This window comes from Pseudonocardia phyllosphaerae (assembly GCF_046546475.1).
In the GTDB taxonomy this organism is placed as follows: Bacteria; Actinomycetota; Actinomycetes; order Mycobacteriales; family Pseudonocardiaceae; genus Pseudonocardia; species Pseudonocardia phyllosphaerae.
On sequence record NZ_JBKGXS010000009.1, the window covers coordinates 1 to 206050 of the forward strand.

184 protein-coding genes, 7 tRNA genes and 1 pseudogene are annotated in these 206050 nt (G+C 73.8%); 84 read left to right on the forward strand and 108 right to left on the reverse strand.

What is annotated here, in order from left to right:
• A pseudogene (locus tag ACLE50_RS17970) lies at window positions 1-249 on the forward strand (hypothetical protein); the annotation flags it as partial.
• A 47-nt stretch (window positions 250-296) separates the two neighbouring features.
• Here ACLE50_RS17970 and ACLE50_RS17975 read toward each other — a convergent pair.
• From ACLE50_RS17975 to ACLE50_RS17985, 3 genes are all read right to left on the reverse strand, one after another.
• Window positions 297-1445 carry an aromatic ring-hydroxylating oxygenase subunit alpha gene (locus ACLE50_RS17975; protein ID WP_410944736.1) on the reverse strand — a complete coding sequence of 383 codons (1149 nt, stop codon included), beginning with the start codon at window positions 1443-1445 and terminating at the stop codon, window positions 297-299.
• Between the two features lie 326 nt (window positions 1446-1771).
• Window positions 1772-2335, reverse strand: a complete 564-nt coding sequence (locus ACLE50_RS17980; protein ID WP_410944737.1) for an isochorismatase family protein — start codon at window positions 2333-2335, stop codon at window positions 1772-1774.
• Window position 2336: 1 nt separating this feature from the next.
• Entirely contained in the window at window positions 2337-3647 is a 1311-nt protein-coding gene (locus ACLE50_RS17985) for a nicotinate phosphoribosyltransferase (protein WP_410944738.1), read from the reverse strand.
• Window positions 3648-3724: 77 nt separating this feature from the next.
• On the opposite strand from ACLE50_RS17985, the gene clpS reads away from it, so the two are divergent.
• The 10 genes from clpS to ACLE50_RS18035 all read left to right on the forward strand — a co-directional run bounded on the left by clpS (window position 3725) and on the right by ACLE50_RS18035 (window position 9592).
• On the forward strand, window positions 3725-4021 hold the full coding sequence (gene clpS / locus ACLE50_RS17990) for an ATP-dependent Clp protease adapter ClpS (protein ID WP_410944739.1): 297 nt from the start codon (window positions 3725-3727) through the stop codon (window positions 4019-4021).
• A gap of 22 nt (window positions 4022-4043) precedes the next feature.
• Window positions 4044-4595, forward strand: coding sequence for a DUF2017 domain-containing protein (locus tag ACLE50_RS17995; RefSeq protein ID WP_410944740.1), 552 nt, complete (start codon window positions 4044-4046; stop codon window positions 4593-4595).
• A 53-nt stretch (window positions 4596-4648) separates the two neighbouring features.
• Window positions 4649-5143, forward strand: a complete 495-nt coding sequence (locus tag ACLE50_RS18000) for a M67 family metallopeptidase (RefSeq protein WP_410944741.1) — start codon at window positions 4649-4651, stop codon at window positions 5141-5143.
• A gap of 124 nt (window positions 5144-5267) precedes the next feature.
• The gene (locus ACLE50_RS18005) at window positions 5268-5543 is read left to right on the forward strand and encodes a MoaD/ThiS family protein (RefSeq protein WP_410944742.1); all 276 of its coding nucleotides are present in this window, start codon (window positions 5268-5270) and stop codon (window positions 5541-5543) included.
• 59 nt (window positions 5544-5602) lie between these two features.
• On the forward strand, window positions 5603-6550 hold the full coding sequence (locus ACLE50_RS18010; RefSeq protein ID WP_410944743.1) for a PLP-dependent cysteine synthase family protein: 948 nt from the start codon (window positions 5603-5605) through the stop codon (window positions 6548-6550).
• A gap of 20 nt (window positions 6551-6570) precedes the next feature.
• Complete coding sequence (locus ACLE50_RS18015; protein WP_410944744.1) at window positions 6571-7188, forward strand: rhomboid family intramembrane serine protease; 618 nt, start codon at window positions 6571-6573, stop codon at window positions 7186-7188.
• Window positions 7185-8033 (forward strand): glutamate racemase, encoded by an 849-nt coding sequence (murI, locus tag ACLE50_RS18020; RefSeq protein ID WP_410944745.1) that lies wholly within the window; start codon window positions 7185-7187, stop codon window positions 8031-8033. The genes ACLE50_RS18015 and murI overlap by 4 nt, the downstream gene beginning before the upstream one ends.
• Window positions 8030-8398, forward strand: coding sequence for a hypothetical protein (locus ACLE50_RS18025; protein ID WP_410944746.1), 369 nt, complete (start codon window positions 8030-8032; stop codon window positions 8396-8398). Before murI ends, ACLE50_RS18025 begins: the two co-directional genes overlap by 4 nt.
• Window positions 8391-8798, forward strand: coding sequence for a hypothetical protein (locus ACLE50_RS18030; RefSeq protein WP_410944747.1), 408 nt, complete (start codon window positions 8391-8393; stop codon window positions 8796-8798). Before ACLE50_RS18025 ends, ACLE50_RS18030 begins: the two co-directional genes overlap by 8 nt.
• An 8-nt stretch (window positions 8799-8806) precedes the next feature.
• A complete protein-coding gene (locus tag ACLE50_RS18035; protein ID WP_410944748.1) occupies window positions 8807-9592 on the forward strand; it encodes an MBL fold metallo-hydrolase in 786 nt (261 codons plus the stop codon).
• Between the two features lie 10 nt (window positions 9593-9602).
• Here ACLE50_RS18035 and ACLE50_RS18040 read toward each other — a convergent pair whose 3' ends face one another.
• The gene (locus ACLE50_RS18040) at window positions 9603-10397 is read right to left on the reverse strand and encodes a class I SAM-dependent methyltransferase (RefSeq protein ID WP_410944749.1); all 795 of its coding nucleotides are present in this window, start codon (window positions 10395-10397) and stop codon (window positions 9603-9605) included.
• Between the two features lie 85 nt (window positions 10398-10482).
• Between ACLE50_RS18040 and ACLE50_RS18045 the strand changes: the two genes are divergently transcribed.
• The 4 genes from ACLE50_RS18045 (at window position 10483) to ACLE50_RS18060 (ending at window position 13778) form a co-directional block, all read left to right on the forward strand.
• Window positions 10483-11457, forward strand: a complete 975-nt coding sequence (locus tag ACLE50_RS18045; RefSeq protein ID WP_410944750.1) for an Lrp/AsnC family transcriptional regulator — start codon at window positions 10483-10485, stop codon at window positions 11455-11457.
• Between the two features lie 22 nt (window positions 11458-11479).
• Window positions 11480-12295, forward strand: a complete 816-nt coding sequence (gene rph / locus ACLE50_RS18050) for a ribonuclease PH (RefSeq protein WP_410944751.1) — start codon at window positions 11480-11482, stop codon at window positions 12293-12295.
• Window positions 12292-12945, forward strand: coding sequence for a non-canonical purine NTP pyrophosphatase (locus ACLE50_RS18055; RefSeq protein ID WP_410944752.1), 654 nt, complete (start codon window positions 12292-12294; stop codon window positions 12943-12945). The genes rph and ACLE50_RS18055 overlap by 4 nt, the downstream gene beginning before the upstream one ends.
• A 146-nt stretch (window positions 12946-13091) precedes the next feature.
• Window positions 13092-13778, forward strand: coding sequence for a TVP38/TMEM64 family protein (locus ACLE50_RS18060; protein WP_410944753.1), 687 nt, complete (start codon window positions 13092-13094; stop codon window positions 13776-13778).
• Between the two features lie 20 nt (window positions 13779-13798).
• Here the strand turns inward: ACLE50_RS18060 and ACLE50_RS18065 are convergent.
• From ACLE50_RS18065 to bcp, 3 genes are all read right to left on the reverse strand, one after another.
• Window positions 13799-13871: transfer RNA gene (locus ACLE50_RS18065), tRNA-Leu, on the reverse strand.
• On the reverse strand, window positions 13862-14509 hold the full coding sequence (locus ACLE50_RS18070) for a hypothetical protein (RefSeq protein ID WP_410944754.1): 648 nt from the start codon (window positions 14507-14509) through the stop codon (window positions 13862-13864). The genes ACLE50_RS18065 and ACLE50_RS18070 overlap by 10 nt, the downstream gene beginning before the upstream one ends.
• A 28-nt stretch (window positions 14510-14537) precedes the next feature.
• Window positions 14538-15005 (reverse strand): thioredoxin-dependent thiol peroxidase, encoded by a 468-nt coding sequence (gene bcp / locus ACLE50_RS18075; RefSeq protein ID WP_410944755.1) that lies wholly within the window; start codon window positions 15003-15005, stop codon window positions 14538-14540.
• Between the two features lie 214 nt (window positions 15006-15219).
• Here bcp and ACLE50_RS18080 point away from each other — a divergent pair, with 214 nt between their 5' ends.
• A complete protein-coding gene (locus ACLE50_RS18080) occupies window positions 15220-15441 on the forward strand; it encodes a DUF3618 domain-containing protein (protein ID WP_410944756.1) in 222 nt (73 codons plus the stop codon).
• 111 nt (window positions 15442-15552) lie between these two features.
• On the opposite strand, the gene ACLE50_RS18085 is transcribed toward ACLE50_RS18080, so the two are convergent.
• The 4 genes from ACLE50_RS18085 to ACLE50_RS18100 form a co-directional block, all read right to left on the reverse strand.
• The gene (locus ACLE50_RS18085) at window positions 15553-16785 is read right to left on the reverse strand and encodes an NAD(P)/FAD-dependent oxidoreductase (protein ID WP_410944757.1); all 1233 of its coding nucleotides are present in this window, start codon (window positions 16783-16785) and stop codon (window positions 15553-15555) included.
• A gap of 17 nt (window positions 16786-16802) precedes the next feature.
• Window positions 16803-17579: an RNA polymerase sigma factor SigF gene (locus ACLE50_RS18090; RefSeq protein WP_410944758.1), complete on the reverse strand. Its 777-nt coding sequence runs from the start codon at window positions 17577-17579 to the stop codon at window positions 16803-16805.
• Window positions 17576-18013, reverse strand: coding sequence for an ATP-binding protein (locus ACLE50_RS18095; protein WP_410944759.1), 438 nt, complete (start codon window positions 18011-18013; stop codon window positions 17576-17578). Before ACLE50_RS18095 ends, ACLE50_RS18090 begins: the two co-directional genes overlap by 4 nt.
• Window positions 18014-18116: 103 nt before the next feature.
• Entirely contained in the window at window positions 18117-18527 is a 411-nt protein-coding gene (locus tag ACLE50_RS18100; RefSeq protein ID WP_410944760.1) for an STAS domain-containing protein, read from the reverse strand.
• Between the two features lie 164 nt (window positions 18528-18691).
• On the opposite strand from ACLE50_RS18100, the gene ACLE50_RS18105 reads away from it, so the two are divergent.
• Both ACLE50_RS18105 and ACLE50_RS18110 read left to right on the forward strand, forming a co-directional pair.
• A complete protein-coding gene (locus ACLE50_RS18105; protein WP_410944761.1) occupies window positions 18692-21019 on the forward strand; it encodes a SpoIIE family protein phosphatase in 2328 nt (775 codons plus the stop codon).
• A 240-nt stretch (window positions 21020-21259) separates the two neighbouring features.
• On the forward strand, window positions 21260-21943 hold the full coding sequence (locus ACLE50_RS18110; protein ID WP_410944762.1) for a hypothetical protein: 684 nt from the start codon (window positions 21260-21262) through the stop codon (window positions 21941-21943).
• Between the two features lie 80 nt (window positions 21944-22023).
• On the opposite strand, the gene ACLE50_RS18115 is transcribed toward ACLE50_RS18110, so the two are convergent.
• From ACLE50_RS18115 to ACLE50_RS18135, 5 genes are all read right to left on the reverse strand, one after another.
• Window positions 22024-22332 carry a WhiB family transcriptional regulator gene (locus ACLE50_RS18115; RefSeq protein ID WP_410944763.1) on the reverse strand — a complete coding sequence of 103 codons (309 nt, stop codon included), beginning with the start codon at window positions 22330-22332 and terminating at the stop codon, window positions 22024-22026.
• A 243-nt stretch (window positions 22333-22575) separates the two neighbouring features.
• Window positions 22576-23040, reverse strand: a complete 465-nt coding sequence (locus ACLE50_RS18120) for an STAS domain-containing protein (RefSeq protein ID WP_410944764.1) — start codon at window positions 23038-23040, stop codon at window positions 22576-22578.
• A 59-nt stretch (window positions 23041-23099) separates the two neighbouring features.
• Complete coding sequence (gene selB, locus ACLE50_RS18125) at window positions 23100-24908, reverse strand: selenocysteine-specific translation elongation factor (protein ID WP_410944765.1); 1809 nt, start codon at window positions 24906-24908, stop codon at window positions 23100-23102.
• A 3-nt stretch (window positions 24909-24911) separates the two neighbouring features.
• Window positions 24912-26237, reverse strand: coding sequence for an L-seryl-tRNA(Sec) selenium transferase (gene selA / locus ACLE50_RS18130; protein WP_410944766.1), 1326 nt, complete (start codon window positions 26235-26237; stop codon window positions 24912-24914).
• A gap of 9 nt (window positions 26238-26246) precedes the next feature.
• Window positions 26247-26567, reverse strand: coding sequence for a hypothetical protein (locus ACLE50_RS18135; protein WP_410944767.1), 321 nt, complete (start codon window positions 26565-26567; stop codon window positions 26247-26249).
• Window positions 26568-26915: 348 nt separating this feature from the next.
• Here ACLE50_RS18135 and selD point away from each other — a divergent pair, with 348 nt between their 5' ends.
• Together selD and cds1 are read left to right on the forward strand one after the other, a co-directional pair.
• A complete protein-coding gene (gene selD, locus ACLE50_RS18140; protein ID WP_410944768.1) occupies window positions 26916-27953 on the forward strand; it encodes a selenide, water dikinase SelD in 1038 nt (345 codons plus the stop codon).
• A gap of 10 nt (window positions 27954-27963) precedes the next feature.
• Window positions 27964-29055, forward strand: a complete 1092-nt coding sequence (gene cds1 / locus ACLE50_RS18145; protein WP_458788561.1) for an L-cysteine desulfhydrase Cds1 — start codon at window positions 27964-27966, stop codon at window positions 29053-29055.
• A 1-nt stretch (window position 29056) separates the two neighbouring features.
• On the opposite strand, the gene ACLE50_RS18150 is transcribed toward cds1, so the two are convergent.
• The 4 genes from ACLE50_RS18150 to ACLE50_RS18165 all read right to left on the reverse strand — a co-directional run bounded on the left by ACLE50_RS18150 (window position 29057) and on the right by ACLE50_RS18165 (window position 32367).
• Window positions 29057-30253, reverse strand: a complete 1197-nt coding sequence (locus tag ACLE50_RS18150; RefSeq protein WP_410944769.1) for an amidase family protein — start codon at window positions 30251-30253, stop codon at window positions 29057-29059.
• 10 nt (window positions 30254-30263) lie between these two features.
• A tRNA-Sec gene (locus tag ACLE50_RS18155) sits at window positions 30264-30359 on the reverse strand.
• A 7-nt stretch (window positions 30360-30366) separates the two neighbouring features.
• Window positions 30367-30756, reverse strand: coding sequence for an STAS domain-containing protein (locus ACLE50_RS18160; RefSeq protein WP_410944770.1), 390 nt, complete (start codon window positions 30754-30756; stop codon window positions 30367-30369).
• Between the two features lie 216 nt (window positions 30757-30972).
• Entirely contained in the window at window positions 30973-32367 is a 1395-nt protein-coding gene (locus ACLE50_RS18165; RefSeq protein WP_410944771.1) for a glycosyltransferase family 2 protein, read from the reverse strand.
• Window positions 32368-32542: 175 nt separating this feature from the next.
• On the opposite strand from ACLE50_RS18165, the gene ACLE50_RS18170 reads away from it, so the two are divergent.
• Entirely contained in the window at window positions 32543-33847 is a 1305-nt protein-coding gene (locus ACLE50_RS18170) for a competence/damage-inducible protein A (protein WP_410944772.1), read from the forward strand.
• 22 nt (window positions 33848-33869) lie between these two features.
• Here ACLE50_RS18170 and ACLE50_RS18175 read toward each other — a convergent pair whose 3' ends face one another.
• From ACLE50_RS18175 to ACLE50_RS18185, 3 genes are all read right to left on the reverse strand, one after another.
• Window positions 33870-34469 carry a superoxide dismutase gene (locus ACLE50_RS18175; protein ID WP_410944773.1) on the reverse strand — a complete coding sequence of 200 codons (600 nt, stop codon included), beginning with the start codon at window positions 34467-34469 and terminating at the stop codon, window positions 33870-33872.
• 258 nt (window positions 34470-34727) lie between these two features.
• Window positions 34728-35285, reverse strand: a complete 558-nt coding sequence (locus ACLE50_RS18180) for a DUF1697 domain-containing protein (protein WP_410944774.1) — start codon at window positions 35283-35285, stop codon at window positions 34728-34730.
• A gap of 16 nt (window positions 35286-35301) precedes the next feature.
• Entirely contained in the window at window positions 35302-35664 is a 363-nt protein-coding gene (locus ACLE50_RS18185; RefSeq protein WP_410944775.1) for a VOC family protein, read from the reverse strand.
• Between the two features lie 200 nt (window positions 35665-35864).
• Here ACLE50_RS18185 and ACLE50_RS18190 point away from each other — a divergent pair, with 200 nt between their 5' ends.
• Window positions 35865-37133: an HNH endonuclease gene (locus ACLE50_RS18190; RefSeq protein ID WP_410944776.1), complete on the forward strand. Its 1269-nt coding sequence runs from the start codon at window positions 35865-35867 to the stop codon at window positions 37131-37133.
• On the opposite strand, the gene ACLE50_RS18195 is transcribed toward ACLE50_RS18190, so the two are convergent.
• On the reverse strand, window positions 37100-38332 hold the full coding sequence (locus ACLE50_RS18195) for an MFS transporter (RefSeq protein ID WP_410944777.1): 1233 nt from the start codon (window positions 38330-38332) through the stop codon (window positions 37100-37102). The genes ACLE50_RS18190 and ACLE50_RS18195 overlap by 34 nt on opposite strands.
• Window positions 38333-38421: 89 nt before the next feature.
• On the opposite strand from ACLE50_RS18195, the gene ACLE50_RS18200 reads away from it, so the two are divergent.
• On the forward strand, window positions 38422-39183 hold the full coding sequence (locus tag ACLE50_RS18200) for a DeoR/GlpR family DNA-binding transcription regulator (RefSeq protein ID WP_410944778.1): 762 nt from the start codon (window positions 38422-38424) through the stop codon (window positions 39181-39183).
• A gap of 147 nt (window positions 39184-39330) precedes the next feature.
• On the opposite strand, the gene sodN is transcribed toward ACLE50_RS18200, so the two are convergent.
• On the reverse strand, window positions 39331-39738 hold the full coding sequence (gene sodN, locus ACLE50_RS18205; protein WP_410944779.1) for a superoxide dismutase, Ni: 408 nt from the start codon (window positions 39736-39738) through the stop codon (window positions 39331-39333).
• 126 nt (window positions 39739-39864) lie between these two features.
• Between sodN and ACLE50_RS18210 the strand changes: the two genes are divergently transcribed.
• Window positions 39865-40206 carry a S24/S26 family peptidase gene (locus ACLE50_RS18210; protein ID WP_410944916.1) on the forward strand — a complete coding sequence of 114 codons (342 nt, stop codon included), beginning with the start codon at window positions 39865-39867 and terminating at the stop codon, window positions 40204-40206.
• On the opposite strand, the gene ACLE50_RS18215 is transcribed toward ACLE50_RS18210, so the two are convergent.
• Complete coding sequence (locus ACLE50_RS18215) at window positions 40164-41294, reverse strand: epoxide hydrolase family protein (protein ID WP_410944780.1); 1131 nt, start codon at window positions 41292-41294, stop codon at window positions 40164-40166. The two genes, ACLE50_RS18210 and ACLE50_RS18215, sit on opposite strands and share 43 nt — an antisense overlap.
• Before the next feature lie 91 nt (window positions 41295-41385).
• Here ACLE50_RS18215 and ACLE50_RS18220 point away from each other — a divergent pair, with 91 nt between their 5' ends.
• Window positions 41386-42294 (forward strand): alpha/beta fold hydrolase, encoded by a 909-nt coding sequence (locus ACLE50_RS18220; protein WP_410944781.1) that lies wholly within the window; start codon window positions 41386-41388, stop codon window positions 42292-42294.
• Between the two features lie 59 nt (window positions 42295-42353).
• Here the strand turns inward: ACLE50_RS18220 and ACLE50_RS18225 are convergent, their stop codons facing one another.
• The 3 genes from ACLE50_RS18225 to ACLE50_RS18235 form a co-directional block, all read right to left on the reverse strand.
• Window positions 42354-43181, reverse strand: coding sequence for a methyltransferase domain-containing protein (locus tag ACLE50_RS18225; RefSeq protein ID WP_410944782.1), 828 nt, complete (start codon window positions 43179-43181; stop codon window positions 42354-42356).
• The gene (locus tag ACLE50_RS18230) at window positions 43178-44041 is read right to left on the reverse strand and encodes a glycine/sarcosine N-methyltransferase (RefSeq protein ID WP_410944783.1); all 864 of its coding nucleotides are present in this window, start codon (window positions 44039-44041) and stop codon (window positions 43178-43180) included. Before ACLE50_RS18230 ends, ACLE50_RS18225 begins: the two co-directional genes overlap by 4 nt.
• A 357-nt stretch (window positions 44042-44398) precedes the next feature.
• The gene (locus ACLE50_RS18235) at window positions 44399-45619 is read right to left on the reverse strand and encodes an acetyl-CoA hydrolase/transferase C-terminal domain-containing protein (protein WP_410944784.1); all 1221 of its coding nucleotides are present in this window, start codon (window positions 45617-45619) and stop codon (window positions 44399-44401) included.
• A gap of 61 nt (window positions 45620-45680) precedes the next feature.
• On the opposite strand from ACLE50_RS18235, the gene ACLE50_RS18240 reads away from it, so the two are divergent.
• Entirely contained in the window at window positions 45681-46673 is a 993-nt protein-coding gene (locus tag ACLE50_RS18240; RefSeq protein WP_410944785.1) for a glutathione S-transferase family protein, read from the forward strand.
• Between the two features lie 98 nt (window positions 46674-46771).
• A complete protein-coding gene (locus tag ACLE50_RS18245) occupies window positions 46772-47995 on the forward strand; it encodes a glycoside hydrolase family 3 N-terminal domain-containing protein (protein WP_410944786.1) in 1224 nt (407 codons plus the stop codon).
• A 92-nt stretch (window positions 47996-48087) separates the two neighbouring features.
• On the opposite strand, the gene ACLE50_RS18250 is transcribed toward ACLE50_RS18245, so the two are convergent.
• The 3 genes from ACLE50_RS18250 to ACLE50_RS18260 all read right to left on the reverse strand — a co-directional run bounded on the left by ACLE50_RS18250 (window position 48088) and on the right by ACLE50_RS18260 (window position 56530).
• The gene (locus tag ACLE50_RS18250) at window positions 48088-48855 is read right to left on the reverse strand and encodes a 3-oxoacyl-ACP reductase family protein (RefSeq protein ID WP_410944787.1); all 768 of its coding nucleotides are present in this window, start codon (window positions 48853-48855) and stop codon (window positions 48088-48090) included.
• A 23-nt stretch (window positions 48856-48878) separates the two neighbouring features.
• Window positions 48879-54500: an ATP-binding protein gene (locus ACLE50_RS18255; RefSeq protein ID WP_410944917.1), complete on the reverse strand. Its 5622-nt coding sequence runs from the start codon at window positions 54498-54500 to the stop codon at window positions 48879-48881.
• Between the two features lie 71 nt (window positions 54501-54571).
• Window positions 54572-56530, reverse strand: a complete 1959-nt coding sequence (locus tag ACLE50_RS18260) for a 3-oxoacyl-ACP synthase III family protein (protein WP_410944788.1) — start codon at window positions 56528-56530, stop codon at window positions 54572-54574.
• Window positions 56531-56959: 429 nt separating this feature from the next.
• Here ACLE50_RS18260 and ACLE50_RS18265 point away from each other — a divergent pair, with 429 nt between their 5' ends.
• Entirely contained in the window at window positions 56960-57385 is a 426-nt protein-coding gene (locus ACLE50_RS18265; protein ID WP_410944789.1) for a VOC family protein, read from the forward strand.
• Here ACLE50_RS18265 and ACLE50_RS18270 read toward each other — a convergent pair.
• Together ACLE50_RS18270 and ACLE50_RS18275 are read right to left on the reverse strand one after the other, a co-directional pair.
• Window positions 57361-57960, reverse strand: coding sequence for a class F sortase (locus ACLE50_RS18270; RefSeq protein ID WP_410944790.1), 600 nt, complete (start codon window positions 57958-57960; stop codon window positions 57361-57363). The genes ACLE50_RS18265 and ACLE50_RS18270 overlap by 25 nt on opposite strands.
• A 3-nt stretch (window positions 57961-57963) precedes the next feature.
• Entirely contained in the window at window positions 57964-58527 is a 564-nt protein-coding gene (locus ACLE50_RS18275) for a calcium-binding protein (RefSeq protein WP_410944791.1), read from the reverse strand.
• A gap of 218 nt (window positions 58528-58745) precedes the next feature.
• Here ACLE50_RS18275 and ACLE50_RS18280 point away from each other — a divergent pair, with 218 nt between their 5' ends.
• Window positions 58746-59180: a PPOX class F420-dependent oxidoreductase gene (locus ACLE50_RS18280; protein WP_410944792.1), complete on the forward strand. Its 435-nt coding sequence runs from the start codon at window positions 58746-58748 to the stop codon at window positions 59178-59180.
• A gap of 58 nt (window positions 59181-59238) precedes the next feature.
• Here ACLE50_RS18280 and ACLE50_RS18285 read toward each other — a convergent pair whose 3' ends face one another.
• Together ACLE50_RS18285 and ACLE50_RS18290 are read right to left on the reverse strand one after the other, a co-directional pair.
• Window positions 59239-60612, reverse strand: a complete 1374-nt coding sequence (locus ACLE50_RS18285; RefSeq protein WP_410944793.1) for a sugar porter family MFS transporter — start codon at window positions 60610-60612, stop codon at window positions 59239-59241.
• Between the two features lie 195 nt (window positions 60613-60807).
• Window positions 60808-62289 (reverse strand): S1C family serine protease, encoded by a 1482-nt coding sequence (locus ACLE50_RS18290; protein ID WP_410944794.1) that lies wholly within the window; start codon window positions 62287-62289, stop codon window positions 60808-60810.
• A gap of 341 nt (window positions 62290-62630) precedes the next feature.
• On the opposite strand from ACLE50_RS18290, the gene ACLE50_RS18295 reads away from it, so the two are divergent.
• Entirely contained in the window at window positions 62631-64034 is a 1404-nt protein-coding gene (locus tag ACLE50_RS18295) for a TMEM165/GDT1 family protein (RefSeq protein WP_410944795.1), read from the forward strand.
• Between the two features lie 125 nt (window positions 64035-64159).
• Here ACLE50_RS18295 and ACLE50_RS18300 read toward each other — a convergent pair whose 3' ends face one another.
• The 6 genes from ACLE50_RS18300 to ACLE50_RS18325 form a co-directional block, all read right to left on the reverse strand.
• On the reverse strand, window positions 64160-65416 hold the full coding sequence (locus ACLE50_RS18300; RefSeq protein WP_410944796.1) for an acyl-CoA dehydrogenase family protein: 1257 nt from the start codon (window positions 65414-65416) through the stop codon (window positions 64160-64162).
• 527 nt (window positions 65417-65943) lie between these two features.
• On the reverse strand, window positions 65944-67065 hold the full coding sequence (gene sfnG / locus ACLE50_RS18305) for a dimethylsulfone monooxygenase SfnG (protein WP_410944918.1): 1122 nt from the start codon (window positions 67063-67065) through the stop codon (window positions 65944-65946).
• Window positions 67066-67347: 282 nt separating this feature from the next.
• Window positions 67348-69315 (reverse strand): APC family permease, encoded by a 1968-nt coding sequence (locus tag ACLE50_RS18310; protein WP_410944797.1) that lies wholly within the window; start codon window positions 69313-69315, stop codon window positions 67348-67350.
• A 121-nt stretch (window positions 69316-69436) separates the two neighbouring features.
• Window positions 69437-70939 carry a tripartite tricarboxylate transporter permease gene (locus tag ACLE50_RS18315; RefSeq protein ID WP_410944798.1) on the reverse strand — a complete coding sequence of 501 codons (1503 nt, stop codon included), beginning with the start codon at window positions 70937-70939 and terminating at the stop codon, window positions 69437-69439.
• Window positions 70939-71445 (reverse strand): tripartite tricarboxylate transporter TctB family protein, encoded by a 507-nt coding sequence (locus tag ACLE50_RS18320; RefSeq protein ID WP_410944799.1) that lies wholly within the window; start codon window positions 71443-71445, stop codon window positions 70939-70941. The genes ACLE50_RS18315 and ACLE50_RS18320 overlap by 1 nt, the downstream gene beginning before the upstream one ends.
• Window positions 71442-72455, reverse strand: a complete 1014-nt coding sequence (locus ACLE50_RS18325) for a Bug family tripartite tricarboxylate transporter substrate binding protein (protein WP_410944800.1) — start codon at window positions 72453-72455, stop codon at window positions 71442-71444. The genes ACLE50_RS18320 and ACLE50_RS18325 overlap by 4 nt, the downstream gene beginning before the upstream one ends.
• A gap of 146 nt (window positions 72456-72601) precedes the next feature.
• Between ACLE50_RS18325 and ACLE50_RS18330 the strand changes: the two genes are divergently transcribed.
• Together ACLE50_RS18330 and ACLE50_RS18335 are read left to right on the forward strand one after the other, a co-directional pair.
• Window positions 72602-74239, forward strand: a complete 1638-nt coding sequence (locus ACLE50_RS18330; protein WP_410944801.1) for a sensor histidine kinase — start codon at window positions 72602-72604, stop codon at window positions 74237-74239.
• On the forward strand, window positions 74236-74931 hold the full coding sequence (locus tag ACLE50_RS18335) for a response regulator (protein ID WP_410944802.1): 696 nt from the start codon (window positions 74236-74238) through the stop codon (window positions 74929-74931). Before ACLE50_RS18330 ends, ACLE50_RS18335 begins: the two co-directional genes overlap by 4 nt.
• Before the next feature lie 14 nt (window positions 74932-74945).
• Here the strand turns inward: ACLE50_RS18335 and ACLE50_RS18340 are convergent, their stop codons facing one another.
• From ACLE50_RS18340 to ACLE50_RS18350, 3 genes are all read right to left on the reverse strand, one after another.
• Window positions 74946-75830, reverse strand: a complete 885-nt coding sequence (locus ACLE50_RS18340; protein WP_410944803.1) for an alpha/beta fold hydrolase — start codon at window positions 75828-75830, stop codon at window positions 74946-74948.
• Window positions 75831-75994: 164 nt separating this feature from the next.
• Window positions 75995-76306: an integration host factor, actinobacterial type gene (gene mihF / locus ACLE50_RS18345; RefSeq protein ID WP_410944804.1), complete on the reverse strand. Its 312-nt coding sequence runs from the start codon at window positions 76304-76306 to the stop codon at window positions 75995-75997.
• A 331-nt stretch (window positions 76307-76637) separates the two neighbouring features.
• The gene (locus ACLE50_RS18350; protein ID WP_410944805.1) at window positions 76638-78104 is read right to left on the reverse strand and encodes an NAD(P)/FAD-dependent oxidoreductase; all 1467 of its coding nucleotides are present in this window, start codon (window positions 78102-78104) and stop codon (window positions 76638-76640) included.
• Window positions 78105-78372: 268 nt separating this feature from the next.
• Here ACLE50_RS18350 and ACLE50_RS18355 point away from each other — a divergent pair, with 268 nt between their 5' ends.
• Window positions 78373-79992 carry an asparagine synthase-related protein gene (locus ACLE50_RS18355; RefSeq protein ID WP_410944806.1) on the forward strand — a complete coding sequence of 540 codons (1620 nt, stop codon included), beginning with the start codon at window positions 78373-78375 and terminating at the stop codon, window positions 79990-79992.
• Between the two features lie 10 nt (window positions 79993-80002).
• Here the strand turns inward: ACLE50_RS18355 and ACLE50_RS18360 are convergent, their stop codons facing one another.
• The 3 genes from ACLE50_RS18360 to ACLE50_RS18370 form a co-directional block, all read right to left on the reverse strand.
• Window positions 80003-83278 (reverse strand): LCP family protein, encoded by a 3276-nt coding sequence (locus ACLE50_RS18360; RefSeq protein ID WP_410944807.1) that lies wholly within the window; start codon window positions 83276-83278, stop codon window positions 80003-80005.
• 334 nt (window positions 83279-83612) lie between these two features.
• Entirely contained in the window at window positions 83613-84416 is an 804-nt protein-coding gene (locus ACLE50_RS18365) for a hypothetical protein (RefSeq protein ID WP_410944808.1), read from the reverse strand.
• A 286-nt stretch (window positions 84417-84702) separates the two neighbouring features.
• A complete protein-coding gene (locus ACLE50_RS18370; protein ID WP_410944919.1) occupies window positions 84703-85587 on the reverse strand; it encodes a LytR/AlgR family response regulator transcription factor in 885 nt (294 codons plus the stop codon).
• A 592-nt stretch (window positions 85588-86179) separates the two neighbouring features.
• On the opposite strand from ACLE50_RS18370, the gene mftD reads away from it, so the two are divergent.
• The gene (gene mftD, locus ACLE50_RS18375; protein WP_410944809.1) at window positions 86180-87397 is read left to right on the forward strand and encodes a pre-mycofactocin synthase MftD; all 1218 of its coding nucleotides are present in this window, start codon (window positions 86180-86182) and stop codon (window positions 87395-87397) included.
• An 18-nt stretch (window positions 87398-87415) separates the two neighbouring features.
• Here mftD and ACLE50_RS18380 read toward each other — a convergent pair whose 3' ends face one another.
• From ACLE50_RS18380 to ACLE50_RS18395, 4 genes are all read right to left on the reverse strand, one after another.
• The gene (locus tag ACLE50_RS18380) at window positions 87416-88309 is read right to left on the reverse strand and encodes an oxidoreductase (protein ID WP_410944810.1); all 894 of its coding nucleotides are present in this window, start codon (window positions 88307-88309) and stop codon (window positions 87416-87418) included.
• Between the two features lie 199 nt (window positions 88310-88508).
• Complete coding sequence (locus ACLE50_RS18385) at window positions 88509-89846, reverse strand: PepSY-associated TM helix domain-containing protein (RefSeq protein WP_410944811.1); 1338 nt, start codon at window positions 89844-89846, stop codon at window positions 88509-88511.
• A complete protein-coding gene (locus tag ACLE50_RS18390) occupies window positions 89843-90613 on the reverse strand; it encodes a DUF5134 domain-containing protein (protein WP_410944812.1) in 771 nt (256 codons plus the stop codon). Before ACLE50_RS18390 ends, ACLE50_RS18385 begins: the two co-directional genes overlap by 4 nt.
• 106 nt (window positions 90614-90719) lie before the next feature.
• Entirely contained in the window at window positions 90720-91322 is a 603-nt protein-coding gene (locus tag ACLE50_RS18395) for a sigma-70 family RNA polymerase sigma factor (protein ID WP_410944813.1), read from the reverse strand.
• Between the two features lie 264 nt (window positions 91323-91586).
• On the opposite strand from ACLE50_RS18395, the gene ACLE50_RS18400 reads away from it, so the two are divergent.
• Window positions 91587-93236 (forward strand): FAD-dependent oxidoreductase, encoded by a 1650-nt coding sequence (locus ACLE50_RS18400; protein WP_410944814.1) that lies wholly within the window; start codon window positions 91587-91589, stop codon window positions 93234-93236.
• Between the two features lie 81 nt (window positions 93237-93317).
• On the opposite strand, the gene cydB is transcribed toward ACLE50_RS18400, so the two are convergent.
• From cydB to ACLE50_RS18425, 5 genes are all read right to left on the reverse strand, one after another.
• The gene (gene cydB, locus ACLE50_RS18405) at window positions 93318-94355 is read right to left on the reverse strand and encodes a cytochrome d ubiquinol oxidase subunit II (protein WP_410944815.1); all 1038 of its coding nucleotides are present in this window, start codon (window positions 94353-94355) and stop codon (window positions 93318-93320) included.
• A 19-nt stretch (window positions 94356-94374) separates the two neighbouring features.
• Complete coding sequence (locus tag ACLE50_RS18410) at window positions 94375-95913, reverse strand: cytochrome ubiquinol oxidase subunit I (RefSeq protein ID WP_410944816.1); 1539 nt, start codon at window positions 95911-95913, stop codon at window positions 94375-94377.
• A 493-nt stretch (window positions 95914-96406) separates the two neighbouring features.
• On the reverse strand, window positions 96407-97498 hold the full coding sequence (locus tag ACLE50_RS18415) for a hypothetical protein (RefSeq protein ID WP_410944817.1): 1092 nt from the start codon (window positions 97496-97498) through the stop codon (window positions 96407-96409).
• Between the two features lie 139 nt (window positions 97499-97637).
• Window positions 97638-98219, reverse strand: coding sequence for a hypothetical protein (locus tag ACLE50_RS18420; protein ID WP_410944818.1), 582 nt, complete (start codon window positions 98217-98219; stop codon window positions 97638-97640).
• 133 nt (window positions 98220-98352) lie between these two features.
• Window positions 98353-98437, reverse strand: a tRNA-Leu gene (locus tag ACLE50_RS18425).
• Between the two features lie 99 nt (window positions 98438-98536).
• Between ACLE50_RS18425 and ACLE50_RS18430 the strand changes: the two genes are divergently transcribed.
• Window positions 98537-99880 carry a M20/M25/M40 family metallo-hydrolase gene (locus tag ACLE50_RS18430; protein ID WP_410944819.1) on the forward strand — a complete coding sequence of 448 codons (1344 nt, stop codon included), beginning with the start codon at window positions 98537-98539 and terminating at the stop codon, window positions 99878-99880.
• On the forward strand, window positions 99880-100647 hold the full coding sequence (locus ACLE50_RS18435; RefSeq protein WP_410944820.1) for an SDR family NAD(P)-dependent oxidoreductase: 768 nt from the start codon (window positions 99880-99882) through the stop codon (window positions 100645-100647). The genes ACLE50_RS18430 and ACLE50_RS18435 overlap by 1 nt, the downstream gene beginning before the upstream one ends.
• Window positions 100648-100688: 41 nt before the next feature.
• Here ACLE50_RS18435 and ACLE50_RS18440 read toward each other — a convergent pair whose 3' ends face one another.
• Window positions 100689-100931, reverse strand: coding sequence for a DUF5703 family protein (locus ACLE50_RS18440; protein ID WP_410944821.1), 243 nt, complete (start codon window positions 100929-100931; stop codon window positions 100689-100691).
• Between the two features lie 287 nt (window positions 100932-101218).
• Between ACLE50_RS18440 and ACLE50_RS18445 the strand changes: the two genes are divergently transcribed.
• The 6 genes from ACLE50_RS18445 to gndA all read left to right on the forward strand — a co-directional run bounded on the left by ACLE50_RS18445 (window position 101219) and on the right by gndA (window position 106862).
• Window positions 101219-102040, forward strand: a complete 822-nt coding sequence (locus ACLE50_RS18445) for an undecaprenyl-diphosphate phosphatase (protein WP_410944822.1) — start codon at window positions 101219-101221, stop codon at window positions 102038-102040.
• A gap of 19 nt (window positions 102041-102059) precedes the next feature.
• Window positions 102060-102809 (forward strand): histidine phosphatase family protein, encoded by a 750-nt coding sequence (locus ACLE50_RS18450; RefSeq protein ID WP_410944823.1) that lies wholly within the window; start codon window positions 102060-102062, stop codon window positions 102807-102809.
• 108 nt (window positions 102810-102917) lie between these two features.
• A complete protein-coding gene (locus ACLE50_RS18455; protein ID WP_410944824.1) occupies window positions 102918-103502 on the forward strand; it encodes a DUF3090 domain-containing protein in 585 nt (194 codons plus the stop codon).
• The gene (locus tag ACLE50_RS18460) at window positions 103499-104410 is read left to right on the forward strand and encodes an SCO1664 family protein (RefSeq protein ID WP_410944825.1); all 912 of its coding nucleotides are present in this window, start codon (window positions 103499-103501) and stop codon (window positions 104408-104410) included. The genes ACLE50_RS18455 and ACLE50_RS18460 overlap by 4 nt, the downstream gene beginning before the upstream one ends.
• A gap of 38 nt (window positions 104411-104448) precedes the next feature.
• Window positions 104449-105327, forward strand: coding sequence for an alpha/beta fold hydrolase (locus ACLE50_RS18465; RefSeq protein WP_410944826.1), 879 nt, complete (start codon window positions 104449-104451; stop codon window positions 105325-105327).
• Between the two features lie 98 nt (window positions 105328-105425).
• On the forward strand, window positions 105426-106862 hold the full coding sequence (gene gndA / locus ACLE50_RS18470) for an NADP-dependent phosphogluconate dehydrogenase (RefSeq protein WP_410944827.1): 1437 nt from the start codon (window positions 105426-105428) through the stop codon (window positions 106860-106862).
• A gap of 58 nt (window positions 106863-106920) precedes the next feature.
• Here gndA and ACLE50_RS18475 read toward each other — a convergent pair whose 3' ends face one another.
• The gene (locus ACLE50_RS18475; protein ID WP_410944828.1) at window positions 106921-108636 is read right to left on the reverse strand and encodes an MFS transporter; all 1716 of its coding nucleotides are present in this window, start codon (window positions 108634-108636) and stop codon (window positions 106921-106923) included.
• Between the two features lie 67 nt (window positions 108637-108703).
• Here ACLE50_RS18475 and ACLE50_RS18480 point away from each other — a divergent pair, with 67 nt between their 5' ends.
• Complete coding sequence (locus tag ACLE50_RS18480; RefSeq protein ID WP_410944829.1) at window positions 108704-109219, forward strand: DUF2127 domain-containing protein; 516 nt, start codon at window positions 108704-108706, stop codon at window positions 109217-109219.
• Here ACLE50_RS18480 and ACLE50_RS18485 read toward each other — a convergent pair.
• From ACLE50_RS18485 to ACLE50_RS18505, 5 genes are all read right to left on the reverse strand, one after another.
• On the reverse strand, window positions 109207-110178 hold the full coding sequence (locus ACLE50_RS18485) for a threonine/serine dehydratase (protein WP_410944830.1): 972 nt from the start codon (window positions 110176-110178) through the stop codon (window positions 109207-109209). The genes ACLE50_RS18480 and ACLE50_RS18485 overlap by 13 nt on opposite strands.
• Window positions 110179-110201: 23 nt before the next feature.
• Entirely contained in the window at window positions 110202-110786 is a 585-nt protein-coding gene (locus tag ACLE50_RS18490; RefSeq protein ID WP_410944831.1) for a DinB family protein, read from the reverse strand.
• Between the two features lie 185 nt (window positions 110787-110971).
• Window positions 110972-112684: a glycerol-3-phosphate dehydrogenase/oxidase gene (locus tag ACLE50_RS18495; RefSeq protein ID WP_410944832.1), complete on the reverse strand. Its 1713-nt coding sequence runs from the start codon at window positions 112682-112684 to the stop codon at window positions 110972-110974.
• A 40-nt stretch (window positions 112685-112724) separates the two neighbouring features.
• The gene (glpK, locus tag ACLE50_RS18500; protein ID WP_410944833.1) at window positions 112725-114242 is read right to left on the reverse strand and encodes a glycerol kinase GlpK; all 1518 of its coding nucleotides are present in this window, start codon (window positions 114240-114242) and stop codon (window positions 112725-112727) included.
• 49 nt (window positions 114243-114291) lie between these two features.
• Window positions 114292-115134 (reverse strand): MIP/aquaporin family protein, encoded by an 843-nt coding sequence (locus ACLE50_RS18505; RefSeq protein WP_410944834.1) that lies wholly within the window; start codon window positions 115132-115134, stop codon window positions 114292-114294.
• Between the two features lie 162 nt (window positions 115135-115296).
• Here ACLE50_RS18505 and ACLE50_RS18510 point away from each other — a divergent pair, with 162 nt between their 5' ends.
• Complete coding sequence (locus ACLE50_RS18510; protein WP_410944835.1) at window positions 115297-116058, forward strand: IclR family transcriptional regulator; 762 nt, start codon at window positions 115297-115299, stop codon at window positions 116056-116058.
• A complete protein-coding gene (glpK, locus tag ACLE50_RS18515) occupies window positions 116055-117566 on the forward strand; it encodes a glycerol kinase GlpK (protein WP_410944836.1) in 1512 nt (503 codons plus the stop codon). The genes ACLE50_RS18510 and glpK (ACLE50_RS18515) overlap by 4 nt, the downstream gene beginning before the upstream one ends.
• A gap of 66 nt (window positions 117567-117632) precedes the next feature.
• Here the strand turns inward: glpK (ACLE50_RS18515) and ACLE50_RS18520 are convergent, their stop codons facing one another.
• The 5 genes from ACLE50_RS18520 to ACLE50_RS18540 form a co-directional block, all read right to left on the reverse strand.
• Complete coding sequence (locus ACLE50_RS18520; protein ID WP_410944837.1) at window positions 117633-118160, reverse strand: MarR family winged helix-turn-helix transcriptional regulator; 528 nt, start codon at window positions 118158-118160, stop codon at window positions 117633-117635.
• 358 nt (window positions 118161-118518) lie between these two features.
• The gene (locus tag ACLE50_RS18525) at window positions 118519-121149 is read right to left on the reverse strand and encodes a glycoside hydrolase family 2 TIM barrel-domain containing protein (protein WP_410944838.1); all 2631 of its coding nucleotides are present in this window, start codon (window positions 121147-121149) and stop codon (window positions 118519-118521) included.
• Window positions 121146-122390 carry an acyltransferase family protein gene (locus ACLE50_RS18530; RefSeq protein ID WP_410944839.1) on the reverse strand — a complete coding sequence of 415 codons (1245 nt, stop codon included), beginning with the start codon at window positions 122388-122390 and terminating at the stop codon, window positions 121146-121148. Before ACLE50_RS18530 ends, ACLE50_RS18525 begins: the two co-directional genes overlap by 4 nt.
• Window positions 122387-124699, reverse strand: a complete 2313-nt coding sequence (locus ACLE50_RS18535) for a glycosyltransferase (RefSeq protein WP_410944840.1) — start codon at window positions 124697-124699, stop codon at window positions 122387-122389. Before ACLE50_RS18535 ends, ACLE50_RS18530 begins: the two co-directional genes overlap by 4 nt.
• A 425-nt stretch (window positions 124700-125124) precedes the next feature.
• A complete protein-coding gene (locus ACLE50_RS18540) occupies window positions 125125-126408 on the reverse strand; it encodes an MFS transporter (protein WP_410944841.1) in 1284 nt (427 codons plus the stop codon).
• Between the two features lie 248 nt (window positions 126409-126656).
• Here ACLE50_RS18540 and ACLE50_RS18545 point away from each other — a divergent pair, with 248 nt between their 5' ends.
• On the forward strand, window positions 126657-127664 hold the full coding sequence (locus ACLE50_RS18545) for a TerC family protein (RefSeq protein WP_410944842.1): 1008 nt from the start codon (window positions 126657-126659) through the stop codon (window positions 127662-127664).
• Window positions 127665-127723: 59 nt separating this feature from the next.
• Here the strand turns inward: ACLE50_RS18545 and ACLE50_RS18550 are convergent, their stop codons facing one another.
• A complete protein-coding gene (locus ACLE50_RS18550; RefSeq protein WP_410944843.1) occupies window positions 127724-128041 on the reverse strand; it encodes a putative quinol monooxygenase in 318 nt (105 codons plus the stop codon).
• A gap of 80 nt (window positions 128042-128121) precedes the next feature.
• Here ACLE50_RS18550 and ACLE50_RS18555 point away from each other — a divergent pair, with 80 nt between their 5' ends.
• Window positions 128122-129099, forward strand: coding sequence for a helix-turn-helix transcriptional regulator (locus tag ACLE50_RS18555; RefSeq protein WP_410944844.1), 978 nt, complete (start codon window positions 128122-128124; stop codon window positions 129097-129099).
• Here the strand turns inward: ACLE50_RS18555 and ACLE50_RS18560 are convergent.
• The 7 genes from ACLE50_RS18560 to orn form a co-directional block, all read right to left on the reverse strand.
• Window positions 129089-130090 (reverse strand): asparaginase, encoded by a 1002-nt coding sequence (locus tag ACLE50_RS18560; RefSeq protein ID WP_410944845.1) that lies wholly within the window; start codon window positions 130088-130090, stop codon window positions 129089-129091. The genes ACLE50_RS18555 and ACLE50_RS18560 overlap by 11 nt on opposite strands.
• A gap of 81 nt (window positions 130091-130171) precedes the next feature.
• Window positions 130172-130804 (reverse strand): class I SAM-dependent methyltransferase, encoded by a 633-nt coding sequence (locus tag ACLE50_RS18565; RefSeq protein ID WP_410944846.1) that lies wholly within the window; start codon window positions 130802-130804, stop codon window positions 130172-130174.
• Between the two features lie 52 nt (window positions 130805-130856).
• Window positions 130857-132317: a DHA2 family efflux MFS transporter permease subunit gene (locus ACLE50_RS18570; RefSeq protein WP_410944847.1), complete on the reverse strand. Its 1461-nt coding sequence runs from the start codon at window positions 132315-132317 to the stop codon at window positions 130857-130859.
• A 159-nt stretch (window positions 132318-132476) separates the two neighbouring features.
• Window positions 132477-132548, reverse strand: a tRNA-Lys gene (locus ACLE50_RS18575).
• Window positions 132549-132573: 25 nt separating this feature from the next.
• A tRNA-Lys gene (locus ACLE50_RS18580) sits at window positions 132574-132646 on the reverse strand.
• A 79-nt stretch (window positions 132647-132725) separates the two neighbouring features.
• Window positions 132726-132798 (reverse strand) — tRNA-His (locus tag ACLE50_RS18585).
• 65 nt (window positions 132799-132863) lie between these two features.
• Window positions 132864-133511, reverse strand: coding sequence for an oligoribonuclease (gene orn / locus ACLE50_RS18590; protein WP_410944848.1), 648 nt, complete (start codon window positions 133509-133511; stop codon window positions 132864-132866).
• Between the two features lie 80 nt (window positions 133512-133591).
• Between orn and ACLE50_RS18595 the strand changes: the two genes are divergently transcribed.
• Complete coding sequence (locus ACLE50_RS18595; protein ID WP_410944849.1) at window positions 133592-135139, forward strand: helicase HerA-like domain-containing protein; 1548 nt, start codon at window positions 133592-133594, stop codon at window positions 135137-135139.
• On the opposite strand, the gene ACLE50_RS18600 is transcribed toward ACLE50_RS18595, so the two are convergent.
• Window positions 135059-136867 (reverse strand): PH domain-containing protein, encoded by a 1809-nt coding sequence (locus ACLE50_RS18600; protein ID WP_410944850.1) that lies wholly within the window; start codon window positions 136865-136867, stop codon window positions 135059-135061. The genes ACLE50_RS18595 and ACLE50_RS18600 overlap by 81 nt on opposite strands.
• On the reverse strand, window positions 136864-137412 hold the full coding sequence (locus ACLE50_RS18605) for a PH domain-containing protein (RefSeq protein WP_410944851.1): 549 nt from the start codon (window positions 137410-137412) through the stop codon (window positions 136864-136866). Before ACLE50_RS18605 ends, ACLE50_RS18600 begins: the two co-directional genes overlap by 4 nt.
• Before the next feature lie 141 nt (window positions 137413-137553).
• On the opposite strand from ACLE50_RS18605, the gene ACLE50_RS18610 reads away from it, so the two are divergent.
• A complete protein-coding gene (locus ACLE50_RS18610; protein WP_410944852.1) occupies window positions 137554-137766 on the forward strand; it encodes a hypothetical protein in 213 nt (70 codons plus the stop codon).
• A gap of 78 nt (window positions 137767-137844) precedes the next feature.
• On the opposite strand, the gene ACLE50_RS18615 is transcribed toward ACLE50_RS18610, so the two are convergent.
• The 3 genes from ACLE50_RS18615 to ACLE50_RS18625 all read right to left on the reverse strand — a co-directional run bounded on the left by ACLE50_RS18615 (window position 137845) and on the right by ACLE50_RS18625 (window position 142544).
• Complete coding sequence (locus tag ACLE50_RS18615; RefSeq protein WP_410944853.1) at window positions 137845-139851, reverse strand: ArnT family glycosyltransferase; 2007 nt, start codon at window positions 139849-139851, stop codon at window positions 137845-137847.
• A gap of 83 nt (window positions 139852-139934) precedes the next feature.
• Entirely contained in the window at window positions 139935-141245 is a 1311-nt protein-coding gene (locus ACLE50_RS18620; protein ID WP_410944854.1) for a glycosyltransferase, read from the reverse strand.
• A gap of 159 nt (window positions 141246-141404) precedes the next feature.
• On the reverse strand, window positions 141405-142544 hold the full coding sequence (locus ACLE50_RS18625; protein ID WP_410944855.1) for an acyl-CoA dehydrogenase family protein: 1140 nt from the start codon (window positions 142542-142544) through the stop codon (window positions 141405-141407).
• A gap of 116 nt (window positions 142545-142660) precedes the next feature.
• Between ACLE50_RS18625 and ACLE50_RS18630 the strand changes: the two genes are divergently transcribed.
• Entirely contained in the window at window positions 142661-143443 is a 783-nt protein-coding gene (locus ACLE50_RS18630; RefSeq protein WP_410944856.1) for an HAD hydrolase family protein, read from the forward strand.
• Here the strand turns inward: ACLE50_RS18630 and ACLE50_RS18635 are convergent.
• A complete protein-coding gene (locus tag ACLE50_RS18635) occupies window positions 143440-144378 on the reverse strand; it encodes a sucrase ferredoxin (protein WP_410944857.1) in 939 nt (312 codons plus the stop codon). The genes ACLE50_RS18630 and ACLE50_RS18635 overlap by 4 nt on opposite strands.
• Window positions 144379-144427: 49 nt before the next feature.
• A complete protein-coding gene (locus ACLE50_RS18640; RefSeq protein WP_410944858.1) occupies window positions 144428-146095 on the reverse strand; it encodes an AMP-binding protein in 1668 nt (555 codons plus the stop codon).
• Window positions 146096-146266: 171 nt separating this feature from the next.
• On the opposite strand from ACLE50_RS18640, the gene ACLE50_RS18645 reads away from it, so the two are divergent.
• The 3 genes from ACLE50_RS18645 to ACLE50_RS18655 all read left to right on the forward strand — a co-directional run bounded on the left by ACLE50_RS18645 (window position 146267) and on the right by ACLE50_RS18655 (window position 148402).
• Window positions 146267-146506: a hypothetical protein gene (locus ACLE50_RS18645; protein ID WP_410944859.1), complete on the forward strand. Its 240-nt coding sequence runs from the start codon at window positions 146267-146269 to the stop codon at window positions 146504-146506.
• Between the two features lie 141 nt (window positions 146507-146647).
• Window positions 146648-147241, forward strand: a complete 594-nt coding sequence (gene speG / locus ACLE50_RS18650) for a spermidine N1-acetyltransferase (RefSeq protein ID WP_410944860.1) — start codon at window positions 146648-146650, stop codon at window positions 147239-147241.
• Between the two features lie 384 nt (window positions 147242-147625).
• Complete coding sequence (locus tag ACLE50_RS18655) at window positions 147626-148402, forward strand: MerR family transcriptional regulator (protein ID WP_410944861.1); 777 nt, start codon at window positions 147626-147628, stop codon at window positions 148400-148402.
• A 3-nt stretch (window positions 148403-148405) separates the two neighbouring features.
• On the opposite strand, the gene ACLE50_RS18660 is transcribed toward ACLE50_RS18655, so the two are convergent.
• The 4 genes from ACLE50_RS18660 to ACLE50_RS18675 all read right to left on the reverse strand — a co-directional run bounded on the left by ACLE50_RS18660 (window position 148406) and on the right by ACLE50_RS18675 (window position 152140).
• The gene (locus tag ACLE50_RS18660) at window positions 148406-149908 is read right to left on the reverse strand and encodes a sensor histidine kinase (protein ID WP_410944862.1); all 1503 of its coding nucleotides are present in this window, start codon (window positions 149906-149908) and stop codon (window positions 148406-148408) included.
• 6 nt (window positions 149909-149914) lie between these two features.
• The gene (locus ACLE50_RS18665) at window positions 149915-150655 is read right to left on the reverse strand and encodes a response regulator transcription factor (protein ID WP_410944863.1); all 741 of its coding nucleotides are present in this window, start codon (window positions 150653-150655) and stop codon (window positions 149915-149917) included.
• Between the two features lie 68 nt (window positions 150656-150723).
• Window positions 150724-151485 carry a siderophore-interacting protein gene (locus ACLE50_RS18670; RefSeq protein ID WP_410944864.1) on the reverse strand — a complete coding sequence of 254 codons (762 nt, stop codon included), beginning with the start codon at window positions 151483-151485 and terminating at the stop codon, window positions 150724-150726.
• Window positions 151486-151525: 40 nt separating this feature from the next.
• Window positions 151526-152140, reverse strand: a complete 615-nt coding sequence (locus tag ACLE50_RS18675; RefSeq protein WP_410944865.1) for a TetR/AcrR family transcriptional regulator — start codon at window positions 152138-152140, stop codon at window positions 151526-151528.
• 82 nt (window positions 152141-152222) lie between these two features.
• Between ACLE50_RS18675 and ACLE50_RS18680 the strand changes: the two genes are divergently transcribed.
• Entirely contained in the window at window positions 152223-153173 is a 951-nt protein-coding gene (locus ACLE50_RS18680; RefSeq protein ID WP_410944866.1) for an o-succinylbenzoate synthase, read from the forward strand.
• A 45-nt stretch (window positions 153174-153218) separates the two neighbouring features.
• On the opposite strand, the gene ACLE50_RS18685 is transcribed toward ACLE50_RS18680, so the two are convergent.
• The gene (locus ACLE50_RS18685) at window positions 153219-153830 is read right to left on the reverse strand and encodes an MSMEG_1061 family FMN-dependent PPOX-type flavoprotein (protein WP_410944867.1); all 612 of its coding nucleotides are present in this window, start codon (window positions 153828-153830) and stop codon (window positions 153219-153221) included.
• Between the two features lie 83 nt (window positions 153831-153913).
• Between ACLE50_RS18685 and ACLE50_RS18690 the strand changes: the two genes are divergently transcribed.
• The 4 genes from ACLE50_RS18690 (at window position 153914) to ACLE50_RS18705 (ending at window position 159279) form a co-directional block, all read left to right on the forward strand.
• Entirely contained in the window at window positions 153914-154864 is a 951-nt protein-coding gene (locus tag ACLE50_RS18690) for an NAD(P)/FAD-dependent oxidoreductase (RefSeq protein WP_410944868.1), read from the forward strand.
• A 106-nt stretch (window positions 154865-154970) separates the two neighbouring features.
• Complete coding sequence (locus ACLE50_RS18695) at window positions 154971-156482, forward strand: FAD-binding oxidoreductase (RefSeq protein WP_410944869.1); 1512 nt, start codon at window positions 154971-154973, stop codon at window positions 156480-156482.
• Window positions 156483-156587: 105 nt separating this feature from the next.
• On the forward strand, window positions 156588-158207 hold the full coding sequence (locus ACLE50_RS18700; protein ID WP_410944870.1) for a CYTH and CHAD domain-containing protein: 1620 nt from the start codon (window positions 156588-156590) through the stop codon (window positions 158205-158207).
• A 10-nt stretch (window positions 158208-158217) separates the two neighbouring features.
• Window positions 158218-159279 carry a PHP domain-containing protein gene (locus tag ACLE50_RS18705; RefSeq protein WP_410944871.1) on the forward strand — a complete coding sequence of 354 codons (1062 nt, stop codon included), beginning with the start codon at window positions 158218-158220 and terminating at the stop codon, window positions 159277-159279.
• Between the two features lie 363 nt (window positions 159280-159642).
• Here ACLE50_RS18705 and ACLE50_RS18710 read toward each other — a convergent pair whose 3' ends face one another.
• Window positions 159643-160131, reverse strand: coding sequence for a cupin domain-containing protein (locus ACLE50_RS18710; protein ID WP_410944872.1), 489 nt, complete (start codon window positions 160129-160131; stop codon window positions 159643-159645).
• 179 nt (window positions 160132-160310) lie between these two features.
• Here ACLE50_RS18710 and ACLE50_RS18715 point away from each other — a divergent pair, with 179 nt between their 5' ends.
• Entirely contained in the window at window positions 160311-161345 is a 1035-nt protein-coding gene (locus ACLE50_RS18715) for a glycoside hydrolase family 16 protein (protein ID WP_410944873.1), read from the forward strand.
• A 1-nt stretch (window position 161346) separates the two neighbouring features.
• On the opposite strand, the gene ACLE50_RS18720 is transcribed toward ACLE50_RS18715, so the two are convergent.
• Window positions 161347-162330: a carbohydrate kinase family protein gene (locus tag ACLE50_RS18720; RefSeq protein WP_410944874.1), complete on the reverse strand. Its 984-nt coding sequence runs from the start codon at window positions 162328-162330 to the stop codon at window positions 161347-161349.
• Between the two features lie 47 nt (window positions 162331-162377).
• Here ACLE50_RS18720 and ACLE50_RS18725 point away from each other — a divergent pair, with 47 nt between their 5' ends.
• Entirely contained in the window at window positions 162378-163421 is a 1044-nt protein-coding gene (locus ACLE50_RS18725; RefSeq protein WP_410944875.1) for a CobW family GTP-binding protein, read from the forward strand.
• Window positions 163422-163507: 86 nt separating this feature from the next.
• Here ACLE50_RS18725 and ACLE50_RS18730 read toward each other — a convergent pair whose 3' ends face one another.
• The 4 genes from ACLE50_RS18730 to ACLE50_RS18745 form a co-directional block, all read right to left on the reverse strand.
• Window positions 163508-164095, reverse strand: a complete 588-nt coding sequence (locus ACLE50_RS18730; protein ID WP_410944876.1) for a hypothetical protein — start codon at window positions 164093-164095, stop codon at window positions 163508-163510.
• A gap of 151 nt (window positions 164096-164246) precedes the next feature.
• Window positions 164247-165236, reverse strand: coding sequence for a small ribosomal subunit Rsm22 family protein (locus tag ACLE50_RS18735; RefSeq protein WP_410944877.1), 990 nt, complete (start codon window positions 165234-165236; stop codon window positions 164247-164249).
• Between the two features lie 55 nt (window positions 165237-165291).
• Window positions 165292-165825, reverse strand: coding sequence for an isopentenyl-diphosphate Delta-isomerase (idi, locus tag ACLE50_RS18740; protein WP_410944878.1), 534 nt, complete (start codon window positions 165823-165825; stop codon window positions 165292-165294).
• Between the two features lie 9 nt (window positions 165826-165834).
• Window positions 165835-167034, reverse strand: coding sequence for an NAD(P)/FAD-dependent oxidoreductase (locus tag ACLE50_RS18745; protein WP_410944879.1), 1200 nt, complete (start codon window positions 167032-167034; stop codon window positions 165835-165837).
• A 200-nt stretch (window positions 167035-167234) separates the two neighbouring features.
• On the opposite strand from ACLE50_RS18745, the gene ACLE50_RS18750 reads away from it, so the two are divergent.
• The 6 genes from ACLE50_RS18750 (at window position 167235) to ACLE50_RS18775 (ending at window position 175325) form a co-directional block, all read left to right on the forward strand.
• Window positions 167235-168680, forward strand: coding sequence for an MDR family MFS transporter (locus ACLE50_RS18750; RefSeq protein ID WP_410944880.1), 1446 nt, complete (start codon window positions 167235-167237; stop codon window positions 168678-168680).
• A gap of 756 nt (window positions 168681-169436) precedes the next feature.
• Entirely contained in the window at window positions 169437-169793 is a 357-nt protein-coding gene (locus ACLE50_RS18755; RefSeq protein ID WP_410944881.1) for a hypothetical protein, read from the forward strand.
• Window positions 169790-171619, forward strand: coding sequence for a hypothetical protein (locus ACLE50_RS18760; RefSeq protein WP_410944882.1), 1830 nt, complete (start codon window positions 169790-169792; stop codon window positions 171617-171619). Before ACLE50_RS18755 ends, ACLE50_RS18760 begins: the two co-directional genes overlap by 4 nt.
• Window positions 171619-173661: a hypothetical protein gene (locus ACLE50_RS18765; protein ID WP_410944883.1), complete on the forward strand. Its 2043-nt coding sequence runs from the start codon at window positions 171619-171621 to the stop codon at window positions 173659-173661. The genes ACLE50_RS18760 and ACLE50_RS18765 overlap by 1 nt, the downstream gene beginning before the upstream one ends.
• 54 nt (window positions 173662-173715) lie before the next feature.
• Window positions 173716-175008, forward strand: coding sequence for a YeeE/YedE family protein (locus ACLE50_RS18770; RefSeq protein ID WP_410944884.1), 1293 nt, complete (start codon window positions 173716-173718; stop codon window positions 175006-175008).
• A gap of 47 nt (window positions 175009-175055) precedes the next feature.
• Window positions 175056-175325, forward strand: coding sequence for a hypothetical protein (locus tag ACLE50_RS18775; RefSeq protein ID WP_410944885.1), 270 nt, complete (start codon window positions 175056-175058; stop codon window positions 175323-175325).
• A gap of 190 nt (window positions 175326-175515) precedes the next feature.
• On the opposite strand, the gene ACLE50_RS18780 is transcribed toward ACLE50_RS18775, so the two are convergent.
• On the reverse strand, window positions 175516-176316 hold the full coding sequence (locus ACLE50_RS18780) for a YceI family protein (protein ID WP_410944886.1): 801 nt from the start codon (window positions 176314-176316) through the stop codon (window positions 175516-175518).
• Window positions 176313-177311: a carboxypeptidase regulatory-like domain-containing protein gene (locus ACLE50_RS18785; protein ID WP_410944887.1), complete on the reverse strand. Its 999-nt coding sequence runs from the start codon at window positions 177309-177311 to the stop codon at window positions 176313-176315. Before ACLE50_RS18785 ends, ACLE50_RS18780 begins: the two co-directional genes overlap by 4 nt.
• 78 nt (window positions 177312-177389) lie before the next feature.
• On the opposite strand from ACLE50_RS18785, the gene ACLE50_RS18790 reads away from it, so the two are divergent.
• Window positions 177390-178307, forward strand: coding sequence for an AurF N-oxygenase family protein (locus tag ACLE50_RS18790; protein WP_410944888.1), 918 nt, complete (start codon window positions 177390-177392; stop codon window positions 178305-178307).
• 66 nt (window positions 178308-178373) lie between these two features.
• Window positions 178374-179927: an FAD-dependent oxidoreductase gene (locus tag ACLE50_RS18795; protein ID WP_410944889.1), complete on the forward strand. Its 1554-nt coding sequence runs from the start codon at window positions 178374-178376 to the stop codon at window positions 179925-179927.
• A 69-nt stretch (window positions 179928-179996) separates the two neighbouring features.
• Here the strand turns inward: ACLE50_RS18795 and ACLE50_RS18800 are convergent, their stop codons facing one another.
• The gene (locus tag ACLE50_RS18800) at window positions 179997-180890 is read right to left on the reverse strand and encodes a LysR substrate-binding domain-containing protein (RefSeq protein ID WP_410944890.1); all 894 of its coding nucleotides are present in this window, start codon (window positions 180888-180890) and stop codon (window positions 179997-179999) included.
• A gap of 83 nt (window positions 180891-180973) precedes the next feature.
• Between ACLE50_RS18800 and ACLE50_RS18805 the strand changes: the two genes are divergently transcribed.
• The 7 genes from ACLE50_RS18805 (at window position 180974) to catC (ending at window position 186869) form a co-directional block, all read left to right on the forward strand.
• On the forward strand, window positions 180974-182167 hold the full coding sequence (locus tag ACLE50_RS18805; RefSeq protein ID WP_410944891.1) for a thiolase family protein: 1194 nt from the start codon (window positions 180974-180976) through the stop codon (window positions 182165-182167).
• Complete coding sequence (locus tag ACLE50_RS18810; RefSeq protein WP_410944892.1) at window positions 182164-182859, forward strand: 3-oxoacid CoA-transferase subunit A; 696 nt, start codon at window positions 182164-182166, stop codon at window positions 182857-182859. Before ACLE50_RS18805 ends, ACLE50_RS18810 begins: the two co-directional genes overlap by 4 nt.
• Complete coding sequence (locus ACLE50_RS18815) at window positions 182856-183533, forward strand: 3-oxoacid CoA-transferase subunit B (RefSeq protein WP_410944893.1); 678 nt, start codon at window positions 182856-182858, stop codon at window positions 183531-183533. The genes ACLE50_RS18810 and ACLE50_RS18815 overlap by 4 nt, the downstream gene beginning before the upstream one ends.
• Window positions 183534-183632: 99 nt before the next feature.
• A complete protein-coding gene (locus ACLE50_RS18820; protein ID WP_410944894.1) occupies window positions 183633-184568 on the forward strand; it encodes a LysR substrate-binding domain-containing protein in 936 nt (311 codons plus the stop codon).
• Complete coding sequence (locus ACLE50_RS18825) at window positions 184565-185665, forward strand: mandelate racemase/muconate lactonizing enzyme family protein (RefSeq protein WP_410944895.1); 1101 nt, start codon at window positions 184565-184567, stop codon at window positions 185663-185665. The genes ACLE50_RS18820 and ACLE50_RS18825 overlap by 4 nt, the downstream gene beginning before the upstream one ends.
• Window positions 185666-185709: 44 nt before the next feature.
• Window positions 185710-186582 (forward strand): catechol 1,2-dioxygenase, encoded by an 873-nt coding sequence (gene catA / locus ACLE50_RS18830; RefSeq protein ID WP_410944896.1) that lies wholly within the window; start codon window positions 185710-185712, stop codon window positions 186580-186582.
• Entirely contained in the window at window positions 186579-186869 is a 291-nt protein-coding gene (catC, locus tag ACLE50_RS18835) for a muconolactone Delta-isomerase (RefSeq protein WP_410944897.1), read from the forward strand. Before catA ends, catC begins: the two co-directional genes overlap by 4 nt.
• Window positions 186870-186931: 62 nt before the next feature.
• Here the strand turns inward: catC and ACLE50_RS18840 are convergent, their stop codons facing one another.
• The 6 genes from ACLE50_RS18840 to ACLE50_RS18865 are packed head-to-tail and all read right to left on the reverse strand — an operon-like array spanning window position 186932 to window position 193140.
• Window positions 186932-187882, reverse strand: a complete 951-nt coding sequence (locus ACLE50_RS18840) for an NAD(P)H-dependent flavin oxidoreductase (RefSeq protein WP_410944898.1) — start codon at window positions 187880-187882, stop codon at window positions 186932-186934.
• Window positions 187879-189477: an AMP-binding protein gene (locus tag ACLE50_RS18845; RefSeq protein ID WP_410944899.1), complete on the reverse strand. Its 1599-nt coding sequence runs from the start codon at window positions 189475-189477 to the stop codon at window positions 187879-187881. Before ACLE50_RS18845 ends, ACLE50_RS18840 begins: the two co-directional genes overlap by 4 nt.
• Window positions 189474-190241 (reverse strand): enoyl-CoA hydratase/isomerase family protein, encoded by a 768-nt coding sequence (locus ACLE50_RS18850; protein WP_410944900.1) that lies wholly within the window; start codon window positions 190239-190241, stop codon window positions 189474-189476. Before ACLE50_RS18850 ends, ACLE50_RS18845 begins: the two co-directional genes overlap by 4 nt.
• Window positions 190238-191431: a CaiB/BaiF CoA transferase family protein gene (locus ACLE50_RS18855; protein WP_410944901.1), complete on the reverse strand. Its 1194-nt coding sequence runs from the start codon at window positions 191429-191431 to the stop codon at window positions 190238-190240. Before ACLE50_RS18855 ends, ACLE50_RS18850 begins: the two co-directional genes overlap by 4 nt.
• Window positions 191428-192180, reverse strand: coding sequence for an enoyl-CoA hydratase/isomerase family protein (locus ACLE50_RS18860; RefSeq protein ID WP_410944902.1), 753 nt, complete (start codon window positions 192178-192180; stop codon window positions 191428-191430). Before ACLE50_RS18860 ends, ACLE50_RS18855 begins: the two co-directional genes overlap by 4 nt.
• 18 nt (window positions 192181-192198) lie before the next feature.
• Complete coding sequence (locus tag ACLE50_RS18865) at window positions 192199-193140, reverse strand: hydroxymethylglutaryl-CoA lyase (RefSeq protein ID WP_410944903.1); 942 nt, start codon at window positions 193138-193140, stop codon at window positions 192199-192201.
• Window positions 193141-193354: 214 nt separating this feature from the next.
• Between ACLE50_RS18865 and ACLE50_RS18870 the strand changes: the two genes are divergently transcribed.
• From ACLE50_RS18870 to ACLE50_RS18900, 7 genes are all read left to right on the forward strand, one after another.
• Window positions 193355-194791 carry an NAD-dependent succinate-semialdehyde dehydrogenase gene (locus ACLE50_RS18870; RefSeq protein WP_410944904.1) on the forward strand — a complete coding sequence of 479 codons (1437 nt, stop codon included), beginning with the start codon at window positions 193355-193357 and terminating at the stop codon, window positions 194789-194791.
• 84 nt (window positions 194792-194875) lie between these two features.
• Window positions 194876-196189: an aminotransferase family protein gene (locus ACLE50_RS18875; protein WP_410944905.1), complete on the forward strand. Its 1314-nt coding sequence runs from the start codon at window positions 194876-194878 to the stop codon at window positions 196187-196189.
• A 37-nt stretch (window positions 196190-196226) separates the two neighbouring features.
• Window positions 196227-197243 carry an extracellular solute-binding protein gene (locus ACLE50_RS18880; protein ID WP_410944906.1) on the forward strand — a complete coding sequence of 339 codons (1017 nt, stop codon included), beginning with the start codon at window positions 196227-196229 and terminating at the stop codon, window positions 197241-197243.
• Window positions 197240-198124, forward strand: a complete 885-nt coding sequence (locus tag ACLE50_RS18885; RefSeq protein ID WP_410944907.1) for an ABC transporter permease — start codon at window positions 197240-197242, stop codon at window positions 198122-198124. The genes ACLE50_RS18880 and ACLE50_RS18885 overlap by 4 nt, the downstream gene beginning before the upstream one ends.
• Entirely contained in the window at window positions 198117-198977 is an 861-nt protein-coding gene (locus tag ACLE50_RS18890; RefSeq protein ID WP_410944908.1) for an ABC transporter permease, read from the forward strand. Before ACLE50_RS18885 ends, ACLE50_RS18890 begins: the two co-directional genes overlap by 8 nt.
• Window positions 198974-200038 (forward strand): ABC transporter ATP-binding protein, encoded by a 1065-nt coding sequence (locus ACLE50_RS18895; RefSeq protein WP_410944909.1) that lies wholly within the window; start codon window positions 198974-198976, stop codon window positions 200036-200038. Before ACLE50_RS18890 ends, ACLE50_RS18895 begins: the two co-directional genes overlap by 4 nt.
• Window positions 200035-201705, forward strand: coding sequence for an amidohydrolase (locus tag ACLE50_RS18900; RefSeq protein ID WP_410944910.1), 1671 nt, complete (start codon window positions 200035-200037; stop codon window positions 201703-201705). The genes ACLE50_RS18895 and ACLE50_RS18900 overlap by 4 nt, the downstream gene beginning before the upstream one ends.
• Before the next feature lie 20 nt (window positions 201706-201725).
• Here ACLE50_RS18900 and ACLE50_RS18905 read toward each other — a convergent pair whose 3' ends face one another.
• The 4 genes from ACLE50_RS18905 to ACLE50_RS18920 form a co-directional block, all read right to left on the reverse strand.
• Window positions 201726-202199 carry a MarR family winged helix-turn-helix transcriptional regulator gene (locus ACLE50_RS18905; protein WP_410944911.1) on the reverse strand — a complete coding sequence of 158 codons (474 nt, stop codon included), beginning with the start codon at window positions 202197-202199 and terminating at the stop codon, window positions 201726-201728.
• 199 nt (window positions 202200-202398) lie between these two features.
• Entirely contained in the window at window positions 202399-203376 is a 978-nt protein-coding gene (locus tag ACLE50_RS18910) for an alpha/beta hydrolase (RefSeq protein WP_410944912.1), read from the reverse strand.
• An 11-nt stretch (window positions 203377-203387) separates the two neighbouring features.
• Window positions 203388-203825, reverse strand: a complete 438-nt coding sequence (locus ACLE50_RS18915) for a MarR family winged helix-turn-helix transcriptional regulator (protein ID WP_410944913.1) — start codon at window positions 203823-203825, stop codon at window positions 203388-203390.
• A 133-nt stretch (window positions 203826-203958) separates the two neighbouring features.
• Window positions 203959-204032: transfer RNA gene (locus tag ACLE50_RS18920), tRNA-Arg, on the reverse strand.
• A 178-nt stretch (window positions 204033-204210) separates the two neighbouring features.
• On the opposite strand from ACLE50_RS18920, the gene ACLE50_RS18925 reads away from it, so the two are divergent.
• Window positions 204211-205017 (forward strand): PP2C family protein-serine/threonine phosphatase, encoded by an 807-nt coding sequence (locus tag ACLE50_RS18925; RefSeq protein ID WP_410944914.1) that lies wholly within the window; start codon window positions 204211-204213, stop codon window positions 205015-205017.
• Window positions 205018-206050 lie beyond the last annotated feature (1033 nt).

Below are 206050 nucleotides of genomic sequence, written 5' to 3' on the forward strand. Positions count from 1 at the left end.
CCCACCGAACTGAACAATCTGGTGATGCTGTGCAAATCCCATCACCGGCTGATCCACAAACCAGGATGGGAGGTCCGGATACGCGGCGGGCTGCCCGAGTTCATTCCGCCCGCGTGGATCGACCCTGACCGCCGACCGAAACGACAGCCGAGCCTGCTCATTCCCGGGGCAGGCCGGATCGACCTGCCCGCACAACGTGCCGACGAGCCGGCGCCACTCGACTCCGGTGAGCCGGCGGTGACGGCATGAGCCCGCTCCGCACCGGAGCGCCGGTACGGAGCGGAGCTGCCGTGCGCTCAGATCCCGATGCTCGCCCGTACCCAGTCGTGGAACTCGCCGATGTGGTGTTCGCTCGGCACGAGCACCCCGCCCTTGGCGTAGGAGCGCGAGTCCATCGCTACCTGGCACCGCTCGCAGGCCTCGAAGTCCTGCTGGTTGACCCGGTGGAACAGCTCCACGGACTTGTCGATGTCCGCGCCGGAGTCGACGACCTCGGGCAGGTAGAGCCAGTCGCACACCACCAGCGTGCGGTCCGCGGCCAGTGGGAACATCCGGTGGAACACGACGTGGTCGGGCACCAGGTTGATGAACACCGTCGGCCGGACGGTGATCGCGTAGTAGCGGCGGTCCTGGTCGGCGGTGACGCCGGGGATCGGCGCGAGACCCGCGGAGCCGTCGACGGTGAAGCCCTGGACGTCCTCGCCGAACTCGGCGCCGTGTCCCACGAAGTACTGCGCGGCCAGGCCGTCGGCGAACTCGGGGAGTACCTCGGTGAGCTCCGGGTGGATCGTCGCGCAGTGGTAGCACTCCATGAAGTTCTCGACGATCTGCTTCCAGTTCGCCGCGACGTCGTAGGAGATGCGCCGGCCGAGCTTCAGGTTCTCGACGTCGTAGCCGACGATCGCCTCGGGGGCGCCCAGTCGGGTGGTGACGTCGCCGATCACCGTGTCGTCGAACGACGGCGGCTCGGCGGCCAGGCACAGCCAGACGTAGCCCAGCCACTCGCGCACGTGCACCTTGTGCAGACCGAACTCGGTCTTGTCGACGTCGGGCATCGACCCCAGGTTCGGCGCGGCGATCAGCTTGCCGTCCAGGCCGTAGGTCCAGGCGTGGTACGGGCACTGGAACGACCGGCGGACCTCGCCCTGCTCCTCGGTGCACAGCCGCGCGCCACGGTGCCGGCAGACGTTGAGGAAGGCGTTGACCCGTCCGTCCCGGCCGCGAGTGACGAGCACGCTCTCGCGTCCGATCTGGACGGTCTCGAACTGCCCCGGGCGCGCCAGGTCGGCGGCATGGACGGCGCAGAACCACTGCTCGTGGAAGATCGAGTCCTGCTCCGCCCGGAAGATGTCCGGGTCGGTGTAGTAGTGGCCGGCGAGTGTCTCGCGCAGGCTCTCCGGAAGGTCCTGGTCCTGGGTGGTGGGGGACAGCTCACCGGTCGTCATGGCAGTGCTCCTCGTGCAGGGGTGGGGCGCTCTCAGGGATTGCGAACGACGCACGACGCCGGTGGCGCGTGCGGGACCAGGAGGAAGGACGAGAGAGAAGGGGCAACGACGTTGTTGCGTATCTGGCAACTTGCTGCGCTCTGCGCACCGTCATGGGAGCGCGTGCGAGGGGGTGGTGTCAAGAGTGGAGCGGTGAACCGGAGGTAACTGGAACCCAGCGTAGCGGCTATAGATATATCAAGCGACGATCACGAGTGTGACCCGTCTGACCTGCGTTTCCATACTGTTGCGTCCGTGCTGAGCGGCGGTGTCGCGGACCGTCCGGATCAGTCGTCGACGACCGTCACGCCCGCTTCGCGGAGCTCTCCGAGAGCCCGCTGCACGGTCTCCGGGGCGACCCCGGCGCAGTGCGCGAGCAGCACTCGCGTCTCCAGGCCGAGCCGGGCGGCGTCGAGTGCGGTGGCGCGGACACAGTGGTCGGTCGCCAGCCCGACGACGTCGACGACGGTCACCCCGCGCTCGTCGAGCCAGTCACCCAGTGGCACGCCGGACTCGTTCCTGCTGGCACCTTCGAAGCCCGAGTACGCGCTCGTGTACGCGCCCTTGTCGAAGACGCACTCGATCGGCGCCACGTCCAGCGCCGGGTGGAACGACGCCCCGGGCGTCTGCGCCTTGCAGTGCGGCGGCCACGAGTCGACGAAGTCCGGGGTCTCGGAGAAGTGCGGGCCGGGGTCGACGTGCACGTCCCGGGTGGCGACGACATGGTCGTATCCGCCGTCGCGGGCCAGCGGCCCGATCCCGGCCGCCACCGCCGCACCGCCGGCCACGCCGAGCGCGCCGCCCTCGCAGAAGTCGTTCTGGACGTCGACGACGATCAGCGCGCGTGCCATGTCAGGCCTCCGGTCCGAAGACGGTCGGGATCGCGGGCTCCCCGCGGGACAGCTTCAGCCCCTCCCACGGTACGGCGACCAGGGCAGCCCGCAGCCGCTCCCGGGCGGCCTCCAGCTCGACGTGCGCCGGGTCGGCGACGACCTTGCCGTCGCGCACCAGCGGCACCGGCAGGACCCGGTCGTGCGGGCCGACCGCCGGGTCGGGCACCCCCGCGCCCTGGCCGAACACGACCTCCTCCACGGCGGTGCCGGTCGGCTTGAACCGGCGCAGCGCCGACTTCCGCCCACCGCGCGACTCCTTGGCACTGGAGCGCTTGCTCACCGGCCGCCCGTCGACCTCGACGAGCTTGTAGACCATGCCCGCGGTCGGCGCCCCGGAGCCGGTGACCACCGAGGTCCCGACCCCGTAGGAGTCGACCGGCTCGGCGCGCAGCGAGGCGAGCGCGTACTCGTCGAGGTCGCCGGAGAGCACGATCTTCGTGCCGGTCGCGCCGAGCGCGTCGAGCTGGTCGCGGGCCTGGCGGGCCAGCTCGCCGAGGTCGCCGGAGTCGATCCGGACCGCGCCCAGACCGGTGCCCGCGGCCTTCACGGCCTGCTCGATGCCGGTCCGGATGTCGTAGGTGTCGACCAGCAGCGTGGTACCGGTGCCCAGGGCCGCGATCTGTGCGCGGAACGCGGTGAGCTCGTCGTCGTGCAACAGGATCCAGGCGTGCGCGGCGGTGCCCGCGGTCGGGATGCCGTAGCGCTGCCCGGCCGCGAGGTTGGACGTCGTCGCGAACCCGGCCAGGTAGGCGGCGCGGGCGGCGGCCACGGCGGCCTCCTCGTGTGTGCGCCGCGACCCCATCTCGATCATCGGGCGGCCCGCCGCGGCGGTCACCATCCGGGCGGCGGCCGAGGCGACCGCCGAGTCGTGGTTGAAGATCGACAGCGCCAGCGTCTCGAGGATGACGACGTCGGCGAACGTGCCGGTCACGGTCAGCACGGGGGAGCCGGGGAAGTACAGCTCGCCCTCCGGGTAGCCGTCGACGTCGCCGGTGAAGCGGTAGTCGCGCAGCCACTCGAGGGTCTCGGCGTCGACGACCTGCGCCAGCACCTCGAGGTCGGCGTCGTCGAACCGGAACCGCTCCAGGGCCTCCAGCAGCCGCCCCGTGCCGGCGACGACGCCGTAGCGACGGCCGTCGGGCAGCCGGCGCGCGAACAGCTCGAACACGCAGCGGCGTGCGGCGGTGCCGTCGGCGAGCGCGGCGGCGACCATGGTCAGCTCATAGCGGTCGGTGAGCAGCGCGGTGCCGCCACCCGCAGCGGTGGTCATGGGCGGAGCCTATGCGGGCCGGTGTGCACCCGTCGTGGGGTCTCGTCCGGTTCGGGGCCTGTGTCACCATGGGGCGCATGACCGCGTCGTCCCCGTCGCCCACCGAGCAGGTCTCGCCGGAACTCGACGAGGCCACCGCCGGTGACACCCCGTGGCAGGCGATCGTCTGGAACGACCCGGTCAACCTCATGTCCTACGTGACCTTCGTGCTGCAGAAGATCTTCAACTACCCCGAGTCGAAGGCCACCGCCCTGATGCTCGACGTGCACCACAAGGGCAAGGCCGCCGTGTCGTCCGGGGACAAGGACACCGTCGAGGGCCACGTCGCGAAGCTGCACGCCGCCGGCCTCTGGGCCACCATGCAGCGTTCCTGACGGCGTGGGCGAGGATCAGGGCATGAACGGCTGGAAGCGCAGCGGTCGCGGCGACCGGGTCCGGTACACCTCCGGGTTCTCCGGTGAGGAGGCCACCGTGCTGCGGGGCCTGTTCACCGAGGTCCGGCAGATGCTGGCCGGGCGCGCCGCCGTCGCCCCGACCGACGAGCTCAGCGCGCTGACCGGGATCCGGACCGGCCCGACGTCGCGGCCCACCGACCGGGTGCTCGCCCGGCTGCTGCCCGACTTCACCTCCGAGGACAACGACCTCGCCGGCGGGCTGCGGTCGCTGCACGAGCCGGAGCTGATCGAGGCCAAGGACGCCGCCGCGGAGACGGTGCTCGACACGCTGCCCGAGTCCGGCGGCCGGATCGAGCTCACCACCGAGCAGGCCGACGCCTGGCTCAACGCCCTCAACGACGCCCGGCTCGCGCTCGGCACCGCGCTCGACGTGAGCGAGGACATGCCCGAGCAGCTGCCCGAGGACGACCCCCGCTCCCAGCACCTCGGCGTCTACCACTGGCTGACCTACGTGCAGGATTCGCTGGTGCGGGTCCGCGTCCGGTCCCTGTGACCCCTGCCGGGGACGGATGCGTCGGCCGCGGGCCTGCCCGTATCCTCACCACCGTGCTGGCCATCCGGAGCGACCTCGTGGACGCGATCGTCGCGCATGCGCGACGTGACTTCCCGCAGGAGTCGTGTGGCCAGCTCGTCGGTCCCGAGGCCGGCTCCGTGCCGGAGCGCTACGTCCCGATGACCAACACCGACGCGGTCGAGAGCGACTTCGCGTTCTCCCCGATCGAGGACATCCGGCTCGAGCGCGAGCTGGACGCGAACGGCGAGCGCCGCATGCTCGTCGTCCACTCCCACACCCGGGCGCCGCGGCGCCCGCTGACCGACACCGGCCTGCCCGAGGCCTACCCGTCGGTGAAGGACATCGCGCAGATGGAGTGGACGCCCGACCAGCACTGGCTGATCGTGGGGCTGCCCACCGCCGACGCCGAGCCCGAGGTGCGCTCGTACCACCTGGCGGGCGGTGAGGTCGTCGAGGACGAGCTCGCCGTCGTCGAGTCGTACATGTTCGCCCACACCGGGTCCGACGACGTCCCCGACCGGGACTGATTCCTCCTCCCGCGCACCCGCGCGCGTGAGGTCGCGCGGGAATGTCACCTCCACCGGTCGCGTTGCCCGCGCTGTAGTACCGCGAAGCAACACCCGAACCGAACCAGCAGGAGTGACAGTTCAGATGGCCGTCTCCGTGTCCGTGCCCACCATCCTTCGCACCCACACCGGCGGTGAGAAGACCGTCGAGGCGAAGGGCGACACCGTGTCCGCGGTCATCGACGACCTGGAGTCGCGTCACAGCGGCATCAAGGAGCGTCTGATCACCGACGGCAAGCTGCACCGCTTCGTCAACATCTACGTCGACGACGAGGACGTCCGCTTCGCCGGTGGCCTCGAGGCCCCGGTCAAGGAGACCTCCACGCTGACGATCCTCCCGGCCGTCGCCGGCGGTCGCTGAGCTTCACCACTCCCGGTGCCGGGCGGGGAACCGTCCGGTACCGTCCCGTGAGGAGACCCGTGCGTTACGACTCGCTGCTCCACGCCGTCGGCGACACCCCGCTGGTCGGGCTGCCGTCGCTGTCGCCGTCGGAGGACGTGCGGCTGTGGGCGAAGCTGGAGGACCGCAACCCCACCGGCTCGATCAAGGACCGGCCCGCGCTGGCCATGATCGAGGACGCGGAGAAGCAGGGCCTGCTCACGCCCGGCTGCACCATCCTGGAACCCACCTCGGGCAACACCGGGATCTCGCTGGCCATGGCGGCCCGGCTCAAGGGCTACGAGCTGATCTGCGTGATGCCGGAGAACACCTCCGAGGAGCGCCGCCAGCTGCTCGCCATGTACGGCGCGCAGATCATCTCCTCGCCCGCGGCAGGCGGCTCCAACCAGGCCGTCGCCGTCGCCAAGCAGCTCGCCGCCGAGCACACCGACTGGGTCATGCTCTACCAGTACGGCAACCCGGCCAACACCGACGCGCACTACCGCGGCACCGGCCCGGAGATCCTGCGCGACCTGCCGTCGGTCACCCACTTCGTGGCCGGGCTCGGCACCACCGGCACCCTGGTCGGCGCCGGCCGGTACCTGCGCGAGCACAAGCCGGACGTGCAGGTCATCGCGGCGGAACCCCGCTACGGCGAGCTGGTCTACGGCCTGCGCAACCTCTCCGAGGGCTTCGTCCCGGAGCTCTACGACGCGTCCGTGCTGACCGGGCGGTTCTCCGTCGGCTCCTACGACGCGCTGCGCCGCACCCGCCAGCTCGTCGAGCAGGAGGGGATCTTCGCCGGCATCTCGACCGGCGCGATCCTGCACGCGGCGCTCGGCGCCGCGCAGAAGGCCGCGGACGCGGGGGAGCGGGCGGACATCGCCTTCGTCGTCTGCGACGGCGGCTGGAAGTACCTGTCGACCGGCGCGTACTCGGGGGACCTCGGGACCGCCGCGCAGAACATCGACGGGCACCTCTGGGCCTGAGGTCCCGGTAACCTCGTCGTATGACGAAGCCCGAGTCCGGCCGGTCCGGGACCCGCATCGTTCCGTCCGCGCCGGGCCGGGCGGCCGCGGTGATCCTGCTGTTCACCGCACTGCTCTACGTCCTGGAGTGGCTCGACCAGCTCTCCATGGGCCGGCTCGACACCATCGCCGAGCTCCGCCCGCGCGACGCCGACGACCTCACCGGCATCCTCACCTACCCGCTGCTGCACGCCGGCTGGGGACACCTGGCCGCCAACACGCTGCCGCTGCTGGTGTTCGGGTTCCTCGCCCTGTCCGCGGGGTTCCTGCGCTGGGTGTTCGTCACCGCCGTGATCTGGCTGGTCAGCGGGATCGGGACCTGGCTGCTCTCGCCGGCACCGGTGATCGGAGCGTCCGGGATCATCTTCGGCTGGTTCCTGTTCCTGCTGGTCCGCGGCTTCCACACCCGCAGCGGCGCGCAGATCGTGCTGGCGCTCGTGCTGTTCGTGTTCTGGGGCTCGCTGCTGTGGGGCGTGCTGCCCCTCGACCCCCGGGTGTCCTGGCAGGCGCACCTGTTCGGAGCGATCGGCGGGGTCCTCGCCGCGTCCTGGACGGCGCGGGCCGACCGGGGCCGGCGCACCCCTACCCTGGGGTCGTGACCGAGGCTTCGATCGACGCGCCCATCGGGATCTTCGACTCCGGCGTCGGCGGGCTCACCGTGGCCCGCTCCATCATCGACCTGCTCCCGGCCGAGCAGCTCGTCTACGTCGGCGACACCGCGAACAGCCCGTACGGGCCGAAGAAGATCGCCGACGTCCGCAGGCTCGCCCTCGCGATCGGCGACGAGCTCGTCGGGTCCGGGGTGAAGGCTCTGGTCATCGCGTGCAACACGGCGTCCGCGGCGTGCCTGGCCGACTTCCGCGAGCGCTACCCGGTACCGGTCGTCGAGGTCGTGCGGCCCGCCGTGCGCCGCGCCGTGGCCGCCACCCGCAACGGCCGGATCGGCGTCATCGGCACCGCGGCCACCGTCGCGTCCGGGGCCTACGCCGACGCGTTCGCCGCCAACCCCGACATCGAGGTCACCTCCGTCGCCTGCCCGCGGTTCGTCGACTTCGTCGAGCACGGGACGACCAGCGGGCGGCAGGTGCTCGGCGTCGCCGAGAGCTACCTGGAGCCGCTGCAACGGGCCGGGGTCGACACCGTCGTCCTGGGCTGCACGCACTACCCGCTGCTCTCCGGCGTGCTGGAGATCGTGCTCGGCCCGGACGTCACGCTGGTGTCCTCGGCCGACGAGACCGCCCGCACCCTGGTCCGCACGCTGCACGCCGCGGACCTGCTGCGCGACGACACCGCACCGCCCGGCCCGCACCGCTTCCTGGCCACCGGCGATCCCGAGCCGTTCGCCCGTCTCGGGCGCCGCTTCCTCGGCCCGGAGATCGGCACCGTCGTCGGCCGGGCCGGTGCCGGGACCGTCGTCGAGGCCGGGGTAGGTTCCGTGCCGTGATCGACGCGCTGGCCTGGGCCACCGTGGCGGCCCTCGCGGTTCTCGCCGTGTTCGGGCTGGTCACCACGGGCCTGAACCGCAACCCCGGCCCGCCGCACCGGATCGGCGTCGGCGTCGCCGAGGCGCTGCTCGTGCTGCAGGCGCTGATCGCGGCGTACCAGGTGCTCGCCGGCGGGGTGGACCTGCCCGAGCAGAGCACCTTCCTGATCTATCTCGTGGTCTCGGTCTGCGTGGTACCCGTGTCCTACCAGTTCGCGACCGCCGAGCCGACCCGCTGGGGCGGCACCGTGATCGCCGTCGGTGCGGTCGCCACCGGCGTCGCGGTGCTGCGGCTGCTCGGGCTGTGGGTGCCGGCCGGTGGCTGAGAACCGCCCGCGCGCGACGTCCACCGGGCCCGGCCGGGTGCTCGTCGCCGTCTACGGGATCTTCGCCCTCGCCGCGACCGCACGGGCCGGCGTCCAGATCGCACAGCGCTTCGCCGAGGCGCCCCTGGCCTACACGCTGTCCGCGCTCGCCGGGATCGTCTACGTCCTGGCGACGGTCGGCCTCGCCGGCACCGGCCCCGGCTACCGCAGACTGGCCTGGGGGGCGGTCGCGTTCGAGCTCGCCGGGGTCCTGACGGTCGGCACGTTCACCCTGCTGGTGCCCTCGGACTTCCCCGACGACACCGTCTGGACCGACTACGGCATCGGCTACGGCCTGGTGCCGCTGATCCTGCCGTTCGTCGGGATCTGGTGGCTGCGTCGGACCGGTCGCGCGGGTTAGTGTCGCGCATGCGGCTGATCGTGCTCGGGTGCTCCGGCAGCGGTCCCGGCCCGGGCTCCCCGGCGTCCGGCTACCTGGTGGAGGCGGGCACGGTCCGGCTCACGCTCGACCTCGGTAACGGCACCCTCGGCGCGCTGCAACGCCACGCCGACCCGTGGGCGCTCGACGCCGTGGTGTTCAGCCACCTGCACCCCGATCACTGCTCGGACTTCGCGTCGCTGGTCGTGCACCGCCGCTACCACCCGCGCCCGCCGTACGACCCCACGCTGTCGAAGCTCCCGGTGCATGCCCCCGCCGGTGCCGCGCAACGGTTCGCCGCCGCCTACGCACCGTCGGCCGCCGAGCTGGCCACCACCGACCTGACCGACGTGTTCGACTTCCACGACCTCACCGAGGACACCGTGGTCCGGCTCGGCCGCGACGACGACCCGGTCGTCGTCACCGCGTTCGGGGTCGACCACCCGTGCGAGACCTACGCGCTGCGCGTCGAGCACGGCGGCCGCTCGCTGGTCTACTCCGGCGACACCGGCCCCACCCCGAACCTGGTCACCGCCGCCCGTGGCACCGACCTGTTCCTCTGCGAGGCCAGCTGGCCGCACACCGACGACATGCCCGGCGGCGTCCACCTGTCCGGGCGCCAGGCGGGCGAGCACGCGGCCGCGGCGGGCGTCGGGAAGCTGCTGCTCACGCACGTCCCGGCCTGGTACGACGCGGCCGAACTGGCCGTCGAGGCCAAGGCCGCGTTCGACGGTCCGGTGGACGTCGTGCACGACGGCGGCGTCTACGACGTGTGACGGGCCGCTGTCACCGGGTGGCGTGCACGAGATAGCCCGGCGCGTCCGCCGGGTCCGCCGACGTCGGCCCCCGGCCGAGCTCGGCCGCGACGTCGTCGAGCAGGCGCGCGCCGCCGTGCCACCCGCGCGGGGCGAGAAGGGCGTCCGGGTCGTCGGTGCCGAAGATCCACGGGCTGCCGGCGGCGGCCATCGCGTCCAGTACCGGGCGCGCCTGTTCCGAGGCCAGCAGGCGGGCACTGACCAGGTCGGTCAGCAGGTGGCTGCCCGCGCCGGACCGCTCGGTGACGGTGTCCAGCAGTGTCAGCACGGCCTGTTCCGGCAGGTACTGCAGCAGACCCTCGACGATCCAGCACGTCGGCCGCGACGGGTCGTGACCGGCGGCGGTGAGCGCGCTCGTCCAGTCCGCCGTCAGGTCGGCGCGGACCGGGACCCGGCGCGGGGCCGGTGACGCGCCGGCCAGCAGCTCGGCCTTGAGGTCCAGCAGGGAGGGCCGGTCCACCTCGAACACGGTGCAGCCGTCCGGGAGCGGCAGGCGCCAGGCGCGGGTGTCCATCCCGGCCGCGACGAGCACCACCTGACGGACGCCGTCGTCGAGGGCGGCGCGCAGGCCGTCGTCGTCGAAGCGGGTGCGCACCGGGATGACGTCGCCGGAGTCGATCCGCGCGGCGATCGCCCGGCCCACGTCGCCGGCCAGCGTGTCCGCCAGCGGATCGTCGAACAGGCGGTCCGGGCGGGCCGACTCGGCGGCGCGGATCGCGGCGGTGATGCGGGACGTCGTCGCGACGGGGTCCAGGTCCTCGGGCATGGGACGACGGTCGGCCCGCGCGGCACACCACCGCCATCATGCGTGTCCATAACGGCGGAATCCGACACCCGACTAGCCTTTCCACGTGGATCCACTCACCCTCGACGCGCTCGACCGCCAGCTCGTGCACGCGTTGCAGGTCGACGGGCGCGTCGGGTTCGGACGGCTGGCCGAAGTGCTCGGCGCGTCCGACCGGACCCTGAACCGCCGCTACCGGCGGTTGGTCGCGGCCGGAGTCCTGCGCGTGGTCGGTGTGCCGGTCGCCCGCGCGCTGGGCAGGGCGGACTGGCTGGTGCGGATGCGGTGCCTGCCGCATGCGGCCCAGGAGATCGGGGCGGCGCTCGCCGCAGAACCGGACATGTCGTGGGTCACCCTGCTCTCCGGGGGCGCCGAGATCGCCTGCATGGTGCGTGCCCCGGCGGACGCGCTGGTGCTGCGGTCGCTGCCGCGCTCGTCGCGGATCGGGCCGGTGAGCGCGCAGCGCCTGCTGCGTCCCGTCGCCGGTGCCGACGGCTGGCCCGGCAGGCTCCGGGCGCTGTCCGCGGACCAGGTGCGTGCGCTGCGTGAGACCGGCCCCGGCGAGCCCGGCCCCGAGGACCGGCCGATGTTCGGAGACGAGGACCGCAGGCTGCTGCCGATCCTCGCCATGGACGGGCGGGCGAGCTGGTCGGCGCTGGCCAGGGCCACCGGCTGGTCACCCGCGGCCGTCGCCCGCCGCGTGGAGCAGCTGCGCCGCAGCGGCGCCCTCGTGCTGGAGGTGGACGTCGAGCCCGCCCTGTTCGGCGCGCCGCTCGGCGCGATGCTCTGGCTGACCGTCCGCCCGTCGGCGCTGGCCGACGCGGGCCGCGCGCTGGCTGCGCACCCCGACATCGCCTTCGCCGCGGTGACGACCGGATCGACCAACCTGGTCGCGTTCGTCGTCTGCTCCGGCGACGAGGCGTTGTACGACGACGTGCTGCTCCCGCTGGGCCGCGTCGACGGCGTCGATCACGTGGACCTGACGCCGATCGCGGAGGCGGTCAGCCGCAGCGCCGCCACCGGGCGCCCGCGCGGCAGGTGAGCGCGGTTCCTACGATGTCGCGGTGACACGAGCAGAGAGCAGGGCGGACGGCAGGGCCGACGACGAACTGCGGCCGGTGACGATCACCCGCGGCTGGCAGAAGCACCCGGCGGGCTCGGTGCTCGTCGAGTTCGGCGACACCAAGGTGCTGTGCGCGGCCAGCGTGACCGAGGGCGTGCCGCGGTGGCGCAAGGGCTCCGGGCTCGGCTGGGTCACCGCGGAGTACGCGATGCTGCCCAGCTCCACCGACACCCGCTCGGCGCGGGAGTCGGTGAAGGGCAAGGTCGGCGGACGCACCCAGGAGATCTCCCGGCTGATCGGGCGCTCGCTGCGCGCCTGCATCGACCTCAAGGCGCTGGGCGAGAACACGATCGCCATCGACTGCGACGTGCTCCAGGCCGACGGTGGTACCCGCACCGCGGCGATCACCGGCGCCTACGTGGCGCTGTGCGACGCCGTGACCTGGCTCGGCGAGCACGGCAAGCTCTCGGACCCGAAGCCGATCTCCTGCCAGGTCGCTGCGGTGTCGGTCGGCGTCGTCGAGGGCCGGGTCCGGCTGGACCTGCCCTACGAGGAGGACTCGCGCGCCGAGGTCGACACCAACGTCGTCGCCACCGAGACCGGCACGCTGATCGAGGTCCAGGGCACCGGCGAGGGCGCCACGTTCTCCCGGGCCACCCTCGACGCGATGCTCGACTCCGCGCTCGCCGGGATCACCGAGCTGGCCCGGCTGCAGGTCGAGGTCCTCGCCGCGCCGCACCCGAAGCTGGCCGCCGAGCAGGCCGAGGCGACCGCGGCCGAGGGCGACGCCGAGGCCGGCGCGGAGCAGGGCGCATGAGGATCCTGCTCGCCACCCGAAACCCCGGCAAGCTCGTCGAGCTGCGGCGGATCACCGAGGCGGCCGGGCTGGCCGGGGTCGAGATCGTCGGGCTCGCCGACGTCCCGGACTTCCCGGAGGCGCCCGAGACCGGCGCGACGTTCGCCGAGAACGCGCTCGCCAAGGCCCGCGACGCCGCCGTCGCCACCGGGCTGCCCGCGATCGCCGACGACTCCGGCATCACCGTCGACGCGCTCAACGGCATGCCGGGGATCTTCTCGGCCCGCTGGTCGGGCACGCACGGTGACGACGAGGCCAACCTTCGGCTGCTGCTGGCCCAGACCTCCGACGTCCCCGACGACCGTCGCGGTGCCGCGTTCGTGTGCGCCGCCGCACTCGTGACGCCCGAGGGCGCCGACGGTGTCTCCCCGGCCGAGGCAGCCGCCGAGGGCACCGGACCGGGGCGCACCGTCGTCCACGGGACCTGGCGCGGCACGCTCCTGCGGGCGCCGGCCGGGACCAACGGCTTCGGCTACGACCCGATCTTCGAGCCGGAGGGGGAGACCCGCTCCTCGGCCGAGCTGTCGTCGGAGGAGAAGGACGCGGCGTCGCACCGCGGACGGGCGCTGCGGGCGCTGGTGCCGCACCTGCAGGCGCTCGCCGGCGCCTGACCCCGGGTCCGGCCCGGGCTCGGGTGAACGGCGGGCTGCGCCGCGGTGACCGGGCCGCGGCGCGCTCGTCGACGCCCGCTCGACCGTCCGTGAACAGGGCGGACGGGTCGGCGGTGACCGCCGGCACGTGAGTACGGTGGGGCCCCGTGCGGTGGTGGCGACAGATCCTGGGTGCTCTCGGTCTCGTGCTGCTCGTCGCGCTGGTCTACCTGCTGGCCCGCGCGCACGGGCTCACGTCGATGCCGCACGTACAGGACCTGCGCCGGATCGTCACCGGGGCCGGGATCTGGGGGCCCGTGGTGTTCGTGGCGCTACAGGTCCTGCTGAACATCCCGCCGTTCCCGCGCACCGTGTTCACCGTCAGCGCGGGGCTGCTGTTCGGGTCGATCCCCGGGACGCTGCTGACCCTGGCCGCCACCGGGCTGGCCGCGGTGATCGCGTTCTGGATCGTCCGGCTGACCGGCGGCAAGCTCGTCGCCCGCTACGCCCGGCACCCGCGCGCGGTCTGGGTCCGGCGCCGCCTCGACCACCACGGGATACTCGCCGTGACCTCGCTGAGGCTGATCCCGATGGTCCCGTTCGCGGCGATGAACTACCTGTCCGGGCTGTCCGCGGTCCGGTTCTGGCCGTACCTGATCGGGACGCTGCTCGGCTCCGCGCCCAGCACGATCGCGATCGTGGCCCTCGGCGACGCCGTCACCGGGCACGTCCCGCCTGCGCTGCTCGCGGTGTCCGCGACGTGCGCGGCCGTCGGGCTGGTGGGCGTCGTCGTCGCGGCCCGGCGTCCGGTGCCGGACGAGGAGCCGGTGCGCGCGGAGGAGCCCGCGGCCTGATCGGTCGCACTGTGGCCGGGTGCCGGTGGCGGGACTCGAACCCGCACTGACGGCCATCTAAAGACCGCGCCTCTGCCGTTGGGCTACACCGGCTTGCTCCGTCGGCACCACGTTTCGGTGAGTGCGTGACAGTTCGGACACAGGATACGGAGATTCGCCAGCCGGTTGTCGGTGTGGTCGCCGTTGACGTGGTCGAGTGCCAGCGGCAGCGGGCGGTCCTGCCAGGTGTCGATGCCGCACTCCTCGCAGCGTGGTTCCTTGAGCCCCTCGGCGACCAGGCGCCGTCGCAGGTGGCCGGTGTTGGTGAAGTCCGAGTCGCGTACCAGGATCGCGGAGAGCGGCCGCAGTCTGCGGGTCCGCACCGAGCGGCCCCGCGACCAGCCCTGCCCCGTGAAATGGCCGGTGTCCAGGCCGAGCCGCCGGATGTGGCCGGTGATCAGCCGGTGCATCCCACCGCTGGGCGCATAGCCCAGCCGGCGCAGCACCGCGGCGACCGACTCGGAGTCCCGTACCGCAGCCGCCAGGTCGGCGTCGGTCCAGTACCGGCGGCGACGGCCCTCGCGCACCCCGGGCAGGTGGCTCGCGTCCACCCCGATCCGCTCGATGTGCGCCCGCAGGACGTCGTAGCGCCCCGGCTGGATCCCCAGCCGCCGGCACACCTCGCTCAGCCGGCTCGACGCGGCCACCGCCGCGGCCAGCTGCGCGTCGGTCCACCGGCGGGCGCGTGGCATCACGCACCCGCCGGGCGGACCGCGGGCATCAGATCTTCCAATCCCGGCGCAGCTTGTCGACGTGCCCGGTCGCCTTCACGTTGTACTTCGCGTCCTCGATCGTGCCGTCCTCGCCGACCAGGAACGTCGAGCGGATCACGCCGGTGACGGTCTTGCCGTAGAGCTTCTTCTCTCCGTAGGCGCCCCACGCCTCCAGCACGGCCTTGTCCGGGTCCGCGAGCAGCGGGAACGTCAGGCCCTCGGCGTCACGGAACTTCGCCAGCTTCTCCGGGGAGTCCGGGGAGATCCCGAGGACGTCGATGCCCGCGCCGTCGAGGTCGGTGAGGTTGTCCCGGAAGTCGCAGGCCTCCTTCGTGCAGCCGGGAGTGCCCGCCGCGGGGTAGAAGTAGACGATCACCTTGCGGCCGCGGTGGTCGGCCAGCGAGACGGGCTTGCCGTCGGCGTCGTCGAGGGTGAAGTCGGGGGCGGTGTCGCCCGCCTGCAGCCGGATGCTCATGGCGTCGAGCCTCTCACCCCCGTCCGGCCGCGCGACGGCGAGACGGCAGGCTGTGGACGGAACGGGCGGGTGTGGACAGCCGGCGCTCCGCCACGCAACGCGCCGTGCCCGGCGCGGGCGTACGGTGCCGCGGGTGGCTACGGTGTGTGCCACCAGCACCAGCGACAGAACATCCGGGCGCAGCCGCGCGTACCGGCCGAGGCGAGGAGACACGGTGGCCCGCGACCCCGAGAACATCCAGCACGAGATCGAGAAGACCCGGGACGCGCTGGCGGAGAGCCTCGACGCGCTCGCCGACCGGGCCAACCCGAAGAACTTCATCGAGAGCGGCAAGGAGCAGGTCTCCGAGAAGCTGGCCGACCCGAAGGTGAAGTACGCGCTGATCGCGGTGGGTGCGCTCGTCGGCCTGGCGCTGGTCCGCTCCATCCTGCGCTGACCTGCGGGGCCACTCCCCGCGAACGACCACGGCCCGGCCGGTGCACCGTGCACCGGCCGGGCCGTCGTGCTGTTGCGGGGTGCCGTGCCGGGGGACGCGGTGGCGCCGTGCTCAGCCCAGCGCGTCGCGGAACGCGAGCACCGCGTCCCGCGACGCCCGCTCGGCCAGCGGTCTGCGGTAGCGCGCGATCCGCCGCGCCGCTCCGAACCCGGCGACGGCGACCAGCTCGCCGCCGGAGAGGTAACCGACCACGGTGCCCCGGATCGGGCCGCCGGTGTCGCCGTCGTCGCCGAACGCCTCGCCGTGCAGCGGCAGCACCGCGTCGGCGAGCTCGGGTCGCCCGATCAGCTGGATCTTGAGCCCGAACTGGTCGGACCAGACGTAGGGCACGGCCTGCGGCGGGAGCCCCGCGCCGGCGACGTCCCCGGCGATGTCCCGGGCGACGGCGGCGGCCTGGTCGGTGGCCGACGTCCAGTGCTCGTGACGCGGCCGGTCGCCGTGCACCGGGTCGGTCCAGGCGGCGGCGTCGCCGACGGCCCACACCCCGTCCAGTCCCTCGACGCGGCCGCGCGTGTCACACGGGATGCCCCCGGAGAGATCCACACCGGTCCCGTCGAGCCAGCCCAGGTCGAGCCGGGTGCCGATCCCGGCGACGACCACGTCGGCGGTCACGGTGCTGCCGTCGGCCGACTCCGCCCCTGTCCCGGACAGCGCCGTGATCCGGGCGTTGCAGCGCAGGTCCACCCCACCCTCGGTCATCAGCCGTGCGGCGAGGGCCCCGACCTGCGCGCCCAGCGCCCGGGCCAGCGGCACCGGCGCGGCCTCGAGCACGGTCACCGGGATCCCGGCCGCCGTCGCGGTGCTCGCGACCTCGGCGCCGACGAACCCCGCACCGACGACCAGCAGCGACGACGCCGTGGCCAGCGCCGCGCGCAGCGTCCCGGCGTCGTCCGCGGTGCGCAGCACGTGCACCCCCGCCCCGCCGTCGGGTGCCCGGGCGGCCGCACCGACGGCCAGGACGACGGCGTCGGCGTGCAGGGCGCTGCCGTCGTCGAGCTCGACCTCGTGGCCGTCCGCTCCGGGCCGCAGCGCGACCGCGGCGCGGCCGAGGTGGAGGCGGACACCCAGCTCGTCGAGGTCGTCGGCGGTCGTCAGGTCGATCGCCGCGCGGTCCCGCTCACCGGCCAGGTACTGCTTGGACAGCGGCGGCCGGTCGTAGGGGAGCGCGTCCTCGGCGCCGACCAGACCGATCCGGCCCTCGTAGCCGGCGCGGCGCAGGTCCTCGACGGTGCGCAGGCCGCCGAGCCCGGCACCGACGACCAGGACGTGCTCGGGAACACCCACGTCCGCGGCGCCCACCGCTACAGGGCCCGGTCGTCGCCGTCGAGCCGGTCGCGCAGCCGGTCGAGGGTCTGGGCGAGCAGCCGGGAGACGTGCATCTGGGAGATGCCGACCTCGTTCGCGATCTGGGTCTGGGTCTGGTTGCCGAAGAAGCGCAGCATCACGATGGTGCGCTCGCGGGGCGCCAGCTCCGACAGCAGCGGGCGCAGCGACTCGCGGTAGTCGACGCGGTCGAGCTCGGCGTCGGCGTCCCCGACCAGCTCGCCGACGGTCGCGCCGCCCTCCTCGGAGGACAGCATCTCGTCCAGCGACGAGCTGCGGTAGGCCTCCGCGGCCTCCAGGCCCTCGAGCACCTCGGCCACCGGCAGGTCCAGCCGCTCGGCGATCTCCGACGGCTTCGGCGCGCGGCCCAGGGTCTGGGACAGCTCGGACACCGCGCCGTTGATCGACACGTGCATGTCCTTGAGCCGCCGCGGCACGCGCATCGACCAGCTCTGGTCCCGGAAGTGCCTGCGCACCTCGCCGGAGATCGTGGGCACGGCGAAGGAGAAGAACTCGCCGCCCTTGTCCGGGTCGAACCGGTCGATCGCGTTGATCAGCCCGACCGTGGCGACCTGGGTGAGGTCGTCGAGCGGCTCACCGCGGTGCGCGAAGCGGCGGGCGATGTGCTGGGCGACGGGCAGGTAGCCGGTGACCAGCCTGCCGCGCAGCTCCTCGCGCCGGGGATCGTCCTCGGCGAGGCCCGCGTACTCGGCGAGTACCGGGGTGAGGTGGCCGTACTCGGGGTCTGCCGTCACAGGCCCGGCCCGGCGAGCTTGTGCAGCCGGATGGTGAGGGTGGATCCGCCCGTGTCCTCCTCGCCGGACTCGACCGACACCTGGTCGGCGAGGGTCTGCAGCACCCGCCAGCCGAAGCTGTCGGTCGGCAGCTCGGCCTCGGGGCCCGTCTGCACCTCGGCGACGACGTCGATGCGGTCCCCGTGCAGGTCGAAGGTGCAGCTCAGCCGGGAGTCCTTCGTGGCGAGCCCGACCAGCGTCGCGCACGCCTCGTCGACGGCCATCCGCAGGTCCGAGATCGCGTCCAGGTCGAAGTCCGCGCGGGCGGCGAGGTCGGAGGCGACCGCACGCACGGTCGGGATCAGCGCCGCGCGGGCCGCGGTGCGGATCTCGACGGCGGCGGACCCGGGTGCGCCGCCCTCCTTGGAATCGCTCGGGAAGCTCTCCTGGGCCACGCGCTGTCCTTTCTCGTCCGGGGGGTCGGTGGTGTCACGGCGTGGGGGCGCCGGTCACCGGGGGATCATGGCGCGCCGCGGCCGTCGTCGCAGTACCGGGGGCCTATCGGTCCGCGGCCGGTACGCCGGCGGCGGGGACGTCGTCGAGCCGGGGCAGCACGGTGAACAGCTGGTCGGAGCCGGTGACCTCGAGCGGACGGAGCACGGCGCGCGCGGTGGCGACGACGTGGAGCCTGCGGTCGTCGCGTCCGGCCCGCCGGGCGGCGTGGATCAGCGCGCCCAGGCCGCTGGAGGCGAGGAACGTGACCCCCCCGAGGTCGACGACGAGCGCGTCGTCCCCGCCGGCCCGGAAGAGCTCGTCGAGGCCTGCGGACAGCTGGGGCGCGGTGAGCGTGTCGACCTCGCCGCTGACGGCGAGCACGGTGATCCCCGGACGGGGGGTGGTCAGCGCGACGCCGAGGTCGCTGGTCTCACCGTCGTCACCCGACGGTGGGGCCGGGACGGGTCCGGGCACGGTGTCACCTCCTGGCAGGGGGCGCGGGCACGGATCCGCCGCTGCTTGACGGATGGTGGGCCCGGGCGAACCGGCACTCGGGTGCCGGGCTCGGCGGGATCTCGGCCGAGACGATACCGGCCGGTGCGGGAGCGTCTCGCGGCACCAGCCCCTACGCTCGCGGCGTGACCTGGGACCACGACCTCGGAACAGCCGGCGCGGCCGGGCCACCCGGCGACGCGGTGGACCGTGCGGTCGACCAGGCCGTCGCGACCTCCACCGAGTCCCTCGGTGAGCAGCCGAGCACGCCCGCGATGCCGCACGTGCGCGCGGGCTCGCAGGTCGCCGTCCTGATGATCGACGTGGCCGAGCGCCGGATCGTCTACGCCAACGCCACCGCCATCGAGCTGTCCCGGGACCCGATCCGCCTGCCGATCGGCGTCGCGGAATGGACCGAGGCGGTCCGGCTGACCGACCTGGACGGCACCGCCTGGACCGGCGAGGAGTCGCCGCTGGCGCAGGTGGCGGCGGGGGAGACCGTCTCCGGGGTGCCGGTGGCCGTTCACGGCCCGGGCCTGCTGCCGGACGCGACCGGCGCGGCCGCGGACTCGGGGGCCGCGGGCTCGACGGCGAGCACGACGCTGGTGTGGGTCACCGGCTTCCCGCTGGAGGACGCGCTGGACCCCGAGGGGGCGCGCCCGGCCGCCCGGGCGCTGGCGGTGCTGCTGCCGCTGGCCGACTCCCACCCCGACGGCCCGCAGGGGCGCAGCAGCATCGAGTTCCTGCGCGACCGGGCGGTGCTGGCGACCGAGATGTCGTTCACGATCTCCGACCCGCTGCGCGAGGACGACCCGCTGGCCTGGGTGAACCCGTCTTTCACCCGGCTGACCGGCTACCCGCTCGACGAGGTCGTCGGCCGGAACTGCCGGTTCCTGCAGGGCCCGAACACCGACCGCGGCAGCGTCCGCCGGATGCGGGAGGCGCTGCGCGCGCAGGAGCCGATCACCGAGGTGCTGCTGAACTACCGGCGCGACGGCACCGCCTTCTGGAACCAGATCACGATCTCCCCGGTGCACGACGGGGACGGCGCGCTGGTCAACTTCGTCGGCGTGCAGAACGACGTGACCGAGCGGGTCGTGGTCGAGCAGGAGCGGCGGGCGGCGCTGGCCGACGCCGAGGAGGCCCGGGCGCAGCTGCAGCTGCTGGCCGAGGCGACCACCCAGATGACCGCGGCGCTCGACGTCGCCGACGCCTGCACCCGGTTCGCGTCGATCGTCGTGCCGGAGCTTGCGGACCTGTGCACGGTCGACCTGCTCGACGTCCCGGACGGGCGGAACCGGGAACGGATGGCGGCCGCTGCCCGCGCCGCCGACGACGAGAAGCTGCTGGGCCGCACCGGCCCGTTGCGGCTGGCGCAGGTCGAGGAGCAGGCCGTCGCCGCGATCCGCAACGGCCGCCCCTACCTGGTCGGGGGCCTGCCCGAGGACGGCGCGGACGCGCATCCGGGCGACCCGGACACCGCGGGCGACTACGACTCGCTGCGGCTGCGCTCGGCGATGGTGGTCCCGCTGCGCGGTCGCGGCCGCGCGCTCGGGCTGATCACGCTCTACACCCAGTACCCCTACGGCCGCCGCTACACCCAGCGTGACCTGCACCTGGTTGCCGACCTGGCCGGCCGGGCCGGGCTGGCCGTGGACAACGCCCGGCTCTACGAGGTGGAGCGCGAGGCCGCGGCGACGCTGCAGCACAGCCTGCTCCCGGCGCTGCCGGATGTACCCGGGCTGTCGGTGGCGGCCCGCTACCTGGTCGGCGCGGACGGCAACCAGGTCGGCGGGGACTGGTACGACGTGCTCCCGATGCCGAACGGTGCCGTCGGCGCGGCGGTGGGCGACGTCGTCGGGCATGACCTGTCCGCGGCGGCGGCGATGGGCCAGCTGCGCGGTGTCCTGCGGTCCTACGCCTGGGGCGGCGACGGCCCTGGCCCGGTGCTCGACCGCTGCGACCAGCTCGTCCAGGGGCTCGACATCGCGGCCATGGCGACCGCGGTCTACGTGCGCCTCGAACCCCCACAGGCCGACGGCTCGCGGACCCTGACCTACGCCAACGCCGGGCACCCGCCGCCGCTGCTGCGCTGCCCGGACGGCTCCCTGGTCCGGCTCGAGGAACACCGCTCGCCGATGCTCGGCGCGGTGCCCGAGTTCGGCCACGCCGCCGGCGCGCACCGCGACGACGCGTCGATGACCGTCGCCCCCGGGACGCTGGTGGTGTTCTACACCGACGGGCTCACCGACATCGTCGGTGAGGACGCCGACGCCCGCACGACGCTGCTGGAGGAGACCCTCGCCGGGCTCCCGGTCGGTGCCGACCCGGAGACGGTGGTGGAGCGGCTGCTGGAGGTCTGCCTCCCGGAACGGCTCGACGACGACGTCGCCCTGCTCGCGGTACGGGTCGACGAGCAGGACGTCGGCGAACGGGGCGGCCCGGGCACGGCGGGCGGTCGGCACCGGGGCTGACCGGGCCCGTCCGACCGCCGGACCCCGCGCGGCGACCACCCGACGCGGCATGATCGCGCCGGGCGGGGTGCCCGATGTTCGTCCGGGTGGCGGTCGCGGCAGCGGCCCCGCTCACGGAGCGCAAGACCCCACTCGTCCGAACGGGGGTCGATCCAGGGCGCGCTCCGGCCCCCGGAGCAGGTGTACTTCCTCCGACGGCAGGAACGTCGCAGGAGCAGGTGGGGGAGGCGCGTGATGGGCGTGGGGCAGCGGGATGACCGGTCGCGCCGGCTGGTCGCCGTCGCACTCACCGAGGCCGAGGTGGCCCGGACCGGCACGACGCTGGCCGCGCTGTCGGGCAGCGCCGGCGAGACCGACGTGCTCGTCGTCCGCCGGGACCCGGCGGGTGACCGGCGGCTCGTGACCCCGGTGGATGCCGAGGACTACGCCGACGACGACTACGACTACGACGAGACAGCCGACGACACCGACGACACCGGCGACACCGACGACACCGGCGACACGGCCGACGGCGCCGGTGACCGCGGCGATGCCCCCGCGATCCCGGTCGACGGGCCCGGCCCCGCCGGCGCCGCGCTCGCGCCCGAGCGGGTCCGGCTGCACCGCCTCGGCCTGCGCTGGGCCGTGCAGGACGGCGACGAGCCGGATCTGGTCGCGGCGCTGTCCGAGCTGGTCGGCTTCGACCCCGACGACGACACGTTCTGCGTCGCCCCCGAGGCGGCCGGCCCGGTGGCCGACCCGGAGATCGCGGTCGTGCGCCGCGCGGTGCGCCGGGTGGCCCGGATCTACGGCCTGCCCGTGCTGCCCTACCGTCCGCTGGGCAGCGACGGCGGCGGCTTCGGCACGTCCGCCCCGTACACCTCCGGCCCCGGCCGCGACGGGCTGGACCGGGAGCACACCGGCATGCAGCACTGCCGCAGCTGACCCCGGACGCACGAACGGCCCGCCCCGGGGCGGGACGGGCCGTGTGGGAGAGCGCCTGGTGGGTCGGACGTCGGCGTGGGTCAGACGGCGGCGACGAGACCGGTGTGCTCGCTGTCGCGGCGCTCCAGGATCGCGCGGCGCTCGGACTCGCCCAGGCCGCCCCAGACGCCGAACGGCTCGCGGCTGGCGAGGGCGAAGCGGCGGCACTGCTGGAGCACCGGGCAGCCCCGGCACACCTGCTTGGCGGCCTCGGTACGACGGGACCGGGACGGGTTGCGCTCGCCGTCCGGGTGGAAGAACACCGCGCTGTCCATGCCGCGGCAGCTGCCGAGCCGCTGCCACTCCCACACGTCGTCCATCGGACCGGGAAGCCGGGAAACGTCGCTCACGTGCTCACCTCGTCGATCGGGGCCCCGGCGATTCCGGGTTCTCGCGTCGGCTGGCGATTCCCGAGCGGGGTTCCGGCCAAACGTGCGCGCGGCGTGGCGAGGTGTTAGGGGGCGGTGTCGGGGCAGGGGGAGGGCCCGGCCGTACGTCCGTACCGGGACCATCGGCCCTGGTCGGAGGTGCTGTCGGCGTGGGTGCGGTCACCGGGGCCGAGGTTGCCTCCACGTCATGTGATCCGGGTCACATCAGGAGTCGAGGGCGGCCGGGACGTCGTCGTGGATGTCGAAGAGGTGGTGCAGGCCCGCGATGCTCAACGGGCGCAGCACCCGTCGCTCGGTGCAGGCCAGCCGCAGCTCGACGCCGTTGCGGTGCGCCAGCTCGCGCAGCTCGATCAGCGCGGCGAGCCCGCTGGTGCCGAGGAAGCGGATGCCGTCGAGGTCCAGCACGACCAGCGACGACCGCGGGATCCGGTCGGCGAGCTCGTGGCGCAGCTCGGGAGCGGTGAGCATGTCCAGCTCGCCGGCCACGGCGACCACCACGACGCCCTCGGCGGGCTCGGTCGTCTCCAGGGTGAGGCTGTCGCCGGATTCGCGGCCGTCGGCGAAGGCGGCCTCCGGGTCCGAGTCCGGGTCGGGGAGCAGCGAGTCGGTGCGCAGTGCTGCGACGCGCTGCCCGTCCGGTGGGCCGGCGGGGCGTCCGGATTCGGTCATTGGGTCGACGTTAGGGACCGCAACCGCGGCTCGCCAGTCGGGGCCGTCTCCGATCCGGCTCAGCGGAGCCGGTGATCGCCGTCGGGGGTCCGGACGGTGCGGCCCCGCTTGGCCAGCAGCTCCAGCAGCGGTACGACGACCCGGCGGCTGGTGCCCAGCGCGGTGCGCACGTCGGCCGGGGTGAACGTCGGCCCCAGCCCGCGCAGCACCTCGACGGCCCGGTCCTCGGCGTCCGGAGCCAGCACGACGTCCGGGGCCACCCGCAGCAGCTCCCCGGCCCGTTCCAGCACGGCCAGCTCCTTGGCGCCCAGGCCCAGCTCGGCCAGGCGGTCGGCGTTCGGTGCGGTGAACGGCGCGGCCTCCAGGTCGGCGCGGACCGCGGCGGCGGCGCGCAGCAGCTCGTCGGGCGGGGGAGCGTCGGCGGCCGAGCGGACCCGTCCGTCCCGGATGACCAGCGACGACCCCGCCGCGGTGAGCACGGCCGGCACCAGTGCGGCGTCCGGCAGGTCCGCGGCGCGCCGCGCGGCGGCGAGCGGGACCCCGGGGTCGAGCGGGTCCTGCCCGGCGACGGCGCGGTCCAGGGCGGCCACGGCCTCGGCGGCCCGACCGGCGGTCAGCAGCCAGCCGGCGGCACCGGGCACCCGGGTGGCGAGGTCGTCGACGTCGGCGCGCGGGACACCGATCCGCACCAGGTCCGCGGCCCGCGCGACGCCGCGGCGGGTGAGCTCGGCGTCGGCGTCCGGAACGCCGGTGGCCCCGGCCAGCTCCTGGGCACGGGCCTTCGCGGCACCCCGGCGGCGGCGCAGCGGCGGCGGGTCCGGGTCGAGCACGGTGGCCCCGGCGACGACGCGGCGCGCGCCCGGGTCGCGCAGCACCGCCCGGTCCCCGATCCGCAGCGGCAGCGGCCGGTCCGGGCGCAGCCGGACGATCACCTCGCCGTCGTCGGTGGTGCCCAGCGGCCGCACCCGCACCGGGACCGCGGCCGAGCCGGCGTGCAGGGTCAGCCCGGTCGGGCCGTCGGGCATCTCGGCGGGGCGCCCGATGCCGTGCAGCCGGACGTCGAGCTCGCGGGCCACCGGCCACGCGCCGGGGGTGAGCAGTGCGTCGCCGCGGGCGACGTCGTCGCGGGGCAGTCCGCGCAGGTTCAGCGCGACCCGCGCGACGGCCGAGGCATTCTCGACCGGCTCGTTCAGCTCCTGCACGCCGCGCACGGTCACCGGGAACCGGCCGCCCTCGCCGTCGAGCTCCAGCTCGGTGCCGGGCCCGATCCGCCCGGTCGGCAGCGTCCCGGTGATCACCGTCCCGGCGCCGCGGACGGTGAACGCGCGGTCCACCCAGAGCCGGGTGGGGGCGTCGGGCTCGGGCTCGGGCAGCGCGGCGACCAGGTCGGTCAGCGCGGCGCGCAGCGTGTCGAGCCCGGCGCCGGTGGTGGCCGAGACCGCGACCGACGGCCAGCCGCCGAGCCCGCGTGCGGCCAGCTCCTCCCGGGCGTCGGCCAGGGCGAGGTCGGGGTCGAGCAGGTCGCTGCGGGTGATCACGAGCAACCCGTGCTCCAGCCCGGCGGCGGCGAGGGCGTCGGCGTGCTCCCCGGACTGGGGCATCCACCCCTCGTCCGCGGCGACGACGAACATCGCGGCCGGGACCGGCCCGGCGCCGGCCAGCATGGTGCCGACGAACTTCTCGTGCCCGGGGACGTCGACGAACGCGACCGTCCCGGCTCCCGGCAGATCGGTCCAGGCGAAGCCGAGGTCGATGGTCATGCCGCGGCGCTTCTCCTCGGCGAAGCGGTCGGGCTCCATGCCGGTGAGTGCGCGGACCAGTGTGGACTTGCCGTGGTCGACGTGCCCGGCGGTGCAGAGGACGTGCACCGGTCACACGCCCCGTACGGCGCGGGCCAGCTCGGCGTCGGCCGACGGCGGCAGCGCGCGCAGGTCGAGCAGGCAGCGGCCGTCCGCGACCCGGCCCAGGACGGGCGGGTCCCCGGCGCGCAGCGCCTCGGCGTGGTGCTCGGGCAGCGACACCGCGGCGCTGGGCAGCTCCACCTCGGGCGCGCCGCCGCCGCCGACGCCCCCGACGGTGTCCACGGCGACCGCGTCGATCCCGTCGCGGGCCAGCGTGGCGGCGAGGTCGCGGGCGCGGGCGCGCAGCGCGGCCGGGTCGGCGTCCAGCGCGGTGGCGACCGGGGTCGGGGGACCGGCGACGCTGGCCTCCAGCGCGGCCAGGGTCAGCTTGTCGACGCGCATCGCCCGGGCCAGCGGGAACCGGCGCACCGTCTCGACGAGCCCGCCGCCGCGTTCCCCGCCGCCGAGCAGCAGCCCGGCCTGCGGGCCGCCGAGCAGCTTGTCCCCGGACGCGGTGACCAGGTCGGCCCCGGCGACCAGCGCCGACTGCGCGTCCGGCTCGTCGGGCAGCAGCGGGTGCGGGGTCAGCAGCCCGGACCCGATGTCGGCGACGACCGGCGGGCCCAGCCCGGACAGCTCGGCGATGCCGACGTCGCGCACGAACCCGCGCACCACGAAGTTCGACGGGTGCACGTGCAGCAGGAACGCGGTGTCCTCGCCGATCGCCTCGGCGTAGTCGCGCAGGTGGGTGCGGTTGGTCGTGCCGACCGGGCGCAGCCGCGCGCCGGTGGACTCGATCAGCTCGGGGATGCGGAACCCGTCGCCGATCTCGACGAGCTGCCCGCGGGAGATGACGATCTCCTTGCCGGTCCCGGCGAGCGCGGCGCAGACCAGGGCGAGCGCGGCGGCGCCGTTGTTGGCGATCCACGCGCCGGTCGCGGCGGGGACGGCGGCGCGCAGCGCGTCGACGGCACCGGTGCCGCGGCGGCCGCGCCGGCCGGTGGCCAGGTCCAGCTCGACGTCGCAGGTGCCCGCGGCGACCTGCAGCGCCTCGCGGGCGGCGTCGGAGAGCGGGGCGCGGCCCAGGTTGGTGTGCACGACGACGCCGGTCGCGTTGAGCACCGGCCGGATCGACGTCGCGGCGGCGGGCAGCGCGGCCAGGGCGTCCGCGGCCACGTCCTCCGGGGCGACGACGCCGGTGCGGGCCCGCTGCTGGGCGGCCGTCACGGCCTGCTTGACGCGGTCTCGGCCGAGCCGCGCGGCGGCGGCGACCAGGTCGGGGTCGGCGAGGACGGCGTCGGTGCGGGGGACGCGGCGGCGCGGGTCCGCGGCGCCCGCGGGGCGTGCGGTGGTCACCCGGGCAGGCTAGTGCCCCGTCCGCCGCGGTGCGCCGGGAGCCGACGGCCCGTCCAGGTTCCCCAGCTCGGTCCCGATCAGCGCGTGCAGCCGCGCCAGCTCGTCGCGGACCGCGGCCCGGCGGCGGGCCACGTGCTCGTGCATCGACGCGGCGGCGTCGGCGACCAGCTGACCGTCCCGGCGGGCCGCGGCACCGGCGGCGTGCTGCCGCTCCACCTCGGACCCGGCGTCGGCGACGATCTCCTCGGCCCGGGCGCGGGCCTCGGCGACGATCCGTTCGGCGTCCTGCTCGGCGGCCCGGACCCGTTGCGCGGCATCGTGTTCGGCCATCCGCAGGATCCGGTCGGTGCGCACGCCGAACGTCTCGGCCGGCTGCCCGCGGGCGTCGTCCAGGGCGGCGGCGAGCTCGTCGGCGCGGAGCTGGGCGTCGTCGCGGGCACGTTCGGCCTCGGCACGGGCCTGCTCGGCGCGGTCGCGGGCGCGCTCGGCAGCGGTGAGCCGGACGGTGAGGTCCGTCGCGGACGTCGTCCACCGGCTTCGTCACGCGGTTCCCCTCTCCTGGCACGGCCCGGGCGCGGTCACCGCGAAGGGTACGGCGCCCCGGGCGCCCGCGCGAGTACGGTCGCGGTCACCCGTACCGATCCCGGCACCGACGCACGCGCACCACCGGAGGACCCCATGACCAGCAGCGGAACCACCGAGCGCCGGCTCACCGAGTTCAGCCACGGTGCCGGCTGCGGCTGCAAGCTCGGGCCCGGCCAGCTGGCCGGCGTCCTGGAGAACGTCACGCCGCCGTCGCACCCGGACCTGCTCGTCGGCACCGACACCGGCGACGACGCCGCGGTCTGGAAGCTCTCCGCGGACCGCGCGCTGGTCGCGACCACCGACTTCTTCACCCCGATCGTCGACGACCCGCGCACCTGGGGCGCGATCGCCGCCACCAACGCCGTCTCCGACGTCTACGCGATGGGCGGCACACCGCTGTTCGCGCTGAACCTGGTGTGCTGGCCGTCGAACGATCTGGGCCCCGAGGTGCTCGCCGAGGTGCTCACCGGCGGCGCCGACGTGGGCCGGGCCTGCGGGTTCGCCGTCGTCGGCGGGCACACCATCGACGACCCGGAGCCCAAGTATGGCCTCGCCGTCGTCGGGGAGGTGCACCCGGAGCGGGTGCTGACCAACGCCGGCCTGCGCCCCGGGGACGCGCTGGTGCTCACCAAGCCGATCGGCATCGGCGTCATCTCCACCGCGGTCAAGCGGGGCGTCCCGGCCGACGTCGACGCCGCGGTCGCGGCGATGCTGACCCCGAACGCCGACGCCTCGGCCGCGGCCGTCGGCTCCGGCGCGACCGGCTGCACCGACGTCACCGGGTTCGGCCTGCTCGGGCACCTGACGAAGATGACCGTGGCGTCGGGGGTGGACGCGACCGTCGACGTCGCCGCTGTCCCGACCCTGCCCGGGGTCCGGGAGCTGATCGCCGACGGCGTGGTCCCCGGCGGGACGCTGCGCAACCGGCAGTGGATCGACGACCGGATCGTGCGCGCGGGCGCCTCCGACGACGAGCTGATCCTGCTCTCCGACGCCCAGACCTCCGGCGGGCTGCTGTTCGGCGCTGCCCCCGACGCCGCCGAGGCCGCCGTCGCGCGGCTGCGCGAGCAGGGCCACGGTGCCGCGGTGATCGGGACGGTGACCGAGGGGACCGGGCTGGTCCACGTCTAGGGTCGGACCGGTGGAGCCGGTCGACCGTTCGTGTGCTCGTACCCGCGCCTGGACCGACGAGGCGATGCGCCGGGTCCAGGCCGACGCGAACCGCTCCGCCGACACCCACCTGCACGTCCTCGACCTGCCCGACGAGTGGGGCGTGCAGGTCTACCTCAAGGACGAGTCGGTGCACCCCACCGGCAGCCTCAAGCACCGGCTGGCCCGCTCGCTGTTCCTCTACGGCCTGGCGTCGGGGTGGATCACCGACGGCACGACCGTGGTCGAGGCCAGCTCCGGCTCGACGGCGGTGTCCGAGGCCTACTTCGCGCGGCTGATCGGCGTCCCGTTTGTCGCCGTGATGCCGCGGACGACCAGCCCGGAGAAGGTCGCGCTGATCGAGCGCGAGGGCGGGCGCTGTCACTTCGTCGAGCACGGCGGTGCCGTCTACGCCGAGGCCGAGCGCCTCGCGGCGGAGTCCGGCGGCCACTACCTGGACCAGTTCACCTACGCCGAGCGGGCCACCGACTGGCGGGGCAACAACAACATCGCCGAGTCGATCCTGAGCCAGCTGGCCGAGGAGCCGCACCCGGTGCCGGAGTGGATCGTCGTCGGTGCCGGGACCGGCGGGACGTCGGCGACGATCGGGCGCTACCTGCGCTACCGGAGGCTGCCGACGCGCCTGGCGGTCGTCGACCCGGAGGGCTCGGCGTTCCTGCCCGGCTGGACCGCGGGCGACCCGGCGTTCGAGACGGGGACGGCGTCGCGGATCGAGGGCATCGGGCGGCCGCGGATGGAGCCGAGCTTCGTGCCGTCGGTGATCGACCGGATGATCCCGGTGCCCGACGCAGCCGGCATCGCCACCGTCCGCCACCTGCGGGAACGCACCGGCCGGTTCACCGGCGGCTCCACCGGGACGAACCTGTGGGGCGTGTACGGGATCGTCGCGGAGATGCTGCGGGAGGGCAGGCGGGGCAGCGTGGTCACCCTGATCTGCGACGGCGGCGAGCGCTACCGGCACAGCTACTACGACGACGACTGGGTCGCCGCCCAGGGCCTCGACCTCGCGCCGTACCGGGCGACCCTCGACGAGTTCTTCGCGACCGGCCGCTGGGCCGGGTGAGTCAGGCCGGCCGTCGGCCGAGCAGCGCCCCGGTCGCCAGCAGTCGCCGCTCCGATCCAGGCCGCCCGACGAGCTGCACGCAGCCCTCCACGGCCGGGGTGACCAGCGACGGCAGCCCGGCGAGGTTCCACGCGGCGTAGCCGGTGGTGCCTGCGGCGTCCGGGCCGCCGGGGGCGGGCAGCAGGATCGCGTCGGCGCCGACCTCGTCGAGCCGGTCCAGCACACGCTGGCGCCAGGTGCCCGGTGTCGCGGGCCGCAGGCCGCCGAGGCGCCGGACGCGGCGCCCGCGGCGGGCCTCGGAGCGCGCGGCGCGGGGGAGCTCGGCGGTGCCCAGCCCGAGGTCCTCGACGTTGCGGGCGAGCCCGGCCCGGTGCCGCCGCGCGGTGTGCACGCCCAGCAGCGCCCGGTACGGCGGGTCGTCGGCGAGCAGCCGCAGCCCGTGTGCGGCGAGGGCCTGCAGCGCGGCGTGCACGGCGGCGGCCGCGTCCGGGTCGGCACGGTGGGTGCGCCCGGTGCGCAGCGAGCAGGCGAGCGTGCCCAGCGGCTCCGCGGGAGCGACGGGCGCCGGGGCCGGCGTGCGGGCACGCCCGGCGGGTGCGGGGACCGACAGCGCGGCCAGGGCGGCGGTGAGGTCGTCGGGCGCGGTACCGACGAGCGTGGTCTCGGCGAGCCCGGCCCAGCGGCGGTCGGCGCCCGCGGGCAGCGGCAGGACCCGGCGTCCGGGTTTGAGGGCAGCCAGCCCGAGTGTGGACGCTGCGGCGCGCAGGGCCCCGTCGCCGTCGATGCCGATGGCGAGCGCGACGCGCCCGGAGGCGACGACGGCGGCCGCGGCCCGGCCGCCCGGGGAGCCGTCGGAGCCGAGCCCGAACTCGGCGGTGCGGGTCCGCCCGGCGACCAGCGCCCCGGCGCCGCGGAGCCGGCGGACCGGCTCGTCGCCGCGCCCGACGACGGAGATGCCGTCCTCGACGGCGACCGGGACCCCGGCCAGCGGCAGCGCGAACCGGTCGGCGCGCCGGTCGAGGGCACCGGCGGCGGCCCGCAGCGGCTCGGGGTCGACCCGCAGCAGCGTCGCGTGCGGGGCACCGTCGGCGGTGAGAACCCGTTCGGCGACCTCACCGGCGGTCCACAGGCCCTGCCGGACCGCCCCGGCCGTCGACGCGGCGGGGGTGGGGAGCGTGGATGCGGCGGAAGAGGTCACGGGAGGAAGTTGGCGGAGGCGGACGGGAATCGAACCCGCCTGGCCGAGATGCTCGACCACGTCGGCTTTGAAGACCGCGGGGGCCACCAGGCACCCATACGCCTCCAGGGCGGTCAGGCCGAGCCGAGCGCCTCCTGGGCGCTGCCGGCCACGTCGAACAGGGACATGAGGTTGGTCGCCTCCAGCGCGCGGGTCACCGCGTGCGAGCCGCACACCAGCCGCAGCCGGATGCCGGCCTTCTCGGCGTTCTCCTTGCCCTCGACGAGCGCGGCCAGCCCGGCCGACCCGAGGAACGTCACCGGGGACAGGTCGACGACCAGCAGCGACGCCCGGCCGAGCTGTTCGGAGATCCGCTCGGTCAGGACCGGGGCGGTCATCGTGTCGACCTCGCCGTACACGCCGACGACCACGGCGTCACCGTGGGTGGACACCTCGAAGCGGACGACCTCGCCGATGTCGGGGCCCTGATCCTCCCCCACACCGGTGGGCGTCTCACTGCTCATCTGCACCGTGCTCCCTCGACAAGTCGCGGACGAGCGGATCCGACGTCGTACTACGACGCATCACCGTCCGTGACGACCGGCCGCCACTGCTCGACGCGCCGCTCGTGTGGTCCCCACCCAGCCTAGCCAGATCGGCCTCTCACCCTACGAGTGCGGTCGGTGCAGGCACAAACGTCACTCGCCGGTGGTGTTTCGCGGCCTGCGCGTGCAGGGGCGTCAGGCACGGACCGCGGGCCCGGAGTCGACCGGCGGGATCGGTCCGGTGATCTCGGTGTCGGTCTCCGGCGGCGCAGCCGGGACCCCGCTCGGCTCGGTACGGCTCGGCTCGGTACGGCTCGGCTCGGTACGGCCCGGCTCGGTACGGCCGGCTGTGGGGCCACCCGGCGCGGTCCGGCCGGCGGGACGCAGCCCGGACACCGCGCGGCGGACCAGCGGCGGCACCGAGCCCCCGGCGCGGCGGACGGCGCGGCGCGAGCGCAGGTAGGCGCGCGGGCCGGTGAGCAGCCCGCGGGCGCGGGTCTGGTCGGCGTCGTCGGGGACGGCGTCACCGGCCCCGGCCTCGCGGGCGGCGATGTGCCGCAGTCGTGCGACCGCGGCCGGCAGCCTGCGCACGGCCGCGGCGCGGCCCTGGCGGGACAGCGCGACCTTGGCCAGGAAGCTCCCGAGCCCGATCGCGTAGCCCTCCATCTGGTGGCGGAGCGCGTTCTGGTCGGGGCGGTGGTGGTGCCACAGGTACGCGCCCGGGACGTAGCCGAGTACGTGTCCGGCCAGGATCATGCGGACGAGGAACTCGCAGTCCTCGCCGCCCTTGGTGGGGGTGCCAGGGCCCATGGCCTCGTCGAAGCCGCCTGCGGCGCGGGCGGGGGTGGCGCGCACGGCCATGTTCGCGCCGATGCCGAACAGGCCCGGGGAGAACGGGAAGATCGGCGAGTCCGCGGGTGGGTCGGCGAGGGTGAACCGGCGTGGGGTGAAGCCCTTGTTCCAGGCCAGCGCGACGTCGGCGGCACGCTCCTCCGGCGAGCCGAGGCGGGCGGCGAGCACGGGCCCGGACAGGCAGGCCAGGTCGGGGTCGGCGGCGAAGGCGCCGGCGATGCGGGAGGCCCAGGCGGGGTCGACCTCGGTGTCGTCGTCGGTGAAGGCGACGTACTCGGTGCGGGCCTCGGCCAGGCCGCGGTTGCGGCCCACCGAGGTACCGCGGCGGGGTTCGCGGACGTAGCGCACCCGGGGGGAGCCGGTGGCGGCCACGGCGCGGGCGGTGCGTTCGTCGTCGGGGTCGTTGTCGACGACGACCACGGTCAGGGCGGGGTGGTCGGAGGCCAGGACCGCGCGCAGGCAGCGGGCCACCATCTCGGGCCGGTTGCGGGTCGGGACGACCACGGTGATCGGCTCGTGTGACACCGGGGCGGGCGCGACGGCGTCGGCGGGGCCGAGGGACTCGATCGCCGCGGCGAGGGCGTCGACGGCGGCGTGGCCGTCGACGAGCGGCACGGTGATCTGGCCCTGCGGGGTCCCGGCCACGGTCACCAGCAGACGCGCCGCGCGGTAGGCGGGGTCGACCTGCAGCTCGCGCAGCGGCGCGGAGCGGTCCAGCTCGCCCACCCAGGTCGGCACGTCCGACACAGACTCCGGTGACATACGCACAGTGTCCGGCATGGCTGCTGAGACCGCACTGAGAGTGGCCACAGACCCGAAAACCATTACTCCATGTAACTCTCATCACGAACCGCGAACCGCGGCGGTCGCTCGAACGAAGTGCAGTCCCCGGCGCCGGGGGTAGGTTCGGATCATGAGCACCGCGCACGATCCCCGGCCGCGCGCGACGGTCGTCGTCACCGGCAGCGAACTGTTGTCCGGCACCGTCTCCGACGCCAACGGCCCGTTCCTGGCCCGCGAGCTCGGGCGGCTCGGCGCGGTCGTGACCCGGGTGCTGGTCGTGTCCGACCGGCCGGAGGACCTGCGGTCGGCGCTGGAGTTCGCGGCCGGCGACGACCTCGTCGTCACCAGCGGCGGGCTCGGCCCGACCGCCGACGACCTGACCGCCGACGTCGTCGCGGAGTTCTGCGGCGCCCCGATGGAGATCGACGACGACCTGCGCGGCCGGATCCACGCCCGCGTGGCCGGCTGGGCCGCGAAGGCGGGCTGGGACGGCCCGGCGCTCGACGCGGCCACCGCCAAGCAGGCCCGCGTGCCGCGCGGGGCGAGCGTGCTGGAGCCGGTCGGGACCGCGCCCGGCCTCGTCGTCCGCCGGGAGGGTGGTCCGCTGGTCACCGTGCTGCCCGGCCCGCCGCGGGAGCTGCGCGGGATGTGGCCGGCCGCGCTGGAGTCGGCGCCGCTGGCCGGGCTGCTGGCCGGGGCAGGCGTCCCGGAGCCGCGGATGCTGCGCTTCGCCGGGCTGCCGGAGTCCGAGATCGCCGCGACGCTGCGCGAGGTCGGCGCCGAGCTGGACCTGTCCCGGGTCGAGGTGACGACGTGCCTGCGCCGCTCGGAGCTGGAAGTCGACCTGCACCCGCTGCCGGGGGCGCAGGACGCCGCCGACCGGCTGACTGCGGCGCTGCTGGAGCGGCACCGCCGCAAGCTGATCAGCGACGACGGCACCACCACCGACGAGCTGCTGGCCGCGGCGCTGCTCGGGAACGGGTGGACGGTCGCTACGGGGGAGTCGTGCACCGGTGGCCTGCTCGCCGGGCGCCTGGTGGACCGGGCGGGCTCCTCGGCCTACGTCGCGGGCGGGGTGGTGGCCTACTCCAACGAGGCGAAGACCGCGTTGCTGGGCGTGCCGGCGGAGCTGATCGCCGAGCACGGCGCGGTGTCGCCGCAGGTGGCCCGGGCGCTGGCCGACGGGGCACGGGAGCGGTTCGGTGCGACCGCCGGCGTCGGGATCACCGGGGTCGCCGGGCCGGACGGCGGCACCGAGGCCAAGCCCGTCGGCTACGTCTGCTTCTGCGTGACCACCGCCGACGGGCAGGTGATCGAGCGCGATCCGAGGCTGCCCGGTGACCGCTCCGACGTGCGCGAACGCTCCGTCGACACAGCGATGCACCTGCTGCTGCGGGCCGCCGGGGTCACCGGGCCCGACGCCCAGCGGAGCTGAGGCGGGCCCGGCGACCGGGGGATCAGCCCTGGGCGGCGGCGAAGCGCTCGGCGGCGTCGTCCCAGTTGACGACGTTCCACCAGGCCTTCACGTAGTCCGGCTTCACGTTCTTGTACTGCAGGTAGAAGGCGTGCTCCCACATGTCCAGCATCGCGATCGGGATCTGGTTCGCGGGCAGCTGCGACTGCTGGTCGTAGAGCTGGTGCACGAGCAGCCGCTGACCCAGCGTGTCGAAGGCCAGGATCGCCCAGCCGGACCCCTGGATGGTGGTCGCGGCGGCGGTGAAGTGCTTCTGGAACGCGTCGAACGAGCCGAACCACTCGTCGATCGCGGCGGCGAGGTCACCGTCGGGCTTGCCGCCGCCCTCGGGGGAGAGGTTCTTCCAGAAGATCGAGTGGTTCACGTGACCACCCAGGTTGAACGCCAGGGTCTTCTCGAGCCCGACGATCGCACCGAAGTCGTCCTTCTCACGCGCCTCGGCCAGCTTCTCGACCGTCGAGTTCAGCCCGTTGACGTAGGTCGCGTGGTGCTTGTCGTGGTGCAGCTCCATGATCTCCGGCGCGATGTGCGGGGCGAGTGCGCCGTAGTCGTAGGGCAGGTCCGGGAGCGTGTACTCGGCCATCGGTGGGTCCGACCTCCTGAGTCGCGGTGGCTGCACGGCGGTTGCCGCGCAGATTCACTTGCCACTATCTCGCAACAGCCGCGTACCCGCGATCCCCGGCCCGCACGCGTGGACGGCGGGAGTCGCCAGATGTACTCTTCTGCAAGTCACTTGCAGCAGTGTGGGTGGCGCCGGTGGTGATCGTTCTGGCAGCTCGGCCCACCGTCGACGGCGCCGCACCGGTTCGTCCGGTCGCGGCGCCGTCAGCACTGCAGCAGGTCAGCTCTGCAGCAGGTCCCGCAGCTTCAGCACGGTGGCCCAGTTGCGCGCGGTCCCGCCACCGTCCGGGGCGGAACTGCGGGAGGTGAGTCGCGCACCCAGGGCGCTGCGCCCGATGCCGTCCGGTGTGTGCAGGTAGACCACCCGTCCGACGACGGCCGCCTCGTCCGGCGATCCCTTCTCCCGCGCGGCGCCGGCGGCCCGCCGCACGGCCGTGCGGTCGTCCGGGGAGACCGGGTCGGCGCGGACGATCGCGTGCAGCTGCTTCGGCTCGGTGACCTGCGGGAACGGGTTGTTCGCGATCAGCTCGGCGTACTCGTCGCGATCCAGGACGACGACCGGCCGGCTCAGTCCGAAGATGGCCGTGAGGATGGTCTCGACCGCGGCCGCGATCGTGGCGGTGGTCTCGCGGGAGCCGAGCACGACGTTGCCGGACTGGATGTAGGTGGCGACGTCGTCGAAACCGTGCGCGGTCAGCGCCGCACGCAGCTCGGCCATCGGGAGCTTGCCGGTCCCGCCGACGTTGACTCCGCGCAGCAGCGCGACGTGGGTGCGCACGCCGGTGATGATGCGCTCAGGATCCGGCGAGCCGGAAGCTGAGCCGGTTGCCGTCCGGGTCGGCGACGAAGAAGAACCGCCCGCCCGGCTGCTCGGTGGGCGGGTCGATGTCCAGGCCGCGCTCGCGCAGCGCGCCGTACGCCGCGTCGAGGTCGGGGACGTCGACGACGAGCCCGCGCAGGCTCCCGGCCGGCATCTCGTCGAACCAGGTGACGAGGGCGAGCGTCGCGGTGCTGCCGGGCGGGGCGACCTGGACCCACCGCATGCCGTCGCCCCACGACGCGTCGGTCACGAGGTCGAAGCCGAGGGTGTCGACGTAGAAGCGCAGGGCGCGCTCCTGGTCGGAGACCGGGACCGAGACGACGCTGATCTGGGGCATCGTGGTTCCTCTCGTGGGGCTCCGGACGCTACCGCCTCCGACGCTCGTGATCGGCACGTTCGTGACGGGGCGGTCGCTGGGCGAACGCCTCGTCACGACCGTGGTGATCATCGAGGCGGTCGCAGCATCGTTGCAGGTCGCAGCGTTTGCGATTGCGAACGCAATTCGCACACTCGTTCGATTTCCGGTACACTGGCAGCATGACCGCGGTCCAGGAACCACCCGTCACCGACACCGGTGACCCTGGCGTGCCGCGGGTCGACTACGCCCTGATGCAGGTCGCCATCGAACAAGCGGCACTCAGCGACTCCGACGTCTCCGAGGCCGAACTCGTCGACGAACTCCAGCAGCTCGACGCGCTCAACAACTCCCTGGCCGCGTTGCGGGCGACCCGGATGCGGCACTTCGCCCGCACGCATGTGGCGAACCAGATCGCTGCCGGCGCCGACGAGCCGGAGAAGCTCGAACGCTCCGTGGCATCGCAGATCGGGATGGCCTGCAAGATCTCGCCGTTCACCGCGCGGTCCCGGATGCGGGTCGCCCGGGATCTCCACGACGGGTTCACCCACCTACGGGCACTGTTCGTGGCCGGGGAGATCTCCGAGGACACGGTCGCGGCCATCGTCACGGCTGCCGGTGACCTGTCCGCCCGAGACCAGGCCCTGCTCGACGCCCGGCTGGCAGGGCACGACCTCACCGGCCGCGGCATCGGCCGGCTGCGGGATCTGGTGCGACGTCTGGTCGCCGAGATCGCGCCGGAGAAGTTCCGGCACCGTGCCGAGCAGGCGAAGTCCGAGCGGCGGGTGACGCTGCGCCCGGCCACCGACGGGATGGCGTTCCTGACCGCGTATCTGCCGGTCGCCCAGGGTGCTGCGTGCCTGGCGGCGTTGCAGAAGGCGTTCACGAACCTGTCCTGCGACCCGGCGCCGTTGACGCGTACGCGGGCGCAGGTCATGGCCGACACCCTGGTCGAGCGGCTGACCGGCAGGACGACCGCGACCGACGTGGACGTCGAAGTCCAGGTCATGGTGCCGCTGGCCGCGCTGCTGGACCCGGACAGCCCGCTCCCGGCCGAGATCCCGGGCTACGGACCCGTCCCGGCCGACCTGCTCACCGAACTCACCGGGCAGAAGAACCTGCGCCGGCTGCTCACCAAGGACGGGATCGTCATCGGTGGTGACTCCCGCCGACGCACCTTCACCGGGCCGCTGGCCACGTTCATCCGGGCGCGGAGCCGGAACCGGTGTACCGAGCCGTACTGCGACGCACCGGTCCGCCACATCGACCACGTGAAGCGGGCCGAGGATCACGGGCGCACCGAGTTCGACAACGGACGCGGGGTCTGCGAGTTCCACAACCACGTCCGCGAGCAACCCGGATGGACCGTCGAGCGCACCCCGGACGGGGTCCGCACCACCACGCCGACCGGGCACGGCTACATCGGCCCCGACCCACCAGCGCCGGGGTGACGTGTGCCGGTCGGTGGGTGTGGCGTGTCCTGCTGTTGCAGGGGCCCGGATCTCGTCCGCACGATGCCGGCGGCGCTCGCCGAGACGACGCAGAGGAAGCTGAGCAGCACCAACGCGTGGTTGAGAGGAACGACGTGAGTGAGCCATCCGATGACGGCGGGGCCCGCGAGCATGCCTACGTAGCCGATCCCGGCCACGCGTGAGACGTTGACGCCCGCAGTGCTGTCGATGTTCCCGGCTGCGCTGAACAACTGAGGAATGCAGCCGGACAGGCCGAGTCCGAACAATCCCCATCCCGCGATCGCCAGCGGGACCGAGGGGGCCAGGGCTGCAGTCGTGATGCCGACCGCGGCCGAGGCGGCACCGTAACGCAGCACTGCGACCGGGCCGAACCGGTCGGAGATCCGGTCGGCCATCATCCGTCCGAGCGTCATCATCGATGCGAACGTGCCGAAGGCGAACGCGGCGACTGTGGTCGAGGCACCAAAGGTGTCCTTGAGATGGAGCGCACTCCAGTCGTTCGCGGCGCCCTCACTCAGCATGGTCATCATCGCCAGTCCGGCAAGCAGCCAGATTCGTCGAGGAGCCCTCGACCCACTCGGCGAGTCGGTCGTCGCTTCCGGCGTGACGTCCTCCGGTTTTCCCGCGGGCAGAAGTCCACGAGACAGCAGGCTGGCGACCAGCGCACCGGTGCCTCCGATCGTGACCATCAAGGTGGCAGTGCCAACCCCCGCGGTGATTGCGGCGGAGGCCAGCAGGGATGCCAGCACTCCACCGACGGAGAAGGTGGCGTGGAACGAGGACATGAGAGGTCGTCCGTAGGCCCGTTCGACATGCACGGCGTGCGCGTTCATCGCCACGTCGAGGCATCCGTTGCCGAAGCCGAAGATCAGTAGTGCGATGGACAGGTCCCGGGTGTCGGTGGCGATGCCGGGGAGGACGAGGGCTGCCCCGGACGCAACACCTCCTGCGGGGACGACGAGTCGGGCGCCGAACCGGTCGATCATCCGGCCCGCGACCTGCATGCCGACGAACACGCCGACGCCCAGGAGCACCAGCATGCTGCCCAGCGCCGCGTGACCGATCCCGACACGTTGCTCGATGGCCGGGATGTGCACCACCCAGGTCCCCATCAAGGTCCCGCACAGGACGAAGTAGGCGAAGGTCACCGCACGGGCGGCTCGAAGCGAGGACTTCACCGGAGCCACGTTACGAACAGAGTCTCTGTTCGTAAAGACGCCAAACGAACAGCTTGCTTGTTCGGTACGACGACGTGTTGAATCATGACGTGAGCAGCGCAGGCCGTCACGCGGCGATCGCACGCGCGGTGGGGGATGCGGGCACCGTCACTGTTCAGAGGCTGGCCGAGCTGACCGGCGCCTCGGAGATGACGGTTCGTCGAGATCTCGACATGTTGGCAGCGCAGGGGGTGCTGGAGCGGGTTCGAGGCGGTGCTCGGACCCTGCTTCTACGCGGGGACGAGCCGCCGTTCGTGCTCCGTGCTCTGGAGGCGGTCGACGCCAAGCGGCGGATCGCGACGGCAGTGGCCGGGATGATCGCCGACGGCGAATCCGTGCTGCTCGACAGCGGGACCACCTGCCTGGAAGTCGCCCGTCTGCTTCATGGGCGGTCGACCACCGTCGTTCCGTTGTCGCTGCAGGCCATCGAGGTTCTCGGGCGAGCGCCGGCGTTGTGCACACTCGTGGTTCCGGGGGGTCAACCCCGCCCAGGTGAAGGTGCTCTCGCGGGGCCGCTGACGATCACATCGCTTGCCGCGCTTCGCTTCGACACTGCCGTCATCGGGTGCTGCGGGCTCGAGGGAGCCGACGGACTCACCGCTTACGACCTCGACGATGCCGCGGTCAAGAAGGCGTGCGTCTCCTCGTCGCGCAGGGTGATCGTCGCCGCCGACGCGCGCAAGATCGGCCGTACGGCGTACGCACACGTCGTTCCCGTCTCGGGCCTGCACGCGGTCGTCACCGAGCCTGCGGCCCCTGCCGATCAGGTGTCTGCGCTGGAAGACGCGGGCGTCGTCGTCAGCGTCGTGTGACAGGACCGTCGATGCCGTGACCGGAGTCGCTGTTGCTCACACAGCCGGACTGCTCCGGTCCCGCGGAGGCGACTGTCCGGGAGAGCCGGGTAACGAGAAACGGCGCCGACCGGGAACCCCCAGCCGGCGCCGCTTCAGTGCCTGCGATCAGGCAGCCTGCTTGGTCTCCCAGAAGATCTTGTCGATCTGGGCGATGTAGTCCAGCAGCTCCTGCCCGGTGGCGGGGTCGGTCGACCCCTTCGTGCCGGAGGCACCCGCGGCCTTGGTGGCCTTGTTGAAGAGCTCGTTCAGCTCCGGGTACTTCTCGAAGTGCGGCGGCTTGAAGTAGTCGGTCCACAGCACCCAGAGGTGGTGCTTGACCAGGTCGGAGCGCTGCTCCTTGATCTCGATGGCCCGGGTCCGGAACTCCGGGTCCTCGTTGCCCTGGTACTTGTCCTGGATGGCCTTGACCGACTCGGCCTCGATACGCGCCTGGGCCGGGTCGTACACACCGCAGGGGAGGTCGCAGTGCGCGGTGGCCTCCAGCCGCGGGCGGAGAATGCGGGTCATCCGCATGAAGTCCTCCCTGGTGAATGATCGTTCTGGCGGATCCGACCCTACCCTCGTGAGGAGGCCGTGGCAGACCGGGCGCGGCGAGAAGATCCACACTGGAGGACGGTCGTGCGGTGGCGTCGGGTGACGGTGCGCGGACCCTCGATGTCGCCCGCTCTGCACGACGGTGACGTCGTTCTCGTCCGGTTCGGGGCACCCGTACGCCCGGGTGACGTCACCCTCGTGACCTGGGACGACCGGCCCGGGCAGCTGTCGGTGAAGCGCGCGTCGCACCCGGTGGGGGACCGGTGGGACGTCCGTGGCGACAACCCGTTCGGCTCCACCGACTCCGCCGCGCTCGGCCCCGCCCGGGTGCACGCCGTCGCCCGGCTACGGCTGTGGCCCCGCCCCGGGCGGATCGCTCGGCGGCCCCGCCCCGGGAGGATCACTCAGCGCAGGGTCCGGAAGAACCCGCGTACCTCGTCGACGTAGGTCTCCGGCTGCTCCAGCGAGGCGAAGTGCCCCCCGACGGACGGCCGGGAGAACCAGCGCAGGTCGGTGTAGCGGCGCTCCAGCCACGCCCGCGGCAGCTTCACCATCTCGTGCGGGAACTGCGAGATCCCGGTCGGGACGTCGACGTCGTCCATCCGCTTGCGGTTGAACGACTCCCAGTACAGCCGCGCCGACGACGCGCCCGCCCCGTTCAGCCAGTACTGCATCACGTTGTCCAGCAGGCGGTCCCGGCTGATCGCGTTCTCCGGGTGCCCGGCGCACTCCGACCAGTCCCAGAACTTCTCGACGATCCAGGTGGCCTGCGCGACCGGCGAGTCGACGAGCCCGTAGCCGATGGTCTGCGGCCGGGTGGACTGCTCGGCGGAGTAGCCGCCGCCGTAGCGGGAGAACGCCTGGGAGAACTTGAGGTCGCCCTTCTCCTCGGGGGAGAGGACGTGCTCGTCGTCGTCCGGCTTCGGCGCCAGCGGCATCGTCAGGTGGATGCCGTGCAGCATCTCCGGCGCCGCCGTCCCGAGCGACGACGTGATCACCGATCCCCAGTCGCCGCCCTGCGCGGCGAACTTCTCGTAGCCCAGCCGGTCCATCAGCTGCGCCCAGGCGACGGCGATCCGCTCGACGCCCCAGCCGGTGCGGGTGGGCTTGCCGGAGAACCCGTAGCCGGGCAGCGTCGGGATCACGACGTGGAACGCGTCGGCCGGGTCCGGCGGGTCGGTGAGCGCCGGCAGCACGTCCAGGAACTCGACCAGCGACCCCGGCCAGCCGTGCGTGAGCAGCAGCGGCGTCGCCCCGGCGTGCGGCGACCGGGCGTGCAGCACGTGGATCTGGACGGAGTCGTCCCCGCCGCCGTCGAGCGCGGTGGTGAACTGCGGCCACGCGTTGATCTCCGCCTCGACCCGGCGCCAGTCGTAACGTGTGCGCCAGTACTCGCAGAGCTCCCGGGCATAGTCGAGCGGGACGCCCTGGTCCCAGCCGTCGAGCGTGCCCGGGTCCGGCCAGCGCGTTCGCGCCAGACGATCGCGCAGGTCGTCGAGGTCGCGCTCGGGGATGTCGATGCGGAAGTCGCGCACGCGGCCACCGTGTCACGCCCGGCACCACGGGCGCGGCGGCCGACGTGCATCGGAACGGTCACGATCACCGCACATCGGGTACCCGGCCGGGGTGTTCGACGGTTTCGAGAGCTTCGACCTGACCGTGGGCGACCCGGACGGCGGCGTGGTGACCGTCCACGGCGTCCGGGGCGGCGCCGGTCCGCCGGTACTGCTGCTGCACGGCTTCCCGCAGGACCACGCGATGTGGGAGCCGGTCGCGACCGCGCTGGCCCGCACGCACACCGTCGTCTGCCCGGACCTGCGCGGCTACGGTGAGTCCGGCCGTCCCGCGTCCGGCGACGACCACGCCGGCTACGCGTTCCGCGCGATGGCCGCCGACCAGGTCGCGGTCATGGAGCAGCTCGGGTTCGACACGTTCGCCGTCGCCGGGCACGACCGCGGCGCCCGCGTCACCCACCGGATGCTGCTCGACCACCCGGAGCGGGTCATCCGCGCCGCGCTGCTCGACATCCTGCCGACCGCCTACGTCTACGACCACGTCGACCGCCGCCTGGCCACCGCGTACTACCACTGGTTCTTCTTCATCCAGCCCGCCGACCTGCCGGAACGCCTGATCGCGGGCGACCCGCTCGGGTACCTGCACCGGCTGCTCGGCGGCTGGGGATCCGGGCTCGACGCACACCCGGCCGAGGCCCTGGCGAGCTACGAGCGCGCATTCGCCGACCCGGCCGCGCGGCACGCGATGCTCGAGGACTACCGGGCCGGCGCCTCGATCGACCTCGAGCACGACGCCGCCTCCGAGCGGGCGGGGGAGCGGATCTCCGTCCCGGCCCTGGTGCTGTGGGGCGACGCGGGCGTCGTCGGCGGCAACGCGGAGAGCCCGCTGGACGTGTGGCGCGGACTGGCCGACGACCCCGCCCTGGTCACCGGCCGTGCCCTCGCCGGTGCCGGGCACTTCCTCGCCGACGAGCAGCCCGACGTCGTGGCCGCCGAGCTGGCGGGCTTCCTGCAGGCATGAGAAGGGCCCGGCTCCCCGCGACGGAGCCGGGCCCTTCCGAACCGGACCGGACTACCGGGTCAGTCCTTGACCGCGTGCACGATCCCCCAGCTGAGCTTGCCGGCGTTCCCGCCGTCCACCCAGTGCTGCAGGCCGGCCTTCATACCGCTGATGTAGCCCTCGCTGATCTCCGCGGCGAGCTCCGCCTCGCGCGCCACCAGCTCCTCGCGCACCCGCCGGTAGTGGGTGGGCAGCTGGTCGGCGTGGTCGTGGAACTTGACCTCGGAGAAGCCGCGCCGCTCCAGACCGTCGGTGTAGAAGCCCGGAGTAGCCATCGTCGCCAGCTGGATCCGGTCGAGGATCGGCTGGATCGACGACTGGTCGAGCCCGTCGGCGGCCATCGGGTCGGTGAACACGACCTGCCCGCCCGGCTTGAGCACCCGGGCGATCTCGTCGAGCACCGCGTCCCGGTTGCCGGAGTGCAGGAACGCGTCCTGGGACCAGACGACGTCGACCGACGCGTCGTCGACCGGGACGTCCTCGAACGACGCGGTCACCACGTCGACCTTGTCCGACAGGCCCTGCTCGGAGGTGAGCCGGGTGTTGCGCTCGTTCTCCACGGGGGAGAGGTTCACGCAGTGCACCGTCGCGCCGGTCGCCTTCGCGATCTGGCGGGCGGCGCCGCCGTAGCCGGCACCGAGATCGAGCACCGTGGTGTCCGGCCCGATCCCGGCGATCTCGGCCATCCGGGCCACCGTGCGCCGGCTGGCGGCGGCGATCTCCTCCTGCGGGGTCTCGTAGAGCCCCACGTGGATGTCCTCGCCGCCCCAGACCTTGGAGTAGAACGTGTCCGCGTCCGGCGAGTCGTAGTACGTCCTGGCCGTGCTCTCCGCCTGCTCGACGCTCATGCCGTGCCCTCCTCCGGGTCCTCCAGGTACGCCTTCTCGGCGATGTGGACGAAGAAGTCCGGCTCGTCCTCGGAGTAGGTCTCCTGGAAGTCGCCGTAGGTCTCCACCCGCTGGAAACCCACCTCGTGCATGAGGCGGCGCGTGTAGTCCTTGCGCAGCGGGAACATGTTCAGGTGGTACTCGGAGCCGTCCGGGAACCGGTAGCGGAAGCGGGCCAGCCCGTCGTCGACGTGCTCCGGCTCGGCCACGACGTCGTCGCCGCAGTAGTAGTACTGGTGCTTCGAGCTGAAGCCGTTGTCCAGGATCGAGTCGTAGTTGCGCTGATCCAGGATGAGAACGCCGTCGTGCTTGAGCATCGCGTAGAACTCGGCGAGTGCCTTGCGGCGGTCGCGCTCGGAGAACAGGTGCGTGAAGGAGTTCCCCAGGCAGATGATGGCGTCGTACTCGCCGTGCACGTCACGGTTGAGCCAGCGCCAGTCGGCCTGGACGACGCGCAGGATGTGCCCGCCGAACTTCATGCCGTTGTCGAACGCCTTCGCCAGCATCTCCGCGCTGCCGTCGGCGGAGACGACGGTGTCGAAGCCCTCCTCCAGCAGCCGGACCGAGTGGAAACCGGTGCCGGTCGCGACGTCGAGGATGCTCTCGACGCCACGCTGGCGGAGCTGCTCGACGAAGAACTTGCCCTCGCTCTCGTAGCGCCCCCTCCAGTCGATCAGCTCGTCCCACTTGTCGACGAAGGTCTGCACGTACTCGTTCTTGTAGTGCGTCGACTCGCGGACCTCGAGTGGCTGGTCGCCGAACTCCTGAACGGTCCTGCCGAGCTCCGGTTGTGCGCTCGCGATGCTGTTGTCGGCCGTCATGTACCGCGACTCCTCGAAAGATCGGGTTGTGCGGGGTCGACCGACGCTAGATCGGGTGGGCGGTCCCTGTCCGGTGCCGGCGGCGAGGCCTGGAACGGACCGCGTTCGTTGTGTTATACGCAACCGCCCTGGTCGCTACCGGTGTCATCGGTCACACCAGGAGTGATCGGCGTCGCGGTGTGGTCTACGCGCGTGCAGTCGCTCCACCAGTGCCGTCGCCGCGCTCACATCCGTCCGGCGGAACGCGTATTCCAGTCGCGGCTGCGGTGAGTCCGCACACCGCTACGGTCGGCGTCGTGGCGCCGAGGGCTGCTCGGGACTGAAAATGTGACCTCGAACACAGCATGAATTGCGGATTCACTCGTGTGGCGTAGCGGTGTGGCTCCACAGCCGGTCCAGCGCGGCCCGTCGCTCGTCCCTGCCCAGGCCACGGAGATCGGCGACGCCGTGCTCGGTCACGACGACGTCGACGTCGTGCGACGGCGTCGTCACGGGTCCGGCGAGGCGGTCCACGAGCGTGCGGCGGCCGCGGTGGGTGGCCGGCAGCGCCATCACCGACAGCCCCGGACCGCGGGCCGCGGCGGCGGCGAAGTCCGGGTGCCCGCCGATCATCCCCGCCGCGGATCCGGCGACGCCCTCGACGTTGACCTGGCCGTCGCGGTCGATCTCCAGCGCGGTGTTGACCGCGACCAGCGGGCCCGGTGCGCCGGACGCCAGCCGGGACACGTCGTGGGTGTACTCCACCGGGCGCACGACGCCGTGCCCCGACCGGCCGAACCGGTCCGCCCAGTCGTACAGCCGGGGGCTGCCGTGCAGCGCCGTCGCCGACGGGGTGCCGCGCAGCAGGCCGCGCGCGTCCAGGTCCACGACGGGGTCGGTGAGCAGCCCGGAGTCGACCGACACCGGCACGTCCAGGGCGGCGACGACGGCCGCGGACAGCCGTCCGGGACCGAACTGGATCCGTGCTCCGGCCGGGACCAGCGAGGCCACGTGCCCGGCGATCGCGAGGTCCTCCGGTGTCGGCGGCGGCGTCTCGATCGGGCACGGCGCCCCGGCGGGGCCGCCGACCTCGCCGAGCACGGTGACCTCCGGCAGCGGCGGACCGGCGTCGGCGTGCGGCGCCGACGACGACACCACCGCCGCCACCGGCACCCCGGCCTCGGCGAGCCCGCGCATCCAGGACGCCTCCGCGCCGAACCGGTACCCGCCGGGGCCCCGGACGACCGTGGCCAGCAGCAGGTCCGGGCGCAGCGGCCCGGCCAGCAGCGCAGGCGTCGCCGACAGCGGGGCCGGGACCCGGTGCACCGCACCGGCCTCGACGAGCCCGCGCAGTCCCGGGCCGCCCACGACCGTCCGGATGTCGACGAACGCGCCGGGGTCCAGCTCCGGCGCCGGGCCGGGCACCCAGCCCAGCACCAGCCGGACCCCGCCGGCCCAGGCCGCGACCCGGCTCAGCGGCGCTGCGAGGGCGTAGGGGAGCCCGCAGGCGTCGGCGAGCGCGACCCGCGCACCGGGCCGGACCAGCTCGGACAGGGCCCGCTCGAGAATGCGGTCGAGGTGCTCGTCACGGGTCTGCACCGGGGCATCCGACCACGCCGCGTCCCTGCGCGCCGCGACGCAGGCCACTAGCGTCGGCTCCATGGGGACGGGTGAGCAGAGCGGCGAGTTCGTACGGGAGCCCCTCGGGGTGGCGGAGCGGATCACCGCCGACGGGTCGTCGGCGTGGCCGGTCGAGGCGGGCCGCTACCGGCTCGTCGGGGCCCGGGCGTGCCCGTGGGCGAACCGCACGATGATCACCCGGCGGCTGCTGGGCCTGGAGGACGCGATCTCCCTCGGCATCGCAGGCCCGCTGCACGACGAGCGCAGCTGGCGCTTCCACAACGACCCCGGGAACGTCGATCCGGTGCTCGGCATCGAGTACCTGCGCGAGGCCTACGAGAGGGCCGTCCCCGGCTACGACCAGGGCGTCACCGTCCCGGCCATGGTCGACGTCGCGTCGGGCGAGGTCGCCACCAACGACTACGCGGCCCTGGAGCGCGACTTCTCCACCCAGTGGCGCGCGTTCCACCGCGACGGCGCCCCGGACCTGTGGCCCGACGGCCGTGTCGACGAGATCGAGGCGGTCGGGGAGGGGATCTTCCACGACGTCAACAACGGCGTCTACAAGTGCGGTTTCGCCACCACCCAGGCCGCCTACGACCGTGCCTACGACGCGCTGTGGGCCCGGCTCGACGAGCTGTCCGACCGGCTGGCCGACCGGCGGTTCCTGGTGGGGGACACCATCACCCAGGCCGACATCCGGCTGTGGGTGACCCTGGTCCGCTTCGACGCCGCCTACCACGGCCACTTCAAGGCCAACCGGCAGAAGCTCACCGAGCTGCCGGTGCTGTGGGCCTACGCCCGGGACCTGTTCCAGACGCCCGGTTTCGGCGACACGATCGACTTCGAGCAGATCAAGCAGCACTACTACGGCGTGCACACCTCGGTGAACCCGACCGGCATCGTCCCGCGCGGCCCGGAGCTCTCCGGCTGGCTGACCCCGCACGGGCGCGAGGAGCTCGGCGGGCGTCCGTTCGGCGACGGGACCCCGCCCGGCCCGCCGCCGGAGGCCGAGCGGGTGCCTGCGATCTGAGCCGTCCGGCTCGCCGCGGCCTCCTCTCGGCGGGCCGCCGCGCCGCCGGGCGGGTGAGTGCACCCGCACCGGCGCCGGGGCTGACACGATGACCCGCGATGAGAGGACGAGCTCACCCGGTGACGGGTGCCCGGCGGAGCCGGATCGGGTTCGGAGTGATGACCGCGCTGGTCGTGGGCGCGCTGGGGGCCGGGGTGGGCGCGATCGCCCTGCCGGGACCGGGCGGCGCCGCGCCCGGTGGTGCCGCCCCGGAGGCGGCGCCGGTGTCGTCGTCGGGCCCGGCGCCCGAGGCGGCACCCGCGGAGGCACCCGACACCTGCGGCCCGAAGGTGGCTGCCCTGTCCACGCGGGACCGGCTGGCGCAGCGCCTCATGGTCGGCGTCGACGCCGCCGACCCGGCCGGTGCGGCCAGGATCGTGAAGTCCTCGCAGGTCGGCGGGGTGTTCCTCGGTGGCAACGAGACGGCGCTGCTGCAGAACAACCGCCTCCAGGCGCTGCAGGACGCGTCCCGGACCCCGCTCGCCGTCGGCGTCGACGAGGAGGGCGGCCGGGTCCAGCGCATCGACGACCTCGACGGCGACCGCCCCAGCGCCCGGCAGATGGCGAAGCAGAGCCCCGAGCAGGTCACCGAGCTGGCCCGCAGCCGCGCCGAGCAGCTGAGGGCCCGCGGGGTCACCTGGAACCTCGCCCCGGACGTCGACGTCTCCGACCAGCCCCGCACCGACGTCATCGGCGACCGCTCGTTCTCCGACGACCCCGAGGTCGTCACCCGCTACGCCCGGGCCTGGGCGGAGGGCCAGCACGCCGGTGGCGTGTTCGGCGTCCTCAAGCACTTCCCGGGCCACGGGCACTCGTCGGGGGACTCGCACAAGGGCTCGGTCACCGTCCCGCCGCTGTCCGAGCTGGAGCGCACCGACCTCAAGCCCTACGAGGCGCTGGTCGGGCCGGGCAAGCCGCTCGACGACACCACCGGCGTCATGCTCGGCCACCTGGAGGTCCCGGGCCTGACCGGTGACGTCCCGGCCAGCGTCGCCCCGAAGGCCTACCAGCTGCTGCGCGAGAAGTACCGGTTCGACGGCCTGGTCATGACCGACGACCTGGGCGCGATGAAGGCCATCACCGAGCGCTACGGGCTGGCCGAGGCCACCACCCGCGCGCTCTCGGCCGGGGCGGACGTCGCACTGTTCTCCAACGTCACCTCGCCGGACCCGCTGCTCGACGCGGCGGAGTCCGCGCTCGCGCGGGGCCGGATCACCCCGCAGGACAACGACGCCGCCGTCGCCCGGGTGCTGGAGGCCAAGGGACTCTGCCACCGGGCCTGAACCGCCACCGGGCCCGAACCGGCACCGGGCCCGAACGCACGGGAGCCCCGCACACGGCACTGTGTGCGGGGCTCCCGGCTTCGACGGGCGGGTCAGGAACCCATGTCCAGCCCACCGTTGACGCTGATCACCGAACCGGTGACGTAGCCGGCGCGGTCGTCCACCAGGAACTGCACCGCGCGGGCGATCTCGTCGGCCTGGCCGAGGCGGCCGACGGGGACGTTCGAGATGATCTTCTCCAGGACCTTCTCCGGCACCGCCGCGACCATCTCGGTCTCGATGAAGCCCGGCGCGACGCAGTTGACGGTGACGCCCTTGCGGGCCACCTCCTGCGCCAGCGACTTCGAGAAGCCGATCAGACCGGCCTTCGACGACGCGTAGTTCGCCTGGCCCATCGCACCGGTCTGCCCGATGACCGAGGAGATGTTCACGATCCGGCCGAACTCGTTGCCGGTCATGTGCTCCAGCACGGCCTTGGACATGTAGAACGCGCCGGACAGGTTGATCCGCAGGACCGCGTGCCAGTCGTCGACGGTCAGCTTGCGGACCGTCTTGTCGACGGTGATGCCGGCGTTGTTGATCAGGTAGTCGACCCGGCCCTTCTGCTCCAGCACCTCGTTCACGACGCGGCTGCAGTCGTCCGGCTCACCGACGTTGCCCTGGTGCACCGAGATCGACGCGCCCTCGGCGCCCAGCTTCTCCTGCAGCTCCTCGGCGGCCTTGGAGTTCGAGGAGTAGCCGGCGGCGACGTGCACGCCCTGACGGGCGAGCGCGCTGGTGATCGCGGCGCCGATGCCGCGCGCGCCTCCGGTGACGATGGCGACGCGCTGCTCGGGGTTGGTGTCGGTGATCGCGGTCATGGGTGCCTCCTGTGGGTGGCGTATCAGGTGTCGAGCGTGCGCTTCATGCCGCGCTGGACGGCGTCGACCAGGTAGGGCCGCAGCTGGTCCGGCGTGACGATCCGGTGCACCGAGCCGACGGACTGCGCCCGCTCGATGGAGTGCCGGGTGTCGAACTCGTCGGCGACCTCGCCGAGCTTCTCGGAGCGGACGTCCGGGCGGACCTCCGCGAGCTCGCCGCGCAGGCGGGCGGCGGTGACGTCGTCACCGGCCTCGGTCGCCTCGGTGATGCGGGCCTCGAGCGCGGTGACGCGCTCGTCCTTGGCGGTGCGGTCGTTGACCTCGCCGGCGAACACCACGGCCGCGGCGGGGGCCCCGCCGAGCACCGAGGCGTAGGACCCGGTGACGGCCGCGACCTCCATGTTGTCGTTCAGCGTTCCGGAGAACACCACGAACGCGCCGCCGTGGTAGCGGCTGACCACGCAGAACACGATCGGGCCGTCGAAGTTGACGATGGCCCGGCCGATCTCCGCGCCGTTCTCCAGCTGCAGCCCGCGCAGCGACTCCGGCGAGCCGTCGAACCCGGACAGGTTCGCCAGCACGACCAGCGGGCGGTTGCCCGACGCCGCGTTGATCGCCCGCGCGCACTTGCGCGACGAGCGCGGGAACAGCGTGCCCGCGGTGAACTGCGACGGGCCGTCCACCGGGCTCGGCCCGCGCCGCGGCACCGGCCGCGACTCGATGCCGATCATGGCGACCGGCTGCCCGCCCAGGTGTGCGTCCAGGGCGACGACCGACTCGGCGTCGTGCATGTCGGCCCACCGCTCGGAGGTGGCGTGGTCGGCGTCGGCGACGCCGCGCAGCACCGAGCGGATGTCGAACGGCTTCTTGCGCTCGCCGTTGGTCTCCTCGGCCCAGATCTCGCCGAGCGTGGAGAACTCGCAGTTCGGACCGGAGTGCGGTGCCGTGGTGACGTCGCGCGAGACCGGGTCCAGGGTCGGCGCCGGGCGCGGGAACCGCTCGCCCGGTGCGGTCCAGGTGTGGGCGTAGTGGCGGCTCAGCACCTGCACGGCGCCGGCGAGGTTCGGCGCCCAGTACTGGGCCTGCCCGTTCGGGCCCATGATCCGGTCGTAGCCGCCGATGCCGAAGTTGTCCTCGGCCGAGACACCCCCGGAGTAGTCCAGGGACTGCTTGCCGGTGAGCACCATCGCCGACTCCGGCGTCATCACCAGGATGCCCCTGGTGTGCATGAGCATCGTCGCCTCGGCGTTCCAGTACGGCTGGGCGCCGACGTTGATGCCGGTCACGACGACGTTCATCTCGCCGCCGTCCTGGGTGAAGTCGATGATCCCGCGCAGCACCCGGGAGATCCAGTCCATGTTCTCCGTGCCGGAGTCCATGGCGATCTTGGCGCCGGCGGAGACGGCGAACCACTCCACGGGGACACCGAGCTCGCGGGCCAGCCGGATCGCGGCCAGCACCCGGCGGCACTCCGGCTCGGCGATCGCGCCCAGTGCCCGGGTCGGGTCGCCCAGCAGCACGACGCGCGTCATGCCATCGGGGTAGCGGCGGGTCGGCACCGAGACGACGCCGAGCACCAGGTTCGCGGTGTTCTGCCCCGGCGCCCGGTCGACCGGGACCGGCCGCGACGGGTCGTCCGGGTCGACGAGGTCGTACTCGGTCCAGCTCCCCGGACCGGCGTCCACCGGCGCGGTGAGCAGCGGGACGATCTCGTACGGGTAGACCGCACCCCGGCGACGCGCCTTGAGCACCTTCTGGTCGTAGGCGTCGAGCTCGCGCATCGGCTCGGTCGACGGCTCGTCGAGCCGCAGCGTGAGCCCCGCGCCGGGCGGGCGCGACATGCGCAGCAGCATCGCGCGCGGACCGCCCTGGCCGCCGGTCACCTGCGGGTCCGCGGTGCGGAACTCGACCAGGACCTGCTCCAGACCCAGGTTCGCCGTGCGCGGCGCGAGCTTGCGCACCACCGAGTCCAGCTCGGCGATCGGGACGTCGACCTCCGGCCAGATGTAGAGCTGGATCCGGTTCCAGGACAGCCGGGCCAGGGTGCGGTCGGCGGCCCTGGCTGCGCGCAGCGAGTTGATGCAGGCGTCGAGCGCCCGCTCGAACTGCGGCAGCGACCGGATCCGGCCCGTCTCCTCGTCACGCAGCACCGAGAGGTCGCGGACGTCGGCCATCGCGATCAGCCGGTCGTCGGCGGTGACCTCGCGGCCGGTGGCGCGGAACAGGTGCACGTCGGTGGCCGCGGGCAGCCGGGTCAGGTCGAAGTTGCGGAAGCGCCACAGCCGCAGCCGGTCGGCGACCAGCGGGTGCATGCCGCGCAGCCTGCGGTCCTCGACCAGCTCGCCGGTCTCGTCGGGCCGGAAGGTGAACCAGGTCGGGCCCTCCGCGCCGTCGGCGGTCTCCTGCTGGCTCGGCCGCACGGCCACCGCGACCCGGGCGACGGTCTCGGGCACCCGGCCCAGCGCGGCGCGCACCCGGTCGGCCCGGGCGTCCGGGTCGCCGCCGTCGTCGGTGTGGGTCGAGGTGACGTAGAGGTCGACCAGAGCGGTCCGTCCCGGCGCGAGCTCACCGGCGCGCCGGCGCAGCTCCTCGGCGGTCGCGGCGGCGGCCTCCGGGTCGTTGTTGTCGATGACCGTGGCGTAGAGCTCCCGGTCGTTGCCCAGGTGCTGGTAGTGCGCGGTCAGCAGCGGGTGCCCGGCGAACTCCGAGAGCTCCAGGTCGCGCAGCGGGCGCACCCGGTAGTAGCGCCGGGTCATGACCTCGAGCAGGACGGCGTCGTGCCGCGCCCCGAACGCGCCGAGGATCGGCTCGGAGGAGCCCACCAGCGCGTCGATCCGGCGGGCGCGGTCGGCCACGTCCGGGTCCTCGGCGAGGACGTCCAGGCTGTCCCGGACCTCGTCGAGGGCCTCGCGTCGCTCGGCGGCGACGACCGGGGCGTCGAACACGCGGTACCGGACGAGCCGGGCGGTGTCGCCGACGACCGGGTGCCGCAGCTGGGTGGCGACCACCAGCGCGTCGAGGGTGCGCAGGTAGTCCTCGCGCAGCGCGGGGGACAGGCCGGCGACCGAGTCGGGGTGGCGCAGCCGCCAGTTCAGCAGGTTCAGCACGACCGGCACCTGCTGGGAGGCGCGACGGTGGGCCAGGAACATCCGGTAGAGCGCCGGGCCCAGCTCGCCGAGAGAGGCGTCCGCGGAACGAGCCTGGACACCGCTCGACGTGATGTCGGTGATGCCGTAGTGCGCCAGGGCCGCGCGCAGCTTCGCCTGGAACGACTCGGGCAGGCCCTCGTCGTCGGGGTTGCGGCTGCGCAGGTAGGCGTAGAGGTACTCCTGCGGGTTGCGCTCGGTCTCGCCGGTCTCGTCGTCGGTCTCGGACTTGTTGCGCGACAGGGCACACAGGTCCGCGAAGATCTTCAGGACGGCGATCTCGCCCGCCAGCAGCGCCGGGTCGCCCGGGGGCAGCTCGCCGCGGGCGGTGTCGAGGCGGCGCAGCAGCGGGCGGGCCTGGGACTCGTCGACGTCGAAGCCGAGCACCTGGAAGCGCAGCGCGTCGAGGGCGTCGGCGGCGACGGCGGCCGGGGTCTCCTGCACGGCGCTGGGGCCGAAGTCGGAGAAGTCGGCGCGCTCGCCGGTGTCGACGGTCTCCGCGCCCTCCTCGGCGGCGGGTTCCAGGCGGACCAGCTTCGTGCCGCCCTCGACCTGGGTGTTGGCCGGGACGAGGAGCTCGGCGACGGTGCCGTCGAACGGCGCCCGCAGCGAGGTCTCCAGCTTCATCGACTCGACGATCGCGACGGTGTCGCCCTCGGCGACGGTGTCGCCGGGGGAGACCGGCAGCGCGACGACCATCGCCGGCGCGGGGGCGCGGACGATGCCTGCCTCGCCGCCGGAGATGCGGTGCACGGCGCCGTCGACCTCGACGAGGTAGTCCGACTCCTGCGCGACCGACAGCACCGTCCAGGACCGGTCGCCGACGGTGAGCCTGCGCTCGTAGGCGCCGTTGCGCTCGACGTCGACGTCGACCGACACCCCGTCCAGCTCGACGCGGTAGCGCCCGGAGCGGGTGCGGGCCACGCGCAGCGTGTAGGACTGCCCGGCGACGGTGACCGCGGTCTGGTGCCAGGTCTCGTAGCCGACCTCGGGGCGCCCGGCCTCGGCGGAGCGGAACAGCCGGTCCCGCTGGCGGGTGACGTGCCCGTCGTGGCTCTCGATCGCGGTCGCCAGCAGCGCGACGTCGAGGCGGCGCGGCGGGGCGTAGCCCTGCGCCATCATCGCGTCGAGCCAGGTGGTCTCGAGGTCGCCCGCGCGCAGCTCGTCACGGTCGAGCAGGTCCAGCAGGAACGCCTTGTTGGTCGAGCCGCCGTCGATCACCGCGGCGGTCTGGCGCAGCGCACGGGACAGCCGGGCGCGGGCCTCGGCGCGGTCGCGGCCCCAGGCGATGACCTTGGCGATCATGGAGTCGAACTGCGGCGGGATGACGTCGCCCGCCGCGACACCGGTGTCGACCCGGATGCCCGGGCCGGTCGGCAGCGCGAGGTGCTCGATGCGCCCGGGCGCCGGGGCGAACTCGCGCTCCGGGTCCTCGGCGGTCAGCCGCGCCTCGATCGCCCAGCCGGACCCGGCGGGGGCCTCCGGGGCGACCTCGTCCAGCGTGCCGCCCGCGGCGACGTGCAGCTGCAGCTTGACGATGTCGACGCCGGTGCACGCCTCGGTGACCGGGTGCTCGACCTGCAGCCGGGTGTTGACCTCGAGGAAGGAGAGCAGCTTCTCCTCGGGCTGGTAGAGGAACTCAACGGTACCGGCGTTGACGTAACCCGCGGCGCGGGCGAGGTCGGCGGCCGAGCGGCGCAGCAGCGCGTCCTGCTCGGCGTCGAGCGCGGTCGAGGCGGACTCCTCGATGACCTTCTGGTTGCGGCGCTGCACCGAGCAGTCGCGCACGCCGAGCGTCCACACGTTCCCGGTGGCGTCCGCGACGACCTGCACCTCGACGTGCCGGCCACCGGCGACGGCCTTCTCCAGGAACACCGTCGCGTCGCCCGCGGTCTTCGCGGCCTCCGACGCGGCCCGCTCGAACGCCTCGTCCAGCTGCCCGGGGCCCTCGACGAACCGGATGCCGCGGCCGCCGCCACCCGCGGTGGCCTTGACCATCAGCGGGAAGCCGATCGAGTCGGCGGCCTTGCGGGCGGCCTCGACGTCCTCCACTGGGCCGCCGGACCACGGCGCCATCGGGACCCCGACGGACTCGGCCAGCTGCTTGGAGGCGATCTTGTCGCCGAGCCGGCGCATGACCTCGCCCGCCGGGCCGACGAAGGTGACCCCGAGCCGCTCGCACAGCTCGGCGAACTCGGCCTTCTCCGAGACGAAGCCCCAGCCCGGCCAGACGGCGTCGGCGCGGGTGGTGACCAGCGCGCGCTCCAGCTCGTCGTAGTCGAGGTAGGGGCTGGCGCCCATGTGGTCGGGGTCGTCGGGTCCGATGAGGACGGCCTCGTCGGCCTCCCGGACGTACATCGCACGGCGGTCGACGGCGGTGTGCAGCGCGATGGTCCGCAGCTGCCGGTCCGGACCTGCTTCGGCGTTCCACTCCCGGACGGCGTTGATCAGCCGCATGGCGGGTTCACCGCGGTTGACGATGGCGATGCGCGAGAACATGGTGGGGGTCACTGCTCCTGGTACGGGCGCTGCTGCGGCGTCGGACGGGTGGTGGTTGGTCCCCATCCTCGTCATTCACCGAACGCGACGCGAACGTCGTCCACCGTCGGGGCCGCGGGGGCGGTGTCGGTACCGGCGTCGGGGGCCTCGGCCGGGCTCAGGACGACCTCCGGCGCGCAGACCGCGGGGTCGACCTCCAGCACGGCGTAGCCGCCGACGGCGCCTGCGCCGAAGCCGGGGGCGAAGATCCGCCTGCGCCCGTCGAGCACCCCGTCGGCGACGGCGTCGAACAGCGCGATCGGGATGGACGCCGCGGAGACGTTGCCCATCGTCTCGATGTCGAAGTACAGCTGCTCGGCCGAGAGACCGGCCTTGGCCGCGAGCTGCAGGATCATCGTCTTGTTGGCCTGGTGCGGGACGATCAGGTCGATCGCGTCGAGCATCGTGCCCGCGCCGTCCGGGCCGGGCTGCTCGCCGAGCTCGCCGATCATCTGGGCGAGGTAGCGGGAGACCAGCGCCTTGACCTCGGGGCCGTAGACGGTGATGTCGTTGTCGAACTCCGGGTTCGGCCAGATGATCGAGTTCACCTGGGCGCTCGGGCCCGAGGCGTAGGTCTGCAGCAGGTCGACGTCGCCGGGGTCGCCCTCGGGCGCCGGGGAGATCACCATCGCGGCGGCGCCGTCGCCGAAGATCATCCGCGAGGTGCGGACGTTGCCGATCTTGTCGGAGAACTTCTCGACGCAGACCAGCAGCACCGGGCGCCGGACCTCCTGCAGCTGCCGGACGGCCTCGGACAGCCCGTAGGGCAGGCCCGCGCAGGCGGCGACGATGTCGGCCGAGCAGTGTGTCTGCAGCAGGCCGAGCCTGCCGGACAGCCACGTCGACAACGACGGGATGAGCCGTTCGCTGGTGCAGGTCGCGACGAGCACGGCGCCGATCTCGGAGCGGTCGCGCCCGGAGTGCTCCAGCGCGCGGACCGCGGCGGCCCAGGCGAGGTCCTCGATGTCGAGCTCGGTGTAGCGGCGCTGGTCGATCCCGGTCTTCGCGGAGATCTCCTCGGCGCTCATCGGTGACCAGGAGAACGCGGAGTTCCGCACGACGTCGTCGTTGGTGCACACGTGCTCGCCGCGCACGACCGCCAGGGACTCGATCTTCGGCAGCACGTCGAACGCCTCGCGGACGCGCACGGGCGGTAGCGGGGTGGCCGGCTCGACCGGCTCGGCCTGGTCGGAGATCCGGACGCGCCGCGCCGGGCGGGCGCCGGTGGCGCGGTCGAGGAACTGCGCGACGTCGCGGTTGCGCGGGTGGAAGGCGATCACGTAGTCGTCGTCGCCGATCTCGTCGGCGGTGCGCAGCTCGGTGGCGGCGCGGTCCCACGGGTACTGGTTGTGCAGCACCATCGCCCAGCGGGTGAGCGCCTCGAGCTCAGGGCGCTCGGCGTGCGCGTCGAGGATGTCGCCGAAGGAGAAGACCGGGTAGTCCGGGTCGTGGTGGCCGACGACGAAGGTGCGGGCGCCGGGTGTGGTGAGGAACTGCTCGACGGTCGGCTTCACCGCGGGCAGCTCGGTCGCGTGGTGACGGCGGTTGCCGTAGACGTCGAAGAGCAGCTCGAAGATGCGGCGCTCGGTCTCGTCGTCCCAGGTCGGCGGCAGCGTCTCGAAGGCATCGGCGACCGCGCGGATCTTCTTGTCGCCGTCGCGCCATGGGGTGAGCAGCGGGAGGAACACGTCGCTGCGGTGGCGGGGGAGGTCGCGCCAGCGGGTCGGGCGCTTCTCGAACATCGTGAGCGTGTAGCGGTTGACCCAGAACAGGTTCTGGCTCATGTCCCGCAGGAGGCCGAAGCGGCTCTCGTACGCGCCGGCGGTGACCCGCTCCAGGATGTCGGTACCGGTCGGCGCCTTCGCCTCGAAATCGCGCCCGACAATAGCGGTGAATTGGTCCAGATCGTCGATGACCGAGAAATCGAGTTCGCCGAGAAAATTGGCGGGAAAGACCAGTCGGTCGTGGCTGTTCACCACGAACGGCTTCATGTGCGACCTCCATGGGCGACGTGGCCCGTGCGCGAATCACCAGGTGCGACGGTGCGTCGACCCGGTCGAGTGAATCGGTAGCGGTGACTACGACGGTAGAGGCAGCGGAGCGGGATCGGAATGCTGCGAGGCCCGGAGTGTGCGCTCTCACGCCAATTCGGTCAACCTCGACTGTTACCGGTGAGAATGTTACCGACGGGTTCTACCGGGGCGTTCGAATCGCCGGAGCGCTGTCGGTGCAGGTGGAACGGCCCTGGTCATCCACAGTGGAACGATCACCGCGGGTGCCGGGGCGCCTGCGATGCGTGCACGTGCATCGATGTCGTCGCGGCGCCGGTCGTGGGCAACCGGTCGCGTGGCGGGGTCGTCCGGGCAGGCGGGCGGCGCCGGTCCGGCGGTGCCGGGCGGGCGGGGCTACCGTGCGGCGCCGTGGAGATCCTCACCAGTCGCGCCATTCTGCGTCCCGCCGATCCCGACGCCGCGCTGGTGTTCTATCGCGACGTCCTCGGGCTCGCGATCGCCCGCGAGTTCCCCGGCGGAACCGTGTTCTTCCTCGGCGACGGCCGGCTCGAGGTCTCCGCGACACCCTCCGGCGCGCCCGACGGCGCGTCCGGTTCCGGGGGCGGGCTGCGACTGTGGCTGCAGGTCCGCGACCTCGCCGCCGCGCACACCGAGCTGGCCGACGCAGGCGTCGAGGTGCTGCGCGAGCCCCGCCGGGAGCCGTGGGGGCTGCACGAGATGTGGATCGCCGACCCGGACGGCACCCGCATCGTGCTGGTGCAGGTACCGCCGGATCACCCGATCCGCCGCGACGTGCGTGGCGATCGGCCTCAGGGCTCCACGAGTCCCGCGTAGACCACGACGTTGTCGCGGTAGCTGCGCGCGCCGCGGTCGAAGCTCCCGCCGCAGGTGACCAGGCGCAGGCCCGCGCCGGGCAGGTCGCCGTAGACCTGGCGGGTGGGGAAGCGGGTCTTCGGGTAGCGGCGCACGGCCTGTACCTCGAACGTCGCGGTCCGGCCGTCGGCACGGTCGACGGTCACCAGGTCACCGGGGGCGAGTCGGTGCAGCCGGAAGAACGGGCCCGGCTCGTGGTTCCAGTCCACGTGCGCGGTGAGCACCGCGGGACCGCGAGCCCCGGGAGCCGGGCCGCCGGTGTACCAGCCGGTCGCCGCGCCGTCGGGTGGGACGGCGAGCGCGCCGTGGCCGTCGAGGCCCAGCGGGAGCATCGGGCTGTCCAGCCCGGCTGCCGCCGCCCGCACCCGCAGCGGGGTGGCGGGCGGCAGCGGTGCCGCGGCCGGGCGGGCGGTGCCGCTCGGCGGCATCGGCACCGTCCCGCCCAGCGCGGCGGGTGGCATGGCCGCTGGGACGGCCAGCGCCACCAGGACTGCGGCGATCGCGACCGCGAGGCGCCGGACGCGTCGCACGGGCACGGGTCAGGCCCGGCCGCGACCGGCCCGGCGCCCGGACCACACGGCGGTGCCGGCCCCCACGGCCACGACGGCCCCGGTGCCGGCCAGCAGGAACGCCGCCGGGTCGACGCCCGCACCGTCGGCACCCGAGCCGTCGCCTGCGGCGACCGCGCCGGAGGGCACCTCGCTCACCTGGCCGCCACCGGACCCGGTGTCGGCCGCGGTGTCGCCGGTGCTGCTGGTGTCGCCCGTGCCGGAGTCGCCGGAGCTCGTGTCGCCGGTGCCGCTGTCGCCGGTGGTCGTGTCGCCACTGCCGGTGTCGTTCGTGCCGGTGTCGTCGGCGGGCTGGGCGGTGCCGCCGGGCTGGTCCGCCTCGCAGGCGATGCCGTCGTCGTCGCGGTCGAGGCGGTTCGGGTCGGACGAGTCCTGCGCCAGGATCGACTGGGCCTGCTCGTAGGAGATCTGGTCGCAGTCGACGTCGGGCGTGTCGGCGGAGGCGACGGCGGCGAACGGCAGGCCGGCCAGTGCGGTGACGGCCAGGCTCGCGGTGACGGTCGCGAGGCGGCGGGTGAGCGGACGAGCAGACATCGGCGGTGCTCCCTCTCCGGGGTGTGACGAACGTTGCGGGGGTGGCCGGTGGTGTCGCTGTGACACCGGGCCGTGGCGGAGAGTGAAGCGATACCCGGTCATGATCGACAGTCATGTCACCCGGCCGGGAATCGCCCGGTCGTGTGGGGTCACCCGGTGTGAGGACGTCCGCGGCGAGCCACCCGGCGGGCCCCGCCGGTGGCGACGAGGATGGGCGCGTGTCCCCGGATCCCGCGCGTCCCCGTGCCCGCAGGCGCAGCCTCGCCGACGGCGTCTCCGACCGGTTCCGCGAGCTGTGGTCCGAGCGCAGGCCGTGCGTGCTGGTGACGCTGCGCCGCGACGGGAGCCCGCACGCGTCGCCGGTCGGGGTCACCGTCGACGTCGAGGACGGGATCGCCCGGGTGATCTGCAGCGGCGGCTCGCAGAAGGCGCGCAACGTCGCCGCGGCCGGGCCGGACGGGGCACGGGTGTCGGCCACCGTCGTCGACGGCCGTACCTGGTCGACGATCGAGGGCGTCGCCACCGTCCGGGACGCACCCGAGGAGGTCACCGCGGCCGAGGAGCGCTACGCGCAGGAGTACAAGGTGCCGCGGGTCAACCCGCAGCGGGTGGTGCTGCGCATCGTCGTCGACCGGGTGCTCGGCAACGCCTGAGCACGCGAGCAGGGGCGCCCCCGGCGGGCCGGGAACGCCCCTGCTCGGTGCGTGCCGCTCAGCTGCGGCCGACGCGTGCCTGCAGCTCCGCGTCGATCTCCTCCAGGCTGCGGCCCTTGGTCTCGGGCATGAGCTTGTAGAGGAACACGAACCCGGCGGCACCGATCACCGCGAAGATCGCGAACAACCCGGACTCGCCGAGCGCGGTGATCAGCGTCAGCGTGGTCGAGGCGATCACCAGGTCCAGGCCCCAGTGCGTGGTCGCGCCGAGGCCGGCGGCCTTGCCGCGCACGGCGGTCGGGAAGACCTCGGAGTTCACCAGCCAGATCGCGATGCCCAGGCTCGCCGCGAACGCCGCGATGTAGACGCACAGTGCGACCACGATCAGGATCCCGACGACGCCGGTGCGGTCGGGCAGCAGGAACAGCACGACCAGCGACACCAGCGCCAGTACGACGACGGCGAGCCCGCCCAGCAGCAGCGGGCGCCGGCCCCACGAGTCGATCCGGGCCAGCGCGATCGCGGTGACGATCGCGTTCACCAGGCCGATGCCGACGGTCGCCAGGATCGCGCCGGTGGAGCCGCCGAAGACGCCCTGCAGGATCGTCGGCGCGTAGTAGATGACGGCGTTGACGCCGACCAGCTGGTTCACCGCCGCGACCCCGATGCCCAGGGTCAGCGCCGGGCGCAGCTGCGGACGGCGCAGGTCGGCCCAGCTCCAGCGGGCCTCGGCGCGGGCGGCGTCACGGATCTCGGTGATCTCGGCGTCGGCGGCCTCCGGGGTACGGCTGGCCAGCAGCACCGCGCGGGCCTCGTCGACCCGGTCACGCAGGACCAGCCAGCGCGGCGACTCCTGCGCGCCGAGCAGGCCGAGCAGCATCGCCAGCGCGGGCACCGCGGCGATGGCCAGGGGCCAGCGCCAGCTGTGCGCCTCGGCGAACACCGAGTTGACCAGGTAGGACAGCAGGATCCCGATGGTGATCAGGAACTGGTTCATCGAGACCAGCCGGCCGCGGACCTCCTTCGGCGCGATCTCGGCGATGTAGAGCGGCACGCAGACCGACGAGACACCGATGGACAGGCCGAGCAGGATCCGGGCGACGACCAGGGTGACCGCGCCGGGGGCGATGCCGGACAGGACCGCGCCGATCACGAACACCGCGGCGACGCCGAGGAGGGTCTTCCTGCGGCCCAGCGCGTCGGTGATCGTGCCGCCCGCCAGTGCCCCGACCAGGGCACCGACGAGCAGTGCCCCGACGACGACCTGCTTGCCGGTCTCACCGAGCCCGAACTCCGGGCCGATGAACAGCAGCGCCCCGCTGATCACGCCGGTGTCGTAGCCGAACAGGAGGCCGCCGGCGGCTGCGACGGTGGTCGCGAGACCGATGCCGCGGCCCTTCGTCGCCGGTTCCGGCCGGTCCCGTGTGGTCATTGCGCGTCGCCTCCTCGTCGAGTCGCGCCTCGCTGCGCGCGACAGTCGGCGATGAGGGTCGTCATCCGGGGCCCGTTTGTCCACACGTTCGGTGAACCGGACGGAAAACGAACGGAAACCGGGCAGAAACAGAACCGGCCGGGCGCAACAGAGGGGGACGGTCTGCTGCGCCCGGCCGGAGCCGGGAGGGGCGGGTCAGTTGCCGCCGAAGGGATCGAGCCCGCCGCCGAACGGTGACGAGTCCTCACCCGAGCCCGAATCACCCGAGCCGCCCGAGCCGCCGGAACCGGACCCGCCGGAGCCCGGCCCGCCCGAGCCGGACCCGCCGCCACGGCCCTGGCCGGGCAGCGCGCCGTTCTTTGCGGTCGCGGCGGCGGTGTCCTTGACGCTGCCGAGGGTCACGGGCACGGTGCGCGCGCCGGATCCGCTGCCGACGGTGAGGGTGACCTGCTGGCCGGGTGCGAAGTTGCCGACCCGGGCGACGAGGTCCTCGAAGCTCTCGACCGGGTAGTCGTCGACCTTGGTGACGACGTCGCCGGGCTTCAGCCCGGCCTTCGCCGCCGCCGAGTTCGGCTCCACCGCGGAGACGGTCGCCCCGGTGCCCGCGGCGGCGGCGCCACCGGCACCACCGCCGGACGAGGTCACCGCACCCTGCACGCCGAGCTGGGGCTTGTTCGCGACGCCGTCGCTCATCAGCTCCTGCGCGACCCGCTTGGCGGTGTCCACCGGGATCGCGAAGCCGAGACCGATCGAGCCGGAGCTCTGGCCGGCCGTCGCGATCGCCGAGTTGATCCCGACGACCTGCCCGGCCAGGTTCACCAGCGGACCACCGGAGTTGCCCTGGTTGATCGGGGCGTCGGTCTGCAGCCCGTTGTAGACGACCGGGGCCTCGCCGCCCTCGCCGCCGGCGGTGACGGTGCGGTTCAGTGCGGAGACGATGCCCGCGGTGACCGTCCCGGACAGGCCCTGCGGCGAGCCGATCGCGGCGACCTGCTCACCGACCTGGACGTCGGGGGTCCGGCCCAGAGTGGCAGCTCGCAGGCCGGACACCCCCTGCAGCTTGATCACTGCGAGGTCGTAGCTCGGCGAGGTGCCGGTGACCGTCGCGGGGTGTGTGCTGCCGTCGGCGAGGGTGACGGTCATCTTGCCGCCGTTGCCCGCACCGGCGACGACGTGGTTGTTGGTGAGCACGTCGCCGTCGGAGGTGAGGACGACGCCCGAGCCCTCGGCGACGCCCTGCGCGGTCCGGACCTGGATGTCGACCGTGCTCGGCGACGCCGCCGCGGCCGCCCCGGCGACGGTGCCGTCCGCGGGTTTCGCCGACGCCGTCGGGTCGGCGGCGCTGGTCAGCGCGGCCGCACTGCTGCCACTGCCCGACGACGTGTCGTCGAGCAGCGCGTAGGCGCCGCCGAAGCCCAGCCCGCCGCCGAGCACGCCCGCGGCCAGCGCGAGCGCGACGACCCCCACGCCGCGGCGGCGCGGGGACTCGGTCGGCACGGCGTGCGGGCCGGACGCGCCGGCCGGGAACGCCGGGTACACCGACGTCGGCGGCTCACCGCCGCCGTGCGGCTGCGGGCGGTACGCCCACGGCGCCTGCTGCTGTGTCTGCTGCTGACGGGCCGTCTCGTCCGGCTCGTGCGTACCGCCGGCACTGCGGTCCGGCCCGTTCTCGCTCATGGGACTCACTGTGCGGTGCGACCCTGAGACGAGCCTGTGACGGCGCTGGGAATCGGGCGGGCGTTGCGTGAGGAATCGCCCGGTGTGCACCGAGACGGCAGTCACAGTAGTGCTCGCGCATCAGCTCTCGAACCGGGCTGTATCGATGAGGTAGAGTCAGCGGCCGTACGCGAAGGGGAGTAGCTCCCAACGCTGCGCTCGACATACTGGTCCGACCCTGCGGGGTTCGGCCCGGGCGCAGCGGCCTGACCACCACCAGGCGAGCGAGACCTTCGATCCGGCAGCGGCCGGGTCGAGGTCGTTCCGCCGCCCTCGATCGGCCGCCTGATCGAGGGACAGTCATGAGTGGTTTCCTGGTCGCATTCGCGGTCAGCTTCGGAGTCGTGTTCGTCGCCGAGCTGGGGGACAAGTCCCAGCTCATGGCCCTGACGTTCGCGACCCGCTTCAAGGCCCTCCCGGTCCTGATCGGCATCACGATCGCCACCTCGGTGGTGCACCTGGTGTCGGTGGCGGTCGGCTACGGCCTCGGCGCGACGATCCCGACCGGCTGGATCTCGCTGGTCGCGGCGATCGCGTTCCTCGGTTTCGGCGCCTGGACCCTGCGCGGGGACAGTCTCAGCGACGACGAGGAGCAGAAGGCGAAGCGGGCAGGCGGGTCGGCCGTCGTCGCCGCGTCGGTGGCGTTCTTCCTGGCCGAGCTCGGCGACAAGACGATGCTCGCCACCATCACCCTGGCCACCCAGTACGGCTGGTTCGGCGTGTGGCTCGGCTCGACGATCGGCATGGTCGCCGCCGACGCGCTCGCGATCGTCGTCGGCCGCAAGCTGGGGCAGAAGCTGCCCGAGCGCACCATCGCGATCGGCGCGGCGGTGCTGTTCTTCGCCTTCGGGATCTGGCTGTTCGCCGAGGCGGTCCCGCAGGTCTGGGGCCCGGACGCCTGGGCGGCCGCCGCCGGGGTGATCGACCACCGCGTCGCCGGGTGGGCGGCATTGGCCCTCGGTGCAGCGGCCGTGCTGACCACGTTGTGGGTGCGCGGGCGGGCCCACCGCTCGCGGGCAGGCAGCGGGCTGGTCGTGCCGCGGACTCCGGGCAGTCCGGCCTGGTGGGCGCGGACGCTGTTCGTCGCCGCCGCGGTGCTCGGGCTGGGTGCGCCGGCCCTGGTCGGGCTGGACGTGCTGGAGCCGATCTCGGTGCTGGCCCGGCCGAGTGTCGCGGTGGTCGGGGCCGGGTTGCTGCTGCTCGGGTTCGCCGTCGTCGCGGTGGCGCTGCTGCAGCTGGGGTCGGTGTGGCGGCGCGGCGCCGCCGCGTCCCCGCACGGCACCGGCGATACCGCAGGCGCCGCGGTGCCGGACGGTGCACGACCGGTGCTCGCGACCGGCGGGCTCTATCGGCGGGTCCGCAACCCCGCGTTGACCGGCCTGATCGTCGGCTGCGCCGGGATGCTGTGCATGGCGCCGACGCTGCTCGGTGTGCTGGCCGGGGTGCTGATCCTGGTCGCGGTGCAGATCCAGGCCCGCGGTGTGTACGAGCCCGGCCTGGGCAGCGCCCTCGGTCCGGAGTACGACGCGTACCGCAGCCGCACCGGCCGGTTCCTGCCGCGGGTCCGCGGGACCGGCCCGGGTGGCAACGGCGGCTCGGGTGGCAGCCGCGGCCCCGGTGGTCCCGGCGGCCCGGGTGGCAACGGCGGCACCGATGGCACGACCGGCGGAGCCACGACCGGCGAGGACCACTCCCGGGTCGGCTGACGCGCACCGCCCGTCGTCCGCGCTGTGCCAGGCCTGGCCCACGGGCGCGCACGCGTTTCCGGCCCCGCTCACCGGATCGGGTGCGCGGGGCCGGAACCGGTGAGCGTCCACCGCCGGGACAGAGGTCAGGAGTACCAGGTGGGCTGCGGAAGCTCCCCGGTCAGCACCCACGCGCCCACCTCGCGCCGCTTGTAGGCGACCGGGTCGTGCAGCGTGTGAGTGCGGACGTTGCGCCAGAACCGGTCGAATGCGAGCTCCGACGCCGTCGCCCGCGCCCCGAGGCCCTCGAAGATCCCCGAGGTGATCTCCAGGGCGACCTCGGTGGCGCGCGCCTTCGCCGCCGCGACCCGCACCTCGTGCTCGCCGCGCTGCTGCTCGGTGACGTTCCACGCGTCGTCGTGGATGGCCTGGGCCTCGCGGGCCACCTCGTCGGCCAGGGCCTCGGCGGCCCACAGCTTCGCGGTGTAGCCGCCGTAGAGGTCGAGCTGGTACGGCTCGTCGACCGCGCGGTCCCGACCGCCGTGCAGCCACGGCCGGGTCCGGGTGCGGGTGTACTCGGCGGCGGTGTCGAGCGCACCGCGGGCGATGCCGAGGTAGAAGTGCACGAACACGAGCTGGATCACCGGCACGTTGAGCGTGTTGTAGACGCGCGGCTGGAACGCCTTGTCGACGAACCCCGCCGCGGACGCCCACGGCACCCGCACCCCGGAGATCGTGACGCTGCCGCTCTCGGTGAGGCGCTGGCCGATGTTGTCCCAGTCGTCGTGGAAGGTGATGCCCTCCTGGTCGCTGGGGACGATCGCGAACACGTGGGTGTCGGTGCCCTCGATGACGCCCTCCAGCACGGTCACGTCGGAGACCTTGCTGCCGGTGGAGAAGCTCTTGTGGCCGTCGTAGACCAGCTCGTCGCCCTCGTCGCGGATGGTGACGTCGGCGTCGCGCGGGTTGACCGCGCCGCCGAAGAACCAGCGGTTGCGGGTGGCGTCGGACTCGACGGCGGCGATCTGCTCGGGCGTCCCGACGAGGCGGGCGGCCCAGAACCAGAGCAGGTGGTAGCCGAGCAGCTGGCCGATGGAGCCGTCGCCCGCGGCGACCTCGCGGATGACCTTGTAGGCGACCGGCCAGGTCTGGCCGCCACCGCCGTCCGCGGTCGGGCCGAGCAGGGTGACCAGGCCGGACTCCTTGAGCAGGGCGACCTCGTCGTAGGGGGTGGCACCTGCGTGGTCGCGGCTCGCGGCGTCGCGCTCGAGGATGCGGCGGACCTGGCGGGCGCGCTGCAGCCAGCCGGCCCCGTCGGTGGGGGCGGGTGCGGCGGACCAGTCGACGACCTCGGCGGCGGTCTCCGTCCGGTTCTCGGTGGTCCGGTTCTCGGTGGTGGTCATGGTGACGTCCTCCGGATGTGTGGCTGCGGCGCCCGTGGCAGCGGGCGCAGCGCGGATCGGGCTGGTGCGGATCGGTCCGGCGCGGATCCGCCACGGTGCGGATCGGACCCCGGCCGGATCAGACGAGGGGCGGATCGGGCCGGCGCGGATCCGGCACGGTGCGGATCACCGGTGTGGATCGGGACCGGGCCCGGGAAGGAGCAGCGGTGCGCGGCCGGACGCGGGGTACGGGGGCGCGGAGGTGATCAGCGACAGCCGGAGGAGTTCACGCGGGACAGGTCGACGTGGCGTCGACGGGTGAGCGCGGTGAACAGCACGGTCCGAGTCTCGGCGGCCCGGACGTGTGGCGTCAACGCCGGTCTCCCGCACTGGGAGCCCGCCCTGGTTGTCCGGTCATGATCGGACGGCATGCACGGTCCGGGCGAGCGGCCGCCGGGACGGCCGGGGACCCCGGACGGGCTCGCGCCGACAGGACGCGGCCCCGGCACGCGGGTGCGTACCGGGGCCGGCGGAGGAACGGGGGAGACTCAGACGGTCGCCACCTGCGGCTCACGCGCGGCGAGCTCCGCCTCCTTCTCCCGGATGATCGGCAGCACCTTCTCGCCGAAGTACTCGACCTCCTCCTGGAAGTGCAGGAAGCCCAGGAGCAGCAGGTTCGCGCCGCGGCGCTTGTACTCGACGGCCCGGTCGGCGATCTGCTCCGGGGTGCCGATGAGCTGGGACCTGAAGCCGTCGTTGTACTGGACGAGGTCGGAGAACGAGGAGTCCGCCCACATCCCGCGCTTGTCACCGGTCGAGTTCCCGGCCTGCTGGACGGCGTCGCGGAAGCCCTCGACGGCCGGTTTGTTCGCCTTCTCGATGATCTCGCGCAGGGTGTCCCGGGCCTCGGTCTCGTCGTCCCGGGCGATCATGAATCCGTTCAGCCCGAACCGGACGGGCTGCAGCCGGTCGGCGGTCTTCGCGTGGCCGAGGACCTCCTCGACCTGCTCGGTGAAGCCGTCGTAGTCCTTGCCGTTGGAGAAGTACCAGTCCGAGACGGTGCCGCCGTTCCGGCGGGCCGCGGTGGAGTTGCCGCCCTGGAAGATCTCCGGGTGCGGACGGCCGGGCACGTCGACCGGCTTGGGCTTCAGGTCGAAGCCGTGCACCCGGTAGAAGTCCCCGGAGAACTCGGCGCCGCCCTCGCCGGCGGTCCAGATCTCACGCAGCACCCGGATGAACTCGGCGGTGCGGCGGTAGCGCTCGTCGTGCTCGAGCCACGGCTCGCCGAGCGCGGTGAACTCGTCCTTCAGCCAGCCGGAGACGACGTTGACCGCGACCCGGCCGTTGGTCAGGTGGTCGGCCGTGGCGACCCACTTCGACAGCACCGCGGGCTGCCACAGACCCGGGTGCACCGCGGCGATGACCTTCAGCCGCTCGGTGGCCAGGCCCAGCGCCAGGGAGAAGCTCGTCGCCTCGTGCTGGTGGTCGGCGCCGTAGCTGGCCATGTAGCGGATCTGGGAGAGCGCGTAGTCGAAGCCGTTGTTCTCCGCGGTCTGCGCGAGCTTGACGTTGTAGTCGTAGCCCCAGTCGGTGCGCTGCTCGATGGTGCTGGTGACCAGCCCGCCGGAGACGTTCGGGACCCAGTAGGCGAACTTCAGCGGCTCGCTGATCTGGGCGTTCAGGGTGGTGTCGAGGTCGGAGATGGCGTTCTCGGTCACGGGAGGACTCCAGGTGTCGGCCGCACGCGGGCGCCCGTCGGCGCACCGGCGCCGGCCGGAGAAGGGAAAGGGGACGCGCGGTGGAGCGCACCGCTCAGCGGTGCGCGGGCGGCGTCAGCGACAGGCCTGGCCCACGAGGGTCAGGAAGTCGACGTGACGGCGTCGCGTCAGCAGGAATCCGACCACGATCCCCACGGAACCGGCGCGGCCTCCGGTTGTCAACAGCTGACCCGCCTATCCGACGTGCACGACCGGCCGCCGGACTGTGCTCGGCTCCGCCTCGCGGAGGATCTCCCGGGTCACCGGCGCGACCTCACCGACGCCGGTGAACAGGTAGCGCCCGAACAGCACCACCGGGTTGCCCTCGGTCCAGTCGAAGTAGACGTGCGGCGGGCGGCCGGTGACGTCGCGCAGGTGCAGCAGCAGCGCCGCGACCGCGTTCGGCACCGACGGCGCCGCGCAGGTCAGCACCCGGTACGGCCCGCGGCGCTCGCCGTGTACGACGAGCCCGGTCTCGAACTCCGACGGGTCGGACACGGTGACCTCCAGCAGCAGCACCGTGTCCGGGTCCGGGATGTGGTGGTCGGCGCACTCCTCGTCGAGCTTGGCGCGGTACTCCTCGTCGCGGGCGGCGCTGTCGCGCTCCCCGGGCCGCGGCTCGTGCGCGACCAGCCGCAGCGGCGCCCCGCCCGCGGTGCACTCGGTGACGAACGCCTGCGCCGTCTCGTCCAGGGTCACGCCGGTGACCCGCAGCTCGAACGCGCGCAGCGTCCGGGACAGCAGCGAGACGACCAGGATCCCGAGGATGAAGCAGGCGGCGATCTTCACACCCTCCGGGCGCTCCACGATGTTGGCGATCGTGGTGTAGACGAACACCACCGCGATCAGCGTGAACGCCACGACCGCGCCGCGGCCCCGCGAGCGCCGCGCGGACAGCGCGACCGCGATCGCCGCCGAGGCCATCAGCACCAGCACGCCGGTGGCGTAGGCGCCGCCCTGGGCGTCGACGTCGGCGTCGAAGAGGATCGTGACCAGCACCGCGACGGCGACGAACACCAGCACCAGCGGCCGCGACGCCCGCGCCCAGCCCGGCGCCATGCCGTAGCGGGGCAGGAACCGGGGCACCAGGTTCAGCAGCCCGGCCATCGCCGAGGCCCCGGCGAACCAGAGGATCGCGATCGTCGAGACGTCGTAGACGGTGCCGAAGGCGTCACCCAGGTTCTGGTGGGCGAGGAAGGCCAGTGCCCGCCCGTTCGCCTGCCCGCCCGGCCCGAACTGCTGCTCCGGAATCAGCAGCACGGTCACCACGCTGGAGCAGATCAGGAACGTGCTCATGATCAGCGCGGCGGTGGTGAGCAGCTTCTTCGTGCCGACGATCCGCCCGGCCGGTCGGGCCTCGGTGTCGTCGTCGCGCCCCGTGACCAGCGGCATCACCGAGACGCCGGTCTCGAAGCCGGACAGGCCCAGCGCGAGCTTCGGGAACACGATCAGCGCGACGCCGACCATCAGCAGCGGGTCCGGGTAGCGCGACACCAGCAGCGCCGACCAGTCCGCGACGACGTGTGGCGAGGTCACCACCAGCCACAACCCGTCCAGGACGACGACGGCGTTGAGCAGCAGGTACACCCCGACCAGCCCGACCGCGATCGTGATCGCCTCGCTGAACCCGGCCAGGAACACCCCGCCGAGCAGCGCGAGCAGGATCAGCGTGATCGGGACGTTCATCCCGTGGAAGGACTCCGGGACCAGCGGGTTCTCGACCAGGTGCGCGGTCGCGTCGGCCGCGGACAGCGTCATCGTGATCAGGAAGTCGGTGGCGGCGAACCCCAGCAGCACCAGTACGAACACCTTGCCGCGCCAGCCCGGCAGCAGCCGCTCCAGCATCGCGATCGAGCCCTCGCCGTGCGGGCTCTCCTCGGCGACCCGCCGGTACACCGGCAGCGCACCGAGCAGCGTCACCAGCACCAGCACCAGCGTCGCCACCGGGGACAGCACGCCGGCGGCGAGCGCGGCGATACCGGGCTGGTAGCCCAGCGTCGAGAAGTAGTCGACGCCGGTGAGGCACATGACCTTCCACCACGGGTGCCGCGGCTGCTCCGGCTCCGGGCGGGCGTGCGGCCCGTGCCGGCGGGAGTCGCCGTCGTCCTGGAGCAGCCAGCCGGTGACCCGTGCGCGGGCCGACGGTCTCTCGGTGATCGCCACGCCGCCAGCATCGCCGAACCGGGACGGCGGCGGGGGACCGGACGCGCCGGTGTCCGGCCCGTCCCGCCGACCGTGGCACGGTTCGTGCCCCGATGCCCGGTTCTCGCTGGTCAGGGCACCGTCAGGATTTCGTCAAGACGGGCCTGCGGGACCGGACCGCGCGCAGCACCGGCGGCACCACGAACAGCGCCACGACGACCGTGTAGACGATCACCGCGAGCGGGGTCGAGACCAGTGTCGTGGGGTCTCCGTCGGCGATCTGCAGTGCGCGGCGCAGCTGCAGCTCGGCGTCCGGCCCGAGGATGACGCCGATGATCGCCGGCAGCACCGGCAGCCCGAACCGGCGCATCAGGAACCCGACGGCGCCGATCGCCAGCAGCACCAGCAGGTCCACCGGCTGGCCGGACACCGCGTAGGCGCCGACGCAGGCGAAGAACAGGATCCCGGCGTAGAGGTAGGGACGCGGGATCCGCAGCAGCTTCGCCCACGCCGGGGCCAGCGGCAGGTTCAGCACCAGGAGCAGGACCAGGCCGATGTAGAGGCTGGCGATCAGCGTCCACACCAGGTCCGGCTCGCGCTCGAACAGCAGCGGGCCCGGCTGGATGCCGAACTGCTGGAACGCGGCGAGCATGACCGCGGCGATCGCCGTCGTCGGCAGGCCGAGGGTCAGCATCGTCGCCATCGTCCCCGCCGACGACGCGCTGGCCGCCGACTCCGGCCCGGCGACGCCCTCGATCGCGCCCTTGCCGAACTCCTGGGGGCGTTTCGACAACCGCCGCTCGGTCACGTACGCCATGAACGTCGACATCTCCGCGCCGCCGGCCGGGATTGAACCGAAGCCGAACCCGATGAACGGGCCGCGCAGCCACGGCTTCCACGCCCGGCGCAGGTCCTCGCGGCCCAGCCACGGACGCCCGACCGGCACGACCTGCTGCGGGGTGCGGCGCAGGTGCGCGGCCACCCACAGGGCCTCGCCGACCGCGAACAGCCCCACCGCGACGATGACGACGTCGATGCCGTCGGCCAGCTGCGGCACGCCGAAGGTCAGCCGCGGCTGACCGCCGATCGGGTCCAGTCCGACCAGCCCGATCGTCAGGCCCAGCGCCAGCGCGGCGAACCCGCGGACCCGGGACGCCCCGAGCACCCCGGTGACCGCCACGAACGCCAGCACCATGATCGCGAAGTAGTCCGGGGCGCCGATGTCCACGGCCACCGAGGCGATCAGCGGCGCCAGCACCACCAGCCCGGTGACGCCGACGATCCCGCCGACGAAGTGCCCGATCGCCGCCGTCGCCAGCGCCTGCGCGCCGCGCCCGGAACGGGCCATCGGGTTGCCCTCGATCGCCGCCATCACCGACGCGGACTCACCGGGGGTGTTGAGCAGGATCGACGTCGTCGAGCCGCCGAACATCGCACCGAAGTAGATCCCGGCGAACATGATGAACGCGCCGGTCGGGTCGAAGGCGTAGGTCACCGGCAGCAGCAGCGCCACCGCCATCGCCGGGCCGATGCCCGGCAGCACGCCGATCGCGGTGCCCAGCAGCACCCCGACGGCGGCGAAGAGCAGGTTGCCCGGGGTCAGCGCGTGCGCGAACCCGGTGCCGAGCAGGTCGAACGTGCCCATCAGCCGAACACCCCCATCAGCGGGCCGCCGGGCAGGTCGACGCCGAGCACGGCGTCGAACAGCACCCAGGTGCCCAGCGAGACCGCCGCGGCGACGCCCAGGTCACGGACGGGCGTCCGCGAGCCGAGCGCCTGCGCGGCACCGAAGAACAGGACCGTTCCGGCGATCGGCCAGCCCAGCAGCGGGATCAGCAGCGCCGTCGCGACCAGCACCCCGGCGAGCATCGCCAACGTGCGCAGGTCCATCGGCACCGTCGGGTCGACGTCCTCGCCGCCCTCGGCCTCGCCGTGCCCGCCCCGCAGGACGTCGAGGGCGAGCAGCACCGCGAGCAGCAGCAGCGCCGCACCGAGCACCAGCGGGACGACCTGGGACCCCAGCGGGTCGCCCTTGGTCCCGCCGCCCCCGGACTCGGCCAGGGTGTCGACGACGACGAGCAGCCCGGCCGCGCCGAGCAGCGCCGCGACCCCCAGCTCGGCCCGTCCGCGGAGTCGTTCGATGATCGTCACACCAGCCCCAGCCGTCGCAGGACCCGCTCCACGCGGTCGTTCTCCGAGCCCAGGAAAGCGCCGAACTCCGGCCCCGGGAGGTAGGCGTCCTGCCAGCCGTTGAGCTTCAGGACCTGCTGCCACTCCGGGGTGCGCACGAGGTCGGCGTAGGCGCGCTCCAGCTCCGCGCGGCCCTCCGGCGAGAGCCCCGGCGGGGCGACGACACCCCGCCAGTTCGAGAACTCCAGGTCCACGCCGGACTCGCGCAGCGTCGGGGCGTCCACCCCGGGTACCCGCTGCCCGGCGGTCACCGCGAGGACCCGCAGCGAGCCGGACTCGACCTGGTCGGCGAACTCGCCGAGCCCGGAGACCCCGAACGCGACCTTCCCGCCGAGCACCGAGGCGAGCAGCTCGCCGCCGCCGTCGTAGGCCACGTAGTTGACCCGCTCCGGCGGCAGGCCCGCGCCCTCGGCCATCAGCATCGGCGCGAGGTGGTCCGGGCCGCCGGGGGAGGAGCCGCCGCCGACGGGGGTGTGCGCGGGGTCGCGGCGCCACGCGTCGAGCAGCTGGCGGATGTCGCGGTACGGCGAGTCCGCCGGCACCACGACGATCTCGGTCTCCTCGGTGAGCCGGGCGATCGGCGTGGTGTCGGCCAGTGTGGAACGGGAGCGGTTGGAGTACACGCTGCCGACGACGCCGAGCCCCATGCTCATCACCAGCCGGTCGTTGCCCGCCTCGTTCACGGTGCGGCCCAGCCCGACGGTGCCGCCCGCGCCGGGCAGGTTGAACACCTCGACCGGCCCGGTGACCCCGGAGGTCTCCATCGCCTTCGCCGCGCTGCGGGCGGTGACGTCGTAGCCGCCGCCCGGCGCGTTCGGGACCAGCATCCGCAGCCCGCGCAGCTGGGTGCCGTCACCGCCGCCACCGAGTGCGCCGATCGCGGGCGGCGCCAGCAGCAGGGCGGCGAGCACCACCACCAGCGTGCCGATCAGCGGGCCCACCCGGGCCCTGGTCGTCGTCGACCGAGTCATGAGATCCCGTTCTCCCCATCGAAAACAGTGGCCCCTCGCGGGGGACGAACGGAGTGTGTCGAGCGGAACCGGGCATGTCTGCCTTACCGCCACAACGGTCGTTGTGGTCGTTTCGTTCACGCACCGTCGCGGCCTAGCCTTGCGGGGTGCGACGACGCGGTGATCCCCGGCGGCGTCCGGGCCGCCGCCCCGGGCGTTCGCTGGCGCGCCAGTTCCTGATCTGGCAGCTCGGTGTCGTCGTGCTGCTGCTCGGGGCGGTCGCTGCCCTCGCCGCGCTGCAGTCCGGGGAGTCCTTCCGCGACGTGCAGGGCCGCCGGATGCTGTCGGTGGCCGAGGACGTCGCGTCGGTGCCGACGGTGCGCGAGGCCCTCGAGACACCCCGCTACGACCTGCTGCCCTCGTTCGCGCGCAGCGCCGAGAACCTCTCCGGTGCCGACGGGATAGAGATCGTCGACGCGTCGATGATCGTCCGGACCTCCCCGGACCCGGCCCGGGACGAGCAGCGGTTCGACCCGGGTGCGAGCACCGCGCCGCACGGGCGGGCGTGGGTCGGCAACCCGGACGGGCGCACCGTCGTCGCGCAGGTGCCGGTGATCGGCGATCGCGGCGAGGTCGTCGGTCTGGTGTCGGCGGGGATCCGGGCACCGTCGTTCTGGGGATCGCTGTTCTCGGTCGACCCGGAGTCGGTGGCGCTGCTCGGGCTGGCGCTCGGCGTCGGCGTCGCGGGGTCGCTGCTGCTGGCCCGGCGGGTGCGGCGCCAGACCCTGGGACTGGAGCCCGACGAGATCGTCGAGCTGGTGCAGCGGCGCGAGGCGATGCTGCTGGGGATCAAGGAGGGGGTGGTCGGGCTGGACACGGGCGACCGGATCACGCTGCTCAACCCGGTGGCCCGCGACCTGCTGGAGCTGCCCGGCGCCGAGCCGGGTGACCACGTCGCCGACCTCGGGCTCGACGACCGGCTGCGCGAGGTGCTCACCGGAGCGGCGGCGGGGGAGGACCAGCTGGTGCTGCGTGACACCCGTGCCCTGGTGCTCAACCGGATGCCGGTGCAGCTCGACGGCCGCGAGGTGGGCGCGGTGGTGACGCTGCGCGACCGCACCGAGCTGACCACGCTGCAGCACCGTCTCGACGCCTCGCACACCGTCACCGACACGCTGCGCGCGCAGGCCCACGAGTTCTCCAACCGGCTGCACACCATCGCCGGGCTCACCGAGCTCGGCGAGCACGAGGAGGTGCGCCGGTTCGTCGCCGGCATCGTGGCGGCCTCGGAGGGCTGGCGCCGCGAGGTGTCCGCCGCCGTCGGGGACCCGGCGACCGCGGCGCTGCTGGTGGCGAAGAACAGCCAGGCCGCCGAACGCGGCGTGGACCTGTCCCTCGACCCGGACTCGCACCTGGACCCGATCGACCCCGACCGCGACGCCGAGATGTCCGCGGACCTGGTGACGGTGCTGGGCAACCTCGTCGACAACGCCGTCGACGCCGCGGCCGGGGCACCTGCCCCGCGCCGGGTGGAGATCGGCGTGACCGGCGGGGGCGACGACGAGGTGTGGATCGAGGTGCGCGACACCGGCCCCGGCGTGGCGTCCGGTCTGGCCGAGGAGGTGTTCCGGGCCGGGTTCAGCACCAAGGCCGCCGAGATCGGCGGCCGCGGGCTGGGCCTGGCCCTGGCCCGTCAGGCGTGCCTGCGCCGCGGCGGCGAGATCGCGGTGACCGGCGGCGGACCCGGTGCGGTGTTCACCGCGTCGCTGCCGCCTGCGCCGGTCCGGCAGGAGGTGACGACGTGAGGGTCCTGGTCGTCGACGACGACTTCATGGTGGCCAAGGTGCACTCCGGCTACGTCGAGCGCGTGCCGGGCTGCACGGTCGTGGGGACGGCGCACTCCGGGGCCGAGGCGCTGCGCCTGGCCGCCGAGCTGGGTCCCGACCTGGTGCTGCTCGACGTGTACCTGCCCGACGTGTCCGGCCTGGAGGTGCTGGGGCGGCTGCGCACCGGCTCGGGCGACGACCCGTTCGTGCTGGTCGTGACCGCCGCCGACGACCCGGCGACGGTCGCCGCGGCATTGCAGGGCGGGGCACTGCACTACCTGGTGAAGCCGTTCGACGCGGCGTCGCTTGCCGCGCAGCTCGACCGGGCGCAGCGGACCCGGCACGACCTGGACCGGGTCCGCGGGCAGGACGACATCGACCGGCTCTTCGGGACCACGGTCGCCCCGGCCGCGTCCGCGGGCGGGGCGGAGCGGATGCCGAAGGGCCTCACGACGCCGACCGCCGAGCTGGTCGCCGGCGCGCTGCGCTCCGGCGAGCCCCCCGAGGGCGAGGACGACTTCTCCGCCTCCGAGGTCGCCGAGCTGACCGCACTGTCCCGGGTGTCGGCGCGCCGCTACCTGGAGCACTTCGTCGCGACCGGCAGTGCCACCGTCCGGCTGCGCTACGGCGGCACCGGCCGCCCGGAGCGCCGCTACCGCTGGACCGGTTAGACCGGCTCGCAGTCTTAGACCGGCTCGCAGTCGTCGGCGTGGTCGAGGACCAGCGTCGCGATCGTCGGCAGCAGCGACGGGACCAGCGCGTGCCCCAGCCCGTCGACCGCGACGGCCTGCGCGGCCGGCCCGATCAGGCCTGCCAGGTGCGCGGCGTGCGGCGGCGGGTACACCGGGTCGTCCGGGCCCTCGACGACCAGCGTCGGCGTCGTCACCCCGGCCAGCTCTCCGGCCCGCTCGAACACGCCCGGATCGGCCTGGGCGTGCACCACGGCGGGCTCGGTACGCCCGGCGTGCGCCATCTCCCGGCGTTCCTGGGCGGTCGTCCACGCCCGGTCGAAGCCGTCCGGGGCGCCGTGCAGACGGCGCCGGTACTCCACCCGCCAGACCAGCTCGCCGCGCTCGTCGCGGGCGTCACCGCGTTCGGTCCACATGCGGCGCACGTCGCGGGACGCGCGGGGCAGCGCACCGGCGTACACCTCGTCCTCGGCGCCGAGTGCCGCGGTGCACAGCAGCGTCGCGCTGCGCAGCCGGCCGGGGGCGTCGAGCAGCAGCAGCTGCACCAGCCGGGCGCCGTCGCCGAAACCGACGGCGTGCACCTGCTCGACGCCGAGCGTGTCGAGCAGGGCAGGCACGTCGGCGGCCAGGTCGGCGACCTCGTAGGGGCGACGGTCGAAGCCACGGGTGGACCGGCCGGTGTCGCGGTGGTCGTAGCGGATCACCCGGTGCCGCGCGCGGAGCAGCTCGACGAGCTCGTCGGGCCAGGACAGTCCCGAGGTGTCGGGGTCGGCGACCAGCAGAACAGGAGCCGGGCCACCACTCCCGGGCCCCGTGGTGAGCGCCGGGAGGTCCTCGGCCCACAGCCGGACGCCGGGCTCGATCTCGACCTCGCGTTCCACGAGGGGCCAGCCTGCCAGACACACACGACGGCCCGGTCCGCGAGTGCGCGGACCGGGCCGTGGTGGGACTGCGGGGTGTCGGCTCAGCCGACCGTGTCGTATCTGGCGGCTCAGCCGACCGTGCCGAACCTGTCGGCTCAGCCGACCGTATCGACTGTGTCGGCTCAGCCGACCTCGTCGATGAGGGCCTGGCGCTGACGGTCGCCCAGACCGGCGGCGCGGCGCGACTCGTCGACACCGGCCTTCTCGAGGACCTTCGAGACCTTCGCCGGGCCCCAGCCCGGGACGCTCTTGAGCAGGTCGGCGACCTTGGTCTTGCCGACGATCTGGTCGGTCTTCGCGCGACCCAGGACGGCGGGGATGGTCTCCTCGCCGCTCGCGATCTTGTCGCGGAGCTCCTTGCGGGCGGTGCGCGCGGCGGCCGCCTTCTTGAGCGCCTCCTGGCGCTGTTCCGGGGTCAGGGTGGGCAGGGCCATCGCTGACGCCTCCTCTCGGTTCCACGCACCCCGGGATGGGGTGGCTTCGGATCGCGGATCGCGGTACAGCCTGGCAGAACACCCCGCACGACCTGCGGGAACCCCCTCACCGGGGCGTGTCGGCACCCGTCGGTGGCCACTCGGAGGGGGATCGGGGACTGCTCGCCGCAGTGAAGCGACCACCCACCGCAACAGCGCTTGCGAATTCGGTCACCCGGTGTATCCCCGCAGGTCAGCACGGGGACGGCCGCCGTTCCCGGCCCGGAAAGCGGACGAGCCCCACTCCGCCGGAGGGCGGAACGGGGCTCGTCGCGGATGCCGGGCGGCCGCGTCAGGACGCGCGGTCCGGCGACTTCTCCTTCGCCGTGTCCTTCGTGGCGGCCTCACGCGCACCGGCCACGTCGGTGTCCGGCGGGCCGGGCTTCTTGTCCGCCAGCTCCGAGGTGGAGTCCATCCGTTCCGGGCGGGCCGTGGCGGCGTCGTCCTGCGGGTCGTAGGACGCGGTGACGCTGATCAGGCGGTGGCCGCGCAGGCGGGCGTAGTGCAGGGCGCGGACCCAGTTGTAGAGGGTGCCGAGCCGGTTGCCCCAGCCGATCAGGAACATCACGTGGACGTAGCACCAGATCAGGTAACCGAACCAGCCGGTGACCTTGGCGCCGCGCACGTCGGCGACGGCCTCGCGGGCGCCGATGGTGGCCATCGAGCCCTTGTCGAAGTAGCTGAACGGCGCCGGAGTGGCCTCGTCACCCGCGACCCGCGCGGCGATCTGCTTGCCCACGTAGGTGCCCTGCTGCATCGCGACCTGCGCGACGCCGGGCAGCCGGTCGATCGTGGAGACCATGTCACCGACGGCGTAGACGTCGCGGTGGCCCGGCAGCGTCAGGTCCGGGTCGACGGACACGCGCCCGGCCCGGTCCGGCTCGGTGCCGATGCCCTGCGCCAGGATCTTCGCCAGCGGCGAGGCCTGCACGCCCGCGGCCCAGACCTTCGTGCGGGAGACGATCTTCTCCTCGCCGTCCGGGCCCTTCACCGTGATCGAGTCGGCGTCCATGTCGGTCGCCATGCAGTTCAGGCGGACCTCGACGCCCTTCTCCTCGAGCGTCTTCTTCGTGTACTTCTGCAGCTTCTCCGCGAACGGCGGCAGCACCGCGGGCGCCGCGTCGATCAGGATGATCTTCGCCTTGCGGGTGTCGATCGCCCGGTACTCGCGGGGGAGAACGAAGTTCGCCAGCTCGGCGAGCTGACCGGCCAGCTCGACACCGGTCGGGCCGGCGCCGACGACCACGAAGGTCATGTAGGCCTGCTGCTCGGCCGGATCGCTGGAGACCTCGGCGAGCTCGTAGGAGCCGAGGATGCGGCTGCGCAGCAGGCGTGCGTCCTCGATGGTCTTCATGCCGGGGGCGTGCTCGGCCCACTCCGGGTGCCCGAAGTAGGCGTGCGTCGCGCCCGCGGCGACGACCAGGTAGTCGTAGGGGAGTTCCATCCGCTGCCCGTCGGGCGCGGCCGCGTACACGACCTTGCTCTCGAGGTCGATCTCGCCGACCTCGGCGAGGATCGTGCGCACGTTGCGCTGCTTCTTCAGCACCCGGCGCAGCGCCGGGGCGATCAGGCCGGGGGACAGGATCCCCGTCGCGACCTGGTACAGCAGCGGCTGGAACAGATGGTGGTTGGTCCGGTCGACCACGGTGACGTCGACGTCGGCACCCTTGAGGGCCTGCGCCGCCTGGACGCCGCCGAAGCCGCCACCGACGATCACGACCTTCGGCCGACGGGTTGCGTCCTGGCTTGCCGTGCTCACGTCTGAGTCCGCCTCGTCTCGTCCTCGAGTGCGCGGGGTGTCCGCGCCTGCCCGGTGGCCGGTGGCGGGCCTTCCCGTCCCTGATGAGGGGGGCGGTGTACGAGTCGGCAGCGAATTGACGACTCCGTCATGCCTGTCCGGCCGGTCTCCGACCGTATTGACGCCCGGCACGCGGAGCAAACCCTGGGACGCTGGAAATGTCTTTCCGAGTCCGAACTCACACCCCCGTAACGCGGAAGCACCGTGCGGGCCGCCGGACCGTGCGACGATGGCCACCATGTGCGGGATCGTCGCCGCCTTCGGCGGGCCATCAGCGTGGATCGACGGGGCCCCCGCGGACCCCGGCAAGTACGAACGGATGCTCGCCCGCGTGGCGCACCGTGGACCGGACGACACCGGCGTCCAGATCGTGGGGAACACCTGGCTGGGCCACCAGCGGCTGTCGATCATGGACGTGAGCGGAGGGCGCCAGCCGCTCTCCGACGCCGCCGGTACCGCGTGGATCATCGGCAACGGCGAGATCTACAACCACGAGCGCATCTCCAAGGCGTTCCCGGACGGCACCGTGCGCACCAAGTCCGACACCGAGGCCGCGCTGCACGCGGTCATGTGGGACGGTCAGGTCGCCGTCGCGTCGCTGAACGGCATGTTCGCCGTCGCGATGGGGCGCGAGGACGGCACCGGGCTGGTGGCCCGGGACCCGTTCGGTGTGAAGCCGTTGTACTGGATCCCGCCGGCCGACCTGCGCGACGGCGTCGACGACGCCGTGCCCTACACCGCGCCCGACCCGTCGTCGACGGTGCTGTTCGCCAGCGAGCTGCGCGCCTTCGACGACGCCGACCGGCCGTACGTCGAGACGTTCCCGCCCGGCTGCCTGTGGAGCCCGGCGTCGGGCCTGGTCCGGTTCGCCGACTCGGTCCCGGTGGAGGTCCGGCCCGCGCGCCGGGCGATCCGGCCCGGCTGGGACGAGGCCGACCTGTCCCGGGTGCGCGAGGCGGTGATCTCGGCGGTGCGGCGGCGGATGATGTCCGACGTCGGCGTCGGGGTGTTCCTCTCCGGCGGCCTGGACTCGGCGCTGGTCGCGGCGATCGCCGCACAGGAGGCCCGCGCCCGCGGGGAGCAGCTGCCCACGTTCGCCGTCGGGACCGAGGACTCCGGGGACCTGATCGCGGCCCGCAAGGTCGCCGCGCACATCGGCTCGGACCACCACGAGATCCTGGTGACCGCCGGGGACATCTCCGAGGCCCTCGACCACGCCGTGGAGGTCATCGAGCACTACGACCCGGCGCTGGTCCGCAGCGCGGTGCCGAACCTGATCCTGGCCCGCGAGGCGGCGAAGAAGGTCAAGGTCGTGCTCACCGGGGAGGGCGCCGACGAGCTGTTCGCCGGCTACACCTACGTGCACACCGAGGACTACGCCGACCCGGACACCCTGCAGGCCGAGCTGGTGCGCTCGCTGGAGCAGCTGCACCACCTGAACCTGCAGCGCTGCGACCGGACGACGATGTACTTCGGCCTGGAGGCCCGCGAGCCGTTCCTGGACTCCGGGCTGGTGCGGGCGGCGCTCGCGCTGCCGCCGGAGTGGAAGCAGTGTCCGGACGGGCGCCCGGAGAAGGCGATCCTGCGCGAGGCGTTCGACGGCTGGCTGCCCGAGGACCTGCTGTGGCGCGGCAAGGAGCAGTTCGGCGACGGCTCCGGCGCCGGCACGGTGCTCGCCGCGCTGGCCGCGGAGAAGGCCGCCGAGGCCGACGTCCACGACGTCCCCGAGCACCCGCCGCACAGCTGGGCGCTGCGCAGCGACGAGGAGCGGCTCTACTACGCGATCTGGCAGCGCCACTTCGCCGGGATCCGCGCCGACGAGGTGCTGGGGGCGTTCGCGACGGCGTAGCGCGCCGGGGTCAGTTCTCGTCCGGGCGCAGGCCGGGCAGCGCGTCGGTGAGGCCGCTGTCCACGCCGCCGCCCGAGGCGGGTGTCCCAGCGGTGCCGGAGCCCGTGCCCGAACCCGTGCCGGACCCGGTGCCCATGCTGCTGGTGGTCCCGCCGGTGCCCTCGTCGGAGCCCGGGGACTGGTCGACGGCCGGTGTGCCCGCGCCACCGGCGCCGGAGCAGGAGTCGGCGACCGACTGCGGCGCCGCGGACGACGGCGGGGCCGACGACGTGGCGGACCCCGACGAGCCGGAGGCGTTCGACGACGACTTCGGGGCCGAGGACTTCGGCGTGGTCGGCGCGGCGGGTGCCGCCGGGGCGGGCGCGGGCCGGGCCGGCGCGGGACCGGGCGGCGGAGGTGGCGGCGGGTCCGCGATCGCCTTGCGGACGGTCTCCTGCATGTAGGGGACGTCCGGTGCGGCGGTGTTGAACTTGCCGTCCGACTCGTTCGGGTCGGGCAGCGACGGGTCGAACGCGACGCTCTCCAGCGCGAACCGCTCGTCGGCCAGCACCGCCAGCGACGGCAGCACCTGCTGCGGGATGTCGGTGTTGACGTTGTTGCGGGTCACCGTGGCGATCTGCTGGAACCGGGTGAGCAGCTCGGTCGCGCCGGTCTCGGTGACCACGGCCTGGATCAGGCAGCGCTGGCGGCCCATCCGCTGGTAGTCGGTGCCGTCACGGCGTGAGCGGGCGAACCAGAGCGCGTCGTTGCCGTTGAGGGTCTGGGTGCCCGGCGGGATGTAGTAGTCCGGGGTGACGTGCCGGCCGTAGGCGGTGACGCCGCCGACCGGGATCGGGGTGGGCCCGACGTTGACGGTGACCCCGCCGACCGCGTCGATCATGGAGGAGAAGCCCGCCATGTTGACCTCGAGGTAGTAGTCGACCGGCAGGCCCGACATGTACGCGATGCTCTGCTCGAGCAGGTTGACCCCGGCGAACGGCGTCGGCCCGGCGGGTGCGACCTCGGGGTGCTGCTCGGCGTAGGCGTAGACGCCGTTGAGCAGATAGTCCCCGGACAGCGGCTGGGTCGGGTCGTGGAAGCCCTTCGGGAACTTCGCGGCCATCGGCGAGCCGGGCGGGAACTGGGCGCGCTGGATGTTGCGGGGGAAGCTGAACAGCGTCGTCCGCCCGGTGTGGGTGTCGATGCTGGCCAGCATCATCGTGTCGGTCCGGGTGCCGGAACGGTCCGGGCCGGCGTCGGAACCGAGCAGCAGCACGTTGAGCCGCGGACGCCCGAGCGCCTCGGCCGCACTCGCACCGTTCCCGTTTTGGAACAGCGAGTTCAGCAGGCCGCGCTGGGAGTTGAGCAGGTTGACGCCGAACCCGAACGGCACGGCGACGGTCAGGCACATCAGCGCCGCGGTCCCGGTGCCGACGATGCGGCGGCCGAGCTTCATCCCGCGCGGGCGGGCCAGGGCATAGGTGCGGGCGATCTGCGCGATCCATGCGATCCCGCCGACGAGCAGGGCTCCCGCGAGGACGGTCAGCGTCGTGGTCGACAGCAGGTTCTGCAGCAGCGACGAGCGCGGCGTCACCAGTACGACGACGGCCAGCGCGAGCACCACCGCGAGCAGGGCGCCCAGGATCAGGCCACCGGTGCGGAACCGGCGCAGGCCCAGGTGCCCGGTGCCGGGGACGACCGTCGACGCCGCGGTCAGGCCGAGCGCGGCCGCCAGCGACCGGCGCGCGGTGTCCGGGCGGTCGGGCGTGGCGGCCCGGGTCCGGTCCGGGGCAGCGGCGCTGCCGGACGGCTCGAGGGTGGTGCGGCTCTCCGGGATCCGGGTGGTCGGCTCCTCCGACGGCGTCCCCGGTTCCGGGCGTTCGGTGCCGGACGAGCCGGGACGGTTCGCCTGGGCGGTCGGGCGCGTCGGGGGCTCGTCGGCGGGCTGCGGGCGGGACCCGGCCTTCGCGGCCGCGGCACCTGCGGCACCGGCGGCCGCCGCGGTCCCGGCGGCCGCGGCACCGGCGCCCGGGAGCTTCCGGGTGGGGGCGTCGCCGGGCTGGGCGCTGCCGGGCTGGGGGCTGCTGGATGGGGCGCTGCCGGATGGGGCGCTGCCGGATGGGGCGCTGCCGGGTGAAGCGTTGCCGGACGGTGCGTTGCCGGGCGGCGGGGTGGTGCCCGGGCGCGGCGGCTGGGACCCGGCGGGGCCGGCCGGTGCCGGTCCGCGCCGATCGGGCCCCTGCTGGACGGGCCCCTGCTGGACGGGACGCGACGGCTCCGGAGCCTGCGGGCGGCCCTGCTGCGGTCCGTTGGCCTGCGGTCCGTTGGTCTGCGGGCTGTTCGGCTGGGCGTTGTTCGGCTGGGAGCCCGGCTGCTGCGGCTCGGAGTCGCGCTGCGGCGAGACGGGCTGCTGGGAGCCTGGCTGCCGGCTGACCTGCCGGTCCCGCGGACCGGGCTGCTGCGGACCGGCCTGCTGCGGGTCGGGCTGCTGCGGGCCGGCCTGCGGCCCCTGCTGCGGCGAACCTGGCTGCTGAGGTCCGGGCCGTGCGTCGGCGGGTCGCGGCGGGACGGCGGGGAAGCCGCCGCTCAGCCGGGCCGCACGGTCGCGGTCGGCGGGGGAGCGGGCACCCTCGGCACGGGACCGGCGGCGCTCGGCCGCGGTATCGGGCCGCTCGGAACGGTCCGGAGCCCCGCTGCGGCGCCCGGTGCGTACCGAGCGCACGTCGGTCGGACGGCTGTCGCTGTGCCCGCGCCGGGTGGGGTTGTTCGGCTGTGGGGCGTTCTCCGGCGCGGCGGACCCGTCCGCGGGGTCGCCGGTCTCGCGCTCACGACGGCGCGGCCACGGGTCCTGACGACCCCCGGACGCGGGCGGGCCGGACGGGGAACCGGCCGGGCCCTGCGGACGACCGTCGCCCGGGCCGGACCGGGAGCTCGGGCCGGGCTGGGAGCTCGGGCCGGCCGGGGAACTGGGACCGGCCAGGGAACTCGGGCCGGGCTGGGAGCTCGGGCCGGGCTGGGAACCGGGGCCGGGCTGGGCCGGCGGACCGGACCGGGCGTTCGGGCCGGGCTGGGCAGGTGAGCCGGCCTGGGCGTTCGGGCCCGGCTCGGCACCGGCGGGCTGCCTGCGGACCTGCGCCGCACGCGTCCACGGGGCCATCGGGCCGGGCAGCTGCTGCGGCGCGGCCGGACCCGCGGGCGAGCCCGGGCCGGGCTGCTCCTGCGGAGTAGCTCCGTCGTCGTCGGGCTGCGGGCCGGGACGACGCGGGTCGTCGTCGGGACGGGTGCCCTCGTCGGGTCGTTCTTCCACCCGGGCACCCCCTTCACTGGTCGGCACGGACGGTTTCCCCGGACCGGAGGCAGGCGAACCGTGCGGCGGGGATCTCGGATGTCCTGAACCCGGCGGCGACTCCGGCGACCGGGGGCCCGAGCCTACTTGCCGTGATCACGATCTCCACGGCCCGCCCACCCACCGGTGTGGGTGGTCGGGCGACGCCCGGGTCGCCGCCGCGCAACGGGCGTTGCGGCGACCCGGACGTCGCTGGTCGGTGCAGTCGCGAGATCAGGGCAGTCGGGACATCAGAGCAGACGTGAGATCAGTGCAGTCGGGAGATCAGGGCGGTCGGGAGATCAGGACACCGGCGTCACTGGTAGGAGACGAACACCGGCGACTGCGGCTTCACGTCGTAGGTCTGCTTCGCCGAGAACGTCGGCTTGTCCTCGTCGATGAAGTTCTTCCAGCCCCAGTACAGCCCCTTCGGCGCGGGCTGGCGGTGCAGCGCGTTCCAGGTCTCGAACTTCTCACCCGGCGTGCCGAACCCGTCGGCGTGCAGCACCGTCGCCAGCTCCGGATGGCTGGTGACGATCTTCTGCCGGTCCGGGAGCATCGGCACCCGGAACTGGTGCAGCATGAAGACCTTCTGCGGCAGGTTCTTGGACTTCGTCAGCTCGGCCAGCCACGCCGACGTCCGGTTGATCTCGTCGGCGTTCACCGACCCGACCGCGGTCCGCGGCTGCTGCCCCGGCTTGAGCTTCCACTCCGGGTCCAGTGCGAGCCCGACGTGTGGCTTGGACAGCAGCGGCGCGTAGCGCTTGGCCTGGGCCAGCATGTCGGCACGTCCCGGCTGCAGGTCCAGCACGACGTAGACACCGGCCTTGGCGGCCTTGTCGACCCACGGCTGGATCTGCTGGACGGTCGACTCGGCCGAGTAGTCGCCGTCCGGGCCCGGCCCGGCGTCGGCGACGGTTGCGATGAGCTCGAAGGCCGGGACGACCGGCTCCTTCACCAGCGGCTGGTAGTCGGCGGCCAGGTCCTTGGCGCGGGCGATGGACTTGTCCACGTCCTGCTCGCCGAGGACGCCCAGCCCGGGCGTGTTCGGATGGCCGTAGAGCGCGACCATCCGGCGCCCCGGGAACAAGGTTGTCCCGCCGCCGGGAAGCTGCGGCACCGGCGGTGCCGCCTCCGGCGGCGGCGGAGCGGCCTGGCCGGCGGGCGGCGGGGGAGGAGCGGCTGCGGCCGCGGGATCGTCCGGCGCGCCGGAACACCCGCTGAGCAGCAACGACGACGTGGCGAGCGCGGCGACGAGCGCACCACGGAGGGATCGGAGGGAGGTCTTGTGACGGACCGTGGACGGATGCGGAACCCCGGTAGCAGACACCGGTCGCAAGACTAGGTGAGCGGAGGCACCCGGTCACGACACGGAGTGATGACGGTGTGTCGTGTCGCGCAGGAGGTCAGCGCGGTCCGTCCGGGCCCTCGTCGGGGCCGCGCTGCGGGCGCGGCGGACGCCCCCGCAGGATGCGCTTCAGCCCGGCCGTGTGCCGCCGGCTCACCGGCAGCTCGACGGCGTTCGGCCCGTTGCCGAGCCGCACGACGTAGCCGGACCCGGACATCCGCAGCTCGGTGATCAGTGGCAGCGCGACCAGGTAGGCGCGGTGGATCCGGACGAAGCCCGCGTCGCCCCAGCGGTCCTCGAGCACCGACACCGGGATCCGGACGAGGTGGCTGCCGTCGTGGGTGTGCAGCCGGGCGTAGTCGCCCTGGGCCTCGACGTAGCGGATCGACGACCGCGGGATCAGCTTCGTGGTGCCCGCCAACTCGACCGGGACGACCTCGTCGTCGGGCTGCGGCACCGTGGCGGGCGCGGCTCCGCGCGGGCGCTGCGCCGCGGGGGCGTCGGCCGGCGGCGGCGCGGCAGCCGGGGCGGCGCCTGCGGAGGGCTCGTCGGTGCGGCGCCCGGAACGCAGCGCGACGGTGCGGTCCAGCGACCCGGCCAGCCGCTCGGAGCGCAGCGGCTTGAGCAGGTAGTCGACGGCGCCGACCTCGTAGGCGTCGACGGCGCGGTCGTCGTGCGCGGTCACGAACACCACCGGCGGCGGGTCGGCCATCGCGTTGAGCACGCGGGCCAGCTCCAGGCCGTCGAGGCCGGGCATCCGGATGTCGAGGAACACGACGTCGACCCGCGGGGTGCTGCGGTCGTTCTGGGCGCAGTGCAGGATCCGCAGCGCCTCGGTGGCGTCCGGCGCGGTCAGGACCGAGCCGACGCGGGAGTCCTCACCGAGCAGGTGGGCCAGCTCCAGCAGGGCCGGCTCCTCGTCGTCGACGGCCAGCACGGTCATCCCGCCGGCCGGCGCCTGCTCGGCCGGCTGCTCCGGGGGCCGGGACTGACCGGGCGTGCCGATCGGGCGGTGGTCGCCGCCGTAGCCGGGGCCTGCCGTTCCGGCCCCCGGGCCGTAGCCGGGTGCCTGCCGGAACCCGCCCTGCGGCGGTCCCTGGACGACCGGCGTCGTGCCGGAAGCGTGCGCCCCCCGCGCGTGGCTGTACACGGCTCCTCCTCGCCGCGGGCGGGTCGCCCGCTGACTGGTGACTGCGGGCACACCGTAGCGAGAGTGCGTGGGGTCGTCGCAGGGCGGTCCCGCGGTGCGCGTAGCACGATCCGGGGTGGGCCGTCCGGGTGGCGGCTGTCGCGGAGGGTGTCCGCCGGGTCCGGCAGCGGTGGGTGAGCCGGGTTGCACCGGGGCTCGACGGTCGGCCGGTTCCGGCCCCGCCCTTCGGACGGGTGCGGGCGCGCGACGTCGTGGCACCGGGTGCCGAAACGCTACGGTGTCGGTGAACCGCATCACGTGGCGCCGCCGCCGCACGCGCTCGACCTGCACGGACGAGGAGCCGGCGGGGCGCCACCGGCACACCCACTCACGGCGGAGGGCCTCGATGGCGAGCACCAAGGACTGGTTCGAGACGGTCGCGGAGGCGCAGCGCCGCGCGCGCCGGCGTCTGCCGAAGTCGGTCTACTACGCGCTGGTCGCCGGCGCGGAGCAGGGCATCACGCTGTCCGACAACGTGGCCGCGTTCGACGAGCTGGGCTTCCGTCCGCACATCGCCGACCTGCCGCAGCAGCGGGACCAGACGACCACCGTGCTCGGTCAGGAGATCGACCTGCCGGTCGTCATCTCGCCGACGGGCGTGCAGGCCGTCGACCCCGAGGGCGAGGTCGCGGTCGCCCGCGCCGCGGCGAGCTCGAACATCCAGAACCCGCTGAACCCGGAGCAGACGGTGTCGACGGCGATGGGGCTGTCGTCGTTCGCGTCGCGGTCGGTCGAGGACGTCTGCGCGGTCAACGACAAGATCTTCTTCCAGGTCTACTGGGCCGGCTCGCGCGAGGACATCCTCGCCCGGGCGCTGCGCGCGAGGGAGGCGGGCGCCAAGGCGCTGATCGTCACCCTGGACTGGACGTTCGCCACCCGCCGGGACTGGGGCAGCCCGCCCATCCCGGAGAAGATGGACCTCAGGGCGATGGCCCAGTTCGCGCCCGAGGTGCTGACCAAGCCGCGCTACCTCTACGAGTGGGCGCGCTCGGGCAGGCTGCCCGACCTCAAGGCCCCGAACATGGCCCCGCCGGACGGCGGCGAGGCCCCCACGTTCTTCGGCGCCTACGGCGTCTGGTGGACCAGCCAGCTCCCGACCTGGGACGACATCGCCTGGCTGCGCGAGCAGTGGGGCGGCCCGTTCATGGTCAAGGGCATCATGCACCCCGACGACGCCCGCCGCGCCGCCGACGCCGGTGCCACCGCCGTGTCGGTGTCCAACCACGGCGGCAACAACCTCGACGGCACCCCCGCCGCGATCCGCGCGCTGCCGGGCGTCGTCGACGCGGTCGGCGACCAGGTCGAGGTGCTCATGGACGGCGGCATCCGCCGCGGCGCCGACGTCGCCAAGGCCCTCGCCCTGGGCGCCAGGGCCTGCCTGATCGGCCGGGCCTACCTGTGGGGGATGGCCGCGCAGGGCGAGCGCGGCGTCAGCAACGTGCTGTCGATCCTCTACAAGGGGATCGACGAGGCCCTGCTCGGGCTGGGCAAGAAGTCCATCCACGAGCTCACCCGCGACGACCTGATCATCCCGGAGGACTTCACCCGCACCTCCAAGGCGTAGCCGGGCACGCACAGGAGCTCAGAGGATGTAGCCGACCTTCGTCAGCTCCTCCGAGCGGTCCCACAGCTCCCGCTGCACCGCCCGGTCGTGCGAGGCCGCCGTCGAGCCGACCGGGCGGGGCGCGCCGCGGGTCTCGCCGAGGTCGCTCGGACCGACGTAGCTGCCGCCCGGCAGGTCCGGGACGGTCGCGGCGTACAGCGTGGAGCGGGCGCCGTCGGCCGCGGATTGGGTGGTCAGCCCGGTGACGGCCTTCATCGGGCCGTCGAGGAACGTGCCGGTGCGGCCCATCAGCGCCGTCGACGACAGCCCCGGGTGCGCCGCGACCGAGCGCACCCGCGACCCGGCGCCCAGCAGCCGGTGCTCCAGCTCGTAGGCGAACATCAGGCAGGCGAGCTTGGACTGGCCGTAGGCGGCCCAGCGCTCGTAGCGGCGACGCTCCCAGTTGAGGTCGTCGAGCCGGATGCGGCCCATCCGGTGCGCGATGCTGGACAGCGACACGACGCGGTCGGTGATCCGGTCGAGCAGCAGCCCGGTCAGCGCGAAGTGGCCGAGGTGGTTGACCCCGAACTGGGTCTCGAAGCCGTCGGCGGTGCGGGAGAACGGCACCGCCATCAGCCCGGCGTTGTTGACCAGCACGTCGACCGGGCCCTCGATCCCGGCCGCGAACTCGCGCACCGAGGTGAGGTCGGCCAGGTCCAGGTGCCGGACGGTCGCCGCGCCGCCCAGCTCGGCGGCGACGGCGTCACCGCGGGCGGTGTCGCGCACCCCGAGCACCACCCGTGCCCCGGCGCGGACCAGCGCCCGCGCGGTCTCCAGCCCGAGCCCGCTCGTCGCCCCGGTCACGACGGCCGTGCGGCCCGCCTGCGGTGCGATGTCGGCGGTCGTCCAGCGGGCCGGGGTGGAACCGAACACGGGTGTCTCCTCGCGACGCGGATGTCGTCGCGGGTGGCCTACCCGGGGGCGACCGGCGCCATGTGGATCACCGTCGACGCCGCCGTGGACGGTCCGCCGGGGACGACCGGCGGTCGTCGGCCCGGCGGTTCACGACCGGCGGAGCGGCACCGAGGGAGCGGCACCGACCGAACAGCACCGACGGAGCAGGGCACGTGGGTCAGGCCGGGGCCCGGCGCAGGCCCAGCAGCCCGTCGAGCACCAGGAACGCGACCAGCGAGATCCCCAGCAGCGGCACCGCGAGCCCGGCGAGCACCGCGACCCCGCCGAGCAGCGCCACCGACGCCGCCGACGGCGTGACCGCCGCGCTGCGGGGCAGGTGCGGGCGTCGCAGCCACCACATCCGGTAGCCCCAGACGACCAGGACGATCAGCCCGCACGCGAGTGCGGCCAGCGCCAGCTGGTTGACCACACCGAACAGGATGCCCATGTGCGCGTCGACGCCCCAGCGGGCCAGCTTGGCCGCGATCGGCCAGTCGGCGAACGCGAGCCGGTCGGTGACCTGCCCGTTCCCGGGGGCGACGGCGACGGAGTCCTGGCGCTCCGGCCAGGACCGCACCGTCTGCTGCACCGACCACGCCTTGCCGGGGTCGCGCGGGACGATCTCCACCGGCCCGTCGATCCCGGCGCCGCGGGCGGCGTCGAGGACGCGCTGCGCGGTGACGGCGACGGCCGGGCCGTCGCCGGTGGCCGGACCGGCCACGCCGGGCGCGACGGGCAGCGCCTTGGCCACCGAGGGCGTCGACCAGTCGAAGGCCTCGCGCATCGCGGTGACGTTGCCGCCTGCGTACTGCGACCAGGTCAGCCCGGTCGCGGCGAGGAACAGGAACCCGGCAGAGGCCCACACCCCGACCGCACCGTGCCAGGACCGCAGCCGTGCCCGGGGCGCGCCGCCGCGGCTCGGGAGCAGCGCCCGGCGGGCCTTCACCCGGCGGCCGAGCTGCAGGACCAGCCCGGACAGCGCCAGCACCCCTAGCCACGACGCGGCCAGCTCGGTGTAGATCCGCCCGGTGTCGCCCAGCATCAGCGAGCGGTGCAGCTCGTCGAGCGTCCCGCGGACCGGGAGCCATTCGCCGTAGGTGTCGAGAGTGGCGCGCACCGTCGCGGTCGACGGGTCCACGAACACCGTCCGGAAGTAGCCCTCGGGCAGCCCGGCGTCGAACGACACCCGGGTCGTCGCGCCGGGGCCGGGGGACGGGCGGATCTCGGTGACCGGCAGCCCGCGCTGGGTCGCGGTCGCCGCCGCCACCTGCGCGGAGACCGGCTGCGCGGGTCCGGTGACCGGCGCGGTCAGCGCGTCGGCGTGCGCCCAGCGCTCGATCTGCGGGGCCGCGGTGTAGAGCAGCCCGGTCACCGCGGCGACCAGCAGGAACGGCCCGACGAACAGGCCGGCGTAGAAGTGGATCCGGCCGACGAGGGCACGCAGCCCTCGCCAGCGCCCGTCCGGCTGCGGCGGCGGGAGCGGTGCCTGCGGCCGCGCCTCGGTCCCGGTACTCACCAGCCCACCACCATCGCGACGAGCATGAGCGCGGTCCCCGCCCCCATGACGGTGTGGCAGGCGGCGTCCGAGCGCGGCCCGAGCCGGGACGCGAGCCCGGTGGCCGCAGGCCGCTGTGCGACCGCGGTCGGCGCGGCACCTGCGGCATCCGCGGGCCCGCCGTGGCAGTCCAGCGGCACGCCGGGGACGTCCTCGTCGTGCTCGTGGCCGTGGTGCGCGGCCGCACCCGCGGCCCGCACCGCCCAGAACGCCGTCGCGACGACGAGGCCGACGACCAGCGCGAGCGTCACGGCGACCGCCCAGCCGGCCGGGCCGCCGTGCACGTGCTCGGCGCCCGGCATCCCGGCCATGCCCTCGTGCCCGGCGTGACCGGCGTGCCCGCCGGATGCGCCCGACGACGCCGCGGGCATCGGCATGATCAGCGGCATCGCGGCCAGCATCCACACCATCGCCGCGGTCATCAGCGCGTGCGCCGAGCCGCCGGCGCAGCCGTGCAGCCGGTGCCGGTAGCGGCGCACCGCGTCGACGGCGAACCCGAGCGCGAACCCGCCGAACAGCACCAGCTGCACCGACAGCCCCGCGGTACCCGGCCACGACCACACCATCAGCACCATCGCGGCGCTCATCAGCAGGTGCGACAGCTCGGAGAGCCGGCGTGCGGGCGTCAGCCGGGCGGCGACGACCGCCGACCAGCGGGCGAGCGCGTAGAGGCCGGTGCCGACGAACAACACCGTCAACAGCAGCGACAGGGACAGGGACGTGATCACGGGACCTCCGGTGTGCGCACCGCGGGGACGGTGCCGGGGAGCTGCGGTCGCACGCGGGAGTGGTCGCCGGGAACGGGGGAGCGGTTCCCGGCGGAGCGGAATTTCCTCAGACCCGGCGCCGGGCGACGTGTCCGGTCGCGGGCGGGGCCGGTACCCGGTCGGCGCCGAGCGCTCGCACCAGGTCCTCGCGGGCGCGTGCGACCCGGGACCGGATGGTGCCGACCGGGCACCGACAGATCTCGGCGGCGTCGGCGTAGCCCAGGTCGAGGAGCTGGGTGAGGACGAAGGCCTCGCGCCGGTCGTCGTCCAGGTCGTCGATCAGGGCGCGGAGCAGAACGGCCTCCTGCGCGCCGGTGCGCGGGGCCAGCCGGTCGAGCACCTCGTCGGTACCCGGACCGAGGTCGCTGGTGCGCGGGCGGCGGACCGCGGTGCGCACGGCGTCGACGGCGACCCGGCGGGCCACCGACAGCAGCCAGGTCCGTGCCGAGGACCGGCCCTCGAACGAGGGCAGCGTGCGCAGCGCCCGCAGGTAGGTCTCCTGGGCGAGATCCTCGGCGTCGGCGCGGCCTGCGAGGTGGACCAGGAAGCGGTGCACGTCGACCTGGGTCGCCCGCACGAACGACGTCAGCGCGGCGCTGTCGCCGGCCCCGGCGGCCAGCGCCCAGGCGGTGACGGCGTCGTCGGAGACGCGGGCGGGACGGTCGGGCACCGCACGACGGTAGCGCTGCGCTGCGACGCCCCCACCTGCGGACACCCCGTTCCCACCTCCCGGGACGACGGTCCGTGGCCACGTCGTCGCGGTCCGGACATGTTCGCTGCGCTACGCGGCCCACCTCCTGGGACCCCGGGACGGGCGACCCACAGGCGATGTTCGGTGAGTTCTCAACGATTCCTCAGCGGCCGCGGCCCATACTCGCCGCGACGGCGTCCGGCCCGGGCGCCCGCCGACGACCGGCCGGGAGGGACGCCACCGATGATCCTCGATGCGCGGCGCGCGCTGCCCGGTTCCTGGTTCGAGACCGAGATCTGCGTGATCGGCAGCGGTCCCGCGGGCGCCGCGGTGGCTGCCGAGCTCGCCGACCGCGGCCGGCAGGTCGTCGTCCTGGAGGGCGGGGGAGCGGGCCTGTGCCGGATCGCCGCCGACACCTACCGCGGGGTGCGCGGGCGCGGCGAGCACGACCCGGTCGACGCCGTCCGGCAGAAGCGGCTCGGCGGCACCAGCCTCGTCTGGGGCGGCCGGTGCGCCCCGCTCGACGCGCTCGACCTCGCCGAGCGCGACTGGCTGCCGGGTACGGCCTGGCCGATCACCCACGACGAGCTGTGGTCCTGGTACCCGGCCGCGCAGCGCCATCTCGACGCCGGGGCCTGCGAGTACTCCGCGGCCGCGTCCGGGTTCCCGGCCGAGTCGGCCGATGCGGACGGCGCCGTCCTGGACCGGGACGGGCTGTGGCGGTGGAGCCCGCCGACGTCGTTCGCGCCGCGGGTCGAGCGCCTGGCGCGGGCCGGGCGGATCCGGCTGTTCCTGCACGCGTCGGTGACCGGGCTGGAGCGCGACCCGCTGTCCGGGGCGGCGACCGAGGCGGTCGTCGCGCCGCGGCCCGGGCTGGAGCTACGGGTGCGGGCGCGGCAGTTCGTGCTGGCCGCGGGCGGGCTGGAGTCGACCCGGATCCTGCTGTCCTCCGACGGCTACGGCGGCACCGGGCTCGGCGCGGGCATCGGCGACGAGTACGGCCAGGTCGGCCGGAACTACATGACCCACCCGGTCGGCGAGGTCGGCCGGATCGCCCCGACCGCGGCCGGACGGGCGATGGGGCTGGGCTACCTGCCGACCTCCGACGGCGTCTACGCCCGCCGGATGCTCGCGCTCACGCCGAAGGCGCAGGAGCAGCACGGCCTGGGCAACCTCAAGGCGGCGCTGTGGTTCCCGGACCCCAAGGACCCCGTGCACGGTGACGCGCTGCTGTCGGCGTTCGCGCTGACCTACTGGGGCGCGACCCGGCTGGGGACCGGGTTCAAGGCCAAGGGCATGCACGCCGGGTACGCCCGGACGTCGGGCATCGGGCGGCACGTCCGCAACGTCGCGGCCGGACCGGGACGGGTCGCGCGGTTCGCCGCCGGCTGGGCGCGGCCGCGGCTGACCGGGGAGCGGCGGGTGCCGTCGTTCATGCCGCTGGACTCCGACCGGTGCCGCCTGCGGTTCGACGCCGAGCAGCGCCCCGACCCGGCGAACCGGGTCACCCTGGACCGGGAGCGGGATGCGCTGGGCCAGCACCGGCTGCGCGTCGACCACCGGGTGTCCGGCGCCGACCGGGCCGCGATCGCGTCGTCGCTGCGGCTGATCGGGGAGGAGCTGCAGCGGTGCGGGCTGGCCCGGGTCGACCTCGACGACGTCGACCGGGTCCTGGACATGGACATGTCCGACGGCACCCACCAGATGGGGCTGCTGCGGATGTCGGCCTCGCCGCGCACCGGTGTGGTCGACCGGGAGTGCCGGGTGCACGGCACGCCGAACGTGCACGTGGTGTCGAGCGCGGTGTTCCCGTCGGCGGGGGCGGTGGGCCCGACGCTGACGCTGGTCGCGCTGGCCTGCCGGACCGCCGAGCTGGTCGCGCCGGCGAGCTGACCGGCCCCTGCACACAGCACGAGGGCGGTGGGTCCGTCGTGCCGACGGGCCCACCGCCCTCGTGTGCGGTGCGGGGTGCGCTTACCGGGAACGGGCGGAGACGTCCCGGTGCGCGGTCGGCGACGGGTGCTCCGTCCCCGGGGAGGCGATCCGCTGGCGGAACACCCAGTACGACCAGCTCTGGTACATCAGCACCATCGGCGTGGCGAAGCCGGCGATCCAGGTCATGATGACCAGGGTGTAGTGGCCGGCCGCGGTGTTGTCGACGGTCATGTCGAACGCCGGGTCGAGCGACGAGCGCATGACGGCCGGGAACATCGCCAGGAACACCATGGCGGTGGAGGCGATGACCCCGATGCCCGAGGCCAGGAACGCCCAGCCCTCACGAGCCCGGAAGTTGATCGCCGTGGCGGCGATCAGGGCCAGCACGGCGATCGCCGCGGCGACGACCGCAGGGGTACCGCCGAAGGCCAGCGACGCCCAGGCCAGGTAGGCCACCGCGACGACGACGGTCGGCAGGCCCAGCCAGGTGGCCAGACCGTTCGCCCGGCGCCGGATCGGGCCGCTGGTCTTCAGCGCGGTGAAGACCGCGCCGTGGAAGGTGAACAGCACCACGGTGAACACGCCACCCAGCAGGGCGAACGGGTTGAACACCTCGAGCAGGTTGCCGCGGAACACGTGGTCCGGACCGAAGGACAGGCCGCGCATCAGGTTGGCCAGCAGCACGCCCCACAGGAACGGGACGACCAGCGAGGTCCAGAAGATCACGTGGTCCCAGTTGCGCAGCCAGTGGTCGTCGTGCCGCTTGTGGCGGTACTCGATCGCCAGGCCACGCAGGATCAGGGCCACCAGGATCACGAACGTGGGCAGGTAGTAGGCGCTGAACATCGCGCCGTACCACTCCGGGAACGCCGCGAAGGTCGCACCGACCGCGGTGATCAGCCAGACCTCGTTGCCGTCCCACACCGGGCCGATGGTGCCCATGAGGGTGCTGCGCTCGTCGTTGTCACGGCCGAGCAGCTTGAGCATCACGCCGACGCCGAAGTCGAATCCTTCGAGGAAGAAGTATCCGGTCCAGAGCAGCGCGATGACGATGAGCCAGAAATCGGGGAGTGTCATTGTTCGATTTCCTCTCGGCTCAGTAGGCGAAGGCCGGCGTCGTGCGCGCGGCCTCCGGGTCGTCGGTCGCGGACTGCACACCCGGAGGCAGCTCCGTGGTGTCCGGGCCGGCGTTGGCGAAGCGGGCCAGCAGCCGCACCTCGATGACCGCGAGGATCACGTACAGCACCGCGAAGCCGATGACGGTGATCGCCTGCTCGGCGACCGTGACACCGGGCGAGACCGCGTCCGAGGTCCGCATGAGGCCGAAGACCACCCAGGGCTGACGGCCCATCTCGGTGAAGATCCAGCCCGCGCTGTTGGCGATCAGCGGGAACGCCAGCGTCAGCAGCGCACCCCGCCACACCCACTGCGAGATCCAGAACGGGAGCTCGATCTTGTTGGTGACCATCAGGCGCGGGGCCTGGTCCTCACGGGTGCGGAAGCGCTTGGCCACCCACAGCTTGTTGCGGGTCAGGTACAGGCCGGCCATGGCGACGCCGAACGACGTCATGCCGACACCGATCATGATCCGGAAGCCCCAGTAGGCGACGATCACGGCAGGCAGGTACTCGGCCGGGGTGCCGCCGTACGCGGCCGCCTCGGCCGCCGCGGTGTCGTTGATGCCGGGCACAGGCGAGGTGAAGTCGCTGTGCGCCAGGAAGGACAGCAGGCCGGGCAGCTGGAAGTCGACCACGTTGTGGCCGGTCCGGACGTCACCGATCGCGAAGATGGAGAACGGCGCGGGGCCCTCGGTCTCCCAGAGCGCCTCGGCGGCGGCCATCTTCATCGGCTGCTGCACGAACATGACCTTGCCCAGGCTGTCGCCGGACAGTGCGGTCACGAGACCGCCGACCGCGGAGACGATCAGGCCCACGCGCAGCGAGGTGCGCATGGTCGCGACCGACTTCGGGTTGGTCTCCTTGTTCTTGCGCTGCAGCCGCGAGGTGCGCAGCAGGTGCAGCGCGGAGATGCCGACGACGAGTGCACCGGCGCTCAGCGCCGCCGCGGCCAGCGTGTGGAAGACGACGACCACAGTCGTCTCCTGGAACAGCACGGCCGCGATGTCGGTCAGCTGGGCCTTGCCCGTCGCCGGGTCGACCTTGTAGCCGACCGGGTGCTGCATCCACGAGTTGGCCGCGAGGATGAAGTACGACGACAGGATGGTGCCGATCGAGACGATCCACATGCAGGCGCAGTGGACGGCCTTCGGCAGCTTGTCCCACCCGAAGATCCAGAGACCGATGAAGGTGGACTCGAAGAAGAAGGCGAGCAGCGCCTCCATCGCGAGTGGCGCACCGAACACGTCACCGACGAACTTCGAGTAGGCGGACCAGTTCAGACCGAACTGGAACTCCTGCACGATTCCGGTGACGACACCGATCGCGATGTTGACGAGAAAGAGCTTGCCCCAGAATTTGGTGGCGTGGAAATACTTGTCGCGGTTCGTGCGGACCCATGCGGTCTCGAGGCCGGCCGTGATGGCCGCCAGACCGATGGTCAACGGCACGAAGAAGTAGTGGTAGACGGTCGTCAGTCCGAACTGCCACCGTGCGAGCGTGTCCCCTGCCAGAGTCACGTACACGTGGGCGCTTCCTTTCGATGACGCATCGGGATGCGTGCGCGTTGGATCCGCCTTCCGCTGGGAACACGCAATCCCGTACGACACCATGGTTCGCCTGCGGGGCGGCGTAGTCAAAGTGGGAACACCGAAGGTGCGATAGCCCTCGGCTATCGAGGGTCGGAAATCGTCGGTGTGCGGTGAGGCGGAACCCGGTTCGCGGGGTGGCGGCGGGCCGTGCGGCCGGGGGAGGCGGCGGAGTGGGCTGCCACACCCTCGACGGGTCGTCAGCCGCAGAGTAGCGGGATGCGGCGCGGAACGCACCGGTTCCGGTGAAATCCGATCCCGCTCGGACGGGCTCCGGCAGCGCCGGGGTGCCGTGGTTCCTGTGATCGCCACGATCGTGACCAGGCGTTCGCCCAGCGGCCGTCCTGCCACGAACGTGGCGATCATGGCGCCGCCGACGACGACAGCCGCGGCGCGGGGACCTCGGGGCAGGGGTGGGACGGTCTCAGTCCGCGTACCGCTCCGCCTTCTTCCGGCGCCGGCGTTCGTGCAGCTTCTCGATCCGTCGCTGCTGGCGGAAGCCGTACGTCGCCTCGACCACCGCCCGGTCGTCCTCCAGCCCGGAACCGAGCGCGCCGGCCACGGTGGCGATCGACGCCATCAGCCACGCCAGCAGGAAGAAGAACCCGATGCCGACGGGCTGGCCGAGCTTCGACTCGAGGATGGAGGTCGGCACGAAGAAGAAGCAGGCTCCGAGCAGCAGGACGAACAGCACCGCGTAGGCGATCGTCACCGCCACCAGCAGCGTGCCCACGGTGGCGGTGTTGTAGAGACGGGCCAGGCTCGCCGACCCGGCCTCGGACGCCCGCTCCCACATCTGGTGGGAGAACACGATCCAGCAGACCATCGCGGCCACCGACATGAGCATCAGGGAGACGAAGTGCGGCCAGTGGAACGCGTTGGCCAGCTCCCACATCGTCGAGAAGACCAGCGACGACGCGCCCGCGGCGAACGCCGCCGTCATCGCGCTCTTCATCGACAGGAAGATGCCCCACGGCTGGTTGGCCAGCACCATCCCGGCGATCAGCCGGGTGCGGGCGACGACGCCGGGTGCCAGGTAGCGGACGTCGACGTCGCCGGGGCCGGGGGAGGCCTCGTCGCGCCGGACGGACGGGACCTCCCCGGCGAGCCGGTGGCCGTGGGTGGACGCGGCACCGGTCGCGCGTCGTCCGGTGACCATCTCGTCGACGATCCGGAGGGTGGTCTCCTGCAGCCTGCGCCGCCGGCCGACGGTGCCCAGCGCCGGTACCGAGGTCTCACCGATCCGCCGGTCCCGGCTCGTCTGCGTGACCACGACCTTCTCGTCCCAGAAGATCGGCAGGTCGGTGACGCACACGGCGTAGTCCCAGTCGCGCTCCCGGCGGACCCGCTCGGTGCCGTCGAGCACCTCGGGGGTGGCCTCGCCGGACCCGGTGAGCGGGTCGGTGTGGACCTCGACGTGCCACTCCGTGCCGGGGTCGATGCGCTCGGACAGCAGGTTCGGGAGCCTCGTCGCGAGCTCGGAGGCGATGTCGGCCGGCGGACCGGGTGCGGGCACCAGACCGACGGTGATCGTCCGGCGGTCGGCCATCTCGGCCCCGTCGGTGCGGGCCCCGCTGCCGGAAGAACCGGTGCCTGAAGGATCTGGGTTCGTCACGTGACCACCTGTCCGCTCGGGGGGTTCGGCCGGGTCCGGTTCAGTCGATGGGCTCGGCGGAGTCGCCGTCCAGCAGCAGCTGCGGCACCTGCGCGAAGGCCCAGCCGTCGGCGGTGCGGGTGAAGGTCCACACGAGGTCGAAGCGGGACGGGTCCCACGCCTCCGGTGGCGCAGGGTCCACCGGTGCGATGCGGTTCAGCTCGCGGGCGATGTCGGGGATCGCCTCGTGCTGCCAGGCGACGAGCGTGGGACCCGGACGGCCGTCGAGCTCGTGGACGAGGTCGGCCTCGGCGCCCGCACTGATGTGGGTGTGCAGGTCGGTGCCGGTCGCCTCGGCCAGTTCGGTGACCGTCTGCACCGGGCGGTGGCTCCCGTCCGAGGCGTGCCCGGACGCGTAGACGACCTCGGGGCGGGCCAGCCCCGCCCGCGGCGGGCCCTGGGCCGGGCAGAACAGCCCGACCAGGGCACCGGCCCGGGACCACCCGCGCACGCTCAGCGAGTGCGGGTCGTGCTCACCGCTGTACTGCATGCCGAACTCCTGGCTCTCCCCGTTCGGCTTCTCCCCGTGCCGGATCACCATGATCACGGTCGGGTCGGCATCGGTGTCCTGGCCACGCTCCATCGCGCCGGTCCTCTCTGACGACGGTGAGGGGCCAGTCTGCTGGCGATGATCCGCGAGCGCATGTCGTCGCCGCGCCACCACCCGGCCGGGCACAAAAAAATCACCGACCCACCCGGGTCGGTGATCTTCGATGTGTCCGAGGGGGGACTTGAACCCCCACCCCCTAGCACGGGGACTAGCACCTCAAGCTAGCGCGTCTGCCATTCCGCCACTCGGACATCGCGATCTCTCGATCGCGTCTGGAAGAACTATAGACCAGCCCGCCGCGGTGCCCGTGACCGGGTGGGTCGTCGGTCCACGGTGGTAGACAGGCGCCCATGACGGGCGACGCGAACCAGATCTTCACCAGTGAGGCGGCCGGGGCGGAGGCCGAGGTCGTCCAGCTGTGCTCCGAGCTGATCCGGATCGACACCACCAACACCGCGGACCCCGAGACCCTGGCCGGTGAGGCCGAGGCCGCCGACTACGTCGCGGACAAGCTGCGCGAGGTCGGCTACGAGGTCGAGGTCATCCAGTCCGGCATGCCCAAGCGGATGAACGTCGTCGCCCGGCTCGAGGGCGCCGACCGCGAGCGCGGCGCGCTGCTGATGCACGGCCACCTCGACGTCGTCCCCGCGGACGCGAGCGAGTGGTCGGTGCACCCGTTCTCCGGCGCGGTCCAGGACGGCTACGTCTGGGGCCGCGGCGCCGTCGACATGAAGGACATGGACGCGATGATGCTGGCGGTGGCCCGCCGCTTCAAGCGTGAGGGCGTCGTCCCGCCGCGGGACATCGTGTGGGCCTTCGTCGCCGACGAGGAGGCCGGCGGCAAGTGGGGCGCCCAGTGGCTGGTGGAGCACCGGCCGGACCTGTTCGCCGGCTGCACCGAGGCCGTCGGGGAGGTCGGCGGGTTCTCGCTGACCCTCGGCGAGGACCAGCGCGCCTACCTGATCGAGGCCGCGGAGAAGGGCATCGCCTGGATGCGCCTGCGTGCCAAGGGCAAGCCCGGCCACGGCTCGTTCCTGCACGACGACAACGCGGTGACGATCCTGGCCGAGGCCGTCGCCCGGCTGGGCAACCACACGTTCCCGCTGACGATCACCGACACGGTGCAGGCGTTCCTGGACCGGATGACCGAGCTGACCGGCGTCGAGTACCCGGAGGACGACCTCGAGGGCGCGCTGGCCAAGCTCGGCCCGATCTCGCGGATCATCGGCGCGACGGTGCGCGACACCGCCAACCCGACCATGCTGAACGCCGGCTACAAGGCCAACGTCATCCCCTCGACGGCGGAGGCGGTCGTGGACTGCCGGGTCCTGCCGGGCCGCGAGGAGGCGTTCCTGCGCGAGGTCGACGAGCTGATCGGCCCGGACGTCGAGCGCGAGTGGGTCACCGACCTGCCCGCGGTGGAGACGCCGTTCGAGGGTGCGCTGACCCGGGCCATGCAGGACGCACTGCGCACCGAGGACCCGGCCGCGGAGATCGTGCCCTACATGCTCTCCGGCGGCACCGACGCGAAGGCGTTCTCCACGCTGGGCATGAAGTGCTACGGCTTCGCGCCGCTGCGGCTGCCCCCGGAGCTGGACTTCGCGTCGCTGTTCCACGGCATCGACGAGCGCGTCCCGGTCGACGCCCTGCAGTTCGGCACCCGGGTGCTGGACCGGTTCCTGCGGCACTCCTGATGCCGGCCACGAGCAGCGTCGCTCTGGTCACCGGCGGGGCCGCGGGCATCGGCGCGGCGGCGGTGCACCGGCTGGCCGCGTCGGGTGCGCGGGTCGTGGTCGTCGACCGCGACGCCGCCGGGGCCGCCGCCGTGGCGCAGCGGGCAGGCGGCCTGGCGTTCCCGGCCGACGTCACCGACCCGGCGGCGCTGCCGGCGGCGGTTGCGGCGGCGGAGGACACCTACGGGCGGCTGGACACCGTGCTGCTCAACGCGGGCGCGACGTCCGGCGTCCCGGGCGTGGAGGACGTCGACGTGGCGGCCTACCGGCGGATCGTCGGCGTCAATCTGGACCACGTGGTGTTCGGCCTGTCGGCCGCGGTGCCCGCGCTGCGCCGCGCCGGTGGCGGCCGGGTCGTGGTGACGGCGTCGCTGGCCGGGCTGGTCGGCATGCCCGGCGACGCGCTCTACACCGCGACCAAGCACGCCGTCGTCGGGTACGTGCGGGCGGCGGGACCGGCGCTGGCCGGGGACGGCATCACCGTCGCCGCGGTCTGCCCGGGCTTCGCCGACACCGCGCTGGTCGACGGGTTCCGGGACCGGTTCGGCGACTTCCCGCTGCTCGCCGCGGACGACGTGGCCGCCGCGATCGAGCAGGTGCTGGCCCGTGGCGGGCCGGGGGAGTGCTGGTACGTCCAGCCCGGCCGTGACCCGGCGCCCTACGGCTTCCGCGGCGTCCCGAGCCCGCTCGGGGCCGGCGCCCCGCCGGACCTGGGCACCCTCGGGTAGGCGCGGGCCGGAACCGGATGCGGGCCGGAACCGGATGCGGGTCAGAACGTCGGCTCGGGCAGCAGCCGCTCGGAGTCCCGGGCGGACAGCCGACGGCGCAGCACGACCTTGCGCACCCCGCCGGGGTAGAGCCGCAGCCGCGCCAGCTCCCAGCCTGCGAACTCGGCCTGGATCGCCAGGCGCACCGCCGTGGTCAGCCGGGAGACGCCGGACTCGATGAGGACGGGCCGGTACTCCCACCGGTCGTCGGTCCATCCCTCGCCGTCCGGCCGGGCCCCGGCCACGCGATTCCCCTCGGCGGGGTCCTCCGGTCCGCTCGCTGCCACTCGCGCCTCCCGGTCGTGCCTGGTGATTGGGCGTCCCGGCAGGTGAACGCCGGGTGACGACGGATCGATTCCCAGCTTAGGTCGGCCCGGCCCGTCGCGGCCAGCACCGGGCCGGGCCGGGTCCGAACCGGACAGGTCCGGCACCACGGAGGGCAGGCACTGTGACCGCCGTCGCCCCCGGTACGGTCACGGCCCGTGATGGATCTCCTCGCCCGCCCCGCCGGGCGTATCCCCGGGAGCCGCCCGTGAGCTGGCTCGAGGTCGTCGTCCTCGGCCTGGTGCAGGGGCTGACCGAGTTCCTGCCCGTGTCGTCGTCGGCACACCTGCGGATCGTGTCCGCGCTGTTCTTCGACTCCGACCCGGGCGCGGCGTTCACCGCGGTGTCCCAGCTCGGCACCGAGGCCGCGGTGATCGTCTACTTCGCCAAGGACCTGTGGACGCTGTTCGTCACCTGGCTGCGCGGGTTCCGCGACCAGCAGGTCCGGCAGACCGACGACTACCGGCTGGCCTGGCTGGTCATCGTCGGCACCATCCCGATCGGGCTCCTCGGCGTGCTGTTCAAGGACCAGATCGAGACCGTCGCGCGGAACCTGTGGCTGGTCGCCACCACGCTGATCGTGTTCGGCCTCCTGCTCGGGCTCGCCGAGCGGTTCGGCAAGCAGGTCACCCCGATCGAGAAGATCTCCTGGAAGCAGGGCGTGATCCTCGGGTTCGCCCAGGCCATGGCGTTGATCCCGGGCGTCTCGCGCTCCGGCGGGACGATCACCGCGGGCCTGGCGCTCGGTCTGACCCGTCCGGCGATCGTGCGCTACTCGTTCCTGCTGGCCACCCCGTCGGTGTTCGCGGCCGGGCTGTTCACCCTGCCCGACGTGTTCGCCGGCGACGGACCGACCGGCATCCAGATGCTCGTCGCCGTGCTGGTCGCGTTCGCGGTCGGCTACGCCTCGATCGCCTGGCTGCTGAAGTTCGTGCAGAACAACAGCGTCTACGTGTTCGTCGCCTACCGCATCGCGCTCGGCGTCGCCCTGCTGGCCGCCCTCGCGATCGGCGCGATCAACGCGACGTGACCGCGTAGCCTCGGGTTCCGTGACCACGCTGATCCTGCTCCGCCACGGGCGGTCCACGGCGAACACCGCGGGCGTCCTGGCCGGGCGCACGCCCGGCGTCGAGCTCGACGAGCGCGGCCGTGAGCAGGCGGCGAAGGTCGTCGACCGGCTGGCCGACCTGCCGCTGGCCTCGATCGTCACCTCGCCGCTGACCCGGTGCCGGCAGACCGTGGCGCCGCTCGCGCGGGCCCGCGGCCTCGACCCCGTCGTCGACGACGGCCTCGCCGAGGTCGACTACGGCTCCTGGACCAACCGCAAGGTCTCCGAGCTGACCGGCGAGGAGCTGTGGAAGGTCGTGCAGGCCCACCCGTCGGCCGCGGTCTTCCCGGACGGCGAGGGCCTGGCCGCCATGCAGGCCCGCGCCGTCGCCGCGGTCCGGCGCCAGGTCGCCCGGGTGACCGCCGAGCACGGGAACCGGTCGATCGTGCTGGCGTGCAGCCACGGCGACGTCATCAAGTCGATCCTGGCCGACGCGCTGGCCTGCCACCTCGACAACTTCCAGCGGATCGTCGTCGACACCTGCTCGGTGAGCGTGGTCACCTACACCGAGCTGCGGCCGTTCGTGGCCCGGATGAACGAGCAGTCCGGCGACGTCGCGAGCCTGGTCCCGCCGCCGCCGAAGAAGCCCGCCGCGGAGGACAGCGCGGAGGACACCGCGGAGAGCTCCGGCACCGGCAGTTCCGCGGCCGAGAGCTCCGACGCCGTCGTCGGGGGCGCCACGAACGCGTGAGCCAGGGTGATCCCGCTCGCCGCGCCCGGGCGTCGCCCCAGTTCGGCGGGGGTTCCACCGGTGGCGGGGATGCCCCCCGACCGCCTCTCGCCTACCCTGGGAAGGGTCATGGCACGCGTCATCCACGTCTTCCGCGCCCCCGACCGCTTCGTGGCCGGGACCGTCGGCGAGCCCGGCGACCGGGCGTTCTACCTCCAGGCCATCGAGAGTGCACGCACGATCAGCGTGCTGCTCGAGAAACAGCAGGTCTCGGTGCTCGCGGAGCGCATCACCGCGCTGCTCGGCGAGGTCGGCAAGCGGTTCGGCGAGGCGAACCTGGCCTCCGATGACCGGCCCGTCCCCACCGGCGACAGCGACCCGCTCACGGTCCCGCTGGAGGAGGAGTTCCGGGTCGGCACGATGGGCCTGGGCTGGGACGCGGACTCCAGCTCGATCGTCGTCGAGCTGCTCGCGGTCACCGAGGAGGAGATCGACGAGTCGGTCGTGCTCGACGACACCGAGGAGGGCCCGGACGCGCTGCGCGTGTTCCTGTCCCCGTCGGCGGCGAAGGCGTTCGCCGAGCGCGCCGAGAAGGTCGTCGACGCCGGCCGCGCGCCGTGCCCGCTGTGTGCCGAGCCGCTGGACCCCGAGGGGCACGTCTGCGTCCGCCTCAACGGCTACCACGACCGCAACCCCGTGGCCGAGGTCGAATGAACCCGGTCCCCGACCTGCGGGACCCGGCGGTCCTGGAGATCCTCGAACACGGCCGGATGGACGTCACCGGACGGATGGTCGACGCCTCCAACGCCACCCTGTTCGGCACCGTGCAGGCCGACGGCGTCGAGCTGCGCTGCGTCTACAAGCCGGTCCGCGGGGAGCGCCCGCTGTGGGACTTCCCGGACGGCACGCTCGCCGGCCGCGAGGTCGCGTCCTACCTGGTCTCCGAGGCGTCCGGGCTGCGGGTCGTGCCGCCGACGGTGCTGCGCGACGAGGCCCCGTTCGGGCCGGGCATGGTGCAGGCCTGGGTGTCCTCCGGCGACGAGAGCGCGCTGACCGACCCGGAGACCGACGACTTCGACGGCGACCTCGACGAGACCACCATCCACCTGGCGGCCGAGTCGCTGGTGGAGCTGTGCGCCCCCGACGAGATCCCGGACGGCTGGCTGTCGGTGCTGCGCGCCCGCGACGGCGGCGGCGACCCGGTGGTGCTCGCGCACGCCGACGACCCGACGCTGCGCGCGATGGCGCTGTTCGACGTCGTGGTGAACAACGCCGACCGCAAGGGCGGGCACGTCATCGTCTGCCGCGGCACCGACACCGACGGCACCACGGCCGAACGCACCGGGGTCTACGGCGTCGACCACGGCCTCACCCTGCACACCGAGCCCAAGCTGCGGACCGTGCTGTGGGGCTGGATCGGCGACGAGATCGGCGAGGAGCACACCGCACAGCTCAAGGAGCTCCGCGACCGGCTGAACGGGGAGCTCGCCGACGTCCTCGGGGAGCACGTCACCCGGCGCGAGGTCGCGGCGCTGCGCTCGCGGATCGACCACCTGCTCGCCGAGCCGCGCTTCCCCGGCCCGGACGGCTTCGGCCCGGCCATTCCCTGGCCCGCCTTCTAGCCCTGACATCCTTCCGGCCCCTGGCATACGGTCCGGGCATGGTTCTGCCTCCCGCGCAGCGGGTCACCGTCCCCGGCACCACGCTCGACGAGATCACCCTCTCGGTGCACGACACCGGAGGCGACGGGCCGCCGGTGCTGCTGCTGCACGGCTGGCCGGACCGGGCGACACTGTGGACCGAGCAGGCCGACGCGCTGGCCGCGGCCGGGTACCGCGTCGTCGTCCCGGATCTGCGCGGGTTCGGGGAGTCCGACCGGCCCGAGGGTGTCGAGCACTACGCGATGACGGCCCTGGTGCACGACGTGCTCGGCGTCGCCGACGCGCTCGGGATCGGCGAGTTCGCGCTCGCCGGGCACGACTGGGGCGCCGGGCTCGGCTGGGCGCTCGTGCTCGGCGACCTGTCCGCCGAGACGCCGCGGATCACCCGCTACGCCGCGTTCTCCGTCGGGCACCCCGCCGCGTTCGCCGCCGCCGGGTTCCGGCAGAAGGCGATGTCCTGGTACATGCTCTGGTTCCAGTTCCCGGGCGTCGCCGAGCAGGTGATGCCCGCGCACGACTGGCAGTTCCTGCGGGCCTGGGCGCAGGCGTCGTTCCCGCCGGGGCACCCGCTGCCCGAGCAGCAGATCGCCGACCTGTCCCGGCCGGGCGCGCTCACCGCGTCGCTGAACTGGTACCGCGCCAACGTCGACCCGGCGACGTTCGTGCCCACCGACCTGCCCCGGGTGCCGCCGATCCGGATCCCGGTGCTCGGCGTGTGGAGCGACGGCGACCTCGCGCTGACCGACGCGCAGATGCGCCGCTCCTCGGAGTTCGTCACCGACTTCCGGTTCGAGCAGATCTCCGGTGCCGGGCACTGGATCCCGCAGGAGGCGCCGCAGGCCGCGACCGACCTGCTGCTCGCGTTCCTGGCAGGGTGACCGACGGCATGCGCGCCCACCCGCTCGGAACGGGAACCCCGGACGCGAGGATGTGATCCGGCGCCGGACCGGCGCCGGCGACGACAGAGGAGCGGGAGATGGCGGAGAAGAGCCGGATCGGCGTCACCGGACTGGCGGTGATGGGGGCGAACCTGGCCCGGAACATGGCCCGCCGGGGCTTCCCGGTCGCGGTGCACAACCGGACCACCGCGAAGACCACCGAGTTCATCGCCGACTACGGCGACGAGGGCGACTTCACCGGCACCGAGAGCCTGCAGGAGTTCGTCGACGCGCTCGAGACGCCGCGCAAGATCGTGGTCATGGTGAAGGCCGGGAAGCCGGTCGACGCCGTCATCGACGAGCTCGCGCCGCTGCTCGACGACGGCGACATCATCATCGACGCCGGCAACTCGCACTTCCCCGACACCGAGCGCCGCGCCGCCTACTGCGAGGAGCGCGGCCTGCGGTTCATGGGGATCGGCGTCTCCGGCGGCGAGGAGGGCGCCCTCAACGGGCCGAGCATCATGCCCGGCGGCCCGGAGGCCGCCTACGACGAGGTCTCCGAGATCCTCACCGCGATCGCGGCGAACGTCGACGGCGACCCGTGCTGCGTCCACGTCGGACCCGGCGGCGCCGGGCACTACGTGAAGATGGTGCACAACGGCATCGAGTACGCCGACATCCAGCTCATCGCCGAGGCCTACGACCTGCTCACCCACGTCGGCGGGCTGTCCGCGCCGGAGATCGGGAAGATCTTCGAGCAGTGGAACACCGGCGACCTCGAGTCGTTCCTGATCGAGATCACCGGCATCGTCCTGTCCAAGACCGACGAGCGGACCGGCGAGCCGCTGGTCGACGTCATCACCGACGAGGCCGAGCAGAAGGGCACCGGGCGCTGGACCGCGATCGACGCCCTCGACCTCGGCGTCCCGCTGACCGGCATCACCGAGGCCGTGTTCGCCCGGACGCTGTCCGCGCTGCGCACCGAGCGCGAGGCCGCGTCGACGACGCTGGCCGGGCCCGAGCCGCAGAAGTCCGGCGACGTCGACCGGCTCGTCGAGGACGTCCGGCAGGCGCTCTACGCGTCCAAGGTCGTCGCCTACGCGCAGGGCTTCGCGCAGATGCGCGCGGCGTCGCAGGTCAACGGCTGGGACCTCGACCTGGGCGCGATGGCCCGGATCTGGCGCGGCGGCTGCATCATCCGCGCGCAGTTCCTCAACCGGATCACCGAGGCCTACGCCGAGCACCCGGACCTGGACAACCTGCTGATGGTCCCGTACTTCACCGAGGCCGTCGCGAACGCGCAGGACGCGTGGCGCCGGGTCGTGGTGACCGCGACCGAGAACGGCGTCGCGATCCCCGCGTTCTCCTCCAGCCTGAGCTACTACGACGGCTACCGCCGCGCCCGCGGCCCGGCCAACCTCATCCAGGGGCTGCGCGACTACTTCGGTGCGCACACCTACCACCGGATCGACGCCGAGGGCGCGTTCCACACCCGGTGGGCGCAGGACGGCGCCGAGGTCCGCACCGACTGACCCCGCCCGGCACGACCGGAGCCGCGGCCCCGTTCCGGGACCGCGGCTCCGTTGCGTCTCACCGGCCCGCGGGTTCGGGCTCGCGGGTGCCGGGCTCGTCGACGTGGTGGTACTTCCCGCCGCGCAGCGCGCTCGCCACCGCCGCGACCAGGCAGGCCGCGGCGGCGAAGCCGAGTGCGAAGGTCAGCCCGTCGGCGAACGGGCCGGAGATCAGCTGCGGGAAGAACTCCCGCCCGGTCAGGTACGCCGACTGCTGCGGGCCGAGGTGGGCCAGCACGTCCGGCCCGAGCAGCGTCGCGATCGGGTTGTAGCCCAGCAGCGCCGCGAACAGGATCGCCACCGGCGGCAGCGCCGCCACCTGGTCCGCCGCGGCCTCCGGCACGCCCTGACCGGCCAGCCCGTCGTGCAGGGCCGCGGGCAGCGACGTCGACAGGCCCGCGATGAGCAGCGAGAAGAACACGCCGATCGAGAGCACCGTGGCCGCGTTCTGGAACGTCGAGGTCATCCCGGCGCCGACGCCGCGCTGCCCGGCCGGGAGCGCGTTCATGATCGCCGCGCGGTTCGGTGAGCTGAACAGGCCCATGGCCAGGCCGTTAAGCGCCAGCACCGTCGCGAACACCGGGTAGCCGAAGTCGACCGGCACGAGCAGCAGCGCGAGGAACGTCGCCGCGGCCCCGACCATCCCGAGCGTGGCGAACGCCCGGGCGCCGTAGCGGTCGGACAGCACCCCGGACACCGGCCCGGCGACCAGGAACCCGATCGTCAGCGGGACCATGTAGATCCCGGCCCACAGCGGCGTCGCCTCGAACGCGTAGCCGTGCTCGGGCAGCCAGATGCCCTGCAGCCAGATGATCAGGATGAACTGCAGTCCGCCGCGGCCGAGCGCGGCCAGCAGGCTCGCGACGTTGCCGGCGGAGAACGCGCGGATCCGGAACAGCTCGACGTGGAACATCGGCTCGGCGACGCGGCGCTCGATCCACACGAAGATCCCGAGCACCACGATCCCGCCGGCGATCAGGCCGAGCACGGTCGGGCTGGTCCAGGACATGACGTCGTCGCCGTAGGGCTGGATGCCGTAGGTGATGCCCATCAGCACCGCGACCAGGCCGACCGCGAACGTCAGGTTGCCCCACCAGTCGATCCGGGCCGCGCGGCGGACGCCGGTGTCGCGCAGCTTCGCGTACGCCCAGACCGTGCCGAACACCCCGACCGGCACCGACACCAGGAACACCAGGTGCCAGTTCAGCGGGGCGAGCACCCCACCGACGACCAGCCCGAGGAACGAGCCGGCGATCGCGGCGACCGAGTTGATCCCCAGCGCCAGGCCGCGCTGGTGGGTGGGGAAGGCGTCGGTGAGGATCGCCGTCGAGTTCGCCAGCAGCAGCGCGCCGCCGACACCCTGCAGCACCCGCATCGTGATCAGCCAGATCGCGCCCGCGTCGCCGTGCAGCCAGGTCGCGGCCAGCAGCACGGAGAACACGGTGAACACGGCGAAGCCCAGGTTGTACATCCGGGTGCGGCCGAACATGTCCCCGAGCCGGCCGAAGCTGACGACGAGCACGGCGGTGACCACGAGGTAGCCCATGATCAGCCACAGCAGGTAGTCGATGTTCTGCGGCGCGAGCGGGTCGATCCCGATCCCGCGGAAGATGTCCGGCAGCGCGATCAGCAGGATCGACATGTTGATCGTGACGATCAGGACACCCATGGTGGTGTTGGACAGCGCGACCCATCTGTACCGGTCGGGGCGCGGACCGGCGTCAACGTTGAGCATCGCTAATGAGGTTACGAGAGACCGTTGCGGCGCGCCACGGTCCTGGCGGTCCGGCTAGGCTCACGCCATGACGGGATCGGCACCGGTGGAGTCCGCGGAGAACATCCGCTGGACCGAACGACTCTTCCGCTTCGCGCTCTGGGTGAAGGGCATCGACGGTGCCGCGGAGCTGATCGGCGCGGTCGCGCTGCTGCTCGTCTCCGGGGACTGGCTCAACCGGGTCGTGGCCGCGGTGCTGGCCCGGGACCTGATCGGCTCGCCGGACGGGTTCCTCGCCCGGCACCTCGTCACCGGGACCCAGCACTTCGCCGAGGGCAACCGGACGTTCGCGGTCGTCTACCTGGGCCTGCACGGGATCATCAAGCTCGCACTGGTGATCGCACTGCTGCGCAAGTGGCTGCCTGCCTACCCGGTCGCGGTCGTCGTGCTCGGTGCGTTCGTGGTCTACGAGCTCATCCACGCCTGGCACACGCACTCGGTGTTGCTGCCGTTCCTGGCCCTGCTCGACGTCGCGATCATCGTGTTCGTGATCCGCGAGTACATCCTGCTGCGCAAGGAGCGCGCGGCCGGTCAGGAGATCTGAGCTGCTCTGCTCACCACGTCTCCGACGTCGGCGTTCGACCCGCAGATGACCAGGGCGAGCCGGGTGTCCGGGTGCCGGCGGCGGACCTCGCGGGCCGCGGGTACCAGGCAGCCCGCGGCAGGCTCCGCCCAGATCCCGGCGTGCTCGGCCAGGGCGAGCGTCTCGCGGTAGGCGTCGGCGTCGTCCACGACGAGGACGTCGGTCACCAGCGCGGCCGCGTGGTCGTAGGTCAGCTGCGACGCCGACGGCGCGGACAGCGTCGTGATCGCCGAGGTGATCTCGACCGGCGTCGGGCCGCCCGCGCGCAGCGCCGCGGACATCGCCTCGGCGCCCCGGGTCTCCACACCCCACACCCGGGTGGTCGGCAGCAGCGCACGGATCGCCGTCGCCACGCCGGACAGCAGCGCGCCGCCGCCGATCGAGACGAGCACGTCGGTCGGGGGCGCGCCGAGCGCGGCGGCGTCACGGGCCAGCTCCAGCCCGACGGTGCCCTGCGCGGCCAGCGTCACCGGGTCGTCGAACGGGTGGACCAGGGTCATGCCATCGGCCTGCAGCTGCGCGGCCAGCGCGAACGCGGCCGGGATGTCCGGGGTGAGCCGGACGTCGGCACCCGCGGCGCGGGCGGAGGCGATCGAGCGGGCCGGCGCGTTCTCCGGCATGACGACCACGGCGCTCACGCCCTCGGCCCCCGCGACCTCGGCGACGGCGAGGCCGTGGTTGCCACCGGAGACGGCGACGATCCCGGCAGCCCGCTCGTCATCGGACAGCGACGCGAGCTTGGCCAGCACCCCGCGCGGCTTGAACGACCCGGACCGCTGCAGGTGCTCCAGCTTCAGCAGCACCGGCGAGCCCAGGTACGCGCCCAGCCCGGGGGAGGGGATCGTCGGGGTGTGCACGACACCGCCGGAGATCCGCTCCGCCGCCGTCTCGATGTCGTCGAGGGTCACCAGGTCCGCCATGGGGCCAACCGTAGTGACCCGCCTCAGCCCATCGTCTTGGCGCCGTCGATGGCCTCGCGGATGATGTCCGCGTGCCCGGCGTGCTGGCTGATCTCGGCGAGCATGTGCAGCGCGATCCGGCGCACCGACCAGGCCGCACCCGGCTCGAACCACGGCGCGACGGGCAGCGCGTGGGTGGTGTCGAGGTCGGCGGTGCGCAGGATCTCCTCGGTGCGGGCGGCCACCTGCTCGATCCGCGCCCGCAGGAACTCCAGCGTCTCGTGCTCGGCGAGGGTGAACCGGTCGTCCTCCCACTCGCTGTCCGACCAGTCGCCGCCGTTCGTCTCGCCCTCGGCCGCCACCGCGTCCCAGTCGACGTCGGAGTTGTAGACGTCGGTGAACGCGTCCGCCCCCTCGACGGCGAAGCGGAACCACTGCTCCTCGGTGTCCGCGACATGCTTGAGCAGCGACGCGATCGTCAGCGCGCTCACCGTGCTCGGGGTGCGGGCCTGCTCCTCGGTGAGCCCGTCCGCGGTCTGCAGCAGGAAGCCGCGGTGCCGCTCCAGAGTGGTGATCAGCTCGGCGCGCTCGCCGGTGAGCTCGGTGGTGGGGTCGGCCTGTGCCTGCATGACGTCCGCCTCTCGTCGGGTGCCGGCCGGGTCTTCCCGGTCCGACGCCAACGACGGTAGGACCCGATGCGGACAGCTCCGGTCCTCGACGGAGACGGTTCAGCGCAGTTTCTGCAGAGCGTTCTCCCAGCGGCGGCCCCGGACGACGACGTAGCGGCCGTCCGGGGTCCGCTCGGGCTCGGAGCTCACCCGCTGACGGGCACCACGTCCGGCGCGCCGAGGCGGGCGGCGTCGGCGGTGGCGTCGTCGGGCATCTTCTGGCTCTCCCGTTCGGCCTCCACCCGCTTGCGGTAGTGGTCGATCTCGCGCTCGATCTGCTCGTCGTTCCAGCCGAGCACCGGCGCGACCAGCCGCGCCGCCTCCTCGGCCGCCGCGACGCCGCGGTCGAACGTCTCGATCGAGATCCGGGTCCGGCGGGCCAGGATGTCGTCGAGGTGCCGGGCGCCCTCGTGCGAGGCCGCGTAGACGATCTCCGCGCGCAGGTGGTCCGGCGCCCCGGCCAGCGGCTCGGCCAGCGTCCGGTCCGCCGCGGCGACGTCGAGGACCTCCTGGATCAGCGAGCCGTAGCGGCCCAGCAGGTGCTCGATCCGGACCTTGCGCAGCCCGGACTCCGCGGCCAGGCGCGCGGTGGAGTTCTCCAGCGCGTGGAAACCCTCCGCGCCGAGCAGCGGGACGTCGTCGGTGCACGACGCCGGGACCTTCTTGTCCAGCCCGTGCACCGCCGCGTCGACGGCGTCGGCGGCCATCACCCGGTACGTCGTGTACTTCCCGCCCGCGACGACGACCAGCCCCGGCACCGGGGTGGCGACGGCGTGCTCGCGGGACAGCTTCGACGTCGACTCCGACTCGCCGGAGAGCAGCGGGCGCAGGCCTGCGTAGACACCTTCGACGTCGTCGCTGGTCAGCGGCTGCTCCAGCACCGTGTTGACGTGCTCGAGCAGGTACTCGATGTCCGCCGCCGATGCCGCCGGGTGGGCCTTGTCGAGGTCCCAGTCGGTGTCGGTGGTGCCGATGACCCAGTGCCGGCCCCACGGGATCACGAACAGCACCGACTTCTCGGTGCGCAGGATCAGCCCGGTCTCGCCGCGGATCCGGTCCCGCGGCACGACCAGGTGGATGCCCTTCGACGCGCGCACCTTGAACAGTCCGCGCTCCCCGGCCAGAGCCTGGGTGTCGTCGGTCCAGACACCGGTGGCGTTGATGACCTGCTTGGCCCGGACCTCGATCCGCTCGCCGGACTCCAGGTCCTGCACGACGGCGCCGACCACCCGTCCGGCGTCCTTGATCAGGTCGACGACCCGGGCCCTGGTCGCGACGTGCGCCCCGTACGCCGCCGCGGTGCGGGCGACGAACATGGTGTGCCGGGCGTCGTCGACCTGGGCGTCGTAGTACTCCAGGGCGCCGACCAGGGCGTCCTTGCGCAGCGACGGGAAGATCCGCCGTGCCCCGCGCCGGGTGAGGTGCCGGTGCCGCGGCAGCCCGCGCGAGCGGCCAGACAGGTAGCCGAGGGTGTCGTAGAGCGCGACGCCGGCGCCGGCGTAGAACCGCTCCCAGCCGCGGCCCTTGAGCGGGTAGAGGAACGGCACCGGGCGCACCAGATGGGGCGCGAGGTGCTGGATCAGCAGCCCGCGCTCGGCGAGCGCCTCGGCGACCAGCCGGAAGTCCAGCATCTCCAGGTAGCGCAGGCCACCGTGGATCAGCTTGGACGACCGGCTGGACGTGCCGGAGGCGAAGTCGCGCGCCTCGACCAGACCCACGGACAACCCGCGGGTGGCGGCGTCGAGCGCCGACCCGGCACCGACGATCCCGCCGCCGACGACGAGGACGTCCAGCTCGGTCCCGGCCATCTCCTGCAGTGCCTCGGTGCGGGCGTCGGGGGAGAGCGCCACCGATTTCATGATCAGACCCTTCGTGTGTGCGTGCTCGGGTTCGGAGCCGTCATTCCACGTCGACCCAGTCCAGGGTGCGCTGCACGGCCTTGCGCCACTGGGCGTATCCGGCCTCGCGCTGTGCCTCGTCCCACTGCGGCTCCCAGCGCCGCGCCTCGTTCCAGTTCTCCCGGAGCTCGTCGGTCGAGTTCCAGAAGCCGACGGCGAGGCCCGCCGCGTAGGCCGCGCCCAGGGCCGTCGTCTCGGCGACGACCGGGCGGGACACCGGCACACCGAGGACGTCGGCCTGGATCTGCATGCACAGCTCGTTCATCGTCACCCCGCCGTCGACCTTCAGCACGTCGAGGGCCACACCGGAGTCGGCGCTCATCGCGTCGACGACGTCGCGGGACTGGTAGCAGATCGACTCCAGGGTGGCCCGGGCCAGGTGCGCGTTGGTGTTGAACCGGGACAGCCCGACGATCGCGCCGCGGGCGTCGGAGCGCCAGTACGGCGCGAACAGCCCGGAGAACGCCGGTACGAAGTAGACCCCGCCGTTGTCGGAGACCTGGCCGGCCAGCGACTCCGACTGCGCGGCGCCGGAGATGATCCCGAGCTGGTCGCGCAGCCACTGCACGGCCGAGCCGGTGACCGCGATGGAGCCCTCCAGGGCGTAGACCACCGGCTCGTCGCCGAACTTGTAGCCGACCGTGGTGAGCAGCCCGGACTTCGAGCGCACCAGCTCGGTACCGGTGTTGAGCAGCATGAAGTTGCCGGTGCCGTAGGTGTTCTTGGCCTCGCCGGGGGCGAAGCAGACCTGCCCGACGGTCGCGGCCTGCTGGTCGCCGAGGTCGCCGGTGATCGGTACCTCGCCGGCCAGCGGACCGTTGGCCAGCGTGGCGCCGAACCCGTCGGGGGTCGACGACGGCTGGATCTCCGGCAGCATCCGGCGCGGGATGCCGAAGAAGCCGAGCAGCTCGTCGTCCCAGTCGAGGGTCTCGAGGTCCATCAGCATGGTGCGGCTGGCGTTGGTGACGTCGGTGACGTGCCGGCCGCCGCGGATGCCGCCGGTCAGGTTCCAGATCACCCAGGTGTCGGTGTTGCCGAAGATCGCGTCGCCGCGCTCGGCCGCCTCCCGGACGCCGTCGACGTTCTCCAGGATCCACTGGATCTTGCCGCCGGAGAAGTAGGTGGCGGGCGGCAGCCCGGCCTTGCGGCGGATCACCTCGCCCTTGCCCTCGCGCTCCAGCGCCGAGGCGATCCGGTCGGTGCGGGTGTCCTGCCAGACGATCGCGTTGTAGTACGGCCGCCCGGTGTTGCGGTTCCACACCACGGTGGTCTCGCGCTGGTTGGTGATGCCGAGCGCGGCCAGGTCCGACGCGGACAGCTTGGTCCGGGTCAGCGCGGTCTCCAGGACCGCCTTGGTGCGCTCGACGATCTCGATCGGGTTGTGCTCGACCCAGCCGGCCTGCGGCAGGATCTGCTCGTGCTCGAGCTGGTGGCGGCCCACCTCGTTGCCACCGTGGTCGAAGATCATGAAGCGGGTGCTGGTGGTGCCCTGGTCGACGGCACCGACGAACTCGGCCATGCGGGTCTCCTGGGATGCGCGGGATGCGGAGCGGACGGGTCGGGGCGGCTCAGGAGGCCGCGCGGCCGACCTCCTGGAAGTCGTCGTCGGGGATGTGGCGCTCGATCAGCACCTGGAACAGGCCGCCGCCCACGACGGCGCCGATGATCGGGGCGATGATCGGCAGCCACCAGTACGGCGTGCCCTGGTCGGTGACCCAGGCGGTGTCGTAGCCGGTCACGAACGACGCCAGGCGCGGGCCGAAGTCACGGGCCGGGTTGATCGCGTAGCCGGCGTTGGTGCCCCACGCCATGCCGATGCCCACGACCAGGATGCCGATCATGAACGGGGCCATGTTGGCCAGCGGGCCCTTGTTGCGCGGGCTGGTCAGCGCGAAGATCACGAACACCAGGATCGCGGTGCCGACGACCTGGTCGAGGAACGCCGTCGGGATCGAGACGCCGTCACCGGGTGAGGTGGAGAAGATGCCCGCGGTCTCGGTCAGGTTCGGGTCGACCTTGCGGATCAGGTCGGCGTAGGTGAGGCGGACGATCAGACCGGCGACGAACGCGCCGAGGGTCTGCGCGACCACGAACGGCGCGACCTTCTTCCAGGAGAAGCCGCGGTAGACCGCGAACGACAGGGTCACCGCCGGGTTGAGGTGCGCGCCGGAGACGCGGCCTGCGACGTAGACGCCGAGCATCACGCCGAAGCCCCAGGCCCAGGCGATGGCGTCGTGCCCGCCCTTGGAGCCGTCCGGTGTGGTCAGCACCTGGGCGACGACACCGGCACCGAACAGGATCAGGATCATCGTGCCGGCGAACTCGGCACACAGTTCGCCCAGCAGCGACGGCTGCTTCCCGGGCGCGGGGATCGCCGACTCGGTGGAGCCGGTCTTCTCGGAGCTCGTCATCGAACCCCCTTCATCTGGGTCCCGTGCGGGACCGGGCGGCCCCGCCAAGGATCGCGACGCTAGGACCGGGGACACACCCGGGCAACGCGAGCCGTTCGGCAATGCCGAACGTTGCGGGTCGAACGGGTCCTGGTCCATCCCCGATGGCCCTACGATGGTGTTGTGCCGCGGCCGATCCAGTCCGTCGAACGCGCCGCCGCGATGCTTCGGCTGCTCGGCGGTGCGGGGCGCCCGCTGGCGCTCGCCGAGGTCGCCGCCGCGCTGGCCCTGCCGCGGCCGACCGCGCACGGGATCCTGCGGACGCTGCGCGACGAGGGCCTGGTCGCCCAGGACCCGGCCACCGGGCGCTACCTGCCCGGCGACGCGCTGGACCGGCTCGGGACCCGCTGGGACCGCCACGACCTGCGGGCGCGCGCGATGAACTGGGCCGACGTGCTCGCCGCGGGCACCGGATGCGCGGTGTACCTCGGGGTACCGGCCGAGGACGGGCGCGGCGTCGACGTCGTGCACCACGTGTTCCGGCCCGACGGCACACCGCAGCGCCTGCGCACCAACACGATCGAGCCGTTGCACGCGACGGCGTGGGGGCTGTGCCTGCTGGCGTTCGCGCCGTCGTCGGTGCGGGCCGAGGACCCGATGACCGCCTACACCCGGCGCACCGCGACCAGCCCCGCCCGGCTCGCCCGCACCCTCGAGGAGACCCGGCTGCGCGGCTGGGCGGCCGAGCCCGGCGGGTGGGAGCCGGGCGTCGGCGGGCTGGCTGTGCCGGTACGCAGCGGGGGCGGGCTGACCGTGGCCGCCCTCGGCGTCGGGGCGCCGACCGAGGACCTGTTCACCGCCGACGGCCGGGTGCGGCCCGGGCCGGTCGTGGAGCTGGCCGCCGCGGCCGCGGAGATCGCGGCCGGGCTGGAGGAGGGGCCGTGACCGGCGACGAACGGGTCGTCGCGGCGATCGACCAGGGGACGACGTCGACCCGGTGCCTGCTGTTCACCCGCTCCGGGCGGATGGTCGCGGTCGCCCAGCGCGAGCACCGCCAGCACTTTCCGCGCCCGGGCTGGGCCGAGCACGACGCCACCGAGATCTGGCGGGCCGTCGAACGGGTGGTGCCGGTGGCGCTGCGCCGGGCCGGGCTGCGGCCGGAGAACGTCGCGGCGCTGGGGATCGCGAACCAGCGGGAGACGACGCTGGTCTGGAACCGGCACACCGGGACGCCGCTGGCCCGGGCGATCACCTGGCAGGACACCCGTACCGACGGGATCGTGTCCCGGCTGGCGTCGGATGCGGACGCGGCGCAGTACGCCCGGGTCAGCGGGCTCGGGCCGGCCACGTACTTCGCGGGGCCGCGGCTGCAGTGGCTGCTCGACCACGTGCCCGGGGCACGGGACGGTGCCGAACGCGGGGACGTGCTGTTCGGGACGGTCGAGTCCTGGCTGATCTGGAAGCTCACCGGCGGACCGGACGGCGGGCGGCACGTCACCGACGTCACCAACGCGAGCCGCACGATGCTGATGGACCTGCGCACGCTGGAGTGGTCGGAACCGCTGTGCCGGTCGCTGCGGGTGCCGCGGGCGATGCTGCCGGAGATCGTGCCGAACGCGCAGGTCTACGGGACCTGCACCGAGGTCCTGCCCGGGGTGCCGGTGGCCGGGGCGCTGGGGGACCAGCAGGCGGCGCTGGTCGGGCAGACGTGCTTCGCACCGGGTGAGGCGAAGTGCACCTACGGGACCGGCGCGTTCCTGCTGAAGAACACCGGGTCGCGGATCGCCGGGTCCGAGGCCGGGCTGATCCCGACGGTCGGGTACCTGCTCGGCGACGAGCCGGTCTACGCCCTGGAGGGCTCGATCGCGGTGACCGGGTCGCTGGTGCGCTGGTTCCGCGACGCGCTCGGGATGATCTCGACGGCCGCGCGGATCGAGACGCTCGCGATGACCGTGCCGGACAACGGCGGCTGTTACGTGGTCCCAGCATTCTCCGGGCTGTACGCGCCGCACTGGTACCCGGACGCGCGTGGAGTGATCGTCGGGCTGACGTCCTACATCCACCGTGGACACCTGGCGCGGGCGGTGCTGGAGGCGACGGCGTGGCAGACCCGCGAGGTGCTCGACGCGATGAACCGCGACTCCGGGGTCGGCGTGACCCGGCTGAAGGTCGACGGCGGGATGACCGCGAACCACCTGCTCATGCAATGCGTCGCCGACGTCCTGGATCTGACGGTCGAGCGGCCGCTGGGATCCGAGGCGGTCTCGCTGGGCGCCGCGTACGCGGCCGGTCTCGCCGTCGGCTACTGGCCGGACCCGGACGTGCTGCGCCGCAACTGGCACCGCGCCGCGGCCTGGGAGCCGGCGATGGACCCGGCGGTGCGCGAGCGTGAGCACGCGAACTGGCGTCGCGCGGTCGAGCGCAGCGTGGGGTGGGCGCGGGCGGAGGTGTGAGCGGGCGCCGGACGCGCAGCCGCCGCGGTCAGGTGCGGGGGCGCCGGACGCGCAGCCCTGCCCCGGTCAGGCGCGCGGGCGCCGGCGGCGGGCTTCCTGACGGCGGTCCCGCTGTTCCTGGCGGCGCCGGTGGTCGCGGGTGCTCGCGCGGAACGCGCGGCGGATCCCGGCGTCCACGGCGGCTCCGACGAACCTGCGGGCGGCCGCGGCCTGCTGCTCGTCGAGCCCTGTCAGCAGCAGATCGACGTCCGGGACGAGCAGATCGGGCCACAGCTCCCGGCGGGCCTCCGGCGAGGCGACCGCGATCGTGTTCCGCCGGTCGAGCGGATCCGGGAACCGCTCGACGAAGTCCCGCTCCTCGAGCCGGGCGAGGAGCATGCTGATTCCGCCCGACCCGAGCCCGACCCGCACGGCGATCTCGGAACCCGGCAGGCCGTGGGGCCGGGCGAACAGCTCCGCGACGACGAGGATCTCGTTGAGCGACAGGCGATGACGCTCCGCGACCCGGCGGATCCGGTTGACGGCGACGACCTCCCAGCGCAGCAGCAGCGGCGAGAGGGTCTCGGCGTACTCGAGGCGTTCGGTGATGCTCATCGGTGTTCCGGCCGCGATCGGCGCCGCTCCGGCTGGGGTTCCGCGACGACCACAGGTGCCACATGCCGGAGATACCTCAGCCGCTGAGACGTCCCCGGCAGCTACTGAGACGTCCCCAGCCGATAGCTCAGTCGGTGAGGTATTCCCCGGCTCCGGCCCCTGTGGAGGCTCCGGTCCCAGGGGATCGGCGGAGGAGACGAGAGACCCGGGACCCCCATCCGGCGGAAGTACCTCACCGACTGAGACGTCAGGCGGGGACGTCTCAGTGGCTGAGGTATTTCGTGGGTGGGACACCTGCCCGGGCCCGGATCGGGGCCGGGAGCCCCACGCCCCCGCCACGGGCGAACGAGAGAACCCGCTACCCGCTCCGCAGGTCCGAGAGCTGCACGGGCTCGGGGTGCGGGCGCCGGTCGTCGCCGCGGTCGAGCGTGACCGTGATCGTCCGGGCCCGGTCGGGGGTGCTGCCGCCCTTGCCCTCGGAGCCCCCGCCGCCGCTGCCGCCCCGGTCGAGACCGGCGCACAGCCGGGTCGGCTCGCCGGGGGTGGTGCGGCCGTCGGCGTCGATGCGGGCGGCGCCGGTCGGGTTCTCGGGGGTCGGGTCGTCGGGGCGGGGCACGGTGAACCGCACCGCGGCGCCGCCGACGGGGTCGTCGACGGTCACGCAGATCCGGTCGCGCAGCTCGGCCGGCGGATGGCGCAGCCCGACGCGTACCGACGGCGTCCGGCCGGTCGGGAACACCGGCAGCCGTCCGTCGACGGCCGGGCCGACCTGCGCTCCGCCGGCCGGCTCCGCGGGGTCGGCGGTGTCGAACGACGACAGCAGCCCCGGCATGTCCGGTCCCGGCTCGGGCTGTTCCACCGGCTCGGGCACCAGCGGCGCCCGTTGCGGCAGCACCGGACCGGGCGCGGGCACCGGCGGGGCGGCCGCGTAGGCCCGGCGCAACGCGCCGTCGACCGGCCGCGGCTTCCCGCCACGACCGTCCCCACCGGACAACGTGCGCAGGCCGAACGTGTTCACCCCGGCCAGCGGGGTGTAGCCGTCGCGCTGCGCCCACCACGCCGCACCGGCGACGCCCGGATCGTCGCGCAGCACCGGCCAGAGTGCGTCGAACTGCGCGGCCTGACGACCGGCGAGCGCGTCGTCCTGCCGGGCGTAGGCGCCGAACTCGGTCGCCCACACCGGTTGGTCCGGTCGGGCCGCACGGATCCGGGCGAGCGTGTCCCGGGCGCGGACCGCGGCCTCGGGCGCCGAGCCGCCGTCGAACACCCCGGGGTAGAGCGTGTAGCCCGCGACGTCGAGCTGGTCGCGGCTCGGGTCGTCGGGCCCCGGACGGTCGACCGCGGCCGACTGGGTGACCAGCCGCCCGTCGGGATAGCCGGTCCGCAGGTCCCGGACCAGGCGGTTCAGGAACGCGGCCCGGCGCTGCGGCGCGAACGACTCGTTCGTGGCGCTCCACGCCAGCACCGACGCCCGGTTCCGGTCCCGGAAGATCATCTCCCGCCATGTCTGCTCCGCGACGCCGCGCTGCTCCTGGTCGGCGAACTGCTCGGCGTCGGCCCACCAGGACGGGATCTCCTCGATCACGGCCAGCCCGAGCCGGTCGGCGACCAGGTAGGTCAGCGGGTCGTTCGGGTAGTGCGCGGTGCGCAGCAGGTTCGCGCCGGTGCCCTTCACGTCGCGCAGGTCGCTGACGATCCGGCCCGGGTCGGTCACCGCGCGCCCCGAGTCCGGCCACTCCTGGTGCCGGTTCAGCCCGGCGAACCGCGCGGGCCGACCGTTCAGCAGGACCTGCGGCGATCCGTCGGCGACGCCGACCGTGCGCAGCCCGACCTGGGTGGCGTACCGGTCACCGGGCACGCTCGCGGTGAGCACGTGCAGCGCAGGATCCGACGGCGACCACAGTGCTGGCCGGTCGACCTCCAGCGAGATACGTACGACCGTGCGGTCCGGCTCGCGGGTCACCGTCCGGCCGGTCTCCCGGAACCCGGCCGGCGCACCGTCCAGATCGGATGGACGTGGGCTGGCCAGCAGTGCCGGGTCGGTCCGGGCCCGGGTCAGCCGCAACGCGACCGCGTCCGGGTCCACGTCCGGCCCGGTGACGACGGTGGTGTCCAGCCCGATCCGCTCCGCCGGGTCGGTGTCGCCGAGCCGGGTGGGGACGGCGTCGAGCCGGGCGATCCCGCCGGCCGGGACGTACTCCATCCGGACGCCACCGAGGATCCCGGTGTCGTTCGGCCAGTCCACCCGCCGGGCGGGCAGCGTGTCGGCCCGCGACCCGAGCGGCGGGTTGTCCACGCGCACCGCGACCGTCACCGGACGTCCGCCGCGGGCGGCGACGGCGTCGGTCACGTCCAGCACGAACGGGGTGTAGCCGCCCTCGTGCACACCGGCCCAGCGGCCGTCGACCCAGACGTCGGCGATCGAGGCGACGGCGTCGAACTCCAGCCGCACCCGCTGTCCGGGCGCGGGGACGGGAGCGGTCACGGTGCGCCGGTACCAGACGCCGTTCTCGTAGGTCTCCGGTCCGGAGCCCGGTTCGGTCGATCCCTGCGCGGCGCCGCGGCGCTCGCCCTCCGGCATCGGGACACGGTGCTGGGCCCAGCCCGAGTCGTCGTAGCCGGGCAGCTGCCGCCCGCCGGCGGTGCGCTCCAGCTCGGCCATCGCCGAGGGCCGGTCGCGCAGCGACAACCCGTGGTCGGTGTCGACCCGCTGGCTGCGCCACGTTCCCGACAGGTCGAGGACCGGCCGGTCCGGCTGCTGCTCGGTCGAGGGCAGCACGGTGTCGTTGCCGGGGCCGTTCTGCGTCGGCACGCCGTCCGGGCCGACGCCTGCGGTCGGGGCGAGCGTGCCGAGGTCGCGGGAGACCATCGGGTCCGGCGCGGACACGTCGCGGCCCGCGGCGATCAGCAGCCCGACGAGCAACGCCGCCGTCGTCACGAGGACGACGGCGGCGAGGGCGCCGGTACGGCGGCGTTGCGCAGGTGTCACCGGGCGGCGACCGGTTCCGGCGGCGGTCCGGGCTCGGGGTAGTAGTCCCGCCTGCGGCCGTGCTCGTCGACGCTGGCGACGACGTGCAGCGCCGTCCGCTCGATCACGTGGTACCCGACCCACGCCACGCACACGGTGACGGCGAACAGGAACAGCGCCTCCACCAGGAACGCGGGGCCCGGCTGGGCCCGGGCCAGCAGGCCGTAACCCGACAGCACGCGCAGCACCGGCTCCTGCCAGAGGTAGATGCCGTAGCCGATCGTCCCGAGGAACACCATCGGCCGGGTCGCGAGCCAGCGGGGCTGGCGCGGGGCCAGCACGCTGGAGGACAGCAGCAGCACGCAGGCCAGCCCGGACAGCAGGTGCGTCGCGACGAGACCGGCCCCGTGCATCGGGTTCAGCTGCGTGGTCCCGGCGACGGCCGCGACGGCGGCGAGCACGAGCAGCGCCCGCACCGACGCGCGCCGGATCCGGACACCGCTCGCGGCGACGATCGACAGGGCCAGGCCGAGCGCGAACACGTCCAGCTTGGCGAGCGGGTTGAACCAGGCGGCCCACTGCGTGCCGGGCACACCCGCGGACATCGCCCAGAAGCGGTAGCCGACGCCGGCCGCGATCAGGACGGCGACGCCGCCGGTGAGGACGGCGTAGCGGGCACGGACCGAGGTGATCCGCGGCACCCGGGACTGCGCCCAGGCGCCCAGCAGCGCCAGCAGCGCCAGGAAGTGCATCTCGCAGGCCAGCGTCCACGCGGGCCCGTCGGTCCAGAAGATGTAGTCCGTGGACCACACCTGGGTGAACGTCAGGTGCAGGACGAGGTCGGTCCAGTGCCCGGGCAGGTCCGGGTTGGTCAACGTCCACACGAGCATGACGACGACAAAGTACAACGGGATCAGCCGGGCCGTGCGGCGCATCAGGAACCGCCGCATCTGCTGCGGTGCCCGCCGGCCCAGGGCGGCCTTCGCGAACGGCAGCCCGAGCACCAGCCCGGACAGCACGAAGAACATGTCGACGGCGAGGTCGGTGTGGGTCAGCACGCCGTGCCAGAACGAGCCCTCCAGCGGCCACTGGGAGGCCGGCCCGGAACGGTTGAACTGGTAGACGTGGAAGATCAGCACGGCGATCGCGGCGACGGCGCGGTAGCCGTCGAGCGCGAACCGCTCCTGCCGGACCTCGCGAGGCGGCTGCGGCGCGACCGGGGTCGGCGGCGCGGGGGTGCGGTAGGCGGTCGGGGCGCTCATCGGACGACCTCCTGCTGCGCCGGGACGGTGACGGTCCGGGTCTCGGTACCGACCACGAGACCCTCGGCGGTGTCCCGGTCGACGAGAACCTTCTCGTCCACCGTGCGCTCGGCGGTTCCGGCACCGTCGGCCGCGGTGGCACCGTCGATCGCGGTGGCACCGGCCGCGGCGTCCTCCGGGCTCGCGTCGGTGTCCCGCGGGGTGATCACCCAGCGACGCTCACCGGTCAGCTCCTTGAGCTGCGCGACCCGGGCGATGACGTTGCGCAGCTCGGAGTAGCCCAGCGACGCGACGAACAGGTACCCGAGGAACCAGCGCGGGTGCTTCTTGACCTCCGGCGCGGCGAGCCGCCACGCGAACAGCGTCTGCCCGGGGCCGACGGCGGTCGTGTAGATCGTGGCCAGCAGCAGGCTGGGCACCAGGAAGTCCAGGTTCGTGACGCCGCCGGCCTTCCAGGCCTGGAACGCGACGACCGGGATGATCATCAGTGCGATCCACGGGTAGAGCTCGCGCCACCCGAGCAGGAACGCCATGCCGATCTTGTTGCGGGCCGACAGCCGGGGCGAGCGCACCGCGGCGTCGAGGTGCCGGCGCGACACCTGGAACCAGCCCTGGGCCCAGCGGATCCGCTGGTGCCACAGCGCGGACAGGGTCGCCGGGGCGAGCTCGTAGGAGAGCAGGCCCGGGTCGTAGACGCACTTGCGGCCGTCGAGCACGGCGCGGATCGAGGAGTCGATGTCCTCGGTCAGCATCTCCGCGCGCATCCGGGTGGCGTGCAGCACCGAGGTGCGCCAGAAGCCGTTCGACCCGCCGAACAGGCCGAAGCCGTGCAGCGACGCGCGGCCGGGGTGGCTCACCGCGTAGATCGACTCGAACTCGACGGCGACGGTGCGCGCGACCATCGACGCGCTGCCGTTGCGGACCACGCAGTGGCCCTGCACGACGTCGGCACCGTGGGAGATCCAGCGCCAGGCGCGGGTGAACGCGTCGCGCCGGGGCTGGTGGTCGGCGTCGAAGATGCCGGTGATCTCGCCGTCGGCGACCTGCAGGGCGGCGTTGACGTTCTGCGCCTTGGAGGTGGAGAAGGGGACGTCGATGACGGTCAGGCGCGGGTCGTCGGCGGCCGCGGCGGCCAGCTCGGCCTCGACCGGCAGCCGGCGCGGGGTGTTGTAGGCGACGACGATGCTCAGCTCGCCCGGGTAGTCCTGGCGCTGGAAGTGCCGGACGGTCTCCATGATCGTCGCGGCCTCGTTCGGCAGGTACGCCGGGATGATCGCGACGGCGGCCGGGTACGGCCCCGCGGGCGCCTCCGGCGGGGTGTCCGGGCTCAGCGCCCGGAAGCCCTCGACCCAGATGGTCGTCGCGGTGAACACCAGCGACGCCACGACGAAGAAGTACGCCGGGGTGCCCAGGTCGATCCCGAACTGCAGCGCGCCGACCAGCACGGCCAGCGGCAGGCCGATGCCCAGCACGAACGTGGCGAGCACCTGCACCGGCGTGCGCAGCGACTCGAGGAACTTCGGGGTGCGCAGGAAGCCGAGGAAGCCCTTCGGCTCCGCCTCGGCCGCGGCCGGGGCGAGCTCGGGGGTCCAGCGGCGGGGGACGAGGTCGAGCTGCGCGGCGGCGGCGTCGGCCGCCTCGCGGGCCCGGGTGCTCATCCGCTCCAGGCGGCGGGCCTTCTCGTCGCGCTCGGTCGCGGTGTCGGCCGCGTCGTCGGACACGTCCTCGTCGGCCTCTCCGACGCCGTCGTCCGCGGTGGTCCAGCCGACGACCGGGGTGACGCGCACCGGCTCGCCGCCGACGTGGAACTCACGGCGGGTCAGGCGGGAGACGATCCGGTCCAGGCGGCGGGCGACCTGGTGCGGCGAGGTGTGGCGCAGCAGCAGCCGCAGGCCGCCGTGGCCGTCCGGGCCGAGCCGGTCGTCGGGCTCGAGGTCGCCGTCGACCAGCCAGGCCAGCTGGGCCAGCAGCTCGTCCACGCCGCGGTGACCGAGGCGGTCGGCGATCCGGCGGCGCTCGACGATCTGCAGCGTCGCGACCACGGGGGCGCGCCGGCTGCGGTGCCGGGCGTCCAGGACGCGGTCCGCGTAGCGGTCCCACGCGGCGGTGTCGTCGAGGGCGGGGTGGCTGACCGCAGCGGGGTTGGTCGCGGCGAAGCGGCCGGCTGCGGTGTCGGTCGGTGCGTCGTCGGGGGCTGTCTTCCCGGACCCCGCGAACGGCGGGGCGGTCGGGTCAGCAGCGGGAAGGAAGGCGGTTCGGGGAACCGGCGCCGTTGCCGTCCGAACGGCCCGGTCATCCAGGTCCGTCACGGGGTCACTCCAGGTGTCGACTGATGCGAACGACAGGGACTGTCGCATACGGAGCGTCGCGGTTGCTGCGGCGAGATCAGCCGTTCGGGCGACTGTCAACACTTCGGACGGTCGCAGTAATGCGGCCGACCAGCGCAAATATCACGCTGAGTTTTCATGGATGAGCTGTGTCACGCAGCGTTTTGTTTGTCGTCCGAGCAAACCCTGTGTGATGAGTCAACCACTCGCAGAGGTGCAGGTCAGCTCCGTAACCAGCGGTACGGTCGGTGCGGAAAGCTAACTACTTTAAGTTACTTCATGATGACGATTCCGCGATCGACTCGCTCGATGACAGCAGCCGGTGCGGGCATTCGCGGGGATTGTGCGGTCGTTCGGTGACTGTGGGTCGTCATGACGCACGGTGAGCGTGCACGGTCACTGTGTCGTCACCGAGTGAAGGCGTCGCCGTCGGTGAGGTCGGTCGAGCTCGTCTCGGGCAGGGCCCACACGCACAGCAGGCTGACCAGGGCGAGACCGGCGACGAGCAGCGACACCGGCGTCGACGAGCCGGTTGCGGCGACCAGGCTGGTGGCCAGCGGCGGGACGATCCCGCCGCCGACGATCCCGGCGACGTTGTAGCCGATCGACGCGCCGGTGTAGCGGTAGCGCGTGGCGAACAGCTCGGGCAGGAAGGCGCCCATGGGCGCGAACACCCCGGCGAAGGCGACCATCGCGACCGAGAACGCGAGCGTGATCAGCACCGGGTTCCCGGTCTCGAGCAGCCGGAACAGCGGGAACGCCCACGCCACGGCCAGCGCGCAGAACCAGAGGCAGACGCGGCGGCGGCCGAGCCGATCCGACCAGGCCGCGAGGATCGGCGTCGCGATGCCCATGACGACGGCGGAGATCATCGCCGCGACGAGCAGCATCGTCCTGGACAGCCCCAGCCTGCCGGTGCCGAACGACAGACCGAAGGTGGTCACGGCGTAGAACAGCATGTAGGTGACGACCATGCCGCCGGTCGCGAGCAGCAGCGAGCGCGGCTGGCGGGTCACGACCTCGATCAGCGGCGCCTTCGCGGACTCGCGCTCCTGCGCGGCCTGCTCGAACACCGGCGACTCGGCGATCCGCACCCGGATCCACAGCCCGACGACGACCAGCAGCGCGCTGGCCAGGAACGGCACCCGCCAGCCCCACGCGGCGAACTGCGCGTCGGACAGTCCCGCGGACAGGACCAGGAAGAACCCGCTGGCGACGACGAACCCGACCGCCGGCCCGATCTGCGGGAAGCTGGAGTACAGGCCGCGCCGTCCGGCCGGGGCGTGTTCGGTGGCCATGAGCACCGCACCGCCCCACTCGCCGCCGAGGCCGAAGCCCTGCACGAACCGGCACAGCACGAGCAGGACCGGCGCGAGCACGCCGGCCGTCTCGTGGGTGGGCAGCACCCCGATCACCACGGTCCCGACGCCCATCATCAGCAGCGACACCACCAGCGTCGCCTTGCGCCCCACCCGGTCACCGAAGTGCCCGAACGCGACGGCGCCGACCGGGCGGGCCACGAACCCGACGCCGAACGTCGCGAGCGCGGCCAGCGTGCCGAACACCGGCGACAGGTTCGGGAAGAACAGCGTGTTGAACACCAGCGCGGCGGCGGTGCCGTAGATGTAGAAGTCGTAGAACTCGATCGCGGTCCCGATGAAGCTCGCGACGGCGATGCGCTGCGCGGACATCGTGCCCGCGGGTGCCCCGGTCGCCGCTTCCGCACCGCTGCCGCCCATGTCGTCCCCGCCCGTTCCACGTCGTCGTGTCCCGGTCGGATGCCCCGGACGGACGAACGGTGCGCGGCGTGCTGATCTTCTGTCAAACCCGGTCCGGAGGGTGGGACGCCGAGTCCGGCGGAGCGTCCGCTCTGCCCGATATGGTGGGTCTCGCGCACGTCCACGTCGTGGCGGTCGCCACGCGCGAGAGGGGACTCCCGGTGCTGGAGATCAGTGGCCTCGAATGGGCCGTCACGATCGGCGTGATCCTCGCCCTGCTGGCGGTCGACCTGGTGCAGGGCTGGCTCCGGCCGCACAAGGTCGGCTTCGGTGAGGCCACCGCCTGGTCGGTGTTCTACATCGCGGTCGCCGTCGTCTTCGGCATCGTGTTCGCCCAGGTCCACGGCTGGGACTTCGGCACCCAGTACTTCACCGGCTACATCGTCGAGAAGAGCCTGTCGGTCGACAACCTGTTCGTCTTCGTCGTCATCATGACGACGTTCGCGGTGCCCGACGAGCACCAGCAGAAGGTCCTGACCTTCGGCATCGTGCTCGCGCTGATCATGCGCGCGATCTTCATCCTGGTCGGGGCCGCGCTGCTCAACCTGTTCTCGTTCATGTTCCTGGTCTTCGGGCTGCTGCTGCTCTGGACGGCGGTGCAGCTCTACCGGCACAAGGACGAGGAGCCCGACATCGAGGACAACATGGTCGTGAAGGGCGCCCGCCGGCTCTTCCCGGTCAGCACCGAGTACGACGGCGGGCACCTGTTCACCCGCGAGGGCGGCAGGCGCGTGGCCACGCCGCTGTTCCTGGTGCTGGTCGCGATCGGCGGGATCGACCTGCTGTTCGCGCTCGACTCGATCCCCGCGGTGTTCGGCGTGACCCAGCAGGCCTACATCGTCTTCGCGGCGAACGCGTTCGCCCTGCTCGGCCTGCGGGCGCTGTTCTTCCTGGTCAAGGGCCTGCTCGACCGGCTGATCTACCTCTCGACCGGGCTCGCGATCATCCTCGGCTTCATCGGCGTGAAGCTGGTGCTGCACTGGCTGCACGTCGACATCTCACCGGCGGTCCCGGAGATCCCGACCATGATCAGCCTGGTCGTCATCCTCGGGATCCTGGCGATCGTGACGGTCGCGTCGCTGGTCGTGACCCGCGGCGGCAACACCGGGCGCACGGCGAAGCCGGGCTCGCTCAAGGCCCGCAAGGAGCGGACCGAGCAGCAGGGCTGAGCGCCCGGGCCGAGCAGCGGTGTTCGAGCAGCGGAGCCGGGCGCGCGCCGGCTCCGGGCTCAGCCGAGCCCGGGGCCGCCCAGCGGGGTGACCTCGATGTACTCCGGCGGCGCGGCGAGCAGCTCCAGCACCGCACCGAGCCCGGCCTCGCCCAGGTCGCGGGACAGCGCGGCCTCCGACGACGCGGCGTCGGACCAGATCTCGGTGACCCAGACCGTCTCGGGCTCGTCCGGGGCGGTGTTCACCACGTAGGCCAGGCAGCCCGGCTGCCCGGCCATCCCGTCGGCCACGGTCAGCAGCGCCTTCGCCAGCTCCGGTCCCTGGCCCTCGACCGCCGTCATCCGCACGTACCGGCCGACCCGCTCGTTCGTCTCCACGACGACGACCGTAGAGGTTCCGGCGCACCCGGCCCGGACGAGGACAGGATCCGTCCGCGATCGGCGGCACACTGGGCGTCGTGATGGAGACCTCGGCGCGGCTGCTGCGCCTGCTCGGGCTGCTGCAGGTGCCGCGCGACTGGACCGGGCCCGCGCTGGCCGAACGCCTCGACGTCGACGTCCGGACGGTGCGCCGCGACGTCGACAAGCTCCGCACGCTCGGCTACCCGGTGCACTCCACGCCCGGCACCACCGGCGGCTACCGGCTCGGTGCCGGTGCCGCACTGCCGCCCCTGCTGCTCGACGACGACGAGGCCGTCGCCGTCGCCGTCGGGCTGCGGACCGCGGCGGGCGGCACCGTGTCCGGGATCGAGGAGACCTCGGTACGGGCGCTCGCGAAGCTGGAGCAGGTGCTGCCGAACCGGTTGCGGCGCAGGGTCGCGGCCCTCGGTGCGGCCACCGCGACACTGTCCGGGCGCGGCCCGACCGTCGACGCCGACGACCTGTCCGCCGTCGCCGCGGCCTGTCGCGACCACGAGTGCCTGCGCTTCACCTACACCACCGGCGACGGCACCGAGACCCGCCGCGTCGTCGAGCCGCAGGGGATGGTGTGCACCGGGCGGCGCTGGTACCTGGTCGCCTGGGACCCGTCCCGCGACGACTGGCGCACCTTCCGGCTGGACCGGATGCGGCTCTCGCTGCCGGCCGGGCCGCGGTTCGCGCCGCGCGACCCGCCCGAGGGCGGCGTGGCCGCGTTCGCCCAGCGCGGGATCTCCGTGGGGGCCTACCCGTACCGGGCGCGGATCGTGTTCGACGCCCCGGCCGAGCGGATCGCCGAGCACGTCACCCCGGCGTCGGGCACGGTCACCGACCTCGGTGACGGCCGCTGCGAGCTCGTCGCGGGCGCGTACACCCTGGAGTCGGTGGCGGTGTGGATCAACTTCTTCGACGCCGACTACGAGGTGCTGGAACCGCCGGAGCTGGTGGGGCGGCTGGAGAGCCTCGCGGCGCGGCTGACCCGGGCGGCGGAGCGCTCGAGCGGGGCGGTCAGTCCGTGAGCACGGCGCGGACCCGGCCGACCGGGAGGCCGTGGCCGAGCACGTCGACCCGCGCGGCCGCGTCGAGGGCGGGGGAGCCGGCGCCGAGCGCGTCGAGCACCGCCCCGCCGACGACCGGCAGCGGGCGCGGCGAGCCGTCCAGCACGGTCAGTGCGAACGCCCGGCCGTCGGGCAGCGCCGCGACCAGCACACCCTCGGCGCCGTCCTTCGCCACCAGGCCGGGGACGGCGCCGGCGAGCCGGGTGACCGCGCGCCCGGTGCCGCCGACCCACCACGGGTGCTCGCGCACGGCGGCCGCGACGCGGCCCTCCGGGGTGTCCGGGGCGGCGACGGCGAGCCGGGCGAAGGCCCGGGCCAGCCCGGCCGGAGTGGTCGCGAACAGTGGCGCGCCGCAGCCGTCGACGGTGGTGACGGCGGGCTCGACGCCGGTCAGCTCGGTGACCGTGGCCCGGATCCGCTGCTGCAGCGGGTGGCCCGGGTCGAGGTAGCCGCGGGTCGGCCAGCCGGCGGCGACACAGGTCGCGACCATCGCGGCGTGCTTGCCGGAGCAGTTCTGCAGCACGCGCGACGGCGCGGTCCCGGCGGCGACGGCCTCGGCGTGCACCTGCTCGCCGAACGGCAGGTCCGGGGTGTTCTCCAGGTCGTCCTCGCCGAGCCCGGCCCCGGCCAGGATCCGGCGGACACCCTCGACGTGCCCGGGCTCACCGGAGTGGCTGGCCGAGGCCAGTGCCAGGAGCTCGGCGTCGTCGTGGGCCCCGAGGTCGAGCCCGGCGTGCAGCATCGCGACGGCCTGCAGCGGCTTGAGCGTCGAACGCGGGAAGAACGGCGTGTCCGGGTCGCCGCGTTCCGGCCCGGCGGGCGTGCCTGCGGCGTCGCGGGTGGCGAGGGTGCCGAGGTGCACCGACTCGACCGTGCCGTCCCGTTCGACGTAGGCGACCGGGGCGGCCCCGGCGAGGACGGGCGGAACGGTGGTCACGGAGCTCTGCAGCACGCCGGGAACGGTACGGCTGCTCTGCTCACCCCCACGCATCAGGGCAGGTCAGGCGGTCGTCGCTGCGCTCCCGGCGCCCTGTCAGCTCGCCGAACGAGTGCCGTGCTCGTCGAGTGAGGTGGCCCGGGGCAGCGGCCGGCGGCACAGAAAGGTGCGAGCGGGCGGCGGGTTGCGCCACTCGGTGGCGGTCTCCACGACCTCGTCGAAGTGCCGGTCGAGCAGGGTGCGCAGCTCGCGGACCCGGTTGGGCAGCGCCATCCAGGTGATGATCATGCTCATGGCGCCGTTCGGCGTGAGCCGCCGCGCGATGACGTCCATGACCTTGTCGCGCAGCGCGTGCGGGAAGACCGCCCAGGGCAGCGTGGAGACGAACGCGTCGACCCGGTCGATGCCGGCCTCGTCGAGGATCCGCTCCAGGTCGGCGACGTCGCCCTGCACGACCTCCAGCCACGGCTTGTGGGCGCGCAGGTGCGCCACCAGCTCGGAGTCGATCTCGACGGCGAGGTAGCGCGCGTTCGGCCCGAGCCGCGAACGGATCGGCTCGGCGAGCACGCCGGGGCCGGCCCCGAGCTCGACGACGACGCCGTCGGTGCCCCGGGGCACCACTCCGGCCAGCACGCGGCAGAGCCGGGGACCGGTGAGGAACGGCGTGGCGAGCTGGTCCATCTTCGAGAAGGAACGTCGGAGGAAGACGACGTGGTCGGGTCGGCCCATGCCGGACATCGTGGCGGTTGCGCGGCCTCCGGTCATGCGCAGGGGACGCGCATCACTCGCCGGCACGCGCTGCGGGGCCGTGCGTGGCCGGGACGTGGTGGCCGGGGGCGAACAGCTCGGCCACCCGCCGGGCCGACGCGTGCGCCCGCGCCGTCGTCGCGACGACGCCGAGCACCGCGACCGTGACCGTGGCGACGACCACGGCCGTCCACGCCGTCGTGACGCCGTCGAGGGTGCCGCCGGCGGTCGCGACCAGCGTCCCGGCGACGGCGACGCCGAAGGTCTGCCCGGTCTGCCGGCTGGTGGACGCGACGGCGGCGGCGACTCCGGCCCGGTCGTCGGGCATGCCGTTGACCGCGGTGTTGGTGATCGGCGGGTTCATCATCCCGAACGCGATGCCGAAGACACCGTGCGCGACCAGGATCAGCCACGGCGGCGTCGCCGGGCCGAGGCCGGTGAAGGTCAGGGCGACGGCGGTCATCGCGACCCCGGCGACGAGCAGCGGGAGCCGTGCGCCGCGGGAGGCGACCAGCCGTCCGGAGAGCGGGGCGCATACCGTCGCGCCGACCGCGGCGGGCAGCAGGGTGAGCCCGGCCTGCAGTGCGCTCAGCCCGCGCACCTCCTGCAGGTAGAGCCCGGACAGGAACAGCAGCGAGCTGAACGCGGCGAACCCGCAGATCGCGATGACCGTCGCCGCGGAGAACGGCGTGCTGGCGAAGAACCGCAGGTCGACCAGGGGTTCGGGGTGCCGTCGCTCCCAGGTGAGCAGAGCTGTGAGCGAGGCCAGCGCGACCACGGCGAGCGTGATGATCCACACCGACGTCCAGCCCAGTCGCGGTCCCTCGATCACCGCCCCGGTCACCGACCCGAGCAGGCTGACCACGAGCAGCTGCCCGCCGGGGTCGGCCCGGCGGACCCGTGCCGCGCGCGAGCCCGGCACGAACCGGGCGACGAGCACGATCGCCGCGAGCACCACCGGCACGTTGACCCAGAAGATCGCCCGCCAGCCGACGGTGCCGGTGAGCAGTCCGCCCAGCACCGGCCCGACGCCGAGCGCGATCCCGACGACCGAGCCCCAGACGCCGATCGCGCGGGCGCGCTCGCGGGGGTCGGTGAACACGTTGGTGAGGATCGACATCGCGACCGGGTTGAGCATCGCCCCGCCGAGCGCCTGCACGACCCGCGCCGCGATCAGCCAGCCGACGGTCGGTGCCAGGCTGCACAGCAGCGACCCGGTGCCGAACAGCGCAAGCCCGGCCTGGAAGGTGCCCTTGCGGCCCAGCCGGTCCCCGGTCGCGCCGGCCAGCATGAGGAAGCAGGCAAGGACCAGGGTGTAGGCGTCCACGGTCCACTGCAGCTCGGTGATCGAGGCGTTCAGGTCGGCCCGCAGGACGGGCAGGGCGACATTCACGATCGTCGCGTCCATCGAGACGATCAGCAGGCTGGTGCAGAGGATGCCGAGGATCAGCAGCCGCCGCCGGTGTCCCTCGGGCGTCGCGAGCGCCTCGGTCACGCGGTCTCCTTCTCTGCGGGGAACGTGGTTGTCCCGAGCTAACGAGATGGGAGCACGGTACGACGCGGGGGAGGAGCCGAGCGAGTGACGGTGACGGGGCCGGGCCCGGAATGCGGAAACGGCCCGGCCCTGGAAGCCAGGACCGGGCCGTTCGCCGGGTGCGCCGTCAGGGACTCGAACCCCGAACCCGCTGGTTAAGAGCCAGCTGCTCTGCCATTGAGCTAACGGCGCAGATCCCCGGGAGCCGGGGACCGCGTGCGCCGTCAGGGACTCGAACCCCGAACCCGCTGGTTAAGAGCCAGCTGCTCTGCCAATTGAGCTAACGGCGCGTATTCGTTTTTCCGCTTCGCACACCCAGGCGAAACCGATCCGGAAAACTATCAGGATCGATCGCCCGGGCAGCGACCGGGTGAGTGACGGGACTTGAACCCGCGGCCACCTGGACCACAACCAGGTGCTCTACCAACTGAGCTACACCCACCATCGCGACTTCCCGGGAACCCCCGGAAGCGCTGATACAGCATAGCCGGAGGTGTCGCGGGGGTGTCAGGCGGGGGTGGAGCCGCTCTGCTCACCGTCGGTCGCCGGGGGCGCGGCCACGTCGGCGACGGCCGCGGCGGCGGCCTGGGCCTGCTCGGTGCTCGGCCCGGGCGGGGCCACGAACAGTGCCTTCCGGTAGTACGCCAGCTCCCGGATCGACTCGCGGATGTCGGCCAGCGCGCGGTGCGCCAGCCCCTTCTCCGGCTTCGCGTAGAACACCCGCGGGAACCAGCGGCGGGCCAGCTCCTTGACCGAGCTGACGTCGATCATGCGGTAGTGCAGGAACGCGTCGAGCTCCTGCATGTCGCGGGACAGGAACCCGCGGTCGGTGGCGATCGAGTTGCCGGCCAGGGGAGCAGTGCGCGGGTCCGGGATGTGCGCGCGGACGTAGTCGAGCACCATCTGCTCGGCCTCGGCGACCGTGACGGTCGCCTTCCGCACCTCGTCGGTCAGCCCGGACTTCGCGTGCATGTCGCGCACGACGTCGGGCATCCCGGCGAGCTTCTCCTCGTCACAGGCGATGACGACGTCGACGCCCTCGCCGAGGACGTTGAGGTCGCCGTCGGTGACCAGGGCCGCGATCTCGATGAGGGCGTCGTTGCCGAGGTCGAGCCCGGTCATCTCGCAGTCGATCCACACCAGCCGGTCGGTCATCGGTGCAGACTATGTGACATCTCCGGTCCGGTCGCGCGCCCGTCCCGTGACCGTCGGTGGTGTGTCCTACTCTCGGCGACGTGGCTGAGAACACCCCCGCCCGCACCATCGCCGCCGGTTACGACACGGAGGGCGCCGCGCTCGAGCTCGGCACGGTGCTCGTCGACGGCACGCCCGATCCGGAGGCGAAGGTCCGCATCCCGCTGGCCATGCTGAACCGGCACGGCCTGGTCGCCGGCGCCACCGGTACCGGCAAGACCAAGACGCTGCAGGCCCTCGCCGGCCAGCTCTCCGACAACGGGGTGCCGGTGCTGCTCGCCGACGTGAAGGGCGACCTGTCCGGTCTGGCCCGCGCCGGGGAGAGCAACGCCAAGCTCGAGCAGCGTGCGGCCGACACCGGCGACGACTGGACGCCGACGGCGTACCCGACGCAGTTCCTGTCGCTGGGCGACGGCGGGATCGCCGTCCCGGTGCGTGCGACGCTGACCCAGTTCGGGCCGATCCTGCTGTCGAAGGTGCTGGGGCTCAACGCGACCCAGGAGTCCACCCTCGGTCTGATCTTCCACTGGGCCGACCAGCGGCAGCTGCCGCTGCTCGACACCAAGGACCTGCGCGCGGTCATCCAGCACCTCACCTCCGACGAGGGCAAGGCCGACCTCAAGGGCATCGGCGGCGTCTCGTCGGCGACGGCCGGGGTCATCCTGCGGGCGCTGGTGAACCTGGAGGCCCAGGGCGGGGACACGTTCTTCGGGGAGCCGGAGTTCGATCCGGCCGACCTGATGACCGTCGTCGACGGCAAGGGCACGGTCACGCTGCTGGAGCTGGCCGAGCGCGCGGCGAACCCGACGCTGTTCTCCACGTTCCTGATGTGGCTGCTCGCCGAGCTCTACGAGGAGCTGCCCGAGGCCGGTGACCTGGACAGGCCGAAGCTGGTGTTCTTCTTCGACGAGGCGCACCTGTTGTTCGCCGACGCGTCGAAGGCGTTCCTGGAGCGCATCGAGCAGACGGTGAAGCTGATCCGGTCCAAGGGCGTCGGCGTGTTCTTCTGCACGCAGCTGCCCACCGACATCCCGAACGAGGTGCTCTCCCAGCTGGGCGCCCGGGTGCAGCACGCGTTGCGCGCGTTCACCCCGGACGACCAGAAGGCGCTGAACCGCACGGTCAAGACCTACCCGAAGTCCGACGTCTACGACCTGGAGTCCGCGCTGACGTCGCTGGGCACCGGTGAGGCGATCGTGACGGTGCTGTCGGAGACCGGTGCACCGACCCCGGTCGCCTGGACCCGGCTGCGCGCACCGCGCTCGATGATGGCCGCGATCGGCGACGACGCCGTCCGCGAGGAGGCCCGGAAGTCGCCGCTGCAGGCCAAGTACGGCGAGATGGTCGACCGCGACTCCGCCTACGAGCGGCTGACCGGCAGGATGACCGAGGCCGCCGGTGAGGAGCCCGCCGCTCCCGGGCAGCCCGCGCCCGAGCAGGCCCCGCCGCCCGCGCCGCAGCAGGAGGACGAGGGCGGGTTCATCTCCAAGGTCGGCGCGTTCCTGCAGTCACCGACCGGGCGGCAGCTCACCAACACGGTCACCCGCGAGGTCACCCGCAGCCTGTTCGGGACGCGCCGGCGGCGCTGAGCGCGGCGCCGTCCCGCGGGCTCCCGCAGCCCCGGTGGCGAAGCCGCCTGCGGCGGCGGGCGTCACCGCCGTCATCAGGGCGACGGCGTCGGCGGGGGAGACATCGCAGACGACCAGCGCGCCGCCGCGGGCCGCCGTCGTCGCCTCCAGGGTGACGACGCCGACCCGCTGCTGGAACAGGCTCTGCCGCAACCGCCAGCCGATGACGCCCTCGCGGCGCAGCGCCGTCGTCGTCCGGGCCAGGGAGCCGCGGCGGGCGACGAGGTGGACGTCGTCGAGCCGGTGGCCGAGCGCGCGGTAGCGGTCGAGGCCGAGCGGGACCGCGCACAGCACCGCGACACAGGCGACCGGCAGCGGCCACACCGGCCCGCCCGCCGCGAGCAGCACGAGCGCGGCCGCCGGCAGGACCAGCGACGGCACCACCGCACGGACCAGCCGCCGCGTCCGGGCGGCCTTCGGATGCGGCACGAGCGGGACGTCGGTGACCGGCGGGACCGGGGCGTCCGAGGCCGCGGCGGCCGGTGCCGCGGTGTCCAGGGCCGCGGTGGCCGGGGCCGGTGCCGCGGGGCCGGTGTCGCGCTGGGCGGCGCGGGCCGCGACGAGGTGCGCGTGGCCGCGGCGCACCGGCGGGCCGAGCGCGCCGGAGTCGCCGCCGCCCTTCGCCTCGCCGTCCTCGCGGCCCAGCCCGACGGTCAGCGCCCCGGCCTGTGCGCCGCGGCCGAGCGCCCGGACCAGCAGCGGCTCGGTGACCCGCACCCCGCGCAGCCGGTCCTCCGACACCGACAGCGAGCGGCGGGTCAACAGCCCGCGCTTCACCCGCAGCGTGCCGTCGGCCTCGCGGGTCAGCAGGAACCCCCACCAGCGTTCGACGAACAGCACCAGCGACCCGGCGACCATCAGGACCAGCAGCACCGCGACCAGGATCAGCACGGCCGCCCACAGCGGCGCCGTCGACAGCCGGCCCGCGACCTGGCCCGCGACGGGCAGCGCGGTGGGGTCGATGTCGGCGTCGCGCAGCATGTTCCAGCCCGCGCCGAACAGCGCGCCGACCGCGGCGAGCGAGCTGATCGTCAGCGGGGCGTAGCGCAGCGAGGACCAGTCGAGCCGGTCCAGGACCCGGGCCGGCGGCGGCTCGGTCGCGGATCCCGGTGCGGTCCCGGACGCGGGGCGTTCGGCGGGGCCGGTGGCGAGCAGCTCGCGGCGCAGGTGCTCGGCCTCACCGGTGGTGACGGCATCGAGGTCGAGGCGGGACTCCTTGCCCGCGCTCTGCCCGGTCCCGACCTTGACCACGCTCACCCCGACCAGGCGGTGCAGCAGCGGAGCGGTCAGGTCGACGGTGCGGATGCGGTCACGCGGGACCGAGCGGCGCTGCCGGTTGAGCAGCCCGGAGTGCAGCTCGACGCGGTCCGGCGTGACCCGGTAGCGGGTGGTGCGCCAGCGCACGGCGCCGCTGCCGAGGGCCAGGACGACCGCTCCGAGCGCGATCCAGACCTGCACGAGGTGCCCCCGTCCGACACCGAAGATCACGACGACGGCCAGTGCCGGGACCAGCCGGAGCAGCGCGGTGACCGGGGAGACGAGCAGCATCTGGACGGGCAGCCGGCGCCAGCCCTCGTCGGCCCCGGGGCCCGGCCCGGAGCCGCCCGTGCCGTGCTCCGCGGCCGGTGGACCCGCGGCGGGTGTGGCGTCGCCGGGCGTGGTGGGGCCGGTCGGGTGCGGGTCGCTCACGTCGCGTCCCCGGGATGGGCGCCGGTGGTCTCGGTGAGGCGCCGGGCCAGCTCACGGGCCTCGTCGGCGTCGAGCCCCTCGATCTTGACCGGTCCGCGGGCCGAGGCCGTCGTGACGGTGACGGTGCCCAGGCGCAGGGCCTGCTGCAGCGGGCCGTGTTCGGTGTCGACGGTCTGCACCCGCGAGATCGGCGCGATCCGCCACTCCCGCACCAGCCAGCCCGACCGGGTGTAGACGGCGTCCTCGGTGACCTCCCAGCGGTGCAGCCGGTAGCGCAGCGCGGGGACGAGCAGCGTCCCGGCGAGCAGCCACAGCGCGGTCACGACGACGGCCGCGACCAGCAGCGACGACCACGGCTGCGCGTCGACCAGCACCGTGCCGACGACCGCGGCGACCAGCAGCACCAGCGGGACCGGGATCTCCTGCAGCCGCCACCACCAGATCGCCCGCGGGTCGACCCGGTGCGCGGGCGGGCGCAGCGGCAGCGGGACGTTCCTGCCCGACGCCGGGTCGCCGGCGGTGACGGGGCCGGTGGGGCTGCTCATGCGCCCACTCTGCCGAACGGGACGGGCCGCTCGCACCTGTTCCGGGGCACTGTTGCCGCACCGGTACCCCGGCCGTTCGTCCGCCGGGGCGGGGCGCGTCGGGGCCACGCGGACCCGGCGGCGGGGCGGCACACTGGCGTCATGGCGGAGACCGGGAACGAGTGGACGTGGCCGGAGTGGAAGTGGCCGGAGGACGGTGGCGCGCAGGCCCGGGACAGCCTGGCGGACCACCTGGAGGAGGCGGCGCGGGCGCTGCGCGACGGCCGGGCCGTCGTGCGGCGCAGCGCCACGAGCCGGTCCTCGACCGGGCCCCAGCAGCTCGAGGTCGACCTGACCTGGACCCCGGCCGACTGAGCCCCCGGCCGGCTGAGCACCCCGGCCTGTTGAGCACGACGTGGTGGTCCCCGGCGGGCCGGGGACCACCACCTGCCCTCAGCGCGACGGTGCGCTCAGGTCGTAGACCGTGGCCGTGCCGACCGGCGTCGCGGTGTAGTGCTGCGCGACCCAGGCCTTGATCTGCGCGCCGGTTCCGCGGTCCCCGCCGGGGCCGCCGCCCATGCCGCGGTTCTCGACGACGAAGTACCGGACATCGCCGCGCCCGGCGTACTGCTGGAACTGCTCCAGGGTCGGCGACGCGTCGTTGCCGGAGAACCCGCCGATCGCCATGACGGCGGTGTCGCCGCCTGCGGCCAGCATCATCGACGCCGCGCCCTGCGAGCCGGTCGTCGCCGCGGCCCAGCGGGCCGGACCCGCGTTCTGCAGCAGGGTCGTCAGCTGTGGGTTCGCGGCCATCTCGCCGGGGCCGCCCATGTCGCCTCCCGCACCGGGCATGCCGGCAGCCGCCTCGTTCGGGGCCGCGCCGTTCCTGGCGGTGCCGGCCCGGTTCGCGGCGCCGGCACGCCCGTCCCGGCCGTCGCGCATCCCGCCGAAGCCGCCCTCGCCGCCCGGACCGGCGGTCGGGATCGAGCCGGTGTGCGGCGTCGCGACCGTCTGCAGCGCATACGCCGCGGGCGCCGCGGCCCCGCTGAGCACCGCCACCCCGAGCACCACGGGCAGCCACCGCCGCAGCGGCACCAGCAGCGCCACCCCGGCCAGGACCCCGACGACGAGCACCGTCCACCGCAGCCACGGCATCCACTCCGCCCGCCCCAGCAGGACGAACGCCCAGACCGCGGTCCCGGCCGTCGTCACGGCCACCAGTGCGCGCACCCACCGGCGGTCGATGTGCCGCACGGCCGCACGGCCACCGATCGCCACCAGCGCCGCGATCCCGGGAGCCAGCGCCACCGCGTAGTACGGGTGCACGATCCCGCTCATGAAGCTCAGGACGACGACCGTCACCAGCGTCCAGCCGCCCCACAGCAGCAGCGACCCGCGTACCGGGTCGGTCCGGCCCGCCCGCCCGCGCAGCACCAGCGCGCCGACGAGCAGCACCAGCGCGGCCGGGAGCAGCCAGGAGATCTGGGTGCCGAACGACTCCCCGAACATCCGCGTGATCCCGGCCTGCCCGCCGAACATGCCGCCACCCGGACCGCCCATGCCTGCCATGCCGCCGGGACCGCCCATGCCGCCGGGCGGGGTCATGTCCCCGGCTCCCGGGGCGCCGCCACCCGGCAACCCGCCCGCCGCGTCCCCCGGACGTCCAACGCCGCTCACCCCGCCGGGGCCGCCGCGGCCCTCCTCGCCGGTGATCCGGCCGATCCCGTTGTAGCCGAACGCCAGCCCGAGCGGGGTGTTGTCGCCCGACCCGCCGATGTACGGGCGCGACGACACCGGCCACAGCGCGACCGCCAGCAGCCACCACCCGGCGCCGACGACGATCCCCGCGCCACCGGCGAGCAGCTGCCACACCCGGCGCCACGGCCGCCCGGGCGCCGCCCACGCGTACGCCAGTCCCATGCCCGGGACCACCAGGAACGCCTGCAGCGACTTCGCCAGGAACGCGAACCCGAGCACCAGCCCGGCGCCGACGATCCAGCGGGTGCGGCCGTCGTCGACACCCCGGACGACGAGGTACGCCGCCGCCGTCATCAGCAGGGTGAGCAGAGCATCGGGGTTGTCGAAGCGGAACATCAGCGCCGCGACCGGGGTCAGCGCCAGCAGTGCCCCGGCCAGCAGCCCGGCACCGTGCCCGGAGACCCGGCGGACCGCCGCGTAGAGCAGCCCGACGGCGGCGACGCCCATCAGCGCCTGGGGCACCAGCAGGCTCCACGAGCTGAACCCGAAGATCCGCGCGGCGATCTCCATCGGCCACAGCGAGGCAGGCGGCTTGTCGACGGTGATCGCGTTCGACGGGTCCAGCGAGCCGAAGAAGAACGCGGTCCAGTCGTTCGCGCCGGCCTGCACCGCGGCCGCGTAGAACGAGTTGGACCAGCCGGAGGCCGACAGGTCCCACAGGTAGAGCGCGGCGGTGACCGCAAGCAGCACGGCCACCGACACGGGCCGGCCCCATCGCCGGCGCGTGGCCGGGGCAGAGGCGGCGGCGGAACCGGAGACCGGCGGTCCGGATCGGACGGTGGTGGTCATCGTGCGGTCGCCTCCGAGGCGGTCGTCGTCGGGACGGGGGTGCGGGCCGGGCGGAACACCCAGGCGCGGAACAGGACGAAGCGCAGGACCGTCGCCACCAGGTTCGCGACGACGACCACGGTGGCCTCCAGTGCGATCCCCGCGGCCGGGGCGAGGACCCCGAGCAGGCCGAGCGCACCCGTCGTCAGGGCCAGGCCGAGACCGAACACGACCAGCCCCTGGAACTGGTGGGTGACCGCGCGGTCCCGGCCGCGGATGCCGAAGGTGAACCGCCGGTTGGCGGCGGTGTTGAGCACCGCGCAGATCAGCGTCGCGACGACGTTCGCCGCCATCGCGCCCATCAGCCCGCGGAAGCCGAGGAACAGTGCCAGGTTGAGCAGCGTCGACCCGATGCCGATCGCGGCGAAACGGGCCAGCTGGAACGGCATCGCCGTCGGCACGCCGGGGACCTCCGGCGGGACCAGCGGCGCCCGCCCGAGCTGGGCGCGGATGTCGGCCGGCGGCAGCGCCCCGGTCGCCAGCGCCCGCCCGACCCGCCAGACCCCCTTCAGGTCCGCGGTCGCCGTAGCGACGATGTCCACACTGGAGTTCGGGTCGTCGACCCAGTCCACCGGGACCTCGTGGATCCGCAGGCCGGACCGCTCGGCCAGCACCAGCAGCTCGGTGTCGAAGAACCAGGCCGTGTCCTCCACCAGCGGCAGCAGCCGGTGGGCGACGTCCGCGCGGATCGCCTTGAACCCGCACTGGGCGTCGGAGAACCGGGCGGACAGTGCACCCCGCAGGATCAGGTTGTAGCTGCGCGAGATGAACTCCCGCTTCGCCCCGCGCACCACCCGCGACGCCCGCGACAGCCGGGTGCCGATCGCCAGGTCCGAGTGCCCGGACACCAGCGGGGCGACCAGCGGCAGCAGCGCGCCGAGGTCGGTGGACAGGTCGACGTCGCAGTAGGCGAGGACGTCGGCGTCCGATTCCGACCAGACGTGGCGCAGCGCGCGGCCGCGGCCCTTCTGCTCGAGGCGCACCGTCCGGACCTCGCCGATCTCCGCGGCGAGGCGCCGCGCGATCACCGGGGTGGCGTCGGTGCTTGCGTTGTCGGCGATCGTGATCCGGAACGAGTACGGGAACGACGCCGTCAGGAACGCGTGCAGCCGGCGCACCGAGGAGGCCAGGCCGGCCTCCTCGTCGTGGACGGGGACGACGATGTCGAGGACGGTCCGGCGACCGGGTGCCGTAGCGGTGGGGGACTCGGGATCGGAGTGGCGCCCCGGCGGCAGTCCGCCGGTGGTCTCGCCGAGGAGCGTGGTCATGGGATCGACGCTCGTCCCCGGCGCTGTCGCGGCCGTGTGATCGACCTGTGCACCGGCTGTGCGTCGCCGGTCGGTCCGGCCCGGTGATCACGAGTTCGGAGGGAATGCGGCCAACCGTGGCCGGATTCCCTCCGAAGCCGTGATCATGGGTGGAGGTGCCTACCCCCGCAGCGCCGCCAGCTGCGCGGCCCGCACCGGCGGCGTCTGGCCCTGCACCAGGTAGAACATCGCCTCCCGTGCCCACCGCTGCTCCGGGCTCGACGACAGCATCGCCGACCCCGAGCGGGCCGCGACCAGGCCCTGCGCGGCCCGGACGGTGAGCGCGGCCAGCTCGCCGCGCAGCGCGACCCGCTCCTGCGTGCGTTCGGTGACCGGGACCTCGGTGAGCAGAGCGTAGGCGTCGGTGCGCCGCGGGGCCGCCTCGTGCGCGAGCGCCAGCGCCAGCTCGACGGCGTCGGGCCGGTCGCGGTCGTGGCCGAGGCGTTCCAGCTCGGTGAGCACCCGGCGCAGCAGCCCGAGCGCCGCGGGTTTGACGTCGGCGGTGCGGGCCGCGTCGAGCGCGCGGTAGGGCGCGATGTCGACGTCGGCGAGCACCGCCTCGGGGCCGACGGCGAGGCCGTCGAGATCGATCGCGACCGTCCGCGTCCCACCCATGACGGCCAGCGGCAGCGGCGCCCCCGCGACCAGCCCGGACCGCTCACCGGCCGGGACCAGCACGAACAGGTAGCGCTCGCCCGGTGCCACCGCGCCGATCATGACGAGGTCGGTCAGGCCCCAGCCGGTGCACCAGTCGGAGTGCCCGCGCAGCCGCCAGCCGTCGCCGTCGGGCTCCGCGGTGACCGCGGGCGGGCCGGGGCGGCGCAGGTGTGCGATGGCGATGCCGCCCCGCTGCGACGCGGTCGCCAGCGCCGTCCGGTAGGTCTCGGCGGCGGGCCCGGTGCGCACGGCACCGTCCGGCAGCGCGGCGGACCCGCCGAGCGCGAGTGCCTGGGAGTTGCGGTGCTGGGTGCCGACGAACCAGGTCGCCCCGCACGCCCCGGCGAGGATCTCGACGGTCTCGGCGTCGGTGCGCGCGTCGGCGCCGTAGCCGCCGTCGCGGGCCGGGACGGTGACCGACAGCAGCCCGGCCTTCGCCACGTCCTGCAGTGCGTCGCGCCGTACGCCGACGGCCGGGTCGTCGGACTCGGCGGCGCGCGGGGCGAGGACCCGCTCGGCGACGTCGTGCGCGGCGGCGACGGCGGGGTGCTCGGCCACCGCGGCCGGCGGGGCGAACAGGGCGGGCACCTCGGAGCTGCTCACGCCGATCACCGTCGCACGGGCACGGGCCGGGGGAGCAGCGCCCGTGCCGGATCACACCGAGCCGGATCACACCGCACCGGATACAGCGGGCACCGGCCGATCTAGGGTCGTCTCCCGTGTTCCGCCCCCGCCTGGTCGCCCTCGACATCGACGGCACGATCGTCCACGGACGCGCCGGCCCGACCCCGGCCGTCCTCGACGCGATCGGCCGCGCCGCACGGCACGCCGAGGTGATGCTCTGCACCGGCCGCTCGGTGTTCGGCGCCGCCGACGCGCTCGGGCAGATCGGGCTGAGCACCGGCGTCACGCTCACTTCCAACGGCGCCGTCGAGATCGACACCGCGACCCGGGAGATCCGGCGGATCGAGACGTTCGACATCGCCGACGTCCTCGCCCGGCTCACCGAGCTGTTCCCCGGCGCGCGCTACGCGGCGGAGCACCCCTGCGTCGGGCAGCGGGTCAGCGACCCGTTCCCGGAGGGCCTGCTCGCCGGCACCGTCACCGAGGTCGGCCTCGACCACCTCGCCGCCGAGCCGACCCCGAAACTGATCGCCCACTGGCCCGGGCACAGCCCGGCCGAGACCCGTGACCGGGCCGGGAAGCTCGACACCAGCGGCGTGACGCTGACGCTGGACCACGAGCTGCCGTGGCTGACGTTCGTCCCCGAGGGCGTGTCCAAGGCGTCCGGGCTGGCGCGGGTCGCGGCCCGGCTCGGCATCGACGCCGCGGACGTGCTCGCCGTCGGCGACGGGGACAACGACAGCGAGATGCTGCGCTGGGCCGGGCACGGCGTCGCGATGGGGCAGGCGCCGCCGGAGGTGCTCGCCGTCGCGGACTCGGTCACCCGCGCCGTCACCGACGACGGTCTGGCGCACGCCCTGAACCGGGTCTTCGGCTAGCCGATCTCGCGGACACCCGCGGCGACCAGCGGTGTCACCGGCTCCAGCGCCGCACCGCAGGACGGCGGCCGTGCCGCCACACCGGTGTCGGCGCGGACGTCGACGCTCCAGCGGCGGTCGTGCTCGCGGGCGTGCACGGTCACCGCGCCCGGCCCGTCGACGGCGTCGACCAGCAGCGCCCCGGCGTCGCGGATCCCGGTCGCCTCGCGCACGGCCAGCTCGGCGACCTGCTGCGCGGGCTCCAGGCCTGCGTGCCCGCGGCAGCACCACGGGTCGACCTCCCCGCCCGCGGCGGCCTTCATCGCCGACAGCGCGGCTGCGGTGTCGAGCCGGCCGTAGGTGTAGCCGGTCGGCAGCACCAGCCCGGTCGGGGCGAAGCGGTGCCCGCCGAGGTGCGTGCACTCCCAGACGTCGGCGTCGGCGGCCTCCAGCTCGGCGGCCAGCGCGCGGCCGTGCACCGCGCAGCACACGTCGCGGCGGCCGTGCGCGCACAGCAGCATCACCGGGTCGGTGACCGGCTCGGCGGCGGGGGAGTCGAAGACCGTGTCGTCGGCATCGATCCCGGCGAGGTCGTCGGTCGAGTGCACCTCGGTGCGCACGACCCGCGAGGCGCCCGGTGCGAGGTCGGCGACGAAGACGGTGCGGGCGCCGTCGGAGCTCCGCCCGGCTCGCCCGGTGCGCCGGATCAGCAGCAGCCCGACGTCCTGGCCGCGCAGCCGCTCGAACAGCGCGGCGACGTCGGTGTCGGAGTGGTCGGCGACCTTGCGCGGCCACGACCCCACGTGCTCGACGGCGACGAGCCGCCGGAACGCAGGCGCCGACCCGGCCATCGGCTCACCGGCGTCGGCGCTCAGCGCGCTGCAGCCGGCCCCGCGGCCGGACGCCCCGGGCGCGCGCGACGGCGCGGTGCGCGTCGCGGGGCCCGTGATCGTCATCGTGCCCAGTGTAGGGAAGGGCACCCTTACCGCAACGGGTGACCCCGGACTACGCCCGGCCGGGGAGCTCCGTACGCAGCACCTTTCCGGTCTGGTTCCGCGGCAGGACGTCGAGGAAGTGGACGTCGCGGGGGACCGCGAAGCGCGCGAGGTCCTTCTTCACCGCGTCCCGGATGCCGTCCTCGGTGAGGGCTCCGTCGCCGTCGACGACGACCCAGGCGGCGAGGCGCTGGCCGTACTTGTCGTCGTCGACGCCGAGCACGCAGGCCTCGCGGACGCCGTCGAGCCCGGCGATCAGGTCCTCGACCGGGCCGGGGTGCACGTTCTCCCCACCCGAGACGATCATGTCGTCGGCCCGGCCGGTCAGGAACAGCCTGCCCTGGTCGTCGAGGTGCCCGACGTCGCCGGTGCCCAGCAGCCCGTCGTGCTCCTCGAGGCCCTGCTGGCCGCCGGTGTAGCCCTCGAACGGCAGGTCGTTGCCGACGAACACCCGGCCCTCGACGTCCGGGCCGACCGGCTGATCGTCGTCGTCGAGGATCACCAGGGTGGTCCCGGCCGGGGCCCGGCCCGCGGTGCCCGGGGCGTCGCGCAGGTCCTCCGGCCCGGCGATCGAGACCCAGGAGACCTCGGTGGAGCCGTAGAGGTTGTAGAGGCAGTCGCCGAAGCGGTCCATGAACTCGTTCGCCTGCCCCGCAGGCAGCGCCGACCCCGACACCGCGACGATCCGGGGTCCCGGCGCCGCCGGCCAGCCCGCCGCCTCGGACTCCAGCACCCGCTGCAGCATCACCGGCACCGCGAACACCGTCGTGCAGCGGCGCTCGGCGACGGCGGCGAGGAAGTCCTCCGGGGTGAACCGGCGGCGCAGCACGACCGTGTCGCCGTGCAGCGCGGACAGCAGCAGCGCCGCGTTGCCCCAGGTGTGGAACAGCGGTGCCGCGATGTGCACCGGCTCGCCGGCCTGCAGCGGGATCGTCGACAGGATCGACGCCGCCGGGGCCAGCGTGCTCGGGTGCGGCCGCTTGGCGCCCTTCGGCGTCCCGGTCGTCCCCGAGGTCAGCACGATCATCTTCGAGCGCTCCGGGCGGAACGGCAGCTCACCCGGCCCGGCCCGCTCGATCATCGCCTCCAGGCCGTCGATCACCCGGTCGGACGCCGGGCGCGGGCCCTCCGGCCCGCCGGTCAGCACCAGCCGCGGCCCGACCGGCACCAGCTCCACGAACTCCGGGTCGGCGACGACGGTGTGCAGCTGCTGCTGGGCCTGCACGCCTGCCATCTGCTCGGCCGAGAGCCCGGTGTTGAGCAGCACGACGTCCGCGCCGATCTTGCCCGCGGCGAGCATCGCCTCGACCGGGCCGCGGTGGTTGCGGCACAGCACCCCGACCGGGGCACCGGGGCCAGCGCCGGAGTCGGTCAGGGCCAGCGCGAGCCGGTCGGAGCGCTCGTCGAGCTCGCCGTAGGTGGTGACGCCGTCGTCGTCGACGACCGCGAGCCGGTACGGGTGCCGCGCCGCCCCGGCCGCGAACCCGGCGGTGACGCTGTTGCCGTAGCGCAGCAGCGCGCGGCCCATTCCGGCCAGCCGCAGCGGTCCCATCGGCCGGACGACGCCGGAACGGGTCAGCGCGACGGCCGCGCGGGCGGTGCCGCTCCCCAGCTCGTACGCGGTGCGGGCGGTCCCGGCCAGGACGCCGGGAAGGTTCTGCAGTGGGGACGCGGCCATGCGCGCAGTCTGTCAGGACGGTCGCGCGGCGCGCCGACCGCGCGTCGTGACGTTTCACCCGTGTGTGCGGGAGGTCACGTCCGCGGACCGTGACGCCGCGGGCACCGGGAGCGATGAACACCTGGTGGCCCGATCGGCCATCGCCTTCCACCACGACCGTCGGGGATCCTGATGCGCCTGTACCTGCCTGCCCGTACGCCCGCCCGCGGCCGCACCCTGGTCCGTGCCGGACGTCCCGCGAAGTCGATGCCCGCCTTCGGTGGCATCGCCCCGGTGTGCCGCTGCGGCGCCGCCCGCCCGGCCGACGCCACCCCGTGGCGCGACTGCCCGGAGTGCGCGAGCCCGCGCCGCGTCGCCGGGACCGCCGCCGTCGGCGCCACCGCCGTGGCACCCGCCGGCACCGCCGGCTGACCGCGCTCCGGCGGGTGCGGCCCGGCCGCACCCGCGGGGGCCGTAGGTTCGGGTGGACCGGGCGAACGCCGTCCGGCTCACCACCCGGAGGTTCCGGTGCCGTCCCGCCATTCCACGGATCATCCCGCGGCCCGTCCCGCCGTGACCGCCCCGGACGGGGAGGAGCCGCTGCCCCGGATGCGGCTGCGTGCCCTCGAACGTGACGACCTGCCGTTCGTGCACGGGCTCTCCAACGACTCCGGGATCATGTCCTACTGGTTCGAGGAGCCCTACGAGGCGCTCGTCGAGCTGCAGGACCTCTACGACCGGCACGTCCACGACAACCGGGAGCGCCGGTTCGTCATCCAGCTCGGGGACCCGGGCGCCGAGCCGGACCCCGATCGGGACTGGGTCCCGCGCGACGGCCGGGGTGGCCTCGTCGAGCTCGTCGAGATCGACTACATCCACCGCAACGCCGAGTTCCAGATCGTCGTCGCGCCCTCCTGCCAGGGCCGGGGCCTCGCCGCCCGCGCCACCGCGGCCGCCCTGGACTACGCCTTCGGCGTGCTGAACCTGCACAAGGTGTATCTCGTCGTCGACGTCGAGAACCACCGCGCCGTGCGGGCCTACGAGCGCGTCGGGTTCACCGTGGAGGGCGAGCTGCGCGAGGAGTACTTCGCGAACGGCCGCTACCGCGACGCCTACCGGATGGCCGTGCTGCAGCGCGACCACCTGGGGCCGACCACGCCCCGCTGACCACGCCCCGCTGACCCCGCCCCTCCGGCCCCGGCCGGACCGGGCCGGCCGCGCGGGGAGGGGGACCCGTCGGCCGGCCCGGCGGTGCCACGGCCGCGGGCATGCGGCCCGGCGGCGCGAGTCTGCCCCGCCACCCGGCCGCGTGTCACGGACCCCGAAGAGCGGTGGCCGTCACGTCGTCCAGGATGACGAATGCATCCCGATGGGTTAATGTCCCCGGCAATCTTTCGCCCCGGCGATGTCGAGGTTCACGGAGGTAGTGGTCATGAGCAGGAAGAACAGGGTCTGGGTCGGCGTCAGCTCCATGGCGCGGTCGTAGTCGCGAACCAGGTGTAACGTCGTGGCTGCGAGGCCCGGGCCGGTCCCGGGCTAGCATCTGCGGCGATGTCCGACACGACGTCCCGCGGGGACGGATATCCGATCGACGAGCTCGCGGCGCGGGCCGGGATGACGGTGCGCAACGTGCGCGCCCATCTGTCCCGGGGCCTGCTGCCCGCGGGGACGATGCACGGCCGCACCGCCTGGTACGGCCCCGAGCACCTGTCCCGGCTCGAGCTCATCGCCGGGCTGCAGCGGCGCGGTTTCTCGCTCGCCGCGATCGGCGTGCTCATCGCGCAGACACCGTCCGGCGGCGCCGAGGAGGCGCTGCGGCTCTACCGCGGCATGCTCGCGCCGTGGGAGCCCGACGACCCCGCCGTGATCGACGCCGACGGGCTCGACGCCTGGGCCGGTGCCGACCTGCCCCGGTCGACGGCGGAGCAGCTCGTCGCGGCCGGCCTGGCCGAGCACACCGGCGACGGCAGGCTCCGGCTCCTCAACCCGTCCCTGGTCCGCGCGGGCACCGACGCGATCGCGCTGGGTCTCGCGCCCGAGGCCGTCATCGCCACCGAGACCGACCTGCAACGGCGCACCAGCGAGATCGCGGAGATGTTCGTCGGCCTGTTCCGCGAGCAGGTCTGGGCCCCGCACGTGGCCGCCGGGCTCCCGGCCAGCGGCGGGAACCAGGTCCGCACCGCCATCGAGGCGCTGCAGCCGATCGCCGTGCAGGCGCTGCTCGCCGCGTTCAGCCAGACCATGCAGCAGGTCATGGACCGGTCCGTCGAGGAGGCCTCGGTCGACCTGGCCGCCGCGTTGCAGCGCACCCGGCGGCACAGCGGCTGACCCTCAGCCCGCGGGCAGCTCCACGGTGAACGACGTCCGCCCCGGTTCGCTGTCGACCGCCACCGTCCCGTCGTGCGCGGCGACGACCGCGGCCACGATCGCCAGTCCCAGCCCGGTACTCGGGGTGTCGTTGCCGCTGCGGGCCCGGCCCTCGGCGCCCCGGGCGAACCGCTCGAACACCCGCGGCAGCATCTCCGGTGCGATGCCCGGGCCGTCGTCGGTCACCCGCAGCCGCACCCGGTCCGGAACCGGCCGCTCGAGGGCGACGACGACCGTCGTCCCGGGTGGGGTGTGCGTGCGCGCGTTGGCCAGCAGGTTGGTGACGACCTGGGCGAGGCGGTGCGCGTCGCCGGTGACGGTGACCGGATCGTCGGGCAGCTCGGGGAACCAGCGGTGCTCCGGCCCGGCCGCGTGCGCGTCGCCGACGGCGTCGAGGACCAGCCGGGTCAGGTCGACCTCGGCACGTTCCAGCGGGCGCCCGGAGTCCAGGCGGGCCAGCAGCAGCAGGTCCTCGACCAGCCGGCTCATCCGCTCGGCCTGCGACCCGATCCGCACCAGCGCGTGCTGTGTGGCAGGCGGCACCGGGTCGCGCTCGCGGCGGGACAGCTCGGCGTAGCCGCGGATCGCCGCCAGCGGGGTGCGCAGCTCGTGGCTGGCGTCGGCGACGAAGCGGCGCAGCCGGGTCTCCGACTCCTGCCGCGCGGCCAGCGCGCCCTCGACGTTGTCGAGCATGTGGTTCAGCGCCGTCCCCACCTGGCCGACCTCGGTGCGCGGGTCGGGGTCGGAGACCCGGGCGGCCAGGTGCACCTCGCCGCGGTCCAGCGGCAGCGCCCCGACCCGGGCGGCGAGCCCGGCCACCCGTTCCAGCGGGCGCAGCTCGCGGCGGACCAGGAACGTCGCGGCCAGCGCGACCAGCACGACCGTCCCGCCGAGCACGACGACCTCGATCAGCAGCAGGTCCCGGGCCGTGGCCGCGGCGTTGTCGATCTGGGCGACCAGATAGGTGCGGGTGCCCTCGGTGAACGCGCGCGCCCGGTAGGTACCCGGTTGCAGCGAGACGACGTGCACCTCGCCGTCGGCGGGGACGGTGCGCAGGACGTCGGTGTCGGCGACGTCGACGGGGGTGCTGGCGCCGCCGCGCTGGGCCATCGCCGCCTGCACGACGGTCCCGGAGTCGAACACCGCCCCGATCGACAGCGGGCCCTGCCCGGGGCCGAGCAGCACGTCCCCGCGGCGGTCCCCGCTCCCCGGCGGCGGAGCCGGGTCGGCGGGGCCCTGCCCGCCGGTGCCGAACACGACGCCCGGTGCGCGGCCGGTCTGGCGGGACACGAACCCGTCGAGGGCGAAGCCGATCTCGCGGTCCTGGCGCACCGAGAGCGACCGGTCGAGCGCGACCGTGGTCGCCACCCCGATCGCGGCGCAGGCCAGCGTGAACAGCAGCAGCACCGTGACGACCAGCCGCGCCCGCAGCGAGCGGACGCGGCCGGAGACCCGCGTGAGCACCACCGGCGGCTACTCCGCGGCCGGGCGCAGCACGTACCCGGCGCCCCGCACGGTGTGGATCATCGACGGGCGCCCGGCGTCGATCTTCTTGCGCAGGTAGGACACGTACAGCTCGACGACGTTGGACTGGCCGCCGAAGTCGTAGTGCCACACCCGGTCCAGGATCTGGGCCTTGGACAGCACCCGGCGCGGGTTGCGCATCAGGTAGCGCAGCAGCTCGAACTCGGTGGCGGTCAGCTCGATCCCCCGGTCGCCGCGGCGGACCTCGTGCGCGTCCTCGTCGAGCACCAGGTCCCCGACGACGAGCTCGGAGGACCGCTGCGCCGCCGCCATCCCGGCCCGGCGCAGCAGCCCGCGCAGCCGCGCGACCAGCTCCTCCAACGAGAACGGCTTGGTGACGTAGTCGTCGCCGCCCGCGGTCAGCCCGGCCACCCGGTCCTCGACGGCGTCGCGTGCAGTCAGGAACAGCACCGGCACCTCGGGGGTGCCTGCGCGGACCCGGCGCAGCACCTCGAAGCCGTCGACGTCGGGGAGCATCACGTCGAGGACGATCGCGTCCGGGCGGAACTCGCGCGCGGTGCGCACCGCGGTCAGCCCGTCCGCGGCGGCGCGGACCTCCCAGCCCTCGTAGCGCAGCGCCATCGACAGCAGGTCCGCCAGCGTGGCCTCGTCGTCGACGACCAGCACCCGGATCGGGCTGCCGTCGGAGCGGCGCAGCTGCTCGGCTCCCCGGTCGATCACCTCGGTCATGCTAGTGAGCACACACCCCGAACCTGTGCGTCCGCTGTGCCCGGGCTGTCGGGTGCCCACGAACGGGGCTAGCGGGCGCGCCAGTACCCCGTCGCGTAGACGGCGCGGCGGTCCATCCCGCGCTCACCCAGCAGGTGCGCCCGCAGGTCCTTCACCGCCGCGGACTCCCCGGACAGCCACGCCTGCCCGCGCCCGGACGGCAGCGCGGCGGCGGTGACGGCGGCGACCAGCGGCTCCCCGGGGGTGGCGTCGCCGCGGTGCACCCAGGTGACCTCGGCGTCGCCGGGCAGGGACTGCTCCTCACCGGCGTCGGCGACCTCGAGGAACGCGCGCACCGGTACCCCTGGCAGCTCGGCGGCCAGGGTCTCCAGCACCGTCGCGACGGCGGGCAGCGCCGACTCGTCGCCGATGACGACCTGGTGCTCGGCCGCCGGGTCGGGCGTCCAGCGCCCGCCGGGCTCGGACACCCCCACCCACGCGCCGGGCTCGGCGGCCACCGCCCACGCCGCCGCGGGCCCGTGCCCGGCGTGCACGACGAAGTCGACGTCGAGCTCGCCGTGCTCACCGGCGTCGGGGACGAAGCGGCGCACCGTGTAGGTACGGATCGCAGGCCGCGGCTCCCCGGGCGGCCACACCGGGCCGCCGGTGCTCGCCCGCGGCACCGCGGGCCGTTCCTGGCCCTCGACCGGGAAGAACATCTTGATCCGGCGGTCGGGGCCGTGCCCGGGGAAGCCGTCGAGCTCGTCGCCGGTGAGGGTCACCCGGATCATCCGGGGCGTGACGCGCTCGGTGCGGGCGACCCGGAGCAGGCGCGGTGCGGTGGTGCTCATCGCCGCCGAGTATCCCAGGCGGGTACTGCAGGCGGCCCGGTCAGGCCTGCTCGCCCAGCCCCGCCAGCCCGGTCCAGACCACGTCCATCAGGTAGTCGGTGGCCTGCTCGACCGTCACCGTCTCGTCCTGGCCGCGCCACACCGCGAGCCGCTCGGCCGCGCCGACGATCACCTGGGCCCAGCCGGTGAGCCGGGCCTGCGGCGCGTCCGGGACCTGCGCGGCGAGCAGCCCGGCGATGAAGTCGGTCTGCTGGGTGCGGATCTCCTCGAGCGCGTCGTCGGCGATCCCGGCCTCGGTGCACAGCAGCTGCCAGGCCGGGGCGGCCGGGTCGAGGTAGGCGAAGAACGCCAGCGCCCCGTCGCGCAGCATGTCCCGCGGTGTGCCCGCGGTCTCCGCCGCGGCCGCGAGGACCCCGAGCAGCTCGGCGCGGGCGCGGGCGACGGTGGCGAGGAGCAGGCCCTCCTTGGAGCCGAAGTGGGTGTAGAGCACCGGCTTCGTGACGCCGACGCGGTCGGCGACGTCCTCCATCGAGGCGCCCGCGTAGCCGTGCTCGCCGAACACCGCGACGGCGGCGTCGACGATCTGGCGTTCCCGCTCGGCCCGCGGCACCCGGCGTCGCGGGGCGACGTCGGCCGGTGCCGTCCGCGGGCTCATTCGCCGAGCCTACCGTGCACCCGGCCGCGCGCCCGGCCGTCGCGGCCGCGGCCGGGACACCGGGGGACTAGGTTCGGTCCGCGTGGACGTCTACGCGCTCCCCATGACCACCCGGTTCCGGCGGATCACCGTCCGGGAGGGACTGCTGCTGCCCGGCCCGGCCGGCTGGGGCGAGTTCTGCCCGTTCACCGAGTACGACGACGCCGAGGCCGCGGCCTGGCTCGCCGCCGCCCGCGAGGCCGCCGAGACCGGCTGGCCGGAGCCGGTGCGCGACCGGGTCCCGGTGAACTGCACCGTGCCCGCCATCGGGCCAGAGCACGCGCAGCGGATCGTGCGGGCCTCCGGCGCGACGACGGCGAAGGTCAAGGTCGCCGACCCGGGGGCCGCGCCGGGGGAGGACGAGGAGCGGGTCGCCGCCGTCCGCGACGCCCTCGGCCCCGGCGGGCGGATCCGGGTCGACGCCAACGCCGCCTGGTCCTACGACGAGGCCGTCGCCGCGATCACGAGCCTGGAGCGGGCGGCCGGGGGCCTGGAGTATGTCGAGCAGCCCTGCTGGGAGGTCGAGGACCTGGCCCGGGTACGGCGCGCGGTGGACGTCCCGGTCGCCGCCGACGAGTCGATCCGCCGGGCCGAGGACCCGATGCGGGTGGTGCGCGCCGAGGCCGCCGACGTCGTCGTGCTGAAGGTGTCGCCGCTGGGCGGGGTGCGGCGCGCGCTGCGGATCGCCGACGAGTGCGGGCTGCCGGTCGTGGTGTCCTCGGCGGTGGAGTCCAGCGTCGGGCTCGCCGCCGGGCTCGCCCTGGCCGGGGCGCTGCCGGAGCTGCCCTACGCCTGCGGGCTGGGGACCGCATCGCTGCTGACCACCGACGTCGTCGCCGCCGACGACCGGCTCGTGCCTGCGGGCGGCACGCTGCCGGTGCTGCGCCGCGCGCCGGAGCCGGTGCGCGCCGCCGAGGTCGCCGCACCGCCGGAGCGGCAGCAGTGGTGGCGGGCCCGCTACGAGCGCGTCGCCGGGCTCGCCGTCACCGGCTGAGGCCCAGGGCGCCGCGGGCTCAGTACTGGGCAGTGAGCCGCGGGCTCAGTACTGGGTGGTGCGGGCCATCGTGTTCATGGCCGCGTCGATCGCCCGGGCCGGGCCCTTCACGCCGTACTGGCCCTTGATCAGCTTTCCGGCGCCGGGGACGTCCCGCTTCGCAGGCCAGGTGGCCGGGTCCCAGAGGTGCGAGCGCAGGAACGCCTTGGCGCAGTGCAGGAACACCTCCTCGACGTCGACGACGATCGCCACGTCCGGGGTGTGCTTCTTGACCGTCAGCCGCTCGGCGAAGTCGGGCTCGAACAGGATTCGGGCGCGGCCGTTGATCCGCACCGTGTCGTTGGACCCCGGCACGACGACGATCATCCCGACCCGCGGGTCGTGCAGGATGTTGCGCATCGAGTCGAGCTTGTGGTTGCCCTTGCGGTCGGCGAAGGCGACGGTCCGCTCGTCGAGCACCAGCAGGCAGCCGGCCGGGTCGCCGCGCGGGGAGACGTCGACGCCGTCCGGCCCGGTCGTGGCGAACAGGAAGAACGGCGACGCGGCCAGGAACTCCGCGGTCACCGGGTCGATCACCTCGCGCGCCTTGTCGCGGATCGTGGCCGGCGGCTCCGCGATGACCTCGCGCAGCCGCGCCTCGTCGGTGATCTGCTCCATACGGTTCCCCTCGTCGACCCCCTGTTAGGTCACCCTAATCTCGAACGTGCCCGCAGGGAAGATGCTGCCTAGTGTCGTCCGGTGTGAGCGTGGTCGTGGTCGGTGCGGGGATCTCCGGGGTGACGTGCGCGGCGGAGCTGGCCGCGCGCGGGCTCGGGGTGACCGTGCTGGAACGGTCCCACGGTCCCGGCGGACGTCTTGCGGTACATCGCCACCGGGGCCGTCCGGCCGACATCGGGGCCGCGTACCTCACCGTCGACGACCCGGAGTTCGACCGGCAGGTGCGTGACTGGGAACGCCGCGGGCTGCTCCGGGAGTGGACCGACACCCTCGCCGTGTTCGACGGCACCACCCGCGGCGACGACAGCACCGGCCCGATGCGGTGGGCCGCACCGGACGGGTTGCGCTCGCTGGTCGCCGATCTCGTACACGGTGCCCGCCTCGACATCCGCACCGGCACCGAGGTCCGCGCCGTCGGGCCCGGACCGGTCGTCGACGGCGAGCCCTGCGACGCCGTCGTACTCGCGCTGCCCGACCCGCAGGCCGCCCGGCTGCTCGACCCCGCAGGCCCGGCCGGTGCGGCGGTGACCGGCCGCGCGTGGAATCCGGTGCTGGCCCTGACCCTCGGCTTCGCGGCCCGCGACCGGCCGGACCTGCGGTGCGCGTTCGTCAACGACCACCCGGTGCTGTCGCTGGTCGCCGACGACGGCGACCGTCGCGGCGACGGCGCCCCCGTGCTGGTCGCGCACTCCACCGGCGACGTGGCCCGGGCCCGTGACGCCGACCCCGCGGCCGCCGTCCCGGAGATGACCGCCGCCGTGCGCGAGCTGCTCGGCATCGGCGCGGAACCGGAATGGACCCACGTGCACCGCTGGCGCTACGCCGCCCCCGCCGCCCCGCACGACCGGCCGTTCCACCTGGGCGACGACGGCATCGGGATCTGCGGCGACGCCTGGGGCCGGCCGCGGGTGCAGACCGCGTGGCGCAGCGGCCTCGACCTCGGCCGCGCGCTCGCCGAGCGCCTCGGCGCCTGACCGGGACACGAGCCGGCTCGGTGACGCGCGGCCGGTGACGCGGATCCGCCGGTCCGTGACGCGGATCCGCTGGCCGCGTGCGCATGCCACGCCTACCGTCGCGGGCATGCCCGAGCGCGTCACCGTCGACAGCCCCGCCGCCGACCCGGCCGCGAGCCCCGCCGAGATCGCCCCGGAGGGCAGGCCGTTCGGCACCGCCACCGAGCCCGCCGAGCTGGACACCTCCGGCCCGAGCGCGGCCGGACGCGCCGTGCTCGCCGAGCTGGCCGCCACGCTCGATCCCGACCGGATGCTCACCGACCCCGACGTCGTCCGCACCTACGTGCACGACGAGGCCGAGTGGGCCGGGTACGGCACCCCGCTGTGCGTGGTGCGTGCCCGCAGCACCGACGACGTCGCCGCCACCGTCCGGGCCTGTGCGGCACACGGCGTCCCGGTCGTCCCGCGGGGCGCGGGCACCGGGCTGTCCGGGGGTGCGAACGCCGTCGCCGGCGGGGTCGTGATCTGCCTGGAGCGGATGCGCACGATCCGGGAGATCTCGCCGGGGGAGCGGCTCGCCGTCGTCGAACCGGGGGTGGTGAACGACGACCTGCGCGCCGCCTGTGCCGAGCGGGGGCTCTGGTATCCGCCGGATCCGGCGTCGGCGCCCTGGTCGACGATCGGCGGGAACGTCGCGACCAACGCCGGCGGGCTGTGCTGCGTGAAGTACGGCGTGACCCGCGACTACGTGCTCGCCCTGGAGGTCGTGACGGCGACCGGTGAGGTCGTGCGGGTGGGGCGGCGGACCGCGAAGGGCGTCGTCGGGCTGGACCTGGCCGGGCTGATGGTCGGCTCCGAGGGCACCCTCGGCGTGATCACCGAGGTCACCGTGAAGCTGCGCCCGGCCCGCCCGGTCGCGCCGCGCACCGTCGTCGGGTTCTTCGGCTCGCTCGCCGACTGCGGGGCCGCGGTCGCCGCCGTCACCGAGCGCGGGCTGCAACCGGCCATCTTCGAGCTCGTCGACCGGGAGTGCCTGCAGGCGGTCAACACCTGGAAGCAGGCCGGCCTGCCCGAGGACGCCGCCGTGCTGCTGCTCGCCCAGACCGACCTGCCCGAGCCCGCCGCCGAGGCCGAGGCCGACGCGATCCTCGCCGCGTTCACCGAGCACGGCGCCACCGAGGCGATGTCCTCGACCGACCCGGTGGAGTCCGAGGCGCTGTTCGGGGCGCGCCGGCTGGCCTACCCGGCGCTGGAGCAGCTGGGCATGGACATGCTCACCGAGGACGTCTGCGTGCCGCGCGGGCGGATGGCCGAGATGCTGGCCCGGGTCGAGGAGATCGCCGCGGCGCGCGGGGTGCGGATCGCGACCGTCGCGCACGCCGGTGACGGCAACCTGCACCCGCTGATGCTCACCCCGCGCGGTGACGAGGCGGCCAAGGAGCGCACCCGGGCGGCGTTCGACGAGATCATCGCCGCGGCTGTCGCGATGGGCGGGACGGTGACCGGGGAGCACGGCGTCGGGCTGCTCAAACGCGACGGCATGGTGCGCGAGCTGGGGCCCGAGGTCGTCGGGCTGCAGCGCGCGGTGAAGGCCGCGCTGGACCCGCAGGGGATCATGAACCCGGGCAAGGCCGTCTGAGGTCCGGGCTCGCACCCGGGCGCCCGAGTGGGCGACGCCGATGTGGACGGCAGATGTCGCCCGGATGGCTGCGAGTGAAACCACTCACAACGGGCACCCTGGATCATGAGCGATGTCGCCCCCTCCGTCCCGTCCGATCCCCTCGTCGCGGAGGCGGGTGGGACCGCCCTCGGCTACAGCGGCCCCGCCCACGCCGCCGTGCCCGGCTGGCAGGTCCTCCCCGGCGTCCACGCCGTCGTCCCGGTCACCGAGGCCGAGGTCCGCGAGACCGAGCGCTACGACACCCCTGACCTGCGGCTCTGCCCGGCCGGGATCGTGCTGGAGATCGAGCGTGTCATCCACGACCGGGCCGCCGACGCCCCGGACACCGAGGCGTGGGTGCTGCGCCTGCCCGACTCCCGGCCCGGGGAGCAGCTCACCGTGCCGGTCCCCGCGGAGGGGGTCGAGGGCGTCGACCCCGGTCAGGTCCCGGCGCAGATGGAGGTACTCGTCCGGCGGTTGCGCGGCGACGAGGAGCTCGGTCCGGTCGGGCGGGTGCGCACCGTGCGGTCGGTGTCGCGGCTGCGTTCCGACGACGCCCGCGAGCTCGCCACCGTGCACCACGACGAGGTGCAGGTCGCGACGCTCGGTGCGGAGACCGCGATCGAGAACTGGACCGAGGTGACGGTGTACCCCGCGGCCGCCGGAGCGCCGTTGCTGCAGGAGATCGACGCGGCGCTGCGCTCGGTCGGGCTGAACCGGGCCCCGGAGCCCGGCGGGCAGGTGCGGCTGGCCGAGCTGCTCGCCGAACGCGCACCCGCCGAGCCACCACGGCACACCGGTGAGCCCGGCAGCGCAGGTGCGCTGCTGCTCGGCTACCTCGGCGCCAAGGTCGACGCGCTCGCCGCCGCCGAGGCCGACCTGCGCGCCGACCGCCCCGACGCGGTGCACCAGATGCGGGTCAACGCGCGCCGGCTGCGCAGTGCGCTGCGCAGCTACCGCTCGCTGCTCGACGGGCCGCGGGTGCCGCACCTGATCGCCGAGCTGCGCTGGCTCGGGCAGGCACTCGCCGGGGAACGCGACGCCGAGGTCCAGCAGGAGCGTCTCGAGGCCGCGATCGCCGGGCTCGACGACGATCTCGTTCTCGGGCCGGTCCAGGCACAGGTCACCCGGCACTTCGCCCGGCTGCGGGCCGAGTCGCGGGCCGCGGTGACCGAGGTCGTCGACGGTCGCCGCTACGCCGACCTGCAGGCGGGACTGCGCCGGCTGCTGGCCGACCCGCCGCTGTCCGGGAGGGCGGGCAGGTCCGCGGCGAAGGTGCTGCCCGGGGTCGTGGCGAAGACCGCGGCGAAGCTGGAACGGCGGATGGATGCGGCGCTGGCCGATCTCGCCGAGGGCGAGCAGGCGCCGGAGTCGCTGCACCGGGCACGCAAGACCGGCAAGCAGCTGCGCTACGCGGCCGAGGTCGTCCGGCCTGCGGGTGGTCGTCTCGGGACCGACGCCCGCGGGTTCGCCAAGGAGCTCAAGGCCGTGCAGCGGGTGCTCGGCGACCACCAGGACGCCGTCGTCGCCCGGGAGACGCTGCGCACCCTCGGCGCCCGCGCCGGCGCGGAGCAGAGCAACGGCTTCACCTACGGGGTGTTGCACGGCCACGACACCGCCGAGATGGCGGCGCTGGAGCAGCGGCTGCCGCAGGTCTGGGAGCAGACGTGGTCGACGAAGGCGTGCCGCCGGATGCGGGGCTAGCCTGGCCGGCGTGACCGAGGAGGCGCGGGCCGGCGACGCGCGGGACGCCGTCGCCGACCTGCGCCGCATCGCGTTCCTGCTGGAACGCGCGCACGAGTCGACCTACCGGGTCCGGGCGTTCCGCACCGCGGCGTCGGCGCTGCGCGGGCGCGACGACGGTGAGCTCGCGCGGCTTGCGGCGAGCGGCGGGCTCACCGACATCCGTGGCGTCGGGGAGGTGACCGCCCGGTGCATCGCCGAGTCGGTGGCGGGGGAGGAGCCGGTCTATCTGCGCCGGCTCGAGGACGCCGTCGCCCGTGCCGACGCCGACGGCGTCCCGCTCGCCGAGGCCGCCGTCCGGTTGCGGACCGCGCTGCGCGGGGACTGTCACAGCCACACCGACGCATCCGACGGCGGGTCGCCGCTCGCGGAGATGGCCGAGACCGCGATCGCGCTCGGGCACGACTACCTGGCGGTGACCGACCACTCGCCGCGGCTGACCGTGGCCAACGGGCTGTCGGCGGAGCGGCTGCGCCGCCAGGTCGAGCAGATCGCCGGGCTGAACGAGCGGATCGGCGCGTCCGGTTCGACGTTCCGGCTGCTCACCGGGATCGAGGTCGACATCCTCGACGACGGCGCCCTCGACCAGGACGACGAGCTGCTGGGCGCGCTGGACGTGGTGGTGGCGAGCGTGCACTCCAAGCTGCGGATGCCGCGCGACGAGATGACCGAGCGGATGCTCTCGGCGGTCGCTCACCCGCACGTCGACGTCCTCGGACACTGCACCGGACGCATGACCACGGGCCGGCGCAAACGCCCGGAGTCCGAGTTCGATGCCGACGCGGTGTTCGCCGCCTGCGCCGAGCACGGCGTGGCCGTAGAGATCAACTCGCGGCCGGAGCGGCTCGATCCGCCGAAACGGCTGCTGCGCCTGGCCGTCGAGGCGGGCTGCGAGTTCACGATCGACACCGACGCGCACGCTCCCGGGCAGCTCGACTGGCTGGACCACGGCTGCGCCCGCGCCGTCGCCTGCGGGGTGCCGCCGGAGCGGATCCGGAACACGTGGGGTGTGGAGGAGCTGCTGAGCTCGTGAGCTTCCCGCCGGTGCGCCCGCTGGTCAGGGCCGAGGCGGGGTCGATCCAGGGCCGATCCAGGGCCGATCCGGGGTCGGCCCGGGGTCGCAGCAACCTCCCTCCTGGGAGATACCTCAGCTACTGAGTCGTTGCCGGGAAGTGCGTCAGCAGCTGACGTATCTCGCGAGTGCCGGCCCGATGCGCCACGCCACCGAAGCTCGCCGGGCGTCGCAGCATGGGGTGCCCCCGCCGAAGTACTTCACCTGCTGAGGCATCTCCCGCAGATGTCTCAGATGTCTCAGATGTCTCAGTACGTGAGGCTTTCCGCAGGTGCCCGCCTGGTGTCGTCGTCCCCTCGGCGTCCCTCGGAGTCCCTCGGCGTCTCAGCGCATCTCGAAGTCGGCGAAGTCGAAGCCGGGGGAGACGAAGCAGCTGACCAGCGTGTGTCCCGCGCCGAGCGGTGCCGCGCGTTGCCACACGCCGGCGGGCACGGTGTGCTGCGGCAGCGCGATCCCCGTCGACCGCGCGGCCCCGGACTGCACCGTGTTTCCGGACTGCAGCGCCTCTCCGGACTGCAGTGCCTCTCCGGACGGCGGCCCGAGGCGCAGCACGGTCTCCTCGCCCGGGTCGGGGCCGTCGCCGGCGAGGCGGATCTCGGCGTCGGGGCCGGAGTGCCAGCACCACAGCTCGGCGGAGCGCACCCGGTGCCAGGCGCCGGGACCGTCGAACAGGTAGAGGATCGCGGTGGCCGAGGGTCGGTCGCCGTGCGGCGTCGCGACGGTCACCGGCGACGCCCACGTCCGCCGGTACCACCCGCCCTCCGGGTGCGGCTCGAGATCCAGGGCGACGGCGAGATCGGGGCGCGGCGGCACCGGCCCACTCTCGCACCCGCGTCGCCGGTGACGCAGCGTACGGCTCCATCGCCGAAGCTCACCGTGCGTCGAGAAACATCCCGATCGGGGGTGCTTCGACCGGGTGCATCCGCTGGCGATGCTCACCCACTGCTCGTCTGATGGCACTGCTGGTGACCGAGGGACGGGAGTGATTCACGGTGCGTACGGGGTCAGCGGGACGAACGGGAACGAGGACACGGGCGACGGCCGCCCTGACGGCACTGGCGGCGACGCTCGTCGTCACCGCCGCGACGACGGCGGGCACCGCGCTCGCGGAGGAACCGGCAGCGTCCGGCCACCCGGCGCCGGGGGCCGCCCAGCCGGGCACTTCGCAGCCGGGCACCGCGCAGCGGGCGGGCGACGCGCCGGCGGCCCCGTCGCACTGCACCGAGACCGCCGCGCAGAAGTACGGCTGGGGCGCGCCGACGCGCCGGTCCGACTTCGACGGCAACACCCTCCCGCCGGACTGGCACTCCTACGGCCCCGAGCCGGGGCACGACAAGAAGGGTGTCCGCACCCCGGACAAGATCTCGGTCGGCGACGGCCAGATGACGATCAGGTCCGACCAGGAGGGCACCACCGGCGCCGTCAGCTGGCACCCCGGCCAGCGCTACGGCCGCTGGGAGTCCTGCGTGAAGTCCGACAAGGCCTCCGGCGGGATCAACGCCCTGCTGCTGCTCTGGCCGGTGAAGGAGAACTTCCCGGTCGGCGGTGAGATCGACTGGATGGAGATCACCGACGACGCGCGGCAGAAGACGTCGTTCTTCCTGCACTACGGCGAGGGCAACGACCAGGAGTACGGCAGCGTCGCCCACGACTCGACGCAGTGGTCGGCCTACGCGCTGGAGTGGACCCCGGAGAAGATCACCGCGTACGTGAACGGCAAGGAGTGGTACTCCACCACCGACACGTCGCACTTCCCGCCCGGCGCGATGAACATGACCATGCAGCTCGACTACTTCGGCGACGCCGGCGGCCCGGCCGCCATGCACATGGACTGGGCCGAGCAGTGGGCGACGCGGGACAGCGTCCCCGCCACGCGCAGCCTCGCGCCGGGTGCGGCCGCGACCGGGCAGCCGAAGGACTTCCCGCAGCGCGCGCCGCGGGAGCTCTCCGGGACCGAGAAGAAGGCCCAGGACGACATGCTCGCCGCCCTGGCCCCGAAGCCGAAGACCCCGAAGCCGAAGAACTGACTCAGCCGGTCACCGCGTCCAGCTCGGCACGGGTCGGCGGGTCCGACCCGTGCCGGGAGCAGGTGATCGCCGCGGCCTCGACGGCCTCGGTCAGTACCGCTTCGAGGGTCTCGCGGTCGATCCCGTAGAGCTGCTCGCGCTGCTCGGCACCGAGCATTCCGCGCCGGTGCAGCCCACCGAGCAGCGCCGAGGAGAACGAGTCCCCGGCGCCGACGGTGTCGACCAGCTCGATCTTCCGGCCGGGCAGCGTCAGCTCCACCCCGGACGCGGTCGCGGCCAGCGCGCCGTCGCCGCCCAGGGTCACGACCACGATCGCCGGCCCCAGCTCCAGCCACTCCGCGACGACCTCGCGCGGCGCCCGGCCCGGCTCCAGCCAGGCCAGGTCCTCCTCGCTGACCTTCACCACGTCGGCCAGGCCGAGCAGCTCGTGCACCCCGGGCCGGACGTCGTCGCGGGTGCCCATGAGCATCGGACGGACGTTCGGGTCGTAGCTGATCGTCGCGGTGTCGACGGCGATCGCCATGAGCTCGCGCAGCGCCTCCGCCCCGGGCGGGGTGGTCAGCGCCAGCGACCCCGAGTGCAGTGCGACGACCGGGCCCCCGGCCCCCGCGTCGAGCGCGCCGGAGAGCTCCTCGGAGGTCCACTGCCAGTCGGCGGTGCCCTCGACGCGGAAGTCGTAGTCGGCGACGCCGTCCTCGGAGAGCTCCACGATCGCCAGTGACGACGACTCCGCGGCCTCCACGGCGTGCGACAGGTCGACCCCGTTGGCGGCGAGGTGCTCGCGCAGCTTGCGGCCCAGGACGTCGTCGGCGAGGCGGGCGAGCATCCGGGCGGGGACGTCGAGCCGGGCGAGCCCGACCGCGACGTTGGCCGGGCTGCCACCGGGGGCGAACTCCCAGTAGCCCCCGACGGGGGCGGGCACGGCGTCGACCAGCGCCTCCCCGGCGACGGCGATCACCCCGCCCGCATTGCGTGGTGTCGGCATGGGGGCACTGTAGTCAGCGCGATCACCGGTCGTGGTACTCATGTCGGGTGTCCAGGAGGATCCCGGTCGTGGTGCTCGCCGGTTTCCTCGGCGCGGGCAAGACCACGCTGCTCAACCACCTGCTCGCGACCGGCGGTGACGCCCGGATCGGTGTCGTGGTGAACGATTTCGGCGCCGTCGGGATCGATGCGATGCGCATCGCAGGCCAGGCCGGTGGCGTGATCGGCCTCGGCAACGGCTGCCTGTGCTGCGAGGTCGGGGAGGGTGGCGTCGCCGAGGTCCTCGACTCGCTGGCCCGGCGCCGCGAGGAGATCGACGTCGTCGTCATCGAGGCCAGCGGGATCGCCGAGCCCGGCACGCTGGTACAGCTCGTGCTCGACGGCCTGGGCAGGCACTTCTCGTTCGGCGGGCTGGTCGAGGTCGTCGACGCCGCGGAGTACGAGGCGACCCGCAAGCAGCACCCCCAGCTGGGGAAACACGTCGGGATGGCCGATCTCGTCGTCCTCAACAAGATCGACCGGGTGGGCCCGGGGCAGCTCTGGCGGGTGCGTCGGTTGTGCCGCGAGGACAACCCGCGCGCCCCGATCGTCCCGGTCCGCGACGGGGCGGTGGACCCGGAGCTGCTGTTCGACATCGAGATCGTCCCCGGCCGGCAGCTGATGCTCGGCGAGCAGGTCTGCGAGACCGGCGAGCACCACGGGCACGGCCACGGGAGGCACGGGCAGCAGAGCCACGAGCACCTGCACGCCGGCTACCAGAGCGTGTCGTTCGTCTGCGACGAGCCGCTCGACGCGACCCGGCTGCGCGCCCTGCTCGACTCCCGTCCCTCCGGGCTCTACCGGATCAAGGGGTCGGTGCGTTTTGCCGCGGCCCCGAGCCGGGAGCGCTGGGACCTGCACACCGTCGGGCGCTACGTCCGCTTCCGCCGCACCCGCTGGGACAGCGGCGAGCCGCGACGCACCACGCTGGTCCTGATCGGGACCGGGCTGGACGAGGCCGCCCTGGAACGGGAGCTGCGCGACTGTGTGGCCGGCGACGCCGACCGGCGCGACGCCGACGCCCTGCTCCCGGTGCACCGCTACGCGGTCTGACCCCGGCTACGCGGGCCGGGCCGCCGCGCGCGCCGGGCCGCGATCAGCACCCGGCGGCGCGCGGCGGAACCCGGCGCGCGCGGAGCTCAGACCGCGGTGAGACCCGGTCCGGTCGCGGGCTCGTCCAGCGAGGTCAGTGCCTCGACCGCGCCACCGCCGTCGCCGGAGCCGTCGCCGCCGGAGACGGCGTTCCACAGCAGGACACCGAGGGTGCGCTGCGGGTCGACCCGCCCGGACTGCCACGACCGCGTCGCGGCGAGCCGCTCGGCCCGGCGGCACAGCGCCCAGGACACCGAGTCACGGTCGGTGACGTCGACGGCGAACGTCCGGTGGCCGGTCCGCCGCTGGTAGGCGCGCACCGGGTCGGTCATCAGGTGGATCACCGACAGCAGGGCGACGGCGAGCACGAAGAACGCGGGCAGCCCCGCGAGGAAGATCGTCGCCGTGCGCATCCAGCTGTCGCCGCCGAGTACGACGGCGACCACGGCGGACCCGGCGATGCCGGTCACGGTCATCGCCCCGGCCGGCAGCCGCGTGTAGACGAGGTCGCCCGCGTCGTCGACGACGTAGCTGGTGCCACTGACCAGGGAAGGGTCGAACACCCGGTACCCGCTGCGGGTCCGGACGAGAGAGGGGAGCCGGTGGGTGGGTGCACCGGTCGTGATGTCGTTCATGGTCGTGCTCGATCCGCTGGAAATCTTGTGCTCGCGGCCCACCACATGGCCGTCGCGCCAGGACATCGTCCACGATGCCGGTGTTTGTTACGGGATTGCTACGTGGTTCCCGGAGGCCGGACGGTGACCTTCGTCTCCACCGGTTGCAGGGTCACGAACCGTGACCGTCCGGCGGCCAGGCGTCGCCCCACTCGGCGTCACGGGCCTGCCGGAACAGCTCCTTGCGGCTGCGCGGAACGGGGGTGTCGCGAAGCCGGCCGTCGGCGTCGCAGACACGAAAAGTGATCAGACCCTTCCGCGACGACGGGTGCCGGACGATCCGCCCCGGCGCGTGCCCCGGGGTCTCGCGCATCGCGACGACGTAGGAGAACTTCTCGTCCTCGTGCCCCAGCGAACCCGCCTTGAGCGCCCGGTGCCGGGAGCTGCGGTTCACCCGCGCCGCGAAGTGGCACCAGTCGTCGCCGGTGACCGGGCAGGCGTCGTCGTGCGGGCAGGGAGCGGCGATCGTCATCCCGGCCACCAGCAGCCGCTCTCGCGCGGCGAGGATCCGGGCGTAACCGCCGGGAGTACCGGGCTCGACGAGCGCGACCACCCGTGCCGAGCGGGCCGCCGCGTCGACCAGGGCGTCGCGGACGGTCTCGGGGAGCTCGCCGAGCAGGTAGTTCGCGGTGAGCAGGTCCGAGGACGGCAGCACCGGGTCCGCGCCGAGCACCGTGGCCTCCCAGCGGGCGCCGCGCACGGCCGGTTCGCTGGTCCCCTCGGCGATCCGGCGGCCCAGCGAGCGCGCCGGAGACGCGGCCTCCAGCACGGTCGCGCCGCGCAGCGACGGCCACACCTGCGCGGCCGCCCACACCGCCGCCCCGGTGCCACCGCCGACGTCGACCAGGGTCTGCGGGGCGGGCACCCGCACGGCGGCGCGTTCGAGCACGTCGAGCACCGCGGCGTGCGTGGCGGGCATCCGGTACGCGGCGTAGGCGGCGGCGTCGTCGGCGGTGCGCAGGATCGGCGCCGACGGCACGCTCCCACTGCGGTACGCGCCGATCAGCCGCTCGACGACCGGGGTCAGCCGGGCGGACGGGATCGGGTCGAGCACCGCGTCCAGCGCGGCGGCCAGGTCGTCGGCGAGGTGGGTCGTGCTCACGGGGTCGTCGTCCTCACGGGCGCCATCCCACCACCCGCCCCGGGCCGGCCCGAGGTCAGGCGCGGCTCAGCAGCGGATCCCCGAGGGCGTCGAGCAGCGGGGCCTGCAGCCGCGCCCACGGCGACAGCCCCGATGCCGGGTCGTCGGCGGCGGCGCGGAACTGCTCCCAGGTCCACCAGGCGACCTCGGAGACCTCGTCCGGGTGCGGGGCGGGCTCACCGTCCAGGCGCGCCAGGTAGACCGGGCACAGCTCGTTCTCCTCGACACCGTCCTGCGAGGCGCGGTAGGAGAACTCCGGCAGCGCCAGGCGCAGCTCGCTCGCGCGCAGGCCCAGCTCGTCGTGGAGCCTGCGGTGCACCGCGTCGGCGATGTCCTCGCCCGGGCCCGGGTGCCCGCAGCAGGTGTTGGTCCACACCAGCGGGAACGCGGTCTTGCTCCCGGCCCGGCGGGTCACCAGCAGCCGGCCCGCGCCGTCCACGCCGTAGCAGGAGAACGCCAGGTGGCGCGGGGTGCTCGCCCCGTGCACCGTGGCCTTGTCCGCGACACCGATCGCGTTGCCGTCGTCGTCCAGCAGCACGACCTGTTCCATGCGTCCTGTCTACCCCAGCGCCCGCGACGCGGCGCGCCGACCGCCGCGCAGCCCCCGCCGCAGCGCGCCGCGGGCGAGGTGCGCGGCGACCAGACCGAACGCGCCCGGGGTGACGACGCCGCGGGCCAGCCCCAGCGACACCGCGCAGTCGAACACCCGCTGGTGCGCCCCGGCCGCGCCGATCGCGGCGTCGAGGAACTGCGGGCGGGCGGCGAGGCGGGCCAGCCGGACGACGTGGCGGTGGTGGCGCCCGAACGTCCGCTCCATCGCCGCCCGGTGCGCGGCCCCGGCGCCTGCGCCGTGCAGCGCGCTGCGCCCGGCGAGAATCCCGGACGCGACGGCGTCGAAGATGCCCTCGCCGGTCAGCGGGTTGACCTTGGCCGCGGCGTCCCCGGCGAGCAGCACCCGGCCGTCGGGCTGGAACCGCGGGGTCGTCGACAGCGGCAGGTGGTGCGCGCGCAGCGTGCCCGGGGCCGGGGCCTGGCCGGGCAGCAGCTCGGCGAGCCGCTCCAGCATCTCCGCCCGGGACCCGGCGCCGCGCTTGTCGAACACCCCGAAGCCGACGTTCGCGCCGCCGCCGGCGACCGGGAACGACCAGGCGTAGGCGGGGTAGGTGCCGCCCGCGTACTCGATGGACAGCGTGCCGGGCTCGCCGGAGACGGGGGAGTACCCGCGGATCGCGACGGCCGTGCCCTCCGGCGGTGCGGGCGGAGCGCCGAGCGCGCGGCGCACCACCGAGTTCGCCCCGTCCGCGCCGACGACGACGCGGGCGGCGATCGAGCCGTCCAGCACGACGCGGTCGTCGCGGACCTCCACGGTGCGGACCCGGTGCCGGTGCAGCCGTGCCCCCGCCGTGACGGCGGCGTCGACGAGCGCGGCGTCGAGCACCTCGCGGCGGATCACCCTGTTCGGCCGCGGCGCGACCCGGTCCACCGCCCGGCCCGACGGTGTCCGGAGCCGCAGCCGCGGCGTCTCCGGGCCGAGCTCGCGGATCCCGGTGACGCCCAGCTCGTCGAGCAGGTCGAACACCTCCGCGGCGACGCCGTCCCCGCAGGTCTTGTCCCGCGGGAACTCCGCGGAGTCCAGCAGCAGCACCGACGCGCCGGGCGCCAGCCGCAGTGCGTTCAGCGCGGCCGCCGAGCCCGCCGGTCCGGCGCCGACCACGACCAGGTCGTGCACGCGCTCGTCGTCGTAGAACGGTTCCCCCACGACGGGACATTCTGCGCCCACCGGTGTCCGCCCGGTGCGGACGGCGTGCGCCCGCGGCGAAACGGCCGAAATGGCGTGGCACGACACGAGCGGGCGGGTGTTCACTCGTGGGCACCGCATCGACGTCCCGCAGCGGTGACGCGCGCCCCGGACCGGGTCGCCGCGTGCCCGGCGGGCCCCATGCCCGAGGAGGCACCCCCGTGACGACCGAGCCGTCCACCGGCCCCGCACCGGAGACGCAGCGACTCCCGGCGGGCGCCCCACTGATCATCGGCCTGCTGGTCGGCTCCGCCTTCGTCATGATCCTCAACGAGACGATCATGAGCGTGGCGCTGCCCGCGCTGATCGTCGACCTGCACGTCGCGCCGTCCACCGTGCAGTGGCTGACCAGCGGTTTCATGCTCACGATGGCCGTGGTCATCCCGATCACCGGCTATCTGCTGCAGCGGTTCCCGCCGCGCAAGGTCTACCTGGCGTCGATGGCGCTGTTCAGCACCGGCACGTTGATCTGCGGGCTCGCGCCGGTGTTCGCCGTGCTGCTCGCCGGCCGCGTCGTGCAGGCCACCGGCACCGCGGTGATGATCCCGCTGCTGATGACGACGATCCTGCGCCTGGTCCCGGAGTCCCGCCGCGGGCAGACGATGGGCACCCTGTCGGTCGTCATCGCCGTCGCCCCGGCCGTCGGGCCGACGCTGTCCGGGATCATCCTGTCCGCGCTCGGCTGGCGCTGGATGTTCTGGATCGTGCTGCCGATCGCGCTGGTCGCGCTCGCCGCCGGGGCGATCTGGCTGAAGGTCGAGGCGGACACCTCGGACGCGCCGCTGGACGTGCCGTCCGTGCTGATCTCCGCGGTCGCGTTCGCCGGGCTCGTCTACGGCCTGTCCGCGATCGGCGAGTCCGCGGGCGGCGCCGGTGCCGGCGTGCCGCCGTGGGTGCCGCTGGTGGCCGGGCTCGTGGCGCTTGCCGTGTTCGTGCACCGCCAGCTCCGGCTGCAGCGCGACGTGCGCCGCGCCCCGCTGCTGGACATGCGCCCGTTCCTGTCCCGGCGGTTCACCCTCGCGCTGGTGCTGGTCGCGATCGGCTTCGTGTCGCTGTTCGGGGCGATCATCCTGCTGCCGCTCTACATCCAGGACGTCCGGGACCAGAGCGCGTTCGTCGCCGGGCTCACCGTGCTGCCCGGCGGGCTGGCGATGGGCCTGATGGGGCCGTTCGTCGGGCGTGCCTACGACCGGCTGGGCGCCCGCCCGCTGGTGCTGCCGGCGTCGGTGCTGCTCTGCGCGGTGATGTGGGGCTTCACCACGATCGGGGAGACCACCCCGCTGTGGACGGTCACGCTGCTGCACGTCGGGCTGTCGGTGGCGCTGGCGACGATGCTCACCCCGCTGATGACCGACTCGCTCGGCTCGCTCACCGGGGAGCTGTACTCGCACGGCAGCGCCATCCTGACGACGTTGCAACAGGTCGCCGGGGCCGCGGGCACCGCGCTGTTCATCACCGTCATGACGCTGGCCTCCGGCGCCGGCGGGGTCGACGCTGCCGGTATCCACGCCGCGTTCCTGGTCGCCGCGCTCATCTCGATCGCGGTGGTCGTCGTCGCCGTCCTGGCCGCGCGGCGCCCGCACGAGGAGCCCGTCGCGGCGTCCTGACCAGCGGTGATCACGGTTTCGGAGGGATTCCGGCCACCGGTGGCCGTCTGCGCTCCGAAACCGTGATCACCGGGTCGCGGGGCCCCGATCCGGGCACCGGCCACGGACCGGGGTGTCCGGACTCCTTCCCGTATCGTCGTCCGGCCGCGCAGGAACGCCAGGTCAGCGCGGGTGCGGCGGCGCGGTTCCCGGACCCGTTGACACGATCGAGTGAATCGCTGGAGTCCGGTTCGGGTGGTCGGGGCGCCTCCGTCCGGGCCGTCCCGGGGCGTCCGGAGGGCGGATCCGGGGTCCGATCCGCCCGTTTCCGCCCCGTTCCCATGATGTGGACACAGGTGCCGCCGACTACTCCGAACGCGGGATGCACACTGTTCCGCATGCACCTCGTCTCCCGGTTCGCATGTCGACGCCACGTCGACCTGTGCCGCCAGGCGAGCGCGCTCTGTTCCCGGCGCCGTTGACGCCAGGCAGGGCCGCTCCCCGCAGCCCTGCACGGTGACCGGCCGCCCCACGCCCCGCGTGCCGCGGCCGGAACCGATCCGGCACCCGCGCACCCGCGCGGCCCCTCCGCCACCCCCGAGCCGGGCGTCCCGGAGGGCGCCAGGGACCCCGGCGTCCGCCGGAACCCACATCCCGCCTGCCACGCCCCGCCGCCCGACCGCGCCGCTCCCCGGCCGGACGCGCGGCGGTCACGTCGCGCGCCGGATGTCCGCCCCGTGGTCCCACCCGCTCCCCACACCGCGAAGGAGAGGCCCCGTGCCCCGACACCGCGCACGAACGACGTCCCGCGTCCGCCTGTTCGCAGGCGGGACCGCGCTCGCCGGTGCCGCCCTGCTGGCATCCACCGGCGCCGCGCAGGCGGCGACGCCGGACCTGGTCCCCGACCTCGGCCCCGCGCTGAGCACCGACCACGAGGACCAGAAGCCCACCCCGGCCCCGACCGCGCCGCCCGTCGAGCCGTCCTACACCGCCTTCGGGCCCGACCAGCCCATCCAGCAGCTGCGCGACTTCGCCCCCGCGGGCGTACCGGTCGCCGGGCTCGTCGACGTCGTGAGCAAGGCGCCGAAGCAGATCACCCCGTCGTTCCTCCCGGGCGGGGGCTCCGGCGAATGAAGCTGTTCCCGAGGAGCCGCGTCGGCAGGCGCGCCGCGTACGCCCTGATGGGCGCCGCGGTCGTCGCCGGTGCCGTGGCCATTCCCGCGCAGGCCCAGGACCCGACCGAGACCGTGCGGTCCGAGGTCACCGGCGGTGACGGCAAGAACTACTGGGTCGAGAACAACCTCACGCCCGAGGCGAAGAAGCCCGCGGAAGGGGGGAAGAAGAAGGAGTACATGGTCGTGTGGGCCGGCGACGAGAACGCCGCCGACACCGCCGTACCGGACGTCAAGAAGCTCCCCGGCTCGGTCGCCGACCCGATCGACAAGGTCCGCAACGCCGGGCCCGGGCCGGACTTCATGGCCGTCATCGACGCCACGAAGGGCTCCCCGGACTACGGCAAGGTCGTCAACACCGCGACCGTCGGCCCGCTGGTGGAGAACGAGCCGCACCACATGCAGTACTCGTGGCGCAAGGGCGACAAGATCTACGCCGGTGGCCTCTTCTCCGCCGCCACCTACGTCTTCGACGTCTCCGCGCTGCCGCAGCTGAAGCTGTCCGGCATCTCGCTGCCGTCGCAGACGCTCTGCGGCTCGGTGCCCGACGCCTACTGGGTGCTCAAGGACCGCACCGCCTACGGCACCTACATGGGCGGTCCCGTCGCCCCGGGCCCGTGCCGCTACACCCACGGCGAGGTGCGCACCGGCAACGGCTTCGCCGGCTCGCCCGGGTCGGTCGTCCGCTTCGGCGAGGACGGCGAGAACAAGGTCGAGGCACCCGCCGCGACCGAGACGCCCGAGGATCCGACGCAGTGCCTCAACATGCCCTCGCTGGGCAACCCGACCTGCGCCAACCCGCACGGCATCCAGGTCCGCGAGGACCTGAACACCATGGTCACCAGTGACTACGCCGAACCGAGGACGATCATCCTCGACCCGGTGAAGAACCCGTCGCCCTACCTGCGACGACCGACCGTGCGGACCTGGGACATCTCGGACAAGAACCATCCGAAGGTCAAGGCCGTCTCCTACCTGCCGACCGGACCCCGCTCCAACGGCAAGGACCCGCTGCGCAACGAGAACCGCGCCGCGATGGAGACCACGGTGACCAACCGGCCGGGCCACAAGGGCGCCTTCGCCCAGACGATGCAGGGCGGCGCGATCTTCTACACGCCCGACATCACCGTGAAGGACCCCGTGTGGAAGGAGGTCTTCGACCTCGGCACGGCGGCGCCGCAGCTCGGTGCCGGCGGCGAGAACGGCGGCCCGAGTGCCAACGGCGGCTGGCTGCAGACCAGCCCCGACGACAAGACGCTCTACCACGCCACGATCGGCCGCAAGGCCGGGACGCTGGGCCCGGACGACAAGGGCACCGCGGGCGGCGTCATCGCCCTCGACATCGACAAGCTGGTCAACTCGCCCGAGGCGGCCTGCTCGATCGACACCCAGCCGGAGATCACCGCCGGTGGTGCCGAGGGCGACTGCCCGACGCTGAAGTCCACCGTCGGCATCAACCCGGACAAGACCGGCGCCGGCCCGCACTGGGGTGCGCTCGACAACCTCGAGCACGGCCCCGACGGGTTCCTGCACCAGACCGACCAGCCGAAGCGGCTGGCGACCGCGGACTACTTCGTGGCCCGCACCGGTCTGGACGGCGACCACCGCGTCTGCGTCGTCGACATCGCCGGTGACGGCAAGCTGTCCCTCGACCAGGACTTCAAGGACGAGGACACCGGCGACACCTGCGTGTCGTTCAACCGCCAGAAGTGGCCGCACGGCGACTTCGGCAACGCGAAGCCGCACTCGATGCTGTTCGTGGCGGCCGACGAGGACATCAAGGACTGATGTCCGTGCTCACCACCCTGTCGTCGCCGGGCTCCCCGGTGCCGGCGCTCGTGCCGGCCGGCGGGCTGCTGCCCGCCGGCCCGGCCGGGGCCGCCTCCGCCACCACCTCGGTGGCGGGGGCGCCCCCGGCGCACCTCGTGGCACTCGCCGCGGGTGCCCCCTCACCGGTCGACGCCGTCCCCGCACTCGACGCGGTGCTGCGGCTCGTCCTGTTGACCGCACTGGCCGTGGTCGCCGGGGCCGGACTCGTCCGCCCGTTCGCCGGGGCCCCGGGCCGCGCCGAGCGGACCGTCACGGGGGTCGCGGCGGCGGTCGCGGTCGTCGCCGCGGTCGCCGCGGTGGCCCGCTCCGGCGGGAGCCCGTACTGGACGGCCGCGCTGCTCGTTCTCACTGCCGCGGTCCCGGCTCTGCTCACCACCCGTCGTCCGGTGACGGCGGTGCTGCCCGGTGCCGGGGTCGCGGTGCTGCTCGTGCTCGCCCTGGTCTCGGCCCGCTCCGAGCCCGTCCCGTCCCTCCTCGACGCCGGGTACGCGCTCGCCGGGTCGGTGCTGGCCGGCGCGGTCGTGCACCTGCTCACCCGCGGCACCGGTGCCGCTTCCGCTACCGGTACCGGCGTTGCCGCATCCGGGCGGCCGCGGATCGTCGTCGTGCTCGCGGTCGTCGCCGGAGCCCTGGCGGCGGCGTCCGCGGTGGCGCAGGTGCTGCTCACCGGGCCGTTCACCCTGGTCGACCTGGTGGGCAGCGGCTACGGCCGTGCCGCCGTCGTCATGGTCGCCGGGCCCGTCGTGGCGCTCGCACTCGCCGCCCGCGAGCTGCGTCCCACCCCGGCCACCCCGCTGTCCGGGGTGGCCCGGGCGAAGGCCCGCGCGGCCGTCGAACGCGGCCGGGGGGTGGCTGCCGTCGGCGCCGTCGGCGGGGTCGCGGCGACCGCACTGCTCGCCGCGCTGCCGCAGCCGGCCCCTGCCGCCGTTCCCGGACAGGCGCTGCTGCGCACCCTGGATCTCGGCGGCCGGACGGCGACGCTGGTCGTCGCACCGATGCGGCCCGGCCCGAACCTGGTGCAGCTCACCGGCGCCCCCGGCTCAGGGAACCCGGAGGACTCAGGGAACCCGGAGCACGACCACGCCGGTACCGCCCCGGCCGCGGGCGACGCCGTGCTGGTGGGGGACCGGGAGACCCCGGTCGCCGGCCGGCCCGGCGCACCCGGCGGCTGGGCCCTGGTCGACGTCCCGGCCGGGACGTCGTCGCTGACCGTCCGGTCGGCCGGGGTCACCCGCACCGTGCCCGTCGACGTCGGCGACCCCGGCACCCCGGCTCCGGCCGGAGCGCTCGGCGCCGACGGGCCGGAGTGTGCGTCGGCCGCGGTCGGCGACCTGCTCGGCGGCGGCACCGGAGCCGTCGGCAGCTGCCCGTCCGACCGGCTCGACGACGCCGACGCGGCCACCCTGCGCGGCACCGTCCGAGCACTCGCCGCCCGCGGCGCGCCCGGGGTGAGCATCGCCGGGGACGCCTCGCCGCGCTCCCGGGCCGCCGCCGGAGTCGTCCGCACCGAGGCCGCCGCGGCGAGGCTGCCGGTCCTGCCCGCCGCCACCGGCGACACCGCGCTGGTCGTGGTCTCCGGCTGGCAGGGCGCGGTCGGCACGCTGGGCGCCACCAACGAGGCCGCGGTGCGCGCACCCACCGCGCTCGGCGGCACCTACCTGGCGCCGTGGCTGCTCACCACCGGCGTGCTCGGCGCGACGCAGAGCGCGATCGTGCCGCTGGAGTTCGGGCCGCAGGAGGAGATCCCGCAGCGCTACGTCCGCTCCCTTGCCCAGGTCGCCCCGGGCTCGTCACCCTCGAGGTCCGGGTACCGGGCGTGGGCAGCGGCGTCGCACGGGCCGGTGGACGCGCCCGCGCTCTACGGGGCCGCCCCGGTCAGCGTCCCGATGACCACCGACGAGGCCGCGGGCGGCGGTCACCACGGCGCCCCGGACACGGCGGGCTGGTTCCCGGGCGGCGCCGTCGTCCGGGTCGGCTCGCCGCTGGACACCCGGCCGTGAGCACCACCGGCACGGGCACCACCCGCACCACCGGCACCCACGAGGAGAAACCCCATGTCCGTCGTCAGTGAGGGGAGCCGCACGCCGCACCCGCTGGTGCGCGCGCTGCGCGAGCTCCCCGAGTCCGGGCGCACCGCGTTCGGGCCGCAGGACCGTGTCGCCCCGCCCCCGCAGTGGGTGCCGGTGACGATCGCGGTCGTCCTGGCCGTGCTGTTCCTGGTCGGGGTCGGCTCGGTCGCCCCAGCCACCATGGTCGGGACGGCCGTGCTGGGCCTGCTGCTCGGCCTGGCCCTGTTCCACTCCCGGTTCGGATTCACCTCCGGCTGGCGCCAGCTCGTCGCCGTCGGGCAGGGCGCGGCGATCCGCGCGCACATGCTGATGCTGGCGACGGCGTCGGTGCTGTTCGCGGTGGTCCTGGCGTCCGGGTTCTCGCTCACCGGCGCTCCGAAGGGCCTCAGCTCGCCGATCGGGATCGGGCTGGTGATCGGGGCGTTCCTGTTCGGGCTGGGCATGCAGGTCGGCGGCTCGTGCGCGTCGGGCACGCTGTTCGCCGTCGGCAGCGGGCAGAGCGCGATCGTGCTGACCCTGTTCGGGTTCATCACCGGCTCGGTGCTCGCCGCGATCACCTACGCGTTCTGGACGCAGACGGTCCCGCAGGGTCCCGTGGTCGACCTCGGGCAGCTGCTCGGCTACCCGCTCGCGCTGCTGCTGACGCTGGTGGTGCTGGCCGCGATCACCGCCGCGACCTGGGTCGTGGCCCGCAGGCGCACCCCGCCGCCGGTGGAGCGCCCGCCGTCGGCCCGCGGTGCCGCCCGGATCCTGCGCGGGTCCTGGCCGATGTGGGTCGGCGCGATCGCGCTCGGCGTGCTGAACGCCGCGGTGCTGTTCGTGTCCGGGCAGCCGTGGGGCGTCACGTCGGCGTTCGCGCTGTGGGGCTCGAAGGTGCTGGCCTTCCTCGGCGTCGACGTCGCGAGCTGGACCTACTGGCAGGTCCCGGCGAACGCGAAGGCCCTGGCCTCCCCGGTGCTCGCCGACCGGATCTCCAACCTCGACATCGGGATCATGATCGGGGCGCTGTTCGCCTCCGCACTCGGTGGCGCGTTCGTGCTGCACAAGCGGATCCCGTGGAAGCTCGGCCTCGGCGCCGTGCTCGGCGGCATCGCGATGGGCTACGGGGCGCGGCTGGCGGGCGGTTGCAACATCGGCGCCTACTTCTCCGGCATCGCCTCGTTCAGCCTGCACGGCTGGCTGTGGGCGGTCTTCGCCCTCGGCGGCACCTGGGTCGGGCTGCGGCTGCGCCCGCTGTTCGGCCTCACGAACCCGAAGCCGGCCGACTCGCTCTGCTGAGCGGCCTGCCGACGGACCACCACCAGCTCCCCACGGAAGGAACTCACATGTCCCCGTCCCGCACCACCCGGATCGGCCTGATCGTCGCCGGTGCCGCCGCGCTCGCGGTGCCCGGTGGCATCGCGCAGGCCGCCACGCCCGCTCCGACGGACTCGGCCCCGGGGAAGCACGCCCCGACCAGGCCCGGTCACGCCGAGCCCGGCAACACCCCGGTCTACCTGCTGCGCGACGTCCCGGCGGCGCCACTGCCGCAGGACCTGCTCACCCCGGTCGACCTGACCGGAGCGGTCTACGGCCTGCTGCCCGGCGCGGGCTGACCCGCCCGACCGTGCCGTACCGGCGTTCGGGCGCCGGTGCGGCGGGCCGGCTCGCGCGGGAGCCCGCGAGCCGGTGAACCACGCCGGGGCCGTCCGGTGGTCGTCTCCGCCACCGGACGGCCCCGGCTCGTTCCGGCTCCACGGGCTCGACGACCGGGCCGCCCCCAGCCGCGCCGGTAGCTCCCCGGTGTCAGCTCTGCAGTACGGCCTGGATGTCGATGTCGATCCGCAGGGTGCGGCCGATCGCGAGCACCCCGGCCAGCACCGACTGGTTCCAGCTGATCGCGAACTCGTCGCGGGAGACCTCGGTGGTCGCGGTGAACGCGGCGCGCGTCCCGCCCCACGGGTCGGGGCCCGAGCCGCCGTAGACGACGTCGAGGTCCACCGGGGCGCTGACGCCCTTGAGCGTGAGCGTCCCGTGCACCGTCCAGCGCGACGAGTCGTGCCGGGTCAGCGACGTGCTCGCGTAGTGGATCTCCGGGTGCACCTCGACGTCGAGGAAGTCGGCGTTGCGCAGGTGCGCGTCGCGGTCCGGGTCGTCGGAGTCCACCGACGCCGGGTCGATCGTCACCTCGACGGTGCTCTTCTCGAGCGGGTCGGCGACGGTCACCGTCCCGCCGAACCGGCGCAGCCGCCCGTGGATCCGGCTCATGCCCAGGTGCAGCGCCGTGGCCTGCACGCTCGAGTGGTGCGGATCGATCGCCCAGGTCCCCGGGGCGGGCAGCACGCCGCCGCCGGTGCGGGCCAGCTCCAGCACGCCGAGGTCGACGTCGGTGCCGTCGAGCGGCACCGCCCGCGCCGAGGGCTCGAAGCCCGGCGCGACGGCGACGACCGTGTGCACCCCGGCCGCCAGCTCGTCGACGCTGAAGCCGCCGTCGGCGCGGGTCGCGGAACGGCCGCGCTGCTGCCCGGTCGTGTCCATCACGGTGACGGTGCCACCCGGCACCGGCCACCCGTCCGGGCTGGCCAGCCGCCCGTGCAGCGCGCTCATCGGGGTCCTCCGTTCCCGTCGGCCCGGCCCCGTGCGGGGTGCGGGCCCTGATGGTGGGGCGGTCCGTGCCGGTCGTCGGCCGGGCCGCGGGGGTCGGGGAAGCGGACCTCCACCGGTGTGGTCGCGCCGTGCTCCACCTGCACCACGCTCACCACCGGCGGGTACCCGCTCGCGGTCAGCGTGTGCTGCCCGGTCGGCAGGTCGTCGAACGCGTAGGTGCCGTCCGGGCCGGTCACGGTGGTCGCGATCGTGGTGCCGGAGCCGTCGACGACGGCGACCCGCGCCCCCTCGACCGCCCCGCCGCTCGACGACCGCACGGTCCCGCTCAGGCCCGCCCGCGCCGGCAGCGCGATCTCGACCGAGGTCCCGGCCGCGTCGAGGGTCACCGAGCGGGCGATCGGCTGGTGCCCGGGCACGGTGACGGTCAGCGTGTGCGGGCCGGCGCCCGGGGCGACGAGCCGGAACCGGCCGTCCGGACCGGGCGCACCGCTGGCGACGACGTCGCCGAGCGCGTCGATCAGTGCGATCCCCGCCGACGGCACCGGTGCCCCGGCGGCGTCACGCAGGGCGCCGTCGAGCACTGCACCGCCCGCGAGGGCCACGTCGTGCCGTGCGGTCCCGGCCGCGACGGCGACCAGTGCCGCCTGCGGCGGCGCGCCGGGTGCGGCGACGACGACCACGTAGGTGCCGCCGGTGGGCAGCCCGACCGCGTAGGTCCCGTCGTCGGCGCTCGCCGTGCGGCCGTGCTGGCGACCGTCCAGATCGGTGACGGTCACGACCGCACCGCCGACGCCGCTCACGCCGTCCCGGCGGTGCACCGTTCCGGCGATGCCCGGTGTCCCGGCTGCCACGTCTGCCACCCCCTGTTGTTTGTGTATGGCAACGGTATCGCCGCCGGTGGGGCGCCCGCCCGCCGGTGTGTGGAGATCACGTCCGCCTGAGTACGGAGATCGTGACAGGACCGGGTGAACCTGGCGCGAACTGTTGCGTCGCACGGTGTAACCCGTGGTAACGTTACCGCCGGTTACAGCGAGCGACGTCGCTCGGGAGCCCGAGGTCTGCGAGGAGCTGACATGACTGCCACCGCGCCGGAACCCCAGGTCGCGCCGACCGCCGAGGACCGCCGGGACACCGCGGAGCGCCTGCTGCGGTCGTCGGAGGAGCTGTCGTTCGACCCGGCCACCCAGGTCGACTGGGAGACCCCGCTCGACGAGGACAAGTACGGCCTGAGCCCGGAGTGGTGCAGCCTCTACGGCACCGCGTACTGGGACGAGATGACCGAGGCGCAGCGCAAGGAGCTGACCCGGCACGAGGCCGCGTCCGTCGCCTCCACCGGCATCTGGTTCGAGATGATCCTGCAGCAGATGGTGCTGCGGGACTTCTACGGCAAGGACCCGACGGACCCGTCGTTCCAGTGGGCGCTCACCGAGATCGCCGACGAGTGCCGGCACTCGATCATGTTCGCCCGCGGTGCCGCGAAGCTCGGCGCACCGGCGTACATCCCGAAGAAGATGGTCGTGGCCCTCGGCCGGATGTGTGCGATGACCTACTCCGGCGAGGCGGCGTACGCGTCGATCCTGGTCGCCGAGGAGGTCCTCGACGTCATGCAGCGGGACTGGATGCGCGACGAGCGCGTCGTCCCGTTCGTGCGGACGATCAACAACATCCACGTGGTCGAGGAGTCGCGGCACATGAAGTTCGCCCGCGAGGAGACCCGCGAGGGGCTCGCGAAGGCGGGCTGGCTGCGCCGCCAGATCAACAGCGTCGCCGTCGCGGGCGCGGCCTACTACATCGTCTCCAGCATGTGGAACGACGAGGTCTACGCCAACGCCGGCCTCGACGAGAAGCGGGCGCTGCGCGAGGCCGCGGCGAACGAGCAGCACAAGTCGATGCTGCGCTCGTCGTGCTCCGGGCTGATGGAGTTCCTGACCTCCTGCGGGCTGCTGACCCGCCCGGCGCTGTGGTTCTACCGCCGCGCCAACCTCATCTGAGTTCCCCGCCGGAGAGGTCCGCCCGAGACACTCCCCGAGACCCGCCCGAGAGACGGAGCCCGGACCGTGGCCTTCGCCATCACCCAGACCTGTTGCACCGACGCCTCGTGTGTCGCGGCGTGCCCGGTCAACTGCATCCACCCGACGCCGGGTGAGCCGGACTTCGGCACGACCGACATGCTCTACATCGACCCGCGGGCGTGCATCGACTGCGGTGCGTGCGCGGACGCGTGCCCGATCGACGCGGTGTTCCCGGTGGAGCGGCTCAGCGACTCGCTCAAGCCGTACGCGCAGGTCAACGCGGACTGGTACGCCGACAAGCCGGTCGCCGGGAAGCTCGAGGGCGACGCGACCGCGCGGTCGCCGCGCCCGGCGGAGGCGCCGACGTTCCACGAGTGGCAGGCGCCGGCGTTCACCCGGACCCTGCCGTCGGACATGGCCCCGCTCGACGTCGTCGTGGTCGGGACCGGCCCGGCCGGCATGTACGCCGCGCAGGACCTGCTGCTGCACACGTCGTCGCGGGTCACGCTGGTGGACCGGCTGGAGACCCCCGGCGGGCTCGTGCGCTACGGCGTCGCGCCGGACCACCCGTCGACCAAGCGGATCGCGCACTCCTTCGGCCGGTTCCTCGACCACCCGCGTGTGCGGCTGCGGCTGGGTACCGAGGTCGGCCGGGACGTCACCGCCGCCGAGCTCGCCGCCGCGCACGACGCCGTCGTGTGGGCGGTCGGGGCGCCGGTCCCGCGCGACCTCGGCGTCGAGGGGGAGGGGCTGCCCGGCAGCGTCGCCGCCGACGCCGTCGTGGGCTGGTACAACGGCCACCCCGACGTGGCCGCCGGCGCCGTGGACACCGGCGCGGAGCGGGTCGTCGTGGTCGGCACCGGCAACGTCGCGATCGACGTCGCCCGCATCCTGACCGCCGATCCGGACGATCTCGCCGGCACCACGATCGCCCCGGCCGCGCTGGCCGCGCTGCGCGAGGGCCGGATCCGCGAGGTCGTGCTGCTCGGCCGCCGCGGCCCGGAGTCGATCGCCGCGACCGCCCCCGAGCTGCGCGAGCTGCTCGGCCGCGACGGCGTCGACGTGGTGCTCGACGAGCACGACCCGCGGATCACCGAGTGGCTCGACCACCCCGGTGCCGGGGAGACCGAGCCGCAGACCCTGCTCCGTCGCGCGCGCCGCGAGAAGATCGACTGGTCGGTGCCGCCTGCGCGGCCGCGGGTCGTGCTGCGCTTCTGCACCAGTACCGAGCGGATCGTCGGCACCGCGCGTGCCGAGGGTGTGCTCACCGCCGACGGCGTGGAGATCCCGGCGGGACTGGTCGTGCGTGCCGTCGGGCGCGGCGGCCGCGCGATCCCCGGCCTGCCGTTCGACCCCGGCGCCGGGATCGTCCCGAACGTCGCCGGCCGGGTCGACGACATGCCCGGGCACTACGTCGTCGGGTGGGTCAAGCGCGGGCCGTCCGGCGGGATCGGCACGAACCGGATCGACGCCGCCGAGACGGTCGGATCGCTGCTCGACGACGCCGTCGCCGGGAACCTGCCGCAGCGGCCGTCGCGGTCGCGGCTGCGCACGGTGGTGCGCTCGCTGCGCCGCCGCCCGGCGCGCACCGGCGCCTGACCGGTTCCGGAGCGGGCCGGCGGGGCGGCGCCGGTCGGCCCCGGGGGCGGCTCGACTCCGGGTTGCGGCTCAGTCCCGGGTGGCTGCGGTGATCAGCGCCGCGACCCGGGCCACCGGTGCCGACTGTTCCGGCCGCCGTGCCAGTACCAGCGGTACCCGCACCGGGTCCCCGGCCAGCGGGACGTAGGCGACGCCGTCGAGCCGGAACGCCCGTACCGACGCCGGGACCAGCCCGAACCCCAGTCCCGCGGCGACGAACACGACCAGCGTCGCGGTCTCGCCGACCTCGACGAGCTCGGGCTCGAACCCGGCACGCCTGCACACCTCCAGCACCCGCGGCTGCATCGTCGAGCGCCGCCCCGAGGGGTGGGTGACCAGCGGCGTCCCGGCCAGCGCTGCCGCGTCGACCGTCCCGGCGCCGGCCAGCGGGTGGTCGGCGGGCAGCACCGCGACGAGCTCCTCGTCGCGCAGCGGCTCCAGCACCGTGCCGTCCCCGGCGGGGTCCGGTGCCGGGCCCGGCCGCAGCACCGCGAGGTCGATCTCCCCGCCGTGCAGCAGGTCCAGCAGCTCCGGGCCGAGGAGCTCCCCGCGCAGCACCAGCTCCAGGTCCGGCAGCTCGGCGCGGACCCGCTGCGCGACCCGCGGGAGCACGTCGTAGGTCGCGGTGCCGACGAAGCCGACCCGCACGCGTCCGGCACGGCCGGCGGCGAGCGCGGCGAGGTCGTCGGTGGTGCGGTCGTGGTTCGCGAGGATCTCCCGGGCCCGCTCCAGCAGCAGTGCACCGGCCTCGGTCAGCTCGGCGTGCCGGGTCGAGCGCTCCAGCAGCCGGGCGCCCACCTCGTGCTCGAGCCGGTTCAGCTGCTGCGACAGCGCCGGCTGGGCGATGTGCAGGCGCGCCGCGGCCCGGCCGAAGTGCCGTTCCTCGGCCAGTGCGACGAACGACCGCAGGTGGCGCAGCTCCATGACCACATCCTATGCCGCTGTCTTATCAATGCGGCCGGATCGAGTATTGGACGTGATGAGTGCCGGTTCCTAGCGTGGAGTCCGTGACCACCTCCTACGTCTACGCGTCCACCCGGACCCCGTTCGGCCGCCTGCGGGGCGGGCTGGCCGGGGTGCGTCCCGACGACCTCGCCGCCACCGCCCTGACCGGGGTGCTGGCGACGGCGCCCGGCCTCGGCCCGGCGGAGATCGGCGACGTCGTGTGGGGCTGCGCCAACCAGGCCGGGGAGGACAACCGCGACGTGGGCCGGATGGCGGTGCTGCTCGCGGGGCTGCCGACCTCGGTGCCCGCGACCACCGTCAACCGGCTCTGCGGGTCGTCGCTCGACGCGGTGCTGCAGGGTTCGCGTGCGGTCGAGACCGGTGACGCCGACGTCGTCGTCGCCGGCGGTGTGGAGTCGATGACCCGCGCACCCTGGGTGCTGCCCAAGCCCGCGAAGGGCTTCCCGGCCGGTGACCTCACCGCGGTGTCCACGACGCTGGGCTGGCGCCTGGTCAACGACCGGATGCCCGCGGAGTGGACCGCGTCGCTGGGGGAGTGCAACGAGCAGCTCGCCGACCGCTTCGGCATCTCCCGCGAGCGCCAGGACGAGTTCGCCGCCCGCTCCCACCGGCTCGCCGGGAAGGCCTGGGCGGACGGGTTCTACGACGACCTCGTCGTCGCCGTCCCGGACACCGACCTGGTCCGTGACGAGGGTGTCCGCGACGACTCCACCCCGGAGAAGCTCGCCGGGCTGAAGCCCGCCTTCCGCGCGGACGGCACCGTCACCGCGGGCAACGCCAGCCCGCTCAACGACGGCGCCGCCGCCGTCCTCGTCGGGTCCGGTGCCGCCGCGGACCGGATCGGCGGCGAGCCGCTGGCCCGGATCGCCGGGCGTGGCACGTCGGCGCGTGACCCGCAGGAGTTCGGCATCGCCCCGGTCGAGGCGGCCGAGCGGGCGCTGGCCCGCGCCGGGATCGGCTGGGACGACGTCGCCGCCGTCGAGCTCAACGAGGCCTTCGCCGTCCAGTCGCTGGCCTGCGTCGACGCGTGGAGGATCGACCCCGAGATCGTCAACACCAAGGGCGGCGCGATCGCGATCGGGCATCCGCTCGGCGCGTCCGGTGCCCGAGTCGTCGGCACGCTGGCCAAGCGGCTCGCCGAGTCCGGCGACCGCTGGGGCGTCGCGGCGATCTGCATCGGCGTCGGGCAGGCCCTGGCCGTCGTGCTGGAGAACGAGAAGGGAGCGCGCGCGTGACCGCCCGCATCTGCGAGACCTACGACGACGCCGTCGCAGGTACCCCGGACGGCGCGACCGTCCTGGTCGGCGGCTTCGGCATGGCAGGCATGCCCGTCGAGCTGGTCGACGCGCTCGTCCGCCAGGGCGCAGGCGAGCTGACCGTGGTGTCCAACAACGCCGGCAACGGCGACACCGGCCTGGCCGCGCTGCTCGCCACCGGCCGCGTCCGCAAGGTCGTCTGCTCCTTCCCTCGCCAGGCCGACTCCTGGGTCTTCGACGACCTCTACCGGTCCGGGCGGATCGAGCTGGAGGTCGTGCCGCAGGGCAACCTCGCCGAGCGGCTGCGCGCAGCCGGGGCCGGGATCGGCGCGTTCTTCACCCCGACCGGGGCGGGCACGCTGCTGGCCGAGGGCAAGGAGACCCGCGAGATCGACGGCCGCACCCAGGTGCTGGAGTACCCGATCTCCGGGGACCTCGCGCTGGTCAAGGCGCACCTCGCGGACCGGATGGGCAACGTCGTCTACCGGCGGACCGCGCGGAACTTCGGGCCGGTGATGGCCACCGCCGCGTCGACCGTCGCGGTGCAGGTCGACCGGGTCGTCCCCACCGGGGACATCGACCCGGAGACCGTCGTGACCCCCGGGATCTACGTCGACCGCATCGTGGCCGCCGACTCCGTGGCCGGACAGCAGCAGGAGGGGATCGCATGACCACCACCGCACCGGCCCCGCGCAGCACCCCGCGCGACAAGGACGAGATCGCCGCCGCCGTCGCCCGCGACATCGTGGAGACCAACCCCGGCGGCGCGTTCGTCAACCTCGGCATCGGGCGCCCGACACTGGTCGCCGACCACCTGCCCGAGGGCTCCGGCGTCGTCCTGCACACCGAGAACGGCATGCTCAACATGGGCCCGGCCGCGTCGGAGGACGAGACCGACCCGGACCTGATCAACGCGGGCAAGGTCCCGGTGACCGAGCTGCCCGGTGCCGCGTACTTCCACCAGGCGGACTCGTTCGCGATGATGCGCGGCGGTCACCTCGACGTCTGCGTGCTCGGTGCGTTCCAGGTGTCGGTGTCCGGGGACCTCGCGAACTGGCACACCGGCGAGCCGGACGCGATCCCGGCCGTCGGCGGGGCGATGGACCTGGCGATCGGCGCCAAGCGGGTGTGGACGGTCATGACCCTGTTCGACAAGCAGGGCACCCCGAAGCTGGTGCCGGAGTGCACGTATCCGGTGACCGGGCTGGGCTGCATCGACCGCGTCTACACCGACTACGGCACCTTCGCCCTGGAGTCCGGCCGGATGCGGGCGCTGGAGCTGTTCGGGACGACCGAGGAGGAGCTGGCCGAGCGGCTGACGCCGGTGGAGCTTGTGAGGGACTGAGACTCCGAAGATCTCAATTGAGATCGATCAGGACTTTGTGTCACTGAAGCGTCGCTCCTATCGTCGGTCCGGTCACAGCGGACGAGCCCGGGAGGCGACGTGGAGATCCGGCAGCTCCGGTACTTCGTGACCGTCGCCCGGACGCGGCACTTCGGGCAGGCCGCCGAGCGCCTGCACATGAACCAGTCCCCGCTGTCCCAGGCGATCCGCCAGCTGGAGTCCCAGATCGGGGCGACGCTGTTCACCCGCACCACCCGCAAGGTCGACCTGACCCCGGCGGGGGAGGCGTTGCTGCGCGACGCCCTGCGGATCCTGGAGTCGGTCGGCTCCGCCCAGGAGCGGGTGCAGCAGATCGCCGAGGGCCGCAGCGGCCTGGTCCGCGTCGGCAGCACCGGCCTGGCCGCCTACAAGCAGCTGCCGCAGCTGGCCCGGATCGTCGCCCGCGAGGCGCCCGGCATCGTGCTCAAGTTCGTCCCCGACCTGCTCACCCCGGCCAGCGAGTCCGCGCTGACCGAGGACCGCATCGACGTCGCCCTGCTGCGCCCGCCGGTGTCGCGCACCGGGCTGGTGACCCGGCCGATCGCGCGGGAGAAGCTCGTCGCCGCGGTGCCCGACCGGCACCGCCTCGCCGGCGCAGGCCCCGTCGGGCTCGGTGAGCTGCGCGACGAGCCGTTCGTGGTCTACGCGGCCAAGGAGTCCGTCGTCGCCTCCGCGGTCACCGAGGCCTGCCTGGCCGCCGGGTTCCTGCCGCACCGCGCGCACGAGGTCGCCGAGACCTCGGTGATGCTGACGCTCGTCGCGGCCGGACTGGGCATCGCCCTGCTGCCCGAGTCCGTGCTCGCCCTGCGCATCGAGGGTGTCCGCTTCGTGGGCATCGCCGACGACGCCTCCGTCGACCTCGCGCTCGCCTGGCGGGCCGACGACGACGCCCCCGCCATCCGCACGCTCGTCTCCGCGCTGGAGGACAACGGTTTCGTCTCGCCGACGGACACTCCGCCCACCGCGCTCGACCCCGTCCCCGGAGGACATCGGTGAAGATCGTCGCGATCGAGGCCGTCCCGTTCACCATCCCGTACCGCAAGCCGCTGCGCTTCGCCTCGGGTGAGGTGCACGAGGCCGACCACGTGCTCGTCCGGGTGCACACCGACGACGGCGTCGTCGGCGTCGCCGAGGCCCCGCCGCGGCCCTACACCTACGGCGAGACCCAGGCGTCGATCCGCGCCGTCATCGACCAGATCTTCGCCCCCGAGCTCGTCGGGCTCTCGCTGCTGGAGCGGGAGGTGGTGCACGCCCGGCTGGACCGCACGGTCGGCAACCCGGCCGCGAAGTCCGCCGTCGACATGGCCTGCTGGGACGCGCTCGGCCGCACCCTCGACCTGCCGGTGACCCAGCTGCTCGGCGGGTACTCCGACCGGATGCGGGTCTCGCACATGGTCGGGTTCGCGCCGGACGGGGCGATGGTCGCCGAGGCGGAGCGGGTGCGCGACACCTACGGCATCACCACGTTCAAGGTGAAGGTCGGCCGCCGGCCGGTGTCGGTCGACGTCGGCGCCTGCCGTGCGCTGCGCGAGGCACTCGGCCCGGACGTGGAGCTCTACGTCGACGGCAACCGCGGCTGGACGCCGTCGGAGGCGGCGCGGGCGCTGCACGCGATGGCCGACCTCGACCTGACGCTGTCCGAGGAGCTCTGCCCCGCCGACGACGTGCTCGGCCGGCGCTGGCTCACCGCCCGCACGACCGTCCCGACCGTCGCCGACGAGAGCGCCGTGACCAGCGGCCAGGTCACCCGCGAGCTGCTCGACGGCGCCGCCACGATGATCAGCATCAAGACCGCCCGGACCGGCTTCACCGCCTCGCAGCGGGTACTGCACCAGTGCGAGGGCCTCGGGTCGGAGGTCGTGATGGGCAACCAGATCGACGGCCAGATCGGCACCGCCTGCACCGTCGCGTTCGGGGCCGCTCACCGGCACAGCGCCCGCCGCGCCGGTGAGCTGTCGAACTTCCTGGACATGGCCGACGACCTGCTCGCCGAGCCGCTGGAGATCCACGGCGGCGAGCTGGCCGTCCGGCCCGGCCCGGGTCTCGGGATCGAGATCGACCCCGACAAGCTCGCGCACTACCGCACCGACTGACGCACCACCGTCCCGCAACCATCGCAGCGTCGAGGAGTGACCCGATGACCACCACCGAGCAGGACACCGGAACGACCGAGGAGCAGGCGACCGCCGCAGGCTCGGGGCTCAACGCCACGGCGACGTTCGCGCGCAAGGAGCGCGGCAGCAGCGGGCCGGTCGACCACGACCGCGTCTCGACGATCGCGAAGGACGCGCTCGGCGCGCTGCACGAGGTCATCCGGCGCCACCAGGTGACCTACGAGGAGTACGACGCGCTCAAGGCGTGGCTGATCTCGGTCGGCGAGACCGGCGAGTGGCCACTGTTCCTCGACGTGTTCGTCGAGCACGTCGTCGAGGAGGTCGCGCACGCCGACCGCAAGGGCGCCGTCGGCACCATCGAGGGCCCGTACTACATCCCCGGTGCCCCGGAGTTCGCGAGCGAGGCCGAGGTCCCGATGCGCGACGACGAGGCCGGCACCCCGCTGCTGTTCCAGGGCACCGTGTCCGACCTCGACGGCACGCCCCTGGAGAACGCGCTGGTCGAGCTCTGGCACGCCGACGACGCCGGCTACTACTCCCAGTTCGCCCCGGGCATCCCGGAGTGGAACCTGCGCGCGCAGATCCGCACCGGCGCCGACGGGCACTACGCGTTCCACACCATCCAGCCCGCGCCGTACCAGATCCCGACCGACGGTTCCTGCGGCCGGCTGATCGCCGCGGCCGGCTGGCACCCGTGGCGCCCGGCGCACCTGCACCTCAAGGTGACCGCCGAGGGCAAGGCCCCGGTGACGACCCAGCTGTACTTCGTCGGCGGCGACTACACCGACGACGACGTCGCCCAGGCCGTCAAGCCCGAGCTGATGCTCGACCCGCAGCCGGCCTCCTCCGGTGCGGGTGTGCAGGTCACCTACGACTTCCCGCTGGACCCCGCATGAGCGAACTCTTCGCCGTCCGCATGGACGTGAACCTCCCGCCGGACATGGATCCCGACGCGCGCAGCGAGCTGCTCGCCCGGGAGAAGGCCTACTCGCAGGAGTGGCAGCGCTCCGGGCACTGGCGCAGCATCTGGCGCTGCGTGGGGGAGTACGCCAACATCTCGATCTTCGAGGTCGACGGGAACGCGCAGCTGCACGAGATCGTCAGCGGGCTGCCGCTGTTCCCGTACATGGACATCACGGTGACGCCGTTGACGACGCACCCGTCGGACATCCACGCGTCCTGAGCCGTCCGCTCCTCCCGATCCGCCCGCACCGGTCCGCCGGTGCGGGCGGCGTCGTGTCCGGGTCAGGCCCGGTCGAGCCGTGCCACTGCGGCCCGGTACTCCTCGGCGATCCGCGCGACGAGCTCGGCGGCGGGCAGAATCTCCGACACCAGACCGGCGGACTGTCCCGCCTCGACCTTGCCGCCGGCGACGTCGCCGGAGAGCGCGGCGTCCCGCAGGGTCGACGCCGTGAACGCCGTCCGCCGGGACTCCAGGTCCGTGCCCTGTTCCTCGAGTTCGGCCATCCGCGCGGTGAAGTCGTTCGCGAGCGTGCGGATGAGACCCAGGCCGTGTCCCACGGTGCGGGTGTCCTCGACGGCCGCGCCGACCACCGCTGCCTTGTACGCGGGGTGCACCGAGGACTCGGGCGTCGCCAGGAACCGGGTGCCGAACTGGGCGGCGTCGGCGCCGAGCGCGATCATCGCCGCGAGCCCCGCCCCGTCTGCCACCCCGCCGGAGGCGACCAGCGGGATCTCCGGAACGGCGGTCGCCACCGCACGGACCAGCACCTGGGTGGTCACCATGGCCGGCGGCGGGTGCCCGCCCGCCTCGGCGCCGACGACGACGAGACCGTCCACGCCGGCGGCCGCGGCCTTGGCCGCGTGCTCGACCCCGGCGACCACGTGCAGGCAGACGGTCCCGGCGGCGTGGAACCGGTCGAGGTAGCGGCGCGGCCCGCCCTGCGACGCGATCAGCACCGGCGGGGGCCGCTGCAGCAGCAGGTCGATGACCTCGTCGGCGCCCGCCCGGTACAGCGGCAGGTTCACCGCCCACGGCCGGTCGGTGCCGGATGCCATCTCGTCGAGGACCCGCGCGAGATCGGGCAGGCGCATCGGTCCGGCCGCGACCACCCCCAGCCCACCCGCCCCGCTCACCGTGAGCGGCAGCGCGGAGCAGGACGACGCCCAGGACATGCCGGCCTGCACGATCGGCAGCTCGGTGCCGACGAGCCCTGTGAACCGGGTGCGGATCATCCCGTCGCCTGCTCGAGCAGCAGTCGGGCGTGCGCCGCGAGCTTGTTCTTCTGGATCTTGGAGCTGGCGGTCATCCCGATGTCCTCGAACCCCTCGACCACGCGCAGGTGCCGGGGCAGCTTGAACCGGGCCAGGTGGCCGCCGGCCCACTCGAGGATCGCCTCCGGTGTCACGACCTCGGACTCGGTGAGGACGACGAAGGCGAACGGCACTTCGACCAGCCGTTCGTCCGGGACCCCGACGACGGCGGCCTGACGGACCGACGGGTGGCGGTGCAGTGCATCCTCGATCTCGGCGGGCGCCACGTTCTCCCCGCCGACCCGGATGACGTCCTTGGTGCGGCCCACGAAGTGCAGCCGGCCGGACGCGTCGAGCGCGCCGAGGTCGCCGGTGGCGAGCCAGCCCTCCGCGTCGATCGTCTCGGCGGTCCGCGCCGGGTCGTCGAGGTAGCCCTGCATGACGTTCCAGCCGCGGACCTCGATGGACCCGGGTTCGCCGGGGGCGCAGTCGTGCCCCTCGGCGCTGCGGATCCGGACCTCGACACCGGGTTCGGGAGCCATCGCCCCCGACGCGCGAAGCTCCTCCGGCTCCCACCATGCGGACTGGGCGACGTTGGGGGAGGCCTCGGACAACCCGTATCCGGCGACGCACTCCCGGGCTCCCAGCTCGTCGATGACCCGGCGGATCACCGTCGGCGACGCGGCCACCCACGCCCCGCGCAGGTGCAGGGTGTGCCGGTCCCGCTCGGGATGGTTGAGCAGCAGCAGCGCGATGGTGTCGTTGCCGGAGAAGTGGCTGCAGCGCTCGGCCTCCAGCAGCCGCAGGGCCTCGACGGGCTCGAACCGTGCCATGGTGACGAGCGTGCAGGCGTGCTGGATCGACGCCAGCACCGACAGCGTGCTGCCTGCGACGTGGAAGAACGGCCGGGCGGAGTGGAAGCGGTCTCCCGGCCGCAGGCCCATCCGGGCACCGGAGAAGAACGCGTCGGCACACATGCTGCGGTGGGTGAGCAGTACGCCCTTCGGGCGCGAGGTGGTGCCCGAGGTGTACTGGACCAGCAGCACGTCGTCGGGGCCGGCCGTGGGCTCGGCGCCGTCGGTGGCACCGGCGAGGAACTCCCGGAACGGCGTCCCCCATCCCTGTGCGGACCCGACCACGACGGTTCGGCGCAGCGCCGGCAGCGACCGGCATCGGCCGTCGGTGCCGATCCCCATGTCGCGCAACAGGTCAGCGAGGTCGACCCGCAGAACCCGGTCCGCGGTGAAGAGGGTCGAGACGGCAGCGTGGGCGAGCGTGTAGTGGATCTCGTCGCCGGTCAGCCGGGTGTTCACCGGCACCGTGACGGCACCGACGGAGCCGAGCGCGAGGAACAACGCGACCCAGCACGGACCGTTCCCCAGTGCCAGGCCGACCCGGTCACCCCGACCGATACCGGCCGCGACCAGCGCGGCCCGGATCCGCGCGACCTCTTCCGCGAGCTCGCCGTAGGTGATCCGCTCCTCGGCGGTGACCACGGCCTCGACGTCCGGTGCGAAGGCCGCGGCACGGTCGAGCGCCTCGTGGACGGTCAGTGGGCACACACCCTCGAGCTTCATCGCCGACCCTTCTGCGTGTCGTGCTGCTCCCGGAACCGGGACACACCCGCCTGCCAGTCGCCGTCGGCGAGGTTCTGCTCGATGGCGGCCATCTCGATCCGGATCCCGCGGTCCAGATCGGTCTCGGCGCCGAGGTCGATCGCCCGTTTGGTCAGCGCGATCGCCGCCGGGGGAGCCTTCGCGATCCGCGCGGCGGTGTCGAAGCCCGCCGTGACGAGATCCGCCGCCGGGACCAGCTTGCTGACGACGCCGAGGTCGACAGCCTCACAGGCGCTCATCGGACGGTTGGTGTAGAGCAGCTCTTTCGCCCGGCGTCTGCCGATCGCGCGTTGGAGCCGCTGGGTGGCGCCGACGGTCCCCCAGTGCGGCTCGGGGAAGCGGAACGTCACGTCGTCGGTGGCCAGGGCGAAGTCGGCGGCCAGCGCCAGCTCACCGCCGGACCCGACAACGGTGCCCTGCAGCAGGGCCACCACCGGTCGGGAGCAGGCCTCGACAGCGGCGTAGGCGGCGAACGAGGCCTGCCGGCGGCGCCGGACCCACGCGGCGTCGCGGCCGGTGCGCTCCTTGAGGTCCGCACCCGCGCAGAAGACCGGGCCGCGCCCGGACAGCAGGACGACCCGGACGGACTCGTCGGCGTCGAGGTCCTCGAACGCGGCGCGGAGCTCGAGACACATCGGCAGGTCGACGGCGTTGCGGGCCTCGGGCCGGGTCAGCTCGACGTGTGCAGTGCCGCCGGAGACCTCGACGTGCACTCTGCTGGTCATCCGACCACCCCGTCGCGACGCAGCAGGTCGATCTCCGCGGCCGAGTAACCGGCCCCGGAGAGCACATCCTCGGTGTCGGCGCCCAGCAGAGGTGGGGTCGCGACCGCGACCGGCTCGGCCGATGCCTCCCGCAGCGGGGTGCGCAGGGCGGGGAACCGGCCCTCACTCGGGTGCTCGAAGTGCCCGACGGCGCCGCGGGCCGTCGCATGCGGGGAGCCGAGCGCCTCACGCACGGTGCGGACCTCGCCGACCGGGACGTCCGCGGCCTGCAGCTCCTTCACCAGCGGATCCCGGTCGCGGGCGGCGACGGCTCCACGGATCCCGGCCATGACACGGTCGCGCCGGGCGACCCGGCCGGCGTTGCACCGCAGGTCCGGATCGGCGGCGAGCTCGTCCAGACCGAGAACGGTGCACAGCGGGACCCAGTGCTGGTCGCTGCCGCTGATGTGCAGCCAGCCGCCGTCCGCGGCCTCGAAGGCTGCGCTCGGCACCCGGCCTGGATGCTCGGTGCCGGTCGCGCGGGGGTCCTCGTCCAGGGCGAACAGCCGACCCGCGTTGAGCGCCTGCAGGCTCAGCTGCACGTCCATCATGGACACGTCGAGGTGACGGCCGCGGCCGCCGGCGCTGCGGCCTGCCAGGCCGGTGAGAGCGGCGATGACCACCCACAGTCCGGAGGAGAGGTCGGCGACCGGGACACCGACCTTGGCCGGGGGACCGTCCGCCTCGCCGGTCATCGCCATGATCCCGGACAGCGCCTGGAACACGGTGTCGTAGCCCTTGCGCGCGCTGTCCGGTCCGGTCTGGCCGAACCCGGTGGCCGACACGTACACCAGACCCGGGTTGTCCGCGGACAGCGCGTCGTAACCCAGCCCGAGCCGGTCCATCGCCCCGGGCAGGAAGTTCTCGACGACGACGTCGGCGGAGCGGGCCAGGCGGCGGGCCACGTCGCGTCCCCGTTCGTCCTTGAGATCGAGCGTGACCGACTGCTTCCCGCGGTTGAACGCGAAGAAGTAGGCGCTCTCGCCGTGCGGGAGGCGAGGTTCGAACGACCGGGTCTCGTCGCCGGAGCCGGGGCGCTCGATCTTGATCACGGTGGCGCCGAGCTCACCGAGGATCTGGGTGGCCATCGGGGCGGCGAGCACCCGCGAGAAGTCCAGCACCGTGATGCCCTGCAGCGGCGGAACGCTCATCGGCGGAACCCCCGCATCAGCGCATTGACGTCCTGACCGGCACGCATCGCGGCCTCGGTCGGAAGGTCGGCGACGCGGTAGAAGAGGTCCTTCGCGGCGGCGATCGCCCGAGGCTCGGCCGCGGCCCAGCGTTCGGCGACGGCCAGAGCCGCGTCCAGAACCTCATCGGGCGCCACCACCTGGTTGACGAGGCCGTAACCGAGGGCCTCCTGGGCGGTGAGCATCCGGCCGGTGCTGATCAGCTCGAAGGCCTGCTTGCGACCGAGCTGGCGGACGAGCCCGGTCATGACCAGGGCGGGGACGATGGAGTGGGTGAGTTCGGGGTAGCCGAACCGCAGGTCCTCGCCCACGACGGTCATGTCCGCGCCGATCGCGAGCCCGGCTCCGCCGCCGACCGCGACGCCGCGCACCGCGGACACCACCGGCACCGACAGCTGCTGCATCCGGATCTGGACCGTCGCCGTCAGCGCGGCACGCTCCAGCACCGGGCCGGGCTCGTCCGGGGTGAGTCCGGCGAACTCACCGAGGTCGGCGCCGGAGCAGAAACCCCGGCCGGCACCGGTCAGTACCAGCGCCCGGACCGTGGCATCGCGGTCGGCCGCGTCGAAGGCCTCGCACAGTGCACGGGTGAGCGGGGTGTCGAGGGCGTTGAGCTTCGCGGGCCGGTTCAGGGTCAGCACACGGACGACGCCGTGTCCCACGGGACGGTCCTCGACGACCAGTACGCCGGCCGTGGTCGGTGCGGTCATCTCTGCTTCTCCTCGGGCTCAGGCGGGGACGACGTTCGGGGCGAAACCGGCCCGGGCGACCATGCTGTGCAGCGGGCGGCCGAGCGCCTCCTCGCATGCGGCCGACGCCGCGGCCAGGGCGTCCAGGTCCAGGCCGGTGCGCACGCCCATCGACTCGAACAGGCACACCAGGTCCTCGGTGCAGACGTTGCCGGTCAGCCCGGCGCCGTAACCGATGGACGCCGGATGGCCGCCGACTCCGCCGAGTGCGCTGTCGAAGTGCCTGCACCCGGCGTCGAGCGCGGCGACGGCGTTGGCGACGCCGGCCCCACGGGTGTTGTGGAAGTGGGCGACGAGCGGCAGATCCGGGTGCTCGCGTTCCAACCGGCCGAACAGCGTCGCGACGGTGGTGGGAGTGGCCACGCCGGTGGTGTCACCGAGGGTCACCGCGTCCGCGCCGAGCTCGACGAACCGGGAGACGTCCGCGGCCACCCGGCCCGGGTCGACGGCGCCCTCGAACGGGCAGCCGAAGGCCACCGACACCACACCGACGATCCGGAACCGGTCGCCGGCGAGGTCGGCCATCTCGGCCATCCGCTCCCACTGCCCCGCGCGGGTGGTTCGCAGGTTGCGTTCGGTGTGGCTCTCGCTGGCCGACACCAGGAAGCTCAGCTCGCCGGCGCCGCGGCCCGCGTCGAGGTCGGCCAGCGCCCGGCGCACCGCCGCAGGGTTGGGGCAGGTGGCCTTGTAGGCGACCCCGGGGACGCGCGGGATCCGCGCGAGGACGTCGCTCGCGTCGGCGAAGGCGGGAACCCGCTCCGGGTGGCTGTAGCTGGTCGCCTCGATCCGGGTGAAGCCCGCGGCGACGAACCGGTCGAGCAACGCGACCTTGGTCGAGGTGGGGACGAAGACGGGTTCGTGCTGCAGCCCGTCGCGTGCGAAGCACTCGCAGATCGTGACGTCGTCCGGATGACCGGTCATCGGAACCTCCTGTCTCCGGTCCAGGAGTACACGGCCATGTTGATAAAAACAACAGGAGTCCGCAGGGAAGTGGCAAGCCTGCGAACGAGACTTGCTCGCAACATCGCCGAAATGCGGGTCCGATCTGTTGACTTGCTCAACAGGTCGGGATCAGACTCGGTCTCGCCCACCGCCGCCGCCGTGGGCCGTACGCCACCGATCGGAAGGTTCCCGGATGCCCGACACCCCCGTCGCGACACTGCTCATCGCAGGGACGTGGCAGACCGCTCCGGTCACGTTCGAGGTCGTCGACCCCGCGAGCCTCGAGGTCATCGGTACCGCGGCCGACGCCGGACCCGACCACGCCCGCATCGCGGTCGAGGCGGCCGTCGCCGCCGCTCGTGGCTGGGCGGAGCTCGCGCCCGAGGTCCGGTCCGGTCACCTGCGGACCGCCGCGGCAGTCGTCCGGGAGAGGGGCGAGGAGCTGGCCGTCCTGCTCAGCCGGGAGAACGGGAAACCGCTGGCCGAGGCACGTGGTGAGCTGAGCGGCGCGGCCCGGATGCTGGAGTGGGCGGCCGAGGAGGGCCGGCGCGCCTACGGCCGGGTGACTCCATCCGACGCAGCCGGTCCCGGGCTCGTGCTGCGCAGCCCGGTCGGACCCGTGCTGGCGATCACGCCGTGGAACTTCCCGGCCAGCATGCTCGCCCGCAAGGTGGCCCTCGCACTCGCCGCGGGCTGCCCGGTGATCGCGAAGCCGGCCGAGCAGACCCCGCTGATCGCGACCGCGCTGCTGGAGATCCTGCAGTCGACCGGTCTGCCCGACGGCGTGCTGCAGTCCCTCACGACCACCCGGCCCGCCGAGCTCGTCGACGCCCTGCTGAGCGGTCCCGGGTTGCGCAAGGTCAGCTTCACCGGATCCACGGAGGTCGGGCTGGGCCTGTTGCGCCGCACCGGCGATCGGCTCCGCCGCACGTCGCTGGAGCTGGGCGGGCACTCGCCCGCGGTCGTGCTGCCCGACGCCGACCTGGAGGCGGCCGCCGCTGGCGTCGTCGCAGGCAAGTTCTTCAACGCGGGGCAGAGCTGCACTGCGGTCAACCGGCTCTACGTCCACGAGGACGTAGCGGCGGACCTGCTCGCGCTCGTCGAGAAGAAGGTCGCGGCCCTGCGGGTCGGGCGCGGGGACGCCGAGGGCACCACCGTCGGCCCGCTGATCGACCGCGCCGGGATGGAGAAGGTCGAGCGCCAGGTCGCCGACGCCGTCGAACAGGGTGCGACCGTCCTCATCGGGGGCGCACCGGCCGAGACCGGCCTGGCCGGCAACTTCTACCTGCCGACGGTCCTCACCGGTGTCACCCCGCAGATGCTGATCTCGCGCGAGGAGACCTTCGGCCCCGTTCTCGCCGTGCAGACCTACGGCGACTCCGACGACGTCGCGCAGCTGGCCAACGACACCGAATACGGCTTGGCCGCCTACGTCTTCGGCTCCGACCTCCGCCGCATCTGGCGGCTGCTCGACCGGCTCGAGTTCGGCGTCATCGGCGTCAACGAACCGTCCCCGGTGCGTCCGGAGCTGCCGTTCGGCGGGCAGAAGAACAGCGGACAGGAACGCGAGGGCGGCAGCGAGGGCATCGAGGCCTACACCGAGGTGAAGGCCGTCGCCCTGCGCTTCTGAGATCCCGCTCCCGACGTTCCGCGTCCGAAACCCGCCGCACGCCCCGCCCCGTTCCTGCCACGCCCAGACCGAGAGGTGTCGTCCATGACCAGCACCACCGAACGGCCCGGCCCCAAGCCGGCGGACACCGCCGCGCTCGCCGACCTGGACCGTCGCAGCCTGATCCACCCGCACACGGTGATCGGCGCACCCCAGGAGCCGCTCGTGCTCGCCCGGGGCGAGGGCGCCCTGCTGTGGGACACCGACGGCAACGAGTACGTCGACGGCACCTGCGGGCTGTGGCAGTGCCCGGTCGGGCACGGCCGCACCGAGCTCGCCGAGGTCGCCGCCCGCCAGATCGGGACGCTGGAGTTCTACTCCTCGTTCGGGGACTACTCCAACGAACCGGCCATCCGGCTGGCCGACCGCCTGCTGGGGATCGCCCCCGAGGGCATCGAGCGCGTCTTCTTCACCAACGGTGGCTCCGAGGGCACCGAGACGGCGATCAAGCTCAGCCGGCTGGCCTTCCACCACGCCGGTCGGCCCGAGCGCACCGTGATCCTCGCCCGCCAGGGCGGCTACCACGGCATGGGCGCCGGATCGCTGGCCGCGACCGGGATCGACGGACTCCGGGCGGGCTACGGGCCCCTGCTGCCCGACGTCGAGTTCCTCGGCAAGCCGCACGGCATCGCCCACGGCCCCGGCGCGACGGATCTGCTGGTCCGCGAGCTGGAGGAGCGTATCGAGACCATCGGCGCCGACCGGATCGCGGCGTTCATCGGCGAGCCCGTCCTCGGCGTCGGCGGGATGGTGCCGCCGCCGGAGGACTACTGGCCGCGGGTCCAGGAGGTTCTGCGCCGGCACGGCATCCTGCTGATCGTCGACGAGATCGTCACCGCCTTCGGCCGGACCGGACACTGGTTCGGCAGCGACCACTTCGGCATCGAGCCGGACATGATCGTGACCGCCAAGGGGTTGTCCAGCGGCTACATCCCGATGGGCGCGGTGCTCATCGGCCGGCGCGTCCTGGAACTCGCCGACGGGGCGACCTTCTTCCACGGATTCACCTACAACGGGCACCCGGTCGGTGCCGCGGTCGCGCTCGCCAACATCGACATCATCGAGCGGGAGGGGCTGCTCGCACGGGCGGCCGAGCTCGGGGAGCGACTCCGGACGGCCCTCGAGCCGCTCGCCGACCTGCCCCATGTCCGGGAGGTGCGCGGCGTCGGCCTGATGCTCGGCATCGAGTTCGAGGACCTGCCGACCGCGCCGGTCCAGGCGGGCTGCCGGGCCGAGGGTGTCGTCGTCCGGGCCTCGGGGACCTCCATCGTCCTGTCGCCACCGCTGGTGATCACCGAGGAGCAGATCGACCGGCTCGCCGAGGTGCTCTGCCGCAACGTCGTGGCTGCTGCGGGCTGAGGGCGCGGTGTCCTCCCGGTTCCGGAAGCTCCTCCCGATGGCGCTGCTGTCGTCCCTGCTCGTCTCGGGGTGCGCGGTGTCGGAGGGCGGCGCCGACTCGCTGGTCTTCGTGTCCTATGGACAGGGCGCCTACCAGGCCGGGCAGCGCTCGGCCTGGCTCGACCCCTACCAGCAGCGCACCGGCACGACCATCACGATCGACGGACCGTCCAGCACGGCCAAGCTCAAGGCGATGGTCGAGGCGCGCAAGGTGACCTGGGACGTCGTCGACACCGACGCGTCGGTCGCGGCAGCCAACTGCGGCACCCTTCTCGAACCGATCGACTCGAGTGCCTACGCGGACCGTTTCCCGGCCGGGTCGGTGTCCCGCTGCGGCGTCCCCGCCGCCCTGTTCGGGATGATGTTCATGTACGACGCCCGCAAGTACGGCAACCACCCGCCGACGCGGTTGGCGGACTTCTTCGATCCGCGCGCGTTCCCGGGCCGGCGGGTCGTCTACGGCGGTGACCCGAGCGTCGGCACGCTGGAGGCCGCGCTGCTCGCCGACGGTGTTCCCGCCGACCGTCTCTACCCGCTCGACGTGCCCCGGGCGCTGTCGGTCTACGACCGCATCCGTCCGCAGCTCACGCTTGCGAGCACCTACGGCGACCAGCAGCAGCGGATGGCGGGCGGGCAGGCCGACCTCGCCCTGATCGTCAGTGCGCGGGCGTACTCGCTGCTCAAGTCCGGTGCGACCGGCTGGAAGGTCGTACCGGGTATTCCGACCCCGGTGACCTGGGACGTCCTGGTGGTCCCCCGGGGATCACGACGGCCCGACGCCGCCAGGGACCTGATCCGTTTCGCCTCCGGGCAGGAGCAGGCCGCGGCCTTCGCCGACGCGGCCGGTGTGGGGCCGGCGAACGCGACGGCGCCGAGGCCGTCGTCGCCGTACGGCCGGGAGCTCGACATCTGGGGCGACGACAGGAAGGGCCAGAGGGTGCTCAGCAACGTGAACTGGTGGGCCGCGAACCGTGAGCGCGTCGTCCGGGCGTGGTCGGACTGGACGACCGGATGAGCGCCGCGAGCGCACCGCAGGCCACGGCCGGCGCTGCTGCCGTACGCACCCGGTCCCGTAACGGATGGCTGTTGCTGCCGGCCGCTGCCCTCCTGCTGGTCTTCTTCTTCTGGCCGCTCGCGATCATCCTGTGGCGCAGCGTCTCCGACCCGGAACCGGGGTTCGGGAACTACCTCTCCGTCCTCGGCGACGCGGTGCAGATCCGAGTCGTGCTCCGCACCCTGCGCGTCGCGCTGGTGGTCACGCTGGTGACCCTGGTGATCGCCTACCCCTACGCATTCGCGATGAGCCGGGTCCCGGCACGTGTGCGTGGGCTGCTCCTGCTGCTGGTGCTCATGCCGTTCTGGACGAGCGTCATGGCACGCAACTTCGCCTGGTATGTGCTCGAACAGCGGGACGGTCTGATCGACCGGGCCTTCGCCGCGGTCGGTCTCGACGGCGTGGTGCTGCTCGGCTCGGTCACCGGAGTGACCGTGGCGATGGTGCAGGTGATGTTGCCGTTCATGGTTCTGCCGCTGCAGAACACGATGCTGGGGATCGACCGACGCCTGGTCGACGCAGCGACCAGCCTCGGGGCCCCGCGTCCGGTCGCGTTCCTGCGCGTCTACCTGCCGCTGTCGCTGCCCGGCGTGCTCGCCGGGGTGTCGGTCGTGTTCATCATGTCGCTGGGCTTCTACATCACCCCGGCGCTGCTGGGCACACCGCAGCAGGCACTCGTCGCCCAGGTGATCGGTACCCGGGTGAACGACCTGCTGGACTTCGGCGGTGCGGGTGCACTCGGCGCCGTCCTGCTCGTCGTGACGCTGATCGTGCTGGCCCTGCTCGGCAGGGTGGCCGGTCCGATGTACGCCGCCACCGCGGGAGGTGTCGACCGTGGCTGAGCTGTCGACACCGGTCGCCCTCCCACCACGGGACCGCACGGCGGCCCCGCCGGTGCCCCGGGCCGCCGCGCGCGAACGGCATCTCGGTTGGGCTCTGCGGCTCTGGGTCGCGGCCGTCGGTTTCCTGCTGGTGGCGCCGACACTCGTCGTCCTGCCGATGAGCTTCGGCTCGGGGTCCACCTTCGAGTTCCCGCCCACCGGGTGGTCCGTGCGCTGGTACGCCGAGTTCTTCACCAGCAGGCAGTGGCTGGCGTCGCTGGCCAACTCGCTGCAGGTCGCGCTGCTCGCCGCGGTGCTGGCGACCGTGGTCGGGACCGCCGCCGCGTTCGGCCTGGACCGCAGCCGGTTCCGTGGCCGCGGAGCGGTGCGGCAGCTGCTGATGGCACCGATGATCCTGCCCGGGATCGTCGTGGCGATCGCGGTGTACGGCGTGTTCCTGCGCTGGCAGCTGAACGGCACGCTGCTCGGGTTCGTCCTCGCCCACGCCGTCCTCGGGGTGCCGTTCGTGATCACCTCGGTGCACACCAGCCTGGCGAACTACGACGCGACGGTCGAGAAGGCCGCCGCGAGCCTGGGGGCCGGCCGGGTCACCACCGCGCGCCGCGTCATCCTGCCCCTGGTCGGGCCGGGGGTGGTCTCCGGGTTCGTGTTCGCCTTCGCCACGTCGTTCGACGAGGTGGTGATCGCCCTGTTCCTGCAGACCCCGGACATCAAGACCCTGCCCGTGGCGATGTACGAGTCGATCGTCCTGGAGATCGACCCCACCATCGCCGCCGCGTCCAGCGTGATCGTCGTCCTGACGACGGCGCTGCTGCTGATCCCCCAGATCGCCCGACGACGGAGGCCACGATGAGCCAGACCACCGCCACCACCGGTCACGGCATCACCACCAGCCACGTGACCAAGGCCTACCCCGGCACCGACCGTCCGGCCGTCGACGACGTGTCGCTGGACATCGGGGCGGGAGAGTTCATGACGTTCCTCGGGCCGTCGGGCTCCGGCAAGACGACGATGCTGTCGATGATCGCGGGCTTCACCGCGCTGAGTGCGGGCTCGATCACCGTCGACGGACAGGAGATCTCCCGCCTGAAGCCGCACCGACGCGATCTCGGGGTCGTCTTCCAGCAGTACGCGCTGTTCCCGCACCTCACGGTGGGTGCGAACGTGGCCTTCGGCCTCGCCCGGCGCCGCGTGCCCAAGGCGGAGGTCGAGCGCCGGGTCTCCGAGATCCTGGAGATGGTCGGTCTGGAGGGCGTCCGCGACCGGTTGCCGCGGCAGCTCTCCGGCGGCCAGCAGCAGCGGGTCGCACTGGCCCGTGCGGTCGTCTACCGGCCGCGGGCGCTGCTGATGGACGAGCCGCTCGGAGCGCTGGACAAGAAACTGCGCGACCAGCTGCAGCGCGAGATCGCCCGGATGCACCGCGAGCTCGGCATGACGTTCCTGTTCGTCACCCACGACCAGCAGGAGGCGCTGACCCTGTCCGACCGCATCGCCGTGTTCAACGAGGGGCGGATCGAGCAGGTCGGCACCCCGAGCGAGCTCTACGAGCGTCCGGCGACACTGTTCGTCGCGCAGTTCGTCGGGGAGTCCAACCGGCTGTGCCTCGCCCCGGGGCAGGTCACGGTGGTCCGCCCCGAGCGGATCGCCCTCTACCGCACGGAGAACGAGGTCCCGCCGGGGCAGCGCCGGCTGCCCGCCCGGGTCACCGATGTCGCCTACCTCGGCGACCACCTCCGGATCTGGCTGCGTCACTTCGACGGTGGCCGCGGCTGCGCGGTGCAGCCGGTGGACGACTCGGGCAGGTACGCCCTCGGCGAGGAGGTGATGGTGTCCTGGCATCCCGGCCACGAGATCGTCGTGCCGGCCGAGGAGCCCCGGCAGCCGACGGCCGTTCCCGTCCTGGACCCGGCGTGACCTCCGACGTCGTCCTGCGCGGCGGGCGGATCCGCACCTTCACCGGCGACGATCGGGTCGTGGACGCGCTGGCGATCCGGCACGGCCTGGTGCTCGCCGCGGGGTCGGAGTCCGAGGTGAGCGCGGTCGTGCGGCCGGGCGCCCGGTACTGGGAGCTCGACGGACGCACCGTGCTCCCCGGGATCAACGACGCGCACCTGCACCTGGTGTGGTGGGCGCTGGCCGCCCCGGAGTTCTGCGTCGACCTCTCCGGGGCCGGCGACCTCGCGTCGCTGCAGGCAGCAGTGCAGAGGGCACCGGCGGGTGAGTGGGTCGTCGGGCGCGGCTGGCGGGAGACGACCGTCGCCGAGCTCGCGCGGGGGAGCGCACCGCACCGCCGCACCCTCGACGCGGTCACCGGCGGCCGTCCCGCGGTGCTGCACCACGCGTCGTCGCACTCGGTGTGGGCGAACACCGAGGCGCTGTGCCGGGCGGGGGTCACCCGGCACACCCCGGACCCGCCGGCCGGGGAGATCGTCCGCGACGCCGACGGTGAACCGACCGGGATCCTCGTCGAGAGCGCCCAGGATCTCGTCGCCCGCCTGGTGCCCGTCCCGAGCCGCGAGGAGCGCCTGGACGCCGTCGTCCGGGCGATGGCCCGGCTGAACCGGCTCGGTGTCACCAGCCTGACCGACCCCGTCGTCACCCCCGAGATCTGGGACGACTACCGCGAGCTGCACGCCTCCGGCCGGATGACGGTGCGGGTCAGTGCGTTGCGGCACTGGGACTGGCCCTCACCCACCAGCACGGCCGACGGGCTGTCCCGCGACCTCGCGGAGTCCGGTCCCGTCACCGGCTCCGGTGACGACATCCTGCGCGTCGGCGGCGTCAAGCTGTTCGCCGACGGGGTGCCGACCCACTGCACGGCGTGGATGCACCGGCCCTATCCGCGCGGCGGGCACGGCGACCTCGTGACGACCGGCGCGACCGTGGCGGAACGGGTCGCGGCGCTGTCCGCGCTGGTCGCGACCGCGCACGGCAGGCGGGTGTCCGTCCAGGTCCACGTGACGGGGGATCGCGCGGCCGACGCCGTCGTCGATGCCATCGAGGCGGCCGCAGCCGACGATCCGTGGCCCGCGGCCCGGCACGTCCTCATCCACGGCACGTTCCTGACGACCGAGGTCCTCCCGCGGCTGGCCGACGGTGGCATCGGCGTCATCACGAGCTCCCTGATGCGCACCGGCAGCGGTCCGTCGATGGTCGCCGTTCTCGGCGAGGAGCGCTGGCGGGACGCGTTCCCGGCGCGGGCGTTGCTCGACGCGGGCGTCTGCGTCGCGGACAGTTCCGACGCCCCGGTCACCCGGCCCGACTGGCGTCGCGGTGTCGCGACGTTCAGCGGGGTCCCGGGCCCGTACGCGGTCGGGGACCTGGAACCGGGACAGGTGCTGACCCGGACCGAGGCGCTGCGGTTGTGGACGACGGCCCCGGCGCGGCTCGAAGGCACCGCGGACCGCAAGGGACATCTGACCGCGGGTGCGCTCGCCGACCTCGTCGTGCTCGACACCGACCCGGTCGAGGCCTCGGAAGGCGCGCTGCTCGGCACCGACGCCGTGCTCACCGTCGTCGGGGGACGGGTCGTGCACGACTCGGGAGTCGTGCGGGGCGTCGGCGGTCCGGCGGGGGGTTGACCCGGTCTGTGACGGCGGGGTCACCGGGCCCGTTCGGACTCCTCCATCGCGAATGCGACGTCCGCCAGCTTGTCCAGTGCGCTCAGCAGCACCGTGGACTCCTCGGGCGTGAGTGCCTGGAGGAAGGCGACGTCCCGCTCGTTCGCGGCGGCGATCAGTCCCCGGTACACGCGGGTTCCCTCGGAGGTCAGCGCGAGCTGGGACGTCCGGCCGCTGCCGGCCGTGCGGGCGACGAGGTCCCGCTCACTCAGACGTGTCACGACCCGGCTCATCTGCGCCTTGTCCAGTCCGGCCCGCCGAGCGAGCCGGTTCAGCGTGAGGGTCGGGTCCGAGGCGATCAGGGCTATCGCTCGCCACTCACCGAGGCTGACGCCGTAGTCGCGCCGGTAGCGCAGGGCCGCGCTGCGCGACATCGCCGACGACGTCCGCGACAACCGGTAGGACAGGAGCCCTGTGATCGAGGCCAGGTCCCGTCCGTCCGCCCGCTCCGCCATGGGCGGATCCTACGTTGGCGGTGCCGGCGTCACGGGCATCGCTGTCGTCAGCGCTGTGTTGGGGAGTACGCCAGCATCTCGATCTTCGAGGTGTGCGGGAACGCGCAGCTGCACGAGATCGTCAACCGACTGCAGCTCCTCCGGATCCGCCCGCACCGATCCGCCCGCACCGGTCCGCCGGTGCGGGCGGTGTCGTGTGTCAGGCCGGGCCGAGCACGCGCTGCGCCCACTCCCGGCGGGCCGTCCGCGCACGACGTGCGAGCACCGAGCCGGGTGCGAACAGCTCGAACCCGTGCACCGCACCGGGCCAGACGTGCAGCTCCGCATCGCCGCCGTCGGCCCAGAGCCGCTGCGCCCAGTCGACGGTCTCGTCCCGGAACGTCTCCGCGGACCCGACCTCGAGGTAGACCGGCGGCAGGCCGGAGAGGTCCTCGGCGCGGGCCGGAGCGGCGTACGGCGTCGGTGCGCGACCGGCGAGCACGGCGGCCCAGGCCGTGCGGTTGGACGTGGCGTCCCAGACGCCGCGGCCCTGCATCCGGTGGGCCGAGACCGTGGCGGTGCGGTCGTCCAGCATGGGGTAGAGCAGGAGCAGCCCGCGGACGTCGACGGCGCCGGTGTCGCGGGCCCGCAGCGCCAGACCCGCGGCGAGGTTCCCGCCGGCGCTGCCGCCGTGCAGGATCAGCGCGTCCGCGCGGGCGCCGATCGCGGAGGCGTTGGCCGCGGTCCAGACCAGGGCGGCCCAGGCGTCGTCGTGCGCGGCGGGATGGGGGTGCTCGGGCGCGAGCCGGTACTCGGCGGAGACCACGGCGGCACCGAGGTCCGCGGCGAGATCGAGGGTGTCGGGGAGCCCGAAGCGGCTGGTGCCGGTGATCAGGCCGCCGCCGTGCTGGGTGACCAGGACCGGGGTGCCGGACCGGGCGTCGGCGGGGCGGGCGACGAGCACCGTGAGTCGCGGGTTGTCCGGAGGGCCGGGCACGGTGCGTTCGTCGACGGTGAACCGCGGGTCGGCCGCGATCTCGTCGTACGACGGTGTCAGCGCGTCCACCGCGGCGCGTTCGTCGACGATCGTGTCAGCGGTGATGCCGACGGCGACGGTGGAGATCCCGGCCGCGTCCAACGCGGCCTGCAGCTCGGGATCGATCGGCGGGACGTGCAGGTCGGTGTCGGTTCTCGGCACGGGTGATCCTCTCAGCGGGGTGACCGGTCCAGGGACGTACGGATCTGTCTCGTGAGCGCCGCTGCCGCGGCGAGGAACGGCTCGACGTCGACGCCGGCGTCCGACGCCGCTCCGTGGAAGGCGGTGGCGAGCTCGGCCGAACAATCGCGTTCGACGGAGGCCCCGGCCCCGGTGAGCTGCACGCGCCGCCGCCGGCCGTGGTCGGGGTCGGGGTCGACGACGCACCAGCCGTCCTCGATGAGCCCGGGCAGGGTGCGGCTGACGGCGGCGTCGCCGATCCCGAGCCGCACAGCGAGCTCGTGCTGCGTGGCGGCACCGTCCTGGCGCAGGGCCCGCAGGGTGCGGTAGCGGGCGAACGAGATTCCCTGGCGCGCATCGAGAATCGTGTCGGCGGCGCGGGTCAGCTCGGTGGCGAGCTCGTGGACTGTGAGGGCTGGATCCGGGGGCACGGACAGTATCTTGCCTCATCAATATTGATGGAGCAATACTGACGATGTGCCGCGTCGGGGAGGGAAACCGGTAGGTAGGCGTGGGGTCGATCGTGACGCGCGGGGCCTGCGGGCCCGCTGACCTGGTGGTGTGCGCCCCCGGCAGGACTCGAACCTGCGACCTAGAGATTAGAAGGCTCTTGCTCTATCCAGCTGAGCTACGGGGGCGAGCCGCGCGGGCCGTCCCGCGCAGGTCCAACGGTAGCGGCGGAGGCAAGCAACCACCGTGTGCGGTCCGTGTCGGGCGGCCCGTTCGTCGCGCCCGGACACCATCCGTCCGGTGGAAGCAGCCGCCGAACGGGCCCGGCCTGCGACGGTCCGGAACCGTGACGTCCATACTGTGCCCATGGCTCTGGGACTGCGATCCGCGATCGGGTCGGATGTCGGTCGCCGCCGGACGTCGAACCAGGACTCCGGCGCGACGACCGGCCGGCTGCTGATCGTCGCCGACGGCATGGGTGGGCACGCCCACGGCGAGATCGCGAGTGCGGTGACCGTCGAGGCCTTCACCGAGATGGAGGCGCGGCTGCCGCAGGACCTGGCCGACATCGACCTCGCGGCGGAGATGACCAACGCTCTGGTCGACGCGACCGACCGGCTCGGCGAGCGCGCCGCGGCCGACCCGGACACCCGGGGGATGGGGACGACGGTCGTCTCCCTGCTCCTCACCGGTGAGCAGCTCGCGCTGGCCCACATCGGCGACTCGCGCATCTACCGGTTGCGTGGCGGCGAGCTCGACCAGCTCACCCACGACCACACGATGGTCCAGCAGCTCGTCGACCAGGGGCAGATCACGCTCGAGGAGGCGGCGCACCACCCCCGCCGCTCCGTCCTCATGCGGGCGCTGAGCACCGACCACGAGCCCGAGCCGGACCTCGACCGCGTCGACATCCTCGCGGGGGACCGGTTCCTGCTGTGCTCGGACGGCGTCACCGCCGTGCTCGACGACCGCACCCTGCTCGCCGAGCTCTCCGCCGCCGACGCGGAGCCGAACGACGTCGTGTCCCGGCTGATCGAGCTCGCCAACGAAGGCGGGGGACCGGACAACATCACCGCGATCGTCGCCGACGTCGTCGAGTACGACGACGACCAGCCCCGCGCCCAGCACCTGCGCGTCGCCGGTGCGGCCGCGGAGATCGCCTCCACCAACTGAGCCGCGGGCCGTCCTGCAGCCGGGACGGTCCGCCGTGCAGCCGTCTCCCGCGCGGCGACCGTGTGCGGGAGACGCCCGCTCCGCCGAAGGGTCACCTCGCAACCCGCTCGACGACCACACCGCCGATGGTCCGGGCGCCGCCGTCCCGCCGCCCCTCTCGGTCCCCGGGCCGCCACACCCTCTCCGGGCCGCGTGCGAGCCGGGTGATCACCGCCCCGCGGCCGGACCCTCCCCGCCGTCCAGTACCCGCCACCGGGTCGACTGCTCCCTTGCTTCGTCTCCCTTGCTTCGTCGCGATCGGCCGACCCCGGAGGCCGTGACGCCTCGTCCCGGAACGAAACCCGTGCTCCGGACGCGCGGGGGGAGTACGGGCCGGCCCACATGCCACGACGCGGCTCTCCCCGGCACTCCGCGGTCCCCGACGATGCCGGCGCCCCGGGCGCCCTGACGCCACGCGACCCGCCGGAGGCGCGAGCGGACGCGTGGCCGGAGCCCACAACGGGTACTCAGGCGGTCCGCACGACGAGCGGCCGTTCGTCCACGATGATCGTTCCCAGCTCGGCCCAGGTCAGGGCGCCGTCGCCAGGCACGCCGAAGATCGACCGCTCGTCGCGCCTCGAGGCCACGGCGGGCGGTCGAAAAAAATCTTGAAACTCGTGGGCGCCGAGGGCGACGCACGACGAACGACGTCCGAGGGCACTCGGAGGGGGTCGATCTGTGGCCACCTCTTGCGCGATCGCTCCTGGTCAAGCACCATCCGAGGTGAGCTCGTCAGCGCGACCGCTCGTCGCGTGACAGGGTCGGGCTCGTCCGCGGTCCTGCGCGGCCCTGAGCCGAGTTTCCGCAGGTCAGCGGGGTTTTCCGACCCCGGTTTGACGAGCCCTGGCGGCATGCCGTAACTTATTTCTTGTCAGCGAGAGAGCCGGACAGGACGGGCCCACCGAGGCCCGGCCAACAGGCCCCGCGGACAGTGAGACCCCCCGGTTAGGGACCGACTGAGTCGGTGTGGTTAACTTCAGGGGTCGCAGGATAC

Bases quoted from the DNA above. Each gene is read 5' to 3' on its own strand.
- ACLE50_RS18700 (WP_410944870.1), top strand. From the start codon at position 156,588: ATGAGCGATGTCGCCCCCTCCGTCCCGTCCGATCCCCTCGTCGCGGAG.
- ACLE50_RS17995 (WP_410944740.1), top strand. From the start codon at position 4,044: ATGAACGGCTGGAAGCGCAGCGGTCGCGGCGACCGGGTCCGGTACACC.
- ACLE50_RS18275 (WP_410944791.1), bottom strand. From the start codon at position 58,527: ATGTCTGCTCGTCCGCTCACCCGCCGCCTCGCGACCGTCACCGCGAGC.
- ACLE50_RS18245 (WP_410944786.1), top strand. From the start codon at position 46,772: ATGAGAGGACGAGCTCACCCGGTGACGGGTGCCCGGCGGAGCCGGATC.
- ACLE50_RS18290 (WP_410944794.1), bottom strand. From the start codon at position 62,289: ATGAGCGAGAACGGGCCGGACCGCAGTGCCGGCGGTACGCACGAGCCG.
- ACLE50_RS18175 (WP_410944773.1), bottom strand. From the start codon at position 34,469: ATGGCCGAGTACACGCTCCCGGACCTGCCCTACGACTACGGCGCACTC.
- ACLE50_RS18540 (WP_410944841.1), bottom strand. From the start codon at position 126,408: ATGTCCGCGCAGCGCATCGCCGTCGCGAGCTTCATCGGGACCGCGATC.
- ACLE50_RS18765 (WP_410944883.1), top strand. From the start codon at position 171,619: ATGTCCGTGCTCACCACCCTGTCGTCGCCGGGCTCCCCGGTGCCGGCG.
- ACLE50_RS18760 (WP_410944882.1), top strand. From the start codon at position 169,790: ATGAAGCTGTTCCCGAGGAGCCGCGTCGGCAGGCGCGCCGCGTACGCC.
- ACLE50_RS18895 (WP_410944909.1), top strand. From the start codon at position 198,974: ATGAGCCAGACCACCGCCACCACCGGTCACGGCATCACCACCAGCCAC.
- ACLE50_RS18880 (WP_410944906.1), top strand. From the start codon at position 196,227: ATGGCGCTGCTGTCGTCCCTGCTCGTCTCGGGGTGCGCGGTGTCGGAG.
- ACLE50_RS18610 (WP_410944852.1), top strand. From the start codon at position 137,554: ATGGCGGAGACCGGGAACGAGTGGACGTGGCCGGAGTGGAAGTGGCCG.
- ACLE50_RS18905 (WP_410944911.1), bottom strand. From the start codon at position 202,199: ATGGCGGAGCGGGCGGACGGACGGGACCTGGCCTCGATCACAGGGCTC.
- ACLE50_RS18400 (WP_410944814.1), top strand. From the start codon at position 91,587: ATGATCCTCGATGCGCGGCGCGCGCTGCCCGGTTCCTGGTTCGAGACC.
- mihF (WP_410944804.1), bottom strand. From the start codon at position 76,306: ATGGCCCTGCCCACCCTGACCCCGGAACAGCGCCAGGAGGCGCTCAAG.
- ACLE50_RS18645 (WP_410944859.1), top strand. From the start codon at position 146,267: ATGCGCCTGTACCTGCCTGCCCGTACGCCCGCCCGCGGCCGCACCCTG.
- ACLE50_RS18520 (WP_410944837.1), bottom strand. From the start codon at position 118,160: ATGAGCATCACCGAACGCCTCGAGTACGCCGAGACCCTCTCGCCGCTG.
- ACLE50_RS18720 (WP_410944874.1), bottom strand. From the start codon at position 162,330: ATGCCGACACCACGCAATGCGGGCGGGGTGATCGCCGTCGCCGGGGAG.
- ACLE50_RS18695 (WP_410944869.1), top strand. From the start codon at position 154,971: ATGCCCGAGCGCGTCACCGTCGACAGCCCCGCCGCCGACCCGGCCGCG.
- ACLE50_RS18655 (WP_410944861.1), top strand. From the start codon at position 147,626: ATGTCCGACACGACGTCCCGCGGGGACGGATATCCGATCGACGAGCTC.
- ACLE50_RS18620 (WP_410944854.1), bottom strand. From the start codon at position 141,245: ATGACCACGCTCCTCGGCGAGACCACCGGCGGACTGCCGCCGGGGCGC.
- ACLE50_RS18040 (WP_410944749.1), bottom strand. From the start codon at position 10,397: ATGCCCGAGGACCTGGACCCCGTCGCGACGACGTCCCGCATCACCGCC.
- ACLE50_RS18605 (WP_410944851.1), bottom strand. From the start codon at position 137,412: ATGAGCAGCCCCACCGGCCCCGTCACCGCCGGCGACCCGGCGTCGGGC.
- ACLE50_RS18495 (WP_410944832.1), bottom strand. From the start codon at position 112,684: ATGAAATCGGTGGCGCTCTCCCCCGACGCCCGCACCGAGGCACTGCAG.
- ACLE50_RS18260 (WP_410944788.1), bottom strand. From the start codon at position 56,530: ATGAAGCCGTTCGTGGTGAACAGCCACGACCGACTGGTCTTTCCCGCC.
- ACLE50_RS18455 (WP_410944824.1), top strand. From the start codon at position 102,918: ATGGCACGCGTCATCCACGTCTTCCGCGCCCCCGACCGCTTCGTGGCC.
- idi (WP_410944878.1), bottom strand. From the start codon at position 165,825: ATGGAACAGGTCGTGCTGCTGGACGACGACGGCAACGCGATCGGTGTC.
- ACLE50_RS17975 (WP_410944736.1), bottom strand. From the start codon at position 1,445: ATGACGACCGGTGAGCTGTCCCCCACCACCCAGGACCAGGACCTTCCG.
- ACLE50_RS18035 (WP_410944748.1), top strand. From the start codon at position 8,807: ATGCGGCTGATCGTGCTCGGGTGCTCCGGCAGCGGTCCCGGCCCGGGC.
- ACLE50_RS18230 (WP_410944783.1), bottom strand. From the start codon at position 44,041: ATGACGGCCGACAACAGCATCGCGAGCGCACAACCGGAGCTCGGCAGG.
- ACLE50_RS18295 (WP_410944795.1), top strand. From the start codon at position 62,631: ATGAGTGGTTTCCTGGTCGCATTCGCGGTCAGCTTCGGAGTCGTGTTC.
- clpS (WP_410944739.1), top strand. From the start codon at position 3,725: ATGACCGCGTCGTCCCCGTCGCCCACCGAGCAGGTCTCGCCGGAACTC.
- ACLE50_RS18800 (WP_410944890.1), bottom strand. From the start codon at position 180,890: ATGGAGCTGCGCCACCTGCGGTCGTTCGTCGCACTGGCCGAGGAACGG.
- ACLE50_RS18420 (WP_410944818.1), bottom strand. From the start codon at position 98,219: ATGGAGCGTGGCCAGGACACCGATGCCGACCCGACCGTGATCATGGTG.
- ACLE50_RS18565 (WP_410944846.1), bottom strand. From the start codon at position 130,804: ATGGGCCGACCCGACCACGTCGTCTTCCTCCGACGTTCCTTCTCGAAG.
- ACLE50_RS18860 (WP_410944902.1), bottom strand. From the start codon at position 192,180: ATGACCGCACCGACCACGGCCGGCGTACTGGTCGTCGAGGACCGTCCC.
- ACLE50_RS17985 (WP_410944738.1), bottom strand. From the start codon at position 3,647: ATGACCACCGCTGCGGGTGGCGGCACCGCGCTGCTCACCGACCGCTAT.
- ACLE50_RS18120 (WP_410944764.1), bottom strand. From the start codon at position 23,040: ATGACCGAATCCGGACGCCCCGCCGGCCCACCGGACGGGCAGCGCGTC.
- mftD (WP_410944809.1), top strand. From the start codon at position 86,180: ATGGCGAGCACCAAGGACTGGTTCGAGACGGTCGCGGAGGCGCAGCGC.
- ACLE50_RS18845 (WP_410944899.1), bottom strand. From the start codon at position 189,477: ATGAAGCTCGAGGGTGTGTGCCCACTGACCGTCCACGAGGCGCTCGAC.
- ACLE50_RS18530 (WP_410944839.1), bottom strand. From the start codon at position 122,390: ATGAGCGCCCCGACCGCCTACCGCACCCCCGCGCCGCCGACCCCGGTC.
- ACLE50_RS18925 (WP_410944914.1), top strand. From the start codon at position 204,211: ATGGCTCTGGGACTGCGATCCGCGATCGGGTCGGATGTCGGTCGCCGC.
- ACLE50_RS18015 (WP_410944744.1), top strand. From the start codon at position 6,571: ATGACGAAGCCCGAGTCCGGCCGGTCCGGGACCCGCATCGTTCCGTCC.
- ACLE50_RS18185 (WP_410944775.1), bottom strand. From the start codon at position 35,664: ATGCCCCAGATCAGCGTCGTCTCGGTCCCGGTCTCCGACCAGGAGCGC.
- ACLE50_RS18240 (WP_410944785.1), top strand. From the start codon at position 45,681: ATGGGGACGGGTGAGCAGAGCGGCGAGTTCGTACGGGAGCCCCTCGGG.
- ACLE50_RS18485 (WP_410944830.1), bottom strand. From the start codon at position 110,178: ATGGCGGACCTGGTGACCCTCGACGACATCGAGACGGCGGCGGAGCGG.
- ACLE50_RS18815 (WP_410944893.1), top strand. From the start codon at position 182,856: ATGACCACCACCGCACCGGCCCCGCGCAGCACCCCGCGCGACAAGGAC.
- ACLE50_RS18685 (WP_410944867.1), bottom strand. From the start codon at position 153,830: ATGGAGCAGATCACCGACGAGGCGCGGCTGCGCGAGGTCATCGCGGAG.
- ACLE50_RS18775 (WP_410944885.1), top strand. From the start codon at position 175,056: ATGTCCCCGTCCCGCACCACCCGGATCGGCCTGATCGTCGCCGGTGCC.
- cydB (WP_410944815.1), bottom strand. From the start codon at position 94,355: ATGACACTCCCCGATTTCTGGCTCATCGTCATCGCGCTGCTCTGGACC.
- ACLE50_RS18300 (WP_410944796.1), bottom strand. From the start codon at position 65,416: ATGACCACCACCGAGAACCGGACCACCGAGAACCGGACGGAGACCGCC.
- ACLE50_RS18135 (WP_410944767.1), bottom strand. From the start codon at position 26,567: ATGGCCGAACACGATGCCGCGCAACGGGTCCGGGCCGCCGAGCAGGAC.
- ACLE50_RS18315 (WP_410944798.1), bottom strand. From the start codon at position 70,939: ATGGGCACGTTCGACCTGCTCGGCACCGGGTTCGCGCACGCGCTGACC.
- orn (WP_410944848.1), bottom strand. From the start codon at position 133,511: ATGACCGACCGGCTGGTGTGGATCGACTGCGAGATGACCGGGCTCGAC.
- ACLE50_RS18225 (WP_410944782.1), bottom strand. From the start codon at position 43,181: ATGAGCGTCGAGCAGGCGGAGAGCACGGCCAGGACGTACTACGACTCG.
- ACLE50_RS18780 (WP_410944886.1), bottom strand. From the start codon at position 176,316: ATGAGCGCGCTGCACGGGCGGCTGGCCAGCCCGGACGGGTGGCCGGTG.
- ACLE50_RS18070 (WP_410944754.1), bottom strand. From the start codon at position 14,509: ATGCCACGCGCCCGCCGGTGGACCGACGCGCAGCTGGCCGCGGCGGTG.
- ACLE50_RS18730 (WP_410944876.1), bottom strand. From the start codon at position 164,095: ATGAACGACATCACGACCGGTGCACCCACCCACCGGCTCCCCTCTCTC.
- ACLE50_RS18885 (WP_410944907.1), top strand. From the start codon at position 197,240: ATGAGCGCCGCGAGCGCACCGCAGGCCACGGCCGGCGCTGCTGCCGTA.
- ACLE50_RS18770 (WP_410944884.1), top strand. From the start codon at position 173,716: ATGTCCGTCGTCAGTGAGGGGAGCCGCACGCCGCACCCGCTGGTGCGC.
- ACLE50_RS18790 (WP_410944888.1), top strand. From the start codon at position 177,390: ATGACTGCCACCGCGCCGGAACCCCAGGTCGCGCCGACCGCCGAGGAC.
- ACLE50_RS18670 (WP_410944864.1), bottom strand. From the start codon at position 151,485: ATGAGCACCACCGCACCGCGCCTGCTCCGGGTCGCCCGCACCGAGCGC.
- selD (WP_410944768.1), top strand. From the start codon at position 26,916: ATGACCAGCAGCGGAACCACCGAGCGCCGGCTCACCGAGTTCAGCCAC.
- ACLE50_RS18325 (WP_410944800.1), bottom strand. From the start codon at position 72,455: ATGACTCGGTCGACGACGACCAGGGCCCGGGTGGGCCCGCTGATCGGC.
- ACLE50_RS18875 (WP_410944905.1), top strand. From the start codon at position 194,876: ATGACCAGCACCACCGAACGGCCCGGCCCCAAGCCGGCGGACACCGCC.
- ACLE50_RS18005 (WP_410944742.1), top strand. From the start codon at position 5,268: ATGGCCGTCTCCGTGTCCGTGCCCACCATCCTTCGCACCCACACCGGC.
- ACLE50_RS18430 (WP_410944819.1), top strand. From the start codon at position 98,537: ATGACGGGCGACGCGAACCAGATCTTCACCAGTGAGGCGGCCGGGGCG.
- bcp (WP_410944755.1), bottom strand. From the start codon at position 15,005: ATGAGCATCCGGCTGCAGGCGGGCGACACCGCCCCCGACTTCACCCTC.
- ACLE50_RS18840 (WP_410944898.1), bottom strand. From the start codon at position 187,882: ATGATCCGCACCCGGTTCACAGGGCTCGTCGGCACCGAGCTGCCGATC.
- ACLE50_RS18355 (WP_410944806.1), top strand. From the start codon at position 78,373: ATGGCCACCATGTGCGGGATCGTCGCCGCCTTCGGCGGGCCATCAGCG.
- ACLE50_RS18370 (WP_410944919.1), bottom strand. From the start codon at position 85,587: ATGACCGTGCTGGCCGTCGACGACGAGGAGCCGGCCCTGCTGGAGCTG.
- ACLE50_RS18665 (WP_410944863.1), bottom strand. From the start codon at position 150,655: ATGACCGAGGTGATCGACCGGGGAGCCGAGCAGCTGCGCCGCTCCGAC.
- ACLE50_RS18480 (WP_410944829.1), top strand. From the start codon at position 108,704: ATGACGGGATCGGCACCGGTGGAGTCCGCGGAGAACATCCGCTGGACC.
- ACLE50_RS18250 (WP_410944787.1), bottom strand. From the start codon at position 48,855: ATGACCGCGATCACCGACACCAACCCCGAGCAGCGCGTCGCCATCGTC.
- ACLE50_RS18055 (WP_410944752.1), top strand. From the start codon at position 12,292: ATGAGGATCCTGCTCGCCACCCGAAACCCCGGCAAGCTCGTCGAGCTG.
- ACLE50_RS18475 (WP_410944828.1), bottom strand. From the start codon at position 108,636: ATGCTCAACGTTGACGCCGGTCCGCGCCCCGACCGGTACAGATGGGTC.
- ACLE50_RS18640 (WP_410944858.1), bottom strand. From the start codon at position 146,095: ATGGCCGCGTCCCCACTGCAGAACCTTCCCGGCGTCCTGGCCGGGACC.
- ACLE50_RS18170 (WP_410944772.1), top strand. From the start codon at position 32,543: ATGAGCACCGCGCACGATCCCCGGCCGCGCGCGACGGTCGTCGTCACC.
- ACLE50_RS18870 (WP_410944904.1), top strand. From the start codon at position 193,355: ATGCCCGACACCCCCGTCGCGACACTGCTCATCGCAGGGACGTGGCAG.
- ACLE50_RS18255 (WP_410944917.1), bottom strand. From the start codon at position 54,500: ATGTTCTCGCGCATCGCCATCGTCAACCGCGGTGAACCCGCCATGCGG.
- gndA (WP_410944827.1), top strand. From the start codon at position 105,426: ATGGCGGAGAAGAGCCGGATCGGCGTCACCGGACTGGCGGTGATGGGG.
- catC (WP_410944897.1), top strand. From the start codon at position 186,579: ATGAGCGAACTCTTCGCCGTCCGCATGGACGTGAACCTCCCGCCGGAC.
- ACLE50_RS18675 (WP_410944865.1), bottom strand. From the start codon at position 152,140: ATGAGCCCGCGGACGGCACCGGCCGACGTCGCCCCGCGACGCCGGGTG.
- ACLE50_RS18505 (WP_410944834.1), bottom strand. From the start codon at position 115,134: ATGACGAGCTCCGAGAAGACCGGCTCCACCGAGTCGGCGATCCCCGCG.
- ACLE50_RS18855 (WP_410944901.1), bottom strand. From the start codon at position 191,431: ATGAGCGTTCCGCCGCTGCAGGGCATCACGGTGCTGGACTTCTCGCGG.
- ACLE50_RS18490 (WP_410944831.1), bottom strand. From the start codon at position 110,786: ATGCAGGCACAGGCCGACCCCACCACCGAGCTCACCGGCGAGCGCGCC.
- ACLE50_RS18865 (WP_410944903.1), bottom strand. From the start codon at position 193,140: ATGACCGGTCATCCGGACGACGTCACGATCTGCGAGTGCTTCGCACGC.
- ACLE50_RS18460 (WP_410944825.1), top strand. From the start codon at position 103,499: ATGAACCCGGTCCCCGACCTGCGGGACCCGGCGGTCCTGGAGATCCTC.
- ACLE50_RS18850 (WP_410944900.1), bottom strand. From the start codon at position 190,241: ATGACCAGCAGAGTGCACGTCGAGGTCTCCGGCGGCACTGCACACGTC.
- glpK (WP_410944833.1), bottom strand. From the start codon at position 114,242: ATGGCCGAGTTCGTCGGTGCCGTCGACCAGGGCACCACCAGCACCCGC.
- ACLE50_RS18435 (WP_410944820.1), top strand. From the start codon at position 99,880: ATGCCGGCCACGAGCAGCGTCGCTCTGGTCACCGGCGGGGCCGCGGGC.
- ACLE50_RS18465 (WP_410944826.1), top strand. From the start codon at position 104,449: ATGGTTCTGCCTCCCGCGCAGCGGGTCACCGTCCCCGGCACCACGCTC.
- sodN (WP_410944779.1), bottom strand. From the start codon at position 39,738: ATGCGGATGACCCGCATTCTCCGCCCGCGGCTGGAGGCCACCGCGCAC.
- ACLE50_RS18160 (WP_410944770.1), bottom strand. From the start codon at position 30,756: ATGAGCAGTGAGACGCCCACCGGTGTGGGGGAGGATCAGGGCCCCGAC.
- catA (WP_410944896.1), top strand. From the start codon at position 185,710: ATGACCACCACCGAGCAGGACACCGGAACGACCGAGGAGCAGGCGACC.
- ACLE50_RS18635 (WP_410944857.1), bottom strand. From the start codon at position 144,378: ATGACGATCACGGGCCCCGCGACGCGCACCGCGCCGTCGCGCGCGCCC.
- ACLE50_RS17980 (WP_410944737.1), bottom strand. From the start codon at position 2,335: ATGGCACGCGCGCTGATCGTCGTCGACGTCCAGAACGACTTCTGCGAG.
- ACLE50_RS18285 (WP_410944793.1), bottom strand. From the start codon at position 60,612: ATGACCACACGGGACCGGCCGGAACCGGCGACGAAGGGCCGCGGCATC.
- ACLE50_RS18190 (WP_410944776.1), top strand. From the start codon at position 35,865: ATGACCGCGGTCCAGGAACCACCCGTCACCGACACCGGTGACCCTGGC.